The organism is Streptomyces sp. NPDC048419, assembly GCF_043200415.1.
Taxonomy (GTDB): Bacteria; Actinomycetota; Actinomycetes; order Streptomycetales; family Streptomycetaceae; genus Streptomyces.
Genome location: NZ_JBICXT010000001.1, coordinates 632,571 through 863,256 on the forward strand (window position 1 = coordinate 632,571; position 230,686 = coordinate 863,256).

Sequence of the window (230,686 nt, forward strand, 5' to 3'; positions counted from 1 at the left end):
TCGTCCAGCTCACCGAGCGCCACGTCGTCGATGGCCCGCAGCAGGCGGTCCGCCTGGTCGCCGCGGGGCTGGAGCAGCACGTGGAAGAAGACGCTCTCATCACCGTGCAGACCGGTGACGAACTCCACGTCTGCGGACGTCAGTGCCTTCTCGATCATCAATACGCTTGTGAACACCGGGCGCCCCTTCTGCGGAAACCATCCTGCCCCGTGGCGTCACGGGGACTGCGAAATTCAGTGTGCCCGCCCGACACCAAGCGGAACGGCTGATTCCGCCGTTTTCGGGACCGGGGGCACCGCTGATCGAATATCAGGCCCGCCGGTAGCGGGTGAAGAGAAACCCCTCCTCCTCGAGAACCGACGAGAGTACGAAGCGTTGCGGAACCGCGACCGAGGGCCCGCCCGCGATGCGCTGCGCGTCACCGGCGGTGAGCGTCGGGGACACGGCGAGACACAGCTCGTCCAGCACCCCGGCGGCCACCAGCTGGCCGAGCAGCCGCGGCCCGCCCTCGGTCAGCAGCCGGATGTGCCCCAGCTCACCCAGAGCCCGTACGAGACGGTCGGGCTGCACGCCCACGCCGTCCCCGGCGACCACCACCTCGGCACCCGCCTTCTCGGCGGCGGCGACGCGGTCGGGGGGCGCCGCGGCGCCGGTGAGCACCAGCGTGGGCACCAGCGGCGAGGCGAACAGGGGGAGGGTGAAGTCCAGGTCGAGGCTCGCGCTGACCACCGCGATCGCCGGTGCCGGCCCCTGCCCGGCGGCGCGGCGTGCCTCCGCGAACTCCGCACGCGCGCGTGCGGGCCGGTACCCCTCCTGGCGTACCGTTTCGGCACCGACGATCACGACGTCCGCGAGCTGCCGCAGGGTGCCGAAGATCCGCATGTCGGTCGCGCTGGAGATCGGCTGCGAGCGCCCGTCGTGCTGAGCGGCGCCGTCGAGCGTGGACACCATGTTGGCCCGCAGCCAGGGCACGGGCAGGCCGCCCGCGGTCGGCTCGGGATAGGCGTAGGCGGCGGCGAGCTCGGCGAGGCTCCACTCGCCCACGTCCGGCGGGTTCGGCGCTGTCTCGTCGGTCACAGGGAACAGGCGTCGCATGTCGTGCAGTGTGGCACGACGCTTAGCATGGTGAACCGTGTCGTCCTCCCCTTCCGCCACCGACAGCAGCCCGATAGCAGACCCGGCGCCGCTGTCCCTGTGCGCCCGTATGCCGCATGTCCCCGCCGACCGGCTGGTCGCCGAGATGGTGCCGCCGCCGCGCTTCGACTCGGTGCGCTTCAGCACCTACATACCTGACCCGAACCAGCCCAGCCAGACCGAGGCCGTCCAGATCCTCGAGAGCTTCGCGGCCGGGCTCGGCGGGGCGCACGCCGTCGGCGGCGGCAGGCGCGGCTTCCTCGGGTTCGGCAAGGCGAAGGCGGCCAGGACCCCGGCCGGCCCCCGCGGCGTCTACCTCGACGGCGGCTACGGCGTCGGAAAGACCCACCTGCTCGCCTCCCTCTGGCACGCCACCCCGGCCGAGCCCGCGCTGAAGGCGTTCGGCACGTTCGTCGAGCTCACCAACCTGGTCGGCGCCCTGGGCTTCCAGCAGACCGTCCAGACCCTCTCCGGCCACCGGCTGCTGTGCATCGACGAGTTCGAGCTCGACGACCCCGGCGACACGGTCCTGGTGTCGACCCTGCTCGGCAAGCTCGTCGACGCCGGCGTGGCACTGGCCGCCACCTCCAACACCCTCCCGGGCAAGCTCGGCGAGGGCCGTTTCGCGGCGGCCGACTTCCTGCGCGAGATCCAGGGCCTGTCCGCCCGCTTCCGCCCCCTGCGCATCGACGGCGAGGACTACCGTCACCGCGGTCTGCCCGAGGCACCGGCGCCCTTCCCGAAGGAGCAGGTGACGAGGACCGCCCACGCCACCCCCGGCGCCTCGCTCGACGGCTTCCCGGAGCTGCTCGACCACCTCGCCAAGGTCCACCCCAGCCGCTACGGCGCCCTGACCGACGGCGTACGGGCGGTCTGCCTCACCGATGTGCAGCCCGTCCCCGACCAGTCGACGGCCCTCAGGCTCGTCGTGCTCGCCGACCGGCTCTACGACCGTGAAGTGCCGGTCCTGGCCTCCGGGTTGCCCTTCGACCGGCTGTTCAGCGAGGAGATGCTGAACGGCGGCTACCGCAAGAAGTACTTCCGGGCGATCTCCCGGCTCACCGCGCTGGCACGCGACGCCAAGGGGCTCACCGAGAGCGACTAGTTCCCGCCACCCCAGAGAGCATTTCAGGCTCTCTTCAGTTGGAAACGTAAAGTTAACCCTGCAAACAACGTTGCAGGGTTAACCTGTTTCTTGACCTGCCGTTGACCCGTTGCAGACCTTCCGTTGATCAATGGTTGAGCCGTGATTGGCACGCACGACGGCGCGAACCACCTGGAGGGGGGCGCATGTTCCGCATCACCGCGGGCCGGAGCGCGCTGGCGCTCCTCGTCGCCTTTCTGGTCGCGCTCCCGTTCTTCGCTCCCGCCGCTTCCTTCGCACCCGCGCATACGGCCAGTCATGCAGAGGCCAAAGCCCAGACCGGAATCACCCTGCCCGGCACGGCCCAGCGCAGCGAGACGGTCACGCACCGCCACTGCGACCCTTCAGGGGGCCCGACCGTCCCCCTGCGCACCCGCGACCGGACCCGCGCCGCCGACTTCGCACCCGAGGGCCCCGAGCGCGGACATACGGCCCAGGGCCCGGCGGCCGCTCACCAACCGGCCGTGATCCGGGCACCCGGCACGTCGAGATCCTCGACAGCCCACACTCCGGCAGCACTTCAGGTCTTCCGCTGCTGACAGCGAAGCGGTTCCCCCCACCTCTGTCCTGCCCACACCGACGCGCCGTCGCGGCGCGCCAGGAGGAGTAATTCATCATGCAGCCCCTCATCGACAACGCCCGTCTGTTCGGACAGCGCCCTGAGGAGTTCGCCGGACTCGCCGAAGGCCAGTCCCCCCAGGTGCTGTTCATCACCTGCTCCGATTCCCGGGTCGTCCCGGCCCTGATCACCGGCGCCCGCCCGGGCGAGCTCTTCGAGCTGCGCACCGCGGGCAACATCGTCCCGCCGTACGCCTCCGAGCACCCCACCAGCGAGGCGTGCACCGTCGAGTACGCGGTGGAGGTGCTCGGCGTGCGCGACATCGTGGTCTGCGGGCACTCGCACTGCGGCGCCGTCGGCGCCCTGGTGCGCGGTGACGACCTGACCGCCGTTCCCGCCGTGCGCGACTGGCTGACGCACGCCACCCCGCGCCCGTCCGGCACGGTCGAGGACCCGACCGTCACCGAGGGCGTGCAGAGCCACGTCCTGACACAACTGCTGCGGCTGCGCTCGTACCCGTACATCGAGCGGCGGCTGGCGGACCGCCGGCTGTCCCTGCACGCCTGGTTCTACGAGGTCCACACCGGCGCCGTGCTGACACACGACCCGCAGACCGACACCTTCAAGGCCCTGTGAGCGCCGCGATGATGACCAAATACCCCCACCTGAGGCAGGACTTCGCCGCCTCGCTGGTCGTCTTCCTGGTCGCGCTCCCGTTGTGCGTGGGCGTCGCCGTCGCCTCCGGTGTCCCGGCCGAACTGGGCCTGGTCACCGGCATCGTGGGCGGCATCGTCACCGGCCTCATGCGCGGCAGCAGCCTGCAGGTGTCCGGACCCGCGGCGGGCCTGACCGTGCTGGTCTTCGAGGCCGTGCGGGAGTTCGGCCTGGCGGCCCTCGGCGTGATCGTGCTCGCCACCGGTGTGCTCCAGATCCTCATGGGCGTCCTGAAGCTGGGGCGCTGGTTCCGGGCCATCTCGGTCTCGGTCGTCGAGGGCATGCTCGCCGGCATCGGGCTCGTACTGATCGCCGGACAGCTCTACTCGATGGCGGACGCCAAGGCGCCCGTCTCCGGCCTGGAGAAGATAGCCCGGCTCCCGGGGGCGCTCGTCGACACCCTCGGGAACACCCAGGCGCTCGCCTCGCTCCTCGTGGGCGCCGGCACCATCGCCGTCCTGGTGCTGTGGAAGCGGATGCCGAAGCGGCTGCGCGCGATCCCCGGGCCGCTCGCCGCGGTCGGCCTCGCGACCGTCGTCGCGACGGTGCTGCCGCTGCGAATCGCGACGGTCGAGGTGAAGGGCCTGCTGGGCTCGATCCAGCCGCCGCCGAGTTCCTTCGGTGAACTCGCCGGCGTCGGACTGCTCGGCACGATCGTGGCGTTCACGCTGATCGCCTCCGCCGAGTCGCTGTTCAGCGCGGCCGCGGTGGACCGGCTGCACGACGGTCCGCGCACCCGGTACAACAAGGAACTGGTCGCGCAGGGCGCGGGCAACGCGCTCTGCGGTGTCCTCGGTGCGCTGCCGATGACCGCCGTGATCGTGCGCAGCGCGGCGAACGTCCAGGCGGGCGCCCGCACCAAGGCGTCCCGTGTGCTGCACGGTGTGTGGCTGCTGCTGTTCGCGGCCCTGCTGCCGGGCGTCCTCGCCTACATCCCGATCCCCGCGCTCGCGGGCGTCCTCGTCCACTCCGGCGCCAAGCTGATCCCCGTACGCGGGCTCGTGACGCTGTGGCGCGAGCACCGTGGCGAGGCGCTCATCCTCGTGGTGACGGCCGTGTCCATCGTCGCGGTCAGCATGTTCGAGGGCGTCCTGATCGGCCTGGCGCTGTCCGTCGTCAAAACGGCCTGGGAGGCCTCGCACCTCAAGCTGGAGATCGTCGACAAGGGCGCCGGTCCCGTGCAGGCGTACCTCTCGGGCAACGCGACCTTCCTCCGGCTGCCGAAGATCCTCGACAGCCTGGAGGCGCTGCCCCAGGACCGCCCGGTGGAGCTGGACCTGTCCGGCCTGCACCACCTGGACCACGCCTGCCGTACGGCGCTGGAGAACTGGGCCGAGCGGCACAGCGCGGCCGGCACCGAGCCGGTGCGGGTGACGGCCAGGGCCGCCGAGCCGGCGCGGGTGACAGCGCCGTAGGGATCCCGATCGCCGGTCCCGGAGCCAGTCGTGGCCCGGGACCGGTAACCGGGCATATCGTTACAGGAGCAGACGTACGAGACCTCTGACAGAGGGGGTCGGCATGGGCCCTGAGGTGGTGACGGCGATCGTGGCGGCCTGCTCCGCGGGGGTCGTCTACTTCGCGGCGGCGGCCAAGGTCGTCAAGCAGTACGAGCGCGGGGTGGTGTTCCGGCTCGGGCGGCTGGCCGGTGAGGTGCGGGCACCCGGCTTCACCATGATCGTCCCGTTCGCGGATCGCATGAGCAAGGTCAACATGCAGATCGTGACGATGCCGGTCCCGGCCCAGGAGGGCATCACCCGGGACAACGTGACCGTGCGCGTGGACGCCGTCGTCTACTTCAAGGTCGTCGACGCGTCGGCCGCACTGGTCAACGTCGAGGACTACAAGTTCGCGGTCTCCCAGATGGCACAGACGTCCCTGCGCTCGATCATCGGCAAGAGCGACCTCGACGACCTGCTCTCCAACCGCGAGAAACTCAACCAGGGCCTCGAGCTGATGATCGACAGCCCGGCGGTGGAATGGGGCGTCACCATCGACCGCGTCGAGATCAAGGACGTCTCCCTGCCCGAGGCCATGAAGCGCTCCATGGCACGGCAGGCCGAGGCCGACCGCGACCGCCGGGCCCGCATCATCAACGCGGACGCCGAACTGCAGGCCTCGAAGAAGCTGGCCGATGCCGCGAAGCAGATGGCGGACACCCCCGCCGCGCTGCAACTGCGGCTGCTCCAGACAGTGACGGCGGTCGCCGCCGAGAAGAACTCGACGCTGGTCCTGCCCTTCCCGGTGGAGCTGCTGCGCTTCCTGGAGAAGGCGCAGGAACATCCGCAGAACCATCAGCCGCCACGGGAGCTCGGCGAGTGACACGTGCCACGCGCGTGGTTACGGAGCCGCACACCGGGTGATAGACGCAGAGCGGGGTCACTGTTCGCCGGAACCGCGGCCGCGCACGGACTCGGCCACACCGGATACGGCCCCTGGGCCCCGATCCGGACGGCCTCCTCGACCTTCCGAAGGGCTTCCGCCACAAGGTCCTCTCCCGCGAGGGCGACCGGCTCCGCTCCGGCGAGGGCACCGTCCGCTCCAACCACGACGGCATGACCGCCCTGCCCGCCGGACACGGCCGTGTCCACCTGGTCCGCAATCATGAGAACGGCCCCACGGCGAAGTTCGCCGTCCCGACGGTCGAGGGCCTCACCTACGACCCCGCGGGCAAGGGCGGCTGTACGGCCCTGACGCTGGACCGGCACGACGACGTCCTGCCCGAGCGGGTCGCCATCGCCTGCACCGCCGTCAACTGCGCGAGCGGGCCCACCCCTTGGGCACCTGGCTCACCTGCGAGGAGACCGACGACAAGGCCGGCACCAGCGGCTGCACCAAGGACCACGGCTTCGTCCTCGAGGTCGACCCGGCCAGCTGTACGCGACGGCCCGCGGACGGCGGAACATCGGCACGCCCGACGCCCCCGAGTGGGGCGAGTTCGCCGGCGTCGCCTTCTCCCCGACGGCGGCACGATGTACGTCGACTGCTACACGCCCGGCACGACGTTCGCGGTCACCGGCCCGTGGCGCAGGTAGCGGCCGTGCAGGGGCGCGACTAGCGTTCCGTCCATGCGGCGCAGGCTCGTGATCGTCGCCGCCGCGGCGGCAGTGGGGCTGGTTTCGGGGTGCGGGGACGACGGCGGTGACTCATCCGCCCCCGCACCCAGCGCCGCGCAGCGGATCACCGTGTCCAGTACGGCGTTCACCGACGGCGGCACGATCCCGCGCCGCTACACCTGCGACGGCGAGAACGTCTCGCCCCCGCTGTCCTTCTCCGGGGTGCCGTCCGGCACGAAGGGGCTGGCCGTCCTGGTCGAGGACCCCGACGCCCCGCACGGCACCTTCACCCACTGGGTGGTGTGGAACGCGCCCCCGTCGCGGGTCAGTTGGGCGGCCGGGCAGGTCCCGCGGGGCGCGGCCCAGGGCCGCAACGGCTTCAAGAAGAACTTCTACGGAGGCCCCTGCCCGCCCACGGGCCAACGGCACCACTACGTCTTCTCCGCGTACGCCGCCGACCGCACCCTCGACCTGCCGTCCGGCGCCTCGGCCGACGCCGTGAAGCGCGCGCTGACCGGCCACGCCCTCGCCTCCGGACGCCTGACCGGACTCTACGGCCGCTGAGCGCGCCGATCCGCCGTTTGCCCGTTTTACGCCGTTATGTTCGTGCGGTGATCATTCAAGTACGACAAGTGGCCGCCACCTGTGCACTCGCCTGCGCAGCCGGCGCCGTACTCACCGCCTGCGGCGCCCCCGGGGCGCCCCGTGCCGCCCGCCCGGCACCCTCCGCCACCTCCGCCGCTCCGTCCCGGCCGCCGACGCTCGCGCCCGGTCCCGCCGGGCTCGCCCGCGTCTTCGAGAACGGCCCGCGCACGCAGGGCAAGACGGTCGCGCTCACCTTCGACGCCGACATGACCGCGGACGAGGGCCCGCGGGCCGCGGCCGGTGAGCGGTTCGACAATCCGCAGCTGATCGCGACACTGCGGGCGCTGAAGGTGCCGGCGACCCTGTTCATGACCGGACGGTGGGCCGACGAGTACCCGCAAGAGGCGCGCTCCATCGGCCGCGACCCGCTGTTCGAGGTGGCCAACCACTCCTACAGCCACTACGCCTTCACCGCGAACTGCTACGGCCTGCCGACCATGTCCCCGGACCGGATGCGGTCGGACGTGGAGCGGGCGTACGCGGCGTTCCGCAGGGCGGGGGTGCCGGACGCGATGCCGTACTTCCGCTTCCCGGGCGGGTGTTACGACCGGCGGACGCTGAAGGCGCTGGCCCCGACCGGCGTCACCCCGGTGCAGTGGGACGTGGTGAGCGGGGACGCGTTCGCGACGGACGCCGACGCGGTGGCGCGGCAGGTGCTGGACGGGGTGCGGCCGGGCTCGGTCGTCGTGATGCACTGCACGCGCAGCGCGGCCCCCGTCACCGAGCAGGCGGTCCGCACGGTCGTGCCCGAGCTGCGCAAGAAGGGCTTCCGGTTCGTGAAGGTGTCCCAGCTGATCGGGGCCACCAGCGGCCACGGGTGACCGGCTTACGCTGGAGGAATGAGCGACGACAGCGACGACAGCGACGACAGCTACTGCCTGGTCGACGCCGCCAGGCCGCCGAAGGCCGACGGGCCGCCGTACGCCGAGTGCGTGCAGTGCCGCGAGCCGACCGAGTATCCGGAGTCGTACAAGGGCATCACGCTCTGCCCGGTCTGCGAGTGGCAGGAGGCGCAGCGCACGGCCTGCTCGGGGTGATCGGCCGGTTCAGGCCGAGCGGCGGGACGAGAGCGCGCAGGCCACCGCGGTCGCCGCTGCCGCGAGGACGGCGGCCGCCGCCAGCGGGAGCAGGGGCACGGGGATCGTGCCCGACTGCGAGCCGGTGACCAGGCCGCTGACCGCCGCCTGCGCGGGAGAGCCCGTGGCCACCACCGACAGCAGCGCCGCGAGGAGCATCGCCGGGACCGCGCGGCCGGGCGAGCGCAGCACCGGCCAGTTGGTGAGCGCGCCGACGGCCGTGCCGAGCAGCGCGCAGGCCAGCGCGGCGAGCAGTCCGGCCGCACCCGCCGCAAGCAGCGGCACCCGGGTGTGGTGGTCGGTGCTCACCGGATCGCTGATCAGCGTCACGACGAGGGTCGTCACCGTGCCGAGCACGGCCGCGGCGGTCAACGCCACCAGCAGCCGGGCCAGATGGGCCCGCCCGGACCCGGACGCCGCGGCCACGCACGCGCGGGCCGCCGGCGGTTCGACCGTCACGCAGATCCGCACCAGCCAGGCCGCGACGGGCAGCAGGGCTGCGGCCGCGTAGCCGAGCGAGTCGAGCACCGGCTGCCCGCCCTGGAGCCCGATGCCGAGGAAGGCCGTGTAGAGGATGACCGGCGGCAGCCAGCGCTGCGAGCGCAGCAGGAGGGCGGCCTGGTAGCGCAGGAGGGCGGTCATCGGCGGCTGTCCTTGTCGTGACTGTCCGGGTCGTTGTCGGCCGGGTCATGGGTGTCCGGGGCGAGGGGCCGCACGGCTGCCACGTGCCATGGCGGGCGGGCCGTCAGCAGGGTGCGCAGCACCACGTCCGAGTGGGACACGGGGACGGTGAGGCGGTGGCGGCCGGGCGCGGTCTCCTCGGCCGAGACGGCGGCACCCAGCGCGCCCGTGGGCGGCCGAGCGCCCCGCGGGCCCTGCGCCTCGACCACGACCTGCGGTCCGTCGTCCGGTGCGGCGGCCTCTCGCGTACGGCTCTCCAGCGCGCCGTCGCGCACGGTGCACGTCGTGTCCGGCGCCCCCGCGAGGCGGCCCGGGTCATGGTCCACGAACACGACGGCCCCGCCGGCCGCGGTGCGCTCGGCGACCGCACGCTCCAACTCCCCGCGGGCCGCGGTGTCCAGGCCCGTCCAGGCCTCGTCGAGGACGAGCAGCTCCGGCTCGGCGAGCAGCGCCTGCGCCACGGCCACCTTCTGGCTGCTGCCCTTGGACAGCTGGGCCATGGGGGTGCGGGCGTAGGCGGCGGCGCCGAAACGCTCCAGCCACTCCCCGGCGGCGCGGATCGCGGCCGGGCGGGACAGGCCGTGGATCGTGCCGAGGTGGGCGAGATAGCCGTGCGGGGTGAAGGGCAGGGCCGACGGGAAGCGCTCGGGGACGTAGGCGGTGCGGGGGCGACCGGTGATCCGGCCCTCGGTGGGGGCGTCGATGCCGGCCAGGAGCCGGAGCAGCGTGGACTTTCCGGTGCCGTTCGCGCCCTCGACGCGGGTCAGCGTGCCCGGTGCGAGGGCGAGGTGGACGCCTCGCAGCACCCAGGGGCCGCGGAGGCCGTAGCGGCGGCCGACGTCGGCCAGCCGTAGATCGCGTCGCATGCGGGCATCCTCCCAAAGGGGCACCGTCCCGCGCCCCCTTAAAGTTGGCTGGTGTGAGCCATGAAGTGACGTCCTCCGCCGACAACCCGTTCCGTTCCGAGCCCAGCGAGCGCGACCAGGCACCGCAGTACGTGCTGCCCCTCGTCGTGCACATCGAGAAGGCGGCGCCGCCCGCCCGCACCGACGCGCTGGAGACCGCCGCCCGCGCCGTGCTGGTGATGCTCAGCGACGAGCGGTCCCTCGGGGACGGCGAGTGGGCCGAGGCCGTGCGGGACTGGGAGGACGCCCGGATCCGCAAGGTGGTGCGGCGGGCCCGCGGTGCCGAGTGGCGGCGGGCCGGGGCCCTGCCCGGCATCACCGTGAGCGGGAAGTCGGCCGAGCTGCGGGTGTTCCCGCCCGTGCCGCTCGACGGGTGGCCCAAGGACCTGGCCAAGTTGCAGGTGTCCGGCACCGATCTCGACGACCCGGAGCCGCCGGTCGCGGCGGACCCGGCCCTGCCCGTCCTGTGGCTGAACCCCGGCCTCGACATGTCCGCGGTCAAGGAGATGGCCCAGACGGGCCACGCCGCCCAGCTGGCCTGGTGGGAACTGCCGGACGAGGAGCGGGCGGCCTGGCGTGACAGCGGATTCGCGCTCGCCGTACGCACCGCGGACCCGGCGCGCTGGGACGAACTGACCTCCAGCGGACTGCCGTTGGTGCGCGACGCGGGCTTCACGGAGATCGCTCCCGGCTCCTGCACGGTGGTGGCCGACCACCCGGCGCTCCGCTGACCGGTCCGATCCGGTGGACCCGCAGAGCCTCCTGGAGTGAGCCGCGAACCTCAAATCTTGCTCTGAAGGTGGGAGGTGAGGGATTCGGGCCCGGGCGGCGGGGCCATACCTCCGTCACGTCAAGGTCGACGTACCGAAGGAGACGTATCACCGCGGACGCGTGGATCGGGACAGCCGAGGAGGGGGACGGACCATGGAGCGACTGGGAACGGGCATCGGGTGGCGGCCGGAGATCGCCGACGCCGTGGAGCGCATGCCGGGCATCGACTGGGTCGAGGCCGTGTCCGAGAACGTGTGCCCCGGGCACCTCTCCGAATCGCTTCAGCGGCTGCGCGCCCGTGGCGTCACGGTGGTCCCGCACGGCGTCTCGCTCGGCCTCGGCGGCGCCGACCGGCCGGACGCCGGACGGCTCGCCGCACTCGCCGAGCGGGCCGGGGCCCTGGGATCGCCGCTGGTCACCGAGCACATCGCGTTCGTACGTGCGGGCGGCCCGCTGACCGCCTCCCCGCTCCTGGAGGCCGGGCACCTGCTGCCCGTACCGCGCACCCGGGACGCCCTCGACGTGCTGTGCGAGAACATCCGCATCGCGCAGGACGCGCTCCCGGTGCCGCTGGCCGTCGAGAACATCGCCGCGCTGATCTCCTGGCCGGGCGAGGAGATGACCGAGGGGCAGTTCCTGTACGAGCTCGCCGACCGGACCGGCGTACGGCTCCTGATCGACGTTGCCAACCTGCACACCAACCACGTCAACCGCGGCGAGGACCCGGCCAAGGCGCTCGCCGAACTCCCTCTGGAGGCCATCGCCTACGTCCATGTCGCGGGCGGCTTCGAACGCGACGGCGTCTGGCACGACAGCCACGCCCACCCGGTCCCGCGGCCGGTCCTCGACATCCTGACCGACCTCGCCTCCCGGATCTCGCCGCCCGGCGTGCTGCTGGAGCGGGACGAGAACTTCCCCGAACCGGCTGAGCTGGAGGGGGAGTTGACGGCGATCCGGACGGCCGTGGAGAAGGGACAGGTCCTACGGGCCCAGGGTGCGGCCGTCGCCGGCACCGGCGCCCTGGCAGCCCCTTCCCCCTCCACCGACGCCGCCCGTCAGCGGCTCGCGCTCGCCCAGACCGCGCTGCTGTCGGCGCTCGTCGCCGGGACGCCCGTGCCGGAGGGGTTCGACCGGGTGCGGCTGGGGGTGCAGGCGCGGGCGCTCGCCGGGAAGCGGGCGGACGTCGTGGCCAAGGTGGCGCCCGAACTGCCGGAGATCCTCGGCGGGACGTACCGGCCCGCCTTTCTCACGTACGCCCACGGGCACCCGATGACCGGCGGCTACCGCAGGGACGCTCTCGACTTCGCCGGGCATCTGCTGCTCGACGGGCACCTGGAGGAGGGCCAGGCCCGGCGGGAGCTCAGGGAGTGGTGGCTGGAGCGGTCGGGCTCCGTGCCGCGGTCCCGGCGGCCGGCCGTACGCGTGGCGAGGGCGGCCAGGCGGGTGCTGCTGCACCGCTGAGGGGGCGGTCGAACCCCGAAGTAATATGCGGTGCCGTACAGGAGGCACCATGCGACCGCGACCACCCGTCAAGGGCCGAGGCATATTCAGCGGCACGGGGATCATCGTCATCGGCCTGATGGCCACCCTGCTCGCGCTGATCTTCCCGATCTGGTCGTACGCCGACCGGTCGGGCACCGGCGCGAGCACGCTGAGCGCCCAGACCGTGCCGACCCGGTACGGGCCGCTGTCCGCTCTCGACCGCGACTTCGTCACCAGGGTCCGGCTGGCCGGGCTCTGGGAGCTGCCCGCCGGGCAGGAGGCCGAGCAGAAGGGCACCACCCAGGCCGTGCGCACGGCGGGGCAGCACCTGGTCCAGGGCCACACCTTCCTGGACCAGCGGGTGCGCGACGTCGCCGCCGAGCTCGGGCTCCAGCTGCCCAACGAACCCAACGCCCAGCAGCGGCAGTGGCTCGCGACGCTGACCGCGGCCCAGGGTACGGACTACGACCGCCGGTTCGTGAACATCGCGCGGCTGGCGCACGGCAAGGTGTTCTCCCTCGTCGCCCAGGTGCGCGCGACCACCCGCAACTCGCTGGTGCGGTCGCTCGCCGACGACGCCAACACGACGGTGCTGGACCACATCAGGGTCCTGGAGGCCACGGGGTACGTGGACTGGAACGCGCTCGCCCGGGACATGGCCTCCGCGAGCACTCCCCCGCTCACCGACTCCCCGGCCCCGCCCGGCCCGACGGCGGACCCCGGCCCGGCCGCCCCCGTCACCGCCTCGCCCTCCCCGACCTACCCGCTCCCGCCGCCCGCCTCCAGCCCGCCGCCGTGACGGCCGGACCAAACGGAACGTCACATACCGGCAACGCCTTGTCCGTATTGTGAACAGGGCATGGCGTTCCCCAGAGCATCTGGCATAGAAACGCGGCATGTTCTGGGTCCTTCTCCTGCTGCTGGCCTGGGCCGCAGCCGGCACCGCGTGCACACGTCTGTGCCTGGCCGCCGTACGCGCGGCGGCCGGCGACGCGGACGTCCGAGGGGACGCCCGGCGTCATGAGCTGACCCTGTACGAGGCCGCCTTCCTGTCCGGCGGGCCCGGCCGGGTCGCCGATCTGACCATGGTCTCGATGGCCAGGCAGCGGCGGCTGCTGCTCGCCCACACCGGCTGGGCGACGGTCGTCGACCCGCGCGGCCGGGACGACATGGAGCGGTCCGTCATAGGGGCCATCGGGCCCGATGGGCAGAACCGCATCGCACCCGTACGGGCCGCCGCAGCCTCCACCGACGCCGTCGCCGGTCTCGCCGACCGGCTCGTCGACGCGGGCCTGGCCGTGCCCGCGGGCGCCCGGACCACCGTCGCGGCCGGCGTGCGCCAGGTGCAGCTCGCCGCGCTCGCGGTGCTCGCCCTGGGTGCGACCGCGCTGCTGGTGCCCGCCCAGCCGGACATGCCGCGCGCGCTGGTCGCCCTGTGGTTCGCGCTGCCGCTCGCGCTGACGCTGAGCTGCCTGGCCATCGCCCGGGTCGAGGTCCACCCGTACTCGCGCTGGGCCTCCCCGGCCGGGCAGCGGCTGCTGGGCGCCCTCACCCGTCGCGCCGCCGGCGGCGACGACCGTACGTACCTCACCACCGTCGCTGTACGGGGCGTGCGCGCCATCGGCGAACCGGACCTGCGCGCGGCCTTCGAGCACCGCGACCAGACCTGGCGCGAACCGCACATCGGGGGCGCATAGGGGGCATTGGCGCCGACACCGGCGCTAGGTGCTTGCCTTCTCCATACACCGAACGAAACATCCCTTTTGTCGCTGCCATGCACCGAAGGGATACGTCATGAGAGCTGCCGCCCTCTACTCGGCCGCCGGATCCTTGCTCCTGACCGCCCTGGCGCTCGCACCGGCCGGCAGCGCACCGGCCGCATCGGCCGCGCCGGGCGCACCGGCCGCCCCCGGCGCGGCCGAGCGGCAGGGCACGGCAGTGGCGGCCGCGCGGGCCCGGGCGGCCGGCATCGACTTCGGGAAGTGCTCCGACCTCAAGGACATGCCCGGCGCCATGCAGTGCGGCACGGTGTCCGTCCCGCTCGACTACGCCCAGCCCGGCGGCAAGCAGATCAAACTGACCGTCACGCGGGTGGCCGCCACGCACAAGGACCCGCACAACAGCAAGCGCCGGGTACGGCGGCAGGGCGCGCTGGTCTACAACCCCGGCGGCCCGGGCGGCGACGGCCAGTACTTCCCGCTCGTCGGCCTGCTCCCGGAGTGGAAGCGCATCGCGTCGGCCTACGACCTGATCGGCTACTCCCCGCGCGGCGTCGGCCGGTCCGCGCCGCTGTCCTGCGAGGACCCGGGGCGCTTCTTCAAGGCGCCCTCGCAGGCGCCCACGCACCCCTCGGACTCGTACAAGCAGGAGCGCATCGCGCAGGCGAAGGCCTACGCGCAGGGCTGCGCCAAGCGGTCGGGCAGTGGGCTGAAGCAGTTCAACTCCCTCAACAACGCCCGTGACCTGGACGTGCTGAGGGCGGCGCTGGGCGAGCAGAAGCTGACGTTCATGGGGGCGTCGTACGGCACCTACTTCGGGGCTCTCTACGCGACGCTGTTCCCCTCGCACGTGCGGCGGATGGTGTTCGACTCGGCGGTGAACCCGGCCCCCGAGCAGATCTGGTACCGCAACAACCTCGACCAGTCGGCCGCGTTCGAGAGCCGCTGGACGGACTTCCGGCAGTGGATCGCCCGGCACGACGACGTGTACAGGCTGGGCAGGACCGTGGCCACGGTCCAGCACAACTACACCAAGGCGAGCGCGCAGCTGGCGGCCCGGCCGGCCGGCGGCAAGGTGGGCCCCGCGGAGCTCCAGGCCGCGTTCCTGTCGGCCGGCTACTACGACGACTACTGGCCCAAGCGGGCGCAGGCGCTGTCGGCGTATCTGAAGGGCGACCCGAAGCCCCTCGTCGAGCAGGCGGGGCCGGCCACCGAGGCGGCGGCCGAGGCGGAGAACTCCAACGCGGTCTACACGGCCGTCGAGTGCAACGACGCCGCCTGGCCGACCGACTTCAAGGTCTGGGACCGCGACAACACGCGGCTCGCGCGCGTGGCGCCGTTCGAGACCTGGGACAACGCGTGGATGAACCTGCCGTGCGCCTACTGGCCGACGTCCCGGCAGCAGCCGCTCGACGTGCGGACCGGGCCGGGTGAGCTGCCGACGACGCTGATCCTGGCCGCGGAGCGGGACGCGGCGACGCCGTACGACGGCGCCCTGGAGATGCAGCGGCGGCTGTCCGGCTCGGTCCTGGTGACCGAGCGGGACGCGGGCACGCACGGCATCGCCGGCGGTCCCAACAAGTGCGTCAACGGCTACCTCGACGCCTACCTGCTGGAGGGCCGCACGCCGGAGCAGCGCGCGTCCTGCGCCCCGCACACCGAGCCCAGGCCGTCGACCGGCGACCGCGCCCACCGGTCACCCCTGAAGGACTCCCTGAAGGGCAAGGCCCCCAGGGGCTGACGCCGCCAGCGGACCCAGCCTCGAAACCGGGCCCGCACTCGGGCCTGGCCGACTAGGCCAGGCCCGCAATCAGTTCCGCGACATCCTTGCGGCGACCCGTGAAGAACGGGATCTCCTCGCGGACGTGGCGGCGGGCCTCCGAGCCGCGGAGGTGGCGCATGAGGTCGACGATGCGGTGCAGTTCGTCGGCCTCGAAGGCCAGCACCCACTCGTAGTCGCCGAGGGAGAACGAGGCGACCGTGTTGGCGCGCACGTCCGGGTAGCCGCGGGCCATCTTGCCGTGGTCGGCGAGCATGCGGCGACGGTCCTCGTCGGCCAGCAGGTACCACTCGTAGGAGCGCACGAAGGGGTACACGCTCACGTAGTTGCGCGGCGTCTCGTCGGCGAGGAACGCGGGGATGTGCGAGCGGTTGAACTCGGCGGGACGGTGCAGCGCCATGTTCGACCAGACCGGCTCGAGCGCGCGGCCCAGCTTGGTGCGGCGGAAGAGGTTGTACGCCTCCTGCAGCTGGTCGGCGGTCTCCGCGTGCCACCAGATCATGAGGTCGGCGTCGGCACGCAGGCCCGAGAGGTCGTACGTGCCACGGATCGCCACGTCCTTGGCCGCGAGCTGGTCGAACAGCTCCTGGACCTCGTCGGCGTAGCCCGCGCGGTCCTCGGGCAGCACGTCCTTCAGCTTGAAGACGGACCACAGCGTGTAGCGGATGACCTCGTTGAGGTCCTTGGCCAGCTTGCCCTTGTTGGGGATCCTGCCGGGCTCGGTGGTGGGGGCGTCGTCGCTCATGTCCCCTATTCTCCCGCTCCGCCGTGCAGGCTCTGCACCGGGTTGGCGGTGAGCTCCTGCACACGGCTCAGGTCGCCTTCCAGCTGATCCACCGCCGCGTACGCGCTCGCGACGCACGCCGGGATGCCGACGCCGTCGAACTGCGCGCCGCACAGGGCGAGACCAGGCAGCTTGGCGACGTGCTCGCGGATGCGGGCCACGCGCGCGTGGTGACCTACGGGGTACTGCGGCAGGCCGTCGGTCCAGCGCGTGACGCGCGTTTCGACGGGATCGGCGTCGAGGCCGGTGGCCTCGCGCAGGTCGTGGCGGGAGAGCTCCACCAGGTCGGCGTCCTCGCGTCCGAGGATCTCCGTCTCGCCGTACCGCCCGACCGAGGTGCGCAGGACCAGCAGGTCGGGGTTGTCGTCCGCGATCCAGCCCCACTTCCGGGAGGCGAACGTCGACGCCTTGATGGTGCGCCCGTCGACCGGCGGCACGAGGAACCCGCTGCCCTCGGGGAGGGCGGTCTCCGCGCGGCGGTAGGCCAGAGTGATCAGGGCCATGGAGGCGTACTCCACGGCGGCGAGCTCGGTCGCGGCCCCCGGGGCCTCGGCACGCAGGAGCGCGGCGGCGGCCGGGGCGGGCACGGCGACGATCACGGCGTCGGCGCGCAGCACACGGTCGCCGGCGACTACGCGCCAGGTCCCGCCCTCCTCGCGGCGCAGCTCGGTAACCGGCGTCCCGGTGACGATCTCGCCGCCCCGGGCCCGCACCGACTCGGCGACCGCGAGCGGCAGGCTCCCCACGCCGCCCTCGATGCCCATGAACACGGGGCCGGTCTGCTGGGCCGCGGCGGCCCTGGCCTGGATCTCGCGGACCGCCTCGGTGAGCGAGTCGTGCGTCAGCGCCGCCTGGTAGAGCTGCGGGACCGCCGAACGCATCGAGATGCGGTACGCGTCGCCCGCGTAGACACCGCCGAGCAGGGGTTCCACCAGGCGGTCGACGACCTCCCGGCCGAGCCGCGCCGCCACGTACTCCCCGACCGCCACGTCGTCGCCGACCTCCGTGCGGGGCAGGTCGGCGTCGCGCTCGATACGGGCCAGGCCCTCGTCGGACAGGACGCCGGCCAGGGCGGCGGCGGTCCCGGGGACACCCATGACGTGGCCCTTGGGCATGGGGCGCAGGGCGCCCCGGGTCCAGATGGAGGCCGTGGCGGTGGCCGGCGGCCGGAGGCGGTCGTCGAGGCCCACCTCGCGGGCGAGGGCCACCGCTTCCGGCCTGCGGGCCAGCATGGACTCGGCACCGAGGTCCACGCGCGTGCCCGCGATCTCGCCGGGCAGCAGCTTGCCGCCGACCCGGTCGGACGCCTCCAGCACGGTCACCCGCGCTCCGCGCCCGAGCAGCCGGTGGGCCGCGGCCAGCCCGGCGATCCCGGCTCCGACGACGACGACCTGCCCGGCACCCGTACGGCTCTCCTCTTCGCGCATGTCCCCAGCCTCTCAGACCCCGCTGACAGACCGTCCGCACCCCGGTGTCCGGCACGAGTCCCGACCGTGACCGCATCGGGACCGTCCGGGTCCAACGTCCGGGCCCCTCCGGGCGTCGAAGAAGCGTCAGTCGTCACGACCCTCGGGGGTTAAGCACATGCGCTCACGGCATCCCGTACGACCTGTCCCGGCCCTGGCCGCGCTCCTGCTCACCGCGGCGCTCGCGCTGACCGGGTGCAGCGCGAACGACACCGACTCAGGAGGCAGCGCGGCCAACGACAAGCCCGCCGCCCAGAGCGACGCGAAGGGGGCCGTCCCGGGCGGCGAGAAGGGCGCGAGCGGCGCCAAGGCCGCCACGGCGCCCCGGCTCACCAGCAGCATCATCCGCACCGCGTCGCTGACGGTGCAGGTCAAGGACGTGCCGAAGGCCCTCGACGAGGCCCGCACCACCACCGAGAACGCGGGCGGTTTCGTCGGCAACGAGACCACCACCCGGGACGAGAAGGGCCACGAGCGCACCCGTGTCGTGCTGCGCGTGCCGGTCGAGAAGTACGACGACGTCCTCGCCGACCTCCAGGGTGCGGGCAAGCTGCTCGACCGGACCGCGAAGGCCGAGGACGTCACGGATCAGGTCGTCGACGTCGACAGTCGCATCAAGTCGCAGCGCGCGAGCGTGGCCCGGGTCCGTGAGCTGATGGACGAGGCCACCAAGCTCAGCGACGTGGTGGAGCTGGAGGGCGAGTTGAGCAGCCGGGAGGCCGACCTGGAGGCGCTGCTCGCCCAGCAGGCGTCGCTGAAGGACCGCACGAGCCTCGCCACGATCACCCTCTCCCTGTCGGAGACCCCGGTGAAGGCGGCCGCCAAGGACGAGAGCCCCGGGTTCCTGGACGCGCTGGCGGGCGGCTGGGACGCGTTCGTGACGATGCTGCGCTGGCTGGCGGTGGCGATCGGCGCGGTGCTGCCGTTCGCCGCGGTTGCGGCCCTGATCGTGCTGGCGTGGCTGCGGCTGATCCGGCCCCGGATGCCACGCCGCCCGGACCCCGCGCCCGCGACGAGCGCGCTCGGCCCGCTGCCGTCGGCCCGTCCCGTGCCCGGGAACAACCCGCGACCGGACGGCGACGAGCACTGAAATGACCTGCCGCCGTAGCGTGTTCACATGAACATGAGCGCTGCGCGGGAACGACTGGTGGTGATCGGCGGCGACGCCGCGGGGATGTCCGCGGCGTCGCAGGCGCGCCGGCTGAAGGGCGCCGGGGAACTGGAGATCGTCGCCTTCGAGCGCGGCCACTTCACGTCCTACTCGGCGTGCGGCATCCCGTACTGGGTCGGCGGGGACGTCGACGAGCGCGACGAGCTGATCGCCCGTACCCCCGAGGAGCACCGCGCGCGGGACATCGATCTGCGCATGCGGACGGAGGTCACGGAGATCGACGTGGCGGGCGGCCGGGTACGCGCGCGTGACGTCGATTCCGGGGTCGAGTCCTGGACGTCGTACGACAAGCTCGTGATCGCGACCGGCGCCCGCCCCATCCGCCCGGACATGCCGGGCGCCGACGCCCTCGGTGTGCACGGCGTGCAGACGCTGGACGACGGCCAGGCACTGCTCGACTCGCTGGCACACACGCGTGGCCGCCGCGCGGTGGTCGTCGGGGCGGGTTACATCGGCGTGGAGATGGCCGAGGCGCTCCTGAACCGCGGCTACGAGGTGACGGTCGTCAACCGCGGCAGCGAGCCGATGTCCACCCTCGACGCGGACATGGGCCACCTGGTGCACGAGGCCATGGAGGGCCTGGGCATCACCATGGTCAACGACACCGAGGTGACCAAGCTGCACACCGGCGAGGACGGCCGGGTACGCGCGGTGGCCACGGAGGACGCCGAGTACCCCGCGGACGTGGTCGTCCTGGGCATCGGAGTACGCCCGGAGACGACGCTCGCCCAGGCGGCCGGCCTTCCCGTCGGCGCCCACGGCGGCCTGCTCACCGACCTGGCCATGCGGGTGCGCGGGCACGCGAACATCTGGGCCGGCGGCGACTGCGTGGAGGTCCTCGACCTGGTCTCCGGCCAGGAGCGCCACATCGCCCTCGGCACCCACGCCAACAAGCACGGGCAGATCATCGGCACCAACGTCGGCGGCGGCTACGCCACCTTCCCCGGCGTCGTCGGCACCGCCGTCTCCAAGGTCTGCGACCTGGAGATCGCCCGCACCGGTCTGCGCGAGAAGGACGCGCGCAGGGCGGGCCTCCAGTTCGAGGCCGTCACCATCGAGTCGACGAGCCGCGCGGGCTACTACCCGGACTCCTCCCTCATGACGGTCAAAATGCTCGCCGAACGACGGACGGGCCGCCTGCTCGGCGTGCAGATCGTCGGTCGCGAGGGCGCGGGCAAGCGGGTCGACATCGCAGCCGTCGCCCTCACGGCCCGCATGACGGTGGACCAGATGACAGCCCTGGACCTGGGCTACGCCCCACCCTTCAGCCCGGTCTGGGACCCGATCCTGGTAGCAGCCCGCAAGGCATCGAAGGCGGTGGCGCAGGGCTTCTAGCTTTTGGGGGCGCGGGGAACTGCGCGAGCAACCACGACAAACCCGCACCCGCCAACGCGCCTAAGCCGACCCGTTGATCCGCTCGATCGCCTGCCGCGCCTGCTCCGCCGGAGGCCGCGGCGGCAACGACGACACGGACGCCGTGGAAGCCACAGCGGCCGGCTGCTCCCCGGCCGGCTTCGCGTGCGCAGCACTCCGCACGGATCGCAGCCGGTGACTCACCGCCTCGTCGAGGGTCACCGGCCGCTGCATCTGCGAAGCGAGCCGCCCCGCCTCCTGGCCGAGCCGGGCGACGTCCTCCCAGGGCAACTTCACCACCAGGGAGATCTCCGCCTCACCGTCGGGCGTGGCATGCATCGGAGGAGTAACTCGGTCGTTCATCGCCTGTTCCTCACGTCGTCCCCGCGACCCGCCTTCCCCGTGCCGCGGGCGGTTGACGAGTCATACGCACGCGCGCGTGCCGGTGTTCACCGACTCACCCGGCGCACAGCGAGGCACTAATTCCGTCGGCCGGGGGCACTAATTCCTTGTGGTCATCCCCGTCCATGACGTGAACCCGGTGCGGCGCACCCCCTGGGTGACGTACGCGCTGATCGCCGCGAACTTCCTCGTCTTCCTGTCCACGCCCGGCCTCGCGGGTTCCGTGGTGGGAGACAGCACCCTGGCGCAGACATGCCATCTCCAGGCGTTTTTGGACCACTACGCGGCCGTACCACGGGAGTTGATCCACCATCAGATGCCGCGCCTCGTGCCCACGGGCGGCGTCGGCGTGGGTGCGCACGGCGCGGGCTGCTTGGTGGGCCCGCCGTCCTACGACAAGTCCCCCGCGCTGTCCGTCCTCACCGCGATGTTCCTGCACGGCGGCTGGCTGCACCTGCTCGGCAACATGCTCTTCCTGCTGATCTTCGGCGACAACGTCGAGGACCGCATTGGCCACATCCGGTACGCGCTCTTCTACGTCGTCTGCGGCTACGCGGCGGGATACGGCTTCGCCCTCCTCAACGCCGACTCCGCCGACCCGCTGATCGGCGCGTCAGGAGCCATCGCCGGTGTCCTGGGCGCCTATCTGGTGCTGTATCCGAAGGCCAGGGTCTGGGTCCTGGTGCCGTTCCTGATCTTCCTGCCGCTGAGGCTGCCGGCCTGGCTGGTGCTGGGCTTCTGGTTCGCGCTCCAGGCCGTCTACTCGTCCGGCGAGGGCGTCTCCTCCGCGGGCACGGTGGCGTACGCCGCGCACGTCGTCGGCTTCCTGGTCGGCATGGCTCTCGCCTGGCCGCTCAAGCCGGGCACACCTCCGCCGCCGGAACCGCGCGGCCTGCTGTTCGGCAGGAGGGCACGGCCCCGGCACACGTGGTGAGTCAGCGGGCGGTCTGCGTGTGCACGTACTCCACGAGCCTGGTCAGCGCGTCCGGGTCGATGGACGGCATGACGCCGTGGCCGAGGTTGAAGACGTGGCCCTCCAGGCCGGCCGCCGAGTCGAGGACCTCGCGGGTCTTGGCCTCGACGGCCTCCGTGGAGGCGAACAGCACGGTCGGGTCGAGGTTGCCCTGCAGCGCCTTGCCGGGGCCGACCCGGCGGGCCGCCTCGTCGAGCGGCACGCGCCAGTCGACGCCGACGACGTCCGCGCCGGCCTCGCCCATGAGGCCGAGCAGCTCGCCGGTGCCGACGCCGAAGTGGATGCGCGGGACGCCGTATCCGGCGACGGCCTCGAAGACCTTGGCGGAGGCGGGCAGCACCGAGCGGCGGTAGTCGACCGGGGAGAGGGCGCCGGCCCACGAGTCGAAGAGCTGGACGGCCGAGGCGCCGGCCTCGATCTGCACCTTCAGGAACGCGGCCGTGATCTCGGCAAGGCGGTCGAGCAGGTCGGCCCACAGCTCGGGGTCGCCGTACATCATCGCCTTGGCGTTCTCGTACGTGCGCGACGGACCGCCCTCGACCAGGTAACTCGCGAGGGTGAAAGGTGCGCCGGCGAAGCCGATGAGCGGGGTGGCGCCGAGTTCGCGGGTGAGCAGGCCGATCGCCTCGGTGACGTACCAGACGTCCTCGGGCGTGAGATCCCTGAGCTGGGCCAGGTCGGCGCGGGTGCGGAGGGGGTGTGCGACGACCGGGCCGACGCCCGGCTTGATGTCGAGGTCGATGCCGATGGCCTTGAGCGGAACGACGATGTCGCTGTAGTAGATCGCCGCGTCCACGCCGTGCCGGCGCACCGGCTGGAGGGTGATCTCGGTGACCAGCTCCGGTCGCGTGCACGACTCGAGCATCGGGACGCCCTCGCGGACCTTGCGGTACTCGGGCAGCGAACGCCCCGCCTGACGCATGAACCACACCGGCGTGTGCGGCACGGGTTCGCGCCTGCACGCCTTCAGGAAGGCGGACTCCTGGACGGTGTCGGGTGTGGCTGTCGGCAGCGTCCTGGCCTGGCCCGCGGGGTTCTCGTTCGCACTCACGACGGCAAGTCTCGCACGGCGGCGACGCGCCGAAGGCCGGGGGCGGCGGGGCCCGATCCGGACAGGCGGCGCTCGCACGGGTGTCCCTCCCTGCGCGACGGCTCCGTTCCCCTTAACCTTCCCCGCATGGCTGCGGCTCAGGGACGACTGTCGGACGGCGCTGACGGAATGGACGACACGGAGGGGGACCGGAATGCGGGCAGTACGGCACCGCTGCCTTTCAGGGCCGCGGTCGACGCGCTGAGATCCGCGCGGCTGCGGCCGCAGATCGAGGTGGAGGCGACCCGCGCGCCGCAGCGGCTCGCCGCTTTCGCGTACGCGCTGGAGGCGACGGTCGTCGACGACGACCAGGACCTGGCCGACGGCCGACTGGTGCTGCTGCACGAACCGGACGGGCACGACGCCTGGCGGGGCGCCTTCCGCCTGGTGACGCTGGTGCGGGCGGAACTGGAGCCGGAGATGGCCGCCGACCCGCTGCTGCCCGACGTGTGCTGGACATGGCTGACCGGAGCGCTGCAGGCGCGCGGGCTGTCGTGCGGCGAACCGAGCGGCACCGTCACACGCGCGAGCTCGCACTACTTCGGCGGGCTGGCGGAGCGCCCGGCCGCCTCGCAGATCGAGATCCGCGCCTCCTGGACGCCCCGCGAGGGCTTGGGCGGCGTCCCCGACACGGCGGCCCACCTCGCCGCCTGGTGCGATCTGCTGGCCCAGGTCGCGGGCCTGCCGCCGGCCGGTCCCGGCGACGCGTCGATCGTGACGCTGCCGCAGCGGCGGGACCCTCAGTCACGTTGACCCCCCTCTCATGGAGTGCCTGCGTGCCATTTCGTTGACCGTCACTTTGTCGATTCGGCCACTTTCAGTCACGACCGGGTTCCCCGACGAACCGATTCGTTCAACAAGTGATCGATCGCTTGTCCGAATTGCACAGATTGTTACTCACTAAATCGTGATCTTTCCCTAAAGGACTTTGGGTTTGGTGCCGAAGACGACTGTGACCTTGAAAGCCGTCCCGCACCCCAGGAGGCCTGGTGTCCGTTCTCCTCGAGCAGCCCGCAAGCCTGGTCGCCTACCGTCCGAACAAGCCGACCGCAATGGTGGTCGTGGCCGACCCGCGCGTCCGCTCCACCGTCACCCGCCACCTGTGGGCCCTCGGTGTGCGCGACGTCATCGAAGCCTCGTCCATCGCGGAGGCACGTCCGCGCATCGGCAACCCCCGCGACATCTGCGTCGCCGACGTCCATCTGCCCGACGGCTCCGGCCTGACCATCCTCTCGGAGACCCGCGCGGCGGGCTGGCCCAACGGCCTCGCCCTGTCCGCCGCCGATGACATCGGCGCCGTACGCAACGCCCTCGCGGGCGGCGTGAAGGGCTACGTCGTCACCGGCACCCGCACCAACGTCGGGCTCCCCACCCGGCCCGGCGCCGCCCCCATCGGCTCGGCCGCCGCCCGTATGCACCGCCGCCCCCCGGGTACCCCGAGCCATCCGGGTGGCTACCGCGAGCTCTCCGGCCGTGAGGTCGAGGTGCTGCGGCTGGTCGCGGAGGGCCAGTCGAACAAGGCGATCGGCGTCTCGATGGGCCTGTCCGCACTGACCGTCAAGAGCCACCTCGCCCGGATCGCCCGCAAGCTCGGCACGGGCGACCGTGCCGGCATGGTCGCGGTCGCCCTGCGGACCGGCATCATCCACTGACCCGAACGCCCCGCCCCACCTGCCTGTACGTCTCGCCTCCTCCTCCCCGTACATCACACCCATTCACGGACGTGAACCGAATCGGCCGCTGATTCCCCCGCCCGTGTCCCACCTGTCGTGAACCGGATCTTTCACCGACCTGACTGGTTTACGACCCCCAGGCGCCCGTCGACGGAACGTTACGTCGGCGGGCGCTGTCCATACACAGATACTCTTGACAGGTGACCGACGCCCAAGAGACCGCAGCAGACAGCTCACTGCGAACCACCGGAGGCGCCCCTCCGGAAGACGGCGGAACATCTGTTACCGGGGCGCCGAAACCAGAGCCGATCCCTTTGCTGGAGCCGCGCGAAGGCATTCCGCCCGTGATCGCCGACGCGAGCTCGCTGGCCGACGTGGTCGCCGCCTTCGCGGCCGGCGCGGGCCCCGTGGCCGTGGACGCCGAACGCGCGTCCGGCTACCGCTACGGCCAGCGCGCCTACCTCGTGCAGCTGCGCCGCGACGGCGCCGGCACCGCGCTGATCGATCCCGTGGCCTGTCCTGATCTGTCCGCGCTCGGCGAGGCACTCACCGGCGTCGAGTGGGACCTGCACGCCGCCACGCAGGATCTGCCGTGTCTGCGCGAGATAGGCATGGTGCCTACGCAGCTGTTCGACACCGAGCTCGCCGGCCGCCTCGCCGGGTTCCCCCGGGTGGGTCTCGGCGCCATGGTCGAGAACGTCCTCGGGTTCTCACTCGAGAAGGGCCACTCCGCGGTCGACTGGTCGACCCGTCCGCTGCCCGATCCGTGGCTGCGGTACGCGGCGCTGGACGTGGAGCTGCTCGTCGATCTGCGTGACGCGCTGGAGAAGGAGCTCGACCGGCAGGGCAAGCTCGAGTGGGCCCACCAGGAGTTCGACGCGATCGCCTCGGCCCCGCCCGCGGAGCCCCGCAGGGATCCCTGGCGTCGTACGTCCGGGATGCACAAGGTGCGCCGGCGCCGGCAGCTCGCCGTGGTGCGGGAGCTGTGGCAGACGCGGGACCGGATCGCCCAGCGGCGGGACGTGTCGCCGGGGAAGGTGCTCGGTGACGCCGCCATCGTCGAGGCCGCCCTCTCCCTGCCGGCCGACGTGCAGGCCCTCGCCGCGCTGAACGGCTTCGGGAACCGGATGGGCCGGCGGCAGCTGGAGCAGTGGCAGGCGGCGGTGGATCGTGCGAAGGCCCTGACGGAGGCGCAGTTGCCGGCACCGGGGCAGCTGGTCACCGGGCCTCCGCCGCCGCGGGCCTGGGCGGACAAGGATCCCGCGGCGGCCGCGCGGCTCTCGGCGGCCCGGGCCGCCGTGTCCGCGGTGGCCGAGCGGCTGAACATGCCTCAGGAGAACCTGATCACTCCGGATACGGTGCGGCGGGTCTGCTGGGAGCCGCCGAAGGTCGTCGACACGGAGGCCGTCGCGGCGGCGCTGGCGGGGTACGGGGCCCGGCCGTGGCAGGTCGAGCAGGTGACGCCGGTTCTGGTGGCCGCGCTCTCGGCCTGAGCGCCGTGGACGCGGCCTCCAGAGGTGGAGGAAGCGGAACAGGGACGTCGAGATCACGCCAAGATCCTGGGACGGCGGCTCCTGCACGGTGTGACCTTCGCCGCTTGGGCCGTCGGGACTGTGCAGCTACGTTACTCATAAGTAGCATGGGCCTGAGCGCGCGCTCAGCGCTTGCGTGCCGCAGCAGTGCAGATCCCGCACCTCTGGAGGAGAGCCATCGTGCCTCGTACCGTCAGGGACGTCGTCTTCGTCGACGGCGTCCGCACCCCGTTCGGCAAGGCGGGCCCGAAGGGCATCTACCACGAGACCCGTGCCGACGACCTCGTCGTGAAGGCGATCCGGGAGCTGCTGCGCCGCAACCCCGGACTGGACCCCGCGCTGATCGACGAGGTCGCCATCGCCGCGACCACGCAGATCGGTGACCAGGGCCTCACCATCGGCCGTACGGCCGGCATCCTCGCGGGCCTCCCGCAGTCGGTGCCCGGTTACTCGATCGACCGCATGTGCGCCGGCGCACTCACGGCCGTCACCACGACCGCCGGCTCCATCGCCTTCGGCGCCTACGACGCCGTCATCGCGGGCGGTGTCGAGCACATGGGCCGCCACCCGATGGGCGAGGGCGTGGACCCGAACCCGCGCTTCGTGAGCGAGAAGCTGGTCGACGAGTCCGCCCTGTTCATGGGCATGACCGCGGAGAACCTGCACGACCGCTACCCGCACATCACCAAGCAGCGCGCCGACGAGTACGCCGTGCGCTCGCAGGAGAAGGCCGCCAAGGCGTACGCCAACGGCAAGATCCAGCAGGACCTGGTGCCGATCTCGGTGCGCAACACCAACGCGGAGGTCGGTGAGACGGGCTGGGGCCTGGTCACCGCCGACGAGCCGATGCGCCCGGGCACGACCCTGGAGAACCTCTCCGGTCTCAAGACCCCGTTCCGTGTGCACGGCCGGGTCACCGCCGGTAACGCGGCCGGTCTGAACGACGGTGCGACCGCCTCGATCATCGCGTCCGAGGACTTCGCCCGCGAGCACGACCTGCCGGTCAGGATGCGCCTCGTCTCGTACGCCTTCGCCGGCGTCGAGCCGGAGGTCATGGGCTACGGCCCGATCCCGGCCACCGAGAAGGCCCTCGCCAAGGCGGGCCTCTCGATCGAGGACATCGACCTCTTCGAGGTCAACGAGGCCTTCGCCGTCCAGGTCCTGGCCTTCCTGGACCACTACGGCATCGCCGACGACGACGAGCGCGTCAACCAGTACGGCGGCGCCATCGCCTTCGGCCACCCGCTGGCCTCCTCGGGCGTCCGCCTGATGACGCAGCTGGCCCGCCAGTTCGAGGAGCACCCGAACGTCCGCTACGGCCTGACCACCATGTGCGTCGGCTTCGGCATGGGCGCGACGGTCATCTGGGAGAACCCGCGCTTCGAGGGGGACAAGTGAGCACCACCGCTGAGCTTTTGAAGGGTGCGGCCGAGCTGTTCCCCGACGAGGTCGTGACGTCGGCGCACGTACGCCACCTCGACCTGCCGTACGGCGCCGGGCGCTTCGCGCTCATCACGCTGGACAACGGCTTCGACCACACCAAGCCGACCACCTTCGGTCCCGGCTCGCTCGCGAACCTCAACACCGCGATCGACCAGGTGGAGAAGGAGGCCGCGGCCGGCGAGATCGTCGGTGTCGGCATCACCGGCAAGCCGTTCATCTTCGCCGTCGGCGCCGACCTCAAGGGCGTCGAGCTGCTGAAGGAGCACCAGGACGCGCTGGCCATCGGCAAGGGCGGCCACGAGGTCTTCAAGCGCCTCGCGACTCTCGCGGCGCCGACCTTCGCCTACTACAACGGCGCGGCGATGGGCGGTGGCGTCGAGGTCGGTCTGCACTGCACCTACCGGACCGTCTCGAAGTCCCTGCCGGCCTTCTCGCTGCCCGAGGTCTTCCTCGGGCTGGTCCCCGGCTGGGGCGGCTGCACGCTGCTGCCGAACCTGATCGGCGCCGACAAGGCCGTCTCGGTGATCATCGAGAACAGCCTGAACCAGAACAAGCAGCTCAAGGGCAAGCAGGTCTTCGACCTCGGCATCGCCGACGCCCTCTTCGAGGGTGCCGACTTCCTGGAGCAGTCGCTGCTGTGGACGGCGTCCGTCCTGAAGGGCGACGTCGAGGTCGAGCGCCCGGTCGTCGACCGCGGTGAGGCCTGGGACGCGGCCGTCGCCAAGGGCCGCTTCATCGCGGACGGCAAGGTGCACGGCGCCGCTCCGGCCGCCTACCGCGCCCTCGACATCATCGCCGCCGCCAAGAACGGCGACCTGCAGCAGGGCTTCGACGCCGAGGACAAGGCGCTCGCCGACCTGATCATGGGCGGCGAACTGCGCTCCGGCATCTACGCGTTCAACCTGGTGCAGAAGCGCGGCAAGCGCCCGGCCGGCGCCCCGGACAAGAACCTGGCGCGCCCGGTCACCAAGGTCGGCGTGGTCGGCGCGGGCCTGATGGCCTCGCAGCTCGCCCTGCTGTTCCTGCGCCGCCTCGAGGTGCCGGTCGTGCTGACCGACATCGACCAGGAGCGCGTCGACAAGGGCGTGGGCTACGTCCACGCCGAGATCGACAAGCTGCTCGGCAAGGGCCGTATCAACCAGGACAAGGCCAACCGCCTCAAGGCCCTGGTCACCGGTGTGCTGGACAAGGCCGAGGGCTTCGCAGACGCCGACTTCATCATCGAGGCCGTCTTCGAGGAGATCGGCGTCAAGCAGCAGGTGTTCGCGGAGGTCGAGGCCGTCGCCCCGGCGCACGCGATCCTCGCCACCAACACCTCCTCGCTGTCGGTCTCCGAGATGGCGTCGAAGCTGAAGAACCCCGAGCGGGTCGTCGGCTTCCACTTCTTCAACCCGGTCGCGATCCTCCCGCTGCTGGAGATCGTCCGCGGCGAGCAGACCGACGACGCCTCGCTGGCCACGGCCTTCGCCGTCGCCAAGAAGCTGAAGAAGACCGCGGTCCTCACCAAGGACGCCCCGGCGTTCGTGGTGAACCGCATCCTCACCCGCTTCATGGGCGAGATCCAGAACGTCATCGACGAGGGCACCCCGGTCGAGGTCGCCGAGAAGGCGATCGAACCGCTCGGCCTGCCGATGTCCCCGCTGGTCCTGCTGGAACTGGTCGGTCCCGCGATCGGCCTGCACGTCTCGGAGACTCTCAACCGGGCCTTCCCGGACCGCTTCACGGTCTCCCCGAACCTCGCCGCCGTCGTCAAGGCGGGCAAGCGAGGGTTCTACGTGTACGACTCCGGCAAGCCCGAGCTGGACCCGGAGGTCGCCGCGCTGCTGAAGCAGGGCGACTCCGTCCTCACCGAGGAGCAGGTCCGCGACCGCGTCCTGGACGCGGTGGCCCAGGAGATCGGCCTGATGCTCGACGAGGGCGTCGTAGCCGAGGCCCAGGACATCGACCTCTGCCTCATCACGGGCGCCGGCTGGCCCTTCCACCTGGGCGGCATCACGCCGTACCTGGACCGCGAGGGTGTCTCGGAGCGCGTGAACGGCAAGACGTTCCTGGCTCCGGGTCTCGCGAGCGTCCCGGCGTAACGACCGGCCGTACGTGAAGAGGGCCTCCGCCGTTGTGGCGGAGGCCCTCTTTCGCTGTGCTCAGGCGGCCGACCAGGGCCCGAGGGGACTGCCGGCCGTCGCGGACAGCTGGCGGCGGGTGTGCAGGCGGCCGTCCGTGCCGATGACCGCGACGGCGAGCGCGCCGGTCGCGTCGTACGCCAGGGCCGGGGCCTGCGCGACCATCTCGCCGGACTCCTGCCAGTGGGTACCCGAGACGTTCTTGTCCCGGTCGGGCAGGGAGGTGACGAGGCGACCGCGGCTGCCCCGGTGGGCCAGGAAGGCCTCGCGGGCGCCGCGTTCGGGGGCCCACAGCGCGGCGACGGCGCCGGTGCCGCCGTGGCCGCCGACGCCCGCGCCGGAGCCGGGCCAGCGGCCGTCCGCGTGCTGGCGGTAGGCCATGACCTGCTGGGTGCCGGACTCGCGGAAGTAGAGACAGGTGCGGTTGCCGCCGGAGTCGACGGCGGTGACCCCGCCGGTGGCCGGGCGGCCCGTCTTCAGGGTGTCGTCGAGGAGGAGGGGGCCGCCGGGTTCGGCCTGGTGCCAGCGCCAGACGGTGTTCTTGCCCGGCACGTACAGCTCCACGGTGCCGCGCTCGGTGGCGAGGGCGCAGCCCGCGTCCTGGACGAAGCTGCCGCCGAGGTCCTCCCACGGCAGCCAGGTGCCGTCGGCCTCCCGGCGGCGGCAGGCGATGCCCTGGCCGAAGGTGCGGATGAAGACGTAGAGCCGGCCGGCGGCGTCCATCGCGGCCGACGGGACGCCCGCCTCGCGCTGCCTGCGGCCGTCGCCCTGTGCCCAGTCGGGGTTCTCCAGGGTCTGCCAGCCGCTGAAGCCGTTGCCGCCCGGGTCCTGCGCGGTGTGCACGACGTCGACGGTGACCCCGCCGCCGACTACGTTCTGGCGGCGCAGACCGGCGAGTTCGGCCGGGCCGCCGGGCAGGCCCGAGACGGCGAGCGTGGGCGCGATCCAGCCGTCGCCGAGCACGAAGGGGCCCTTCCACTCGCCGCTCGCCGGGCCGGTCTCCGTCCAGAAGGCGAGCCGTCCGGCCAGCACGCCGAAGGCGTTGAGCCGTCCGCCCGGGCCGAGCCGCAGCCAGTTCGTGGTCGGCGAGTAGCGGTACGCGGCGCTGTTCATGTGCGTGCTGCGGAACGGGTTGGGCCCCAGCTGGCGGTCACCGCAGGTCTGGCAGGTGCCGTGCGGACAGACCGCGGGGGCGTCGATGCCACCGTAGGTCGCCAGGTACTCGGCCTTCTCGGTGATCGTGGCGGAGTCGAGGTTGAAGCCCCAGAAGCGGTTGGCGTAGGCGCGGTAGTGCTCGACGACCGGGTTGTGGCCGCCCTCCCGGTGGCGCGCGAGGGCGGCGAGCGCGAACTGGGTGGTGGTCGTGTGGTCGACGTGGTCGGAGCAGACGAACTCCTGCCGCCCGCCGTCGTGTTCGGGGTCCGGGTCCATGGTGCGCACCGTGGTGGGCCGGACCTGGCCGAGGAGGGCGGTCAGGGCGGCGATCAGCTGGTCGCGGGTGATGTGCTGGACCCCGCCGACGGTGCAGCCGTGCACCGGCAGCGTGGGCTGGGTGCGCAGGGCGCCCTCCCACAGGTCGTGCAGCCGGGTGCGGGTGCCGCGGTCGGTGGGGGCGCCCTGGTGCAGTTGGAGGAAGTACAGCGATACCCCGTCGTGGTCGACGAGGGTGAACCGCTCGGCGGCCAGTCCGGGCACCAGGTCGACGGGTTCGCGCCGCCACGGGTGGTCACGGTTGCCGGTCGCCATACGGGCGTACGCCGAGCGCAGCCCGCAGCCGCGCTCGGTGCTGTAGCGGGTGAAGTCCGGCTGCACCGCGGCGCGTTGGGGCTCGTTGGTGTCGACGTTGATGCCGTCGCCCTCGCCCGCGGTGACGATCACCGTGGTGATCCGGTCGCCGTCCTGGAGGGAGCGCACCAGGTCGGGGTTCATGAAGTACAGGTCGTCGTCCTGGTGGGCGACGATGTGCAGAATGGAGCGGGTGGGTTCGGTCATCGGCCCTCCTCGGCCGTCGGGTTGAGCAGGCTCATCGGTCCACCACGTTCATGGCCATGGCGCCCGAGGCGGAGCAGTAGGGCCGCACCCACACCGGGCGGGCCGGGTGGACTACGGCGTACTGCGAGACCTCGTCGCCGACGAGCGGGACGGACGGGTAGACGTAGGCGCCCTTGACGTCGGGGAAGTCCTCCAGCAGATGGCAGACGCGCACCTTGCCCCGGTGGTACGGGTCGGGCTGCAGCCACCAGTCCCAGTCCTCCCAGCGCTCGAGGCGGTGGTCGACGACGTGGCGCAGCGGGGCCTGGGCACGGAACGCCTGGCGGCCGAGGACCTCCACGGGCACGGTGAAGGTGCCGCTGTGGCGGCCCCGGCGGCTGACGATGAACAGCGCGCCGGGCTCGATCCGGCGTGTGCCGGTCAGCACGCCGCGCACGGTGATGGCGCCGTCCGCCGACTCGACCTGGGTGCACTCGGCGTGTTCCTCGCGTACGACGGTGCGCAGCATCAGCCTGCCGTTGGGCTGGGCGTAGGGCAGGTTCCAGCCGATCGGGCCGGCCGGGGGCCGGGCGATGAGGCGGGCGCGGGCGTCGATGAGGGCGCGGGTGTCGCGGACGCCCGCCTTCATGTGGACGGGCGAGGACTTGGGGGCGCTCATCGTCACCTGCCAGCGTCCGTCGCCGAGGTCGTCGAGGGCGGAGGGGGTGAGGACGGCGGTGTACCGGGTGCCGCCGTTGTCCAGGTCCTTGCGCGAGGTGCGCAGCGGCAGGTCCGGGCGGGCGTCGCCGTCCGAGGGCTTGTGGCGCAGCACGAACCGCCAGCGGCGGCGTCCCTCGTCGGGCCCGTCGGCCGAGAACCGCAGCCAGCCCGCGTCGTCGGCGGTGACGTCCACGGTGGCCGCGCCGAGGGAGACGGGCGGCACGGTGAGCTGGTCGGTGCCGGCCGTGCGGGGGCCGGCCGGGGTCCGGTAGCCGCGCTCGGCGGCGGCGCGGCGGCGGGCGGCGTCCTCGAAGAGTTCGGCGTAGCGGTCGGCCACGGCCGCCGGGTCGAAGCGGGTGGCGTTGCGCAGGGCGGCGGCGCCCATGGCGCGGCGCACGGGTTCGTCGGCCATGAGGCGGCGCAGGCCCTGGACGATGCCGTCGACCTCGCCGTTGGGCACGAGGAAGCCGTCCTCGCCGTGGCGCAGGATCTCGCGGGGGCCGACGGGGCAGTCGGTGGAGACCACGGGCAGTCCGCAGCGCATCGCCTCGACGAGCGTCATGCCGAAGGACTCGGCGCTCGAGGTGACCGCGGCGATGGAGCCCTTGGCCCACTCGGACTCGATGGGCGAGAAGCCGCCCATGAGCAACACCCGTCCGGTGAGCGCGAGTTCGGTGACGAGCGCGCGCAGCTTGCCGGCCTCGCCGCCGTCGCCGTAGATGCGCAGCTGCCAGTCGGGGAAGTCCTGGGCCAGGTGGCCGAAGGCGCGGATGAGCAGGTCGTAGCGCTTGATCTGGTGCATGCGGCCGGCGCTGACGACGACCTTGTGCGAGCAGTCGGAGGGCGTGACGGCCGGTTCGGGCACGCTGTTGGGGATGCCCACGACGGGGATGCCGGGGATCGGCGTGTTCTCCATGAAGGAGCGGGCGTCGGCATCGGTGACCGTCGTGATGGCGTCGAGCCGCGGGTAGACGCGGGCCATCTCGGCGCGTACCGCGGGCGGGATCGCCAGGTGCGTCATGTGCTCCTGGGCCACGCGCAGGGCGCCGTCGCGGGTGTGGGCGGCGACGAAGAGGTTGAGGCTCGGGCGGGTGCCGACGACGACGTCGGCGGACGTGCGCTGCAGGTCGCGGATGATGCGCGCGTCGGTGAACCGGCTGTACTGCGCGTAGAACTCCTCCTGGCGCGGCACCACTTCACTCGGTTCGTCACTGCCGGCGGCGCCCTTGTCGGCGGAGCCGGGGCGCAGGTCGACCAGGGCGCGGACGGTGATGCGCGGGGAGATCTCGAACTTGGTGGCGGTGGTGCGCCGGAACACGGAGACGATCTCCACGTCGTGGTGGACGGAGAGTGCCTCGGCCAGGTTGATGACCGTGCGGTTGGTGCCGCCGATGCCGTAGATGTTGTTGATCAGGAAGGAGATCTTCACCGGACCTGGGGCTCTTTCTTCTCGTGACTCTCCTTCTTCTCGAAGGGGGACGGCACCGGGTAGTAGGTCCGCAGGAAGCGGCTGAGCATCGCCGTCTGGCGCTCCACGTCGTGGCCGTCGGACAGGGTGTCGTTGATGCAGAACGCCTGGCGGTCGCGGCGGGCGAGCAGAATGCCGAGCCGCCGCTGGATCTCCGGCCTGGCGAGGTCGAGGTAGGCGAACGTGATGTTCGAGGGCACGGCGCGGCCGGTGAAGTAGGCGTAGTAGTGGTACAGCGAGGACGGGATGGAGATGTCGCTCGCGCTGCGGAACCGGCTCTGCGAGGTGCGCCGGTGCTCATCGGCGAACTCCCGCTCGATCTCCGCCAGCACGCTGCACCGCAGCGCGTAGGGGGCGTGCCGGAGCTTCTGCACGATGGCGCTGCCGAAGTGGTCCTGCAGCAGGCGGCGGTTGTTCTTGCCGGCCGCGTCGACCGGCCGGTCCACGGGGGTCAGGTCCCAGCGGGGCACCTGGGACGGGGAGAAGAAGGTGCGGGTCATGCCGTTGGACAGGAAGAAGTCCTGCGGGGTGACGGGGCTGCCCAGGAACATGTCGTCGTTGAAGTACAGGAAGTGCTCGGACAGGCCCTTGATGTGGTGCAGCCGGCTCTCGATGGCGTGCGAGTTGAAGGTGGGCAGCGCGGCCGGGTCGTCGAAGATCTCCGAGTGGTCGACGACCGTGATGCGGTGGTGGGCGTCGTTCAGCCAGGCCGGGCGCTGCCGGTCCGTCACCACGTAGACGTGGCGCACCCAGGGGGCGTTCTGCTCCAGCGCCCGCAGGGAGTAGCGCAGTTCGTCGCGGCTGATGTAGCGGGCGGCGTTGGCCGACTCGGTGTGGTAGCCGTGGTCGCCGTACGCGCCGCGCCGCCGCTGCCACTCGGGGTCGCTCCCGTCTACCCAGGTGTAGACGACGTCGACCGGGAAGCGCACGTCCTCGGGCAGCGGGTCGGCGCAGGGCCGGATGGTGCGCACCGAGCGGGTGCGGCGGGTGTGCAGGGCGGCGAAGCCGGTGAGCCGGCTGATCGGGACGGTGACACGTGGCGCGTCGAGGGCCACGTCCTCGGTGACCCGGTTGGGGCGCGGCGCGTGCAGCCGCCCGTCCTCGGGCCGCCAGAACTCGATGTCGCAGCCGTGCTCCAGACCGAGGACCAGGGAGCCGGCCGGGTCGCTCCACACCATGCCGACGCGCAACACCGCTGCCTGACGCGCCAGTTGACGGCCGGCCCGGGAGCCCGCCAGCACGATGCGGCCCTGCGCGGCCTCGCCCCGGCAGGGCCGCAGATAGACGGGGCTGCGCTCGGCGCACCGCTGAAGCACCTCGCCGACCCGCTCACGGTCGGCCTCGGCGACGGCGAGGCAGGAGCGGAAGTCGGAACTGCCGCGCACCGCGAAGTAGTCGACCCCGGTCTCCTCCAGAGCGGTGACGACCAGTTCGAGGTTGGCCTCGCGCAGGCCGAGCGGCGACACGGTCGGGCGGACCAGCGCGATCCGCGCGCCGTGCCCGGCGAGGGCGGCCAGCCGCTCCCCCGCGCCGAACAGGTGCGGCCAGCGGCGGCGGGCCCGCGCGCCGCGGACGACCCGGGCGAACAGGTTCACGGTGTGCAGCCGGCGCAGCAGCTGCTTGAGTCCCGCGCGCAGCCGCAGCGGGACGCGGCGCGCGATACGTCGTCTGAGACCTGCCGGTACCAGGGTGCGGTACGCGCCGACCGCCGCGGAGGCCTCGGGATTGCCCATGCTCACGGCTGGTTGACCGCCTCGTGTCTGTCGGTGCTCCGGCCGTCCTCGAAGACGCTCGGGACGGGGAAGTAGCGGTGCAGGAAACCCAGGACGGCCTTGGTGCCGCCGCGGGCGCGCGCCTCGTCGGTGCCGAGGCCGAGCAGCTGGATCTGCTGGCTGTCCCGGCGGACCAGCAGCCGCTCCAGGTGGTTGCCGATACCGGGCAGCGCGGCGTGCAGCGCCACGGTGGCCTCGCCGGAGGGGTCGGCCAGGCCGGAGGTGTGACCGAAGTGGTGGACCACTCCGTCCAGCGGATGCGTGCCGGGTACCCCAGGCAACCATTGCGCGTCGTCCAGCGGCAGCGGCGCGGTCCCGGTCTCCGCGAGCCGGGCGAGCGTCTCGACGCGGTGCGGCTGGGGGCCCGGTGCATAGCCGTGGGCGGCGACCCGGCCGGTGGCCGAGTACGCGGTGCGGGTCCACGGGGCGAACGACTCCTGGGCGTTCCAGGGGCCGCGCCGGGGGCGGGTCGCGCCGTTCGGGGTGAAGTAGTCGAAGGGACGGACCGGCCGGCCGAGCAGGGCGCCGGGGCGCAGCAGCAGGAAGTGGTCGGCGAGGTCGGGCAACAGGTGCAGGTGCCACTCGGAGCCGGGCCGCGCGCGGACGAGGGTGAGCCGGTCGTCGGCGCGCAGCCAGGCCGGCGGTTCCGCCTCGGCGACCACGTGCACGACGTCCACCCACGGCGCGTACTGGTGCAGCGAGCGCAGCGCGGCCCGCAGCAGCTGTTCGCCCCACGGGGTCGCGTGCTGCCACAGCAGGACCGCGTCGACCGGGAAGGTGACCTCCTCGAGCCGCAGGACGTCGAAGTTCTCCAGCGTGATCGTCGGCTCCAGGTCGCCGTCGATGTCGGAGTAGCCGGAGAGCCGGTCCAGGCCGATCTCGACGCCCGGCGCGTCACTGGGCACCGAGCGCTGCACGCGGTTGGGGCGCGGGCCGATCAGCCGCTCCGCGGACAGGTCGGTGTTGGCGGTCCAGAACTCGATCTCGATGCCCTGGTCCTCGCCCACCCAGAGGTTCTCGGTGGGTTCGGTGCGCAGCCAGGTCAGGCGGATCACCTTGGCCTTGCCGTAGTTCCTCCACGCCTTGACGTGGCTGCCCGGGAGCTCGCGGGTGTCGTTGTGGGCGGGCGAGACGGAGACGACGTAGCCGGTGTGTTCCTCCAGCAACGCGCGTAGCACCCGGCGGACGGCCTTCTTGTCCTTGTGGTCGACGGCCAGGCAGATCCGCCGGTCGTCGAGCGCCGGCACCGCGAACCAGGGGATCTCGGCCGCGTCCAGGGCCTGGGCGACCAGGTCGTGGTCGAGCCGCCGCGCCAGGTCGGCGGTGAGGCCGGCGTGCACGTGGGCGACCCTGCCGTCGGGTGCCTGGGTACGGCGCTCGGAGGTGCCGAGCCCCGCCTTGCGCACCCGGCGCAGGGCGCGCCGGTGCAGCCGGGCCTCGCGCCGGCCGAGGGTGCGCGCGAGCCGGCGTTTGACCTTGCGCCGTACGCCCACCGGGACGGTGGTCGCGGCGGCGGAGCGTACGGGCTGGGGGACGAGGCGTTTGTAGACGTTGGCCGCGGAGCTCATGGACGTCGGGTCCGACACGTCATGAACTCCGTTTCATCTCTCGTGGGGGCTGGGGGTGGGGAAGTAGGCGTTGAGGAAGCCGTCCAGCAGCTCCTGCTGCGCCTCGATGTCCTCGGGTGTCGAGAAGGCGTCGTTGAGGCAGAAGGAGTCCTGGTCACGGCCGTCGAGCAGCCGTTGCAGCCGGTCCGCGAGGTCCGGCACCGCCAGCTGGAGGTAGGTGAAGGGCATCGATCCCGGCTGCGCCCGGCCGGTCAGCGCCGCGTAGTACAGCGCGAAGGACGACGTGGGCGACAGGTCGGTCATCGCGCGGAAGCGGCTGGCCGCCGTACGGGCCCAGGCCTCGGGGAAGTCCCGTTCGGCCTCCTCCATCGCGGTGCGGCGCAGCGCGTACGGGATGTGTTCCATCGGCTGGGTGATCACTCTGCCGAAACGTTCCATCAGCAAAGCCCGGTTGTTCTTGCAGGCCGCGTCGACGGGGGTGTCGGTCTCCACGACCGGGCCCTGCGGGATGCGGTTGCGCGAGGGGAAGTAGCGGGCGGTGCCGCTCGGCGTGAAGAAGGCGTGCGGGGCCACCGGGCGGCCCATGAACATGTCGTCGTTGAAGTACAGGAAGTGCTCGGCGAGGCCCTCGATGTGGTGCAGCTGCGATTCGATGGCGTGCGAGTTGAACACCGGCAGCACCGACCGGTCGCGGAAGATCTCGCGGTGGGTGGCGATGCGCACCCCGGGCAGCTCCTCGCGCAGCCACGGCGGGACCTGGTCGTCGGTGACGATGTACACGTTGCGGATCCAGGGCGCGAACAGGTGCAGCGAGCGCACCGAGTAGCGAAGCTCGTCGCGGCTGATGAAGCGGGCGTCGCTCGCCGACTCGGCGTGGTAGACCTCGCCCTTGGCCTGCGCCTTGCGCTGCTTCCAGGCCGGGTCGTTGCCGTCGACCCAGGTGTAGACCGCGTCGACCGGGAAGGTGATGTCGTCCGCGCAGTTCACCAGGAACTCGGAGCGGGTGGCGAGGGCCGGCGCCAGATGCCGCGGGGTCCAGTCCGATACGAACCGGCTGAACAGTCTGGCGGCGCCGAGGACGTTCGGGCCGTCGGCCGCGACGGCCCACGTGGCACGGTTGGCCCGGGGTGCGACAAGGTAGGTGCCGTTGCGCTGCCAGAACTCGATCGCGCAGCCGTACTCGTGGCCGAGCAGCAGGTGCCGGCCCGGGTCGGTGCGGTACCAGCTGACCTGCACGACGCGCGCCGTGGCGACCTCGCGCCAGGCCTTGGGGTCGCGGGAGGAGACCGGCTTGGACGGGCGGGGCGCGTCGGGATCGACCACGCCCAGGTGCCCCGGGTACTGGCTCAGCCCGCGGAACACCACGCCCAGGACCCGCTCCCGGTGCTCCTCCGCCACGGCCACGACCGTGCCGTGGTCGGCGGTGCCGCGGACGGCGAAGTGGGGCACGCCGGCCGCGTCGAGCAGGGCGGTGAGAGCGGAACGGTTCGCCTCACGGGCCGACAACGGTGTCAGACCGGGCTCGACGTAGACGTCGCCGTGCTCCGCCGTGACCGTGGTGGGCGCGGCCTGGGCGGTGGGCCGCGATGCGGCACCGACTCGGGCCGTGCGGCCCCCGGCTGCGTCCGGCACCTGGCCGACAGCATGATCGGAAACGGTCGTCACGCCGCTCGCCCCCCACGGGCCGACGCACGCACCAGCACAGCCACCCCTCCCTCTCCTCACCCCGGCAGGGCCGAAGTGAGTGCAGGTGGCCGCTCGCCTTCGCGCCCCCCGGCTCGATGTGCGACCACGTAAGGCGACGACGAGAAGCCGTCACCGGTTCATACCGAAAACTTAACCTTCACAGGACCGGCACATCATCAGCAAGCGCGTACTCCAATGTCAACACCAGTCAGAAATGACAGAAAACACATACAACCCTTAACCAACTCTGAAGGTCTGATGACTGGTGGACGACCGTCCGCCACCGCTGACGGGCCCGGCCTCTCCCCCCACTCGTGCCCCGAGCCACCTGAGTGAGAGAGGACCGACGCACATGACGCACGCCCAGACGGAGACGGGCACCCGGGAATCACGGCACGCACCGTCGCGCCGCCGGGCCAGGCCGCCGCGGCGGCGCCGTCGGGTCTGGCGCTGGATCGCCCTGAGTCTGGTCCTGCTCGTGCTGGCCGCGGGGGGTGTCGGCTACTGGCTGTACAGCGACCTGAACGGCAACCTCAAGGGTGTCGACCTCGACAAGGCGATCGGCGACAACCGTCCCGAGAAGCTGCCCACGTCGGGGCAGAACCTGCTGGTCCTCGGCTCGGACTCGCGCTCGGGCGCCAACGCGTCGCTGGGCACGGGCGACGTCTCCGGGGCGCGGTCCGACACCGCCCTGGTGATCCACGTGCCCGAGGGACGACGGAAAGCGGTCGCTGTGAGCATTCCGCGCGACACGCTGGTGACGCGCCCCGCGTGCACGGCGAAGGACGGCTCCGAGCTGCCGTCCGCGAAGCGCGTGATGTTCAACTCGGTCTACTCGGTGGCCGGTCCGGCCTGCGTCGTGAAGACGGTCGAGCAGATGTCGGGGGTCCGGATGGACCACTTCGTGGAGATCGACTTCGCGGGCTTCAAGGGGCTGGTCGACGCGATAGGCGGGGTCGACATCACCGTCGACCAGGAGATCCACGACAAGTCCAGCGGCCTGAACCTGACGGCGGGCGAGCACCGGCTCGACGGTACGCAGGCGCTGCAGTTCGTGCGCACGCGGCACGGCATCGGGGACGGCAGCGACCTCGGGCGGATAGGCCTTCAGCAGCAGTTCCTGATCGCGCTGCTGAGCGAGATCAAGAAGCAGGACCTGCTGGGCAGCCCCACCAAGACGTTCAAGATCGCCGACAGTCTCACCGAGTCCCTCACCACCGACTCCGGCCTCGCCTCGCTCACCAAGCTCGCGGGGTTCGCCCGCAGCATGAACGGCATCGACCCCGGCACCATGGAGACGATCATGCTCCCGGTGAAGTACGACACCCAGGACCCCAACCGCGTGGTGGCCGCCGAGCCCCAGGCGGGCCGACTCTGGCAGGCCCTGCGCAAGGACGCGCAAATCCCTGAGTCGGCCAAGAAGTCACCGGCACGGGGCGGGGGGACGGAGGCCAGCTCCTGAGGGTCGGTCCGACTGGTCCGACTGGTCCGGCCCGGTCGTGGTCCGACTGGTCCGGCCGGTCGCCGGGACGTTCAGGCGCCGAGCGGTACCGCAAGCCGGCGCCACCCACCCGCGCCGCCCGTCAGCGCCCGCCGGGCGGCAGGCAGGGACTCTGTCGGACGAAACCGCGTCCCCGCCCGCTCTCAGACCCGTACCGACGGTGACAAGGCCAAGCCCGGGCCGTTCGACTGGCGGGCTATGTGCAGGGCGCCGTCCTCGGCGACGGTGGCCAGGACGACGCGGCCGAGGGCGTCCAGGGACAGCGCGGGGGCCGTGGTGGAGTGTTCGCCGGTGGGCGACCACCACAGGCCCGCCTGTTCGTTCTCCGTGCCGCAGGCGGTCAGCAACACCTGGCCGTCGGGGCCGCGGTGGGCCAGGACGGTGCAGTCGTAGCCGTCGAGGACCGCCCGCAGCACGGCGAGGGGCTCGTCGGCCGGAGCTCCCCCGAGCGGGATCAGCCAGCCGCCCGGGCGGTGGGCGATCAGCTGGCGCGTGTCCCGGTCGGTCCAGTAGTACGTCGCCCGGTCCGGCGCCGTCTCCAGCGCCGCCGCCGTGCCCGGCGTCACCTGCAGCGCGATGCTCGGCTCCTGCCGGAAGTCCCCGTCGGCCTCGGCCTGCCGCCACCACATGGCGTCCTGTCCGCCGCCCGCCAGCACCTCGATGCGCCCGGACGCGTGGGCGACCACGGCGAGTCCGTCCTGCACCCCGCTGCCCTTGAGGTCCTCCCAGGCCTGCCACTTCCCGGTCGGCCCCTCGCGGCGCAGCATCAGACCGCGCCCCGCGTTGCGCACGAAGACGTGCACCCGCCCCGACCCGCTCACCGCACCCACGGGTATGCCGAACCGCGCGGCCTTCTCCCGGTCCGTGTGCGGATTGCCCAGCGAACGCCACTCGGTGACCGGCCGCCCCGTCTGGTACTGGATGGCGTGCACGATGTCCACGGCCGGCGGCCCGTCGCCCTTGCGCACCTCGCGCCGGCCCAGGAAGTGGACGTAGGTGTCCGCGCCCTGGACCACCGACAGATGGGTCAGGTCCGCGACGGGGAAGAACTCGGGGCCCGTCCACTGCGGACCCCCCGGCCGGTTCTCGGTCCACCGCAGCAGCCCGCCGCGGGTCCGGCCGTAGGCGGTGAGCCGCCCGTCCTTGCCCAGTACCAGCCGGCGGCCGTCCACGGTCGCCTCCGGCGCGTGCCGCCCAGTCTCCTGGTGTACGACGACGCGGTCGGCAGTTCTTCGTCGGGCGGCGCCGCGCCCGGATCCGGTCCGCATGACGTGGCCCGCCCCTTCCTTCCCGCCCGGCGCGGCCGATGTGCCGATCCCCGAACACCTGTCGCAGGGGAGGCCGAGCGCGCCCCATCATAGGTCGAACATTGCGCGAACACGGTGTGACCGACATGTGGACGGCCGTCACCCGCCCCCGGGACCCGTCAGACCTCCCGCCAGGCCTCCAGGGCCAGACCCGCCTCGTCCTTGCGCCGGGTGAGCAGCAGCTGCCCGGTCGAAGGGGACAACGTTGCCGCCACCACCCGCCCGTTCTCGTCCACCGCCAGCGACACCCCCGCGTCCGCGGGCAGTTGAGGTCCCGACTCCGTCCACCACGCTCCCGCCGACTCCTGCTCCGTGGGGTACGCGGCGAAGGCCACGCGGCCGCTCGACGAGCGCTGGGCGAGCAACGTGCAGTCGTGGCCGTCGAGTTCGCACCGGATCGCCGCGACCGGGCCCGGGCCGGTGGACGGGAGGAGGACGACCGGCTTGCCACCGGGGCGCCAGGCGCACAGGTCGCCCGAACCGTTGGTGTAGAAGAGGGTGGTGCTCTCCGCGGAGGTGGCGAGGGCACGCAGGGTGCCCGGGCGGACCGGGGCCTCCATCGCCTCCTCCAGGGCAGGCTGCGCTCCCGGCTCCTCCTGCCGCCAGTGCAGGATGCCGCCGGGGACGGCCGCGTACAGCTCGACGCGTCCGGACTCCCCCGTCACGGCCGCCAACTCCCCTTGCACCTCACGCCCCTTGAGGTCGCGCCAGGGATCCCAGCCGCCCTTCTCCTTCTGCGCGAGCATGCTCACCCCGCCGCCCCTGTTGCGGACGAAGACATGGGCGCGGCCCTCGGCGTCGACCGCGACGGCGGGAGTGCCGGTCTCCTCGCCCTTCTTGTTGGGATGCCCGATCGGGCTCCAGTCGAGGGCGGCGAGCCGGGGCCGGAAGTGGGTGGAGTGGACGAGACCGGACTCGCCGGGGACGGTGGGCCGCCAGGAGACCAGATGGGCGTACTCGTCCGGGCCCTGGCCCACGGCGTGGGAGGGGAGCAGCTTCTGGTCGCCGCCGACCCTGTGCGCGGGCGCCCACGGGCCGCCGGGTCCGCGCTCCGCGCGGCACAGGACGGCGTCGTCCGTCGGCAGATAGACACTGAGCCGGCCGTCGCGGCCGCGTATGAGCCAGTCGCCGTTCACCGGTTCACCTTAAGCGGGCGGGTACACGGACCGCGTCCCGGCCCCCGGGTGGCGCGCGGCTCCGGGTCCCGTGCGCGCGGTGGGGCACTCGGCGGGCAGGCTGTTCCCAGCAACCACCGCACGAGTGCGAACCCCGTACGAGTAAGGAAGCCGACCTCATGACCGACCACCTCACCGTGAGCGTCCTGGGCACGGGCATCATGGGTGCCGCGATGGCCCGCAACATCGCCCGCGCCGGACACACCGTCCGCGTCTGGAACCGCACCGCCGCCAAGGCCGAACCGCTCGCCGCCGACGGGGCCCAGGTGTGCGCCTCCCCCGCCGACGCGGTCCGGGGCGCCGACGTGGTCCTGACCATCCTCTACGACGGCCCGGCCGCCCTGGCCGTCCTGCGCGAGGCCGCCCCCGCGCTGCGCCCCGGCACCGTCTGGGTGCAGTCGACCACCGCCGGGATCGAGGCGATCGCCGACCTCGCGGCCTTCGCCCGGGAGCACGGACTCGTCTTCTACGACGCTCCCGTGCTCGGCACCCGCCAGCCCGCCGAGGCCGGTCAGCTGACCGTGCTGGCCGCCGGGCCCGTCGAGGGCCGTAGCACCGTGGAGCCGGTGTTCGACGCGGTCGGCGTCCGTACCGTGTGGACCGGCGAGGACGGTGCGGCGGGCAGTGCGAGCCGGCTGAAGCTGGTGGCCAACAGCTGGGTGCTCGCCGCCACCGCGGCGACCGGCGAGGTCCTGGCGCTGGCGCAGGCCCTCGACGTCGACCCGGAGAACTTCTTCGACCTCATCGCCGGCGGCCCGCTCGACATGGGCTATCTGAAGGCCAAGGCGGCACTGGTGCTGGAGGACAGGCTCTCCCCCGCCAGTTTCGCGGTGGACACCGCGGCCAAGGACGCCCGCCTGATCGTCGAGGCCGGACGGCGCCACGGCGTGCGGCTGGACGTTGCCGAAGCGAGCGCGGAACGCATGGAGCGGGCCGCCGCGCAGGGCCACGCCGACGAGGACATGGCCGCCGCGTACTTCGCCAGCTTCGACGGGAACGAGAACGAGAAGCAGGGCGGCTGACCCCATGGAGGCCGATGACCGAGGCGGCTCGCCGCTGCTCCTGATCGTCGACGCCGCGAACGTCGTCGGGTCCGTCCCCGACGGGTGGTGGCGGGACCGGCGCGGGGCCGCGGAGCGCCTGCGCGACCGGCTGGCGGCCGACGGTCTCCCGGGCCACGCCGGCCGCGTGGAGATCGTCCTCGTGGTGGAGGGAGCGGCACGTGGCGTGGAGTCCGTGCCCGGCGTACGGGTGGAGTCGGCGCCGGGCAGCGGGGACGACCACATGGTGGGCCTGGTGGCGGGTGCGGGCGAACGGCCCGTCCTGGTGGTGACGGCGGACCGGGAGCTGCGGCGGCGCGTGCAGGAGCTGGGCGCGGAGGTGACGGGACCGCGCACCGTCAGGCCCGTCTAACGGCCGGCCGTGGACGCGGCGCGGCCCCGCCGTCCTCTCCACGAGGAGGACGGCGGGGCCGCGGGTGTGCGGGCCACGGCTACGGCTTGGCCGCCGTGGCCTCCTGCTGGGACTGTGCGAGCCGGCTGTGGGTGCGGCTGTAGAGGAAGTACACGACGAGGCCGATCACCATCCAGATGCCGAACCGCAGCCAGGTCTCGGCGGGCAGGTTCAGCATCAGCCACAGCGAGGCCAGCACCGACACGATCGGCAGGAACGGCACCCACGGGGTGCGGAAGGACCGCTCGAGGTCGGGACGGTTCCGGCGCAGGATGATCACGCTGATCGCGACGACGATGAAGGCGAAGAGCGTGCCGATGTTCACCAGTTCGGCGAGCTCGCTGAGGCTGGTGAAGCCGGCGACGATCGCGATGATGACGCCGAGCAGGATCGTCGGCCGGTACGGGGTGCGGAACTTGGGGTGGGTGTGCGAGAAGAACCGGGGCAGCAGCCCGTCCCGGCTCATCGCGAAGAACACCCGGGACTGCCCCAGGAGCAGGATCATGCACACCGTGGTCAGGCCGACGGCGGCGCCGAAGCTGATCAGGCCCGCGAACCAGGGATGGCCGGTGGCCTTGAACGCGTCGGCGAGCGGCGCGTCCACGGACAGCTTGCTGTACTTCTGCATGCCGGTCACCACGATCGACACGGCGACGTAGAGCGTGGTGCAGATGATCAGGGAGCCGATGATGCCGCGCGGCACGTCACGCTGCGGGTTGCGGGTCTCCTCGGCCGCGGTGGCCACGACGTCGAAGCCGATGAAGGCGAAGAAGACGACGGACGCGGCGGTGAAGATGCCCATGACGCCGAAGTTGGACGGCGCCCAGCCGAACATCAGCTGGATCAGTGGCGCCTTGAGGTTGCCGCCCGCCTCCACGGCCTGCTTCGGCGGGACGAAGGGGTGGTAGTTGTCGCCGTTGACGAAGAAGGCGCCCGCGATGATGACGACGAGGACGACGGCCACCTTGATGGCGACGACGACCGAGGTGACCCGCGCGGAGAGCTTCATGCCGAGCACGAGGATGGCGGTCAGCACCAGGACCAGCGCGGCGGCCAGGATGTCGAAGCCGAAGCCGGACGCGCCGTCCCGGCCGCTCAGCGCCGCGGGCAGGTGCCAGCCGGCGTTGTCGAGCAGCGAGTGGATGTAGCCGGACCAGCCGACGGCCACCACCGCCGTGCCCAGCGCCAGCTCCAGCACCAGGTCCCAGCCGATGATCCAGGCGGGGAACTCACCGAGGGAGGCGTACGAGAAGGTGTACGCGGAGCCCGCGACCGGGACCGTGGAGGCGAACTCGGCGTAGCACAGGGCGGCGAGCCCGCAGACGACGCCGGCGACGACGAAGGACAGGGACACGGCGGGGCCCGCGGTGTTCTTCGCCGCCGTGCCGGTCAGGACGAAGATGCCGGTGCCGATGATGACGCCGACGCCGAACACCGTCAGATCGAGGGCCGACAGTGACTTCCTGAGCGCGTGTTCCGGTTCTTCGGTGTCCTTGATGGACTGTTCGATGTTCTTCGTCCTGAAGAGCGTGCTGCTCACGTACCTACCTCCCACGCTTGTGAGACCTCGATATGGCTCAACATGATCGAGAGGTCCGGCTGTGCGTATGCCCCGGCAAAGGCAGGTTCACGCAGACGGGCCGGTTCCGCCACCTGTAGGAGTGGAGGAACCGGCCCGTGGGGGCGCTCTGCTCTAGTCGCGCGCGGGCTCCACCGAGTCAACCCCGGTCGCCGTACGGTCGAACCGGCCGTCCAGCTTGGAGACCAGCCCGGTGACCTGGCGGGCGATGTCGGGGGCGGTGAGCCCGATCTCCGCCATGACCTCGGCGCGCGCGGCGTGGTCCAGGAAGCGCGGCGGGATGCCGAAGTCGCGCAGCGGCACGTCGACGCCCGCGTCGCGCAGGGCCTGCGCGATCGTCGAACCGACACCGCCGACCCGCGAGTTGTCCTCGACGGTGACGACGACGCGGTGCCGCTCCGCCAGCGGCGCCATGGCCTCGTCGACGGGCTTGACCCAGCGCGGGTCGACGACGGTGGTGGTGATGCCCTGCTTGTCGAGCAGGGCGGCGATCTCCAGGCACATCGGGGCCAGCGCGCCCACGGAGACGAGCAGCACGTCGGGCGTCTCGGTCCCCGGCTCGCGCAGGACGTCCATGCCGCCCACCCGTCCCACGGCGGGTACGGCGGGGCCGACGGCGCCCTTGGAGAAGCGCACCACGGTCGGCGCGTCCTCGACCTGGACGGCCTCGCGCAGCTGGGCGCGGACCTGGTCGGCGTCGCGCGGCGCGGCGAGCCTGAGGCCGGGGACGACTTGGAGGATCGACATGTCCCACATGCCGTTGTGGGAGGCGCCGTCGGTGCCGGTGACGCCGGCCCGGTCCAGCACGAAGGTGACGCCGCACCTGTGCAGCGCGACGTCCATCAGGACCTGGTCGAAGGCGCGGTTGAGGAAGGTGGCGTAGACGGCGAAGACGGGGTGCAGCCCGCCGGTCGCGAGGCCCGCGGCGGACACGGCGCCGTGCTGCTCGGCGATGCCGACGTCGTAGATCCGCTCCGGGAAGGTGTCCGCGAACTTCTTCAGGCCGACCGGCTGGAGCATCGCGGCGGTGATCGCGACGATGTCGTCGCGCTCCTTGCCGAGCTTGACCATCTCGTCGCCGAAGACGGAGGTCCAGTCGGCGCCCGAGGCCTTGATGGGCAGTCCGGTGTCGGGGTGGATGGGGCCGATGCCGTGGAAGCGGTCGGCCTCGTCCTGGAGGGCGGGCTGGTAGCCGCGGCCCTTCTCGGTGAGGCAGTGCACGATGACGGGGCCGCGGAACCGCTTGGCGCGCGCGAGGGCGGACTCCAGGGCCTCGATGTCGTGGCCGTCGATGGGGCCGACGTACTTGAGTCCGAGGTCCTCGAACATGCCCTGGGGCGCGATGAAGTCCTTGAGGCCCTTCTTGGCCCCGTGCAGGGTCTCGTAGAGGGGCCTGCCGACGACCGGGGTGCGCTCCAGCAGGTCCTTCCCACGGGCCAGGAAGCGCTCGTAGCCGTCCGTCGTGCGCAGGGTCGCGAGGTGGTTGGCGAGGCCGCCGATCGTCGGCGCGTACGACCGCTCGTTGTCGTTGACGACGATGACCAGCGGGCGGTCGCCGTCGGCGATGTTGTTGAGCGCCTCCCAGGCCATGCCGCCCGTCAGGGCGCCGTCACCGATCACGGCGACCACGTGGTCGTCGCGCTCGAGGACCTGGTTGGCCTTGGCGAGGCCGTCGGCCCAGCCGAGCACCGTGGAGGCGTGGCTGTTCTCGATGACGTCGTGCTCGGACTCGGCCTGCGAGGGGTAGCCGGACAGGCCGCCCTTCTTCTTCAGCCGGGAGAAGTCCTGGCGGCCGGTGAGCAGCTTGTGCACGTAGGACTGGTGGCCCGTGTCCCACAGGACCCTGTCCCTGGGGGACTCGAAGACGCGGTGCAGGGCGATGGTCAGCTCCACCACACCGAGGTTCGGGCCGAGGTGGCCGCCGGTCTTGGAGACCGCGTCGACGAGGAAGCCACGGATCTCCTCCGCCAGCTGGTCCAGCTCCTCCAGGCTGAGCCGGTCCAGATCGCGCGGTCCCCTGATGCGGGTCAGCAGCGGCACCCGTGCCTCCTTGCAGTAGAGCTGATCAGCTTTCGCCGGGCTCGCCCGAGTCTAATGTTCCCCCGCGAGGCACGCGCCAAGGGGCGCGGGGAACCGCGCGGCCGGCCACGACGGACCAGCTCACACAGTCGACCCGCGCCCCTAGGGCGAGAGACCGCTCTTCCCGCGGAGCGCTACGCGCGGCCCGCCGTCTTCTGCGTCTTGCGGGTGACGGCGTCGATGACGACGGTCGCCAGCAGAACGCCACCGGTGATCATGTACTGGACCGGGGAGGCGATGCCCTCCAGCGCCAGGCCGTACTGGATCGAGACGATGACCAGCACGCCGAGCAGCGCGTTCCAGGTCCGGCCACGGCCACCGAACAGGGACGTACCGCCGATGACGGCCGCCGCGATGGCGTTCATCAGCAGGTCGCCGGCGCCGGCGCCCTGGTTGGCGGAGGCGATCTTCGAGGCGATGAACAGACCGCCGATCGCGGCGAAGGTGCCGGAGATCGCGAAGACCGAGATCCGGATCAGCTCCACGTTGATACCGGCACGCCGGGAGGCCTCGACGCTGCCGCCGAGCGCGAAGATCTTGCGGCCGTACGACGTGCGGCGCAGCACGAAGTCCGTGAGCAGCAGGGTGCCGATGAAGATCACGACGGCCAGCGGCAGGCCCTTGTACTGGTTGTAGACGACGGCCACGGCGATCGAGAGGACCCCGAGCAGCACCGTGCGCAGGATGGTTTCGCTCAGCGGCCTCGACGGCACACCGGCGGCCTCGCGGCGGCGGTTGCCGACGAAGGAGCTGACGAAGTACAGCGCGGTCACCACGACGGCGAGGCTGTACGCGGCCGCCACGTCGGAGAAGTAGTACGTCGTCAGCTTGGCGACCATGCCGTCGCTGTTCAGGTTGATCGTGCCGTTGCTGCCCAGGATCTGGAGCATCAAGCCGTTCCAGAAGAGCAGGCCGGCCAGGGTGACCGCGAACGCGGGCACGCCGATCTTCGCGAAGACGAAGCCGTGGATCGCGCCGGCGACGGTGCCGGTGAGGATGGCCAGCACGAAGGCCAGCCACTCGTTCATGCCGTGGTTGATGTTCAGCACGGCGAAGGAGGCACCCGCGACACCGGAGACCGAACCGACCGACAGGTCGATCTCACCGAGCAGCAGCACGAAGACGATGCCGACGGCGATCATGCCCGTGCCGACCATCGCGATCGAGATGTCGGAGAGGTTGTTCGCGGTGAGGAAGTTGGAGTTCAGGCTCTGGAAGATGATCCAGATGATCGCCAGACCGATGACGACCGGGATGGAACCCAGGTCGCCGGCCTTCATCTTGCGCTTGAACTCGGTGATGTAGCCCGCGAAGCCCTGTTCGCGGACCAGCAGCCGGGGGTCGACGACGGTTGCGGCACCGGTCGCGGCCTCGGGGTTCTCCACCACGTGGTCCTCGGGAGACGCGGAGGTCTTGTCGATACTCACTTCTTGATCTCCCCAGTGGTGCGCGCCGCACGACGGGTCACGGCGTTTTCCGTGGCACCGGTGATGGCGGAGATGATCTCTTCCTGCGAGGTCGACTTGACCTCGAAGACGCCGTTGTTACGACCCAGACGCAGCACCGCCACCTTGTCGGCGACGGCCTTCACGTCAGCCATGTTGTGGCTGATGAGGATCACGGCGTGGTTGCGCTCGCGCAGCCGCTCGACCAGGTCGAGGACCTGGGCGGTCTGCTCGACACCGAGCGCGGCGGTGGGCTCGTCGAGGATGACCAGCCTGGGCTCGCCGAGCATGGAGCGGGCGATGGCCACGGTCTGGCGCTGACCGCCGGAGAGCGAGGCGATCGGGATGCGGACGCTGGGGATGCGGATCGACAGCTGGTCCAGCAGCTCGCGGGAGCGGCGCTCCATCTCGACCTCGTCCAGCACGCCGTACTTGATGACCTCACGGCCCAGGTACAGGTTGCCGACGACGTCGATGTTGTCGCACAGCGCGAGGTCCTGGTACACCGTCGCGATGCCCAGGTGCTGGGCGTCGTGGGGCCGGTTGATGTTGACCGACCGGCCTTCCCACTCGATGACGCCCTCATCGATGGGATGCACGCCGGCGATCGTCTTGACCAGCGTGGACTTTCCGGCTCCGTTGTCGCCGACCAGGGCGACCACCTCACCGGCGTGGACCTCAAGCTCTACGTCGGTGAGCGCCTGGACGGCACCGAATCGCTTGGAGACCCCGCGCAACGCCAGCACGGGCGTAGCGGACACGTGAACCATCTCCTTCGCCGCCTGACCCGGCGGGAGGTTGTGCAGAAAGTTTGGGGGGCTGATCCGTCCGGCACCCCGCGACGAGCTTGCGGGGCTGTTTATGCGCGGGGCGCCGGAGGAGCCTTCGGGGGTGGGCGTCCCGTAGGGGAATTCAAGAGCGAATTCCCCTACCTGGGAAGGGACGCGCCGTTGCTTACTTCAGACCGATCTTGTCGCAGGCGGCCTTGTACTGGGCCGTGCAGATGTCGGCGACGGTGTAGACGCCGTCCTTGATGACGGTGTCCTGGATGTTCGCCTTGGTCAGCGCGGTGACCGGGACCAGGACGGACGGAACCTGCTTGGTGGTCGGGCTGTCGACCTTGTCCTTGGCGACCGAGTCGAGCGACTTGCCCTGGGCGAGGTTCACAGCCATCTCGGCGGCGGCGTCGGCCTCCGGCGCGTAGGGCTTGTAGACGCTCATGTACTGGGTACCGGCGACGATGCGCTGGACGCCCGCGAGCTCCGCGTCCTGGCCGGTGACCGGGATGTTGGTGATGCCGGCGGCCTTGAGGGCGGTGATGATACCGCCGGCCATGCCGTCGTTGGCGGAGTAGACGCCGATCAGGTTCTTCTTGCCGATCGCCGAGATCGCGCCCTCCATGTTGGCGTTGGCGTTCTCCGGCTTCCAGTCCTTGGTGTCGTAGGACTTGCCGATGTTCACCTTGCCCTGGAGGACCTCGAGGGCGCCCTTCTTGAACTGGGCGGCGTTCGGGTCGGTGGAGGACCCGTTCATCATGACGATCTTGCCGGACTTGGCCTTGGAGCCGAGGGCCTTGAGGAGGGCCTCGCCCTGGGTCTTGCCGACGGTCTCGTTGTCGAACGAGGTGTACCCGTCGATGGGGCCCTGCGCCAGGCGGTCGTAGGCGACGACCGGGATGCCCGCGTCCTTGGCCTTCTGGACCGAGTTCTTGATCGCGGCGGAGTCGACCGCGTCCACGATGAGGACGTCCACCTTGTTGGTGATCATCGTGTCGACCTGCTGGTTCTGCGTGCTGGCGTCCTGCTTGGCGTTGGCGTACACCAGCGTCGCCTTGTCGTTCGTGAGCTCCTTGATCTTCTTCTCGATCAGGGGCTTGTCGAACTTCTCGTAGCGGGCCGTCTGGTTCTCCGGGAGGAGCAGACCGACCTTGATGTTGTCGCCCTTCTTGGCGGACGACGAGGAGGAGCCACCGCCGGATTCCTTCGCGCTTCCACAAGCGGCGAGGGAAACGGCCATCGCACCCGCGGCAACGGCAAACGCGGCACTACGCATACGCGTGTTCACTTCAGAAACCTCCCTGACGAGGCCGCGACACTGCGGCCGAGGTGGCTGGAAGTCAACTCGGCCGCGCGTGCGACGTCAAGAAGTAAATCCTTAACGAGATGGCAACGGTGCCATCCGTTCTCTAAGTGAAGGCAGGGGTCACTGCTGAGAGCGAGCCATCCAAAAGGGTCGAATCGCCCATCTCGCTGAGCGCGAGAGCGAGTGCTCCGAGCACCTCCGCACGGCCCCCAAGTGCCCCCGGGAGAACGGACAGTTGACGCGCGGCGCTGGGGATGGCGTAGCGGCCGACGGACTCCCTGATCGGCCCGAGCACCAGCTCACCGGCCTCGGCGAGATCACCACCGAGGACCACCCTGCTCGGGTTCAGCAGATTGCAGAGATTGGCGACTCCACTGCCGATGTGACGGCCGACGTCGGCGATCACCCGACGGCAGCCCGGGTCTCCGTCCCTGGCCAGCCGGACGACGCCTTCCATGGTCAGGTCCGTGCCGTGGCTCGACTGGAGCAACGGAAGCACGTAGCGCGCCGCGGCGAAGGTCTCCAGACATCCCCGGTTCCCGCAGCGGCAGACGGGACCGGATTCGTCGAGTGTAATATGTCCGATTTCACCCGCAGTGCCGCCGGGCCCCCGGTAGATCTTCCCGTTGATCACCAGACCGGCGCCGACACCGCTCGCGACCTTGATGTACGCCAGGTCCCTGACCCCCCGGCCACTGCCCCAGACCAGCTCTCCGAGGGCGCCGAGGTTGGCGTCGTTGTCCACGTGCACCGGCACGCCGAGCCGCCCCCGCAGCTCCTCCGCGGGCCTGGTGCCCGTCCAGCCCGGCAGGATCGCGGTGGAGCCCAGGGTGCCGGACTCGACGTCGATCGGGCCGGGCACGCCGAGGCCCACCCCGGCGATCTTCGAACGGTCGACGCCGGTCGCCGCGATCAGGCGGTTGACCAGCTCTTCCGCCCGGTCGAAGCCCTGCGCCGAAGAGGCGTCCACATCCAGCGGCTCGGACTCCTCGGCCAGCACCTGATGGGCGAGGTTGCCGACCGCGACCCGCAGATGCGTATGCCCGAAGTCGACCCCGATGACGATGCCGGCGTCCCCGCTCAGCGAGACGCTGCGGGCCCTGCGGCCCCCCGCCGAGGTGGGCGTGACCTCGACCGTTCCGCCGTCCTTGAGCTCGCGGACGATGTTGGAGACCGTCGCCGCCGACAGTCCCGTGGTCCGTGCGATCTCCGCCTGCGTGAGCGACCCGGCCAGCCGCACGGCACGTACGACCCGCTCCAGGTTGGCTCGGTGCAGCGACGACTGCGACCCCGGAGTCTCCACGACGACCTCCTGCGCGCGGGACCGCTTCAATGAGGCCCCGACTATGTCCAACTAGTGAACTCTAAGCTGAGCCGTTCGGGTCCCCTCCCGTCAAGAGGTTGAACCGCATCCGGGTTCTTGCACACACAGTGGCGCGCCGCCCCCACACCGGGGGCGGCGCGTTCGCAAGCCGTCGAACCGTTACTTGAGCGCCCCCGCGGTCAGTCCCTGGACCACCTGCCGCTGGAAGATGATGTAGGCCGCCAGCACCGGCAGCATGGCCATCACCAGACCGGCGAACAGGCCGGACCAGTCGCCCTTGTACCCCTGGCTGGCCGCGAGCTGCACCAGGCCCTGCGTCAGCACCCGTTTGTCCGGGTCGGTGTTGAGCACCGTCGGCAGCATGTACTGGTTCCACTGCCCGAGGAAGTTGAAGATCCCGACGCTGATCAGGCCGGGCTTCGCCATCGGCAGCATGATCTGGAAGAACGTCCGGCTGTGTGAGGCCCCGTCGACGAAGGCCGCCTCCGCGACCGAGCTCGGCAGGGTCCGGAAGAACGCGTGCAGGAAGAACACCGTGAATGGAAGCGAGTAGGCGATGTAGACCAGGATCAGCCCGTGGATGGTGTTCAGCAGGCCCATGTTGTTCACGACGTAGAACAACGGGACCAGCGCCAGCATGATCGGGAAGCTCATGCCGCCGATGAAGAGGAAGTAGATGAAGCGGTTGCCCGGGAAGTCGAACCGGGCCAGCACGTACGCCGCCATCGAGCCCAGCACCAGCGTGCCGATCAGCGAACCGCCCACCACCAGGATGGTGTTGAGGAAGTAGTCGCTCATGTTGGCGTCGGTCCAGGCCCGCGCCCAGTTGTCGAAGTGCAGCTTGTCCGGCAGCGACCAGGGCGAGGAGAAGATGGCGCTGTCGTCCTTGAAGGACGTCATCACGGCCCACAGCAGCGGCATGACGACCATGAACGCCCACAGGACGAGGAAGCCGTGGGAGAAGACGTTGAGGACGCGCCCCTCCTTCTTCGGCTTCTTCTGCGGGCGGGCCGGGGTGTCGACCTTGCTGACGGTGGCGCCGGACTCGGCCGGCACGGGGGCGGGGGTCTCGGTCGTCTTCATTGATCAGTACTCCAGCCGCTCGCGCCGGCCAAGACGCATCACGATCGCCGCGAAGGCCAGCGTGACGACGAGCAGGGCGACGCCGATGGTGGTCGCGTAGGCGGCCTGTCCGTCACGGAACGCCTTCTGGTACACGTACAGGACCATGACGGTGGTCGAGTAGTCGGGACCGCCGGGTCCGGTCGTCATGATCTGTACGACCGCGAACGACTCTGCGCCCAGGGCGAGGATGCCCATGTACACCCAGCCGGACTGCACGGTGTCCCAGAGCAGCGGCAGGGTGATCCGGAAGAACGTGGAGAAGCGGTTCGCGCCGTCCAGCAGCGCTGCCTCGTACAGGTCCACCGGGATGGAGGCCATTCCGGCGGAGAAGAGGACCACGAAGAAGCCGACCGTGGACCAGACGAGCACCCCCATCACGCACCACAGGGCCAGGTTCGGATCACCCAGCCACAGCGGCTGGATGCTGCCGAGCCCGATCCCGCGCAGCAGCGCGTTGATCGCGCCGCTGTCCGGGTTGTACGCGAAAGCGAACAGCAGGGCGACGATCGCGATCGAGAGCACCTGCGGGAAGAAATAGACGATCTTGTAGAACGAGGATCCGCGGACACCGGAGATGACCGGGCCGCCGCGCTTGTTCCGCCCGCCCACATTGATCATGAAGGAGAGGAACAGCGCCAGACTGATCGTCACCAGCGGCAGCAGCAACGCGAACAGCAGGCTGTGCCACAACGACTTCCAGAAGATCTCGTCGTGGAACATCCTTCTGTAGTTGTCGAAGCCCACCATCTTGAATTCGGGGCTCAGGCCGGTCCAGTCCGTGAACGAGTAGTAGATGGACTGGATGAACGGCCAGACGACGAAGAGCGCGTACAGCCCGAGGGGAACCGCCAGGAACCCCACGATGAAACGGTACTTGCCGTGCTGCATTACTACCTACCCCGTTCTGGGAGCGGGTGCCGCCGCTGGTGACGGACTCTCACTGGTGCTTGTAGTGCTTGATCGAACTGTCCTTGGCCGCCGCGTCGGCGAAGCCCTGGATCTTCTTGATGGTCTCTGCCGGGGTGGCGCGGCCGGCCATCATCTCGCCGAGGCCCGCCACACCAATCTGCTCCTTCTGGAGCTGCACGTACCAGTCCTGGAGACGCGGGTTCAGGACGTTGTCCTTGGCCAGGTCCAGCGCCGCGACACCGGACTTGAGGCCCGGGGTCAGGGTGATGCCGGTGGTGCCGCCGTTGTACGCGGTCAGCGACTTCACCTTGCTGGTGAAGTTCTTCGAGGACGCCTCGCTGAGCATGATGCGCAGCTGCTCCATGCCGCCCTCGGGGTTCTTCGCCTTGGCCGGCACGATGAAGGGCTCACCGCCGGAGGCCCAGATGGTGCCGAACGGCAGCTTGTCGGAGCTGTCGATGCCGGTGGGCGCGGAGACGGCGAGGTTGAAGTCGGACGGGATGACGTTCGCCGACTCGTTCTCCACCCAGGAGCCGTTCGGGATGAACAGCGCCTTGCCCTTGGCCCACGCGGTCTGCGACTGGATGTGGTCCAGGCCCGGGGTGCCCTTGAGGATGTAGCCCTTCTTGTAGAGCTCGTAGTAGGCGTCGAAGCAGGCCTTGACGGCCGGGTGCTTCCAGGCGTTCGGCTCGAGGTTGTCGATGGCGTCCAGGACCTCGCGGCCGCCGACCTTGCCGATCATCGGGTACAGCGAGAAGGGGACGTAGTACGGGTACTTGCCCGCGTACGTCCAGCCGGCCATGCCCTTCTTCTTGGCCTTCTCGCACACGGCGAGCATCTCGTCCCAGGTCTTCGGGTACTCCGCGTCGAGGGAGTCGAGGGCCTTCTGCGAGTACCAGACGCCGTAGACCGTGTAGGCGTAGTACATGATCCAGACGGGCTTGCCGTCGAACTGGCCCATCTCGACGATGCCGGGGCGCAGCGTGTCGCGGACCTTCTTGTTCGGGTCGTCGTAGGACGCCGCGTCCAGCAGCGGGGTGAGGTCGGAGAGCTGGCTCTTGCCGACCAGGACGCCCATGTCCATCTGCTCGGCACCGGAGTTGTCGATCAGGTCCGGCGGGGTGCCCTGGTTGAAGCGGGGCTGGAGCGTGGACTGGATCTTCTGGGTGGCGGAGAACTTCACCTTCACCTTGGGGAAGTTCTGCTCGTAGATCTTGACGGCGTCCTGGGCGTACTCCTTGCCGAAGCCGCCGTCGAAGAGGACGAACTCCATCCCCGCCGTCTCGTTCACGCCGAGCGGGTTCTTGGCGGTCTTCTTGCCCGCCTTGGCCTTGTCGCCGTTGTCGCTGCCGCCACCGCTTGCACAGGCCGACAGGAAGCTCATCGTGGGTACGGAGATCAGGCCGAGCGCGGCGGACCGCTTGATCAGATCGCGGCGGCCGACACCGGGTGCGCCAGTGGTCGCCGCGCCGTTGTTCTCGGCGGAAGTGGATCCCATGCTCAAGTCCTCGCCTTCTCCAGGACTCAGGCGGTGAACCGGATCCTTCCCGGCACCGCGGTCAGGTCAAGCAGGGTCGTGCGGTCGTGCGCGTCGTGCAGTACGGATCGGGTGAATCGCCGACAGGTATAGTCCACTTCCCGCCAACGGAGCAAGATCGAATGCAAGGTTGGCCGATGGTCTTATCCGAGTTGAGACCTCGCGGAAATATGAGTCCCCTGTGGCCCCCTTGCCGGAAAAATCCACGACATAAACCTCGAATGCCACACGCAACACCCTTGACATCACTGACCACTTGGCCCACTACTGGTCTCTGCGTGGCTAAGTTGACAACGTTGTCCACAGCCCAGGGAGGGTCTGGCGTATGGGGCACAGAACTCGGCACAGATGGGGACCGGCGGTCGTGCTGACGGCCGCCTTTGCTTTGGCGGTGGGCACCCAGGGGGCGGCGACCGCACTGCCCGCGAAGGCACCGGCCGCCGACCAGGCGTTCGCCTCCTCGTTCGAGGCGGGCGATCCTGCGCCGGACTGGCTCAACACGGTCGACACCAAGGCTGACGGGAGCAAGCGGGCCTCCGGTGTCGACGGCGGATACAGCAGCGGCATTCCCGGAAACGTCAACGACCATGTCACCGACGTGCGGGCGAGCGCCGAGAACACCGGCGGCGGGAAGGTGAAGGAGAACCTCGTCGACGGCGAGTCGGCCACCAAGTGGCTGACCTTCGACCCGACCGGCTGGGTCGAGTTCGACCTCGACAAGCCGCTGAAGATCACGAACTACGCGCTCACCTCGGCCAACGACTTCGCCGAGCGCGACCCGAAGGACTGGACGCTGCAGGGCTCCACCGACGGCAAGGACTGGAAGACCCTCGACTCCCGCACCGGTGAGTCCTTCTCCGAGCGGTTCCAGACCAAGTCCTACGACCTGGCCGAGCCGGCCGAGTACCAGCACTTCCGGCTCGACATCACGAAGAACAACGGCGCCGACGACATCCTGCAGCTCGCCGACCTCCAGCTGTCCACCGGTGACAGCGGCACCCCGGTCCCGCAGGACATGCTCTCGCTGGTCGACCACGGCCCGAGCGGCTCCCCGACCGCGAAGGCGGCCGCCGGCTTCACCGGAAAGAAGGCCCTGCGTTACGCCGGACGGCACACCGCCGACGGCCGGGCGTACTCGTACAACAAGGTCTTCGACGTGAACGTGGCCGTCGGCCGCGACACCCAGCTCTCGTACCGGATCTTCCCGCAGATGGCGGACAAGGACCGGGACTACGACGCCACCAACGTCTCGGTCGACCTGGCCTTCACCGACGGCACGTATCTGAGCGGCCTGGGCGCGACCGACCAGCACGGCTTCGGGATGTCGCCGCAGGCGCAGGGCGCCGCCAAGATCCTCTACGTCAACCAGTGGAACAACGTGCTCTCGCGGATCGGCTCGGTCGCGGCCGGCAAGACCGTCGACCGCATCCTGGTGGCGTACGACTCCGCCAAGGGCCCGGCGAAGTTCCGCGGCTGGCTGGACGACATCGCGCTCAGGCGCGCGGCGCCGGAGAAGCCCAAGGCGCATCTGGCCGACTACGCGCTGACCACCCGCGGCACGAACTCCAGCGGCAGCTTCTCGCGCGGCAACAACTTCCCCGCGACGGCCATGCCGCACGGCTTCAACTTCTGGACGCCCGTCACCAACGCGTCCTCGCTGAGCTGGCTGTACGACTACGCGCGGGCGAACAACGACGACAACCTGCCGACGATCCAGGCGTTCAGCGCGAGCCACGAGCCCAGCCCGTGGATGGGCGACCGGCAGACCTTCCAGCTGATGCCGTCCGCCGCCGCGGGGACCCCGGACACCGCCCGCGAAGCCCGCGAGCTGGCGTTCCGGCACGAGAACGAGACCGCGCGGCCGTACTACTACGGCGTGAAGTTCGAGAACGGCCTGAAGGCCGAGATGGCGCCGACCGACCATGCCGCGTCGCTGCGCTTCACCTACCCGGGCGACGACGCGAGCGTGGTCTTCGACAACGTCACCGAGCAGGCCGGGCTCACGCTCGACAAGGAGCACGGCGTCGTCACCGGCTACTCGGACGTGAAGTCCGGACTGTCGACCGGTGCCACCCGGCTCTTCGTCTACGGCGTCTTCGACAAGTCCGTGACGGACGCCTCCTCCAGCGGCGTCAAGGGCTACATGCGCTTCGACGCGGGCTCCGACCACACGGTCACCCTGCGCCTGGCCACCTCGCTCATCAGCGTCGACCAGGCCAAGGACAACCTGCGCCAGGAGATCCCGGACGGCATGTCCTTCGACGCGGTCAAGAGCCACGCCCGCACCGCCTGGGACAAGCTGCTCGGCAAGGTCGAGGTCGAGGGCGCGACGCCGGACCAGCTGACCACGCTGTACTCCAGCATGTACCGGCTGTACCTGTACCCCAACTCCGGCTTCGAGAAGGTGGGTTCGAAGTACCAGTACGCCTCGCCGTTCTCGCCGATGCCCGGGCCCGACAGCCCGACGCACACCGGCGCGAAGATCGTCGACGGCAAGGTGTACGTCAACAACGGCTTCTGGGACACCTATCGGACGACCTGGCCGGCGTACTCCTTCCTCACGCCCTCCAAGGCGGGCGAGATGGTCGACGGGTTCGTGCAGCAGTACAAGGACGGCGGCTGGACCTCGCGCTGGTCCTCCCCCGGCTACGCGGACCTGATGACCGGCACATCCTCGGACGTGGCGTTCGCGGACGCGTACGTCAAGGGCGTGAAGTTCGACGCGAAGGCGGCGTACGACGCGGCCGTGAAGAACGCGACCGTCGTCCCGCCGTCCTCCGGCGTGGGCCGCAAGGGCATGGCCACCTCGCCCTTCCTCGGCTACACCACCACCTCCACCGGCGAGGGCTTCTCGTGGGCGATGGAGGGCTACGTCAACGACTACGGCATCGCCAAGATGGGCGAGGCCCTCTACAAGAAGACGGGCGAGAAGCGCTACCAGGAGGAGTCCCAGTACTTCCTCAACCGCGCCCAGGACTACGTCAACCTCTACGACTCCAAGGCCGGCTTCTTCCAGGGCAAGGACGCCCAGGGGAACTGGCGCGTGGACTCCGCCAAGTACGACCCGCGCGTGTGGGGTTACGACTACACGGAGACCAACGGCTGGGGCTACGCCTTCACCGCCCCGCAGGACAGCCGGGGACTCGCCAACCTCTACGGCGGCCGGGGGGCTCTCGGCGACAAGCTGGACGAGTACTTCGCGACGCCCGAGACGGCGTCCCCGGAGTTCGTCGGCTCCTACGGCGGCGTCATCCACGAGATGACGGAGGCGCGGGACGTCCGGCTGGGCATGTACGGGCACTCCAACCAGGTCGCCCACCACGTCATCTACATGTACGACGCGGCCGGCGAACCCTCGAAGGCGCAGAAGAACGTCCGTGAGGTGATGTCCCGCCTCTACACCGGCAGCGAGATCGGGCAGGGCTACCACGGCGACGAGGACAACGGCGAGCAGTCGGCCTGGTACCTCTTCTCCTCGCTCGGCTTCTACCCGCTGGTGATGGGCAGCGGCGAGTACGCCATCGGCTCCCCGCTGTTCAAGAAGGCGACGGTCCACCTGGAGAACGGCCACGACCTGGTCGTCCGGGCGCCGAAGAACAGCGCGAAGAACGTCTACGTGCAGGGGTTGAAGGTCAACGGCCGTACCTGGTCCAAGACCTCGCTGCCGAGCGAGCTGCTCCAGAAGGGCGGGATGCTCGACTTCGACATGGGGTCGAAGCCCTCCTCGTGGGGCACCGGCAAGGACGCCGCGCCCGTGTCGATCACCCAGGACGACAAGGTGCCGACGCCGCGTGCGGACGTGCTGAAGGGCGACGGGGCGCTGTTCGACAACACCTCGGCGACCGACGCGACCGTCACCTCCGTGGACCTGCCGGTCTCCGGGCCGGTCAAGGGCCTGCAGTACACGGTGACGTCGTCCGGCGACCACACCAAGGCACCGACCGGCTGGACGCTCCAGGGATCCGCCGACGGGACCACGTGGAAGACGCTGGACAAGCGGTCCGGGGAGTCCTTCAGGTGGGACAAGCAGACACGCGCGTTCAGCGTGAACTCTCCGGGCTCGTACGCGAAGTACCGCCTGGTGTTCGACGGTGAGGCGGTGATCTCGGAGGTCGAACTGCTCGCGTGAGCGGGTGGGTCGACCACCGGCACCGAACGGGACGGGGGCCGCGTCGCACGCGACGCGGCCCCCTTGCCGTGCCGGCCGGACGTCAGCCGGTCGCGAGGGTGAACACGTGCAGGTCCGTGTTCTGCGGCAGCGTCACCTTGGTGATGGTCCTCCCCGCCGGCGCCGCGAACGGCTTGGTGGCGAAGACGTACGTGGCCACCGGGTCCTTGTCCGCGCCCGCGACGTTCCGGTACGCGGTCCTGGCGACGACCTCGTTGCCGTACTGCACGGTCCCGCCGCCTCCGCCGACGGTCCAGTCGGTGAAGGAGAGGTCGATCGCGTCGGTGCTGCCGTCGGAGTAGGTGACGGTGGCCTTGGCCGCCTGGTTGCCGTTGACCGCGCTGCCGATGAACGACAACTCGGCCGCCGGGCGCGTGAGTTCGATGCTCTGCCCGGACGCCGAGACGTTGTCCGGGCGGGCGGCCGGCGAGTTCGGCCAGCCGAAGGTCAGCCCCTCGACCGTGCCCTGCCCGCCCGGCGTGAGACCGGCCGCCGCGAGGGCCTGGCGGGAGTAGCTCCAGCCGCCGCCGTCGAAGTCGGCCTCGTCGTGCTCGCCCTCGTCGTCCGAGACGCCGGTGTTGTCGTAGGCGGCGAGGAGCGTGCCGGGCGCGGCCACCGTCAGGGCCACGGGCTGCTGGTACGACGTGTCGCCCGAGGTCACCGTGACCTTGGCGTCGTAGAAGCCCTGTTCGACGTCCTTGGCGGCGGAGAGGGTGATCTCCTGCGAGCCGTCCGGGACGGTCCCCTCGGCCGGGGTCGCGGTGACCCCGTCGGGCACGTCGACCTTGAAGCGCACCTCGGGCCCGCTGCCGCCGCTCATCGACAGGGCGCGGATGCCGACCTTCGCGCTCTCACCCGGCGCGATCGTCGCCGCGGTCGGACCGACCCCGATCTGGTACGGCTGCTCGCCCGCCCGGAAGGAGGGCGGCGCGTCGGAGGGGGCGCTCCCCCACTCCTTGTCCGGGGTTGCGGAGAGCGTGTAGTCGAGCCTGCCGCCGTCGCGCACGAGGGAGGACGACAGCCAAGGGCGCTCACTGGTGCGGCCGTTGACTTCGAGGGACTGGATGTACGGTGCGTCCGCGGCGGCGCCGGATGCCCGGATGGAGATGTCGTTGCCCTGCGGCCTGTCGATCTCGATGCGCGGGAACAGCGGTGAGGCGAGGGCGAGTTCGGCGCGCGAGGGCACCTGCGGATACATGCCGAGCGCGGAGAAGACGTACCACGACGACATCGCGCCGAGGTCGTCGTTGCCGGGGATGCCCTCCGGCTGTGTCGACCAGAGCTGCTTCATCGCCGCACGGACGGTCTCCTGCGCCTTGTACGGGGTGCCCGCGTAGTCGTACAGGTAGGGCACGTTGATCGACGGCTCGTTGTCCAGCTCGGACTTGTCCCCACCGCCGCCGGTGAAGACCCAGCCGCCGTCACTGCCGTGGAAGAAGGCGTCGAGCCGGGCGAGCGCCTTGTCCTTGCCGCCCATCGCGGCGAACAGGCCGGCCGGGTTGTGCTGCACCATCCAGGTGTACTGGGCCGCCGTGCCCTCGACGAAGCCGTTGCCCGTCGACGGGGTGAACCCGGTGACCCAGCTGCCGTCGGCCTTGCGGTTGGCGATGTAGCCGCCGCTCGGATCGGCGGCGATGTTGAAGTTGTTCTGCCACCACTGGGCGCGCTCGGCGAAGCTGGCGGCCGTCTTCTTCTGCCCCGCCGCGGTGGCGAGCTGGGAGAGGGAGAAGTCCGCGCCGGACATCTCCAGCGTCTCGGCGGCGCCGCCCCAGGCGTTGGACACCGACGTCATGTAGTGCAGCTTCAAGTACTTGTCGAGCGAGGGGCGTTGGCCGACCGAGAGCACCGGCTTCCCGGAGGACGACAGGTCCTGCTCGGTGGGGACCGTGGCCGCCTTGACGAGCGAGGCCAGCGCGCCGCGCAGGTCGAAGTCGGTGCCGCCGAAGGCCCGGATGCCGGCCAGGGCGGTGGGTGAGGGGTCGCCGTTCATGACGTGCGTGCCGCTCGCGCCGTGCAGCCAGCGGTCCCAGACGCCGCCGTTCTGCCGGGCGAGCTCGTACAGCGACTGCGCCACGTCGGAGCCCGTGCGCGGGCTGAGGAGCGTCAGCAGCTGCACCTGGTCCCGGTAGACGTCCCAGCCGGAGAACGTCCCGTACTGGGCCGCGTGGCCACGCGCGACCTTGTGCACCTTGCCGTCGCCGCCGCTGTATCTGCCGTCGACGTCACTGATGACGTTGGGGTGCATCATGGCGTGGTACAGCGCGGTGTAGAAGGTGGTGCGCTCGGCGTCCGTGCCGCCGCCGACCCGGATGGCGCCGAGGCGTTCGCGCCAGGCCCGGTGGGCGGCGTCCCGTACCGCGTCGAAGGAGCGGTGCGGCGGGTTCTCGGCCGCGAGATTGGCGGCGGCGCCGGCCTGGCTGACGTAGGAGATGCCGACCTTGACGTTCACGGGGCCGGAGCCGGGCTCGAACTCGACGTAGCCGCCGGCTCCCTTGCCCGCGACGGGCCGCCCGCCGCCGGTGAAGCCGCCGGTGCCGCCGCTCGCCGTCGTCGACCCCGGGCTCAGCCGGTCGTCCTGCCAGGTGCCGGTCGCCTTGAAGTCGCGGTCGAAGCGGGCGGTGAAGTAGACGGTGTAGTACGGGCGTTGGCCCTCGGGATCCAGATAGCCGCAGAAGTTGCCGGAGGTGACGGAGCCGGACACCGTGCGGGTCGCCGGGTCGATGTGGACCGACGAATCGGTGGAGCCCACCTCGGAGTTGGCGGTGCGGATGAGGAGGGAGGCGGGCTTGCCGGACGGGTAGGTGAAGCGGCCGGAGCCCGTCCGCGGCGTCGCCGTGAGATCGGCGGTGACCCCGGACGCGAGCCCCACCTTGTAGTGGCCGGGCTCCGCCGTCTCGTCGGAGTGGCTGAAGCCGGACGCGTACACGGCGTCCTTGGTGTCGCTCGCGGGCGAGGAGGTCACCTCGCCCGCGTACGGGAAGAACGGGATGTCTCCGCTGCCGCCCGCGCAGCCGGTGCCGGACATGTGGGTGAGGCTGAAGCCGCGGATGCGGGTGGCGTCGTACTGGTAACCGCCGGGCGCGGCGGTTCTGGTCGCGTCGCCTCTGGTGTTCTCCGGGCTCCAGGAGAGCATGCCGAACGGCGTGACGGCGCCCGGGAAGACGTTGCCGCCGTTCCGGGTGCCGATGAGCGGATCGACGTACGTGGCCGGATCCTTGACCAGATCCGGTGGTGCGGTGGTCGCCGCGAGGGCCGGTGTGGCTCCGCCGACCGCGAGCACCGCGGCCAGCAGCAATGACGTAGGACGGAAACGCATGGGGCGGCCCCTCCTCCTTCGGACGGGTCGCGCACCACAGGTCGCACAAGCCGCAGGGACAGTAGCGTGCGCCACGCGTACCACGGAAGAGCGCGTAGGGACGCGAGGGCTCACGGGACGGCCGCCCGGACGGGCTTGGTCGACCAACTGGCTTGACATCGTTGTCTGTTGAGGAGGTAAAGTTGTATGCAGATCATCAGACAACGTTGTCGCACCGCAGCGTCGCCACAAGCCAGCACCATCCGGAACAGGTACTCCCCCGGCCTGCCCGGCTCGCGGACCCGGTGGCCCGTCCTACCCACCGGGTCCGCCCTGAGCGGAGCCGCGCGCCGGTTTCGGCGCGCGCCTCCAGCCGACCTGGCAGGGCAGGCCGGTCGCCGTGTCACCGACGTCGCCCTTGACCACGTATCCGAAGGTCGTGCTCCTCCCCGGGGCCAGTGAGCCGTTCCAGTCGGCGTTGTGGACCATCACGTCCTGGCCGTTGTAGGTGGCGTTGCCGTTCCAGAGGCTGTCGACCTGCTGTCCCGCGGGCAGCGTCCAGTCGACCATCCAGCCCAGCATCGGGACGTCGCCGGTGTTGGTGACGGTCACCTCGGACTGGTACCCGCCGCTCCAACTGCCGGTCGTCCCGCGGGTGGCTTCGCACTTGCCCGGCACCGGATCGGTCGGGTTGCCCGGGTCGTGGATGCCCGTGACCTCGCCGTTGCCGCCGTCGAAGACGACGTCGGAGCAGGAGTAGAAAGGTCTCGGCGCTGTCCGAGCGCTGCCAGACCATGTGGACGATGTGGCGCCCCGACTTGTTCTCGGGGAGCTTGCCGGTCCAGGAGTAGTTGGCCTCGACGGTGCCCGGGGTGCCGTTGAGCGGCGGGTGGTCGACCGTGAGGAACGGGGTGTCCTCAATGTCGTCCCAGGTGAGCGGCTTGGTCGGGTCGAAGCCGTCCTTGGTGATGTAGACGTGGAACCAACCCGGGTGCGCGGCCCAGGCGTTGTAGGAGAGGTCGACGGTCGCGCCCGAGGTGAGGTGGGTCAACGGCCAGTCGGCGCGCGGGCGGTTGAAGCCCGTGAAGCTGGGGGTTGCCGCCGCTGCACAGCTCCCCGTCCGGGACGAACCCGCGGGTGCGGCCGGCGCCGTCGGAGCGCAGCACGGAGAACCAGTTGTAGAACGGCGTGGTCCCGCTGACCTGTTGAGCCGCTTTGCAGGCCGGATTGACGGGCTTGATCTCCCGGTGTCGGTGAGGCCGTCCTGCCGGCACAGAAAGGTACGGCTGCCGGGCTTCATGGGCGCCCCGTGCGCCTGCGCCTTGCCGCCTGCCGGGACGACGAGGGCGAAACGCGGGGAGGGTGGCGAGGAGCGAGACGAGGATGAGGAAGAGGGCGCGGGTGGTTAATCGGCGCGGTGGGCGGCGCGGGTCCGTTGCCGATGCTTTCGTCGGGGGCATGACAGTAATTCCTTCGGGTGCGACGGCGTGGCGGTGCACGGACGGCGGAAGCGCGGCGAGAGCGGGGTGGGTGCGGTTCGGGGGCGGCGGGTTCCGGTCCGCCGCCCCTGAGTATGGGAGCGCTCCCACCCCGCTTGCGGGGAAAAATAGCGCCGCTTGGGCCGGTTGTAAACGGCCGGCGCAGCGGAGGGCCGGTCAGACCGATGCCGGCCTGGCACGAGCGGCCGTTTCTCCGGCGGGCCACGGTCTGGCGGCCGGCGCGGCCACCGGCAGCAGGACCGTGAACTCCGTGTTCCCCGGAACGCTGTTCACGCGGATACGCCCCCCGTGTGCCTCCACGATCGCCGCCGCGATGGCGAGGCCGAGGCCCGCGCCGCCTCCCGTGGACGGTGTGCGGGAGCGTGAGGCGTCGGCGCGGGTGAAGCGGTCGAACAGTTCGGGCAGCAGGTCCGGGGGGATGCCCGGGCCGTTGTCGCGGACGCGGATCGTGTGGTGCTCCCCCGTCGACCTCACCTCGGCCGTCACCGTCGTGCCGGCAGGGGTGTGCATGCGGGCGTTGGTCAGCAGGTTGGCCACCGCCTGGTGGAGGTGTGTCTCGTCGCCGGGGATCAATGCCCGCTCGTCGAGCGGGAGTTGGAGGTGCCAATGGTGGTCGGGGGCCGTTCGCCTCGTCTGCCGCACCGCCTCCGCGACCACCGCCGCGAGGTCGACCTCCGTGGACTCCAGGGGGCGTCCCTCGTCCAGGCGGGCCAGGAGCAGCAGGTCCTCCACCAGGGCGGTCAGACGGGCCGATTCCGTCGATATGCGGCGCCAGGCGAGGACCGGTTCCATGCGGGCCGTGCCGTGGTTCATCAGTTCCGCGTACCCGGCGATCGAGGCGAGCGGGGTGCGGAGTTCGTGGCTCGCGTCGGCGAGGAAGCGGCGCATGCGTTCCTCGCTGCGCCGCACCCGCTCCTCACCGCGGCGGCGTTCGGCGAGGGAGGTCTCCACGTGCTCGATCATCCGGTTGAGCGCGGCGCCGACCTGGCCGGCTTCGGTGCCGGGGTCGGTGTCCCCGGCGCGGACGCGGGTGAGGCCGGTGACCTCGCCGCGGTCCAGCGGAGTCCGGGAGACCTCCACCGCGGTGGCCGCGACCCTGCCCAGGGGGCGCAGCTGGCGTCGTATCACCACCGCGCAGACGATGCCCGCGGCCGCCAGGCCCACCGCGGCCACCACCGCCTCGGCCTCGACCAGTTCGCCGATCATGTGCTGCACGCCGTCCATCGGCAGACCGGCGAGGACGTGGGTCCCGTCCGAGTCGAGTGCGGTGATCCGGTAGGTGCCCAGGCCCGGGACGGTGACCGTGTGCCGTGCCCCCTCCGCCGACATGCCGTGCAGCGCCGCGCGCTGGGCCGTGGTCAGGTTCCGCGGCGGTGCGTCCCGGCGGACGACCGCCGCGGCGACGACCGTGCCGTCCTCGCCGAGCCGGCCGGCGAGCAGGCCGGCCTGGCGGCCGTTCCCGGTCAGGAAGGAGAGGTCCGTCCGGCTCTCCGGCTCAGGACCGGCATCCTCCAGGCTGTCCGCCGCGGCGGCGGTGACCCGGTCGTCCAAGTCGCGCATGAGACAGGCGCGTTGGACGAACGCACTGGTGAACGCCATGGCGGCGCACACGACGACGAGTACGGCGCCGGTGAACAGCAGCAGGCGTGTGCTTAGGGAGCGTCCGCGCGGGCGGGCGGTCATCTGCCGTCCCCTGCCGGTCCGATCGAGCGCCCGGGTGGCGCGGAGATGCCTGACATGTCTCGATCCTGTCCCGGTCCGCTGAGGGAACGCTGTGTTCCACCTGAGGGTGGGTGATGACCTGGGGCGTCCGGCACGGACACGGCGAAGGCCGCGTCCCCGGCGAACCGGGAACGCGGCCTTCAACTGCCTTGCAGCGCCGCTTACTTGCGGATCAGCGAGCGCAGCACGTACTGCATGATGCCGCCGTTGCGGTAGTAGTCGGCCTCACCGGGGGTGTCGATGCGGACGACCGCGTCGAACTCGACACCGGTGTCGGTGGTGACCTTGACCGTGCGCGGCGTGGTGCCGTTGTTGAGCTCCTCGACGCCGGTGAAGGAGAAGGTCTCCTCGCCGGTCAGGCCGAGGGACTCGGCGGTCCGGCCCTCCGGGAACTGCAGCGGCAGGACGCCCATGCCGATGAGGTTCGAGCGGTGGATGCGCTCGTACGACTCGGCGATGACGGCCTTGACGCCCAGGAGCGCGGTGCCCTTGGCCGCCCAGTCGCGGGACGAACCGGAGCCGTACTCCTTGCCGGCCAGGACGACCAGCGGGATGCCCTGCTCGATGTAGTTGCGCGAGGCGTCGTAGATGAACGACACCGGCGCGTCTGCCTGCGTGAAGTCGCGGGTGTAGCCGCCCTCGGTGCCCGGCGCGATCTGGTTGCGCAGGCGGATGTTGGCGAACGTGCCGCGGATCATGACCTCGTGGTTGCCTCGGCGCGAGCCGTAGGAGTTGAAGTCGCGGCGCTCGACGCCGTGCTCCGTGAGGTACTTGCCGGCGGGGGTGTCGGCCTTGATGGCACCGGCCGGGGAGATGTGGTCGGTGGTGACCGAGTCGCCCAGCTTGGCCAGCACACGGGCGCCGGCGATGTCGGAGACCGGGGCCGGCTCCATCTCCATGCCCTCGAAGTACGGGGGCTTGCGGACGTAGGTCGACTCGGCGTCCCACTCGAAGGTGTTGCCGGTCGGGATCGGCAGCGCCTGCCACTGGGCGTCGCCCGCGAAGACGTCCTGGTAGGACTTGTTGAACATGTCCTCGCCGATGGCGTTCGCCACGACGTCGTTGACCTCGGCCTCGGAGGGCCAGATGTCCTTCAGGAAGACCGGGTTGCCGTCCTGGTCGGTGCCCAGGGCGTCACGGGTGATGTCCACCTTCATGGAGCCCGCGAGCGCGTACGCGACGACCAGCGGCGGGGAGGCCAGGTAGTTCATCTTGACGTCGGGGTTGATGCGGCCCTCGAAGTTCCGGTTGCCGGAGAGGACCGAAGTCACGGCGAGGTCATGGTCGTTGACGGCCTTGGAGACCTCCTCCGGCAGCGGGCCGGAGTTGCCGATGCAGGTGGTGCAGCCGTAACCGACCAGGTTGAAGCCGACCTTGTCGAGGTACGGCGTCAGGCCCGACTTGTCGAAGTAGTCGGTGACGACCTTGGAGCCCGGGGCGAGGGTGGTCTTGACCCACGGCTTGCGGGTCAGGCCCTTCTCCACGGCCTTCTTCGCGACGAGCGCGGCGGCGACCATGACGTACGGGTTCGAGGTGTTGGTGCAGGAGGTGATGGCCGCGACGGTGACCGCGCCGTGGTCGATCGTGTAGGTCGAGCCGTCGGGGGCGGTGACCTGGACCGGGTTGCTCGGCACGCCGTTGGCGGAGGCCGGGGCGTCGGAGGCCGGGAAGGACTCCTTGCCCGCCTCGTCGTCGTCGGCGACGTAGTTGCGCACGTCGCTCTTGAACTGCTCGGCGGCGTTGGCGAGGACGATTCGGTCCTGCGGGCGCTTCGGGCCGGCGATGGAGGGGACGACCGTGGAGAGGTCCAGCTCGAGCTTCTCGGAGAAGTCGGGCTCGGCCTTCGGGTCCAGCCAGAGGCCCTGCTGCTTGGCGTACGCCTCGACGAGCGCGACCTGCTGGTCGGTGCGGCCGGTCAGGCGCATGTAGTTCAGGGTCTCGTCGTCGATCGGGAAGATCGCGGCGGTGGAGCCGAACTCCGGCGACATGTTGCCGATGGTGGCGCGGTTGGCGAGGCTCGTGGCCGCGACACCCTCGCCGTAGAACTCGACGAACTTGCCGACGACGCCGTGCTTGCGCAGCATCTCGGTGATGGTGAGCACCAGGTCGGTGGCGGTGGTGCCGGGCTTGAGCTCACCCGTGAGCTTGAAGCCGACGACGCGCGGGATGAGCATCGAGACCGGCTGGCCGAGCATCGCGGCCTCGGCCTCGATGCCGCCGACGCCCCAGCCCAGGACACCCAGGCCGTTGACCATCGTGGTGTGCGAGTCGGTGCCGACCAGGGTGTCGGGGTAGGCCTTGCCGTCACGGACCATGACGACGCGGGCCAGCTTCTCGATGTTGACCTGGTGGACGATGCCGGTGCCGGGCGGGACGACCTTGAACTCGTCGAAGGCGGTCTGGCCCCAGCGCAGGAACTGGTAGCGCTCCTTGTTGCGGCCGTACTCCAGCTCGACGTTCTGCTTGAAGGCGTCGTTGGTGCCGAACTTGTCGGCGATGACGGAGTGGTCGATGACCAGCTCGGCCGGGGCCAGCGGATTGATCTTGTCCGCGTCGCCGCCGAGCTCCTTGACGGCCTCACGCATGGTGGCGAGGTCCACGACGCAGGGCACGCCGGTGAAGTCCTGCATGATCACGCGGGCCGGCGTGAACTGGATCTCCTGGCTGGGCTGGGCCTGCGAGTCCCATCCGCCGAGGGCACGGATGTGGTCGGCGGTGATGTTCGCGCCGTCCTCGGTGCGGAGCAGGTTCTCCAGCAGGACCTTGAGGCTGTACGGAAGGCGAGCCGAGCCTTCCACCTTGTCCAGCCGGAAGATCTCGTACGACTCGTCGCCCACCTGCAGCGTGCTGCGGGCGTCGAAGCTGTTCGCCGACACGACAGTCTCCTTCATTGATGTGCGCGTACTCACCACGATCCTGCCGCCACGGCAACTTGGCCGATCCACTAAGGTAAGGCTAAGTTAGGTAACCCTTACCAGGCTGGCGACTGCGGTGCTCCTGGGCAGATATCTCGATGTCGAGATAACTCTAGTACATGCCCGTCGACAGGTCATGTCCGGACCGCCTCCGGCATGCCGCGACGCGGTGGCGTCGGCCACACGGGGCACGCCAGGATCGGCGCATGCCTGCCGGAGACCACCCCGCACACCTCGACCCCGCACCGATCGGCCGCTGGAGCAGCACCCCCTTCGAGCTGGGCGTCATGGAGTCGTCGCAACTCGAGCCGCGCGACGACGGCACGGGAAGCACGACGATCGCGAACCTCGCGGGCGACGAGACCTCGCACATCACCTGGAACTGCCCGACCGCCGGCGTTCTGGAACTGCGCGACGAGCACGGCGGCGCCACCCGGGTGCGCTACACACTCGCGCCCGTCCGGCCGGTCGGCGGCGGAGAGCCGGTGCGGGCCGCGGCGTTCGAGCCGTCTCTCCTTTGCGCCCATCAGTACGCGCACACGGGGTATCCGACCTGAGCGGCACTCAGATCCAGAACCCAAGAAGGAGGCATACATGTCGCTCACCTTCCGCAAGAGCTTCCGGATCCTGCCGGGGGTGCGTCTGAACATCAACCGGCACTCCTGGTCCATCACCACCGGCGGCAGCCACGGCCCGCGGCATACGCACAGCAGCACGGGACGTCGCACGACATCGATGGATTTGCCCGGACCTTTCGGATGGAGGCGCACCCGTACCGCAAGGCGACGTTGACGGCCCGTCACCCGAACGGACCCCTCAACGGGCCCCATCTCATATATGAGATAACCTCAACCTCATGGCAGACGACTACCTCGTACGCATCGGCAGGCTCATCCGTGACGCCCGGCAACACCGCGGCTGGACGCAGGCACAGCTCGCGGAGGCGCTCGGTACCAGCCAGAGCGCCGTCAACCGCATCGAGCGCGGCAACCAGAACATCAGCCTTGAGATGATCGCTCGAATCGGTGAGGCCCTGGACAGCGAAATCGTCTCGCTGGGCTACTCGGGCCCGATGCATCTGCGCGTGGTCGGCGGCCGCCGGCTCTCCGGCGCCATCGACGTCAAGACGAGCAAGAACGCCTGCGTCGCACTGCTGTGCGCGTCCCTGCTCAACAAGGGACGCACGGTGCTGCGCCGGGTCGCGCGGATCGAGGAGGTGTACCGCCTGCTCGAGGTCCTCAACTCCATCGGCGTGCGCACCCGCTGGGTCAACGACGGCGTGGACCTGGAGATCATGCCGCCCGCCGAGCTGAACATGGCGGCGATCGACTCCGACGCGGCCGTGCGGACGCGGTCCATCATCATGTTCTTCGGCCCGCTGCTGCACCGTATGGACCGCTTCAAGCTGCCGTACGCGGGCGGCTGCGACCTGGGCACGCGGACCATCGAGCCGCACATGATCGCGCTGCGCCGGTTCGGGCTGGACATCACCGCCACCGAGGGCCAGTACCACGCCCAGGTGGACCAGGCGATCCGGCCCGACCGGCCGATCGTGCTGACCGAGCGCGGGGACACCGTCACGGAGAACGCGCTGCTCGCCGCGGCCCGTTCCGACGGAGTCACCGTCATCCGCAACGCCTCGTCCAACTACATGGTCCAGGACCTGTGCTTCTTCCTGGAGACGCTCGGCGTCCGGGTCGAGGGCATCGGCACCACGACGCTCACCGTGCACGGCGTCCCGGACATCGACGTCGACGTGGACTACTCCCCCTCCGAGGACCCGGTCGAGGCGATGAGCCTGCTCGCCGCGGCCGTGGTGACCGAGTCGGAGCTGACGGTGCGCCGGGTGCCCATCGAGTTCCTGGAGATCGAGCTGGCGGTCCTGGAGGAGATGGGACTCGACCACGACCGCTCGCCGGAGTACTACGCGGACAACGGCCGCACCCGGCTGATCGACCTGACGGTCCGTCCCTCCAAGCTCGAGGCCCCGATCGACAAGATCCACCCCATGCCCTTCCCGGGCCTGAACATCGACAACGTCCCGTTCTTCGCGGCCATCGCCGCCGTCGCGCAGGGCCAGACGCTGATCCACGACTGGGTCTACGACAACCGGGCCATCTATCTGACGGACCTCAACCGCCTCGGCGGCCGCCTCCAGCTCCTCGACCCGCACCGGGTCCTGGTGGAGGGCCCGACCCGCTGGCGCGCCGCCGAGATGATGTGCCCGCCGGCCCTGCGGCCCGCCGTGGTCGTCCTGCTGGCGATGATGGCGGCCGACGGCACCTCCGTGCTGCGCAACGTCTACGTCATCAACCGCGGTTACGAGGACCTCGCCGAGCGCCTGAACTCGGTCGGGGCGCAGATCGAGATCTTCCGGGACATCTAGCTCTTCGCGGACGCCCGGCTCCTTCCGGGGCGTCCGCGCGGCTCACCCCGCCTCCGTGGCGCCGGGCACCCCTCGCGGGCCCGGCGCCACACCTCGTTCCGGCCGCTTTTTGTTCTACAGAACCTTGACGCCCTGCCGCTCTTCTGTAGACGATCGAGGTATCGGTACCCGCACCGGCGCGAGGAGGCGCTCGGCATGGTGGAGGTGTCCTTCGACCGGAGCCCGCAGACGTACCGGCACTGGAGGCTGCGTACGGACGGGCCGGTCGCCTGGCTGGAGCTGGACGTCGACGAGCAGGGCGGACTGGTGCCGGGCTACGAGCTCAAGCTCAACTCGTACGACCTCGGTGTGGACATCGAGCTGTACGACGCGCTCCAGCGGCTGCGGTTCGAGCACCCCGAGGTGCGGGCCGTGGTGCTGACCAGCGCCAAGGAGAAGGTCTTCTGCGCGGGCGCGAACATCCGGATGCTCGCGGGCTCCCCGCACGAGTGGAAGGTCAACTTCTGCAAGTTCACCAACGAGACCCGCAACGGCATGGAAGACGCCTCCGCGCACTCGGGCCTCACCTTCATCGCCGCGGTCAACGGCTCCTGCGCCGGCGGCGGTTACGAGCTCGCGCTCGCCTGCGACCGCATTCTGCTGATCGACGACAACTCCTCGGCGGTCGCCCTGCCCGAGGTCTCGCTGCTGGGCGTGCTGCCCGGCACGGGCGGGCTGACCCGGCTCACGGACAAGCGCCGGGTGCGCAAGGACCTCGCCGACGTCTTCGCCACCCGCAGCGACGGCGTACGGGGGAAGACGGCCGTCGACTGGCGGCTGGTGGACGAGGTGGTGCCGCGGCGGGAGTTCCGGGCGATCGTGGAGCAGCGGGCGCGGGAGGCGGCGGCGCTGAATCCCCGTCCCGACGACGTCCGGGGCGTTCGACTCGGGCCGCTGCAGCGGGAGGTGACCGGGAACGGGATCTTCTACCGGTACGTGCGCGCCGAGTTCGACCGCCCGGGCGGGCTTGTCCGGATCACCGTACGAGGGCCGGACGAGGAGGACGGCTGGCTGCTCGGCCTCACCCGTGAACTCGACGATCTGATCCTGCGGCTGCGGACGAACGAGCCCGAGCTGGGCACCTGGGTGCTGCGCACCGAGGGCGACCCGGAACGCGTACTCGCCCACGAACAGCGGCTGTTGGGCGCGAAGGACGACTGGCTGGCGAACGAGGTGCTGCACTACTGGAAGCGCACCCTGAAGCGTCTCGACGTCACCAGCCGCAGCCTCGTCGCGCTGATCGAGCCGGGCGGCTGCTTCGCGGGACTGCTGCTGGAGCTCGCCCTGGCCTGCGACGTGCAGTACATGCTGGACGGGCCGCCGATCGAGGACCCGGACAGCGAGGAGCGGGCTCGACTCGTCGTGTCGGAGGCCAACTTCGGCATCTTTCCGATGGGCAACGGACTGTCGCGTCTGCAGTCTCGTTTCTACCGCCAGGACGACCATCTCGACTGGCTGCACCGGGAGGCGGGGCACTCACTGACCGCCGCCCAGGCGCGTGAGCTCGGGCTCGTCACCGACGCGCCCGACGACCTCGACTGGGAGGACGAGATCCGTCTCGTCCTGGAGAACCGGGCCGCGCTGAGCCCGGACGCACTGACCGGGATGGAGGCCAACCACCGGTTCGTCGGCCCGGAGACCATGGAGTCCAAGATCTTCGGCCGCCTCAGCGCCTGGCAGAACTGGATCTTCGTACGCCCGGGCGCCTCGGGTCCGGAGGGCGCGCTGCGCCGCTACGGCACCGGGCGGCGGGCGGTCTACGACCGGAAGCGGGTGTGACCCGATGCCCACGGACATCGACTACGACTCCAAGATCCCCAACAACGTCGGACTCGCCGACGACCGCCGGCTGCAACGGGCGCTGGAGGGCTGGCAGCCCAAGTTCCTCGGCTGGTGGGGCGAGATGGGCCCGTCCCTGGAGAACCACGGCGTCTACCTGCGTACGGCCGTGTCGGTGGGCCGCGACGGCTGGGCGCACTTCGGCCATGTCAACGTGCCCGACTACCGCTGGGGCATCTTCCTCGCCGAACCCACCCCGGACCGCCGGGTCGCCTTCGGCGAGCACAAGGGCGAGCCGGTCTGGCAGCAGGTGCCCGGCGAGTACCGCGCCGACCTGCAGCGGCTGATCGTCGTCCAGGGCGACACCGAGCCCGCCTCGGTCGAGCAGCAGCGCCTGCTCGGGCTGAGCGCGCCGAGCCTGTACGACCTGCGCAACCTCTTCCAGGTCAACGTGGAGGAGGGGCGCCACCTGTGGGCGATGGTCTACCTCCTGCACGCCTACTTCGGCCGCGAAGGACGTGAGGAGGCCGAGGCCCTGCTCTACCGCAACTCCGGCAGCCCCGACTCGCCGCGCATCCTGGGCGCGTTCAACGAGGAGACCGCCGACTGGCTGGCCTTCTACATGTTCACCTACTTCACCGACCGGGACGGCAAGTACCAGCTGGGCTCGCTCAAGGAGAGCGCCTTCGACCCGCTGTCGCGGACCTGCGTCTTCATGCTGAAGGAGGAGGCGCACCACATGATGGTCGGCACCACGGGTGTCGACCGTGTGGTGACCCGGAGCGCCCAACTGGTGCGCGAGAACGACACGCTGGACATCGCGGCCTGCGGCGGCATCCCACTCGACATCGTCCAGAAGTACATCAACTTCCACTACACGGTCTCCCTCGACCTGTTCGGCAGCGAGACCTCCACCAACGCGGCCAACTACTACACCGCCGGGCTGAAGGGCCGCTGGCAGGAGGAGCGGCGGGGCGACGACCACCTGCTCACCGAGGACGGCGTACGGCTGGACAAGCCTGCCGGGGACGGGAGTTGGGGCGTGGACGAGGTCCCCGCGCTGCTCGCGCTCAACCTCGACCTGCGCGACGAGTACATCGCCGACTGCAGGACCGGCGTCAAGCGCTGGAACCGCATCCTCGACGAGCACGGCGTCGACTTCCGGCTGACGCTCCCGCACCCCGGCTTCAACCGCCACGTCGGTCTCGCCGCGGGCCACCGCGTCACGCCCGACGGCACGATCGTCGACGAGGAGACCTGGGAGGCGAACCGCGGGCACTGGCTGCCGACGGCCGAAGACCTGGCGTTCGTACGGTCGTTGATGCAACCGGTGTACGAGCGCGGGAAGATCGCGAGCTGGGTGGCACCGCCGGTGAACGGCATCAACGGCAAACCGTTCGACTACGAGTACGTCCGACTGGTGTGAGGCGGCCGTCATGCCCGAGCTGTTCAACGCGGCCGAGTGGCTGGTCGACCGGCAGGTGAGAGGCGGCAACGGCGGTCGCACGGCCGTCGTGACGCCCACCCGTGCCCTGACCTACGAAGAGCTGTCCGGCGAGGTCGGCCGGGTGGCGGCCGGGCTGCGGGCCCTCGGGGTGCGGCCCGAGGAGCGCGTCCTGTTCTGCATGGCGGACGACGTCGAGCTGTTCACCGGCATCCTCGCCGCCTTCCGCATCGGCGCGGTGGCCGTGCCCGCCTCGACCATGCTCACCGGGGCGGAACTGGGCAGGCTGATGGCGGACTGCCGTACGCGATTGGTGCTGGGATCGGCCGAGTTCGCGCCCCTGGTGCGGGCCGCCGTACAGGAGGCTCCGGAGGTCGAGCACGTCGTCCTCGGCGACGAGTGGCAGCGGCTGCGGGCCGCCGGCGCGGACGAGGGGCCGTATCCCACCTGGTCGGACTCCCCTGCCCTGTGGCTCTACACGTCCGGTACGACGGGCACGCCCAAGGCGGCGATGCACCGGCACGACGGCATCAGGCTCGTCGCGGAGAACTACGGGCGCCGGGTGCTCGGCATCGGCCCCGAGGACCGCTGCCTTTCGGTGGCGAAGCTGTTCTTCGCCTACGGCCTCGGCAACTCGATGTTCTTCCCGCTGTCGGCCGGCGCCACCGCTCTGCTGGAGCCGGCCCGGCCCTCGCCCGCACTGTTCGCCAAACGGGCGGCGGCCGACCGGGCCACGGTCCTGTTCGGCGTGCCCGGCTTCCTCGGGGCGCTGCTCGCGAGCTTCGACATCCCCGACGACGCCTTCGGGACCGTACGCGTGGGCGTCTCGGCCGGTGAGGCGCTGCCGGCGCGGATCTGCCAGGGGATGCGGCAGCGGTTCGGCGTCGAGGTGCTCGACGGGATCGGGTCGACCGAGATGCTGCACATCTTCATCTCCAACCGGCAGGGACGGGTCCACCTCGGTTCCTCCGGCGAGCCTGTTCCGGGGTACGCCGTGGAGCTGCGGGACGCGGAGGACCGGGTGGTGGCCGGCGAGGGCGTGCCCGGAGAGCTGTATGTGCGCGGGGCGTCGGCCGCCACCGGTTACTGGTGCCGGGCCGCGACCACCCGTCAGGTCTTCCTCGGCGACCGGGTGCGCACCGGCGACACGTACGTCCGCAACGGCGACGGCACGTACACCTGCATGGGCCGCACCAACGACCTGCTGAAGGCGGGCGGCATCTGGGTCTCGCCCGCCGAGGTCGAGGAGCGGCTGCTGGCCCATCCGGACGTGGCGGAGGTCGCCGTCGTCGGCGCGCGCGACCCGGACGGGCTGGACAAGCCGGTGGCGTGCGTGGTGCCGAGGGCCGGGCGCGAGGTCGATGCGGAGGCGCTGGTCGCCTGGTGCCGGGAGGGCCTGGCCGCGTTCAAGCGGCCGCGCGCGGTCGTCGGCCTGGCCGAGCTGCCGCGCACGCCGACGGGGAAGATCCGCCGCAACGTACTGCGGGAGATGGTCCGCTCCGAGGAGACGCCGTGATCGGCGGTGAGACGGTGGTGGACGCGCACGTCCACGTGCCGCGGCTGTCCACGCTCAAGCCGGCCTGGTTCGAGTGGGCGCGGACGTTCTCCCGCGGACACCCGTGGCGCGACGCCTACGACGATCAGGGTGACCCCGTGCCGGAGCGGCTGGACGCCCTGCTGGAGTCCGAAGGCGTGGACCGTGCGCTGCTGTTCTGCGAGTACAGCCCGCGGGCCACCGGCATCCAGCCGATCGAGGACCTGCTGCCGGTCGTCGCGTACAACCCGGTCCGCTTCCGGCTGGTCGCGAACGTCAACCCGCATCTGCACCACCCGCTGCCGGCGGAGGCCGAGCGCCAGCTGGACCTGGGCGCGGTCGCGGTCAAGCTCCATCCCGTGCACGCCGGTTTCGACCCCGGCGACAAGGAGCTGTACCCGCTGTACGGCCTGTGCGCCGAGCGCGGCGTCCCGGTGATCGTGCACTCCGGCACCTCCACCTTCCCCGGCGCCCGGGCCCGCTACGGCGACCCGCAGCTGCTGCTCGACGCCGTGGAGGACTTCCCGGACGTCCAGTTCGTGTTCGCCCACGGCGGCCGGGGCTGGTGGTATGACACCGCCGCCTTCCTGGCGCTGGCCCGCCCGAACGTCTGGCTCGACCTCGCCGGGCTGCCCCCGCACAAACTCCCCGGCTACTACGCCCGCTTCGACCTGCTGAGGCTGGCGGGCCGCTGGATCTTCGGCACGGACTGGCCGGGGGTGCCGGGAACGTCGGACAACGTCACCGCGCTACGGGAGCTGGGCCTGCCGGAGGAGACGCTGCGCGGCGTGCTGTCGGGCAACGCGGCGAAGGTCTTCCCGGGGCTGGGGGTCTAGCCGGCCGGGCCCTCGAGTTCCTCCCAGCGCCGCTGCGCCGCCGCGCTCCAGTCCGCGTGCCTGCCGTGGAAGAGGTCCACCGCCCGCGCTCCGCTCCAGCCCGTGGGGAGGAGTCTCGCGGGCAGGCGCGGGTCCAGGAAGGGGAAGCGGCGCCATTCGTGGACGAGTGCGGTGAGGTCGCGCAGGACGGCGTCGCCGTCCGCCGGGCGCAGGCCCGTGAACTCGTCGATGAAGGACTCGTAGCGCTCCTCCACCTCGCTCAGGTCCCAGGCGCGGGCGACCATCGCCGGCTCGCTGCCCACGTCGCCGTAGGAGGCGGTGAAGGACATCGCGTCGTCGGCCAGGCCGAGTTCCTTCAGCACGGCGAGCGCCTCCGCCTCCCGGTCGGCGCGGGGCGTGATCCACACGCCGGGCTCCGGGGAGCCGAAGCCGGCCCAGCTCAGCCGGGTGCGGACACGGTGGCGCAGGTCGCGCTTGGACTCCGGCACCGAGACCAGGACGACCAGCCAGGTGCCGTCCCAGGCGCGCTCCTCGCGCCCGAAGTCGTAGATGCGCTGCGCGCCCTCGGTCAGCAGGCGGCGTCCCGGCGGGGTCAGCGCCCAGCGCACCCGGCGGCCCACCCGTTCCGAGGCCAGCCACCCCTCGGCGGCGGTACGGGCCAGGGACTGGCGGGCCGACTTCTCCTCGACGCCGAACAGCGCGAGCGCCTCCACCAGCGCGGACGTCCAGACGGGCCGGCCGCGCGGCAGGACGTACTCGCCGAGCATGGTCATCAGCAGCGAACGGGCGCTCGTGTCACCGACTTCGCGGCGCCTGCTGACCACCGGCCGCGAGGAGGCGTCCTTGGCCATGTCCGTCACACCCCTCGCCGCCGGTCTTCCGATGCCGTACTTGCACAATATCTTGTCGTTGCACGAGGGATAAGTAGAGCGTTTCGGTCCGGCCGGTCCGTTCCCGGAACGCCGCGCGCCGCCGGCCTTTCGGGCCGGCGGCGCGACGGGGCGGCTGTCAGGCCTTGCTCAGGGTGACCTCGTGCCGCTCCATGGCGTGGAAGCGGGGCAGGGGCAGGATGCCGTGGAAGCTGAGCTCCGTGACGGTGGCCTCGACGGTCACCTTGCCCGGCGCGACCTCCATGGAGGGCACGCTGCTGTTCTCCCAGCGGTGCGTCTCGCCGTCGCAGACGGCCGCCGTGCCGCCGATGCCCTGGATCATGGTCGTGGTGCCGCCGTCGGAGGTCGTGGAGCTTTTCCGTACGTTGGAACTGACGAAGGCGGCTCCGTCGCCGCCCACGCAGCGATACGTGCCGGAGAGCGTGACGGCGCCGTCCTCGGCGATGTGGCCCGTCGGGTCGACGGTCACCGTCTCCTGCACGTCCGTGGTCCGCTGCGGGGCCGCCGTCGCCGGGGCGGCCGGAGCGGCGAGCAGGAACAGCGCGGCACCGGCGGCGAGGGCCAGGGCGGGACGCTTGGTCATGGGAAACCTCCTGTAGGTGGGGCTTCCACTGGTACCCGGCGAGAACGCCGGCGGCCGTGACCGTCACCCCTTCGGTGGCGAGTCCGCACCGACCGTCGTGGAACCGTCCGGGGGTTGTCCGCGTGTTGTCACGCTTCACGGCGGGCCGTTCCGATGAGTTCACGAGGGGAGCATGGTCTGTACGTAGGGACCGGACGGACGGTCCCGACCGACGTGGAGGTGCGCCATGTGTTCCCACCAGTCTTCGTGCCCTTCCTTCGACGGCAACGCCGCGCACGTCGTCGCCGCCCACCCCGAGCAGGGCTGGAGCCTGCTGTGCGACGGCGCGATCGTCTTCGACGACACCGGTGAGCTCACGTCCGACGGCCGGGCCGTCGCGCCGCACCGGGTGCCCGTCGAGCGGCTGGCCGTCGCGGCCTGAGCACACCGCAGCCGTACGCCGCCGCCTACGGCAGCACGGCGAACCCGTCGAGCTCCACCATCGCCTGCTCGTCCCACAGGCGCACGACCCCGACGACGGCCATCGCCGGATAGTCACGGCCCGCCGACTCCCGCCAGATACGGCCCAGTTCGGGCGCGTGGACGCGATAGGCGGCGACATCGGTGGCGTAGACGGTGACCCGGGCGAGATCGGCCGGGGTACCGCCCGCCGCGCGCAGGGCCGTGAGCAGATTGGCCAGGGCCCGCCCGAACTGCTCGGGAAGGGTGTCGCCGACGACCTTTCCGTCGGCGTCTAGAGCGGTCTGGCCGGCCAGGAGGACCACGCGGGAGCCGGTGGCGACCACGGCGTGGGAGAAGCCGGTCGCCGGGGAGAGTTCGGGTGGATTGACGCGCTCGGTACTCACTGCGATTCCTCCACTGTCTCCACGTCGGCGTACAACTCCTTGGCGATGATGCCGCGTTGGACCTCGCTCGCCCCCTCGTAGATACGCGGGGCGCGCACCTCCCGGTACAGGTGCTCCAGGAGGTGGCCGCGGCGCAAGGCGCGGGCGCCGTGCAACTGGACGGCGCTGTCGACCACATACTGCGCGGTCTCGGTGGCGAGCAGTTTCGCCATCGCCGCGCGCTTGGGGACGCCGGGGGCGCCTTCGTCGTACGCCGCCGCGGCAGCGTGGACCATGAGGCGGGCCGCGTCGGTGCGCAGCGCCATCTCGGCGACCTGGTGGGCGACGGCCTGCAGATCCTTCAACTTGCCGCCGAAGGCGTCCCGTCGGGACGTGTGCGCGAGGGTCGCGTCGAGCGCGGCCTGCGCCATGCCGACCGCGAACGCGCCGACGCTGGGACGGAACTGGTTGAGCGTCCCCATCGCGACCCGGAACCCGCGGTCCACCTCACCGAGCACGTCGTCCGCCGTGACGGGTACGGCGTCGAAGTCGAGGGCGCCGATGGGATGCGGCGAGAGCATGTCGAGGGCCGTGCCGGTGAGCCCGGGCCGGTCGGCCGGGACGAGGAAGGCGGTCACGCCCCGCGCGCCGGCGCCGGGGGTGGTCCGGGCGAAGACGGTGTAGAAGTCGGCCTGGGGCGCGTTGGAGATCCAGCACTTCTCACCGGTGAGCCGCCAGCCGGCCCGGCCGTCGGGTTCGGCCGTGACCGACCCGTCGGGCTCCGGCTCCGCGCGCAGCGCCAGCGCCCCGGCGTCCGAGCCCGCCCCCGGTTCCGTCAGCGCGAAGGCCGCGACCGCCGTGCCGTCGGCGACCTTCGGCAGCCAGCGGTCGCGCTGGGCCGGGGTGCCGCAGGCGTGCACCGGATGCGCGCCGAGGCCCTGCAGGGCGAGGGCGGTCTCGGCCTCCGTGCAGGCGTACGCCAGTGACTCCCGCATCAGGCAGAGGTCCAGGGCGCCCGCGGTGAACAGCCGCCCCAGGAGCCCGAGCCGGCCCAGTTCCGCGACGAGCGCGCGGTTGACGTGCCCCGGTTCGCCCTTCTCGGCGAGCGGGCGCAACTGCTCCGCGGCCAGGGTGCGCAGCTCGCCACACCAGGCGATCTGTTCCGGTTCGAGCGAGAATGCGGGCATTGCCGGTCCCCTCTCCTCAGCGCCTCACCCCGACCGTATCGCGTACCGTTGACTGTCGTCACCAACACGATACGCTCCAAGTGCGAGCCCACCACGACGGCCAGAACGGCAAGGGGGCGCACCGCCATGAACGTCTCGGCCCACGTCGACACCTTCGCGCGCGACCACCTCCCGCCGCGCGAGGACTGGCCCGAACTGTGCTTCGACCTGCCGGGGCTGCGTTACCCCGATCGGCTGAACTGTGCCGCCGAGCTGCTGGAGCACGCCGACCCCGCGCGCCCGGTGTTCCACACCCCCGCGGGCCCGTCCTGGACGTACGGCGAGCTCCGCGCCCGTGTCGACCGCATCGCGCACGTGCTGACCGGCGATCTCGGCGTCGTCCCCGGCAACCGCGTCCTGCTGCGCGGCCCGACCACGCCCTGGCTCGCGGCCTGCTGGCTGGCGGTGCTGAAGGCGGGCGCGGTCGCGGTCACCGTGCTCGCCCAGCAGCGCCCGCACGAGCTGAGCACGGTGTGCGGGATCGCCGAGGTGACGCACGCGCTGTGCGACATACGGGCCGTGGACGACCTGGCGAAGGCCGAGATACCCGGCCTGCGGATCACGACGTACGGCGGTGACGCCCCCGACGACCTGCTGCACCGGCCGGCGCCCGGCACCCCGTACCCGGCCGTCGACACCGCGGCCGACGACGTCGCACTCATCGCGTTCACCTCGGGCACGACCGGCCGCCCCAAGGGCTGCATGCACTTCCACCGGGACGTGCTCGCGATCGCCGACACCTTCTCCCGGTACGTGCTGCGGCCCCGTGCGGACGACGTCTTCGCGGGCAGCCCACCGCTCGGCTTCACCTTCGGGCTCGGCGGTCTCGTGGTCTTCCCGATGCGGGCCGGCGCGAGTTCGCTCCTTCTGGAACAGGCCCATCCCAAGCAGCTGCTGGCGGCGATCGCCGAGCACCGGGTCTCGGTGGTGTTCACCGCACCGACCGCCTACCGCGCGATGCTGGAGGAACTCGACGCCCATGCCATCGCGTCACTGCGCCGCTGCGTCTCGGCCGGCGAGAACCTGCCCGCCGCCACCTGGCAGGCCTGGTACGACCGGACCGGGCTGCGCATCATCAACGGCATAGGCGCCACCGAGCTGTTGCACATCTTCATCTCCGCGGCCGACGAGCACATCAGACCCGGGACGACCGGCACGGCCGTACCCGGCTGGCAGGCGCGGGTGCAGGACGAGGACGGCAACCCCGTGCCCGACGGCGAGCCGGGACTGCTCGCCGTGCGCGGCCCGGTCGGCTGCCGCTACCTCACCGACCCGCGGCAGCACGTCTATGTGCGCGGCGGCTGGAACATCACCGGTGACACATATGTCCGCGACGGCGACGGCTACTTCCGCTACGTCGCCCGCGCCGACGACATGATCATCTCGGCCGGGTACAACATCGCCGGACCCGAGGTCGAGGACGCCTTGCTGCGCCACCGGGACGTGGTGGAGGCGGCCGTCGTGGGGCGGCCCGACGAGGCGCGCGGGCAGGTGGTCGTGGCGTACGCCGTGCTCAAGGAGGGTGCCGGGCGGGACGTCGAATCCCTGCGCGCCTTCGTCAAGTCCGAGCTGGCGCCGTACAAATGCCCCCGCGAGATCGTCTTCCTGGACGCGCTGCCGCGCACCGCGACCGGCAAGCTCCAGCGCTTCCGGCTGCGCAGCGAACCGGACGTCGAACGTGAAACCGATGGTGACCAGCACTGATGCCGACGACCTAAGATGATCAACGTGTCCGACCAGCATGCACCACGGTCTCTCATCGTCACGCTCTACGGCGCCTACGGCCGTTTCGCCGAGGGCCCCGTGCCCGTGGCCGAACTGATCCGGCTGCTGGCCGCGGTCGGCGTGGACGCCCCCTCGGTCCGCTCGTCGGTGTCCCGGCTCAAACGCCGCGGGCTGCTGGTGCCGGCCCGCACGGCCCAGGGCTCGGCCGGCTACGAACTCTCGCCGGACGCCCGCCAGTTGCTCGACGACGGCGACCGGCGCATCTACGCCACGACGCCGCCCGAGGACGAGGGCTGGGTGCTCGCCGTGTTCTCCGTGCCGGAGTCGGAGCGGCAGAAGCGGCACGTGCTGCGGTCCCGGCTGGCCGGGCTCGGCTTCGGCACGGCGACGCCGGGGGTGTGGATCGCGCCCGCGGGGCTGTACGAGGAGACCCGGCACACGCTCCAGCGGCTGCGCCTGGACCCGTACGTCGACCTCTTCCGCGGCGAGCACCTCGGGTTCGCGGCGACCGCGGAGGCGGTGGCCCGCTGGTGGGACCTGGCCGCGATCGCCAAGGAGCACGAGGCGTTCCTCGACCGTCACGGGCCCGTGCTCCAGGGATGGGAGCACCGGACGGACACCTCGCCGGAGGACGCGTACCGCGACTACCTCCTCGCCCTGGACTCCTGGCGCCATCTCCCCTACATCGACCCGGGTCTGCCGGCCCGCCTGCTGCCCGGGGGCTGGCCGGGGGTCCGCTCGGCGGCGGTCTTCCGTGGCCTGCACGCGCGGCTCAGGGACGCGGGGGCCGAGTTCGCGGGCGTGTGATCCCAGCCACAACTTGCGTCACTCACGGAACCCTCAGCTTCTTCTCTCACTCTTCTCAAGTTTCTTACCTAGGGTGCCTCGGAGCCCCCAAGGCAAGAAAAGAGGAAGTTGCGCATGACCACCACGGCACGGGTTCAGGGAGCCACCGTCTGGCTCACCGGACTGCCGAGCGCGGGCAAGACGACGATCGCCCGCCTCCTCGGCGAACGCCTGAAGGCCGAGGGACATCGTGTGGAAGTCCTCGACGGCGACGAGATACGCCGCTTCCTCTCCGCGGGCCTCGGCTTCTCGCGGGAGGACCGCAACTCCAACGTGCAGCGCATCGGCCTCGTCTCCGAGGTCCTCGCGCGCAACGGCGTGCTCTGCGTGGTCCCGGTCATCGCGCCGTACGCGGACAGCCGCGAGGCGGTGCGCACACGGCACGACGCCAGTGCCACGCCGTACATCGAGGTGCATGTCGCCACACCGGTCCAGGTGTGCAGCGAGCGGGACGTGAAGGGGCTCTACGCCCGGCAGGCCGCGGGGCAGTTGGTGGGTCTGACGGGCGTCGACGACCCGTACGAGCCGCCTTTGGACCCGGATCTCGTGCTGCCGACGCAGGACCAGACACCGCGGGAGTCGGCGGACGCGGTGCACGCCGTGCTGGCGGAGCGGGGGCTGGTGTGAGCGCGGCGGTGCGGGGCATCACCCTCTCCCACCTGGACGCGCTGGAGTCCGAGGCGGTGCACATCTTCCGTGAGGTGGCGGGTGAGTTCGAGCGGCCGGTGATCCTCTTCTCCGGCGGCAAGGAATCCATCCTCATGCTGCACCTGGCGCTGAAGGCCTTCGCCCCGGCGCCGGTTCCCTTCTCGCTGCTGCACGTGGACACCGGACACAACTTCCCCGAGGTCTTGGAATACCGGGACCGCACACTGCCGACCCGCTCCCCCTCGACGACTACACCGCCTCCCGCCGCACCGGCGCCTTCATCCTGATCGACCCGGCGGACGGCGCGACCCTCACCGCGGGGACGGCGAACGTCAACTCCCCAGTGTGAGTCGCTGTTTGGGGGTGTCCGTGCGGCCCGTCCGGGGGCGGCGGCTGCCCGCGCGGTACGGCTCCGGCCAGACGACGCCCGGGCCGTCGTAGCCCTGTTCGGCTGCCGCGTGGAGGGTCCAGTGGGGGTCGTAGAGGTGCGGGCGGGCCAGGGCGCACAGGTCTGTGCGGCCCGCCAGGATCAGGGAGTTGACGTCGTCCCAGGAGGAGATCGCACCGACCGCGATCACCGGGACACCGACGCGGTGGCGGATACGGTCGGCGTACGGGGTCTGGTAGGAGCGGCCGAAGGCCGGGCGTTCGTCGGAGACGACCTGCCCGGTCGACACGTCGATCGCGTCGGCGCCGTGCGCGGCGAAGGCGCGGGCGATCTCGACGGCGTCCTCGGCGGTCGTGCCGCCCTCGGCCCAGTCGGTGGCGGAGATGCGGACGGTCATCGGGTTCTCGGCGGGCCAGACCTCGCGCACCGCGTCGAAGACCTCCAGCGGGAAGCGGAGACGATTCGCCGGCGAGCCGCCGTAGGCGTCGGTACGGCGGTTGGTCAGCGGGGAGAGGAAGCCGGAGAGCAGATAGCCGTGGGCGCAGTGCAGTTCGAGGAGGTCGAAGCCGGCGCCGGCGGCACGCCGGGCGGCGGCGGTGAACTGCTCGCGCAGCTCGGCGAGTTGGGTGCGGGTCAGCTCGCGCGGGGTCTGGCTGCCCGGTTTGTACGGCAGCGCGGAGGCGGCCGCCAGCGGCCAGTTGCCGTCCTCGAGCGGCTCGTCCATGCCCTCCCACATCAGCTTGGTGGAGCCCTTGCGGCCGGAGTGGCCGAGCTGCACACCGACCGCGGTGCCCGGGGACTGCGCGTGCACGAAGTCGGTGATCCGCCTCCAGGAGTCCGCCTGCTCCGTGGTGTACAGGCCGGTGCAGCCGGGCGTGATCCGGCCCTCCTCGCTGACGCACACCATCTCGGTCATCACCAGGCCGGCCCCGCCGAGCGCCCGTGCGCCCAGATGCACGAGGTGGAAGTCGCCGGGGAGGCCGTCGACGGCGGAGTACATGTCCATCGGCGAGACCACGACCCGGTTGCGCAGGGTCAGCCCGCGCAGCCGGAACGGCGTGAACATCGGCGGCGTACCGTCCGGGCAGCCGAACTCGCGCTCCACGGCACCGGTGAAGCGGGCGTCGCGCAGGCGGAGGTTGTCGTGTGTGACCCGCCGGCTGCGGGTGAGCAGGTTGAAGGCGAACTGGCGCGGCGGCTGGCCGAGATAGAGGCCCAGGTTCTCGAACCACTCCAGGCTGGCGCGCGCGGCACGCTGCGTGGAGGCGACGACGGGCCTGCGCTCCTCCTCGTAGGCCGCGAGCGCCTTGTCCAGGGAGGGCTGTTCCTCCAGACAGGCGGCGAGGGCGAGCGCGTCCTCGACGGCGAGCTTGGTGCCGGAGCCGATGGAGAAGTGGGCGGTGTGCGCGGCGTCGCCGAGCAGCACGGTGGTGCCGTGCGACCAGTGCTCGTTGGTCACCGTGCGGAAGGTGGTCCACGCCGACTTGTTGGAGCGCAGCGGCCGGCCGCGGAGCGCCTCCGCGAAGATCTTGGCGCACCGCTCGACGGACCCGGCCTCGTCGAGTTCGGCGAACCCGGCCGCCTGCCACACCTCTTCGCGCATCTCGACGATGACCGTCGAGGCGTCGGACGCATAGGGGTAGCCGTGCAGCTGCATCACGCCGTGTTCGGTCTCGGCGATGTCGAAGCGGAAGGCGTCGAAGGCGAAGTCGGCGGCGAGCCAGATGTAGCGGCAGCGGTGGCTGGTCACGCGAGGGCCGAAGACGTCGGCGTACGTCTCGCGGACGGTGCTGTTGATGCCGTCGGCGGCGACGACGAGGTCGTGCGTCCGCGCCAGCTCGTCGGGGTGCGGGGCCTCGGAGCGGAAGCGGAGCTCCACACCGAGGGCGCGGCAGCGGTCGTGCAGGATCTCCAGGAGGCGTTTCCGGCCGAGGGCGGCGAAACCGTGGCCGCCGGAGGTGTGCCGTGCGCCCCGGTGCACGATGTCGATGTCGTCCCAGCGGACGAATTCGGCACACATGGCCTGGTAGACCACGGGGTCGGCGTGCTCGATACCGCCGAGCGTCTCGTCGGACAGGACGACGCCGAACCCGAAGGTGTCGTCCGGGGCGTTGCGCTCCCAGACGGTGATCTCGCGGGTGGGGTCCAGCCGTTTCAGCAGTGCCGCGGCGTAGAGACCGCCGGGACCGCCGCCGATGATCGCGACGCGCATCGCGACCTCACCTCCCCTGCCACTTGGGCGGCCGCTTCTCCGTGAACGCGGCGTGGAACTCGGCGTAGTCGTCGCCGTTCATCAGCAGCGCCTGCGTCGAGGCGTCCAGTTCGACCGAGGCCGCCAGGGGCATGTCCAGCTCGGCCGTCAGCAGGGCCTTGGTCTGGGCGTACGCCAGGGCCGGGCCCTCGGCCAGGCGGTGGGCCAGCGTCTGGGCGGCCTCGTCGGCCCGGCCCTCCTCGGTCAGCTCGCTGATCAGGCCGATGCGCTCCGCCTCGGGGGCGCGTACCGGTTCGCCCAGCATGAGCAGACGGGTGGCATGGCCGAGTCCGACCACCCGGGGCAGCAGATAGGCCGCGCCCATGTCGCCGCCGGACAGGCCGACCCGGGTGAACAGGAAGGCGAAGCGGGCGGTCGGGTCGGCCACCCGGAAGTCCGCCGCCAGGGCCAGGACGGCGCCGGCGCCCGCCGCCACCCCGTGCACGGCCGCGATCACCGGGAACGGGCACTCCCGGATCGCCCGCACCGTCTGCCCGGTCATCCGGTTGAAGTCGAGCAGCTGGGCGGTGTCCATGGACAGGGTGGCGCCGATGATCTCGTCGACGTCGCCGCCCGAGCAGAAGCCGCGGCCCTCACCGGCCAGCACCAGGGCCCGTACGGCGCGCTCCCGGGACAGCTCGGCGAGCAGGTCGCGCAGGTCGGCGTAGGCGCCGAAGGTGAGCGCGTTGAGCTTGTCGGGGCGCGCGAGCGTGACCGTGGCGACCCCGTCGGCGAGCTCGACGCGCAGGTGTTCCCAGCTCGGGGTGCGGGCGGCGGAGCCGGTGAAGGGACTCATGACGTGCGGCCTCCTCGGGGGCGGGGCACTGCCGTACTGAGCTCTGGTCTTCGAAGTTATCACTCTTCTGTGACTGTCGTCAGGAGGGCGCGATAAGGCTGACCGGATCCGACCCGGTCGGGTCACATCCGTCACGGATCGTCGACAGACGCGCTACGGCAGGATCAGACGTGCGAGGCGAGGCGTTGTTACGGGTAAGCCGCTCGTCATCGGGGCCGAAGGTCCCGTGCGGCGCCCGCCGGACGACTCTGACGGACGGCGCCGTACCATTCGTACGGTTGAAAGCAGGACAGCCTGCTATGAACGGACCCGCTTTGTACGAACGCCCCTCCGCCTCCGCCTCCTGGCGCATCGCGCTGCCGCACAACACCGCGGCCGTGCCGGTGGCCCGTGCGCTGGTGCGCAGCGCGCTGGCCGAGCTGGACCACGGGGCCGACTGCGACACCGCGGAACTGCTCACGGCCGAGCTGGTCGCGAACGCCGTGGAGCACACCGTCGGGGACTCCCCGATAGAGCTCGTGGTGGAGCTGCTGCCCGGCGGCTGCCAGGTCGAGGTGCACGACCCGGACCCGATGCCGCCGTACGAACTGACCTGGCCCAGCGACAAGGAGCCCGACGTCTGGGACGAGGGCGGGCGCGGGCTGCTGCTGATCCGGGCGCTCAGCTCGTCCTGCGGGCACCGGCCGACCACCTCGGGCAAGGCCGTGTGGTTCCGGCTGCCGACGGTGCCGCAGCAGCGGCGCCCCGTCTGACCGCCGCCGGCGCGGGTCAGGCCAGGGTCGCGACCAGGACCGCCTTGATGGTGTGCATCCGGTTCTCGGCCTCGTCGAAGACCACGGAGTGCTCGGACTCGAACACCTCGTCGCTGACCTCCAGCTCGGTGAGCCCGTGGCGCGCGTGGATCTCGCGGCCGACGTCGGTTCCGAGGTCGTGGAAGGCCGGCAGGCAGTGCAGGAACTTCACGTCGGGATTGCCGGTGGCGCGAAGGACGTCCATGGTCACGGCGTAGGGACCCAGGAGCGCTATGCGCTCGTCCCAGACCTCCTTGGGCTCCCCCATCGACACCCATACGTCGGTGGCGATGAAGTCGGCGCCGCGCACGCCCTCCTTCACGTCGTCGGTGAGCGTGATGCGGGCCCCCGAGGCTGCGGCGAGCTGCTGGGCGACCTCCACGATCGTCTCGTCCGGCCACAGCAGCCGGGGTGCGACGATGCGGACGTCCATGCCGAGCAGGGCGCCGGTGACCAGGTAGGAGTTGCCCATGTTGTAGCGGGCGTCGCCGAGGTAGGCGAAGGCCGTCGCGGTCAGCGGCTTGTCGCTGTGCTCGGTCATGGTGAGCACGTCGGCCAGCATCTGGGTGGGGTGCCACTCGTCGGTGAGCCCGTTGTAGACCGGGACCCCGGCATGCGCGGCCAGCTCCTCGACGACGCCCTGGCCGTGTCCGCGGTACTCGATCCCGTCGAACATCCGCCCGAGCACACGCGCGGTGTCCTTCACGGACTCCTTGTGCCCGATCTGCGAGCCCGACGGGTCGAGATACGTCGTCGAGGCCCCCTGGTCGGCCGCCGCGACCTCGAACGCGCAGCGCGTGCGCGTCGAGGTCTTCTCGAAGACGAGCGCGATGTTCTTCCCGCTCAGGTACCGCGTCTCGGCCCCCGCCTTCTTGGCGGCCTTCAGCTCGGCGGCCAGCTCGATCAGGCCGAGGAACTCCTGCCCGGAGAGGTCGAGCTCCTTGAGGAAGTGGCGGCCTGCGAGGGCGGTCGGGACTGTCGCCATGGTGGCACTCCAGAATGCGGGAACGTCTACCCTTGGAAGTCTATACGAAGAATTGCATGTCTATACAGCCTCGCGTTCGACCGGACAGCTCATGCAGCGCGGACCGCCCCTGCCCCGGCCCAGTTCGCTGCCGGGGATCTCGATGACCTCGATGCCCTGCTTGCGCAGATGGGTGTTGGTGGTGGAGTTGCGCTCGTAGGCGACGACGACGCCCGGCTCGACGGCCAGCACGTTGCAGCCGTCGTCCCACTGCTCGCGCTCGGCCGCGTGCACGTCCTGCGTCGCGGTCAGCACCCGGATCTCGCTCAGCCCGAGGGCGGCGGCGATCGCGCGGTGCATGTGCTCCGGCGGATGGTCGGTGACCTTGAGCTCCTTCTCGGCCGCTCCCGGTTCGATGGTGTACGAGCGCAGCATGCCGAGGCCCGCGTACTGGGTGAAGGTGTCGCCGTCGACCATCGTCATCACGGTGTCGAGGTGCATGAAGGCCCGCCGCTTCGGCATGTCGAGAGCCACGATCGTCTGCGCGGAGCCCGCGTCGAACAGCTTGTGCGCCAGCATCTCCACCGCCTGCGGGGTCGTCCGCTCGCTCATGCCGATCAGGACGGCGCCGTTACCGATGACCAGCACGTCCCCGCCCTCGATGGTGGAGGGATAGTCGGCCTGCCCCTCGGACCAGACGCGGAACGTCTCGGCGCGGAACAGCGGGTGGTGGCGGTAGATCGCCTCGAAGTGGACCGTCTCGCGCTGCCGGGCCGGCCAGCGCATGGCGTTGACGCAGACGCCGTCGTAGATCCAGGCGGAGGTGTCGCGGGTGAAGAGGTGGTTGGGGAGCGGGGCGAGGAGGAAGTCGTCGAGGTCCATGACGTGGAAGCGCACGGAGGTCGGCTCCGGGTGCGCCTCCAGGAACTCGCGCTTGGTCATGCCGCCGACGAGCGCCTCGGCGAGCTCCGGCGCGGGGAGGTTCTCGAAGGCGGCCCTGAGGTGGTCGGTGGCGAGGACGCCGTACTCCTTCTCGTCGAAGACCCGGTCCAGGACGAGGGTGCGGGCCGCCGGGATCTCCAGGGCCTCGGTGAGCAGGTCGCCGAAGAGGTGGACGGCGACGCCGCGGTCGCGCAGGACGTCCGCGAATCCGTCGTGTTCGGCGCGCGCCCGGCGCACCCAGAGCACGTCGTCGAAGAGCAGGGCGTCCTTGTTGCTGGGCGTGAGCCTTTTGAGCTCGAGATCCGGCCGGTGGAGTATGACGCGGCGCAGCCGCCCGGCCTCGGAGTCGACATGGAATGCCATGCCTCCATCCTGACCATCGGCGGGCGTCTTGACCCGCAGCTGTGCGGTTTCTGCGACGTCTTGTTTTCGTCCCCTTGACGATAAACGACTGCTCCGCTTATCGTCCAAGAGACGAAAAAGAGGGGGATCCGATGGCCGACATCACCCGGCGCCTGGGCTGGCGCCACCTGCGCGGGGCGCCGACGGCGCACATCCGGCATCACCGCGACGGGCACCTGCTGCACGACGGGCCGGGGCTCAGCTTCTGGTTCCGCGCGCTGACCGCGGCGCTGTCGGAAGTACCGGTCGACGACCGGGAGTTGGCGATGACCTTCCATGCCCGTACGTCCGACTTCCAGGACGTGGCGGTGCAGGCGACGGTGACCTACCGGATCAGCGACCCGGCGCTCGCCGCCGCCCGGCTGGACTTCTCCGTCGACCCCGACACGGGCGTGTGGCGGGGTGCGCCGCTGGAGCAGCTGGGCACGCTGCTGACCGAGACGGCGCAGCAGCACGCGCTGGACGTGCTGGCCCGGACGCCGCTGTCGTCGGCGCTGGTCGACGGCGTCGCGGCGGTGCGGGAGCGGGTCGCGGCGGGGCTCGGCGCGGAGCCGCGGCTGCCCGCGACCGGCATCGAGGTGGTCGCCGTGCGCGTGGTCGCGCTGCGGCCCGAACCCGAGGTGGAGCGCGCTCTGCGCACCCCGGCCCGTGAGCAGATCCAGCAGGAGGCCGACCGGGCGACCTACGAGCGCCGGGCGGTGGCCGTCGAGCGGGAGCGGACCATCGCCGAGAACGAACTGGCCAGCCAGATCGAACTCGCCCGCCGCGAGGAGCAGTTGGTCGAGCAGCGCGGCACCAACAGCCGCCGCGAGGCCGAGGAGCACGCGGCGGCGGACGCGGTGCGGGCCGACGCGGAGGCGGCGCGGACGGTGCGGCTGGCGGAGGCGGAGGCCACCAAGGCCGTACGGCTCGCCCGCGCGGAGGCCGAGGGCGCACGCGAGGTGGGCGAGGCACGGGCCCAGGCGCAGGCGGCCTGGCTGCGGGCGCACGCCGAGGTGGACGTGACGACCCTGCACGCCCTCACCGGGACCCGGCTGGCGGAGAACCTGCCGCACATCGACAGCGTGACCATCTCGCCGGACGTGTTGACGGGGCTGCTCTCCCGGCTCGGCAGCGGTGAGCCGGCGTGAGCCTCGCGCCACGTGCCGTCCTGGTCCACCGCACCACGGAGTACGAGGAGCTGGTGGCCCACCACGGCACCCACGGACAGGCCGCCTTCTTCCTCTCCAGCAGGGGCCGGGACATCGAGGAGGTCGCGGACCGCCACCGCCGCACCCGCCGCGCGCTGGCGGAGGTGACGGCCGCGATCCCGCTGACCTGGCGTCAGGCGACGGTGGAGCGCGCCGACCTGGACCGCTTCCTGTTCGCGCCCGAGGACGTCGTGGTCGTGGTGGGGCAGGACGGACTGGTGGCGAACGTCGCCAAGTACCTGGCCGGGCAGCCGGTGATCGGCATCGACACCGACCCCGGCCGCAACCCCGGTGTGCTGGTACGGCACCGCCCCGCGGACGCGCCCACGCTGCTGCCCGCGGCGCTCGCCACCGGCGCGGACGAACTCACCATGGTCGAGGCCGTCGCCGACGACACCCAGCGGCTGGTGGCCCTCAACGAGATCTACCTCGGCGCCGTCGGACATCAGACGGCCAGATACCGCCTGGGCCTCGAGGACGACGGGGGTGCCGTCGAGGCCCAGGCATCCTCCGGGGTGCTGGTGGGGACCGGGACCGGGGCGACCGGCTGGATCCGGTCGGTGTGGCAGGAGCGGGGCGGCGCCCTGCCCCTGCCGGGCCCCACCGAGAGCCGTCTGCTCTGGTTCGTGCGGGAGGCGTGGCCGTCCCCGGCGACCGGTACGTCGCTGGTCGCGGGCGAGCTCACCGCGTCCGGTGGGCTGCGCGTCACCGTCGAGTCGGAGCGGCTCGTCGCCTTCGGGGACGGCATGGAGACGGACGCGCTGCACCTGACGTGGGGGCAGTCGGTGCGCGTCGGTGTGGCGGCGGCGTCACTGCGCCTGGTCGGCTAGCGCGGCCTTCTTCTCCCGGTGCTCCTCGCGCACCGGCGCCCACAGCGTCGCCCCCGACACCAGCGCGACCGCCGCCGACGCCACCAGCACCGGTGCGCTGCCCAGCGCCGCCGCCAGCGCCCCGCCGCCCAGGGCCCCGACCGGCACCGTCACCAGGAGCACCGCCTGGGTGACGCCGGCGACGCGGCCCTGGAGCCCGGGCGGCGCGGTCAGCTGCTGAAGCGTGGTCATCGAGATCGACCAGACGGTGACGGCGAGGCCGTAGCCGAGCTGGTACGCGAGCAGGAGCGGGAAGGGCGCGCCCAGGGCCGCCGCCGGGACCAGGAACATCGCGGCGCCCGCGAGCAGCCCGCAGATCCTGGTCGCCCGCCAGACCCCGGCGCGCTCGCCGAACCGCTTGGACACCATGATCCCGAGAACCGTGGCCCCGCTGAAGACGGCGTACGTCGCCCCCAACTGCCAGGGTGACAGGCCGAGTTCCCGGGTCGCGTACAGCACGTAGAGGGCGGCCGCCGCACCGCTGCCGAGGTTGAGGCCGGCGCCCGCCGCCGTCATCCGGCACAGACGCCGTTCCCGGCGGACGACGTCGAGGCCCGCCCGCAGCGCGGCGGCCGGCGAGGGGCGGCCGGCATCCCCGGGTGCGGCGGGGCTGTCCAGGGCCGCCGGCAGGGCGAACAGCACCAGCGCCTCCACGGCGTACGCGGCGCAGCCCGCCGTCAGCGCCGGGCCGGTGCCCACGAGGCCGACGAGGACGCCGCCCACGGCGGGGCCCCCGATCTGGCCGACGGTACGGGCGCCGGTCAGCACGGAGTTCGCGGCGAGCAGGCGGGCCGCGCCGACGACCCGGGGCAGCGCGGCCTGGAGGCTGACGGACAGGGTGAAGGTCAGGGTTCCGGAGACGGCGGCGACCGCGTAGAGGTGCGGCCAGGTGAGCTGTCCCGCCGTGCGGGCGAGCGGGACGGAGCCGACGACCACGGCCTGCAAGGCGGTGGCGAGCACGAGCAGACGGCGCAGCCGCACCCGGTCGGCCAGCACTCCGGCGAACGGGCTGAGCACGGCTCCCGGCAGATACGTCAGCGCCAGGATCACGGACGCGTCGAAGGGCCCCGCGCGCAGATCGGTCACGGCCAGCAGGGTGAGGGCGAGCGCGGTGATCTGGCGGCCCACGGAGCCGGCCGTCTGCTCCGCGCAGAGCAGGACGAAGGGGCGGTGGCGCCGCAGGGGGCGACCGTCCGGCGGGACGGTCACCGTCAGATGCCCGTGCAGGGCACGGGCCAGCGTCCTATCCGCGGTGGCAGGACCACCGCCCGGCCGTCGTCACCGACCAGCGCCAGCCCCTCGCCCGCCAGCAGGGCGACGGCCTCGCGCTGGACGTCGGTCAACTCCCGTATCGGGGTGGGTCTTTGCAGCAGGTCGAAGGTCGCGAGCAGGTCGGGGTCGTCGAGCGTGTAGCGGGCCGCCGCCCCCTTGTCCCTGCGGTCCATGACGGTGACGAAGCCGGGACCGCGCCGGTGGTAGAACATCCCGTACTCATACCCGGGCCCGTCCACCCGCACCGGCACCCGCCAGGTGGGCAGGGAGACGTAGGTCCGCCCGTCGCGGAAGAGCAGCCCGAGCGCGAGGGCCTTCCGGAGCCACTCGGACAACTCCGCCTCGGCCGGCATCCGGTGGCCGTCCTCGGTCAGCAGGCGGTGCAGGGCGGCCGCGCTCCGACCGTCCTCCAGCCTGCGCAGGGCGGCCTTCTGCCACCCCGTGAACCGGTGCGCGCGCCGCGGCCAGCCGTGGCGGTGGTCGTGGACGAGCAGGGCGTCGCCGTCCTCGGCGAAGGTCAGCCGGGAGCCGGGGTGCCCCAGCAGCCAGCGTTCGACGCCCTCCCTGAGCCGGGCCTCCACCGCTCCCCCGATGCCCGCGTCCTCCGTGTCGAACAGGTAGACCAGATCGGCCAGTTCGGCCGCGGGCAGGTCGTAGACGTGCTGGTACATCTCGGCGGGGCGGCGCTTGGCGAAGCCGAGACCGGGGTCGTCGAAGTGAGGGCTGAAGCGCTCCAGCTGGATACGGTGGGCGCCGCCCGGGGGCTGCAGGTGGACCAGGGCCGGGAGCTGGTCGACGACGGGGGCGTAGTCGTCGGCGGTCTCGCCCGGGAAGCCGTAGAGGAGGTTCCAGGAGCAGGTCAGGGAGTGGTTCTCGCACTCGCGCAGCGTGCGGATGTTGCGGGCGCCGGTGACGCCCTTGTCCATCAGGTCCAGGACCCTGCTGCCGAGGCTCTCGATGCCGGGCTGGATGTGCACGGCACCCGCCTCGGCGAGCAGCGCCAACTGGGCGGGCGTGAGGTTGGACTTGACCTCGTAGTGCATGCGCAGGTCCCAGCCGCCGGCGGCGGCGCGCGGCAGGAAGTCCCTGAAGTACGCCATGTCGATGATGTTGTCGACGGTGACGACGTCCAGGATGCGGTGCCGGCGCACCAGCCGGCCGATCTCGTCCCACAGACGCTCGCCCGGCTTGGCGCGGAAGGCCATCGCCGAGCCGTTGAGCCCGCAGAAGGTGCAGTGGTGCTTCTCGCCCCACCAGCAGCCGCGCGCGCCCTCGACGACGAGCTTGGGGTGCACGTACTCGGCGACCGGGGAGGCGTCCAGCGCCCGCTGCCACTGGTCGTAGTCGGGCGAGGGGATGTCGGCGGGCGCCACGGTGCGCCGGGACTCCTCGTTGGCGCGGGAGCTCTCGCCGTCCCACCAGCACAGGCCGGGGACGTCCGCGGGCGGTGTGCCCTCCTCGATGTGGTGCAGCAGGGCCGGGAAGGCGTACTCCCCCTCGCCGCGCACCACATGGTCGACGAAGGGATGGTTGCGGTGCAGGGCGTGGCCCATCGGGCCGTCGCAGTTGCTGCCGCCGAAAACGACCCTCAACTGCGGTCGCCGGGACTTGAGTTCGCGGGCCAGCGCGAGCGAGGAGACGTTCTGCATGAACGTGGTGGTGAAGCCGACGACGTCGGGCTCGTCCGCGAGCACGGCCTGTGTGCAGTCGGCGATGAACTCGGCGGCGTACGACCGCATTTCACGCGCCGTGCCGACGGTGAGCGAGTGCCGCTCGGCGTAGTCCCGCAGCCGCTCGCTCCCCCAGACCGGGTCGTCGTACAGCGCGCCGGAGAAGACCCAGTCGCCCAGACCGTGGAAGATCGAGTCGCTGCCGACCCGTACGTAGTCGCCGGGCCGCAGCCGGCCGCCGGAGCGCCCCAGCATGAACTCCGCCCAGCGCAGGGAGCCGTGGAACTCGCGCACCTCGTCGTGCGGGCGGGTGCGCGAGAGCAGGGTGTGCAACAGGCCCACCTGGAGCGACGGCAGATCGATCGGATGCCAGGGCATCGTCACGAGCTGGACGCGCAGGCCGCGCCGCCCGGTCAGCGGGTCGGCCGTTTCTCCACGATGCGCGGCTGCCGGTTGGTCTTCTCTTCCTCGCGGACGACGACCTTCTTGATCTCCACGCCTGCCCCCGCCCTTCTCGAACTCCCCTGATTCGTACGGGTGTTCAAGTTAGGCGGGGGGCGTGAGAGGCACAAGCGGTACGTGAGCACGGCTCACGAATGGCTCAAAGCCGCGGGTCCACCGGCTCCGACTCCAGCGCCAGCACCCCGAACACGGCCTCGTGCACCCGCCACAGCGGCTCGCCCTCCGCCAGCCGGTCCAGGGCCTCCAGGCCGAGGGCGTACTCGCGGGTCGCCAGCGACCGCTTGTGGTTGAGGAACCGGGTGCGCAGCCGGGTCAGGTTGTCGGTTCGCGTGTACTCCGGACCGTAGATGATCCGCAGGTACTCGCGGCCCCGGCACTTGATGCCCGGCTGCACGAGCCGCCCCTCGGTGCTGCGCACCAGCGCGCCCACCGGCTTGACGACCATGCCCTCGCCGCCGCGGCCGGTCATCTCCAGCCACCAGTCGACGCCGGCCTGCACCGACTCCGGGTCGCCGGTGTCGACGTAGAGCCGCCGGGTGGTCTGCAGCAGCCCGCTGGTGTCGTGCTCCACCAGCCGGTCGAGCAGGGCCAGTTGCCCGTCGTGCGGCAGCCCGGTGAGGCTGCGGCCCTGGACGGCGAGGATCTGGAACGGCGCCAGGCGCACGCCGTCCAGGCCCTCGGTCGTCCAGCAGTATCGGCGGTAGGCGTCCGTGAACGCGGCCGCGTTCGCCGCGCGTTCACGCTGGCGGGCCAGCAGGTCCGTCACCTCGACGCCCCGCGCCGCGGCACCCTGAAGCGCGGCGAGCACGCCCGGGAACACCGCGCCGGAGGCGGCGCCGACGGCCGCGTACTGCGACCGCAGCAGCCCGGACGCCTTCAGCGACCACGGCATCAGCTCGGCGTCCAGCAGGAGCCAGTCCGTGTCGAGTTCGTCCCACAGGCCCGCCTCGCCGACCGCCGTGCGGACCCGGCCGAGGATCTCCTCCGTCACCGCCTCGTCGTCGAAGAACGGCCGTCCGGTACGGGTGTAGAGGGACCCGGTGGGGCCGTCGACGCCGAACCGCCTGCGCGCGGCCTCGGCGTCCCGGCACACCAGTGCCACCGCCCGCGAGCCCATGTGCTTCTCCTCGCACACGACCCGCGCGACGCCGTCCTGGGCGTACTGCGCGAACGCCTCCACCGGGTGCTCCAGATAGCCGTCCGCCTTCGAGGTGGCCGTCGGGGCCATGGTCGGCGGCAGGTACGGCAGCAGGCGCGGGTCGACCGCGAAGCGGCTCATGACCTCCAGGGCCGCGGCCGCGTTCTCCTCGCGGACCGCGACGCGGCCCTGGTGCCGGGTCTCCACGACCCGGCGGCCGTGCACGTCGTTCAGGTCGAGCGGCCGGCCGTCGTTGCCGCCGGGCGCCTCGGTGCGCAGCGGACGCGCCGGCTCGTACCAGACCTGCTCGGCCGGTACGTCGACCAGCTCGCGCTCCGGCCAGCGCAGCGCGGTCAGCTTGCCGCCGAAGACGGCGCCGGTGTCCAGGCAGATGGTGTTGTTGAGCCAGGTGGCCTCGGGGACGGGCGTGTGGCCGTAGACTACCGCGGCCCGGCCGCGGTAGTCCTCCGCCCACGGGTAGCGCACCGGCAGCCCGAACTCGTCGGTCTCGCCGGTGGTGTCGCCGTACAGCGCGTGCGAGCGGACCCGGCCGGAGGTGCGGCCGTGGTACTTCTCCGGCAGCCCGGCGTGGCAGACCACCAGCCGGCCGCCGTCCAGGACGTAGTGGCTGACGAGCCCGTCGATGAACTCCCGTACCTCCCGGGTGAACTCCTCGCTCTCGCCGTCCATCTGCGCGATGGTCTCGGCGAGTCCGTGGGTGTGCTGGACGTTGCGGCCCTTGAGATACCGGCCGTACTTGTTCTCGTGGTTGCCGGGCACGCACAGCGCGTTGCCCGACTTCACCATCGACATCACGCGGCGCAGGACGCCCGGGCTGTCGGGGCCGCGGTCGACGAGGTCGCCGACGAAGACGGCGGTACGGCCGTCCGGGTGGACGCCGTCGGTGTAGCCCAACTTGCCGAGCAGAGTCTCCAGTTCGAAGGCGCAGCCGTGGATGTCGCCGACGATGTCGAACGGGCCGGTGAGGTGCGTCAGGTCGTTGAAGCGCTTCTCGGTGACGACCGTGGCGCTCTCGACGTCCTCCACGCCCCGCAGGACATGCACCTTGCGGAAGCCCTCGCGCTCCAGGTGCCGTACGGAGCGGCGCAGTTCGCGGATGTGGCGCTGGATGACCCGGCGCGGCATGTCGGCGCGGTCGGTGCGGCCCGCGTTGCGCTCGGCGCACACCTCCTCCGGGACGTCCAGGACGATGGCGATGGGCAGCACGTCGTACTGCCTGGCCAGCTCGATCAGTTGCCGGCGGGCGTCCGACTGCACGCTGGTGGCGTCGACGACCGTACGGCGGCCGGCGGCCAGGCGCTTGCCCGCGATGTAGTGCAGGACGTCGAAGGCGTCCCTGGTCGCGCTCTGGTCGTTCTCGTCGTCGGAGACCAGGCCGCGGCAGAAGTCGGAGGAGATCACCTCGGTCGGCCTGAAGTGCCGGTGGGCGAAGGTCGACTTGCCGGAGCCGGAGGCGCCGACGAGCACGACGAGGGAGAGGTCGGTGACGGGGAGGGCCCGTCCCTTGCGCTCTGCTGCTTCGGTCATGCCGCCTTCGCCTCCTTCTCGCTCTTGCCGGACTTCTCGCTCTTGCCGGACTTCTCGGTCTCGCCGGACTTCTCGCTCTTGCCGGTTTGCTCACTGTTGCCGGACTTCTCGGTCTGCTCGGTCCTCATCCGGAACACGGCCATCTGGGTGGGCGGGCCGACCTCCGGGTCGTCCGGCCCGACGGGTACGAACTCCACGCCGTAGCCGTGCCGTTCGGCCACCGCCTCCGCCCATGTGCGGAACTCCTCGCGGGTCCACTCGAAGCGGTGGTCGCCGTGCCGGACGTGGCCGGCCGGGAGGGACTCCCAGCGGACGTTGTACTCCACGTTCGGGGTGGTCACCAGGACCGTGCGCGGACGGGCCGCGCCGAACACCGCGTACTCCAGGGCGGGCAGCCGCGGCAGGTCGAGGTGCTCGATCACCTCGCTGAGCACGGCGGCGTCGTAGCCCTTGAGGCGGTTGTCGGTGTAGGCGAGCGAGCCCTGGAAGAGCCTGACGCGCGAGGCCTGGCGCTCGCCCATGCGGTCCAGCTTCAGCCGCCGGGAGGCGATGGTCAGCGCGCGCATCGACACGTCGACCCCGACGACCTCGGTGAACCGCGGTTCCTTGAGCAGGGCCTGCACCAACTGGCCCTGTCCGCAGCCGAGATCGAGCACCCGGGCCGCGCCGGACCCGCGCAGGGACTCGATGATCGCGTCCCGCCGCTGCACGGCGAGCGGGGCCGGCTTCTCCTCGTCCTCGGTCTCGGCGCCGACCGCGTTGTCGAGCTCCTCGACCTCGCTGTCGTCGGCCTCCGCGAGCCGCACCAGCTCGAGGCGCTCCATCGCCTGCCGGGTCAGCGACCAGCGGCGCGAGAGATAGCGGCTGGTGATCAGCTTCTGCTCCGGGTGCACAGGGAGCCAGCCCTCGCCGGCGCGCAGCAGCTTGTCGACCTCGTCGGGCGCGACCCAGTAGTGCTTGGCGTCGTCGAGGACGGGGAGCAGCACATAGAGGTGCCGCAGCGCCTCGGCCAGGGTCAGCGCCTCCGATTCGAGGACCAGGCGCACGTACCGTGAGTCGCCCCACTCCGGGAACTCGCTGTCCAGGGCCACCGGTTCGACGGCCACCGTCCAGCCCAGCGGCTCGAACAGCCGCCGTACGAGCTCCAGGCCGCCGCGGGCGGGCAGCGCGGGCACCTCGATGCGGAGCGGGCGCGGCTGCGCCGGCAGCTCGGGCCTGGCGTGGCAGGTGCCCTTGATCGCACTGGAGAACACGCTGCTCAGCGCCACGGCGAGCAGCGAGGAGGCCGCGTACGGGCGGTCGTTGACGTACTGCGCGAGTGCCGCGTCGGGCGCGCCGCCGCGTCCCTTGCCCTTCCCCCGCTTCACCAGCGCCACCGCGTCGACCTCCAGCAGCAGCGCCGCCGTGCAGCGCTGATCCTCCGCCTCGGGGTAGACGACGTGCGCCGTCCCGTAGGAGGTGGAGAACGCCTGCGCCTTGTCGGGATGCTTGTGGAGCAGGTACCCGAGGTCGGTGGCGGGGCGTTCCGGCGTACCGGTGGTGGTGATGGTCAGGAACATGGGCAGGGCCTCTCCGGCCGGTGGACGGTTTTCCGTGGCCGTGCGCGCGAAAGCCCCCAGGGGTGGTGATCCTGGGGGCTCGGCAGGACGACCGTCCCACCTTCGCACACGGCTGCCGACCGGCGCCTTTGTATATTCCTACGGCACTCCTGCGACCGGCACTCCTACGACAGCTGCGACTGCACGTGGGAGGAGATCTGCTCCAGGTGGTCCAGGTCGGAGAGGTCCAGGATCTGGAGGTAGATGCGCCGGGAGCCGATCTCCGCGTAGCGGCCGATCTTGTCGACGACCTCGGACGGCGTGCCCGCGAGGCCGTTGGCCTTCAGCTCGCCGACCTCGCGGCCGATCGCGGCGGCACGGCGGGCGACCTCCTGGTCGTCCTTGCCGACGCAGACGACCAGGGCGTTGGAGAGGACGAGGTCGTCCTGGCCCCGGCCGGCCTCCACGGCGGCGGCGCGGACGCGGGCGAACTGGCGCTCGCTGTCCTCGACGCCGGCGAAAGGCATGTTGAACTCGTCGGCGAACCGGGCCGCGAGGCGCGGAGTGCGGGTCGCGCCGTGGCCGCCGATCAGCACCGGGATCCGGTCCTGGGCGGGCTTGGGCAGCGCGGGCGAGTCCGTGAGGTCGTAGAAGGTGCCGTGGAAGTCGAAGGTCTCGCCGAGCTTCGTCCGCCACAGGCCCGTGACAATCTCGAGCTGCTCCTCCAGGCGGCCGATCTTCTCCTTCGGGAAGGGGATGCCGTACGCCTTGTGCTCCTCCTCGAACCAACCCGCGCCCAGGCCGAGTTCGACGCGGCCGCCGGACATCCGGTCGACCTGCGCGACCTGGATGGCGAGCACGCCTGGCAGGCGGAAGGTGCCGGCCGTCATCAGCGTGCCGAGGCGGATGCGCCGGGTCTCGCGGGCCAGGCCGGCGAGCGTGATCCAGGCGTCGGTGGGGCCGGGCAGACCGTCCCCGGAACCCATGCGCAGATAGTGGTCGGAACGGAAGAAGGCGTCGAACCCGAGGTCCTCGGTGGCCTTCGCCACGGTGAGAAGCGTGTCGTAGGAGGCCCCCTGCTGGGGCTCGGTGAAGATGCGAAGATCCATACGACCATCCTGCACGCCCCGGGGCCGGCCGGCCTCACCGGCGTCCTGCCGGGCCTCCGTCCCCGGTCGGGTGAAATCCGTCAACGCCGTGCGCGGGGCACGCACGCGCCAGTGACCGGGCCTTATGGCGATCGTTGGGCGTGCGGAGCCGGACCGCCCGGCGCCCGCACCGGCCGGTCTTCGCCGGTGTGTCACCCGCATGGGCCTCGCCCGGGGCCCGGGGTCGAGGAGGCCGTCATGTCCGAAGAGTCCGTTCCGCAGCAGGGCGAGGGCACCGGCCGGCCCAAGGGACTGCTGCAGCAGATGGAGGAGCTGATGGCGGCGCTGAACGCGGACCTGTCGGCACTGGACGCGGATCTGCAGTCGGCGGGGCGGGGTACGGAGGAAGGGGAGACCGGCTGACACCGGCCGCTCCCGGCCCGGGCCCGCCTTTCGTTCCGGCTCAGCCCGGCGCCAGGCCCCCTAGCCCGCCTCCTTCTCCGGTAACACCTCCTCCCGGTCCGCCAGCCTGCGCAGCATCTCCCGCACCCGGTCCCTGGACTCGTCCGCCGCGTCGATGGCCTCCATGCACTGCCAGTAGGTGCTCTCGTCGTCCGCGGCGCAGGCGACGCCCACCAGGGCGATGCTCACCTCGCCGAGCAGGCCGCCCAGGCACAGAAGCGCCTGGCGGGCGTCGCCCAGCTCGGTGAGCCGGGCCGCGCGCAGTTCCTCGATGGTGAGGCGGGGGGTGTCCAGGACGCCGCAGCCGCGGCCCGCCAGCTCGGTCAACCCCAGTGCCTCACCGCGTAGTTCGGGCGGGCCGGTCACCGCGAGGCGACTGCCTATCGCCTGTGCCAGGGCCTGTGCCTGCCACACCTCCGTCATGGTCTCCGGAGTGCCCCTGCTCGCTATCAGGGCACGTCTGCTCGTCACGATGAGCCGCACAGCGTCCATGCGCTGCCCCCGTCCGTCCCGACGCGCTGCCCACACGTCTGCCCGAACTCCGTTGTCCACTACCCAGAGTGAGGGTGTGTGGGACGAAAAGCCAGAGGAAGACGGAAATCTGCGGACAACAAATCGATATCAGGCCGGAATTTGACTCCGGAGAGTAAAAGTGGACTGAACCACTCCTCACAACCGCATTACGGCGCGGGGAATCTCCGTTCGTTGCGGTCGATCTTCGCGTCCAGCGCCGCGAGCGGATCGATGCCCAGCACCTCGCACAGCTGGAGCAAGTAGGCGAGGACGTCGGCGACTTCGTCCGTCACGCGGTGGGCGCTGTCCGGCTCGTCCATCACGTGGGCCGACTCCTCCGGCGTCAACCACTGGAAGATCTCGACCAGTTCGGACGCCTCCACGCTGAGCGCGGCGACGAGGTTCTTCGGCGTGTGGTACGGCTGCCAGTTGCGGGCGGCCGCGAAGTCGGCCAGCCTGCGCTGCAGTCCCGCCACGCCGAGGGGTTCGTGCGGGGGGCCGCCCCTGGGGCCCTGGGGATCGTTCACGGCTTCAGGTGTACCACCGTGACACCCGCCTCCCCGCCGAGCCCCACCCCCTTCCTCCCGCCGAGCCCCTCCCCCTTCCTCCCGTCCTCCCGGTCCCCCTCGGCACCGTCCGCCCCCGTGATCCACGACGCGTCGCTCACCGCGGCCACGACGCGGATGTGGCCGCGTACGCCCATCCGTCCGGCCAGCCGCAGCAGTTCCCGTCGCTGCCGCGGGTCGAGGGAGCGGTCGAAGCCGTCGGCGAGGACGGTGAGCGTCTGCATCGCCGCGGGCACCTCGCGGGCGGCGTCCACCTCCAGCACGCCCGGGCCGGTGAGCAGAACCAGGGCGAGCGCCAGATACCTCAACTCGCCGTCGCCCAGGCGCCGCAGGGCCGTACGGAAGCCGTCGCCACGGTCGAGCAGGGCCCGCACGGTGCCGTCGCCCAGCGGCTCGGCGAGCACGTCGGCCACCGGCCCCGGGCATCCGGCGCGCACCGCGTCGACGAGCAGGGCGTGCCGCCGGCCGCACTCGGCGCGGGTGCGCCACAGGACGTCGGCAAGGTTGTCGCAGCCGCCGAGGAGCCGGCCCGAGCCCACCGGCACGGGGGCCCGCATCCGGCCCGGGCGCGGATCGCAGGCGTACACGGACCGCAGGGCGACGACCATCTGCTCGGCGGCGGCCAGCACCCGGCGCTGCCCGTCGGTCTTGCCGGCCACGCGCAGGGGCAGCAGCGCGGTGCCGAGCCGGTCGTCGGGCAGCGGGGCGCGGGTGACGGGCGCGGAGCCCGCGGTGTGCCAGGCGGCCTGCACGGTGCGGCGGGAGGGGTCACGCAGGGCGGTCTCCAGCAGCACCAGCCCGCCGGCGGTCAACCGCTCGCCCACGACGCGCAGTTCGGGCTCGGCCTGCACGGCCACGTCGAGCCGGACCGGCCCCGCGGGCCCGTCGGCGGTGCAGCCGATGCGGAAGCCCCGCCGCCGCTGGGCGTCGGGCCGCGCCCGGTCCGGCACATACGCGCCCGGGTCCGGGAAGACCTCCGCCACCTCGGCACCCCCACCGAGCCGGGCGAGCGCCTCGTACGCCCGTAACGCGGTCGTCTTCCCGCGCCCGCTGCCCCCGGCGAGCACGGTGACCGGCCCGAGCCCGAAACCGGTCCCCCGGTGCCCGGCGAAGGCGGACAGCCGCAACTCGGTGAGACAGGGGCGGACGGGGCCTTGGCGGTCCGCGGATGACACGGTCATGTTCCGGACCGTAGATCCGGTTCTCGAGGTGAACCGTTACGGCGTCGGGAGCTTCCTACGATCGGGGGACCGCGGTCAGACGCCGGACATCCCGGCACCCTCCATCAGGTCGGTGACCTCGGTGTCGGCGGGGGTGAGCAGGAAGACGTTGCGGTCGACGCGGTGCATGCCGCTCGCCAGGCCGAAGACGACCCCGGTACTGAAGTCCAGGACCCGCTTGGCGACTTCGGACTCCGCGCCGGTGAGGTCGAGGAGGACGGGAACGCCTGCCATCAGGGTCTCGGCGACGTCGCGGGCGTCGGCGAAGACGTTCACCCGGAGCACCACGAAGCGGCGGCGCATCTCCGTCTCCGCCTCGGGCAGCGAGCGGTGGCCCACCGCGGACGGCCAGGCGTCGCGCCCCCGCAGCGGCACGACCTGCGCAAGGCCCGCCCACTGCTCATCGGTGACGTCGTGGCTGTTCACCGGTTCCCCCAACTCACTCGCACTCCATGCCTGTACCGGCCAATTCTTACGCCAAGTCACCCGTTCGGCCCAACAGCGACACGGTCCGCGACCACCCCAGCCCTTCCGGGAAAGCCCAACTGCCAGGCCTGGAATGACCGGTTCCTGCCCGATCGAGGCTTCTTACCGGTCTCACACCGGACTCTTCACCTCCCGCCACGCCCCGCTCACCGGGCGCGGCTAGCGTCACCTGACGTGCACTTGGCAGAAACTCAGCTGGTGGCACGCGGTCGGCGGACGCAGTCGGCGGTGTCCGCCGACCCGCAGCCGCCCGCGCAGTGGCATCGCATCCTGACCCTCCTCGCGGATGTCAGCCTCTTCATCGGCACCCGGTCCGTCTGGGTCCAGGGGGCCAGCCACCGGCTGCCCGTGGCCGCGGTGATCTCGGTCTGCTACGCCTCGATCCTGGTCTGCGGCGTGCTGACGCTGGTGGTGCGCCGGGCCCGTTCGCTGGCGCGGCTGGACCTGGCCGTCCTGGTCACCGCGGTGACGCTCGCCCTGTGCACCTGGGTCATGAACCACGGCGGCTCCGACGAGGCGATCCTGACCACCCAGGCCGCCCGGGAGATCGTCGCGGGCCACGCCGTCTACGGGCAGCCCTGGCCCTGGCTCTTCGGCCACGGCGTCGCGCTCACCCCGACCGTGACCGGCGGCTACGACTTCACCTACGGCTATCCGCCCCTGGCCCCCCTGCTCACCGCGCCCCTGCTGTGGCTGGGCCACGGCGGCGCCCCGGCGACGGCGGTGAGCACCGCCGCCCTCGTCGCCGGCACCGTCGTGCTGTGGCGGATGCTCCCCACGCCGTGGCGGTCGGCGGCCACCATGGCCTGCCTCGGCTTCGGCTTCCTGCCGACCTACGCCCGGCTCGGCTATCCGGCGATCACGGCCCTGGCCCTGCTGATCCCGGTGGTGATGTACTGGCCGCGGATCGGACGGGGCGGCCACCTGGGAGCGGCAGGTGTCGCCCGGGCCATGTGCCTGGGCGCCGCGTGCGCGACGCAGCAACTGCCTTGGTTCCTGGCGCCGTTCCTGCTGGCCGGGATCTACGCCGTGCGCCGGGGCGAGCTGGGCCGGCGCGCCGCGGCACCGGTGACCCTGCGGATCGTCGGCATCGCCGCCACCGTGTGGCTGCTGATCAACACCTACTTCATCGTGAGCGAGCCGGGCACCTGGATCACCGGCATCGCGCTGCCGCTGACCCAGGGGGCGACCCTGCACGGGCAGGGCCTCGGGGACATCTCCCTGTACTTCACGGACGGCAGCGACCGGCTCGACTGGTACGGGCACGCCAGCCTGCTGCTTGCCGCGGCCCTGCTCGCGCTGCTGGTGCTGTTCATGCGCCGTCTGGGACCCGCGGCCACCGTCCTGCCCTGGTGCGCCTTCTACCTGGCGACCCGCTCCCAGGACGGCTACTACCTGATGATGACCCCGCTGTGGCTGGCGGCCGCGGTCACCGCTCCCCCGGCGGAGTTCGCCCGCGCCTGGCAACCGCGCCCGCGTCCGCTGCGCGGCCCGCACCGCCGTACGGCGCTGATCGCGACGTGTGTGCTCCTGGTCGCCCCCGCGCTGGCGAGCGCGGCCGTGGCGGCCACCGGGACGCCGCCGCTGCGCATGCGCGTCGCGGCGGTGCGGCGCCTGTCGGCGGACGTCGTCTCGCGGCTGACGCTCCAGGTCACGAACGTGAGCGGCAGCGCCCTGACGCCGCACTTCATGGTCACGACGAACCAGGGCTCCGGCAAGTACTGGTCGCTGGTGCGGGGTCCGGCCACGGTGCCCGCCCACAGCAGCGCGCGGATGGAGATCCGCCCGGCCGCCGGGAAGTTCGTCCTGCCCACCAAGCCGAGCACCCGCCTGCGTCTGCGGGCCTTCACGGCGACGCCGCAGACGCTGTCGAGCACCTACATCCGGCTGAAGGGGCACACCGGTTCCCGTACGCACCGGGGCCGTTGACCCGCGTCAGGCCGCGGGGCCGCGCACGAAGCGGAGTGCGGCCGTGACCGTGGTCAGGCCGCGGATCATGCCCAGCTGGTTCCAGGTGAGGCCGAACTCGGCCCGGTCCACGGTGTATTCCGTCTCCAGGGTCAGCGCGTCGGCGTCCGCGCCGGCCAGCCGCGCGGTGAGCGTCTGCGGACGGCTGACACCGCGCACGGTGAGCTGACCGGAGACCTCGACGGTGTCGCCGGCCCCGGCCTTCGCGCCCCGTACGGCGAAGGTGATCTCGGGGTGGTTCGCCACGTCGAAGAAGTCGGCGGAGCGCAGGTGTTCGTCGCGCTTCTTGTTCTTGGTGTCGAGGGTGGCGGCGTCCACGGTCAGGGTGCCGGTGGCGGAGCCGTCGGGGCCCACCTCGCCCTGTCCTGCGACGGCGCCGAAGGCTCCCTTGACGGTGACGAGACCCCACATCGTCCGGTGGCGTACGGCGACGGTGGAGGCGGTCGCGTCGAGCTGCCACACACCGGTTTCGACGGCGACGGTCATGAGCTTCTCCCAGGGGACGGAGCGGTTGGTTCAAATTTGGATGACCCCACGCTAGCTCGTTATCCAAATCTGGACAACCGTCTCGTCCAAAAATGGACAACGGTTAGACTCGACACCATGGCCGACCCCGAGGAGCACACCGGCGACCTGCCCGAATGCCTGTCCGCGCAGGGTGGCGGACTGCTGCCCAAGGAGCTGCGGGCGTGGATGGTGATGCGGGCGGCCATGGGGGCGGTGGAGCAGGAGCTGCGGTCCGTGGTGAAGGACCGGCTCGACGTCTCGCACGACGAGTTCCTGATCCTGTGCCTGCTCGCGGAGTCGCCCAGGGACGGCCTGCGCATGACGCGCGTCGCGGAGCTCCTCGGCCGTCCGAAGACCCGGCTCACCTATCAGATCGCCTGTCTCCAGCACGGCGGTCTGGTCACCCGGAGGTCGGTCTGCGGCGACAAGCGAGGCATCGAGGTAGCCCTCACCGACAAGGCCCGCAGGCTCCTGGAGGACGCCTCCGCCACGCTGTCCGCGACGGTCACCGGTGCCCTCTCCCGCGTGATGGGACCGGACCAGCACGAGGCGATGTGCGGTCTGCTGCCGCAGCTCGCCGAGGAACCCGAGGCGCAGTAGCCGGCAGAACGGATGGCGCGGCCGCGCACGGGTACCCGGCGGTCCCCGTTCTCGTGCCGTTCGTCGACCGTAGGAGGGCCTCCATGGGCGCACTCGACCTGCCCGAACCCGTCGTCCGCAACGGGGCCGCGCCGCCTGTGGACGCGGCGCGCCTGGAGGCCGCGCTGCGCGAACGCGTCGACGGCGAGATCCGCTTCGACCCCGGCAGCCGGGCCGCGTACTCCACCGACGCCTCGAACTTCCGGCAGACCCCGATCGGCGTGGTCGTGCCCCGCACCCCCGAGGCGGCCGCCGAGGCGGTGGCCGTCGCGCGCGAGCACGACGCCCCCGTCCTGTCGCGCGGCGGCGGGACCAGCCTGGCCGGGCAGTGCACCAACGCGGGCGTGGTCATCGACTGGTCGAAGTACTGCAACCGGCTGGAGTCCGTGGACGAGGAGGCGCGCACCTGCGTCGTCCAGCCCGGCATCGTCCTCGACGAGCTCAACCGGCAGCTCGCGCCCACCGGCCTGCGCTACGGCCCCGAGCCCGCCACGCACGCCAACTGCTGCATCGGCGGCATGATCGGCAACAACTCCTGCGGCGCCACGGCTCAGGCTACCGGCAAGGTCGTCGACAACATCGCCCGCCTGGAGGTGCTGCTCTACGACGGCACCCGCTTCTGGTGCGGCGAGACCGGCGACGAGGAGTACGCCGAGATCGAGCGGCAGGGCGACCTGCGGGCCACGATCTACCGACAGCTGCGCGCCCTGCGCGACCGCTACGGCGACGAGGTGCGCCGCCGCTACCCCGACATCCCGCGCCGGGTCTCCGGCTACAACCTGGACTCGCTGCTGCCGGAGCACGGCTTCGACGTCGCCGGGCTGCTCGTCGGCAGCGAGTCGACCCTGGTCACCGTGGTGCGGGCCGAGCTGGAGCTGGTGCCGGTGGTCAAGGAACGGACGCTGGTCGTCCTCGGCTTCCCGGAGATCGCCGTGGCCGCCGACGCCGTACCGGCGATCCTGCCGTACGAGCCGATCGCGCTGGAGGGTCTGGACGCGCGGCTGCTCAGGGACGAGCGGATCAAGGGCCTCAATCCGAAGGCGCGGGAGCAGATGCCCGACGGGAACGCCTTCCTGATGGTGCAGTTCGGCGGGGACACCGTTGACGAGGCCGACGAGCGGGCACACCGGATGCTGCAGGGCCTGCACGAGTCCGAGCACGACGCCGAGGTCGCCTTCCTCGACGACCCCTCCCACGAGGACGAGTTGTGGCAGGTGCGCGAGGCCGGGCTCGGCGCCACCGCGCACGTCCCGGAGCACGCCGACACCTTCGAGGGCTGGGAGGACTCGGCGGTCGCACCGGAGAAGCTGGGGGACTACCTGCGTCGGCTGAACAAGCTGTACGAGGAGTTCGGCTACCTCAGCGACACCGGGCCCAGTCTCTACGGCCACTTCGGGCAGGGCTGCGTGCACACCCGTATCCCCTTCGACCTCTACTCGGCCGCCGGGGTGGCGACCTACCGGCGGTTCATGGAGCGGGCGGCGGACCTGGTCGCCGAGTTCGGCGGGTCCTTCTCCGGGGAGCACGGGGACGGACAGAGCCGGGGCGAGCTGCTGCCGCGGATGTTCGGGGACGAACTGGTCGAGGCCTTCGGGCGGTTGAAGGCCGTGTTCGACCCGCTGGACCGGATGAACCCCGGGAAGGTCGTAGCGCCGTACGGGCTGGACGAGAACCTCCGTCTCGGCGCCGGCTGGGCCCCGTACGCGCCCCGTGACCTGCACTTCCAGTTCCCCGACGACGGCGGGTCGTTCGCCGAGGCCGCCAACCGGTGCGTGGGCGTGGGCAAATGCCGGCAGCTGAGCACCGACGGCGGTTCGGTGATGTGCCCCTCGTACCAGGTGACGCGCGAGGAGGAGGACTCCACGCGCGGGCGGGCGCGGCTGCTCTTCGAGATGCTCGACGGACACGGCGACAGCGCTGTCCAGGACGGCTGGCGTTCCGAGGCGGTGCGCGACGCGCTCGACCTGTGCCTGTCCTGCAAGGGGTGCAAGAAGGACTGCCCGGCCGACGTCGACATGGCCACCTACAAGGCGGAGTTCCTCTCCCACCACTACGAGGGGCGGCCCTGGCGCAGGCCGCGGTCCGACCTCTCCATGGGCTGGCTGCCGCTCGTCGCCCAGGCCGTCGGCCGCTCGCGTCTCGGCCCGCTCGTCAACGCCCTCACCCACACCCCGCCACTGTCGAAGGCGGCCCGCGCGCTCGCGGGGGTCGAGGACCGGGAGGTGCCGCTGTTCGCGGAGCAGTCGCTGCAGCAGTGGTTCGCCGGCCGCCGTGAGACGTACGGCGACGGGTCGCGCGGCAGCGTGCTGCTGTGGCCGGACACCTTCACCAACTTCTTCCACCCGCACGTCGGACGGGCGGCCGTGGCGGTGCTGGAGCACGCGGGATGGCGGGTCGAACTGCCCGAGGAGCCGCTGTGCTGCGGGCTGACCTGGATCTCCACCGGTCAACTGGACATGGCGGAGCGGGTGTTGAGCCGCACCGTGCGGCATCTGGCCGGGCATGTCCGGGCCGGCGGGCTCGTGGTGGGTCTGGAGCCGAGCTGCACCACCGTGTTCCGTTCGGACATGAGCGAGCTCTTCCCCGGCGACCGGGACGTGCGCAGGCTGTGCGAACAGACGGTGACACTGGCGGAGCTGCTCACCGAGCACTCCCCCGGCTACGAGCCGCCGCAGGTGCCGGACCGTTCGGCGCGCGCGCTGGCCCAGGTGCACTGCCACCAGCACGCGGTGCTCGGCTGGAACGCCGACCAGGAACTGCTGAGGCGGGCCGGCGTCGACGCCGAGCAGCTGGCGTCCGGCTGCTGCGGGCTGGCCGGCAACTTCGGCTTCGAACGCGGCCACTTGGAGGTCAGCGAGGCCTGCGCGGAACGTGTCCTGCTGCCCCGTCTGCGCGAGGAGGACGAGGGGACCGTCCTCCTCGCCGACGGCTTCAGCTGCCGAACTCAGGTCCACGAGTTCGACAGCGGCGGCCATGAGGGCGTGCACCTGGCGGAGCTGCTGGCCTCGGGCCTGCCCGGGGGCGCCCACGGCAGCGCGTACGCCACGGGCCCGGACGTGCGGCCCGCCCCGCCGGGACGACGCGCCAGGACCCTGGCCCTGGCCGGGGCCGGGCTGGGCGCGGCGCTCGTCGCGGCGGGGGTCACCCGCGGGCTGCGGCGGTAGCGGCCGTCAGGAGGCCTTGCCGGAGCGGCCGCGCAGCAGGGCGAACGCGGCCGCCGCCAGGCCAAGTACGCCCACGACCAGCCCGGCGATCGCGAGTCCGCGGGCGGTGGAGTCGCTGCTGTCCGAGGAGGCGGACGCGGAGCTCCCGGCGGCCTTCGACGCGGGGGCCGAGGCGCCCGAGCCGTCGCCTCCGGTGCCCCCGTCGTCCCCGGCGGCCTTCGCGGTCAGCTTGAGGACGGGCGCCGGGTTCTCCGGCTCGTCCCCGCCGGACTGGGGCTCCTCGATCCAGCGGACGGTCTTGCCGTCCGAGTAGGTCTGCAGAGTCTTGAAGACCAACTGGTCACCGCTGCCGGGGAGTTGACCGAAGGCGACATTGAAGTCCTCGTACTGGCCGGGGCCGATCTCCCCACCGGTCCAGGTGATCTCGGAGACGGCGTCCGTGATGGTGCCGTCGTCCGTCTTGACCGGCGTCTTCAGCTTGGTGTTGGTGACCTTCGCCGTCCAGCCGTCCCGCGGCGGCGAGACGAGCACGCCGAGGACGGGGTGGTCGGTGGGCAGGAAGACCTGCACCTTGGTGGTACTGGCCGTGTCCTCCTCGTTGGGGACCCGGAAGGTCAGGACGCCGTCCGTGGCGCCCTTCGCGTAGCTGTCGGGGTGGACGGTCACGTGCGCGGAGGCCGCGCCCGCGGCGGCGAGGACCCCGGCGGCGGCCAGGGCGGTCACGGCGCCGGCGCGGCGCAGGGTGGTGCGTGTGTGGGACATGAGTGGGTCGAACTCCGTACTGGGTGGGGGATGTCGAGGTCGGTTCGCGTACGACGTCCCCGGCGGCGGACCGCGCCGCTGCACCGCGTGCCGCAGCAGGAGCCGCCGCAGCGGCCGCGGGCCACCTGTTCCCGGGCGTACCGCGTCCCGCGGCTCCGGCACCCGCCACGCCCCGCCGCGCACCTGCCACCAGGCCACGAGGCCCGGCACGAGCGAGGCGGCCCGGCGCAGCAGCGACCACACCGCGGCCTCACCGCGCCGCAGCCACCACGTGAGCACCACGGCCGCACCGGCATGGGCGACGGTGGCGTGCGGTGTCAGGGCGTGCTGGTGGGCCATGCCCATGCCGCTCATGCCCTGCATGGCGCCCATGCCGTGCATCGTCATCACGGTGTGCGGCCGCAGGGCGTCGAAGGCGAGGTGCAGCCCGCCCTGGGCCGCGAGCGTGCCCGCGCCGATGGCGGCCAGCGACCGCTCACGGCCGGCCAGCAGACAGCCGGCTGCGAAGACCGGCCCGAACCCCGCGGCCTGCACCCACACGGGCGGCGCCGATCCGGTCGCGAGAGCGTGGCCCCCGGCGGCGAGCAGCACGCACAGCGCGGCGAACACCGCCGCGCGTGTCACGCGTACCGAAGGAGCCGCCCTCATGGCGCCCGATACTGCCATGCCCGGGTTCGGCCCCGCCCGCCGGATGCGGGCGCGCACCGGTGCACACTGAAGACCGACGGACCCGACGGCCTAGGCGGTGACGTGATGCGCATCCGGATCGACGGCGTGGACCTGCCCGGCCGCAACTGCGGGCCCGACGACCGCATCCCGTCGTACACGAACATCCACGTGGCCGTGCAGCGCCGGGACCGGCCGGCCGAGTTGCTCGACCCGCAGCCCGGCGACGCCGCCCGTGCGAGCTGGACACTTGAGTGCACGGTCACCGGTACGGACGTCAAGGGGCCCTACGTTCAAGGGCGTCCCGGCAACCGGTTCGTCTACCTGTCGTGGGGGACGGTCGACGGTACCGGCGCCTTCGTCATGTTCCGGCGCGCCAAGCTGATCCTGGAAGCGGTGCCCGCCGACGTGCTCGGCGCCGCGGTCCGCGAAGGCCTGCTGGTGGGGCGGCTCGGGCTGACCGACGGGCGCGGCCACCCCCTGTGCGCACGGGTCGTGCCGCCGCACGTCGACTGGAGCGCCCGGCCGGCCGGCCCGAGCTGACCGGGCGCACGTCACGGACCGTCTGCGCAGCGCTCCCGTCCCACTCACCGACCGGCGAGGCGACCATGCGTCAGCAGGAACCGCACGACAGTCAGGACGGGGCCCGCTTCGCCGCCCCGGCGTCCGCGACTTGGGCCGCCGGCGCCTTTCGTGCCGCCGGCGCCCGTACGGTTCTCGCACTCGGCGCCGGCCACGCCCGGGACGTGCAGCTCCTCGCCCGCGCGGGCTTCACGGTGCACACGGCTGACGTACGCGGCCTGCTGCCGCTGCCCGACGCCTGCGTGGACGCCGTGTTCGCGCCGATGGTGCTGTGCGCGGCGCTGACGAGACGGGAGATCCGGGCGGCGGTGGACGAGACCTGCCGCGTGCTGCGCCCCCGCGGCCTGCTCGTCTACACCGTCCGCCACACCGGCGACCCGCACTTCCGCACCGGGGTCCACCGCGGCGAGAACATCTACGAACACGGCGGCGTCGCCGTCCAGTTCTTCGACGCGGACCTGCTGCACGACCTGGCCCGGGGCTGGCACGTGCACGGCGTGCAGGCCTTCGAGGAGGGCGAACTGCCGTACCGGCTCTGGCGGGTGACCCAGGCCAGGTGACGGGGGTCAGCCGGTGACGCGCTTCTTCGTGCCGATCCCCCTCCGCCTGGCCCGGGACCGGGTGTGGCTCAGGCTTCGTGACGCGGGTATCCCCCGTCCACCCGGATCGCCAGGATCCCGCTGATGCTGCTCGCGGCCGCCATCGACGACACCCCGCTCGATTGCGCCGGGCCCCAGATGGTGCTGCCGCACGACCCGCACCTCGTGCTGCGGCCGGCCCAGCAGATCGGGCACGGTCAGCCGGGCCGGGCGGGCGAGGTCACCGGTCAGGGCGAGCTCGGCGACCGGCTGCGTCAGGGGCTGAGTCACGGGCTACCACCTCCCGCATGACCGTACCCGGGAGCCCGCTTCCCACAGACGCACATGCGCGCCAGAACGGGAGTGCGCCCGCGCTTGTGCGAAGTGACAATAGATGATCACCTCGCATCTGCGCCTAGTCGACGAGCGCCGTGAGGACCTCCGCGCAGATGGCCATGGCCGTCTCCGCCGGAGTGCGGGCGCCGATGTCCAGGCCGATCGGGCCGTGGATGCGCCCGCGAAGCCGCTCGTTCAGGCCCGCCTCGGTCAGCCCCGCGGCCCGGCGCTCCTGCGTGTGGCGCGAGCCCAGCGCGCCCACGTAGGGGATGCCCGAGGTGAGTGCCGTGCGCAGGGTGGGCACGTCGACCTCGGGCTCATGGCTGAGCATGATCAGACAGGCGGCCGCGGGGCGCTCCGCCAGGAGCTCGGCGGCGTCCCGCGCGGCAGCGGTGACGGCGGCCTGCCAGCCGAGCAACTCCGCCTGGGTGACGAGGAGTTCGGCGAGCTCACCGCCGCCGACGATGACGAGACGCGGGACGGCCGGGCAGGTCTCGATGAGGACGAGCCCGGCGTCGGTGGCCTGCACCTCGCGGCCCGCGCGACGGCGGGCGAGCAGGTCGCGGGCGCGGACGGCGGCCTGCGGCGGCAGATCCGGGTCGTCCGGCCCCGGGCCCGGCGTGACCACGGCACTGACGGCGTGGGTGCGCCGCTCGTCGAGCCAGGTGATCAGCGCGGCGTCACCGCCGGCCGCGAGCACCTCCCACCAGCGGGCCGGTACGGCGGGCAGCGGCTGGAGCAGGATCTCGGCCTGCCCGCCGCAGGTCAGCCCTGCTTCCCTGACCCCGTCCTCGTGGACGGCCACCGCGCACACGCGGGCGGTGTGCCCGGGCGCGAGCGTGGCGGCCTCCTCGGCCAGCCGCCGGTCGAAGGCGCCCTGGTAGAGAGTGCCGTGGCAGGTCCCGGCGGCGTCGATCAGGAGCGCGTCGGCCGGCCTCCTGGGCCCGAACCCCCGCTCGGTGACCGGCCGCGCGAGGACCGCCGCGCCGCGGCCGGGGGCCGTCCACTGCCGTGCCGTCTCCGCCAGTTCACGCATGTCCCCAGCGTAGTCAGTACACGTCCCGTACGTACCTTCTGTCGGTGGTGAGCTGTTTGACGTAGGCCGCCGCGCCCGCCTCGTCGAGGCCGCCGTGCAGGACGGCGACGTCCGTCAGGGCCCGGTCGACGTCCTTGGCCATGCGGGAGGCGTCGCCGCAGACGTAGAAGTGCGCGCCGTCCTTGAGCCAGGACCACAGCAGCGGGCCGTGCTCGCGCATCCGGTCCTGGACGTAGACCTTGGCGCGCTGGTCGCGGGAGAAGGCGGTGTCCAGGCGGGCGAGGGTGCCGTCGGCGAGGAAGCCGGTCAGCTCGTCCTCGTAGTAGAAGTCGGTGGCCCGGTGCTGCTCGCCGAAGAACAGCCAGTTGGGGCCCCGGTGACCGAGGGCGCGGCGCTGCTGGAGGAAGCCGACGAAGGGGGCGACGCCGGTGCCGGGGCCGACCATCACCATCGGGGTGGCCGGGTCGGCGGGCGGCCGGAAGTGGGGGGAGGGCCGCACATGGACCGGCACGGCGGTGCCCGGCCCGGCGTCGGCCAGGAACGGGGAGCAGACGCCCTGCCGCGGCCGGCCGTGCAGGTTCTCGTAGCGGACGACGGAGACGGTGAGGGAGACGAGGTGGGGGTCGGTCAGCGGGCTGGACGATATGGAGTACAGCCGCGGCTGGAGGCGGCCCAGCACCTCTGCCCACTCGCCGGCCCCGGCCCGGGTGCCGTGCTCGGCGACCACGTCCACGGCCTGCCGGCCCCAGGACCACTGCGCCAGTTCGCCCTTGTTGTCCGGACGCAGCAGCTTCTTCAGCTCCCTCGGCTCACCGGCCCGTTCGGCGACGAAGCGGAGCAGGCCCGGGGTGATGCGGGTGATGTCCAGGTGCCGCAGCAGGGCTTCGCCGAACGGGACCTCGCCCGCTCCGCCCACCTCTACCGCGGTTGCGGCGTCCACGCCGGTCGCGGCCAGCCATTCCGCCACCAGCTCCGGTGAGTTGAGGGGGCGGACACCGAGCGCGTCGCCCGCCTCGTACAGCAGCGGGACCTCGCTGTCGCGGGTGTCGAAGGTGAACCGGCGGACCTCCTTGCCCGCGCCGGGCAGGCTCAGCAGGCGGTTGCCGGTGAGGCGGGCGGTGACAGGGGCGGGTCTCCTCGCGGGGCTCTTCGGCCGCGGGGCGACCGGGGCGGGGGCCGCGGCGGAGACGGGGGCCGGGGCCTGCGGAGCGCCGGACAGGGCGGTGAGGATCCCGTCGAGCCAGGCGTGTGCCGTGTCCTCGTAGTCGGGTTCGCAGTCGGTACGCGGTGCGAGGCGCAGTGCGCCGAGTTCGTCGAGGCGGTGGTCGAGGCGGCGGCCATGGCCGCAGAAGTCGTCGTAGGAGGAGTCCCCGAGGGCGAGGACGGCGAAGCGCCGCCCGTCCATGCGCGGGGTGTCGGGTGCGGCGAGGGTCTCCCAGAAGCTGGCGCCGTTGTCCGGGGCGTCGCCGTCGCCGAAGGTGCTGGTGATCAGGAGGATGTCGGCGCCGGACGGCAGCGCGGCGGGGTCGGCCTCGTCCATGCCGAGCAGGCAGGCGGCGTGCCCGACCGTCTTCAGGCGCTCGGCGGCGGCCGCCGCGAAGTCCTCGGCGTTGCCGGTCTGCGAGGCCCACAGGATCACGACCTCACGGCCGGGCGCCGTCGCCGCCGCGGCGCTGTGGGCGGCCCGCGAGTACATGCCCGCCAGCACGCCGTCGACCCACCGCGCGTGCTCGGGGCTGAAGGGCGCGGAGGGCGGCAGCACCGGAACACCCGGGGAACCGGCGGGGATTCCGGCGAGGAAACCCACCAGGTACTGCCGTTCCTGCGCCGTGAGGACGGGCGGCGGTTCGGGTGCGAGGCCGAAGGGGTTGGCGGCGGGCACCGCTTCAACCGCCTTTTCCCCGACCGGCGTTCGGATCGTCACCGGCGTGGACACCTTGGTCAGCGAGACCGCGCACACCTTCAGCTCGGGCTGGAAGGAGAGCGGATCGACTGCGTCGTTCGTCACGGCGTTGACGCTGAGGTACTCGCCGAACAGGTCGTTCCAGTGGAACGGCGCGAAGCAACTCCCCGGCCGCACGCGGTCGGTGACCACCGCGGGCAGCACGGCCCGCCCGCGCCGCGAGGCGACCTCCACCGAGTCGCCGTCGGACATGCCGAGCGCGGCGGCGTCCCGCGGGTGGATCTCGACGAAGGGGCCCGGATCGAGCTTGTTGAGCTTGGGCACCTTGGCCGTCTTGGTCAGCGTGTGCCACTGGTGCTGCAGCCGACCGGTGTTGAGGACGAACGGGTAGTCGTCGTCAGGCATTTCGGCGGCCGGGAGGTGCGGCCGGGCGTGGAAGACGGCGCGCCCGCTCGCGGTGGGGAAGGTGAGCGAGCCGTCCTCGTTCACGTACCGCACGGGGTTGCGGTCGGGCCCGTCCGCGCTCGCGGCGGGCCACTGCACGGGCGTGGAGCGCAGCCGCTCGTACGTCACGCCGCGCAGGTCCCAGCCGGTCCTCGGGTTCCAGGCCCGCTTGATCTCCTCGAAGACGTCCTCGGCGCCGTCGTAGGAGAAGCCCTTCTCGTAGCCCATCTCCCGGGCGACGGCCGCGATGATCCGCCAGTCCGCCATGGCCTCGCCGGGCGGGTCGGCGGCGGGGCGGGCGAGCGTGAGGTTGCGCTCGCTGTTGACGAGCACGCCCTCGGTCTCGGTCCACAGGGCGGCGGGCAGGACGACGTCGGCGTAGGCGTTGGTCTCGGTGTCGGCGAAGACGTCCTGCGTGACGACGAACTCGGCGGCCTCCAGGCCCTCGATGACCGTCCTGCGGTTGCCGACGGAGGCGACCGGGTTGGTGCAGATGATCCAGCAGGCCCTGATGTCGCCGTCGGCCATCTTCCGGAACATCTCGACCGTTCCCCTGCCGACGCCGTCGGCGCGCAGGGTTCCGGGCTCGATTCCCCACAACTCCTCGGTGAACTCCCGCTCTTCGGCGACGAGGACGGATCGCTGACCGGGGAGCCCGGGCCCCATGTACCCCATCTCCCGTCCTCCCATGGCGTTGGGCTGGCCGGTGAGGGAGAACGGGCCGCTGCCCGGACGGCAGATGGCACCCGTGGCGAGGTGCAGATCGATCAGGGCGTTGGTGTTCCAGGTGCCGTGCGTGGACTGGTTGAGGCCCATGGTCCAGCAGCTGGTCCATTCCGCGGCTTCGCCGATCAGGCGCGCGGCCTCGCGGAGGTCGTCCTCGGCGAGGCCGGTGATCCGGGCGACGGTGGCGGGCGGGTAGCCGGCGAGGAAGGCGGGCATGGCGTCCCAGCCCTCGGTGTACCGGGCGATGAAGTCGGGGTCCGTGTGCCCGTTCTCGTGCAGGAGGTGCAACAGCCCGTTCAGCAGCGCCAGATCGGTGCCCGGCTCGATCTGCAGGAACAGGTCGGCCTTCTCGGCGGTGGAGGTGCGGCGCGGGTCGACGACGATCAGCCTGGCGCCCGCCTTGACCCGCTCCATCATGCGCAGGAACAGGACCGGGTGGCAGTCGGCCATGTTGGAGCCGATGACGAGGAAGAGGTCGGCGCGGTCGAGATCCCGGTACGAGCCGGGCGGCCCGTCGGCGCCGAGCGAGAGCTTGTATCCGGTGCCCGCACTGGCCATGCACAGGCGCGAGTTGGACTCGATCTGGTTCGTCCCGACGAACCCCTTGGCCAGCTTGTTCGCCAAGTACTGCGCCTCCAGGCTCATCTGCCCGGAGACGTAGAAGGCGACGGCGTCGGGTCCGTGCTCGTCGACGACGGCCCGCAGCCGCCGGGCCGTCTGCCTGATCGCCGCGCCGACGGCGTCCGGTACGGGCTCCGCACCGCGTTCGTGCCGGACGACGGCGGTCGTCAGCCGGCCGGGAGCGGCGAGCATGTCGGCGGTGGTGGCACCCTTGGTGCACAGCCGGCCGAAGTTCGCCGGGTGCTCCTTGTCGCCGGACGTCTTCAGGACCGTACGGCGCCCGTCCGGCCCTCTTCCCACGTCCAGCACGATCCCGCAGCCCACACCGCAGTACGAGCAGACCGTCCGCACCTTCCTCGTGTCGGCGTCCTCCGAGTCCGACGCGGCCACGGCACCCCCTGCCTCTGCTGATCGTCCCGTCCGGGCTGACTCCCGCGACGGTACGAAATGCCCATTACACGGGTGTCTCCTGAGCCGGTCGGCGGGGGTTACACCGGGCGCACAGGGGTGGGGTGCGCGGTGTGAGAGGGGGGTTGTCCGAAGGCGGATGCGGGCTGCCCTGCGGGCGGCACGGGGAGCCGGGACCGCCGCACCCCTGAGAAGCACGGGCCCCGGACGGCCGGCGGCGCGGGCGGTGAGCCGGCGAGCGGCCGCGAGACCGCCGGACACCCCGGCCGGCAACACCGGACGCCGGCGACGAAGACCCACGGCCTAGAAGCACGGGCCCCGGACGGCCGGCGGCGCGGCAGTGAGCCGCAAGACGCCGCAGCCGAGAGCGCACGACACCCCCGGCCCGCAACACCGGGGAGGCGCCGACGACGAAGACGCACCACCGAGAAGCACGGGCCCCAGGTGGCCGCAGCGCGGGCGGTGAGACCCAGGGCGCCGCGCGCGAGACCTCAGCACGCCCGGCCGGCAACGCCGGAGGCGAGGGCGACGGCGGAGAGCGTCGGGGCCCGATACCGACGCTCTGCCTCCCGCATGGCCGCCGCCCTGCCGTCAGGCGCAACCGCGGCGCACGCCGCGGTCACGGCGAGGCCGAGGGTCATGTGCACCAGGCCCGCAAGGCCCCGTCAGCGCACCGTCGACCGTCATGACCCACCTCGCCCGTGAGGCGTTTCACCAACAAGCTTTAGCCTTATTCGGGCCGGGGTCAAGGGTCCGGACCGGAGTTACGGTGGCCTCGTGACCACCGGCCCCGACCCGTCCGACCCCATCGCCGCGCTCGCCGTCCTCGGCGACGAGTCCCGCAGGCGGCTGCTCGACTTCGTACGGCGGGCCAGGCACCCCGTGACCCGGGAGGAGGCGTCGGCCGCGGTCGGCATCTCCCGCAAGCTCGCGGCCTTCCACCTCGACAAGCTGGTCGCGTCGGGCCTGCTCCAGGCCCGGCACGGCGGCCACGCCCCGCGCCGGGTGGGCCGCGCCCCGAAGGTGTACGAACCGAGTCCCCACACCCTCTCGCTGAGCCTCCCCCCGCGCCGGCACGAACTGCTGGCCTCCCTGCTGACCGCGGCACTGACGGCGCAGAAGCCAGGCGAGAGCGCGCAGGAGGCATCCGCGCGCGTGGCCCGGGAGAGGGGCGAGGCCCTGGGCTCCGGGATCGGGGCCGGCGACCTCAACGCCACCCTGGAGTCACTCGGCTTCGAGCCCGCCGACGCGGGCGGCGGCCGCACCGTGCTGCACAACTGCCCCTTCCATCCGGTCGCCGCGCAGGCACCGGAGCTGATCTGCGGCATGAACCACGCCTTCCTGTGCGGCTACCTCGCCGTCTCCGGCCACACCGGGACCACCGCCGTGCTGACCGCCCACGGCAGCACCTGTTGCGTGGAGCTGCACAGCGACCGCTGAGCCGGGCGAACCCCGCACCACGGAACCCGGCACGACCGAACCCGGCACGACCGAACCCGGTGCGACCGAACCCGGCACAACCGCCCCGGCACCTCACACCCGGCGCAGCACCACGAGCACGACCAGCAGCACGGTGGCGCCCGCGGACATCCCGTGCGCGACGACCGCGGTCAGCGGGAAGTGGCGCTCGGCGGTCCTGCCGCCGCGCGAGTGCCGCCCCGCGCTGGGCATCCACCGCAGCAGCATCATGAAGCCGAAGGTGGCGACGACCAGCACCACGGCGCACGCCGCCCAGGCGGTGCTCCGCACCCCGCCCGCGACGTACGCCGTCCAGCTCGCCAGCCCGGCGACGGCGAGCAGCACATGGCCCACCACCAGCCACAGCGGCAGCCGCGTCACACCGGGCATGCGCTGCCGCAGGCCGCCGTGGCGGATCCACACCGCCGCGAGATAGCCGCCCAGACCCGCGGTCAGCAGCCACGCACACAGTACGAAGACACCCACGCGCGTCCCCCCTCCGTCCCGTCACGGCACGTTCCACCAGGAGACCGCAGAGCGCCGCCGCGGACCGGACGTCCTTTCCTCGATTCACTCGTAGGCATGAACAAGGCAGGAACGGCGGTGCGAATCCCCGGCCCGCACCCGCCACCCCTGGGCTTCATCCGGCGTTCAGGGTGGCGCGACAAAACTTGGATAGTTCGTTTTCTTGAACTCTTCGTGTTTATGCGGCTAGGTTGATTCCATGACCGCGTCCCAGACCCCGAACACCGCCTCTGAGCTGCGCGGTGCCGGCCTGCGGGTGACGGCCGCCCGCGTAGCGCTGCTCGAGACCGTCCGCGAGGGCGACCACCTCGGCGTCGAAGCGATCGCGTCGGGAGTGCGCGACCGGGTGGGCCACATATCCCTTCAGGCCGTGTACGAGGCTCTCCACGCGCTCACCACGGCAGGACTCGTCCGCCGTCTCGACCCTCCGGGCAGTGCCGTCCGGTTCGAGGGACGGGTCGGCGACAACCATCACCACCTCGTGTGCCGATCGTGCGGAACCGTCGTCGACGTCGACTGCGCGGTGGGCCACGCCCCCTGTCTGACCGCCTCCGACGACCGCGGCTTCGCGGTCGACGAGGCCGAGGTCATCTACTGGGGCCTGTGCCCCGCCTGTTCCACCGAAGCCCCCACTTCAGCACCCTGATCCACCCAGTTCGGAAGGACTGTCATGTCTGAGAACCCCGATGCAATCGTGACCGACCCCAAGGCGGAGGGCACCGGCGGCTGCCCGGTGGCGCACGAGCGTGCCGCGCACCCGACTCAGGGTGGTGGCAACCGTCAGTGGTGGCCGGAGCGGCTGAACCTGAAGGTCCTCGCCAAGAACCCCGACGTGGCGAACCCGCTCGGCAAGGACTTCGACTACGCCGCCGCCTTCCAGGCCCTCGACCTGGCGGCCGTGAAACAGGACATCGCCGAGGTCCTCACCACCTCGCAGGACTGGTGGCCCGCGGACTTCGGCAACTACGGCCCGCTGATGATCCGTATGGCCTGGCACAGCGCGGGCACCTACCGCATCAGCGACGGCCGCGGCGGCGCCGGCGCCGGCCAGCAGCGCTTCGCCCCGCTCAACAGCTGGCCGGACAACGTCAGCCTCGACAAGGCGCGCCGTCTGCTGTGGCCGGTCAAGAAGAAGTACGGCCAGAGCATCTCCTGGGCCGACCTCCTGGTCCTGACCGGCAACGTCGCGCTGGAGCAGATGGGCTTCACGCCCTTCGGCTTCGGCGGTGGCCGCAAGGACGTCTGGGAGGCCGAGGAGGACGTCTACTGGGGTCCCGAGACCACCTGGCTGGACGACCAGCGCTACTCCGGCGACCGTGAGCTGGAGAACCCGCTCGGCGCCGTCCAGATGGGCCTGATCTACGTCAACCCCGAGGGCCCGAACGGCAACCCGGACCCGCTCGCCGCGGCCCGCGACATCCGCGAGACCTTCCGCCGGATGGCGATGAACGACGAGGAGACCGTCGCCCTCATCGCCGGTGGCCACACCTTCGGCAAGACCCACGGCGCCGGCCCGGCCGACAACGTGGGCGACGACCCCGAGGCCGCCCCGATGGAGCAGATGGGCCTCGGCTGGAAGAGCACGTACGGCACGGGCGTGGGCAAGGACACGATCACGTCCGGCCTGGAGGTCACCTGGACCACCACCCCGACCCAGTGGAGCAACGGGTTCTTCAAGAACCTCTTCGAGTACGAGTACGAGCTGGTCCAGAGCCCGGCCGGCGCCAACCAGTGGGAGGCGAAGGACGCCCCGGAGATCGTTCCGGACGCCTTCGACGCGGAGAAGAAGCACCGCCCGACGATGCTCACCACCGACCTGTCGCTGCGCTTCGACCCGATCTACGAGCCCATCTCCCGCCGGTTCTACGAGAACCCGGAGGAGTTCCGGGACGCGTTCGCCCGCGCCTGGTACAAGCTGACCCACCGTGACATGGGCCCGAAGTCCCTGTACCTCGGCCCGGAGGTCCCGGCGGAGACGCTGGTGTGGCAGGACCCGCTGCCCGAGGCCGAGGGCCAGGCCGTCGACGCCGCGGACGTCGCGGCGCTCAAGGCCAAGATCCTCGACTCCGGCCTGACCGTCCAGCAGCTGATCGGCGCCGCCTGGGCGTCGGCCGCGACGTTCCGCGCCACCGACAAGCGCGGCGGCGCCAACGGCGGCCGCATCCGCCTCGAGCCGCAGCGCGGCTGGGAGGTCAACAACCCGGACGAGCTCGCGCAGGTCCTGCGCGTCCTGGAGAACATCCAGGGCGAGTTCAACTCCGGCGCCAAGAAGGTCTCCGTGGCCGACCTGATCGTCCTCGGCGGCACCGCGGCCGTGGAGAAGGCGGCCAAGGACGCGGGCGTCACGGTGGAGGTGCCGTTCGCGGCCGGCCGTGTCGACGCGACCGACGAGCACACCGACGCCGAGTCGTTCGCCGCGCTGGAGCCGATGTACGACGGCTTCCGCAACTACGTCGGCAAGGGCACCCGCCTGCCGGCCGAGTTCCTGCTGCTGGACCGCGCGAACCTGCTCGACCTGAGCGCCCCCGAGATGACCGCGCTCGTCGGTGGCCTGCGTGTCCTCGGCGCGAACTACGACGGTTCCAAGCACGGCGTTCTCACCGAGACGCCGGGCCGGCTGACCAACGACTTCTTCGTCAACCTGCTCGACCTGGGCACGACCTGGAAGTCCACGTCCGAGGACCAGACCACGTTCGAGGCCCGTGACGCCTCCGGCGCGGTCAAGTGGACCGGCACCCGTGCCGACCTCGTCTTCGGCTCCAACTCCGAGCTGCGCGCCCTCGCGGAGGTCTACGCGAGCGACGACGCCAAGGAGAAGTTCGTGACGGACTTCGTCAAGGCGTGGGTCAAGGTCATGAACCTGGACCGGTTCGACCTCGTCTGATCCCACCGCACCACGCACCAGGGCCGGCCCACCTCGGGCCGGCCCTGGCCGTTTCACGGGCCGGAGACACTCACGAACGCCGCCCGACGGCAACGAAGTTGGCGGCGAAAAACCGCCGCCGCCCGCTCCCCTCCTTCTCGGCCTCCTGGAAGGCCGCGTCCCAGCGGGCGATGTCGTCCGGGCCCGCCAGCCCCTCGGCGACCAGGGCCTCCCGGGCGGCCCAGGCGGGGCCGCGCATCCCGGGCGGCGGCGTGACGACGTCGATGTGCCCCTCGAAGGCCACGACGTCCAGGCCGGCGGCGACGAGCAGTTCGTCGAGCCGGGCGCCGATGTTCAGGTCGTCGCCCCGGCGCCGGTGCAGTTCGCCGTACAGCTCGTGCATCTCGTCGAAGGCGGGCGGGGCGTTGCGCAGACCGGAGGAGCTGATGTCGATGTCGACGAGGTACACCGTGCCGCCGCCGGGCCGGGCGAGTGTGGCGAGGTGGTCGACGATCGCCTGCTCGTGTCCGCCGTTGTGCGCCAGCACGTGCCGCATCATCACCAGGTCGAAGGTGCCGGCGTCCAGTCCCGTGCGCTCGGCCGACCCGGGCCCGACGTGCACCGGCACGCCCGAGCGCTCGGCGAGCGCCGAGGCGACGGCCAGCGCGTCCCCGTCCCGGTCGACCGCCCACACCACTCCGTCCGGGGCCGCGAGCTGCGCCAGCCGCACCGCGACCGCGCCGGGCCCGCATCCGACGTCCGCGATCCGCGCACCGGGACCCGCCCCGGCCGCGGCCCACAGCTCACGCTCCCGCCGCTCGGCGGCGTCCGCCATGAGCCGGTAGCGCTGGATCTCCGAGTCGCTGAGGGTCAGGGAGTAGTCGGCCACGTCGGCCCTGCCTTTCCTCGGCCGCGGACGCGCGCGCCCGCGGGGGCCATCGTCAGCACCATGCCACGCGCGGGCCGTGCGAGCGCGGCGGACGCAGGACCGGGCACTGCGTGTGCCACATCACCGGCCGGATGCCGGACGCCCTCCGACGCCCGCGCGGGGGGACCCGTAGGGTGGCCCGTGCAGCTGGTTCGCCCCGTCCGCCAGGCGGGATGCGTCGTAAGAGGGAACCCGGTGGGAATCCGGGACTGCCCCGCAGCGGTGAGCGGGAACGACCGCCGTCATACGCACTGGGTCCGGGACATCGGGCCTGGGAAGCGACGGCCAGTAGGTGCCCTCCGGTCAGGAGGGTGTGCCCGTGAGTCCGAAGACCTGCCGACTGCCCGTGCGCGGACCACCCGTGCGCGGTCTCCCGGTGACCTCGAGGGCGGGTCGGCGTACACACCGAACGGACCGGCCCACGGCCGCCGTCCGGTCCGTCACCCCTTCGCGCCCTCGTCCCGTCGTCCGGGAGTTCAGGGATTCATCTCGCGAAGGAGATCTCCGTGACCAGCAGGACCGCAGCCGCGGCAGCACGGGCCACCGTGTACGGCTACCCCCGCCAGGGCCCGGACCGGGAACTGAAGAAGGCGGTCGAGAGCTACTGGAAGGGCCGCGTCACCGCCGCGGAACTTCAGGCCACCGCCGCCCAAATCCGCGCCGGCAACTGGCGGTTGCTCGCCGGGGCCGGCATCGACGAGGTGCCGACCGGCGACTTCTCGTACTACGACCACGTACTGGACACCAACGTCATGGTCGGCGCGATCCCCGCGCGTCACCGGGACGCCGTGGAAGCGAGCGCCCTGGACGGGTACTTCGCGATGGCCCGCGGCACCCAGGACGTGGCGCCGCTGGAGATGACGAAGTGGTTCGACACCAACTACCACTACCTGGTGCCGGAGTTGGGCCCGGACACGGTCTTCGCCGCCGACTCCGCCAAGCAGGTGGCCGAGCTCGGGGAGGCCCTCGCCCTCGGCCTCGCACCCCGTCCCGCGCTGGTCGGCCCCGTCACCTATCTGCTGCTGGCCAAGCCCGCGCCCGGCGTGTCCGCGGCCTTCGACCCGCTCACCCTGCTGGACCGTCTGCTGCCGGTGTACGCCGAGGTGCTGGCCGACCTGCGCGCGGCCGGCGCCGCGTGGGTGCAGCTGGACGAGCCCGCCCTCGTCCAGGACCGCACGCCGGCCGAACTGAACGCCGCCGCCCGCGCCTACCGCGACCTCGGCGCCCGCACGGACCGGCCCAAGCTGCTGGTCGCCTCCTACTTCGACCGCCTCGGGGACGCCCTTCCCGTGCTGGCCAAGGCCCCGGTGGAAGGACTCGGCCTGGACTTCACCGGGGCCGCCGCCGCCAACCTGGACGCGGTGGCCGCAGCCGGCGGACTGTCCGGAAAGCGCCTGGTGGCCGGCGTGGTCGACGGCCGCAACATCTGGGCGAACGACCTCGGGAAGTCGCTGGGCGCGCTCGGCACCCTGCTCGGCCTGGCCGACCGCGTCGACGTCGCGGCCTCCTGCTCCCTGCTGCACGTCCCGCTCGACTCGGCCGCCGAGCGCGACATCGATCCGCAGATTCTGCGCTGGCTGGCCTTCGCCCGGCAGAAGACCGGCGAGATCGTCACCCTCACCAAGGGCCTGACCCGCGGCACCGGCGCCATCGCCGCCGAACTGGCCGCGAACCGCGCCGTTCTCGCGTCCCGCGCCCACTCCCCCATCACCCACGACCCGGCCGTCCGCGCCCGAGCCGCCGCGGTCACCGAGGCCGACGCGCGCCGCTCCCAGCCGTACGCCGAACGCTCCGCGGCGCAGCGCGCCCTCCTCGGTCTGCCGCTGCTGCCGACCACGACCATCGGGTCGTTCCCGCAGACCGCCGAACTGCGCACCGCCCGCGCGGACCTGCGGGCCGGGCGCATCGACACGGCCGGCTACGAGGAGCGCGTCAAGGCGGAGATCTGCGAGGTGATCTCCTTCCAGGAGGAGGCCGGCCTCGACGTCCTGGTGCACGGCGAGGCCGAACGGAGCGACATGGTCCAGTACTTCGCCGAGCAGCTCACCGGCTACCTCGCCACCCGCCACGGCTGGGTCCAGTCCTACGGCACCCGCCACGTCCGCCCGCCGATCCTCGCGGGCGACATCTCCCGCCCCGAACCGATGACGGTGCGCTGGACGACGTACGCCCGGTCGCTGACCTCCCGCCCGGTCAAGGGCATGCTCACCGGTCCGGTCACGATGCTCGCCTGGTCCTTCGTCCGCGACGACCAGCCGCAGGCCGACACCGCCCGCCAGGTCGCCCTCGCTCTTCGGGACGAGGTCGACGACCTCGAGGCGGCAGGGACTTCGGTGATCCAGGTGGACGAGCCGGCCCTGCGGGAGACCCTGCCGCTGCGCGCCGCCGACCGCCCGGCGTATCTCGCGTGGGCCACCGAGGCGTTCCGGCTCACGACCGGCGGCGTGCGGCCGGACACCCAGATCCACACCCACATGTGCTACGCCGAGTTCGGCGACGTCGTCCAGGCCATCGACGACCTCGACGCCGACGTCATCAGCCTGGAGGCGGCCCGCTCCCATATGCAGGTCGCCCGCGAACTCGCCGCGCACGGCTACCCGCGCGAGGCCGGCCCCGGTGTCTACGACATCCACTCCCCGCGCGTCCCGAGCGTGGAGGAGGCCGCCGGACTCCTGCGGACCGGGCTGAAGGCGATCCCCGCGGAACGGCTGTGGGTCAACCCCGACTGCGGCCTGAAGACGCGCGGTTGGCCCGAGACCCGGGCCTCGCTGGAGAACCTCGTGGCGGCCGCGCGGACGGTGCGCGCGGAGTTGTAGGACGCTGTACGGGCGGTGCCGGTGCCGAGGGGCGGCCGGCACCGCCCGCTCGCACCGGCGAGCGGCGGACTCCCCGCCCCGGACGACAGGAGCACCGTGACCAGCCGTGTCACCCTCATCTCGCCCGCCATGGGCCCGTCGCTGCGCCAGGCGCGCTTCGACGACGGCACGACGTCGCTCGACGACGGCGGCACGGCGCGGGCCCGTGCGGCGGCCGGGACGGTGCCCCCGGCCGCCCATGTCGTCGTCTCCCCCAGCACGCGCTGCCGCGAGACCGCGACGGCACTCGGGCTCGCCGCCGCCGAGCCGCTGACGGAACTGGCCGGTCTGCGGACGGGGCGCTGGGAGGGCCGCACGCTCGACGAGGTCGGCGGGTCCGAACCGGAGGGGGTGGCCCGGTGGTTGACCGACCCGGACTCCGCACCCCACGGCGGAGAGTCGGTGCAGGACCTGTGCCTGCGCGTCGGCCGCTGGCTGGATGGCGTCTCGCAGACGGACGGCCGCACGCTCGCCGTGGTCGAGCCGGACGTCGTACGGGCCGTGGTGGTACGGGTGTTGGGAGCGCCCGCGGCGTCCTTCTGGCGCGCGGACGTACCGCCGCTGACGGCGACCGAGATCAGCGGACGGGCGGGACGCTGGAACCTGCGGCTGGGGAACCCGCTGCAGCCGGAACCGGCCGGCGACTGACCCACACTCGCGAGAGGGCCCGCGGACGGATCCGCGGGCCCTCTCACTCGATCGGTTCAGGTCACCGTGGACTCGCGGCGGTGATCGCCGGCGGCGCGGCCGCCTTGGCCGGTTTGGGGTTCAGCTGCCGCTCGGCCAACTCGCCGAAGGCGAGCCCGAATGCTCCCCACAGGGTGATCTGGATGGCCAGTGCCGAGAGCCGGAACCGCCACAGCACGGTGGCCGGGAAGTTCTGCGGCACCTCGTTGACGACCGGCAGGAACGCGAATGCCAGGCCGATCAGCAGGGCGAACGCGGCCACCGCGGCGACGGTGGCGTACCAGTTGCCCAGTCTCGGGGCGAGCCGCTTGCCCAGGATGGTCGTGGCGACCGCGAGGAGCACGCTGAGCACCATCATCAGGAAGTACAGGGTGGTCCGCTTGCCGATGGTGTCGGCGTTGCCGACGGCGGGCGGGTTGGCCGGGTACTTCAGGAAGGGCACGACGTACACCGCGAGGAGCGCGCAGCCGGAGAGCAGCAGCGCGGTCGCCCGCGGGCCGAAGCGGCCGACGCGGCCGAGCGCGAAGCAGTACGCGAGGGCTGCGATGCCGCCGAAGGCGACACCGTAGACCAGTACGCCGGTGGCGAGGCCGGCGGTGGACTGGAGACCGCGGGAGACGATCTCCATCTCGTGTTCGTGCGCGTGCGCCTCCTCGAAGCCGATCGCCTTGTCGACGTTCGGCTCGCCGAGGAAGTAGGCGACGACCAGAGCGAGCAGGCCGGCCGCGAGACCGGCGAGCATGCCCCGCACAAGGAGGTTTCTTACCGTTGCGGAGTTCATGAGGGTGTCGGGGTCCCTTGCGTCAGTGGCAGGGGAAACCGAGCAGATGGCGGGCGTCGTGCACCCACTCGTGGACGTCCGAACCGGAGACGACGGACGTGGCGCCCTGCTCGGCGCCGACGAAGTACAGCAGGACAAGCATCAGGATGCCGAAGAAGACCGCCCACGGGGCGATCGCGCCGATCGGCAGCTTGGCGGGGAGGGTGGGAGTGGTGGCTGTCGGCTGGGCGACATGCTGCGCCATGGCAGTGCCTCTCCGGGAGTTCGCGTCCCTTTTCGATGGTGCACAGGACGAGGGCTACGGGTCTGACTCGCCGCCGCCCTTGCGGGGCTGCGACACACAGTGGCGCGACCGTGCCGGGTTCCCACCGGCTTCCGTCTTGCCTTCGTCGATATCGCATCGACCGTATCGCGTGTCGCGGACATGGCCAATACCGCCTCACCAGGCGTGATCTTTATCGCGCTCGGGTGAAAACGGGGTTGAACCCGACCCTCTCCACCACTCCCGTCAACTCTGCCGCTCACGGCCCCGGTTCACCAGCGACCACCACCACCGCGTGTCCGAACTCGGCCGGCGCCTGCCCGGACCGTCAGCGGGCCTTGTCCGCCGGCTCCAGGATGGCCACGCACTCCAGGTGGTGGGTCATGGGGAACAGGTCGAACGCCCGCAGCGTCCGCACCCGGTAGCCGCCGTCCCGGAAGTAGGCCAGGTCCCGGGCCAGCGCGGCCGGGTCGCAGGCGACGTAGGCGATCCTGCGCGCGCCGAGCGTGGTCAGGTGCGCCACCGTGTTCCGGCCCGCGCCGGCCCGCGGCGGGTCCAGGACGATGAGGTCGACCTCGGTGATGCCGGTGCGCGGCAGCACGGCGTCCACCTTGCCCTGCTCGATGCGCACCCGGTCGAAGCCTTCGAGGTTGTGCCGGGCGTCCTCCACCGCGCGCTTGCCGGACTCGATGCCGAGCACCGCGCCCTGCTCGCCGAGCCGGTCGGCCAGCGCGCCCGCGAACAGGCCGACGCCGCAGTACAGGTCGAGCGCCATCTCGCCCTTGCGCGGCAGCAGGCCCTGCATGACGGCCGTCACCAGCGTGTCCGCCGACTTCGGGTGGACCTGCCAGAAGCCGCCGCTGCCGACCCGGTAGGTGCGCCCGTCCGCGCGCTCGCGGACGAAGGGACGGCCGTGCACCCGGTGCACCCCGCCGTCCTTCTCCTCGACGCGCATCACCGACACCGGCTTATCCAGCTCCACGATCGGCAGGCGGGCGCCCGGACGCGGCGTCAGGATCACCTGGCGGTCCTGCGAACCCGTCGCCGCGATCGCGTCGACGGAGGCCATGCCGCTCCAGTCGCGCTTCTCGACGCCCAGCTCGCTCACGCCGGGAGCGGCGATCATGCAGTGGTCGATCGGCTCGACCTCGTGCGAACGGTGGCGGCGCAGACCGGCGTGGCCGTCGGCGTCCACCGCGTACTGCACGCGCGTGCGCCAGGCGGGCACCTCGCCCGCGGGCAGCTTGTCACCCTCGGCCGGCATCACCGTGCCGTCCCAGCCGGCCTCCTCGGGCGTGAGACCCGCGAGCCGCTGCAGCTGCTCGGCGAGGACCTCGCCCTTGAGCCGGCGCTGTGCACCGGGCTTGGCGTGCTGCCAGTCGCAGCCGCCGCAGCGGCCGGGACCGGCGTAGGGACAGGGCGCCTCGATGCGGTCCTTGGCGGCGGTGAGGATCTCGACCGCGTCAGCGCGCAGGTACCGGGCCCCCTCCTCCCCCTCGGTCACCCGTGCCACGACCAGCTCGCCGGGCAGTGCGTGCCGGACGAACAGGACCTGGCCCTCGGCGGTACGGGCGATGCAGTGGCCGCCGTGGGCGACGGGCCCGACCTCGACCTCGTACTCCTCCCCCACCAGCGACTTCTTCGGTTCTGCCTGCATGGCGGGGTGACTCCACAACGTCGGATGCGAAACGGCCGGACAACAGCCCACCAGTCTACGTGGGTGTCGTCCGGCCGTTGACCGGCGAGCGTCAGCCCTGGCTGCCGGTGTGCTCCTTCGAGCGGCCCGACTGGGCCGGACCGCGCCGCACCGAGCCCGGCGCGCTCCAGTCCTGCCGCCTGCGGGCCCGCATCTTCGCGGCCTCCGAGGACTCCAGCTGGTAGGGCACCGAGGTGACCATGACGCCGGGTGTGAACAGCAGCCGGCCCTTGAGCCGGAGCGCGCTCTGGTTGTGCAGCAGGTGCTCGTACCAGTGGCCCACGACGTACTCGGGGATGATCACGGACACCGCGTCCCGCGGCGACTGGTTGCGCAGCCCCTTGACGTACTCGATGATCGGCCGCGTGATCTCGCGGTACGGCGAGTCCAGCACCTTCAGCGGTACGTCGATGCCGCGCCGCTCCCACTCCTGCCGCAGCGCCTTCGTCTCCGCCGGGTCGACGTTGACGGTCAGCGCCTCCAGGGTGTCCGAGCGCATCAGCTTGGCGTAGGCGAGGGCGCGCAGCGTGGGCCGGTGGATCTTGGAGATCAGGACCACCGAGTGCACCCGGGAGGGCCGTACGCTGTCGTCGCTCGGGCCTTCGGGGGCCGCGATCTCGGAGGCGACCCGGTCGTAGTGCTTACGGATGGCCGTCATCGTCGCGTAGAAGATGCACATGCCCAGCAGCGCCACCCAGGCACCGTGCGTGAACTTGGTGACGAGGACGACGACCAGCACCAGACCGGTGAAGAAGGCGCCGAAGGTGTTGATGGCCCGCGAGCGGACCATGTGGCTGCGCTTGGCGGGGTCCTTCTCGACCGCCAGATGGCGGTTCCAGTGCCGGACCATGCCGGTCTGGCTGAGCGTGAAGGACATGAACACGCCGACGATGTACAGCTGGATCAGCCGGGTCGAGTCGGCGCCGTAGATGATGACGAGCAGGGTCGCCGCGCCGGCCAGCAGCACGATGCCGTTGGAGAAGGCGAGCCGGTCGCCGCGGGTGTGCAGCTGGCGGGGCAGGTAGCGGTCCTGGGCGAGGATCGAGCCGAGCACCGGGAAGCCGTTGTAGGCGGTGTTGGCGGCCAGGAACAGCACCAGCGCGGTGGCCGCGGCGAGCACCACGAAGAAGAAGCTGCCCTTGCCGAAGACGGCCTCGGCGACCTGTGTGATCACCGGGTTCTGCACATATCCGGAACCGACGCCCACACCGTGCCTGAGCAGGTCGGTGGCCGGGTTCTCGACCATGCGGACCTTGGTCGTCAGGGCGAGGACGATGATGCCGCAGAACATGGTGACGGCGAGCAGGCCCATCATCGCGAGCGTGGTCGCCGCGTTCTTCGACTTGGGCTTCCTGAAGGCCGGCACGCCGTTGGAGATCGCCTCGACGCCGGTGAGCGCGGCACAGCCGGAGGAGAAGGCCCGGAGCATCAGGAAGACCAGGGCGAATCCGGCGAGGCCCTGGTGCTCGGCCTTGATGGTGTAGTGCGCCGTCGGTGCCCGCATCGTGTCCCCGAGCACCATGCCGCGGAACGCGCCCCACGCGATCATGATGAACACGCCGCCGACGAACACGTACGTCGGGATCGCGAAGAGCTTGCCGGACTCCTTGACGCCGCGCAGGTTCATCAGCGTCAGCAGCACGATCACGGTGACCGCGCAGAAGACCTTGTGCTCGACCACGAAGGGCACCGCCGAGCCGAGGTTCTCGATGCCGGACGCGATCGAGACGGCCACGGTCAGGACGTAGTCGACGAGCAGGGCGCTGGCCACGGTCAGGCCCGCCTTGGGACCCAGGTTGGTGGTGGCGACCTCGTAGTCGCCGCCGCCGCTGGGGTAGGCGTGCACGTTCTGCCGGTAGGAGGCGACCACCGTGAACATCAGCACCACGACCGCGAGCGCGATCCAGGGGCTGAAGTGGTACGCCGACACGCCTGCGATGGAAAGGACCAGCAGTACTTCCCCGGGGGCGTACGCCACCGAGGACAACGGGTCGGAGGCGAAGACGGGGAGGGCGATGCGCTTCGGCAGGAGCGTTTCGCCGAGCCGGTCGCTGCGCAGTGCGCGCCCGATCAGAATCCGTTTGGGCACGTCGGTCAGTTTGGACACAACAGGTAATCGTAGGCGTTCGAACGGGCGGTGAACCACCTCCCCCACCCTTGGCCCTGCGCGAGCCGGGGACCGCCGTCCCCGGATCTGCCCTCCGGGTGAAAACAGCGAGGCCACGGCTGCGGATTCCGCGGCCCGCCGTCGCGTCATGCCTATATGACAAGCACCGCTCTACTCCCCGCTGTCATCGCCCTGTTGTCGTTCCACGGAGGTTCCATGCACGCCACCGCAGAGTTGATCGGCGCCGCGGCGGCCCTCGTCGGCCTCGGAATCCTGACTCTCGCCAGTGTCCGCAGCATCAGCCGGCGCTGACATCACAAGCCGCGCGGCAACCGTGCACAGGGGTGCCTACGGCCCACCGCTGGTGTGTAGCTTTGGGCGTCGGTCTGAGACCCTGATCGGGCTGAGCAGTGATTCTTGACACCGGAAGGACGGTCGTGCACATCGTCATCATGGGCTGCGGAAGAGTAGGTTCCGCTCTTGCCCAGACCCTGGAGCAGCAGGGGCACACGGTCGCAGTGATCGACCAGGACCCCACGGCCTTCCGCCGCCTCGGCCCCGGATTCGGCGGCCGCCGGGTCACCGGCATCGGCTTCGACCAGGACACCCTGCGCGAGGCCGGCATCGAAGAGGCGGGTGCCTTCGCCGCCGTGTCCAGCGGTGACAACTCGAACATCATCTCCGCGCGCGTGGCCCGCGAGATGTTCGGTGTCGAGAACGTCGCCGCCCGCATCTACGACCCGCGCCGCGCCGAGGTCTACCAGCGCCTCGGCATCCCCACCGTCGCGACGGTCCGCTGGACCGCCGACCAGATGCTGCGCCGGCTGCTCCCCTCCGGCGCCGAGCCGCTGTGGCGCGACCCCACCGGCGGCGTCCAGCTCGCCGAGGTGCACGCCTCCGCCGCCTGGGTCGGTCACAAGATCAGCAAGCTGCAGGAGGAGACGGGCGTCCGGGTGGCGTTCCTGACCCGGCTCGGCGAGGCGATCCTGCCCACCTCCCAGACGGTGCTGCAGGAGGGCGACCTGGTGCACGTGATGATGCGCACCGACGAGGTCGACAAGGTCGAGGCGGCCTTCGCCAAGGGTCCTGACGAGGAGGGGGGGCACTGATGAGGGTCGCCATTGCCGGTGCCGGTGCGGTAGGCCGCTCGATCGCGGGCGAGCTGCTGGAGAACGGCCACGAGATCCTGCTCATCGACAAGACGCCGACCGCCATCTCGGTCGAGCGCGTCCCGCAGGCGGAGTGGCTGCTGGCCGACGCCTGCGAGATCACGTCGCTGGACGAGGCGGCGCTGCAGCGCTGCAACGTGGTGATCGCCGCGACGGGCGACGACAAGGTGAACCTGGTCGTCTCGCTCCTCGCCAAGACGGAGTACGGCGTTCCGCGCGTCGTGGCCCGTGTCAACAACCCCAAGAACGAGTGGCTCTTCAACGAGTCCTGGGGCGTCGACGTCGCCGTCTCCACCCCTCGTCTGATGTCCGCCCTGGTCGAGGAGGCGGTGAGCGTCGGCGACCTGGTCCGCCTGCTCCGCTTCAGCCACGGCGACGCGAACCTGGTGGAGCTGACGCTGCCGGAGGAGTCGGCCCTGGCCGGCACCCAGGTCGGCGACGTGGAGTGGCCCGAGGACACCTCCCTGGTCACCATCATCCGCGGCACCCGCGTCCTCACCCCGTCCCGCGAGGACTCCCTCGAGCCGGGCGACGAACTCCTCTTCGTGGCCGCCCAGGCCAGGGAGGAACAGCTGGAGGACCTGCTGTCGCTGCGCAGGGAGGACACGGCGGGCTAGCCGCCGCGTTCCTAGACGGCGAAGGGCGCCCCCCGAGAACGGGGGGCGCCCTTTGTTCGTTCTTTCAGCCTGTCCGGCGTTCGAGGACGAGGCGCGTCCAGGACCGGACTACGCCTACCGGCGGTGCCGCCCGCCGCTCGCCTCGATCCCCTCCGCGGCGGCCCGCTCCTTCTCGGCCTGCTCCTCCGCCTCCATCTCCGCGAAGACGTCGATCGGCGCGGGCGCCTTCGCCAGGAAGACCCAGGTCAGCCACACGGCCAGCAGGAACGGCGGGATCTTGAGGGCGACCAGGACCCAGCCAAGCTGAGCCGTGTTCGCCCACCAGTACAGCGGGAAGAGGATCGCGCACTTGCCGAGCAGGATCAGGCCCCAGGCCCAACTGGCCTTGGAGTACGCCTTCTTGCGGCCCGGGTTACGCGTGCGCCAGGAGAGGTTCTCCTTGAAGACGGGCCCGAGGATCAGCCCGAGGAGCGGGACCCCGCACAGCGTCGTGACGATGTACGCCAGCGCCAGGCCCAGCGTGTAGAGCATGCCGGGCAGGTAGAAGTCCTTGGCGTTGCCCGTCATCATCGCGAAGACGACACCGAAGGCGACGCCGAAGACCCCGCTGAACGCGTGCTTGACGGTGTCCCGCATGACCAGGCGGACCACCACGAGCGCCAGGGACACCACGAGGGCGGCGATGGCCGACCAGTGCAGGTCCTTGTTGATCGTGTAGATGGTGACGAAGAGGAGGCCGGGCAGCACCGTCTCGACCATGCCCCGCACACCGCCGAACGCCTCGAACAGGGCGGCCTCCGTCACCGTCCGCGTGTCGTCGGCTTGAGTGTCTTCGGTCGGCTTGTCGAGCGACGTCACCGGCTACTCCCGTCCGAGGGGTCTCAGTTCGTATTTCGGATTGAACAGCACCCGGCGGCCCCGGCTCAGCGAGATCCGGCCTGATGCGATCAGTCTGCGCCCCGGCTCTATCCCGACGATGGAGCGCCGCCCGAGCCACACCACGTCGAGCGCGGCGGAGCCGTCGAACAGTTCGGCCTCCAGGGCCGGGACGCCCGCACGCGGCCGCAGGGTGACCGTGCGCAAGGTACCAGTAACCGTGACGATCTGTCGGTCGTGGCAGTCACCGATCCGGGTACAGCCCGCGGTCTCGGTATCCTCCCGCAGCTCCTCGGACTCCAGGTCCTCCTGCGAAGAGGAGAGCCGGTCAAGCATGCGCCGGAACCGGCCCACCGGCTTTTCGGAACGAGGAACAGCACTCATGTCTTGAAGCGTACCGGGGTGCACTGACGGCTACGTACCCGCGGCCCTAGCCCTCGAACCGGTAGCCCATGCCCGGCTCGGTGATGAAGTGCTTGGGGTGGGACGGGTCGGCCTCGAGTTTCCTGCGCAGTTGCGCCATGTACACCCTGAGGTAGTTCGTCTCGGTCCCGTATGACGGGCCCCACACTTCCTGCAGGAGCTGCTTCTGGCTCACCAGGCGTCCCGTGTTGCGCACCAGCACCTCCAGCAGATGCCACTCCGTGGGCGTCAGCCGTACGTCCCTGCCGTCCCGGTGGACCTTCTTCGCGGCCAGGTCGACGGTGAACTCCGGGGTCTCCACGCTGGTCACGTCGTTCTCGCCGGCACCGACCGGCTCGGCCCGGCGGACCGCGGCCCGCAGCCGGGCCAGCAGCTCGTCCATGCCGAAGGGCTTGGTGACGTAGTCGTCGGCGCCGGCGTCCAGCGCCTCGACCTTCTCGTCGGAGGTGTGCCGCGCGGAGAGCACCAGGATCGGCACCCGGGTCCAGCCGCGCAGCCCCTTGATCACCTCGACGCCGTCCATGTCGGGCAGGCCCAGGTCGAGAACGACCACGTCGGGGTGGCGGGCGGCGGCGAGCTGGAGGGCGCTCGCGCCGTCGTGGGCCGCGTCGACCTCGTACCTGCGCGCCTTGAGGTTGATCACGAGGGCGCGGACGATCTGCGGCTCGTCGTCGATGACGAGCACCCTGGTGGGGGCCTGGGGGGCACCGCCGGTCGGGCTCACCATGTGGTCTGCCTTTCGGGTTCCGCCGAGTGGAGAAGATCCCGCGCGTGCGTCGCCGCCGCGCGCAGGGTGAGGACCATGGTGAGGCCGCCGCCGGGGGTGTCCTCGGCGTTGAGGGTGCCGCCCATGGCCTCGGTGAAGCCGCGCGCCACGGCGAGACCGAGGCCCACGCCGGCCCCGCGCGGGGCGTCGCCGTAGCGCTGGAAGGGCTCGAAGATGCGCTCCTTGGCCTCGTCGGGGACGCCGGGGCCGCGGTCGACGACCCGTACCTCCACCCGGTCGGCGATGGCGCTCGCGGCGACCAGGACCGCCTTGCCCTGCGGGCTGTACTTGACGGCGTTCTCGACCAGGTTGGCCATCGCCCGCTCCAGCAGCCCCGGGTCGACGGCGACCATCGGCAGGGTCTCCGGCACGTCCAGCCCGACGCTGCCCTCGGGCACCCCGACCAGCGCCATCGGTACGACCTCGTCGAGGTCGGCCTCGCGGATCAGCGGGGTGACCGTGCCGGTCTGCAGCCGGGACATGTCCAGGAGGTTGCCCACGAGGTGGTCGAGCCGGTCTGCGCCCTCCTCGATGCCCTCCAGCAGCTCCGCCTGGTCCTCCTCGGACCACGCCACGTCGTCCGAGCGCAGCGACGACACCGACGCCTTGATCCCGGCGAGCGGGGTGCGCAGGTCATGGCTGACGGCGGCCAGCAGCGCCGTACGGATGCGGTTGCCCTCGGCCAGCGCACGGGCCCGGTCGGCCTCTTCCTGGAGGCGCGTGCGGTCCAGGACGACGGCGGCCTGGGCGGCGAACGCGGCCAGCACCCGGCGGTCCTCGGCGGGCAGCACCCGGCCGGTGAGCGCCAGCGCCAGGTGGTCCCCGACCGGCACGTCCACGTCGGCGTCGTCCGGGCGCCCGACCGCCGGCCCGAGTCCTGCGCGGCCCGCGCAGGTCCACGGGTCGTGGTCGCTCGCCCGCTCCAGCAGGGCGGCCGACTCCATGCCGAAGGTCTCGCGGACCCGTTCGAGGAGGTCCTCCAGGCCGGTCTCGCCGCGCAGCACGTTGCCCGCGAGGAAGGAAAGGATCTCCGACTCCGCGCGCAGCCGGGACGCCTGGTGGGTGCGGCGGGCCGCGAGGTCGACGACGGAGGCGACCGAGGCGCCGACGCCGACGAAGATGACGATCGCGACGATGTTCTTGGGGTCGGCGATGGTGAAGCGGTGCAGTGGCGGTGTGTAGAAGTAGTTCAGCAGCAGGGAGCCCACCGCGGCCGAGGCCAGCGCGGGCAGCAGCCCGCCGAGCAGCGCCGCCGCGACCGTCACCGCGAGGAACAGCAGCATGTCGTTGGCGAGCCCCAGGTGGACGCTGCTGAGCAGCACGGCGAGGACGGCCGGGAGGATCACGCCGACCGCCCACCCGGCGATGATCCGGGACCGGCCGAGCCGTGCCCCGCGGGCCACCGGCAGTCCGCGCCCCTTGCCGGCCTGGCCGTGGCTGATCAGGTGGACGTCGAGGTCGGGCCCGGAGTCCCGGGCCACCGTCGCGCCGACGCCGGGCCCGAAGACGTACTGCCAGCTCTTGCGCCGCGAGACGCCGAGCACGATCTGGGTCGCGTTGGCCCCGCGCGCGAAGGCGAGCAGCGCCGCCGGTATGTCGTCGCCGACGACGTGGTGGAAGGTGCCGCCCAGGTCCTCCACGAGGGTGCGCTGCACGGCCAGCTCCTTCGGCGAGGCGGCCGTCAGCCCGTCGCTGCTGGCTATGTAGACGGCCAGCACCTCGCCGCCCGCACCCTTCTCCGCGAGGCGGGCGGCACGGCGGATCAGCGTCCGGCCCTCCGGTCCGCCGGTCAGGCCGACCACGATCCGCTCGCGCGAACCCCAGATCTTCGAGACCCGGTGCTCGCTCCGGTACTGCTTCAGGTACTCGTCGACCCGGTCGGCCACCCACAGCAGCGCCAGCTCCCGCAGGGCGGTGAGGTTGCCGGGCCGGAAGTAGTTGGACAGGGCCGCGTCGACCTTGTCCGGCTGGTAGATGTTGCCGTGCGCCATGCGCCGGCGCAGCGCCTCGGGCGACATGTCGACCAGCTCGATCTGGTCCGCCCGCCGCACCATCTCGTCCGGCACCGTCTCCCGCTGCCGCACCCCGGTGATCGACTCGACGACGTCGCCGAGCGATTCGAGGTGCTGGATGTTGACGGTGGAGACGACGTCGATGCCGGCGGCGAGCAGCTCCTCCACGTCCTGCCAGCGCTTGGCGTTGCGGGAGCCGGGGATGTTGGTGTGGGCGAGTTCGTCCACCAGGGCGACCTGGGGACCCCGGCCGAGCACGGCGTCGACGTCCATCTCGGTGAAGACGGCGCCGCGGTACTCCAGCTCCTTGCGCGCCACCTGCTCCAGGCCGTGCAGCATCACCTCGGTGCGCGGCCGGCCGTGGTGCTCCACGAAGCCCACGACGCAGTCGGTGCCCCGCTCCACGCGCCGGTGCGCCTCGGAGAGCATGGCGTACGTCTTGCCGACGCCCGGTGCCGCACCGAGGTAGATCCGAAGCTTGCCGCGTCCCATGGCCCCTATTGTCTTCCCGTTCCGTGCTGCGCACGCAGCGTCGACCTTACGGCCAGCGTTCTGGACAAATGGGACGAGAGCCGGGGCAAGTGATGTTTTTGACGCATCCCTGACGGGCCCGGCGGATCAGTGCTCGACGATCTCCCCGTCGCTCAGCTCCAGGACCCGGTCGGCCAGGTCCAGCAGGGTCGCGTCGTGCGTGGCGACGAGCGCCGTGACCCGCTCGCTGTGGACGACGGCCCGCAGCAACTCCATGACGGCGTGCCCGGTCTCCGCGTCCAGCTGGCCGGTCGGTTCGTCGGCGATCAGCAGAGAGGGGCTGTTCGCGAGGGCGCGGGCGATGGCGACGCGCTGCTGCTGGCCGCCGGACAACTCGCCGGGCCGCTGCGCGGCGTGGTCGGCGAGGCCGACCAGGGCGAGCAGCAGCTCCACGCGCTCCTCGCGCTCCCGGACCTCCGTCCGGCGCAGCCGCATGGGCACGCCGACGTTCTCGGCGGCCGTGAGGATCGGGATGAGCCCGAAGGACTGGAACACGAAGCCGACGCGGTCGCGGCGCAGGGCGAGGAGCCCGTCCTCGCCGAGCGCCGACAGATCGAGGCCGTCGACGGTGACCCGGCCCCCGTCGGGTGCGTCGAGTCCGCCGACGATGTTCAGCAGCGTCGTCTTGCCCGATCCCGAGCGCCCCTTGAGGGCCACGAGCTCGCCGCGCGGCACCTCGAAGGAGACGCCCCGCAGGGCGTGCACGGCGGCCGCCCCATGGCCGTAGGACTTGTGGACGTTCTCGACCCGCACCATGGTCTCGGTGACCACCTGGCTCATGCGCCCTCCCCCGTGCAGCCGTCGGCCGGGCGCCAGTATCGCCACCCGGGGCCCGGTCCTTCAACGGTCGGTCAGCTCGGATTGTCCCCGTGGGTGAGCGTCTCCCAGGCGACGAAGAGGTTGTTGCTGCCGGCCGGGCGCTGTCGCTCGGTCAGCGTCTGGGTGTTGGTCATCGCGATGCCGAGGCGGTTGTGCAGGGCGTTGTAGCCGACCTCGGTGACCGGTCCGAGCCCGAGCTTCGGCGATCCGCCGCAGAGCCAGCTCGGGGCGGCCGTGCCCAGCTGGTACTTGGACTGGAACCCCAGCGCCTGCCGCAGCCGCTCGCCGACGTCGGTGCCGTAGAGGTCCTGGCCCTGGATCCGGCTGGTCTCGGCGACGTGGGAGATCGAGGAGATTCCGTAACCAGTGTGGGTGAAGTCGCGGCAGGTCTCCTGGGTGAGCCCGGTGACGAAGGTGGACTGCCCCTGCCAGTAGTCGACGATCTTCTGCCTGGTGTCGAGGTGCTGGCTCGGCACGGTCTTCGGCAGATCGCCGTCGGAGGCCAGATACACATAGGCGGCCGTCCGGGTCCGGAACGTCGCCATGGCCTTGTCGTACGACGTCTTGTCGTCCAGGAAGACGGAGATGCCCACGGCGGCCTCCGTCATCGTCAGCTCCCAATTGCCGTTGGAGTTGGAGCCGTTGATGACCTCGGGAAGGTAGACGTCGCGGAGCATGCTCGCGAAGCGGCCGGAGTTCGACCAGGTCCCGGTGTACGTGTACTTGATGATCTCGGCGGCCTTCGGCCAGGAGGAGCCGGCCCAGCCGGTCTGCAGGGGCGCGTTGCTGTTGGTGTGGTCCTTGATCACCGCGGACCAGGCGTCCATCAGCTCGATGGACTTCTTCGCGTAGCGGTCGTCGCGGGTGATGTACCAGGCGAGCGCGTCGGTGTACGCGGCGATCGCGTCCTCGCGCTCGTCCGTGCAGCCGTAGTCGGGGTTCGAGTACGAGCCGCACTCGACCGTGGCGCGGGGCTTCGGCGTGCGGTTCAGGTCCGCGTACTTGCTCGCCATCATCTGGTCGTAGGCGCCCTTCCAGGGCTGGGCGCCTGCGGCGACCTTGGTGCGCGCGAAGTCCAGTTGCGCCTTGGAGACGGTGACTCCGGGGTGGACGAAGGCGCTGGGGGCGGCGTCCGCATGCCGGGCGCTGGGCCACGCGAGCATGCCCACGACAAGCGCGGAGGTGGAGACGAGGAGGGCGGTACGGCGCATAGTGGGGGGCCTTCCGTTCTCGTACATGAACGTGAAGCGCCTTTATGAACAGACGCGTGTGGCCGGAACGGTAGGTACAGACCAATGCACCGTCAAGAGGTCACGCACGTGAAAGAGCCGCACCCGTGGGGGTGCGGCTCTCGAATCGTTCTCCTTGCGGAGCGTCTAGCGGACCTCGGTGATCTCCGGCCCGCGCTGGAGCTGTCCCATGCCGCCGGCGAAGCGCGAGGACTCCTCCTGCTGCACGCCCTCGGGCACCATCTGCGCGTCGTCCGGCAGCTTCAGGACGATCGGGTCGCGGGGCGCCATGGGGCCCTCACCGCGGACCACGACCGTGTCCCGGAAGATCTGCTCGAGCAGGCCGGCCGCCTGCGGCTGCACCGCGCCCTGCCCCGAGATCACACCGCGCAGGAACCAGCGCGGACCGTCCACACCGACGAACCGCACGACCTGGAAACCGCCCGTGCCGTCCGGCAGTTGCACCGGCACCTGGGCCCGCAGCTCCCAGCCCAGCGGACCCTCGACCTCGTCGATGATCCCACCCTGCTGGGTGATGCCCGAACCGATCTCCTCGCGCACCTCGCCCCAGATGCCCTCGCGCTTGGGAGCGGCGAAGGCCTGCAGCTGGATGGCGCTGTCGCGCAGCACGACGGTCGCCGCGACGATCGCGTCACCCGCGACCTCGACCCGCAGCTCCATGCCGTCGACCCCGGGAACGAAGATCCCGCCCAGGTCCACGCGGCCCTCGGCCGGGTCGCGCACCTCGGAGTCGTCCCAGGGTCCGTCGGGCCGCGGCCCGGGTTCGAGCCGCACGTGCCCGCGCTCTTCCTCGTCCGCCTCAGTGTCGACGCTGTCGACGACCTGCTCGGCCTCGCCGGCCGCGTCCTCGGCGGCACCCTTCTTATTGCGACGTCCGAACACGTCACTGTCCTTCCCGGTCGGATACGACCGATGCGTATCGATTCCCACCCGCCCGGCCGCCCTCGGCGGCCTGACCGTTCGTGCTGCTGGTTCCGGCCACCGAGGCATGGCCCCCGGTGGACCCGAAGCCCCCTTCGGCCCGCGCCGAATCGGGAAGCTCCGCGACCTCCTGGAAGCGGACCCTCTCGATCTGCTGGACGACCAGTTGGGCAATCCGGTCGAAGCGCTCGAACCGCACGGCCTCGCGCGGGTCGAGATTCACCACGATCACCTTGATCTCCCCACGGTACCCGGCATCAACCGTCCCCGGGGCATTCACTAGGGCGACACCGCACCGGGCGGCCAGACCGGATCGAGGATGCACGAAGGCCGCGTACCCCTCGGGGAGGGCGATAGACACCCCGGTGGGCAGCACCGTCCGTTCACCGGGCCTCAGTTCGCACGCCTCGGTGGTCCGCAGATCGGCTCCCGCGTCGCCGGGGTGCTCGTACGTCGGAAGCGGTACGTCCGGATCGACGCGACGGATCTGCACGTCGAGCTCTCGACGGGGGGCAGGGCTCACGGGTTCACCTCGAAGGCGCGGGCGCGCCTTTGCTGATCGGGGTCGCTCATGGCGACGCGGATCTCCTCCGGGCGGCCGTTGTCGATGAAGTGGTCGACCTTCACCTCGATGAACAGGGCGTCCGCGCGGACCGCGACGGGCCCGTCCGGGCGGTCGATGCGCCCGGTGGCGGTCGAGTAGATCTTGCGGCCCGCCACCGCGGTGACCTCGGCCGTCAGATGCAGGGTGGTGCCCACCGGAACCGGCCGGACGAAGTCGGTCTCCAGCCGTCCGGTCACGGCGATCGTCCGCAGCAGCCAGTTCAGCGAGCCGAGGGTCTCGTCGAGCGCGGTCGCGAGCACGCCGCCGTGCGCGAGACCGGGAGCCCCCTGGTGGGCGGGCTGCACGGTGAACTCGGCGGTGATCGTGACGCCTTCGCCGGCCCGCGCCTCCAGGTGCAGCCCGTGGGGCTGCTCGCCGCCACACCCGAAACACTGTTCGTTGTGGGCACCGAGAGGCTCACCGGGTGCGGGAGCGTCGGGGTGCCGAACGGGTCGCACCGCGTCGGCGGGGGGCTGAAGAGCTGGGGAAGTACCACTCACAGCCGCAGACCTTACCCGCGCGTCCGTCGATTCCGGACACCGTGCCAAGCTTGGCTCCATGCAGCTCTCCACCGCCCCGTACGAAGAACGCCTCACGGCCCCGCGCTCGTGGTGGCTGATCTCTTTCCTGGTGGGCGTCTCCTTCGCCCTGATCCTGCTGCCGTTCGGCACCCTGCCGATGCTCGGCGGCCTGGTCGGCGGCACCGCGGCGGCGGCCGTCGTGGCGAGTTCGTACGGCTCGGTCCGGATCCGCGTGGTGGGCGGCTCGCTCATCGCGGGCGAGGCGAAGATCCCGGTCACGGCCCTGGGCGAGGCTGAGGTCCTGGACCCGGAGGAGGCGCGCGCCTGGCGCACGTACAAGGCCGACACCCGCGCCTTCCTGCTGCTGCGCGCCTACATCCCGAGGGCCCTGCGGGTGGAGGTCACCGACCCCGAGGACCCGACGCCGTACCTGTACCTGTCGACGCGGGAGCCCGAGCGGCTCGCGGAGGTGCTGAAGGCGGCGCGGGAGGCTGCCGCGTAGGGGCTCGGCCCGCGGCTCAGTCGTCCAGCTGCAGCGGATCGGCGGGCGCCTCCAGAGGAGGCAGCGCGGGCAGCGCGTCCCAGGGCACCTGGACCTTGCGCAGGTCTCTGCGGATGCGCCCGGCGAGCTTCTTGGTGTCCCGCCGGTTCATGACCGCGCCCACCGCCGCGCCCACCATGAAGGGCATCAGGTTCGGCAGGTCGCGCACCGTGCGTTTCATGATCTGCTGACGCAGCTGCTGCTTCGCATGGCTGTTGAGCGCCGTGGTCACGGTCGCCGGCTTGGCCACGTCGATCCGGCGCTCCCCCGACCAGGAGTTCAGATACGCGGTGCTGCGCTGCTTGAGGTTGCCGGGCGGGCGTACGCCGTAGACCTCGTGGAGTTCGGCGATCAGCTTGAGCTCGATCGCGGCGACGCCGGTGATCTCGGCGGCGATCTCCGTCGGCATCGCGGGCGGCACGGGCAGCATCGCCGCCGCTCCGATGCCCGCTCCGACGGTGGAGGTGGCGGCCGCCGCGCCCGCCACGAGTTTGTCCGCGAGCTGCTCGGGCCCGAGACCCGGGAACTGCTTGCGGAGCGCGGCGAGGTCCCGTACGGGGACCCGCGGGGCGATGTCGATGATCCGGTCGGCGACGTACGCCAGACCGGCTCTCGCGGCGCTGCCGCTCTTGCGCACGCCCTGACGCGCCTTGTCACGGATCACCGCGGCCCGCCGCCGGGCGACGGGCGCGGGGGTCCCTGACGGAGCCGGGAGGTCACCCCGGCCGGCCGCCGGTTCGAGCGAGGCCGATCCTGTGGCCCCGTCCGTACCGGGCGTCACACCGGAGGGGCCCCGCTCGTCGTCACGCGCGCCGTGAGGGCCGTCGTAAGGCCCTTGGTCCGCTACCGGCTTCGGGAAGCGGCGCTTCCAAGGTGGGGTCGAGCCAGTCACGGCCGACCCGGCCTCAGTCGCAGTCGCGGCAGATCGGCTGACCGTTCTTCTCCCGGGCCAGCTGACTGCGGTGGTGCACCAGGAAGCAGCTCATGCAAGTGAACTCGTCCTGCTGCTTCGGCAGCACCCGGACGGCCAGCTCCTCGTTGGAGAGGTCCGCGCCGGGCAGCTCCAGGCCTTCCGCGGCCTCGAACTCGTCGACGTCGACGGCGGACGTCGACTTGTCGTTCCGCCGGGCCTTCAGCTCTTCAAGGCTGTCCGAGTCGACGTCGTCGTCGGTCTTGCGTGGAGTGTCGTAATCCGTTGCCATGTCGCTCTCCCCCTCTGGGTGTCTGCGGTGTCTCCAGCGCACGTAACGCGTGAGAGGCCGGACTTGTGCCCGACCCGAGGCGGAGATTTTGCCTCACATCAAGGTCTGTTACTCAATCGACACCCAACCGGACCCCTCAAGAGTGATCGGCTTGGATGGCGAACGGGACCGTACACGGTCCCCATGCCGCTGTTCAAAGGCATCTCACCCTGTACTTCCCGTGATCAGGTGACCCGAAAACCCGGATTTTCCCGGCTTTCCGGAAGTCATCATGATCACGGAGAGTAGATGGCCGGAAAATCGCCCATGTGATCGATCACACACGGGATAGGCCATCCGGCGGCCAGAAAATTCCGCGCAAAGCGAACATCCCCGCGTGTCCGGGACATGATCTCAGATCGGCAGGGTCACCCGCATCACGAGCCCACCCCCCTCGCGCGGCCGTGCCGAGATGTGGCCGCCGTGCGCCCGCGCCACGGACCGGACGATGGACAGGCCCAGTCCCACGCCCTTGTCGCTGCCGGTGCGCTCGGTGCGCAGGCGCCGGAACGGCTCGAAGAGATTGTCGATCTCGTACGCCGGTACGACGGGTCCCGTGTTCGTCACGACCAGGACCGCCTGCCCGTGCTGGACGTCGGTGGTGACCTCGACCCAGCCGTCGTCCGGCACGTTGTACCGCACGGCGTTCTGCACGAGGTTCAGGGCGATCCGCTCCAGCAGCACGCCGTTGCCCTGGACGACTGCGGGCTTCTGCTCGCCGCGGATCTCCACGCCCTTGGCGTCCGCCTCCGCGCGCACCTGGTCGACGGCCTGCTCGGCGACCTCGGCGAGGTCCACCGGCTTGCGCTCGACGATCTGGTTGTCGCTGCGCGCGAGCAGCAGCAGGCCTTCGACGAGCTGCTCGCTGCGCTCGTTGGTCGCCAGCAGCGTCTTGCCGAGCTGCTGCAGCTCCATGGGCGCCTTCGGATCGGAGAGGTGGACCTCCAGGAGCGTTCGGTTGATCGCGAGGGGCGTGCGCAGTTCGTGCGAGGCGTTGCCGACGAAGCGCTGCTGGGCGGTGAAGGCACGCTCGAGGCGCTCCAGCATGTCGTCGAAGGTGTCGGCCAGCTCCTTGATCTCGTCGTCCGGGCCGTCCAGCTCGATCCGGCGGGACAGGTCGGAGCCGGCCACCGCGCGCGCCGTGCGCAGGATACGGCCGAGCGGCGACAGGACGCGGCCCGCCATCGCGTAGCCGAAGGCGAAGGCGATCACGGCGAGGCCGAGCAGGGCCAGCAGCGAACGGCTGAGGAGGTCGTCCAGCGCGTGCTGGCGCTGGACGGCGTCGCACTGCTTGAGGATCGAGTTGAGCTCGCCCGGCGGGGCCGAGTTCAGAGCGGGGCAGGTGGTGCTGGTCATGTCGAGGTTGGAGCCGGTCACCTGGAAGGACTGGCCACTGCCCTCGTGCAGGGCCTGGGCCGCCAGCAGATAGATGATCGACAGCAGCAGGATGCCGGCGATCAGGAACATGCCGCCGTACAGCAGGGTGAGCCTTATGCGGATGGTCGGGCGCAGCCATGGGAACGGCGGTTCGGGCTTCCTGGGGTCCCAGGTGGGCTTGGGCGGCGCGGTGGGGAGAGCGGGTGTTGCGGCCATTGCGTATCAGATCCGGTATCCGGAGCCGGGCACGGTGACGATGACGGGAGGCTCGCCCAGCTTGCGGCGCAGTGTCATGACGGTCACGCGCACGACGTTCGTGAACGGGTCGGTGTTCTCGTCCCAGGCCTTCTCCAGGAGCTGCTCCGCGGAGACGACCGCGCCCTCGGAGCGCATCAGCACCTCCAGGACGGCGAACTCCTTCGGCGCGAGCTGGACCTCCTTGCCGTCGCGGAAGACCTCGCGGCGGTTGGGGTCCAGCTTGATGCCCGAACGCTCCAGGACCGGCGGCAGCGGCACGCTGGTGCGCCGGCCGAGGGCACGCACGCGTGCGATCAGCTCGCTGAACGCGAAGGGCTTGGGCAGGTAGTCGTCGGCGCCGATCTCCAGGCCCTCGACCCGGTCGCTGACGTCACCGGAGGCCGTGAGCATCAGCACGCGCGTGGGCATGCCCAGCTCGACGATCTTGCGGCACACGTCGTCGCCGTGCACGAGCGGGAGGTCGCGGTCGAGGACGACCACGTCGTAGTCGTTGACGCCGATGCGCTCCAGGGCGGCCGCACCGTCGTACACGACGTCGACGGCCATGGCCTCCCGGCGCAGTCCGGTGGCCACGGCATCGGCGAGCAGTTGCTCGTCCTCGACCACGAGTACGCGCACGTCGCATGTCCTTCCTGTGTCCACCCGCGTAGCCGGAAGGCACACGCGGGCGGGGTTCGTCCTGGGCTGGTGCCTCCATCCTGCCCTTTTCGGTCATAAGTCGGCAGTAAGACGAGTGGGCGGCAGATGAGTACCGGATGAAGCACAGGTGTGAGACCCGGGAATCAAAGATTTTGTCGTCGGGTTGAGGTTTCCACGGAAGGGAGCGGGGGGAGGACGGTTCATACCCCGCGATCACGCTCTGCTAGTGCCGCAGCACCATGCGGCACGGCGCAATCCGCTTACCGCAGAGTGGGCGTGGGTGTCCGGCACCGTCGCCGCCCGGCACGGCTGCGCCGGGCACTCGCAGGAGACGTGATCGCCCCTTCCGAACGGCACACCCCCGTGCCATCGACCCACGACCCAGGACGAGGGGGCGCAGCATGGACGCTTTCACCGCAGGACTTCTGCAGCGCATAAAGACGACCGAGTCCGACCTGACGCGGGCTCGCGACGAAGGCGACGACTTCCTCGTCGAGGTGGAGCAGGGCGAGCTCGACGACCTGCGCCGTCTCGCCGCCGAACACGGTGTGGAGGTCGGCGCCTAGCGTCCGATCGGCTCGGCAGCGCGGCAGCGGGCCCCCGGCGAATCCAGCGCCGGGGGCCCGCTGTGTCGCGCCACGGCCGCGTTCACCTGCTATTCGTCGCGGGGCCGGCCGGCGGACACGGTCAGTCGTGCCAGGCGCCGAAGTCCTCCAGGAGGCGCTGGAGCGGCTCGAAGACGCCCGGGGTGCCGGCGATCGCGAGATCGCGTCCGGGGCGCTCTCCGGGCCGCCCACCGGTCAGGGCGCCCGCTTCCCGCGCGATGAGGTCGCCCGCCGCGAGGTCCCACGCGTTGAGCCCGCGCTCGAAGTAGCCGTCGAGGCGGCCGGAGGCGACGTCGCACAGGTCGACGGCGGCCGAGCCGCCGCGCCGGATGTCGCGCAGGAGGGGGATCAGCTTCCGGGCGACCTCGGCCTGGTGGACGCGGACCTCGGTGACGTAGTTGAAACCCGTCGAGACCAGGGCCTGTTCGAGGGGCGGCGCGGGGCGGCAGGCCAGCTCCCGCTCGCCCTCCCAGGCGCCCGTGGCGTGGGCCCCGGCGCCGCGGACCGCGTGGTACGTCTCGCCGCGCATGGGGGCGGCGACCACGCCGACGACGGCGTCGCCGTCCTGCTCGGCGGCGATCGAGACGGACCAAGTGGGCAGTCCGTAGAGGTAGTTGACCGTGCCGTCGAGCGGGTCGATCACCCAGCGGATCCCGCTCGTGCCCTCGGTGGAGGCGCCTTCCTCGCCGAGGAAGCCGTCGTCCGGGCGGCGCTCGGAGATCAGGTCCGTGATCAGCTTCTCCGCCGCGATGTCCATCTCGGTGACCACGTCGATCGGGCTCGACTTGGTCGCGGCGACCGCGAGGTCGGCCGGGCGGCCGTCCCGCAGCAGCTCCCCGGCGCGGCGGGCGGCCTCCTGGGCGAGCGCGAGCAGTTCCTGGTGCAGGGGGTCGGTCACGGCGCTCCTCACGCGTAGGGGCTGTCGGCGCCGGCGGCTGCCGCGCGGGGTGCGCGGGCCGGGCAGCAGCCGGCCGGGCAGAGGTTGTGGCTCGCGCCGAGCGCGCCCAGGGCGCAGGGCGTGACCTCCTCGCCGCGCTCCACGGACGCGCGCTCCAGGACGAGGTCGCGGACCGCGGCGGCGAAGCGCGGGTCGTCACCGACCGTGGCCGAGCGGCGCATCGGCAGCCCGAGCTCCTCGGCCTTGGCCCTGGCCTCCGTGTCGAGGTCGTAGAGGACCTCCATGTGGTCGGAGACGAAGCCGATGGGGGCGATCACGACCGCCGGGACGCCGGCCGCGTGGCGCTCCTCGAGGTGGTCGCAGATGTCGGGCTCGAGCCACGGGATGTGCGGGGCGCCGGAGCGCGACTGGTAGACGAGCTGCCAGGGGTGGTCGGCGCCGGTGCGCTCGCGCACGGCGCCGGCGATCAGCTGCGCCACCTCCAGGTGCTGCTCGACGTACGCCCCGCCCTCGCCATGGGCCTCGACCGGTCCGGAGGTGTCCGCCGACGCGGTCGGGATCGAGTGGGTCGAGAACGCGATGTGCGCACCCGCGCGGACGTCCTCGGGAAGGTCGGCCAGGGCCTGCAGCACGCCGTCGGTCATCGGGTCCACGAAGCCCTCGTGGTTGAAGTAGTGCCGGAGCTTGTCGATCTTCGGCGGCTCCAGGCCCTCGGCCTCCAGGGCGGCCAGCGAGTCGGCGAGGTTCTCGCGGTACTGGCGGCAGCCGGAGTACGACGCGTACGCGCTGGTGGCCAGGACCAGGATGCGGCGGTGGCCGTCCGCGGTCATCTCGCGCAGGGTGTCCGTCAGATAGGGCGCCCAGTTGCGGTTGCCCCAGTAGACCGGCAGGTCCAGGCCGTGCTCCGCGAAGTCCTTGCGCAGGGCGTCCAGCAGGGCACGGTTCTGGTCGTTGATCGGGCTGACGCCGCCGAAGAGGAAGTAGTGCTGCCCGACCTCCTTCAGGCGTTCCTTGGGGATGCCTCGCCCTCGCGTCACGTTCTCCAGGAACGGGACCACGTCGTCCGGGCCCTCCGGGCCGCCGAACGAGAGCAGGAGCAGGGCGTCGTAGGGGCTGGCATCGAGCGCGTCTGACATGGCTCGATCCTCCCACCCGGCACCGACGGCCGGGAAACGACGGGGTGGCCGGAGGGGGTTCGGTCCCTGTCCGCAGGCCTTCACCGGTGGAATCAAGGGTGCATTAGGGTGCCCTTACTCGTAAGCTGTATCAGCTGCAGTAGCACCTTACTGATCCGTACCTTCCGGTTGCTGATCCGTACCCATCGGAGACCCCGTGCCCAGCCCCTACCGCGCCCTGTTCGCCGCCCCCGGCAGCAAGGGCTTCTCCGCCGCGGGCCTCCTCGGCCGGATGCCGCTGTCGATGATGGGCATCGGCGTGGTCACGATGATCTCCCAGCTCACCGGGCGCTACGGGCTCGCGGGTGCCCTGTCGGCCACCATCGCGCTCGCGGCCGCGGCGATCGGGCCGCAGATCTCCCGGCTGGTCGACCAGCACGGCCAGCGCAGGGTGCTGCGCCCCGCGACGCTCGTCGCACTCTCCGCGGCGGCCGGGCTGCTGCTCGCCGCGCACTTCGGATGGCCGGACTGGGTGCTGTTCGTCTGCGCCGCGGGCATCGGCTCCGTGCCGAGCCTCGGCGCGATGATCCGCGCCCGCTGGGCCGCCCTGTACCGGGGCACTCCGAAGCTGCACATCGCGTACTCCTTCGAGTCCGTGGTCGACGAGGTGTGCTTCATCTTCGGGCCGATCATCTCGATCGGTCTGTCCACGGCCTGGTTCCCCGAGGCCGGCCCGCTGCTCGCCGCCTGCTTCCTGGCGGCCGGCGTCTTCTGGCTGACCTCCCAGCGCGCCACGGAGCCCGCACCGCACCCGCGCGAGCAGCACGGCGGCGGCAGCGCCCTGCGCTCCCCCGGCCTGCAGGTGCTGGTGGCCACCTTCGCGGCGACCGGGGCGATCTTCGGCGCCGTCGACGTGGTCACCGTGGCCTTCGCCGACGAGCGGGGGCACAAGGCCGCCGCGAGCCTGGTGCTCGCGCTGTACGCGGCGGGCTCCTGCGTGGCGGGGGTCGTGTTCGGGCTGCTGCGCTTCGCCGGGGCGCCCGCCCGCCGCTGGCTGCTGGGCGTATGTGCGATGGGCGTGAGTATGATCCCCCTCCTACTGGTCGGAAACTTGCCGCTTCTGGCCGTGGCGCTGTTCGTTGCGGGCCTGTCCATCGCTCCCACGATGATCACGACGATGTCCCTCATCGAAGAGCACGTACCGCGCACGCAACTGACCGAGGGCATGACCTGGGTGAGCACCGGGCTCGCGGTCGGCGTCGCGCTCGGCTCCTCGGTGGCCGGCTGGGTCATCGACGCGGTCGGCGCGCGTGCCGGGTACGGGGTCCCGGTGGTGTCCGGGGCCGTCGCGGTGGCGGTCGGTTTTCTGGGGTATCGCCGGCTGAGCAGGCCGGCTACGCAACGGGGAGGCACCGTTGAGCAGCACAGCGAGCGCGAAGAACGGCACGTGGCGTAACTGGGGCGGCAACGTCGCGTCCCGTCCGGCGCGAGAGGTCGCGCCGGCCTCCGTGGAGGAACTGTCCGCGGCGGTGCGCAAGGCCGCGGAGGACGGCCTGACCGTGAAGGCCGTCGGCAGCGGGCACTCCTTCACGTCCATCGCCGCCACCGACGGTGTGTTGATCCGCCCCCAGCTGCTGACCGGCATCCGCAAGATCGATCGCGATGCCATGACGGTCACGGTCGAGGCGGGCACCCCGCTCAAGCGACTCAACATGGCCCTGGCCCGCGAGGGCCTGTCGCTCACGAACATGGGCGACATCATGGAGCAGACGGTCTCCGGCGCCACCAGCACCGGCACGCACGGCACGGGCCGTGAGTCGGCGTCGATCGCCGCCCAGATCAAGGGACTTGAGCTGGTCACCGCCGACGGCTCGGTGCTCACCTGCTCCGAGAAGGAGAATTCCGACGTCTTCGCGGCCGCCCGGATCGGCCTCGGCGCGCTCGGCATCGTCACCGCGATCACCTTCGCCGTGGAGCCGATCTTCCTGCTCACCGCACGCGAGGAGCCGATGCCGCTGGACAGGGTCCTCGCCGACTTCGACGAACTGTGGGCCGAGAACGAGCACTTCGAGTTCTACTGGTTCCCGCACACCGGCAGCACCAACACCAAGCGCAACAACCGCAGCGCCGGTCCGGAGAAGCCGGTGTCCCCGGTCGCGGGCTGGATCGAGGACGAGTTCCTGTCCAACGGCGTCTTCCAGGTGGCCCAGTGGGTCGGCCGCGCGGCGCCCGCGACCGTCCCGGCGATCGCCCGGATCTCCAGCAGGGCCCTGTCCGCGCGCAGTTACACCGACATTCCGTACAAGGTCTTCACCAGCCCGCGCCGGGTGCATTTCGTGGAGATGGAGTACGCCGTCCCGCGCGAGGCCCTGACCGAGACGCTGCGCGAGATCAGGACCATGGTGGACCGCTCCGGTCTGCGGATCAGCTTCCCGGTCGAGGTGCGCACCGCCCCGGCCGACGACATCACGCTGTCCACGGCGTCGGACCGCGACAGCGCGTACATCGCCGTCCACATGTTCAGGGGCACGCCGTACCAGGCGTACTTCACCGCCGCCGAGCGCATCTTCATCGCCCACGAGGGCCGGCCACACTGGGGCAAGGTGCACACACGGGACGCCGAGTACTTCTCCGGGGTCTACCCGCGCTTCGGCGAGTTCACCGCGCTGCGCGACCGGCTCGACCCGGACCGGCGTTTCCAGAACGCCTACCTGCGGCGGGTGTTGGGCTCGTAACCATTGGTTCCGTTTCCGGCGATTACGTGAAGTACGCCACGTTCAAGATCGCCGGATCCGCTCAACGAGCGGCCGGGTAACGTCCCTTGCCAGAAGTTGAGCGGCGCGCCATCCACGCACGTGGCCCGAATGGAGTACTGTGGCGAGCCCTGGGTCCGGGCTCCCGCCAGGGCGTCCGCGACCTTCAAGGACCGCCGTGAGGGGGCTAGTTGCACAGGGTGACGGAGTTGGTCACTTAGCGTTGCGGATAGGTAACCGTGCCATAACGGCGGCCCAGGGCCCGTGCCCGACACGCCGGGCAACTCGGCAAGGTTGTGGCAGGCTGCACCCGGGCAGGCCACACTCGACTAGCGGAAGCAGCGACGCACGTGACGTCGGCAGGCACCACCCGGGAGGTCCCCATGCCCGAACTGCGTGTCGTGGCCGTCTCGAATGACGGCACACGGCTGGTGCTGAAGGCTGCCGACTCTACGGAGTACACGCTTCCGATCGACGAACGCCTGCGCGCGGCGGTGCGCGGCGACCGGCCCCGCCTCGGCCAGATCGAGATCGAGGTGGAGAGCCATCTCCGCCCCCGCGACATCCAGGCACGTATACGCGCCGGTGCGACCGCCGAAGAGGTGGCCCAGCTCGCCGGCATCCCCGTCGACCGCGTACGCCGTTTCGAGGGCCCTGTGCTCGCGGAGCGTGCGTTCATGGCCGAGCGGGCCCGCAAGACGCCCGTCCGCCGCCCCGGTGAGAACGCCGGTCCGCAGCTCGGCGAGGCCGTCCAGGAGCGGCTGTTGCTGCGCGGCGCCGAGAAGGAGTCCGTGCAGTGGGACTCCTGGCGCCGCGACGACGGCACCTGGGAAGTCCTGCTGGTCTACCTGGTCGCCGGCGAACCGCACTCGGCGAGCTGGACGTACGACCCGCCCCGGCGGCTCGTGCAGGCCGTCGACGACGAGGCGCGCTCGCTCATCGGCGAGTCCGAGGACCTCGCGGCCCCGGAGCCCAGCTTCCCGTTCGTGCCGCGCATCGCACGGCTGCCGCGCGACCGTCCGCTGGACCGCGCCCTCGACCGGCCGAGCCTGCCCGCGCAGGCGTCCGAGCCCGTCGAGGAGAGCACGGGTGAACGGGACTCGCTGACCAGCCTGTTGGAGGCCGTTCCGAGCTTCCGCGGTGACCTGGTGGTACCGGAGCGCCCGGCTCCGGAAACCCCGCCGCCGGCCGCACCGCCCGCGGAGGAGCCGCCCGCCGAACCCGAGGCGGAGGAACCGCCGGCCCCCGCGGCCTCGGCCGGTTCCGCCTACGCGGACGTCCTCATGCCGCGCTCCGTCGGCGCCCACCGTGACCGTCTCGTCGGCGCCACCGACCGCCAGGCCGAGGCGGACGGCGTCCGTCCCGGCCGCCGCGCGGCGGTCCCGAGCTGGGACGAGATCGTGTTCGGGACACGGCGGAAGAAGCAGGACTAGCCTGCCGTACGAGAACGGGAAGGGGCCGCACCCGTCGGGCGCGGCCCCTTCCCGTTCTCGCGCGCGGCTGCCGGGTGTTACTGCGGGTCGGGCCCCACGGCCACCGGACGCGACGGATCGGTCGACCACTCCGACCACGAACCCACGTACAGCGCCGCGTCGATGCCCGCGACCGCCAGCGCGAGCACCTCGTGCGCCCCGGAGACGCCCGAACCGCAGTAGACGCCGACCTGTGAACCGCCGGACGCGCCAAGGGCCTTGAAGCGCCCGGCCAGTTCCTCCGCGGGCAGGAACCGCCCGCCGTGCGCCACGTTCTCGTTCGTGGGCGCCGACACCGCACCCGGGATGTGCCCGCCGACGCGGTCGATCGGCTCCACCTCGCCGCGGTACCGCTCCCCCGCCCGCGCGTCGAACAGCACGCCGGTCCGCGCCAGGGCCGCCGCGCCGTCGGCGTCCAGCAGTCCCTCGGCGCCCGGCACCGGCTCGAAGTCGCCCTCGGCGGGCGTGGGCGCGGACGTCTCCAACCGGCCCTCCCAGGACGGCAGCCCACCGTCGAGGACCCGTACGTCCGGGTGACCCGTCCAGCGCAGCAGCCACCACGCACGGGCCGCGGCCCAGCCCTGGCCGCCGTCGTAGACGACCACCGGCCGCGTGGCCGACACCCCCGCCCGTCGCATCGCGGCGCCGAAGACCTCGAGGTCCGGCAGCGGGTGACGGCCGCCTTCACCGGGCTCGGAGGCGAGTTCGGCGTCCAAATCGACGTAGACGGCACCGGGGAGGTGTCCGGCCGCGTACTCGGCCCGTCCGTCGAAGGGTGGCTCACCGGCCGCCTTGGCCACACTGAGCTGCCAGCGGACGTCGAGCAGGACGGGCGGGTGCTGCCCCGCCAGGTCGCTCGCGAGTTCGGAAGCGGAGATGATGGCGTTCATGGCCACCATCCTGGCGTACGGGGTGGCCGCATCGTCCATGTCCGGCTACTCTGCTCGGCCGGACAGCCTCGATCACGAGGCGTACGGGTTCGAGCACATGCTGTACAGCTGATCGACATTCGGCGGCAATCGCACAGAAACGGATGGGAAACCGCACACCGGGCATCCTCCGGGAAGGGCGGCGCGCCCGGAGCGCGCACCGGCATCGGTGGTGCGAGCATCGGCACGGAGATTCCGGAGAGCGGAGCTACGAGGCCACCGCGAGGGGTCAGGAGAGAGCGACGATGACCGAGGTACGGGGACCGGCCGGACCGAACGGCGGGATGCACGCTCGGCACACGCCCGGCACGCCCTGCTGGGTGAGCCTGATGGTGCACGGTCTGACCACCACCCAGGAGTTCTACGGCTCGCTGTTCGGCTGGGAGTTCCAGCCGGGCCCGCAGCAGCTTGGCCCCTACGTGCGGGCGCTGCTCGACGGGGCCGAGGTGGCCGGCATCGGCCAGCTGCCGCCGGACCGCCATCTGCCCATCGCCTGGACGCCCTACCTCGCCTCGGACGACGTGGACGTGACCGCCGAGACGGTACGGCTGTGCGGCGGCACCATCGGCGTGGGGCCGCTGGACGCCGCCGAGGCCGGCCGGCTCGCGATCGGCTCGGACCCCTCAGGCGCCGTCTTCGGCATCTGGCAGGCGGCCGAACACCAGGGCACGGGCATCACGGGCGTGCCCGGCACCCCCGCCTGGAACGAGCTGCTGACCTTCGAGTCGGTGGGCGTGGCCAAGTTCTACGAGACAGTCTTCGGCTACGAGGAAGAGGCGGTCGTCTCCGCCGACTTCGACTATCTGACGCTGCAGATCGAGGGCCGCCCGGTCGCGGGCATCCGCGGCGTGGGCCACGCCCTCCCCCGTGACCGGGGCCCGCACTGGATCACGTACTTCGAGGTCGCCGACGCCGACGGCACGGTGGAACGCCTGGTGGATCTCGGCGGCCATGTCCTGTCGCCGCCCAGGGACGGCGCCCACGGGCGCGTGGCCACGGTGGCCGACCCCGAGGGCGCCCGCTTCTCCTTGATCGAGAGCCCGCGCTGAGCGGCGGCCCGCGCCCGCCCGGATCCTAGACCTGCGACATCGGCAGCACGTCCGGGGACAGCGCCGCCGCCCCGGACGTCGCCGCCGTCATACGGCGGCGGTGGTGGCGCCGGCACAGGACCTCGTAGCCGATGTCCTCCGGCTGATTGACGTCACCCACCACGACCTGGGCACCCTCGACGACCATGGCGCCGCCTATCGTGCGCGCGTTGTGCGTGGCGCGGGCGCCGCACCAGCACAGGGCCTCCACCTGGAGGACCTCGACGCGGTCGGCCAGCTCGATCAGGCGCTGGGAGCCGGGGAAGAGCTTGGTGCGGAAGTCCGTCGTGATGCCGAAGGCGTAGACGTCCAGGCCCAGGTCGTCGACCACACGCGCGAGTTGGTCGATCTGCTCGGGCGCCAGGAACTGCGCCTCGTCCGCGATGACGTAGTCCGCGCGGCCGCGCTGCGAGAGGTGGTCGACGAGGTAGGCGTACAGGTCCTGCCCGTCCTCGACCTCCACCGCGTCCGTGACCAGGCCGAGGCGGGAGGAGAGCTTGCCCTCGCCCGCGCGGTCGTCGCGCGTGAAGATCATGCCCGCCAGGCCGCGCGCCGAGCGGTTGTGCTCGATCTGCAGCGCCAGCGTCGACTTCCCGCAGTCCATGGTTCCGGAGAAGAAGACCAGCTCGGGCATGGCGAGTTGAGCACCTTTCGGCGTGCGGGATCGGGGATCGGGCTTCAGGAGCGTACTTCGAGCAGGGGGATCAGCTGCTCGGCAGGGGTCATCGAACCGTGGTTGCCGACCATCGCCGACTCCTTCGGCTCCCGCTCGGTGGCGATGATCAGGACGTCGTCACGGGCGGCCGCGACGACGTCGCCGATGCGTGCGTACACCCGCTCGTCGACCTGCGGGCCGAACCAGCCCGCCGCGATCGCCTCGTCCCGTGAGGCCACCCAGAACTGCTCGCCGAGCACCTCGCGCCAGACCGTGAGCACGTCGTTCTGCGCGCCGGGGACCGCGTACACGTGCCGGGCCCGGCCCTCGCCGCCCAGCAGGGCGACGCCCGCCCGGAGCTCCCAGTCCGCGTCGAAGTCGATGCGGTGCTCCTCGTCGAAGGGGACGTCGATCATGCCGTGGTCGGCGGTGACGTACAGCGCGGTGCGCTGCGGCAGTTGCTCGGCGAGGCGCTGGACGAGCCGGTCGACGTGCATGAGCTGGCCGCGCCAGGTGTCCGACTCGACGCCGTAGCGGTGGCCGGCGCCGTCGAGTTCGGCGTAGTACGTGTAGACCAAGGAGCGGTCGCCGGCGGCCAGTTGCTCGGCGGCGAGGTCCATGCGCTCCTCGCCGGACAGCCGTCCGTGGAACGTTCCGCCACTGAGCGCGACCTTGGTCAGCGGGGTGGTCTCGAACGTTGGCGAGGACACCTGGGCGGCGTGCACGCCCGCGTCATGGGCCCGCTGGAAGACGGTGGGGTACGGCTGCCACTTGCGAGGCTTGGTCCACGGCTGCCAGCGCAGCTGGTTCATCAGCTCGCCGGTCTCGGGGTTGCGCGCGGTGTAGCCGGGCAGGCCGTGCGCGCCGGGCGGCAGGCCGGTGCCGACGGAGGCCAGGGACGTCGCGGTGGTCGCCGGGTAGCCGGTGGTCAGAGGGCGCCCGGTGCCACCGCGCGAGCTGCCGAGGAGCGAGGTCATGAAGGGGGCCTCGTCCGGGTGGGCCTTCAGCTGCTCCCAGCCGAGACCGTCGATCAGGAAGACGCAGTTGCGGTCGGCGGGCGTCAGCTCGGTGATCGCGGCCGTCGTCTCCGGTACGCCCATGCCGGCGGCCAGCGTGGGCAGCAGATCGGCGAGCGAGCCGCTGCCGTATTCGGGAAGCGGCGCGGAGTCGACGGCGAGAGGCTCGGGGTGGGCGTCCCAGGAGGCGGCGTGCACCATCAGCGGCTGGTGTCCGCGGTCGCCTCGGAGAGGGACTGGGCGAAGGTGAGCGCCTGGCGCACCGTCTCGGGACCGTCCCCGGCCTCGCTGACGCGCAGGCTGAGGTCGTCCGCGGTCGAGTTGCCCGTGTACCCGTGGTCCGCCTCGCAGTTGGGGTCGCCGCAGGCGGCCGGCTCGAGGTCGATGCGGGAGACGGCGCCCCAGCCGATGGTGAGGACGACCTCGCGGGGCAGCGTGCCCGGCTGGTACTGCTCCGGGTTGGCGACCACGCGGCTGACCACGACCGACGAGATCCGGCCGAGCTTCACCGACTCCGTCGAGGTCGTGGCGTACGGCGTCGGGGAGGTGTCGTCCGCCGCCTGCTCGTCGGTGTGGCTGACGATGAAGCGGTTGCCGGTCAGGACGAGCACGGTCACATGCCGCCGCACCTCGTTCTGGTCGAACGTCGTCTCCTGATGGACCAGGTACGACCGGATGGGCTCGCCGCCCACGGCGGCCTCCACCGCCTCGGCCACGAGGGCCGGGTAGTAGCCGCTGCGCTCGATCGCCGCACGCAGCCCCTGGGTCGTCGTACTGGTCTTGGCCATGACGTCCATCTTAAGGGGGTGCACCGACTGCGAGGCACCGGTCATGCGGTGTCCGCGTACACGTCTCAGTAGAGGGGAAGCGTGCGCGGACCGAGGTCGTTGCGGACGGGCGGCGGCGCGAGGCGGACCGAGGCGCCGAGAACGGTCAGGCCACGCGGTGCGACCACCACAGGCTCCAGGGTCACCGCCACGACCTCCGGGTGATCGTCGACCAGCCGGGACACCCGCAGCAGCAGCTCCTCCAGCGCAGGCGTGTCCACCGGCGTCGAGCCGCGCCAGCCGAACAGCAGCGGCGCCGTCCGGATCGAGCGGATCAGCGAGGTGGCCTCGCGGTCGGTGACCGGAACCAGCCGGTGCGCCATGTCGCCGAGCAGCTGGGAGGCGGCGCCGGCCAGCCCGAAGGACAGGACCGCACCGGCCGCGGGGTCGATGACCGAGCGCACGACCGTGTCCACGCCGCGTGGTGCCATCTGCTGCACCACCGGCCGCAGCTCCTCCGGCTTTCCGAACAGCTCGGTCAACTCGGCGTACGCCCGCCGCAGTTGCTCTTCGTCGGCGAGGTCCAGCCGTACGCCGCCCAGGTCGGCGCGGTGGCGCAGGTGCGGGGCGGTGGCCTTGAGGGCGACGGGGTAGCCGAGATCGCCGGCGGCCCGGGCGGCGTCGTCCGGGGTGAACGCGGGAACGGCCTTGCGCACGGCGATCCCGTACCGGCCGAGCAGCTCGCGTGTCTCCTCGGTGCCGAGCGTGAGCCCCTGGCCGCGCGAGAGCATCCCGTCGATGAGCCGGGCGGCGCCCTTCTCGTCGATGTCCTCGTACTCGGGCACCTTGCCGGGCTCGGTCGCGTCGCGCCGCCACTGGGCGTAGTGCACGGCCTCGGCGATGGCGCGGACCGCGCGCTCGGCGGCGGGGTAGGCGGGGATGAGCCGGGGGCCGGTGCCGGGGGCGGCGGGTTCCTGGGTCCGCACCGGCGGGGGAAGCTGCTGCGACGGGCGGAGCCGGCGGGTGCCGGAGGCCCTGGCGTCCGGCCGGGGCGCGGTGCTCGTCGCGGCCGACAGGGCTTCCGCGAGCCCGCCGAGTTCCACGTGCACCACGAGCACCGGCTTGCCCGGGACCTGTCCGGCCGCCGAGCGCAGCGCCTCCGCGAGCTCCGCGTCACCGGGCGAGCCCTCACCGATCGCCGGGATCGCGGTCACCACCACCGCGTCGCAGGAGTCGTCCGCCAGGGCGCGGGACAGTGCCGCGTGGAAGTCGCCCGCCGAGGCCTGCGTCGTCAGGTCGAGCGGCCTCAGCGGCCGGAGCCCTTCGGACAGGCAGGCGTCGTAGGTGAGCAGGCCCAGTGATTCGGAGTTGCCCAGGATCGCCACGCGCGGTCCCGTCGGCAGTGGCTGGCGCGCGAGCAGCAGGCCCGCGTCGACCAGCTCGGTGATCGTGTCCACGCGGATGACCCCGGCCTGCCGGAGCAGGGCGGACACCGTGGCGTGCGGCAGTTGCGTGGCCCGTACGGCGTGCCCCTGGGGCGCGGAACCGGCGCCCTGGACCACGACCAGCGGCTTGGCGGCCGCGGTCCGCCGGGCGAGGCGGGTGAACTTGCGCGGGTTGCCGATGGACTCCAGGTACATGAGGACGACGTCGGTGTCCGGGTCGTCGTACCAGAACTGGATCACGTCGTTGCCCGACACGTCCGCGCGGTTGCCGGACGACACGAAGGTCGAGACGCCCGTGACCCCGGTGACTCCGCCGCCGCGGCGCTGCAGCCGGGACAGCAGCGCGATGCCGATGGCACCGGACTGGGCGAACAGGCCGATCCGGCCGGCGCGGGGCATCTCGGGTGCGAGCGAGGCGTTCAGCCGTATCCCGGGGGAGGTGTTGATGATGCCGAAGGCGTTCGGCCCGATGATCCGCATGCCGTACGTGCGCGCGTGCCGCACGAGTTCGCGCTGGCGCTCGCGTCCCTCCGGCCCGCTCTCGGCGTATCCGGCGGAGACGACGACGAGTCCCTGCACGCCGTGCTCGCCGCACTCGGTGACGACCTCGGGCACGTGGTCGGCCGGGACGGCGACCACCGCGAGGTCGACGGGCCCGTCGATGTCCCGCACCGAGCGGTACGCCGGCACCCCGTCGAGCTCCTTGAGCTCTTCGGGGAGCGCCTTGTTCACCGCGTGGAGCGATCCGGTGAAGCCGGCGTCCCGGATGTTGTCGAGGATGCCGCGGCCGACGCCGCCGGGCGTGCGGCCGGTGCCCACGACGGCGACGGAGCCGGGCAGGAGCAGCCGCCGCACGGACCGCCCCTCCGCGCGCTGCTCCCGCGCGCGCTGCACGGCGAGCGACCGGTCGGTGGGCTCGATGTCGAACTCCAGGTGTACGACGCCGTCCTCGAAGCTGCGCTTCTGGGTGTACCCGGCGTCCGTGAACACCTTGATCATCTTGACGTTGGCGGGGAGCACCTCGGCGGTGAAGCGGCGGATGTTCCGCTCACGGGCGACCGCGGCGACGTGCTCGAGCAGGGTGGAGGCGACGCCGCGCCCCTGGTGGGCGTCCTGGACGAGGAAGGCGACCTCGGCCTCGTCGGCCGGTGCGGACGCGGGCATTCCGTCGGCGCCGATGCGGTCGTAGCGTACGGTGGCGATGAACTCGCCGCCGACCGTGGCCGCGAGTCCCACCCGGTCCACAAAGTCGTGGTGCGTGAAGCGGTGGACGTCCTTGGCGGACAGACGAGGGTACGGCGCGAAGAAGCGGTAGTACTTGGACTCGTCCGACACCTGCTCGTAGAAGCTGACCAGGCGCTCGGCGTCATCAACGGTGATGGGGCGGATGCGCGCGGTGCCACCGTCGCGCAGCACCACGTCGGCTTCCCAGTGGGCGGGATACTCATGCCGGTCCGACGAGGTCTGCATGGGCCCCAGAGTACGGCTCGCGTCCGACAACGGCGCGAGGCAGTCTGTGGGGAGGACGGCAGTCGCCGAGAACAGAAGAAGGACGCAAGTCGGGCCGAGGCCGCGGTTCGACGACCCACCTTCGGACGGAGCGAAGGACCGCTCCGGACATGCTTCACGTTGTGGGAAACTGGTCTAGACAACCCTGAACACCGAAGGGCAGCATCACATGGCTGAGCGCCGCGTCAACGTCGGCTGGGCCGAGGGCCTCCACGCCCGCCCCGCTTCCATCTTCGTCCGGGCCGCCACGGCCGCAGGTATCCCGGTGACGATCGCCAAGGCCGACGGCAACGCCGTCAACGCGGCCTCCATGCTGGCCGTCCTGGGCCTCGGCGCCCAGGGTGGCGAGGAGATCGTCCTCGCCTCCGGCGCCGAGGGCGCCGACGCGGCCCTCGACCGACTGGCGAAGCTGGTCTCCGAAGGCCTCGAGGAACTCCCCGAGACCGTCTGATCACGGCACCACCGAAGGGCTCGTCCGAATTACCGGGCGAGCCCTTCGCATTTCCTCCGCAAGGGAGGCAGAAATTCCGATCAACACCAGTGGAATTCCCGGCCGCGGGCAGCGGAAACAACCCCCCGGCCAATTCCGCCCTCTTTGTATACGGCGCGCATGTTAATGCCGCGGGCCCGTCACGTTTACGGCATGTTGCGAGGTCCTCACACGGTCGGTGCGACCGCCGCCGAGGGCGAACCGCGGCCGGTGCACCGCACCGGAGCGCTCGGCGTGCAGGGTCGTGACCGCACGCGCGCGCTCGCTGTCGCCGCGGGCCACGGCGTCGACGATCGCGCCGTGCTCCGCCCAGGACTCCACGGGGCTGGCGGGCGCCTCCACGGCGTACATCCAGGCGATCTTGTGCCGCAGCTGGGTCAGCATCGAGGTCAGCGCGGGACTGCCGGAGGCCTGGGCGAGCGTCTCGTGGAACCAGCCCTCCAGGGAGCGCAGATCCTCGCTGTTGCCGCGCCTGGCCCGCTCCTGCCCCAGCCTGACCAGGCCGCGCAGGACCTTGAGATGGGCCTCGGTGCGCCGCTGCGCGGCACGGGAGGCGGCGAGCGGCTCCAGGAGCACGCGCATCTCCAGCAGGTCGGCGGCCTCCTGCTCGTTGGGTTCCGCCACGCACGCGCCCGCGTGCCGCCGGGTCACCACGAAGCCCTCCGCCTCCAGGGTGCGCAGCGCCTCACGCACGGGGACGCGCGAGACGCCGTAGCGGCGGGCGAGTAGTTCCTCGGTGAGCCGGCCGCCGCGCTCGTAGACACCCGCGACGATGTCGTCCCGGATCGCCGTGCACACCGAGTGCGCCGGAATACGCATGACGGACCTCCGACTTAATCCCCGCGAAACGCCGATGATTGACGTGCGTTCCGGTGACTCTATTGCACCGGGCCGGAATTTCCGACGGCGGTCCGGAATCCATGCATATTTTTTGGACACGGGGCCGGTGAAACACCGAAAGGCCCCGGCTCGGGAGCCGGGGCCTCGGGGAGATCGCGCGGTGGTGCGTCAGACGTCGACGCCGTGCGAGCGCAGGTAGGCGACGGGGTCGATGTCCGAGCCGTACTCGGGCGTCGTGCGGGCCTCGAAGTGCAGGTGCGGTCCGGTGGTGTTGCCGGTGGAACCGGAGAGACCTATCTGCTGCCCCGGGGTGACCGTCTGGCCCACCGAGACACCGATGGACGACAGGTGGCCGTACTGGGTGTACGTGCCGTCGTGCATCTTGATGACAATCTGGTTGCCGTAGGCGCCGCCCCAGCCGGTCTGGACGACGGTGCCGGCACCGACGGCGTGGACGGTCGTGCCGCTGGCGGCGTGGAAGTCGATGCCCGTGTGGCTGCCGGAGGACCACAGGGAGCCGCCGGTCTTGTAGCCCGTCGAGACGTACGAGTTCGATATCGGGGCGACGAAGCCGTTCAGGCGCCTGCGCTCGGCGGCACGGGCAGCGCGCTGCTTGGCCTCGTGCTCCGCCTTGGCCTTCGCGGCGGCCTTCAGACGCGCGGCCTCCTCGGCGGCCTTCTTGCGGGCGGCCTCCTCGGCGGCGTTCTTCTGGGCCTCGGCCTGGGCGTCGATCTTCGCTGCGATCGTGTTGCCGATGGTGATGACGGGGTTGAGGCCGGTCTGCTCGACGGAGTTCTCGGCAGAGTTCTCCGCGGCGAACGAGGGGGCGGCGAGACCGCCGACGATGCCGGTGGTGGCGAGGGCCGCGACGCCGGCCGCCTGGACGGTGCCGCGCTTGATCCTGCTGGGACGACGGTGCTTCCCGGTGGCGCAGATGAACGCCATGAACTGGCTGGTCCTTTCCTTCCCTCTCGCCTACCGGGTTAGCTGACGGGTTCGGAGCAGGAAGGTCTCCTACGGACCCCCTCGCTTGCGCGCGGGCGTCCGATTCACCCCAGGGACTGCGGTGGGTCCCCGGCTCCCCTGGCTTGCGCCGTACGGGGACTCGGCGATGACTGTCCGGTGCCGCGGGCGCGGCGCACTGCCTGACGAACAGCCCGGACGACGCTAGGCAGAGCGGTCTTCAATTCCCAAACGGAACTCGGCTTTTGTAGCGCATCCCACAGGGCAGACAGGCAACTCTCCCTCAATTCGGACATACAAGGGCCCTGGTGACTCATCGGTCACCAGGGCCCTCACGCGCGCGTGTCCCTACTCCGCGGACACCACGGTGACTTCGCCGATGCCCAGAGCCTCGACGGGCTCCTTGATCTGGGCCGCGTCACCGACGAGGACCGTCACCAGGCGGTCCATCGGGAAGGCGTTCACGGCGGCCGCGGTGGCCTCCACCGTGCCGGTGGCGGCGAGCTGCTGATACAGCGTCGCCTGGTAGTCGTCCGGCAGGTGCTGCTCGACCTGGTCGGCCAGCGTGCTCGCCACGGCCGCGGCGGTCTCGTACTTGAGCGGCGCCACCCCGACGAGGTTCTGCACGGCGACGTCACGCTCGGCGTCGGTCAGGCCGCCCTCGGCCAGCGTGCGCAGCACCGCCCACAGATCCCCGAGCGCCGGGCCCGTGTTGGGCGTGTCGACGGAGCCGCTGATGGCGAGCATCGCTGCGCCCGTGCCGTCCGGGGCGGACCTGAGGACCTGGCCGAACGCGCGCACACCGTAGGTGTAGCCCTTCTCCTCGCGCAGGACGCGGTCCAGGCGGGAGGTGAGGGTGCCACCCAGGCAGTACGTGCCGAGCACCTGCGCGGGCCAGACGCGGTCGTGCCGGTCGGCGCCGACGCGGCCGATGAGCAACTGGGTCTGGACGGCGCCGGGGCGGTCCACGATGACCACGCGCCCGGTGTCGTCGGCGGTCACCGGCGGTACCGGACGGGGCTCGGCCGGGGTGCCCGTCCAGGCGCCCAGGGTGTCCCCGAGCAGGGCGTCCAGGTCGATGCCGGTCAGGTCGCCGACGACCACGGTGGTGGCGGTGGCGGGCCGGACATGGCGGTCGTAGAAGGCGCGTACGGCCGCGGCGTCGATCTTCTCGACCGTCTCCTCGGTGCCCTGGCGCGGTCGCGACATGCGCGAAGTCGCCGGGAACAGCTCCTTGGAGAGTTCCTTGGCGGCACGGCGGGAGGGGTTGGCCAGCTCGTGCGGGATCTCGTCCAGACGGTTGCGGACCAGCCGCTCCACCTCGCTGTCGGCGAACGCGGGCGCCCTGAGGGCGTCGGACATCAGACCGAGCGCCTTGGCCAGGCGGGAGACCGGGACTTCGAGGCTCAGACGGACGCCCGGGTGATCGGCGTGCGCGTCGAGGGTGGCGCCGCAGCGCTCCAGCTCGGCGGCGAACTCCTCGGCGGAGTGCTTGTCGGTGCCCTCCGAGAAGGCCCGCGCCATGATCGTGGCGACGCCCTCGACGGCGGCCGGCTCGGCCTCCAGGGGCGCGTCCAGGGACACCTCCACCGCGACGACCTGCTGGCCGGGGCGGTGGCAGCGCAGAACGGTCATGCCGTTGCCGAGCGCGCCGCGCTCGGGGGCCGGGAACGCCCAGGGCCTGGCCTCGCCGGCCTGGGGCTGCGGGTGGAACTCCATCGTGGCGAGCTCGCTCACTTGGCCGCCTCCTCGTTGTCGTCGCCGGCCTCGACCGTGGCCTCGGCCTCGGGGTCTTCTGGGGGATTCGCGTCCTGGGCGGCCTCGGCCGAGACGGGCTCGTAGACGAGCACCGCGCGGTTGTCGGGGCGCAGGCGGGCCTTGGCGACCTCCTGGACCTCCTCGGGCGTCACCTCCAGGACGCGCTGCACGGCGGTCAGGGCGAGCTGCGGGTCGCCGAACAGGACGGCGAACCGGCACAGTTCGTCGGCGCGGCCCGCGACCGTGCCGAGCCGGTCCAGCCACTCGCGCTCCAACTGGGCCTGGGCGCGCTCCATTTCCTCGGCCGTCGGGCCCTCCTCGGCGAACCGGGCGAGCTCCTCGTCGATGGCGGTCTCGATGACCGGCACCTCGACGTCACCGGACGTCTTCACGTCCAGCCAGCCCAGCGAGGGGGCTCCGGCGAGGCGCAGCAGGCCGAACCCGGCCGCGACGGCCGTACGGTCGCGCCGTACCAGCCGGTTGTAGAGGCGGGAGGACTCGCCGCCGCCCAGGACGGTGAGCGCCAGGTCGGCCGCGTCGCACGCGCGCGTGCCGTCGTGCGGCAGCCGGTAGGCGGCCATCAGGGCGCGCGCCGGGACCTCCTCCTCGACGACCTCGCGCAGTTGCTCGCCGATGACGTCGGGCAGCGAGCCGTCGCGCGGTGCGGGCTTGCCGTCGTGCGAGGCGATGGAGCCGAAGTACTTCTCGACCCAGGCGAGCGTCTGCTCGGGGTCGATGTCGCCGACGATCGACAGGACCGCGTTGCCCGGCGCGTAGTACGTGCGGAAGAACGCACGCGCGTCCTCCAGCGTCGCCGCGTCCAGGTCGGCCATCGAACCGATGGGAGTGTGGTGGTAGGGGTGGCCCTCGGGGTAGGTGAGCGCGGTGAGCTTCTCGAACGCCGTGCCGTACGGCACGTTGTCGTAGCGCTGCCGGCGTTCGTTCTTGACCACGTCCCGCTGGTTCTCCATGGACTCGTCGTCCAGGGCGGCGAGCAGCGAGCCCATGCGGTCGGCCTCCAGCCAGAGGGCGAGCTCCAGCTGGTGGGTGGGCATGGTCTCGAAGTAGTTGGTGCGCTCGAAGCTGGTGGTGCCGTTGAGCGAACCGCCCGCACCCTGCACCAGCTCGAAGTGGCCGTTCCCCTTGACCTGGCCCGAGCCCTGGAACATCAAATGCTCGAAAAGGTGAGCCAGGCCGGTACGTCCCTTGACTTCGTGCCGGGAGCCGACGTCGTACCAGAGGCACACCGCCGCGACCGGGGTCAGGTGGTCCTCGGAGAGCACCACGCGCAGGCCGTTGGCCAGGCGGTGCTCCGTCGCTGTCAGGCCCCCGGAGCCTGCCTGGTCTGTGGCCGTGTGACCCATGGTCATGTACGTCCCTTCGATCGCCGAGGCGGTGGTTCCGACCGCGGTTTTCCTGCCGTTCCTGCCACTGTATGCAAGCGTGCGGAGCGCGGGCGAAGTTCCCGGCGGACGTACGCCCACAGCGGATCGCGTAACCTGCGGGCAGCCGTGGCGAGGGTGATCCCCGAGCGCCGGGCCGGGCCGCCCGCACCGGGTCCTGGTCCGCGTTGTCAGTGCCGCGGTCCACAATGGTCCGCGTCAGATCTCGTTCACGCTTCAGGCAAGAGTGAGCCGAAGGGGCGCGACCCGAAGGCGAGCGACCAGAAAAGAGGAGCCGGCAGCGATGGCCCGCCGCAGCACGAAGACCCCGCCGCCCGACGACTCGTTCGAGGAGCGGATCCTCGACATCGACGTCGTCGACGAGATGCAGGGCTCCTTTCTCGAGTACGCGTACTCGGTCATCTACTCGCGAGCCCTGCCCGACGCCCGCGACGGCCTCAAGCCGGTGCACCGCCGCATCGTCTACCAGATGAACGAGATGGGACTGCGCCCCGACCGAGGCTATGTGAAGTGTGCCCGCGTCGTCGGCGAGGTCATGGGCAAGTTGCACCCGCACGGCGACGCGTCGATCTACGACGCCCTGGTGCGCATGGCCCAGCCCTTCTCCATGCGCGTGCCGCTGGTGGACGGCCACGGCAACTTCGGTTCGCTGGGCAACGACGACCCGCCGGCCGCCATGCGGTACACGGAGTGCCGCCAGGCCGCCGCGACGAGCCTGATGACCGAGTCGATCGACGAGGACACGGTCGACTTCGCGCCCAACTACGACGGCCAGGAGCAGGAGCCGGTCGCCCTGCCGGCGGCCTTCCCGAACCTGCTGGTGAACGGCGCGTCGGGCATCGCGGTCGGCATGGCGACGAACATGCCGCCGCACAACCTCTCCGAGGTCATCTCGGCCGCCCGCCACCTGATCCGGTACCCGAACGCGGACCTGGACACGCTGATGAAGCACGTCCCGGGCCCCGACCTGCCCACCGGCGGCCGCATCGTCGGCCTCTCCGGCGTCCGGGACGCCTACGAGACAGGCCGCGGCACCTTCAAGATCCGCGCCACGGTCGAGATCGAGACCGTCACCGCCCGCCGCAAGGGCCTGGTCGTCACCGAACTGCCCTTCACGGTCGGCCCGGAGAAGGTGATCGCGAAGATCAAGGACCTGGTCGGCTCGAAGAAGATCCAGGGCATCGCCGACGTCAAGGACCTCACCGACCGCCAGCACGGCCTGCGCCTGGTCATCGAGATCAAGAACGGCTTCGTGCCGGAGGCCGTCCTGGAGCAGCTCTACAAGCTGACGCCGATGGAGGAGTCCTTCGGCATCAACAACGTCGCGCTGGTGGACGGACAGCCGCTCACGCTGGGCCTCAAGGAGCTCCTGGAGGTCTACCTCGACCACCGCTTCGAGGTCGTGCGCCGCCGCAGCGAGTTCCGCCGCACCAAGCGGCGCGACCGTCTGCACCTGGTCGAAGGCCTGCTGACGGCTCTCGTCGACATCGACGAGGTCATCCGCCTGATCCGCTCCAGCGAGAACAGCGCGCAGGCCAAGGAGCGCCTGATGCAGCGCTTCTCCCTGTCGGACGTCCAGACCCAGTACATTCTCGACACTCCGTTGCGCCGCCTCACCAAGTTCGACCGCATCGAGCTGGAGTCCGAGAAGGAAAGGCTCAACGCGGAGATCGCGGAACTGACCCGGATCCTCGACTCGGACACCGAGCTGCGCAAGCTGGTCTCCTCCGAACTGGCCCAGGTGGCCAAGAAGTTCGGCACCGACCGGCGCACGGTCCTGCTGGAGGCGTCCGGCGCCGCGGCCGCCGTCGTACCGCTGCAGGTCGCGGACGACCCCTGCCGGGTCCTGCTCTCCTCCACCGGCCTGCTGGCCCGTACGGCGAACGGCGGGCCCTTCCCGGAGGACAAGGCGGCCAAGCGCGTCAAGCACGACGTGATCATCTCGGCGGTCCCGGCGACGGCGCGCGGCGAGATCGGCGCCGTGACCTCGCTCGGCCGGCTGCTGCGGATCAACGTCGTCGACCTCCCGCAGCTCCCGGAGACGGTGTCGGCACCGAACCTCTCGGGCGGAGCGCCGCTCACGGAGTTCGTCTCACTGGACGGTCCCGAGACGGTGGTCTGCCTCATCACGCTCGACGAGTCCTCCCCCGGCCTCGCCATCGGCACGGAACAGGGCGTGGTCAAGCGTGTGGTCCCCGACTACCCGACCAACAAGGAGGAGTTGGAGGTCATCACGCTCAAGGACGGCGACCGGATCGTCGGCGCGATCGAGCTGCGCACCGGCGAAGAGGACCTGGTCTTCATCACCGACGACGCCCAGCTGCTGCGCTACCAGGCCTCGCAGGTCCGCCCCCAGGGCCGTCCCGCGGGCGGCATGGCGGGCATCAAGCTGACGGACGGCGCGAAGGTCATCTCCTTCACGGCGGTGGACCCGGCGGCCGACGCGGTGGTCTTCACGGTCGCGGGCTCACGCGGCACGCTCGACGACTCGGTCCAGACGACGGCCAAGCTCACACCGTTCGACCAGTACCCGCGCAAGGGCCGCGCCACCGGCGGCGTCCGCTGCCAGCGCTTCCTCAAGGGCGAGGACTGTCTCTCCCTGGCCTGGGCGGGCACCGTCCCGGCCAAGGCGGCCCAGAAGAACGGCACTCCAGCCGACCTCCCGGACATCGACCCACGGCGCGACGGCTCCGGCGTGTCGCTGGCCAGGACGGTGTCGGTGGTGGCGGGGCCGGTCTAGGCCGACGGCTCCACGGGATCTTGCACGTCGGGATCCTGTACGTCGGGATCTTGCTCATCGGGATCTTGTACATAGCGCAGGACGCCCCACATACCGGTCTCGTCGACGGTGTGCGGGGCGTCGCTCCTGCACACCTCGAGCCCCTTGCCGAGGGCGGATGCGTCGATGCCGGAGCCGATGAGGACGAGCTGGGTGAGGCGTGCGCTGCCGGAAGTACCGGAGCCGTCGGAGCCATCGGAGCTGCCTGGCCAGGGCTCGGGATAGAACCGCAGGAAGCGCCCTACGGCATGCACGGCGTAACGGTTCCGGACGTCGTACGCCCCGAAGTCGACGTACCCCTTGATCCGGTACAGCCCCTCGGGCCGGCTGTCGAGGAACTCCATCAACCGGCGCGGATCCATGGGCACTTCGGAGGTGAAGGAGAGGCTGTCGTAGGCGGCGTGCATGTGGCGCACGTCGTGCATGTGATCGTGGAAGGGATCCACGTCGTCCATGTCATCCACGTCGTCCATGTCATCCACATGGTCCATGTCGTCGAAGGACAGCTGCCCGATGCGCTCAGCGCCGGGCCGGCAGTCGAAGAGGAACTCGGGGTCGATACGGCCGTAGGAGGCCGGAACGACGGCGGCACGGTCGACGAGCGACCGGACGAGCCCGAGAACGCGCTCGGCGTCCGGCGTGCGGTCGAGCTTGTTGACGACGACGAGATCGGCGAGGGCGAGATGCCGGTCCACCTCGGGATGCCTGGCGCGGGTGTCGTCGAACTCGGCGGCGTCGACGACCTCGACGAGACCGCCGTAGACGATCCCGGGTTCCTCACTGGCGAGCACCATGCGCACGAGTTCCTGCGGCTCGGCGAGCCCGCTGGCCTCGATGACGATGACGTCGATACCGGCGGAGGGACGGGCGAGCCGCTCGAGGTAACTGTCGAGTTCACTGGTGTCGACGGCGCAGCACAGGCACCCGTTGCCGAGGGAGACGGTGGAGTCCCCGAGCGCGCCGGCGACGGCCATGGCGTCGATCTCGATGGCACCGAAGTCGTTGACGACGGCGCCGATACGGCTGCCACCACTGCGGTGCAGGAGGTGGTTGAGGAGGGTGGTTTTGCCGGAACCCAGGAATCCGGCGAGTACGACGACCGGGATCTGCCGACTGCTGTGGTTCGGCTGACTCAACGTGCGACCTCTTCCGCGCTTCCTTGTGCGCCGGATCGCGGCTGCGGCGCACGTACGACATGTGAATGCCGGACCAGGATACGAGCCGGAACAATCACTGCTGAGTGAACGATTGTTAGCAGCTCCTACGGGGCAGACGTTGGGCAAGGCGCCGGAGTGTGCGACCCTCGCTTCCCTCCGTGCGCCGCCTCTCCGCCTCCCTGCCGATCAGAGCCGCTCGGCATCCTGGGAGACGGCAAGCGCCGCCCACCGCTCGCCGGTCCCCCACAGTCGACCCGCACCCCGACGACCGGCGGACGGCCGCCTGATTCGGGGGTTGACATGACCACACAGAACACGGATGCACGGGGGTGGACTTCTGCCGCCGCCACTGGGCTCGCCTTCACCGTGGGAGTACTCGTAGCCCTGGCTGCGCAACGCCGCCGGTTCGAGGAGTTGCGACAGCGTGTCGGGAAAATGGAGCACGACGATCGCCAGGCCATGCTGACGGAGCAGCAGCGCCTCCAGTTCTATCTCCTGAGCCAGGCGATGGAGGACCCCGACCTGGCCGCTGTGTACAGCAACATTCAGGTGGACTCCCCCGTCCAGCGACGCCAGTACCTGTTCGCAAACGCCCTGTACACCAATGCCCTGCTTGCCTACCGAGTAGGTGTGGTCAATTGGGAGGAATTACACGGCCACCTCCGGATGATCTGCCGAAACTCCATCTTTCGCGACTACTGGGACGCCCACCGCCCTCACCGCGCCAGCCTCAAATCCGACTCGGCCGAAGCCAGGGTGGGCCGAATGGTGGATCGCCTCATCCGCGATTTGGACGAAGCCGACACCGAAGAGTGGTGGGTGGTGGGTGAACCTGCCGAAGAGTGACGGAAGTTGACGTGCCGTCAATCAAGACATGCCCACAGTCGGACCCCCGTCAAGATCGGTACGGACGGGCCGCTACCCTATCCCCGCCCTCAGGGCTGTCATCCGCCCCTTCAAAGGACAGGGATACCGTTGAAGATCGTGCGCCGCATTGGTGCCTCCCCACGTCAACGTGGCAGTTTGTCGGGCGATTCCTGCCCGGACATCTTCGAACTTAGTGACGGAAACTTTGCCGTCATCGGGACAGAGGCCACCGCGGCGCTCGAGAAAGAGCTTCCCCCCGACGCCTCACGGGCCAGCTATGAACACATCGTGATCGTGAGCAGAGAGACCTTCCTTCGCGCGAAAGCAGACATCCCCGACAGCTGAAGCCAACGGGCCCGCAAGGACTTCACCGTCGACCGTTGAGGTGCACTCGGCGACCCCATGGAGGGGCAACCTCCGGAAGACGCATCCTGCTGACCCCCGCTCCCATCTCCCGCCTGGCGCACAACAACCCCTGACGCCACAGGCCAGCTTCGAGCCGAACAGCAATTACCCCGCCACCACGGCTCGCCCACGACATCGTCAGGTCCGGCTCCGGATCGGAACCGGACCTCACGCACAACTCAGGCCACCGGCACAGCCATCGGCGCCCCCGGCCCCACATACCGCGCCACCGGCCGGATGATCTTCCGATCCTCCGCCTGTTCCAGGATGTTCGCGCTCCAGCCCACCACCCGGGCCGCGGCGAAGGTCGGGGTGAACATCTCGCGGGGCAGGCCGCACAGTTCCATGACGACGCCCGCGTAGAACTCGACGTTGGTGTGGAGTTCCCGTCCCGGCTTCAACTCGGCCAGGATCGCCTCCACATGGCGTTCCACCTCCACGGCGAACTCGACGCGCGGACCACCGAAGCTCTGCGCCACCTCACGGAGCATGCGGGAGCGAGGATCCTCGGTGCGGTAGACGGCGTGACCGAAACCCATGATGCGGTCGCCGGCGAGGACGCGTTCGCGAATCCAGGGGTCGATGCGGTCAGGGCTGCCGATCGCGTCCAGAGTGTCCAGCGCACGACTGGGCGCACCCCCGTGCAGCGGCCCGGACAGCGCCCCCACGGCCCCCACCAGGCACGCGGCCACATCCGCCCCCGTCGACGCGATCACCCGTGCCGTAAAGGTTGATGCATTGAAGCCGTGATCAATGGTTGAGATCAAGTACTGCTCGATCGCCCGGGCCCGCGCAGCATCCGGCTCCGAACCGGTCAGCATGTAGAGGTAGTTGGCCGCGAAGGACAGATCGTCACGCGGCCCCACCGGATCGAGCCCGCGCCCCAGCCGGTACAGCGCCGTGAGCAGCGTGGGTACGGCCGCGGCCGCCACCAGCGTGTCCCGGCGGCGCGCGCTCGCGTCGATGTCGTACACCGGCCGGAATCCCTGCGCCGATCCGAGCAGCGACAGAGCCGTCCGCATCCCGGCCAGCGGCCCGGACCCGCCGCTCGCCGCCGCGATCGCCGGCAGCGCCGCCCACACCTCGTCCGGCAGCCTTCGCAGCGCGGCCGTCTCCGCGACGAACGCCGCACGCCGTACCGCATCCGGCAGTTCACCGTGGGCCAGGAGATGCCAGACGTCCTCGAAGCCCCGGGTCTGCGCGAGTTCGACGGCCGAGTACTGCCGGTAGTGGTAGAAGCCCTCGAGACCCCGGACGTCCCCGACCTCGGTGTCGGTGACCACGACGCCGGCGAGCCCGCGCGGCACATTGATGGTGGCAGCTGCTGACCTGTTGACGGACATGATTCCTCCCTGGACTTGATTCGACTGTCCATGCTTGACTGTTTCTCTGTCAATATTGATTAGATCAACTTCAGTCAACATAACGAATCCATGCATCGCCATGCCGATACGGTGACCCCCATGCGCGATCAAGAGCCCTCCCCCGGTCACGCCGAACGGCGGCTGACCACCAAGGAAGCCGCCGAACTGCTGGGCGTGAAGCCCGAGACCGTGTACGCGTACGTGAGCCGCGGCCAGCTCAGCAGCCGACGTGTGCCCGGCGGCCGGGGCAGCACCTTCGACGCCCAGGAGGTGGAGGGGCTCGCAAAGCGCAACAGGCGGGAGAGCAGCGGGAGTTCGTCCTCAGGAGGCGAGCTGTCCGTCCGGACGCGGATCACCCTCATCGAGCCGAACGCGTACTACTTCCGAGGCGTCGACGCCACCGAACTGGCCACGCACCACACCTACGAAGAGGTCGCCGAGTGGCTGTGGACCGGCCGCCTTCGCCCCGGCATCACGTTCACCGCACCGGAGGCGTCCGTCGCCACGGCCCGCCAGGCCGTCGACGCGCTGCCCGAGCACACCGGCCCCACCGACCGGCTGCGCGTCGCGGCGATCGCCGCCGCCGTGGCGGATCCCCTGCGCTTCGACCTCTCCGAGGACGCCGTACTCGGCACGGCGCGCACGCTCATCCCCACCCTGGTCGCCGCCCTGCCGCCGGCGTCCCGGCGCCGCCGCCACGACGAGGGTCCGCTGGCCCGCCGCCTGTGGACGTGCCTGAGCGGGAAGGAAGCCGACGAGGCCTCGCTGCGCGTGATCGACACCGCGCTCGCCCTCCTCGCCGACCACGACCTCGCCGCCTCGACCCTCGCGGTGCGCGTCGCCGCCTCGGCCCGGGCCCACGCCTACGCGGCCGTGTCCGCCGGGCTCGGCGTGCTCGAAGGCCCCCTGCACGGGGCGGCCAGCGGCCTCGCCCACCGCCTTCTGCTGGACGTTCTCGACGAGGGTGACGCGGCCCCCGTGATCGCGGAGGAGCTGCGCGCGGGCCGCCGCATCCCAGGGCTCGGCCACCGGCTCTACCCCGGCGAGGACCCACGCGCGCGCGTGCTGTTCGGTCTCCTGGAGGAGATCCCCCACGCCGCCCCCGCCCTCGCCGCGGCTCGCGACATCGTGACCACGACCGCCCGCCACACCCCGCTGCACGCCAACGTCGACCTGGCCCTGGCCGTGTTCACAGCGTCCAGCGGGATGCCGGCGACGGCGGGCGAGACGATCTTCGCCGTGGCCCGTACGGCGGGCTGGATCGCGCACGCGCTGGAGGAGTACGGCGAACGCCCCCTGCGTATGCGGCCCAGCGGGCACTACGTCGGCCCGAGGCCGCCTCAGCCACTGCCGCGGCCGGAGCAGGACACGAAGACGGCCGAGAAGTCACGGAGCGCCAAGTCAGGTTAGGCTCACCTCTGTGAGTACGTGCTCAACCGTCTCCCGGGAGCTCGACGAGCCGATCGCGGGTACCGCGGCCACCGCGAGGACCTGGCTGCTGCTGGAGCAGCCGGGCCCCTGGGGCGCCAAGGCGCTCACGTCGAGCCACCTCGATCCGGCACTCGGCCGCGCGCTGGAGGCGGCCGCCAAGGGCACGGGCGTGCGCATCGCACTGATCCGGCGCCCTGGCCGCCACGCCGACTGCGGCACGCCCGCCACCCGGCAGGTCTACGCGGCCCACACCGCCCCCGGGGACGCATGGCTGCACTCCGCCGCGGTCGACGATCCGCGCGCCCTGCTCGACCTCGACTTCGCCGCGCTCGGCCAGGGCGAGCACCGCACCTTCGGCGCGGCGCTCGCGGGCCGGCCCCACACCGGCGGCCCGCTCGCCCTCGTCTGCACCAACGGCAAGCGCGACCGCTGCTGCGCCCTGCTGGGCCGCCCGCTCGCCGCCGAACTCGCCGCCTCCGGGGTGGAGGGCGTCTGGGAGGTCACTCATCTGGGTGGCCATCGCTTCTCGCCCACGCTGCTCGTGCTGCCGTACGGATACGCGTACGGCCGTGCCCAGGCCCACGCCGTCAAGGAAGTGCTGAGCGGCGTCCAGGAGGGGCGGATCGTCCTGGAGGGGTGCCGCGGGAGCAGCGCCTGGGAGCGGCCCGGTCAGGCGGCCGAGCTCGCCGTGCGCGCGGCCGTGCACGAGTACGGGGCGGACGCCCTGCGCGTCGCGGCGACCAGCGGTGCCGCACCGCGCTGGCAGGTGACCGTCGCGCACGTGGACGGACGCCGGTGGTCCGTAGAGGTGGCCCAGGGCGCCTCCCTGCCGCCTCGCCCGGAGAGCTGCGGGACGTCGATCCTGGGCTCGCCCGCGCGCATGGAGGTCGTCGTGGTGCATGAGCTGACGACCACCGCACTCGCCAGTTGACGCGGTTGATCCATACCGGTCAGTGCTTCGACCTGCCCCGTTCGGTATTGATCAAGAGATCCATGCCACACCCACTACGGCAGTTCCGGCCGGTCCACGTACCGTCGTGGTCATGAGCCCCACTCCGCCCGCACGCCGTCTGCGTCTCGGTCTGCCGAAACGGGTGTTCTCGCAGGTACTGCTGATGCAGGTGGTGATCGCCGCGGGCGTCGCGGTGCTCGCGACAGGACTCTTCCTCGCCCCTCTCAGCAAGCAGCTGGACCAGGAGGCGATGCGCCGCGCCCTGGCCATCGCCGAGACCACGGCCCAGGACCCGCAGGTCGCCGAGGGTGTGCTGACCACCTCGCCGAGCCGGAACGGTCCGGTGCAGAAGGAGGCCGAGCGGATCCGGCGGGCCACGCACGCCGAGTACATCGTGGTCCTGAACCGGCACTGGATCCGCTGGTCGCATCCCACCCCGAGCGAGATCGGCCAACCTGTCTCCACCAACCCCACCGACGCCCTGGGCGGCAAGGAGGTCATGGAGATCGACAGGGGCACTCTGGGCCGCTCCGCGCGCGGCAAGGTGCCCCTCAGGGACTCCGACGGCAAGATCATCGGTGCGGTCTCGGTCGGGATCAAGTACGACAGCGTGCGGGCCGAGCTCATCGGCGCGATCCCCGAGCTGCTCGCCTACGCCGGTGGCGCCCTGGCCGTCGGGGCGCTGGCCGCCTGGCTGATCTCGCGACGGGTTCAGCGGCAGACCCGCGACCTGGCCTTCTCAGACATCTCGGCGCTGCTCGCGGAACGCGAGGCGATGCTGCACGGCATACGCGAAGGCGTCGTAGCACTGGACCGCTCCGGCCGTATCCGCCTGCTCAACGACGAGGCGCACCGCCTGCTGAGCATCGACGACGGAGTCATCGGCCAGTCTCCCGAGCAGGCCCTGGGCGAAGGACGTACGGCCGACATCCTGGGCGGCCGGGTGACGGGCACCGACCTGCTCACCGTCCGCGGCCAGCGCGTGCTCGTCGCCAACCGCATGCCCACCGACGACGGCGGCGCGGTGGCCACCCTGCGCGACCGCACCGAACTGGAACAGCTCGGCCGGGAACTCGACTCCACACGCGGCCTGATCGACGCCCTGCGCGCGCAGGACCACGAGCACGCCAACCGCATGCACACTCTCCTGGGTCTGCTCGAACTGGAGATGTACGACGACGCCGTGGACTTCGTCGGAGAGGTGGTCGGCGACCACCGCGTCACCGCGGAGCAGGTCACGGAGAAGATCCATGACCCGCTGCTCGCCGCCCTGCTGGTGGGCAAGGCGACGGTCGCGACCGAGCGCGGCGTCGCCCTGTGGATCTCGGACCGGACGTGGCTCCCGAACCGGTTGATCGATCCCCGCGGGATCGTCACGGTCGTCGGGAACCTGGTGGACAACGCCCTCGACGCGGTCGCGGGCACCCTCCACGCGCGCGTGGAGATCGAGTTGCGCGCGGAGGGGCGTACGGCCGTCCTGAAGGTGTGCGACACCGGGCCCGGAATCCCGGTGGAACAGCGCGAGTTGGTCTTCACCGACGGATGGTCCACGAAGGAGCAACCGGCCCACCGCAAGCGTGGCATCGGGCTCTCCCTGGTACGCAGGCTCGCCGAGCGGCAGGGCGGCAGCGCCTCGGTCGGCGAGGCGCACGGCGGGGGCGCGGAGTTCACCGTCGTCCTGCCCGAGGCGCTCACCGACCCGGCACCGGAAACGGAAACGGAACCGGAACCGGCCCTGACCGCATCCGCGGAGACGTCCCTCGAGGAGGAGTCGCGATGATCGAGGTCCTGGTCGTGGACGACGACACCAGGGTCGCGGCCGTCAACGCCGCCTACGTCGAGAAGGTGGCGGGCTTCCACGTCGCCGGCGAGGCGCACAGCGCCGCCGAGGCGCTGAGTCAGCTGGAGTCGCTGCCCCATCTCGACCTGGTCCTCATGGACCACTATCTGCCGGACGAGACGGGCCTGGCGGTGGTCCGGGAGATGCGCCGCCGCGGCCACCAGACCGATGTGATCATGGTGACGGCAGCCCGGGACGTGGCGACCGTGCAGGCCGCGATGCGGCACGGCGCGCTCCAGTACCTGGTCAAGCCGTTCGCCTTCGCGGGCCTGCGCATCAAGCTGGAGGCGTACGCGAAGCTGCGGCGCACGCTCGACGGCGGCGGCGAGGCCGAACAGGCCGAGGTGGACCGCATTTTCGGCGCCCTGTCCGCCACTTCGGAGCCGGGGCTGCCCAAGGGCCACTCCCCCACCACCGCGGAGCTGGTGCGCCAGTCCCTGATGAACGCCGAAGGCCCGCTGTCGGCACAGGAAATCGCCGAGCGGACCGGAGTGAGCCGCCAGACCGCCCAGCGCTATCTGAAGCTCCTGGAGCGCACCGGACGGGCCCGGCTGACCCTGAAATACGGCGACGCGGGCCGCCCTGAACACCGTTACGTGTGGGCGACCCGCGCCTGAGGGCACGGCCTGTGGGGGTGGGGGAAGGGGCCGTACCCCTTCCGTAGATACGGACTCAGCCCTTGGCCTTCTCCACGAACTCGGAAGTGAACGTCTTGCTGAGGTCCACCTTGGCGTTCTTGATGTTGGGGTTGAACGCCTTGAGCACCTTCTCGACGGTCTCGGGGCCGTTCTCGGGCATGACGCCGTCCTTGGTGAACATCGGCAGTGTGCTCTCGATGGCCGCGGCGTAGAGGGGCTTGTTGCCCTGGGAGTAGTCGGCGGGCATCTTGGCGGCGATCTGCGACGAGCTGTGGGTGGACATCCACTTGAGCGTCTTGACGAATGCATTGGCCAACTTCTGGACGGTGTCCTTGTGGCTGTTGACCCAGTCCGTCTGCATGTACAGGCTTGACGACGGGTAAGGGCCGCCGAGCGCCTGCTGGGAACCCTTCGGGGTCCGCATGTCGAGCAGGACCTTGCCCGCCTTCTTGTCCAGGATCGTGGCGACGGTCGGGTCGGTCGTCATGCCGCCGTCGATGGAGCCCTGCTGGAGCGCCGAGATGAAGGTCGGTCCCGCTCCGACGGCGACCGGTGTGAACTCGTTGACGTTCACGCCGTTCTTGACGGCGAGGTACTTGGTGAGGAAGTCGGTCGACGAGCCGAGGCCGGTGATGCCGAGCTTCTTGCCCTTGAAGTCCTTGGGCGACTTGATGTCACCCGCCGCCTTGTTGGAGACGATCTCCACCTCGCCGGGCGCGTGCGAGAACTGCACGACGGACTCGATGGCCTTGCCCTTGGTCTGCAGATCGAGGGTGTGGTCGTAGAAGCCGACGGCCCCCTGGACCTGTCCGGAGACGAGCGCGGTCTCCGCCTGGACACCGGCCGGCTCGCTCAGCAGCTCCACGTCGAGGCCCTCGGCGTCGAAGTAGCCGAGCCGCTGGGTCAGCATCGCCGGCATGTAGATGACCTTGTCCAGGCCACCGACCATGATCTTGACCTTCGTGCCCTTGCCGTCCCCCTTGCTGCCGGAGCCCGTGGAGGCGGTGCTGGCCGCGTCGTTGGCGCAGGCGGTGAGGGAGGAGACGGCGAGCAGACCGGCGGCGGCCAGGGTGGAGTATCTGACGGACTTGCGCATGACGGTTCACGTCCTTGTGAGAGGGCGGTGCGGGGAGAAGTGGGGGGCTGGGGGGCCGGTTCAGCTGTCGGAACCCGCCGGCTTCCAGCGGAAGATGCGGCGCTCGGCGAAGGTCAGCAGTCCCTCGGCGGCGAGTGCCACGACGGCGAGGATGACCATCGCCGCGTACACACCGGCCGTGTTGAAGGTGCCCTGCGACTGCGCGATGAGCAGACCGACGCCCTTGGTGGCGCCGATGTACTCGCCGACGATGGCGCCGATCAGGGCGAAGCCGAAGCTGACGTGGAGGCTGGTGAAGATCCACGAGGTGGCGGAGGGGATGACCACCTGGAGGGTCACGCGCCGGTTGCTCGCGCCGAGGATGCGGGCGTTGGCGACGAGGTTGCGGTCGACCTCGCGGGCGCCCTGGAAGGCGTTGAAGAAGACCGGGAAGAAGACCAGGACGACGGCCGAGGCGACCTTGGAGGCCGGGCCGAGCCCGAACCAGATCACGAAGATCGGGGCGAGGACGATCCTGGGTATCGAGTTGAGCACCTTGATGTATGGACCAAGGACATCGGCGAGGAAGGTGATCCGCCCGAGAACGATGCCGAACACCACACCAGCGATCACACCGAGCACCCAGCCAAGCAGCGCCTCGTACAGCGTGTACCAGATCTGCTCGCCCAGGGACCCGATGGCGGTCCCGTGGGTCAGCCAGGTCCACACCTGGTCCCAGATCTTCGAGGGCATCGAGAAGTTGAACGGGTCGATGACCTTGGCCCGGGAGAGCGCCTCCCACAGTCCGAGGACGGCGACGAGCAGCAGGACGCGGGCGGCCGTGACGACGATCTTGCGTCTGCGGGCGGCACGCGCGCGTGTCTGTGTGCGGTCCGGTGCCTTGGCCGTGTCGACGACCGGCGTGCTGAGAACCTCAGGCGACATTGGCGGCACCCCTCTCACGGGTGATCCGGACCTCTTCGCCCAGGGACTCCCAGATCTCGCGGTAGATCTCGATGAAGCGCGGCTCCAGGCGCACGGACTCGACCTTGCGCGGCCGCGGCAGGTCGATGTCGAAGACCTGCTTGACGGTGGCGGGACCGGCGGTCATCACGACGACCTTGTCGGCCAGCGCGATCGACTCCTCCAGGTCGTGCGTGACGAACACCACGGAGGCGCCCGTGCCCGACCACAGCTCCAGCAGCTCGTCCGACATCAGCGCCCGGGTCTGCACGTCGAGCGCCGAGAAGGGCTCGTCCATCAGCAGGATCTCGGGGTCGTTGACGAAGGTCGCGGCGAGCGCCACGCGCTTGCGCTGGCCACCGGAGAGCTGGTGCGGGTAGCGGTCCTCGAAGGCCGCGAGCCCGACGCGGGCCAGCCACTCGCGCGCCTTCTCCTTCGCCTCCGCCTTGGGCACACCGCGAAAACGCGGGCCCGCCATGACGTTGGACAGGACCGTGCGCCAGGGGAAGGTGGCGTCCTGCTGGAAGACGAAACCGACCTTGTCGCCGACGCCGTCGACCGGCTGCCCGGCGACCAGGACGTCGCCCTCGGTGGGCTCCTCCAACCCGCTGACGAGGGTCAGCGTGGTCGACTTGCCGCAGCCGGTGGGGCCGACGACCGCCACGAACTCGCCGCGCCCGACCGTGAGGTCCAGCTCCCTGACGGCCGTGTGCAGACCCCCCGACGGGGTCTTGAAGATCTTGCTCGCGCCCCGTAGCTGGATGGCGGGGCTGGTGTCTGCGCTCATGGCCGGGGACGGTAGATGTGGTCCGGGCCACAGCAGCAGCCTTGTGGGCGCATGCCGTTCTTTTGCTTGCAACAGCCTGTTGTGCTCATTTTGCTCGCGCTAGAACTGCTGAGCCGAAACACGGGCGAAATGTTCGCCAGGCCTTGACAGAAAGAGGCCCGATGATTGACGTCCTGGTCGTGGACGACGACTTCCGCGTCGCTGAGATAAACGCCAAGTACGTGGGGAAGGTTCCCGGCTTCCGGGTGGCCGACCGTGCGCACAGTGCTGCTCAGGCGCTTGCCAGCGTGCAACGCGGAGCCATCGACCTGGTTCTGCTCGACCACTACCTGCCCGACCGGACGGGGCTCGAACTCGTCCACCGCATGCGGGAACAGGGCCACGGCACGGACGTCATCATGATCACGGCGGCCAGCGACGTGGGCACCGTGCAGGCCGCGATGCGCCTCGGCGCACTGCACTATCTGGTCAAGCCCTTCACCTTCGCCGCCCTGCGCACCCGTCTCGACTCCTACGCCGCCCTGCGCCGCACCGTCGACCGGGTCGGGGGCCACGGCATCGCCGGCCAGGACCAGGTGGACCGGATCTTCGGCGCACTCCGCACCACCCCGGCCACGTCGTCACCCGGCCTGCCCAGCGGCCACACAGAGCCGACGAGCGACCTGATCTGCCACGTCCTGCACCACGCCGACCACCCGCTCTCGGCCCACGAGGTGGCCGCGGAGACGGGGCTGAGCCGCTCCACGGCCCAGCGTTACCTACGCCACCTCGAACAGGCCGGCCGCCTCCGCCTCTCCCTCAAGTACGGCGACACGGGGAGACCGGAGCACCTGTACGCATGGGTGGCGCCGTAGCCCGCACACCGCGCCGTTCCTACGCGGCCCCCGCCCCCGTCAGCGACCGCACCTCGGTCTCCGCGTGCTTGGCCTCGTCCGGGGTCTCGGAGGAGGTGACCGTGCCGAGCCAGCCCGCGAAAAAGCCCGCCGGGATCGACACGAGGCCGGGGTTCTGGAGCGGGAAGTACTGGAAGTCGACGCCGGGGAACAGCGATTCGGGGCTGCCGGAGACCACCGGCGACAGCACGACGAGGACCAGCGCGGGGATCAGGCCGCCGTAGACGGCCCACACGGCACCGCGGGTGGTGAAGCCGCGCCAGAACAGCGAGTAGAGCAGCGCGGGCAGATTCGCCGATGCGGCGACCGCGAAGGCGAGGCCGACCAGGAAGGCGACGTTGAGGTCACGGGCCAGCAGGCCGAGGGCGATGGCGACCACGCCGATGCCGACAGAGGCGACGCGTGCCACGGCCACCTCGCTGTGCTGCTTCGCACGGCTGCGCCGCAGGGACGCGTACAGGTCGTGGGCCACGGACGCCGAGGAGGCGAGCGTGATGCCGGCGACCACCGCGAGGATCGTGGCGAAGGCGACGGCGGCGACGACCGCGAACAGAACCGTTCCTCCGGTGGAGTTCGCGCCACCGCCCAGGTCGAGCGCGAGGAGCGGCATCGCCGTGTTCCCTGCCGCGTTCGACCCGCGGATCGCCTCGGGGCCGACGATCGCCGCCGCACCGAAGCCGAGGACGAACGTCATCAGGTAGAAAGCGCCGATGAGCCCGATCGACCAGAGCACCGAACGCCTTGCCGCCCGGGCGGTGGGCACGGTGTAGAAGCGGGACAGGATGTGCGGCAGCCCGGCCGTCCCCAGCACCAGGGCGAGACCGAGGCTGATGAAGTCGAAGCGGGCGGTCCAGTCGCCTCCGTACTTCAGCCCCGGCGCCAGGAACGCGTCGCCGTGGCCGCTGCGTTCGGCGGCCGTCAGCAGCAGCCGGTCGACGTCGCCGTGGAACCGCAGCAGGACGAGCACGGTAAGAGCGACCGTACCGGCGAGCAGCAGGACCGCCTTGACGATCTGGATCCAGGTGGTGGCCCGCATCCCGCCCAGCGACACATAGATGACCATGAGCGCGCCGACGCCGATGACGGTCCAGGCCCGAGCCGCCGGGCTCGTCCCTCCGAGCAGCAGCGCGACCAGGCTTCCCGCCCCGACCATCTGCGCCACCAGATAGAGAACGGAGACGGTGACCGAGGAAGTTCCCGCCGCGATCCGGACGGGCCGCTCGCTCATCCGCGCCGCGACCACGTCGGCCAGGGTGAACCGCCCGCAGTTGCGCACCAGTTCGGCGACGAGGAAGAGCACGACCAGCCAGGCGACCTGGAATCCGACCGCGTACAGCAGCCCGTCGTACCCGAACAGCGCGATGAGTCCCGTCAGACCCAGGAAGGAGGCCGCCGACATGTAGTCGCCCGCGATGGCAAAACCATTCTCCATGGGCGAGAAGAGACGCCCACCCGCGTAGAACTCCTCCGCGGAACCCTGCCGGTTACGACCTACCCAGGTGGTGATCGCCAGCGTGACCACGATGAACGCGCTGAACAGGCAGAGTGCCAGCGTCTGGTGGTTGCCCGTCACGACGCCCCGCCCTGCACGCCGCGCGTCAGCTCCTGTGTGTCCCAGCGCAGTTCGAGGGCGGCCCGGTCCCTGCGCAGCCGCGCGTGCCGGGCGTAGGCCCAGGCGAACAGGAACGTCGTGAGGAACTGCCCGAGCCCCGCGAGCATCGCCACGTTCACGGAGCCGGCCACGGGATGCGCCATCAGCCCGGGAGCGGTCGTGGCCGTCACGACGTATCCCACGTACCAGACGAAGAACACGGCGACACCCGGCACCACGAACCTGCGATACGTGCTGCGCACCTCCTGGAACGCCGCGCTGCGCTGCACCTCGAGGTAGACGCCGGCCGCGGTCTCGTCCTCGCTCTCGAGGCGTGCGGGAACATCTTTCGGCCCAGGGGCGCGTCCGCCCGGAGCGTCCGACTCGCCCCAGCCGGAGGCGAGTGCGTCGTACCAAGGGTCGTCGTACCTCACGCCCCCGGGCGCCTCGGCGGGCGACGGGCCGTGCCCCTCGCGGCGCTCGGGCGAACCATCGGTGCCACCCCCGACTGTGCGGGGACGGCTGTTGCTTGACTGCATGCCCAAGGATGGACAGAACGGGAAGATCCCCGACTCTTCTCCCCGTGCTCTTCACCCCATCAGGTGACTCATCCCGCCGACGGTCTCGCCAGCCCTTTCGCGTACGCGTAACGCACCGCCTGCGCGCGGTCCTTGAGTCCCGTCTTCGCGAAGAGGTTGTTGATGTGGGTCTTCACCGTCGCGGTAGAGACATGCAGCTTGCGCGCGATCTCCTGATTGCTGAGGCCGTCGGCGATCAGGAGCAGCACCTCGGTCTCGCGTGCGGTGAGCCCGTCCGGCGGCTCGGTCGCGGTCACCGGCTGGAGCTCCGGTTCCGGGTCCGACAGCCGCTCCAGCAGCCGCCGTTGGATGCTCGGCGACAGCCCCGCGTCCCCGGACAGCACGCTCTGCACGGCCCGTACGATCTCGTCCCCGCCCGCGTCCTTGGTGAGATAGCCCCGTGCCCCCGCCCGCAACGCCGGAAACAAGGACTCGTCGTCCGCGTACGTCGTGAGCACCACGACCTGCGTGCCGGGGTGCTCGGCGCGAATCCGCCGGGTCGCCTCCACGCCGTCGCAGCGGGGCATGCGCAGGTCCATCAGCACCACGTCCGGGGCGAGTTCGGCGACGAGCTGCACCGCCTCGTCCCCGTCCGCAGCCGCACCGACCACCTCGATCCCGGGCAGCAGGCCCAGCAGCATCACGATCCCCTCGCGCACAACCGTCTGGTCGTCCGCCACCACCACCCGCGCAGGCCGTTCCCCGGCCTCTTCCGTCATGCGGGCACCTTCAGCGTCACCACGAACCCCTCCTCGTCCGGCCCGGCCTCCAGCGAGCCGCCCAGCAACTCGGCGCGCTCCCGCATGCCGAGCAGACCGTACCCGCCGCCCGCCCCGGCCAGCTCACCCGGCGAGCCGCCGGAGTCCCGTACGTCCAGCGTCACTTGCTGGTGGCTGTAGTCCAGTCGCACCTGCACCTTGGCCCCCGGCGCGTGCTTGCGGACGTTCGTCAGGGCTTCCTGCGCGACCCTGCGCACGGCCTGCGACGCCTCGGCCGGCAGCTGCCTGCGCTCACCCGTAATGGTGACCTCGGCGCCCGCCGTCACACCGGCGAGCTGGGACAGGAACTCCTCCAGCGGAGTCAGCTCGCCGCGCAGCGCGGACAGCGCCTGCCGCGTCTCGTCGAGACCGTCGCGCGCCATGCCCCGCGCCGCCACCACCCGGTCCAGGATCTGCTCCCGGTCGGCGCCCCGCTCGATCAGCAGCCTGGCCGCCTCCAGATGCACGAGCTGAGCCGAGAGGCTGTGCGCGAGCACGTCGTGGATCTCCCGGGCGATCCGCGCCCGCTCCGCCAGCGCCGCCGACTCCGCCTCGGCGGCCCGCGCGGCCCGCTCCTGGGCGAGCAGTCTCTGGGCATTGCCACGCGCCTCGGCGTCGAGCCGCAGCACATACCCGGTGAGGGCGAGGCCTCCCGTGGTGGCCGCCGTGGTCAGCCACACGTCGTTGTTCACCGCGGCGTACGAGGACAGGGCGACGGAGGCCATCGGCAGGGCGACCGCCAGCGGCAGCCGCTCGAGAGCGGTGATGGCACAGCCGCACCAGAGGACGAGGGCGGGTGCCTGGAATCCTCCGGCCTGGGCCGCCACCGCCAGTCCCAGCAACAGGAGCATGCAGGCCAGGGACGGCCACAGCCTGTGCTGCAGGGTGGTGCGGTAGAAGGCCCAGGCGAGGAACGCGGCCACGACCACCCCCACGCCGCCGGCGACCAACACCCAGCCGTGGACCCGGCTGCTGTGGAATGCGGCCCACAGCAGGAAGCCGAGGGCGGCCAGCCGCACGACCCAGGCGAGCATGCGCCGGGGCTGTGAGGTATCTGCCCGCCCCAGCGCCTCCCGGGAGGGCCAGCGCGTCCAGACGTTCTCCGTCACACACGCTCCTTCCGCGCGGGGCGGACCATGTCGTCACCGTACGCCGTGGTGGAACCCGCGGCCGGGGCGACGGCCTGGGCCCGCCATGTCAGGATTCCCGAGCGGACCAGGAGGGTGGCCGCGAGGGCGACGAGCAGGGCGGCGCTGTCCTGGTGCACGCCGACGGCGGCACCGAGCGCGTAGAGACCGACGCGCAGGGCTATGCCGACGATCCAGACGGTCACGCTCGCCTTGGTGCTCTTGCTCCACACCGAGCCGTCGGGCTGCGCCCATATCCGGGTGGTCCAGGCCCAGCCGGCTCCGGTGGCGAGGCCGATGAGCAGTTCGGCGCCGAGCAGAACGGCCGAGACGGTGCGGTGATGGACGTCCAGGATTCCGGGCTCGCGCAGCGCGACGACGGCGAGGATCAGGGGCACGAGCCACCAGCGCCTCCCGGCGCCTATCTGCTGTGCGCGGAACTGCCGGACGATCACCAGGACGACCACGGCCGCGATCATCAGCGCGTTGACGAGCCCGGACATCAATGCCTCCGTGAGCGAAGAAGGGATCCGCGGCAGCGAGTGCTGCCGACGCCTTCGACGCTACGGAAATCCGCAGGTCGGCAAATCGGAGCCGGGGTGGATCGTGGGTGGAACCGGCGACCGCCGTCGGCTCCACCCACGGGTGGAGCCGACGTACGACACCGCTGGTACCGGCTGGGGCCGACCCGGCCCGGACGCAGCGGCTACGCGTCGATGCGCGACCGGTCCAGCGTCGCCGCCGAGCTGGAGATGAACTCCTTGCGCGGAGCCACGTCGTTGCCCATCAGCAGGTCGAAGACGGACTCGGCCGAGTCCAGGTCGGAGAGGTTGATCCGGCGCAGGGTGCGGTGACGCGGGTCCATCGTCGTCTCGGCCAGCTGGTCGGCGTCCATCTCTCCGAGACCCTTGTAGCGCTGGATGGAGTCCTTGTACCGGATGCCCTTGCTCTCGAACTCCAGCAGCTTGTCGCGCAGTTCCCGGTCCGAGTACGTGTAGACGTACTTGTCCTGGCCCTTCTTCGGCTGGACGATCTCGATGCGGTGCAGCGGCGGCACCGCGGCGAAGACGCGGCCCGCCTCGACCATGGGCCGCATGTAGCGGTGGAACAACGTCAGCAGCAGAGTGCGGATGTGCGAGCCGTCGACGTCGGCGTCGGTCATCATGATGATCTTGCCGTAGCGGGCCGCGTCGATGTCGAACGTCCGGCCCGAGCCGGCTCCTATGACCTGGATGATCGCGCCGCACTCGACGTTCTTGAGCATGTCGGTCACGGACGACTTCTGAACGTTGAGGATCTTGCCGCGGATCGGCAGCAGCGCCTGGAACTCGGAGTTCCGGGCGAGCTTGGCCGTGCCGAGCGCGGAGTCTCCCTCGACGATGAACAGCTCGCTGCGGTCCACGTCGTCGCTGCGGCAGTCCGCGAGCTTCGCCGGCAGCGACGAGGACTCCAGAGCCGTCTTGCGGCGCTGTGCGTCCTTGTGCTGGCGGGCGGCGATGCGCGTACGGGCGGCGGCGACCGCCTTCTCCATGACGACACGCGCCTGCGCGGCCGCGTCGCGCTTGGTGGAGGTCAGGAACGCCTTGAGCTCCTTGGAGATCACGGTGTTCACGATGCGCCGGGCCGCCGAGGTGCCGAGGACCTCCTTGGTCTGGCCCTCGAACTGCGGCTCGGCCAGGCGTACGGTGACGACCGCGGTGAGGCCCTCCAGGGCGTCGTCCTTGACGATGTCGTCCTCGGCGACGCGCAGCATCTTCTTGGCGCGCAGGACCTCGTTGATCGTGCTGGTCACGGCCGTCTCGAAGCCCGCGACGTGCGTGCCGCCCTTGGGGGTGGCGATGATGTTCACGAACGACTTGAGGGTCGTGTCGTACCCCGTGCCCCAGTGCATCGCGACGTCGACGTCGAGCTCGCGGGTGACCTGGGTGGGCGTCATCTGCCCGTGCTCGTCCAGGACGGGGACCGTCTCCCTGAAGGTGCCCTGGCCGGAAAGGCGGAGGACGTCGCAGACCGGCTTGTCGCTCGCCAGGTACTCGCAGAACTCGCTGATGCCGCCGTCGAAGCGGAACGACTCCTCGCCCTTGCTGCCGCCCTCGCCGAGGCCGAGCTCGTCACGGACGACGATCGTCAGGCCGGGCACCAGGAACGCCGTCTGGCGGGCGCGCTGGTGCAGCGTCGACAGGGAGAGCTTGGCGTCCTTGAGGAAGATCTGGCGGTCGGCCCAGTAACGCGTACGCGTGCCGGAGCGGGTCTTGGGGATCTTCTTGACCTTGCGCAGGCCGCTCTTCGCCTCGAACTTGGCGTTGGCGCCGTCCCCGGCGAAGGCACCGGGGACACCGCGCCGGAAGCTGACCGCGTGGGTGTGCCCGTCCCGGTCCACCTCCATGTCCAGGCGCGCCGACAGGGCGTTGACCACGGAGGCGCCGACGCCGTGCAGACCGCCGGAGGCGGCGTACGAGCCGCCGCCGAACTTGCCGCCGGCGTGCAGCTTGGTCATGACGACCTCGACGCCGGACAGACCCGTCTTGGGCTCGACGTCGACCGGGATGCCCCGGCCGTTGTCCCGCACGTCGACAGAGCCGTCGTCGTGGAGGATCACGTCGATGTGGTCGCAGTAGCCCCCGAGGGCCTCGTCCACGGAGTTGTCGATGATCTCCCACAGGCAGTGCATCAGGCCACGGCTGTCGGTGGATCCGATGTACATGCCCGGGCGTTTCCGCACGGCCTCGAGCCCCTCGAGGACGAGCAGGTGCCGCGCGGTGTAGTTGGAACCGTCCCGGTCTGCTCCTGCCAGCAGCGCTGTGGACGGCACGGACGTCTCGGCGGTCACGCGGTTCGCTCCTCGCTGAATTTCAGGTGGGGCCCTCGTGGGTAAGGGCGCGGCTTCGGTAGCCGTCAAGAGGGTACCGAGGCCTGGTAGAGCCGTTGTAACGCCACCCTCGGGCTGAAGTTAAGAGTAGACCAGTGTCGCATACGTGTTCGATCCCTCGATGGGGTGAAGTACATATCACGTTCCCTTCCAGGCATGAACCATTTAGGCTCCGGGCACGTCCTCATGAACAACCGGCAACCCAGCCGGGAGGGCTAGACCATGACAGACCGCGCGAAACCGTAAGACACGACTGACACGCAATACGGCACATTCGCCGCCAACCGCCAGCAGACAGCCGTCCTCGAAGATTTTTTTCGAGGAGAAGCCCGGGGCGGGAACGTTTTGGGGCTGGTTGGATGTTGACCCTGGTACGACAGCTCGTCGAGCTAGAGAAGAGGCGACGTGACTACTGTTCTGACCCCCGCGAGCCCGCTGACGGCCGCTGACCGGTGCGACCGCTGCGGCGCACAGGCCTACGTGCGCGTTGTCCTGCTCAGCGGCGGAGAGCTGCTCTTCTGCGCCCACCACGGTCGCAAGTTCGAGCCGGAACTCAAGAAGATCGCCGCTGAGATACAGGACGAGACGGAGCGGCTCACGACCGTTCCCGCAAACGCTTCTGAAGAAGAGCGCTGACACCTCGCATCCACGACGAGCCAGATCCGGCACAGGCCGGGCACACGGGCGGCGCAGCCCCTGCATCCAGGGACCGCGCCGCCCGCGCTCGTGTCCGAAAGCCGCTCAGGCTCCCTCAGCGGCCCCGCTGGGGCCCGCTCGCCCCGACACTCCGCCCCTGCGCCCGTACGACCTCAGAGACGCGCGTGTAGACGCCGGGATCCTTCGCACGGCCGCAGCCGCTCCCCCAGGACACGAGCCCGATCAGCTTGCCCTGGGCGACCAGGGGACCGCCGCTGTCCCCCTGGCAGGCATCGTGACCGCCGCCCGTCTCACCGGCACACAGCATGCTCTGGGCCAGGTAGGCACCTTCGGTGCTGCCCGGATAGGCCTGCCGGCAGCGGCTGTCGGACAGCACGTGCACGCGCGTGGCCCGCAGGCTGCGCGCGTAGTCGCCGCCGCCGGTGAGATCTCCCCACCCGGAGACCATGGCACCCGTGCCCGGCTTGTAGGCCGGATCGCCGTGGGCCGCCATCTCGATCACCGAGCTCTGGGGCAGCGGCTCGGCGAGGGTGAGCAGGGCGAAGTCCTCGGCGTTGGTGCCGCTGTCGTAGTCCGGATTCACCCGGACCGCGCGCACCGGGATCTCCTGGCCGTGGTGCGAGAGCAGGTCCGTACGGTTCGCGATGACCTTGAGATCACTGACGCGCTTCGGCGATGCCCCGAGGACGTCCTCACCCATGCAGTGGGCGGCGGTGAGCACGGTCGTACGGCCGATGGCGACGCCGCCGCAGAACTGCCCGGCGCGCGTACCCCCGAACCGGTCACGGCTGGCCAGCGCCACCGTCCAAGGGCTCTCGGACACATCGATGGGGAAACTCCCTATGACAACGCTGTCGGCGGTCGCGGGGGCGGTGGACAGCAAAGGTATTGCGGTCACTGCGGCCGCAAGAGCCAGCGGCCGGACGAGTGCCCGGACAAAGAGTCGACGCATGCAGGCTCCTCACTCTCGGTTGGTTCTGGGAGACCCAGAGTCATCCAGCCCGCCGCACCCCGCACCCGCGCGACGACGCGAAAGCCCGGTCCTCCGGGGGAGAACCGGGCCCTTCGGTGTCGTACGACCGCGACTCGGTCGAAGAAGTCGCGCAATGGGTGGGTGAGCGCTGCGCTTGGCGTGCATACGCGCAGGTCGCTCGGAAGCGTAAGCCTGGAAATACTTTGGGCTGGGCCTTGACGGCGTGGGCATCGCAATCGTCGCGTTGCAGATGCTCGGAACAGTCGCTGCCCAGGCGACGTACCGCCGTGCCGACGGCACCGTGGAGGAGCGGATGCTCTACGAGGAGGACGCCGAGCGGCCGACCGAGGTGCCCCCCTACCCGCAGCGGGTACTGAATGCTGGTCGGCAGCATCACCACCAGCAGACGCCCTCCGGGCGCCAGCCGATCGGCCAGGCCACGAAGCGCGCGCCGGATCGGCCACGTGGTTCACCGACTCCTGCAACCACATCGCATCGAGCTGCTCGTAGGGCAGACGGGTGCGTCCTCGGCGATGTCCTCGGCGGGAGCAACGATCGGCGTCAGATCTGCCGGAGGCGGCGTGCCAAGCTGGCGGAGCATCGCCTCGGACGGGTCGACGCACAGCACGGGATGGCGCGGCTGGACTGCTTGGTCACTTTCCTGGCGAACATGCCCGCCCGGAGCCGATGTCGGCGATCTGTCGCGGGCGCTTGCGTGGCAACAGTCGGTAATTCGACGGCCGTTGGACGTTGATCGGCCTGGGCCGAGGCGCTGGAGCCGTGGTGTGACGGTGGAGGTCGTCAGGGCGTCGTCGGTCAGGAGCCGGCAGTTGCCGGCGATCGGCTTCGGCCCCTGCTCACTCCTGCCGGTCCATGCCGTTCACGGTGGAGATATCTCCTCGAGAAAGGGCCAAGAGGGCGGTGATGACCTCGTCCCAGGAGCCGAGAGTGGCTTTACGTGGTGGTACGTCGAGTCTTGGACGTTCTCCCACATAACGGTGCGGTCCCGGTGGACGCTGAGACTCCAGGACGTTATTCATCCAGTAGAACATCGCTACTGGAGGCTGAGCGCATGTTCATGCATGGGATACGCAGGGCAAATGAAGATGTTCAGTGAGCCGCCCCTGCCCACCCTCACTTGTGTCGGGACGTTCGCATCATGCGTGCCGATGCGAGCACGATCCTCCAGTGGAACCCAGCTGTTGGTGCCACCCCACTCGGCGGAGTTGATGGCCAGCAGTAGCTCCATGGGTGCCCCGCACGAGCAGAGGATTGCATGCGGACCGGTCACGCCCCAGGCCGCATAGCCCCCCACTTTCCAGCCCGGAGCAATGGAATGGTCGCCGTCGTAGGTGAGAAAGTGGCCCCTGTTCGCGGACTCCTCGCCTGTCTCATCCTCGATTTCCTCTTCCCATTCCTCGATGCGTCGCTGCAGGGTCTCGCTCAGGAGTTCAGCCCATTCGTGCTCTACGACCTGTTCCGGGTCGAGGGTGCAGGGCTCGGGAACGTAGCCCTCGTCACCAATCACTTCCGGGGAAGGGGGATTGACAAGTGGGGTGCATTCGGATGGCTTGCGCCATCGAAGGTGAACCTCCGGCGTCGCTTGCCTGCCATGTGCGCTGAAGGGGCACCACAAGACCTGCAGAACATCGTGCCCTTCGGGGACGATGAGATCAGGGATGTCTTTGGCGAACAGTTGGGCGAGGGGAAGTAGGGGGATAGCGTCAGTGTCACGGAGTCCGGGAACGTGATGCTCCAGCCGGAGTTGAGCCAGGGTCTCGCGCTCTTCATCAGTCGGGCCTGATTGGGGGCTTCGATTCCATGCCGCGTCAAGTAGACGACGCTCCTGGCGAATGTCGTCGATGCGTCGGCCGGAGTCACGTGGATGGGCTGCTCGGCAGGTGGGCCACGGCTCGTCGGCGGGCCACAGGAACGGGCCACCGATGGAGCTCTGGAACGGCCCCGGTGTTCCTCGGCGTGGGTGGAGCCGGGTGCAGATCTTCCGATAGCCGGCCAGTTCGGGGAACTCTGCCTCGATGTCAAACGGTCGTGGTGGGGTAGTGCGAGTCATCGTTATCCTCGTGTCGTCATGGACGGCTCACAGCTTCGGGTTGGGAACAGATCCGGTGCGCACACCCGACGCAGGGTTCTCGACGATCTCCCGGAGACTGAGGCCGCGATTTCCGTACGCCGATATCTCAAGCCCGCCACTTCTTGACAAGCTCACGCACCCCGTCCGGGTCCACCGGCGGGTCGGTCAGCCCGAGGAACTCCAGGCCGCTGGCGAGGGCGTCGCCGGACATGTGGTTGCACTCCACCGACAAGCTTGGCCTTCCGGGTGTGCATGCCCACTCCTGCAACGGCCTCGCCGTGTGATGCCCCACGCCGCGTATCCCCGAAGCCGCCTTGTGCATGGGCGTGGCTGTGTTCTTCAGGTCCGACACGCCGCCTATCCCCCGTACTTCACGCTGTGCACATGCCAACTCCGCTGACCGTAATGCGGGCGATTATGCGAGGTATGGTCAACGCCAAGGGCGAGTAAAGATCGTTATCGTTCGGCGTGAGATACAACCCGGCTCACGCTCCGCCACCCCGTAGGGGCGGGAGAGCGGCGCGGATCTGCTTCGGTCAGTAGATGTTGGTGGCGCGATTTGCGCTCACGCGGCACGCACGAACCGAGGTGTCGCGACATCTGGGCCAGCAGCGTGGTACTCGCACGTAAAAGCGCCCCTGACCCGCAACGAGGTCAGAGGCGCTTTCGAGGTATCGATCTAGTCGAGGTAGTCGCGCAGCACCTGCGAACGCGACGGGTGGCGCAGCTTCGACATGGTCTTGGACTCGATCTGGCGGATGCGCTCGCGCGTCACGCCGTAGACCTTGCCGATCTCGTCGAGGGTCTTCGGCTGACCGTCGGTGAGACCGAAGCGCATCGAGACGACGCCCGCCTCGCGCTCGGAAAGGGTGTCCAGGACGGAGTGGAGCTGCTCCTGGAGGAGCGTGAAGCTGACCGCGTCGGCCGGGACGACGGCCTCGGAGTCCTCGATGAGGTCGCCGAACTCGCTGTCGCCGTCCTCGCCCAGCGGGGTGTGCAGGGAGATGGGCTCACGACCGTACTTCTGGACCTCGATGACCTTCTCGGGGGTCATGTCGAGTTCCTTGGCCAGCTCCTCCGGGGTGGGCTCGCGGCCCAGGTCCTGGAGCATCTGGCGCTGCACGCGCGCGAGCTTGTTGATGACCTCGACCATGTGCACCGGGATACGGATGGTGCGGGCCTGGTCGGCCATGGCGCGGGTGATCGCCTGACGGATCCACCAGGTGGCGTACGTGGAGAACTTGTAGCCCTTGGTGTAGTCGAACTTCTCGACCGCGCGGATGAGACCGAGGTTGCCCTCCTGGATCAGGTCCAGGAAGAGCATGCCGCGGCCGGTGTAGCGCTTGGCCAGGGAGACCACCAGACGGAGGTTGGCCTCCAGGAGGTGGTTCTTGGCGCGGCGGCCGTCCTCGGCGATGATCTCCAGCTCGCGCTTGAGCTTGGGGGCGAGCTTGTCGGCGTTGGCCAGCTTGTCCTCGGCGAACAGACCGGCCTCGATGCGCTTGGCGAGCTCGACCTCCTGCTCGGCGTTGAGCAGCGGGACCTTGCCGATCTGCTTGAGGTAGTCCTTGACCGGGTCGGCCGTGGCGCCCGCGGCGGCGACCTGCTGGGCCGGCGCGTCGTCCTCGTCCTCGTCGGAGAGAACGAAGCCGGCGCTCTCGGCGCCCTCGGGCTCGTCGGCGCCCTTGGGGGTCTCCTCGGCCGACTCCTCCTCGACAGCCTCGCCGTCGTCCTTCTTCGCGCTGGTCTTCTTGGCCGCCGTCTTCTTGGCGACCGTCTTCTTCGCGGCCGCCGGCTTCTTGGCGGCGACCGCCTTCTTCGCAGCGGCCTTCGGGGCGTCGTCCTCGACCGGCACGTCGGCGACGGGCTGTGCCTCCGGGGCGGCGGCGGTGGTGGCCTTCTTGGCCGTCGCCGTCTTCGCCGCGACCGTCTTGGTGGCGGTGCGCTTGGCCGGACTCTTCGCTGCGACGCTCTTTCGGGTGCGCTTGGGCTCCGCGGCACTGACCATCAGCGTCACACCCTCTTCCTCGAGGATCTGGTTGAGGCTGCGCAGTACGTTCTTCCACTGAGTGGCCGGAATCTGGTCAGCTTCGAAGGCCCGACGCACATCGTCGCCGGCGATCTGCCCCTCAGCCTTTCCCCGCTCAATAAGAGCCATGACAGAGACGGACTCGGCGATCTCCGGCGGGAGCGTACGGGATGTGCTGGCCGACACGAACAACCTCTCGGAACGTTGGAAAACGGCTTCCGGCCCCGTCCATGGCGGACAGGAGCCGACCGCCGGCTTTGGGGATTGGGCCGACGGCGCGGGCGGGGGCCGGGAAGATGCACAGCGCCGCGAACGACGTCCGTATTCCCTTCTCGGCAGTCACCTCTTAGGTCATCGCGCTGTTTCCACGAGTGTTACGCCCAATCTACGTGGCCCGAGTCACAGCCCGTAAACGCTCAAAAGCGGGCAGATACGGACAGAAGAGGTCGTCCCGGGGCCGAATCGCTGCACTACCAGAGTCCCACTACCCGTCACGCCGTCGGACCCCGCAGGATCTCGCGGATCCTGCGGGGTCCGACGGAGGCGGTTCGGCGGCCGTGCGATGCCACAGGAGGAAGAAGACATCTCCCGGCCGCGCCGCCCGCGGGGTGTGGTCAGTGTTCGCGCGGCGCGGGCACGACGCGCTCCACCTCGGGGTGGACGGTGAGCAGCTGGCGCATGGCCGACTCGGCCCCCGCTCCGTCCCCGGTCCCGACGGCGTCGACGATTCGGCCGTGATGCCCCAGCGAGGCCTCGTTCGGCCGGTCACAGCCGGTGACCGGACCGCCGGACACCTGCAGGGCGGCCGTGACGATCCCGGAGAGGTGGTCCAGCATCCGATTGCCCGCGACCTGGATCAGCAGGGAGTGGAACTCGCTGTCGGCACGGGAGAAGGTGATCGCGTCCCCCTGCCCCATGGCGTGCCCCATGATCTCCACCATGTCGACGAGCCGCTGCTGCACGTCCTCGCGCCCGTGCCCCGCGGCGAGGCGGGCGGCGAGCGGTTCGATCGTCCAGCGCAGTTCGCTCAGCTCGCGGCGCTGGTCGTCACGCTGCGGCCCGTAGGCGCGCCATTCGATGATGTCCGGGTCGAGCAGGTTCCAGTCGCTGACGGGGCGCACGCGCGTGCCGACGTTCGGGCGGGCACTCACCAGGCCCTTGGCCTCGAGAACGCGGAGCGACTCGCGGACGACGGTGCGGGAGACCTCGAAGCGCTGGCCGATCTCCTCGGGCACCAGCGGACGGTCGGCGCCCAGATCACCGGAAACGATCATCTGGCCGAGCTGCTGCACGAGTTGGCCGTGGAGCCCGCGTCCGCGGCTGCCTGCGGCACGTCGGCCCACGCGGCCCAGCTCGGGTTCCGGGCCCTCCCAGGCAGGAGCTCCGACGCGGTCGACCATGGGGGTCTCTGCGTAGGGATAGCGGTCCAGTTCGCCCGGGCCGACGAGACCGGAGTCTGCGGAGCGGGCGGAGGTCATCATGGTGTGCGCAAGGGTACTCACGGGACTTTTGTCGGCGCTCTCCCCAACTCCCTTGAGGGCTTTGGTGAAAAGCACACGAAAGGGTGATCGCTCACTTCGCCTCAATTGACGCCTTATCGGAAAGGAATGGGCTTCACTCCGGGAGTTGTGCACAGGGTGGGCGCGAAAGTGTCCGGACGGTCGTCATCGGACCCGGCTGCGCAACGTGGTGAGCAGATATGCGCAGAGCAGAGCCGTGAGCGACAACGTCAGGGCGCCTCCCACAGGTTGGGCGATCACCCGCGCCAGGGCGGACAGATAACGCTCACCTCCGAAGGGCCACTGCACCATCAGCACCTCCCGGAGCCGCAGCGGAAATCCGGCTGCCGTACGAACGGACGATCCCACCAAGACCTTTTGTACGAGCGGAACGACGGCGACCGGTACGGCGAGCACGGCCGCAAGTCCCGCAGTTGTGGACCGGAATACACCTGCGGCCAATACCCCGGCCCAAGCACATCCGACGACCAGCCCGAGCCAACTCGCGCTCAGCGAAATCCAGTCCGCGGGAACTTGCGTGAGCTCCCGTCCGTAGACGATGTAGAGCATTTCGGCGTCACAACCAAGCGTGGTGAAGGCCAGCAGCAGCGCGGTGGCCGTGGCGACGAAGAGTTTCGCGGCGAGCAGCCCCAGCCGGCGGGGCACGGTGCCGCGGTCCGCCGCCAGGGCGGGGTGGCGGAACTCGTCTCCGAAGGCCAGCGCACCGAGCAGTCCGGCACCGAGCGCGGCGGGCGGCAGCGGCAGTTCCCGCGGCCACGCGGCCAGCAAGCGCGCCTGCGGGGTGTGCCCGGTCCGCGCCAGGAGTACGGCGGTGAGTGCGGACACGACGAGCACGGCTGCCGCGGTGAGGAAACCGGTGCCGATGCCGGTGGCGCGACGGATTTCGTAGCGCAGGGGGCGGAGGGGGGAGGGGGCGGGGCGGGGGGAGATGGGCGGAGGGAGGGAAGACCCGTCGTCGCCCTGAATCCGGGCAAGCGGTTCGGCGTGCGCGTGTCGGGAAGCGCAGGCCTGGTGCGTGGAATGTGGTTCCGCGCCTGCCGAATGGGGCTCATCGACTAGGGCCGCCGCGGGTGCCGGACCAGGTGGCGCCGTGTCGGCATCCTGGCTGACGTCCGCGTGGGGCATCTCGCCACGCGCCTGCGGCTCCTCGACGGTGACCGGTTGCCGGAGGAGGGTGTCCGTCGCCCCGGGCCCCATGTCTCCGACCTCGTCGGCAAGTTGATGTACGAGGACGCCGTGCCGGAAGGCCGTCTCGCCGACGTCGGCGCAGCTACTGCCGTACACGGAGAGACGGTTGCCGCCCTCGCGCACGACCTCGACGGAGCGCTGCGCGCCGCGCGCTTCCTTGGTGAGCAGGGCGGCGAGACGCGGGGCGTGCGGGCTGCGGACGGCGACGCGAGGACGCAGCCGGGTACGGGCGAAGTCGCCGGCGTCCTGGTCGGCGACGAGTCTGCTCTGCTCCAGCGTGACGACGCGGTCGGCGCTGCGGGCTGCCTCCTTCGGGTCGGCCGTGGTGATCAGAACCGTGCCGCCCTGGGCCGCGTGCGCGTGCAGCATGCCGTAGAGCCAGCGGGTCTCGCGGGCGGAGAGTCCGTCGGTGGGTTCGTCGAGTACGAGGGTGTGCGGATCGGGCAGCAGGGCGCAGGCCAGACCGAGGCGGCGGTCCATACCTCGCGACAGTGTGCCGAGGCGCTCGTCGCGCAGTGCGGCGAGGCCCACCGCCTCGATGATCTCGTCGGCACGGCGGACGGTGACTCCGGCGGCGGCGCAGAGCATGCGGAGATGGCCGCGGACGGTGCGGGACGGGTGTCCCGGCACGTCGCCCAGGAGCACGCCGACCTCGCGCGACGGATGCGGGATGCGGTGCAGGGGGCGACCCCTGAAGTAGGTGATGCCGCGGCCCTGTTGGAGTTCGAGCATGAGTCTGAGGGCCGTCGTCTTTCCCGCCCCCGGCGCACCGAGCAACGCGGTCACGCGGCCCGAGTGCGCGTCGAAGGAGACGTCGTCGACGGCGCACGGAAACCCCTTGCGGGGAATGCTGGTCAACCCGAAGACCTGGATCACGGCAGCAAGATAGCGCGCTATGCCCTGTTTTATGGGGATCGCACGCCTAATCGGCAGTCCGCGGCAGGACCGCTCGGACGTCGTGCACCGTTCTCCGCCGCACCCGGGGCGCCGAGTTCGGGCTCCGCCGTCACACTTCGGGGCGCAGCATCGGCGGGTTGAGCAGCGTGGCGCCGCCCGCCCGGAACAGCTGCGCCGGGCGTCCGCCCTGACGCGTGGTGGTCCCGCCGGTGGGGACGAGGAAGCCCGGCGTGCCCGTCACCTTGCGGTGGAAGTTGCGTGGGTCCAGGGCCACGCCCCACACGGCCTCGTAGACCCGGCGCAGTTCGCCGACGGTGAACTCGGTGGGGCAGAACGCCGTGGCGAGCGAGGAGTACTCGATCTTGGACCGGGCGCGCTCCACGCCGTCGGACAGGATCTGGGCGTGGTCGAAGGCGAGCGGTGCCACCGGTTCGCCGTCACGGCCGTAGCCGCCCTGCTGCAGCAGTTCCTCGAGCGGCGCCCAGCGTGCGTTGCTGGCGTCTCCGCCCGCCCGCGGCGCCGGCAGGTCGGGAGCGAGCGCCAGGTGGGCGACGCTGACCACGCGCATGCGCGGGTCCCGCTTGGGGTCGCCGTACGTCGCGAGCTGCTCCAGGTGCGCGCCGTTGTCCTCGGCGGGGAGGGACGGCTCATGCGCGCGCAGCCCGGTCTCCTCGGCCAGCTCACGGGCAGCGGCCTGCGACAGATCTTCGTCGGCCCGTACGAAGCCGCCGGGCAGTGCCCAGCGCCCCTGAAACGGAGGTTCGCCCCTGCGTACCGCCAACGCGCACAGAGCATGGCGGCGCACGGTCAGCACGACCAGGTCCACGGTGACGGCGAAGGGCGGAAATGCTGACGGGTCGTAGGGCATGCGGCGATCATAGTCGTCTGCTTGACGATAAACACTCCCTTCGCCGGTCGCTTCGATGGCTGATCCACATCGGGCCGATATGCGCCTCGCCATGCGGTCCGGGCCGTTGTGCGGCCGTGCGCCGGCCGTGGTCACACCCCCAGTTGCAGCCCGTCGGCAGCCTCCTCGACCATGGCGAGGCCGAGTCTGCCGACCCGTACGGAGAAGGGGGCGCCGGCGATCCGAAGTCCCGTCAGGACGATCTCCCCCAGGGGGGCTCTGTGCACGGGGCGCAGCGTGACCGTCCGGGCGGGGGCGTCGGGGCGGATGCCGGCGAGCGTGACCGGCAGCAGGACGCCGGCGGCCGCGGCCGTGGCGGCGGGGCGGCAGGCTGCCGGGTGCGGGAGAGGAGCGCTCCCGTCGGTGCGCTGCTCTCCCGCGTACATCTCGGGCAGCCGGTATCCGAAGGACTCGGCCGCGGCCAGAGCACCCCTCAGCAGCGAGCTCGCCTCCTTCTCGTAGCCGGCGGCGGCGAGGCCCGCGACGGCGATGGCGGTCTCGTGGACCCGCACGGCTCCGGTGCGGTGACCGAACGGGTTGTATCCGACTTCCTTCACCGCCAGCCCGCGCAGACCCCAGCCCGTGTCCATGGCCGGGCCGCCGAGCAGCCGTGCCAGCTGTTCGGTCTGCACCTTGCCGAGCAGCCCGGGTGCCAGTTCGCCCTCACCGAGCAGGCCGGTGTCGAGAAGATGGACGGAGGCCGCCCCCAGGTGCGGTACCGGGGTGCCGTCGGGGGCGCGGGCAGCCGCGGGTCTGCCGCCGCTCAGGTCGTCGATCCAGAAGTCCTCCCCAAACGCCGTCCGCAGCGCCTTGGCCCACTGCCGCAGCTCGGCGGCGCCGGGTCTGCCGCAGGCGTCGAGCAGGTCGGCACCCAGCAGGGCGGCACGGTGGGCGTGAGCCTGGGTCTCGCAGCGGACGGGCCCGCCGGGGTGCGGGTCGCACAGGTAGGTATTGTCCCCGACGGTCGTCCGCAGCCAGGTCAGACAGCGCTCGGCCGTCGGCAGCAGCTCCTCCGTCTCGGAATCAGGCAGGCCCCAGCGGCGGGCCTCCGCGAGAAGTGCGGGGAAGAGGAGGGTGGCTTCCGTGCCGGTGCAGGCCGGGGGCAGGTGGGTGCCCGCGTCCCGTCTCGGGCCGGGGATCATGCCCGACTGCGGTCCTGCGCCCTGGAGTTGAGTGCGGGCGAGGGTACGCAGCGTACCTGCGGCGAGCCGGGTGCCGAGAGGCAGTGTCATCCGGGCTGCGGCCAGTGCGTCGGCCGGGGCCGGGCCGCAACGCCAAGGGGCTCCTGCCGCGAGATGCATGTCGGCCGGGTGCGCGGGGTCGCGCAGCAGGAGGGCGTTCAGATCCTCGACGCTGGTCCGCAACAACGGCTGGAGCCGCGAGTCGTCGCCGGATGCCTGTGCGGAGGCGAGGGGGCTCGTGGCCGTGCGGCCAAGGGCCCGGACGGGTCCCGCTCCGTCCGCGCGCACCCTCAACTCCACGCTTGTGCTGCCGCCGGGAGGCAGCTCGAGCTCCCAGCGCAGCAAACCCGCGGAGGCCAGCGCGTCCATGGGCGTGGGATCCGCCGTGACCGAGGAGGTCCCGGTCGGGCATGACCAGCGCAGGCCAGAGTCGTAGACGCTGGCGGGCAGTTCGGGCCCCGCCGCGCCGGACGCGATGGCGCCCAGCTCGGCCATGTCGGTGCCGAGGGCGACCTCGACCGGCACGCGCAAGGGGCGAAGTGCCGCACTGTGCAGCGTGATCCGCTCCGTCCCGTCCGCGCGGCGGATGCGCTCGACGACGACGTCCGGATCCGGGCCCGAGTGCGGGGAGGCGCGCAGCGCACCCACGAAACGGGCGCTGTCGGCCGTGATCATGCGGGCTTGCACGGCCAGCGGTTCGCGTCCGGACACGCGGAGCCGGCAGCGGGAGAGCAGGCGTCGGCCTGAACGGTAGAACCCCTCCAGCCCCTGGCCCGTCATCTGCCCCTGGTCCGTCGAGATGGCGAGGGCGGGGAGAGCGACGCAGATCATGGTGGTGTGGGTGGGGGGCAGGTCGATGGGTCGGCGGGGTGGTGAGGGCGGGATCGGGGCCTGAACCGCGGGTGGGGGCAGGGGTCGGCTCTTTCCCGTCGAGGACTGCGACGGGTGTGAACGGTCCGGGCGTGCCTCGGAGTGTTGGGGGGAGCTCACCCAGCCGGCCGCGCGCCGGTCCCGGTGCGTCGGCGTGGACCTGGATGCCGTCTGGAGCCGGTCCGTCGTTACGGGCGCGCGCCCCTCCTGGGCGATGGGTGAGAACGCGCGCGGGGCGTCGGTCGTGAACTCGGGTCGAGGGACGTGGTCCGTGTGTACCGGTGGATCGGCACCCATCCCGGGAGACGGGCCGGACCGGTCGACCGGACTGTCGTCGGCGGCGGCGGAAGGCGGAGTCAGCTGATGCATGGCGTGGCTTCTTCTGCGCTCGGTGCGCCTCGGGCGTGTGCGGCGCCGGGTGGGGGGTCCGGACGGACGTGACGGGGTGGCGGCACGGGCATCCGGGTGCTCCACCACACAGGTGAACGGAAGGGGGGTCCTTCGGGTCACGCTCACGTCGGGCCGTGGCTGAACTCGATCCGGCCGCACCGGCCGGCGCTTCCCTGGCACGCGCTCACGCCTCCCCCTCGGTGCCGTCGCTTCCGGCGTGCCGATTCCCGGGACCGGTGTGCAGGTCCCCGGGACGGCTGCCGCGGCGGCGCAGAGCGCTCTTCCCGGAGGTACGCGGGCGCGTGTGCTCGGCCCGTGCGGCGGGAGGGCGGGTGCCACCTGCCGCGGGCGTCCGCGGGCGAGGAACCTTCGCTCCACTCCCCCGCCCCTCTGATGGCGCCGAGCGCGGATGGCCACCCACAGCGCCGCGCTGTCGGACGCGGCGTCGCGAGCGGGAAGTCGCTCCCGGTGTTACCGGTACCGGGTCCGTCTCGACGGCCTCGGCTGCCGACGGGTCCGCAGTCGCCTCCGTCTCGTTCTTGCAGAATTCCTTGTCCCTGCAGAACTCCTCGTCCCTGCTGGACGTCACGTCCTCGCCGAGATCCGCGTCCTCGTCGAGCGGTCCCTGTACTGCCACCGGCACGCGGTCGCGGTCCTTCCGCTCCGCCCGAAGGCAGCGGCGGATCGACTCCGGGTCCAGTCCCTCGTTACAGGCCTGGTGCAGGAGGCGAGCGAACAGGTAGCCCGGATCCGCGCCCAGCGCCATGGCCAGCGCCTCGCGGGCCTCCAGGTCGTCGCCCGTCGACCAGGCGACCCAACCTGCCAGCGTCAAGGGCGCCGCAGCGTGCTCGCCGTAGGGCCCGACGCACCTGCGGGCCAGGGCTCGCCAGAGCCGGAGTGCGTTGACGGCGTCATCGCCTTCCATCCATTCGGCCGCCCGGTCCCGGGTCGCGCGGTCCTGCAGACCGAGAATCACCGTCGCGGCCTCGTCGTGTCCGAGCAGTTCGTCATCGCGTAGATCCGACAGGAGAAGGCCGGACATGGGCGGGGCGTCCGCCAGCCGGTGCATGATCCGCGCGGCCAGCTCCAGCGTCTCGTCGGCCACGCCCGCACGACTGACGTCGTCAAGAATCCTGGGAACCAGCGCCATGCTCGCGGCATCCAAGGCGCTCTCCTGCTCCAGGGCGGCGGCGGTCTCCCAAGGCTGCAGCCTGGCCCGCAGTTCACGCAGAGAGCCGCGCACCTGGAGGCCGGCGTAGGTGGCAGCTGCGGCCAGGACCGAAGTGCCGGGCAGCCCCATGGGGACGCCATCGGGCGGGCAACAGGCTTCGTTCACGCAGCAGTACGACCAGAAGCGACCGTCCGAGATGCACAGTGCCTCGATCACGGGCACGTCGAGGAGACCGCATTCGACGCGAAGCTTCTGGGCCAGCGGGCGCAACCGCTCCATGACGTCCCGCCCTGACTCGCCCTTCTGCGGTTCCTGGCAGAGGTAGGCGACCATCTGCTCGGGCCGGGCTCCCCTGCGCTCGCTTCCTTTCACCAGTCCCTGGGCCAACTGTCGCGCCACGGAACCCCAGTCGTCCGCGCTGGAGGGAATGCCGAGCCGTGCGCGGCCGCCGAACCGGCCACGCACGTCCCGGTCGTGCAGGGCGACCAGGACGATGCTGTCCTCGGGGCGGTACCCGAGCAGATACGGCAGCGCGTCGGCCAGTTCTGCCGGAGTACGGAGTGTCACCTGATGCTGGGCGCCGTGGCTGTCGTAGGCGGTGCAGTCGACTTGGCCCGGGCGCGGGTCCGGCTGGCTCAACCGCTTGTCGTCGAAGCGCCCCGAACCCTTGTTGAAGCTCACTGCGTCTTCGTCGATGGTCACTGCACCTTCGCTGGTGCTTCCCGCACCTTCATTGCCGAAGCGTCCCGAACCTTCGTCGTCGAAGGGGCCCGGACACTCCTCGTCGAAGCGCCCCAGACCCTCCTCGTCGAAATCGTGCTCGTCACGCTCCGCAGCCTTGCCGTTTTCGGGGGATCCAGTTGTTTCGCCGTGATTCGTCATGCCCTGACGATCTCGCGGATCACAAAACTCCGCTTTGCCCTGTGGATAAGTCGGGCCAGGGACACGTCAATTCGGGCTTGGGCCAGAGGCTCAGCCCGTCGCGGCAAGAACCAACGGAAGCACCTGCCCGCTGCCCGCCCGACGGAGCAGCCGCGCGGCAACCGCGAGCGTCCACCCGGAGTCGGTGTATTCGTCCACCAGCAGAACAGGCCCAGGAGACCCGGCCAACGCGGCCCTCAGCTCCTCCGAGACGGTGAACGCACCTGACAATTCCCGCAGTCGCTGGGCGGAGTTGCTGCGCCTTACCGAGTGCGCACCTCCCGGTCCGCTGTACGTCAGCGCGCCCAGCAGCGGCAGTCGGCCGACCGTGGCGATCCCCTGGGCGAGTGAACCCACCAACTGCGGGCGGGTGAGGGACGGTACGGCGACGATCCCCACGGGCCGGGCCATGGCGTCCGCGACGTCCGGCGCCCAACCACCCGGAGAGCGCGCCCAGTCGGCGAGGACCGCCACCGCGGCCTGCAGCACATCGGCGGGGACCGGACCGTCGGGCGCGTTCTCCGCGAGCAGCGGGCGCAGCCGGTTGCCCCAGCCGATGTCCGACAGCCGGCCCAGAGCACGCCCCGTGGAGCACTGCTCCCCGGCCGGGATACGACCCTTGAGTTCGACGCCCAGAGCGGGCATCCCCGTCGGCCACATCCGGCGTGGTTCGACCTCCACCCCGGGGCGGTCAAGTTCCTTCGTCGCTGCGGTCAGCGTCTCCGTCGAAACGGACGAATCGGCCCAGGGGCCCGCGCAGTTGTCGCAGCGGCCGCACGGGCGCGCCCCCTCGTCGTCCAGTTGCCGGCGCAGGAACTCCATCCGGCACCCGGTCGTGCTCACGTAGTCGCGCATGGCCTGCTGTTCGGCGCCCCGCTGCCGTGCCACCCAGGCGTAGCGCTCGGTGTCGTAGACCCAGTCCGCGCCGGTCGTCGTCCAGCCACCCTTCACGCGCCTGACCGCGCCGTCGACGTCGAGCACCTTCAGCATGGTCTCGAGTCGGCTGCGCCGAAGGTCGACCGCTGCCTCCAGTGCGGGCACGGAGAGCGGGCGGCCCGCGTCGGCGAGGGTCGCGAGGGTCTGTCGTACCTGCGCCTCGGGCGGGAAGGCCGTATCGGCGAAGTAGCGCCAGATGGCCTCGTCCTCCTTGCCGGGCAGCAGCAGTACGTCGGCGTGCTCGACGCCGCGGCCGGCGCGGCCCACCTGCTGGTAGTAGGCGATCGGCGAGGACGGCGAGCCGAGATGGAGCACGAAGCCCAGGTCCGGCTTGTCGAAACCCATGCCCAGCGCCGAGGTGGCGACCAGGGCCTTGACCCGGTTGGCGAGGAGGTCGTTCTCGGCCTGCAGCCGGTCGGCGTTCTCCGTGCGCCCCGTGTAGGAGGCCACCGGGAAGCCGCGCTGGCGCAGATACGCGCTGGTCTCCTCCGCCGCGGCCACCGTCAGCGTGTAGATGATCCCGGAGCCGGGCAGCTCGTCCAGATGCTCGGCGAGCCAGGCCAGGCGGTGCGCGGCGTCCGGCAGTTGCACCACGCCCAGCCGCAGGCTCTCCCGATCCAGGGGGCCGCGCAGCACCAGGGCCTCGCCGGAGCCGGTGCCCAGTTGCTCGGCCACGTCCGCCGTGACGCGCGCGTTGGCGGTCGCGGTGGTGGCCAGGACCGGCACGCCCGGGGCGAGGTCGGCGAGCATCGCCCTCAGCCTGCGGTAGTCCGGGCGGAAGTCATGGCCCCAGTCGGAGATGCAGTGTGCCTCGTCGACCACCAGCAGGCCGGTCGTGGCGGCGAGCTTGGGCAGCAGCTGGTCGCGGAAATCCACGGAGTTGAGGCGCTCCGGGCTGACGAGGAGGACGTCGGTCTCGCCGCGCTCCACCTCCTCGTGGATCGTGTCCCACTCCTCCGGGTTGGCCGAGTTGATGGTGCGCGCGCGGATGCCGGCCCGCTCCGCCGCCTCGACCTGGTTGCGCATCAGCGCCAGCAGCGGCGAGACGATCACCGTCGGGCCGGAGCCGCGCCGGCGCAGCAGAGCGGTGGCGACGAAGTACACGGCCGACTTGCCCCAGCCGGTGCGCTGCACCACCAAGGCACGCCGGTGATCACGCACCAGCGCTTCGACCGCCTCCCACTGGTCCTCCCGCAGGCGCGCAGAACCGCCGGGGTCACCCACCAGCTGAGCGAGGATGGCGTCGGCTTCGGTACGGAGCTCCACATCGTCCATGCCCCCATGCAACCCGACAGCACTGACAATCAGCCACTTCACCCTGTGTGACGACGCGTGGCGGGTCGTCGACGGACCATTCGCCGGACGAGAGACGGACCGACCCTCTGGAACACGCCCAGCCCAACGGTGTGCGAATCTGAGGTGAACGGCCGTCCCATGGGTCGTGGCTCAACACTCTGGGTAGGGATATAAACCACACACCCCCAGATTTCGGTCAGTGGCCCCAATTGCTCGTTGCCGCATCCAAGTTCGACCGCAAGAATTGAAGTCAGCTCCCCGCACGGCTTGTCCGTGGGCCCGGCAAGGGCTCTGTTTGCGGTGCGCGCTCCCCCGTACAAGACCTCCGCCCGTAGCGCGGGCGTGTAGCCGAAGGGAGGACCGTGACCTTCGGATTCGCTCCGTCCTCGGCGGCCGCGTCAGCATCGGCCGCCCTGTCCGCCGCGTCCGCCAACCCCCTCGCCCGCATGCTCGAACCCGCGGAGTGGGCCTCAGCCGGGATCCCCCTGCTGCGCAACCCCCGGGAGGTCGTCAGCGGGTTGCACGCCCGTCACCATCCCCGGCCCGCGACCGCTGTCGTGGCCGTGCTCGATCCGGACGAACGGCTGTGCGCGAGCGCCTCGTTCACGCGCCGGGCCGCTGCGGCCGACGGCTGGATGTTCCGCAACACGCTGCTCGCCCAGTTGCGCCGGGTCATCCCGCACGACCTGCGGCGTCGTGCACCGGTGCGCACCGCCGTGCTGCTCTACTGCCGTGAGGGCGACGCGCGCTGGACCGAGGAGGACGGCGCATGGATGTGGGGCCTGCGTGACGCGTGCACTCTGCACGGACTGCGCTGCGGCGCGTACATCACGCTGACGCGGGACGGCTGGCAGGTCCTCGGCGAGGGTCGCGGCGGACGCCGCCCCCACGCGGGGTCGACACCGGAGCCCCTCGGCTCGTCCGAGGCACCGCCTCCGCTGCCGCGGACCGGTGGTGCGGCCTCGGAGGTCCTGCGCCGCGCGGCGGCCCGCTGAGAGCGCCGCCGGGCGGGAATCGGCCTCCACCCGCCGAGCCGTACCGGCACTCCGGGGAACCCCGCAACCGCCGGCGAACGCGCACGCCCGCCGGGCCTGCCGGGATCATCAGCGCATGGCGAAACGCCCGCTGTGCTTGTCCGCCGCTACGGCGTCCGAGCCGTTCCGGTGTCCTTGCGGACGGGCCGGAAAAGGCTCAGACGCCCGCGCCCAGAACCGAGTTGATCTGCTGCGGGTCACCGCAGACGATCAGCAGGGTGCCGGCCCGGGAAAGGGCCAGCGGCAGCGCTGTGGCGGCGGTCGCGTCGGAACTGCCGTTGACGGCGACCACGACCACGGGACGGGCGGCGGCGCGACCGGCGACATCAGCGTCCATGTAGAAGACGTCGTCGCCCGCGTCGTGCTGCGCCCAGTAGGAGGCTTCGCCGAAGGACAGCTCGTGGGCGGCCCACGGGTGCTGTTCACCGGTGGTGATCACCAGTACTTCGCCGGGGGCGCGCCCCGAGTCCAGAAGCAGGTCCACGGCTTCGTCGGCGGCATCGAGCGCGCCGCCCACGGGGGCCGGGATCAGCTGGATCTGCGGGGTGGCCGAAGCAGCCGGGGCCGAAGGCTCGGGCTGCACCATGGCCGCGTCACGCGACGAGCGCTGCGCCGGCGGCGCGGGCCGAAGCGGACCGGGACGACCGGGACGCGGCGGAGCCGCGGGACGCGGACCGGGTACGGGACGAGGGGTCGGCGCGGTGCGGCCGCTGGACGGCGTGGCGCGGGGACCCTGGGCACTCTCGTGAATCTGAGGCTCCTCGGGAATGAGAGGCATGAGCTGATATTTATCAAACGTTGGTACGGCTCGCGCAGGCGGGTGGCACACAAGTGCGAGCGGAATCGTCAGAAGTCGAAGCCGAGCTGACCCTCGATCTCCGGAACGCCTCCGTCCGCCCAACTGCGGACCTTCTTGAGATGCCGCCACTGGGGCAGCGCATCAAGATACGCCCACGACAACCGGTGGTACGGGGTGGGCCCCCGCTCCGCCAGTGCGGCCTTGTGCACGGGTGACGGATACCCGGCGTTGTCCGCAAAAGCGAAGTCTGCATGGTCGATACCCAGTTCGGCCATCATTTTGTCGCGCTGAACCTTGGCGATCACCGAGGCCGCCGCGACCGACACACACGACTGGTCGCCCTTGATCACCGTACGGACCTGCCAGGGAGTGCCGAGATAGTCGTGCTTCCCGTCGAGGATCACCGCGTCGGGACGGGCCGGCAGAGCCCCCAGGGCGCGCCCGGCCGCCAGACGCAGGGCGGCTGTCATGCCCCGCTCGTCGATCTCCTCCGGAGAGGCGTGCCCCAGTGCGTACGACGTCACCCACGTCTCCAGCTGCACCGCAAGAGCGGTACGGCGCTTGACGGTGAGCAGCTTGGAGTCGGTGAGACCTTCGGGGGGTCGACGCAGACCCGTGACCGCCGCGCAGACGGTGACGGGACCGGCCCAGGCGCCGCGCCCCACCTCGTCGACGCCGGCAATGATCTTCGCTCCGGTCGTGGCGCGAAGTGAGCGCTCGACGGTGTGAGTAGGCGGTTCGTACGGCATGGCGCCCTTAGCCTACGCCCCGTGGATCACCCGGCGACACCCTGGTTTCCGTCAGTCGGGCACCGACCGTCGCGACGCACCCTCAGGCACCGCCCGGCCGCAGCAGCGGAAGCATCAACTGGTCGACCATTTCCTCGAGATCACGATCTCCCCATTCACTCCCGCACATCTTGTTGCGGTACATCATGATGGCCGGGATGGCGTCGTAGACGTAGTCGTTCGCAGCGTCGGAGCGGACCTCGTCCCGCTCAATTCCGCGGGCGATGATCTCGCGGAGCAGCGTGAGCAAGGGCTCCACGATGCCGTCGAAGATCACGGCATGGAAGCGCTCCGCCTGGATCGGGTCGCACTCGTGAATCACGGCGCGAACCGCGAAACCGGGACGGGAGAACATCGCGTCCCGGGCTCCACGGCACAGCGCGAGCAGATCCTCCCGGACACTGCCCGTGTCGGGAGCCTGCTCGAGGCGCGGCAGTCCTGCCTGGAGCGCGTCCGCGACCAGGTCTTCCTTGGACGGCCATCGGCGGTAGACCGCGGCCTTGCCGGTCTGGGCGCCGGCGGCGACGCCCTCCATGGTGAGGCCGTTCCATCCGACCGTACTGAGCTGTTCCAGGGCGGCTTCGAGGATCGCGCGTTCGAGCACGACGCCGCGCCGACGGAGGGAGGCCGCCTGAGCGGGGGCGGCCGTCCAGCGCGAGGTGACCATCTGAGTGTCTCCAGCTGGCATGAGGAGCGGGGATTTGCGGGGATGGGGTGGCGCCGCGCGGCGATGTCGGGGGATACGTCACGCGACACACCAATTTAAGTGAACGCTTGCGTTCTCTATCGGGGACTCACTACCTTTGACGGGTCAGTGAACGCGAGCGTTCACTACCGTATTCGTGGGGGATGCACAGTGACAACCTCTCAATTGATCAAGGAACAGAAGCCAGGTGTGGCTCGCCGGGAAGGGCACCCCGGTATCGCGCTCGCTGTCATCGCGGCCTGCCAACTCATGGTGGTACTCGACGCGACGATTGTGAACATCGCGCTCCCGCACATTCAGAAGGCGCTGGATTTCAGCACCACCGACCTCACCTGGGTCGTCAGCGCCTACACGCTCACTTTCGGCGGCCTGCTGCTGCTGGGCGGCCGGGCCGGTGACATCCTCGGCCGCCGCCGGGTCTTCATGACCGGCATCCTGTTGTTCACCTTCGCCTCCCTGCTCGGCGGACTCGCCCAGGAACCCTGGCAGTTGCTGGCCGCGCGCGTCCTGCAGGGCATGGGTGGCGCGATCGCGTCGCCCACTTCTCTGGCACTCATCACCACGACGTTCCCCGAAGGCCCGGAACGGAACCGGGCGTTCGGCGTCTTCGCCGCCGTCTCCGCGGGCGGTGGCGCGATCGGTCTGCTCGCGGGCGGCATGCTCACCGAGTGGCTCGACTGGCGCTGGGTGCTCTTCGTCAATGTGCCGATCGGTGTACTGATCGCCGTCCTCACGCCGATGTACATCAGCGAGTCGCAGCGGCACAGGGGCCGCTTCGACATCGCGGGCGCCGTGACCTCGACGGTCGGTATGGCCTCCCTCGTCTACGGATTCATCCGCGCTGCGGACAAGGGCTGGCGGGACGGCCTGACGCTTGGCTCCTTCGCCACCGCCGCGGTACTGCTGGTGGCTTTCGCACTCATCGAGTCCCGGGCCAAGGAGCCGATCACCCCGCTGCGGATGTTCGCCGACCGCAACCGCTCGGGCACGTACGTGATCATGCTGACCCTGGCCGCTGCGATGTTCGGCATGTTCTTCTACATCGTGCTCTTCGTGCAGAACGTGCTGGGGTACACGCCGATCCAGGCCGGCCTGGCCTTCCTGCCGGTGACGGTCGTGATCGCCATCGGCGCGGGTCTGTCGCAGCGGTTCCTGCCCGTGCTCGGACCCAAGCCGTTCATGCTCGCCGGCTCGGCTCTGGCTGTGCTCGGCCTGACCTGGCAGACCTTCATCAGCTCCGACAGCACGTATGTCGGCGGGGTGCTCGGTCCGATGCTGGTGTTCGGCTTCGGCATGGGACTCAACTTCGTGACACTGACCGTCACAGCGGTCTCCGGTGTCGCCCAGCACGAGGCCGGCGCTGCCTCCGGACTGCTCAACGCCATGCAGCAGGTGGGCGGTTCGCTCGGTCTGTCCATCCTGACCACGGTGTTCGGCTCGGCCAGCAGGAACGAGGCGGAGAAGCAGCTGCCGAAGTTCCTCACGGGCGGTTCGCCGGAGCAGAAGGCGGAGTTCGCCAAGACGCACCAGCTGCCCGGCACCTGGGGGCACGAGGTGCTCGCCCACGGCATCTCGATGGCCTTCGTCGCCGCCGCGGCCATGGCCGTAATCGCCCTCGCCACGGCGTGGTTCGTGATCCGGGTCCGCAAGAGCGATCTGGAGGCACTCTCCGGTGCGGTTGCCGCGCCGGTCGGCTGATCCGGGCGACACGCCCGCATCGAACCGCGGATGGCCGGACCGGGTCCTGGGGACCGATGGCGAGGACGCCGGTCCGGCCATCCGCACTCGCTCTGCAAGGCGGAGCACGGCGCCGAGCACGATCGGGACCAGAAGCGCTGCCGACACCACCATGAACCGCATGACCGCCCCCGGAACTCTCGTGTGACTCCCACCCGCACCGACTCGTGACACGGTCGATGCTGGAACAACGGGCGGATGGTCACGCAGAGTTCCCGGCAGACACGGAGAGTTTCCAGCGGCGCCTCGGGCCACCGCCGTCAGGCAGCCGCCCGGACCCAGTCGGGCAAGTCCTCGGTCCGCTCCACCCACTCTGCCGGCGGCATCCCCGCTTTCCCCGCGCCGAGCACGCCGCCCACGATGGCGCAGGTCGTGTCCACGTCGCCGCCGACCTGTGCGGTCGTCCAGAACGCCCGCTCGTAGTCGCCGAGAGCTCGCGCGGCCGACCAGAGCGCGAACGGCACGGTGTCATGGGCCGACGTACGCCGTCCGCAGCCCAGGACGGCCGCGACGGTGCCCGCGTCGCCGTAGTCGAGCATGTCCCGTGCGCGCCGCAGGCCCGCGCCGACGGCGCTCTTGGGGATGAGCGCGACGACGCCGTCGAGGAGTGCCTCGGGGCTCGGCGGACCGCTGGGAGCGGCCGCCAGCGCGGTGGCCGCCGCGACCGCCATGGAGCCGACGACGGCTTCACGGTGCTGGTGCGTGGGATAGGCGGAGATCTCCGCCTGGTGGGTCGCCTGCTCCGGGTCGTCCGCGTACCAGGCGCCGAGGGGAGCGATCCGCATCGCCGCGCCGTTGCCCCACGACCCCTGTCCGTTGAAGAGCGCCGCGGCCAGCTCGCGCCAGTCGCCGCCCTCCCGGACCAGTCGCAGCAGGCGGTTGACCGCGGGACCGTATCCCCGGTCGAAGTCGTGGTGCTCGGCGAAGGAGTGCGCCAGGGCGTCCTGGTCGATGCGGCGGTGGGCGGTCAGGACGGCGACCACGGAACAGGCCATCTCCGTGTCGTCCGTCCACTGCCAGGGCCCGGGCGGCAGTTCGCACCGCTTGAGCAGCGGGAGGTTGGCCGGGACGAAGAACTGCGAGCCCAGCGCATCCCCCACCGCGAGTCCACGCAGGCTGGCCAGGGCGCGGTCCAGGCGCCCGTCGGGAGAGGAATCAGGGGTCATCGCTTCGCCACTCTATCCGGTGATCCCGTACGGTTCCGGATCCCGCCAGCGCTCGAAAGGCCGGTCAAGCGTGTACTTGCCGTCCTCCCCGAGAACGAGCATCCGCATCTCCGCGTTGCCGGGGTTCGACAGCGACTCGAATTCCGCGACCGTCCAGTGGAACCAGCGCATGCAGAACAGCCGCATGGCGAGGCCATGGGTCACCAGCAGCACGTTCGACGGGGGGTCCTGGGCCTCGAAGCTCCGGAACAGGCTCTCCAGAAAGCCGCCCACACGGTCGTAGACGTCGGCGCCGGACTCCCCCTGGGCGAAGCGGTAGAAGAAGTGACCGTAAGCGTCCCTGTAGGCCTTCTGGAGCCGTACGTCGTCGCCGTCCTGCCAGTTGCCCCAGTCCTGCTCGCGCAGCCGGGGCTCCTCGCGCACACGTATCAGCTCGGGGTCGAGGTGGAAGGCGCGCAGGGTCTCGTGCGTACGGCGGTAGGGCGACACGTACACGCTGACGCGCTCACGTCCGAAGACATCCCGCAGTTGCTTGCCGGTCTCCTCGGCCTGTCGCCATCCGCGCTCGGTCAGTGCCAGAGCGTGATCGGGCTCGCGTTCGTAGACGGTGTCATCAACATTGCCCGTTGACTCTCCGTGCCGGACAAGGACGATGCGCCGTGGTCTTGCCATGCCAGAACCCTAGATCGGGTGACGGCTGATCGAGCACTCGTACGGGCTCCATACGGCGTAGGTCACACATTTCCTGCACCACAGGCCACGGCGGGGCGCACGAACAACGTGCCGGTGCGTCCAGTTCTCAAACTATCCAGGTCGGTTCGAGCTGGACGATGTCGCCCGCGAGTGCCGCGACGTCCGCCTCCGTCTGGGCCCGCAGTGCCAGCCGCTCCACGCGCTCCGCGCGGTACTTGCCGTGTTCGGCGGAGGAGCGCCACATCGACAGGATCATGAACTCATGTCCCGGCGCCTCACCGAACAGCCCGCGGATCATGCCCGGCGAACCGGCCATGGCGGGGTTCCACACCTTCTCCTGCATCAGTGTGAAGTGCTCGGCGCGGTCCTCGTGAACCCGGCAGTGGGCGACCCGCACCAGGTCGGCGTCCGTGAAGCGTGGTTCGAAGCCGGTCTTCACGTCGAAGCGGTAGTCGAAGAGCTTGACCTGGGCGTCCTTGAACGTGCCCACCTGGGCGGACGCCAGCCGGTCATGGGAGCGGGCCATGAAGGAGTCGTAGAAGGCACGGCTCTCCCAGAAGGCGAAAACGTGCGCCACACCTGTCCGTCCCCGGCTCCAGCCACCGCCCTGTCCCCGAAACCCCGGCTCCCCCAGAAGCCCCGCCCACTTTCGCTGCCCCCGCTCGAAGCCGCGGCGGTCCACCACGGTGCAGCGAATCCACTTGACCAGCACCGCGCCATGGTAAGGCCACGGAGCGTGGCGTCGGTCACGCTCCGGCGGACAGCACTGAGGTCCATGGCTCCGCATGCGTGGCAGGATGGACAACCGGCCTTGTCCGCCCCGCAGTTCAGGGCGGATGCAGCGCATGGGGAACGGGGAAGGGGAAGTTTGGTGAACGGCCTCAACAAAGCGATCCGCAAGGCCGAAGTCGCACTGAAATGGGACCCGAGTCCGACGGGAGAACCTCCCACCGATCTCGACATCATCGCCGCCACCTATCTGGCGAGCGATCCATACGGCGAGCCCGTCTACGCGGTGCACTTCGACAGCCGGTCCCCCGACGGCACCATCTACCTCAACCGGGACAGCAAGGACGGCAAGGGCTTCGGCTGGGACGAGGTCATGACCCTCGAACTCGACCGGCTGGACGGCCGGTACGCGCGCGTGGTGGTCGGAGTCATCATCCAGCAGCGCGCGGCGCAGCGGACCTTCGTCGGGGTGCGCAACCCGGGCCTGCGGATCCGCGAGGGTTACACCGTCCTGGCCGAGGACGACTTCGGCAGCGTCCTCGGTGCGACCGCGGCGACGATCGGCGAGTTCGTACGCGACGAGTCCGGCGGTTGGCAGTTCCGCCCCGGCATCCACGGCTTCGAGGACGACCCGGCGACGTTCACCAGGGTCATGGGCCGGGCGCACCAGTCCTGACGAGTGCAGTACGCGGAGGAGGGGCGCCGGCGCGTGGCCGGCGCCCCTCCTCTTTCAGGGACTACCTGTCGGACGGGGCGTCACCCCGCCCGGTATCAGCTGCAGCCGCTCGTCGAGCCGCAGCCCTCGCAGATGTAGCAGGAACCGGCCCGCTGCATCTTCGTACCGCAGGAGAAGCAGAGCGGGGCGTCGGCCTGGATGCCCAGCTGCATCTCCACCAGCTCGGCGCTGGTGTGCGCCTGCTGCGGGGCGGGCTTGGCCGCCTCGACCTCGGCACGCGGCGTGGCCACGGCCTTCAGCTCCTGGGCGCGCGGCGCCGACTGGGCCAGGCCCTCGACGTCGACCTCGTCGTCGGCCGACTCGTACGAACCGGTCTCCAGGTGACGCTGGCGCTCGTCGGCGGAGTGGATGCCGAGCGCGGAGCGCGTCTCGAAGGGCAGGAAGTCCAGCGCCAGGCGGCGGAAGATGTAGTCGACGATCGACTGCGCCATCCGCACGTCCGGGTCGTCGGTCATGCCCGCCGGCTCGAAGCGCATGTTGGTGAACTTCGAGACGTACGTCTCCAGGGGCACGCCGTACTGCAGACCGACGGAGACCGCGATGGAGAAGGCGTCCATCATGCCCGCGAGAGTCGAGCCCTGCTTGGACATCTTCAGGAAGACCTCGCCGAGACCGTCGTCCGGGTAGGAGTTGGCGGTCATGTAGCCCTCGGCGCCGCCGACCGTGAAGGACGTCGTGATGCCGGGACGGCCCTTCGGGAGGCGCTTGCGGACCGGGCGGTACTCGATGACCTTCTCGACCGTCTCACGGATGGCCGCCTCGGCCTTCTCCGTGATCTCGGTCTTCTCCTTCTCCTTGGTCTTGGCGGAGAGGGGCTGGCCGACCTTGCAGTTGTCGCGGTAGATGGCGAGCGCCTTGACGCCCAGCTTCCAGGCCTCGAAGTAGATCTCCTCGACCTCCTCGACGGTCGCCGACTCCGGCATGTTGACCGTCTTGGAGATGGCGCCGGAGATCCACGGCTGGATCGCGGCCATCATGCGGACGTGGCCCATCGGGGAGATGGCTCGCTCGCCCATGGCGCAGTCGAAGACCTCGTAGTGCTCGTGCCGGAGGCCGGGGGCGTCGATCACATTGCCGTTCTCGGCGATGTGGGCGACGACCGCCTCGATCTGCTCCTCCTGGTAGCCCAGGCGGCGCAGGGCCTGCGGGACGGTGCCGTTGACGATCTGCATCGAGCCGCCGCCGACGAGCTTCTTGAACTTGACCAGGGCGAGGTCGGGCTCGACACCGGTGGTGTCGCAGGACATCGCGAGACCGATGGTGCCGGTCGGGGCGAGCACGGACGCCTGGGAGTTACGGAAACCGTTCTTCTCGCCGAGGCGCACCACGTCCTGCCAGGCCTCGGTCGCCGCGGCCCACACCGGGGTGTCGAGGTCGTCCATGCGGACGGCCACGCCGTTGGCGTCGGAGTGCTGCTTCATGACGCGGTTGTGGGCGCTCGCGTTGCGCGCGTACCCGTCGTACGGGCCGACGACCGCGGCGAGTTCGGCGGAGCGCTTGTACGCGGTGCCGGTCATCAGGGAAGTGATGGCACCGGCGAGGGCGCGGCCGCCGTCGGAGTCGTAGGCGTGGCCGGTGGCCATCAGCAGGGCGCCGAGGTTGGCGTAGCCGATGCCGAGCTGGCGGAACGCGCGCGTGTTCTCGCCGATCTTCTGGGTCGGGAAGTCCGCGAAGCAGATGGAGATGTCCATCGCGGTGATGACGAGCTCGACGACCTTGGCGAAGCGCTCGACCTCGAAGGACTGGTGGCCCTTGCTGTCGTCCTTCAGGAACTTCATCAGGTTCAGCGAGGCGAGGTTGCAGGACGTGTTGTCCAGGTGCATGTACTCGCTGCAGGGGTTCGAGCCGTTGATACGGCCGGACTCCGGGCAGGTGTGCCAGTGGTTGATGACGTCGTCGTACTGGATGCCGGGGTCGGCGCAGGCCCAGGCGGCCTCGGCCATCTTGCGGAACAGCCCCTTGGCGTCGACCTCGTCGATGACCTCGCCGGTCATCCGCGCGCGGAGGGCGAACTTGCCGCTCTGCTCGACCGCGTGCATGAACTCGTCGTTCACGCGGACCGAGTTGTTGGCGTTCTGGTACTGGACGGACGTGATGTCGTCGCCGCCCAGGTCCATGTCGAAGCCCGCGTCACGCAGGGCGCGGATCTTCTCCTCCTCCTTCACCTTGGTCTCGATGAACCCGTCGATGTCCGGGTGGTCGACGTCGAGGATGACCATCTTGGCGGCGCGGCGGGTGGCACCACCGGACTTGATGGTGCCGGCGGAGGCGTCGGCGCCGCGCATGAAGGAGACCGGACCGGAGGCGTTGCCACCGGAGGAGAGCAGCTCCCGGGAGGAGCGGATGCGGGAGAGGTTCAGGCCGGCGCCGGAGCCGCCCTTGAAGATCATGCCCTCTTCCTTGTACCAGTCGAGGATCGACTCCATGGAGTCGTCGACGGACAGGATGAAGCAGGCGGAGACCTGTTGGGGCTGCTTGGTGCCGACGTTGAACCAGACGGGGCTGTTGAAGCTGAAGATCTGGTGCAGGAGGGCGTAGGCCAGCTCGTGCTCGAAGATCTCGGCGTCGGCGGGCGAGGCGAAGTACTTGTTGTCCTCGCCGGCCTTGCGGTACGTCTTCACGATGCGGTCGATCAGCTGCCTGAGGCTGGTCTCGCGCTGCGGGGTGTCGACAGCACCGCGGAAGTACTTGCTGGTGACGATGTTGACCGCGTTCACCGACCAGAAGTCGGGGAACTCGACGCCGCGCTGCTCGAAGTTGATCGAGCCGTCGCGCCAGTTGGTCATGACGACGTCACGGCTCTCCCAGGCCACCTCGTCATACGGGTGCACGCCGGGAGTCGTGTGGATGCGCTCGATACGCAGTCCCTTGGCCGCTTTGCCGCCCTTGGCTCGGGAACTCCGTGCCGGACCGCTCGCCGTCTCTGTCATGCCGCCTCCCTGTAGGGGCTAAAACGCCCTGAAGTGCCCCGTTGTTCCCGTGGCACGGTGTTGTGACTGGTGTTGCGGGCAGCTCGCGCTGCCCTCCGCAACAGGTCTTCGGTCGCCGCCTGGCGGCCGGTTACGGGACCTCGGCCCGGTTCCGGCCCGCCCTTCAGTCGGCGGCGTGGGCGGGCTCGGGGACTTCGACAGTCCCTCCGCGCCCGCGAACGTCTTCCTGGTTCCCTGCGACGGCGTCCTCGCGGTCTTCGTCGTCCGCGGCGGCGGGTCGCGTCCCCTCCCTGAGTTCCGCGATGGCCGCCTCGAAGTCGTCGAGCGAGTCGAACGCCCGGTAGACGGAGGCGAATCGCAGATACGCGACGAGGTCGAGCTCCTGCAACGGGCCGAGTATGGCCAGTCCCACGTCGTGGGTGGTCAGCTCGGCACTTCCCGTGGCCCGCACCGCCTCCTCGACCCGCTGGCCGAGCTGGGCGAGCGCGTCCTCGGTGACAGGCCGTCCCTGGCATGCCTTGCGCACGCCGTTGATGACCTTCGTACGACTGAACGGCTCGGTGACCCCGGACCGCTTGACCACCATGAGCGAACACGTCTCCACGGTCGTGAAACGACGAGAGCACTCCGGACACTGGCGGCGCCTGCGGATCGACGTGCCGTCGTCGGTCGTACGACTGTCGACGACCCGGCTGTCGGGGTGCCTGCAGAAGGGGCAGTGCATAACTCCCAACCCTCCTCACAGCAGACTCAATAGCCTCGCCGGGCCTCACGGGCCCCTCGAAGCAGCCCTAAGCATAGGCGATCTCTCGGAGCCTGAAGACCCGGGGGAACACAACTTCTGGGCTGCTGAAGAAATCCAACCACTAGATGTGGTGTTGGGCCAGCCATACACGCCACGCGCGCGTGTCGCGCACGTATTGGCATGTGCCACGCGCCGGCGGTGGCACACCGGATCCGCAGGTGCACGGGCGTACCGTTCCGGCACATGCGGAGATACCGTGGGCGCCGCAGGGAGAGGACGTGGGGCTCCCGCAGAGATGGGAGTCCGCCTCCTGTTGACGGAATGCCTGATGGCAGACTGGGCAGGAACCCACGAGGCCAGCACCTCGGCGGTGAAGAGTACAACAATGGGCCCTTTTGCCCGCCAGGCGCCGCGTTAGCTATACACCCAGACACATGATCAAGTCAGGCTATCCACGGTTTTTCACTCGAACGTGTGTTTGGCGCAACCTTTCGAAACCAACTACCGTTGTCCAGCAGGGAGACCATCGAGAGGGGCCGACGTGACCACCACCGCAGACAGTGCCACCATCACTGCCCAGGACCGCTCCCAGGGCCGACTCGAGCCGGTGCATGCGATGAACGAAGCCGTGAACCCTGAGGGGCCCAAGCGCTCCCTGCCGGGACGACCTCCAGGCATCCGGGCGGACAGCTCCGGGCTCACCGACCGACAGCGCCGGGTGATCGAGGTCATCAGGGATTCCGTGCAGCGGCGCGGCTACCCGCCGTCGATGCGGGAGATCGGCCAGGCGGTGGGTCTGTCCAGCACCTCCTCGGTCGCTCACCAGCTGATGGCACTGGAGCGCAAGGGCTTCCTGCGGCGTGACCCGCACCGCCCACGCGCGTACGAGGTGCGCGGTTCCGACCAGGGCACGTCAGTACAGCCCACCGACACCGCCGGCAAACCCGCCGCGTCGTACGTCCCGCTGGTCGGCCGTATCGCCGCCGGTGGCCCGATCCTCGCCGAGGAGTCGGTCGAGGACGTCTTCCCTCTCCCCCGCCAACTGGTCGGTGACGGCGAGCTGTTCGTGCTGAAGGTCGTCGGCGACTCGATGATCGAGGCCGCGATCTGCGACGGCGACTGGGTCACGGTCCGCCGCCAGCCCGTCGCTGAGAACGGCGACATCGTCGCGGCCATGCTCGACGGCGAAGCCACCGTCAAGCGCTTCAAGCGCGAGGACGGCCACGTCTGGCTCCTCCCGCACAACGCTGCGTACGAGCCGATCCCCGGCGACGACGCGACCATCCTCGGCAAGGTGGTGGCAGTGCTGCGCCGTGTTTGACGGCTGCAGCGGGCGCTGCCTACGGGCCGCCCTCTGATCCGGGCCCCGGGACCCCTGCGCCGGTTCCGGGGCCCTGTGCTGTCCGGAGCCGTGTGGCAGGTGCCGCGGATGCGTGGCGCCTGAACGACATGGCCCCAGTGACTGCCGGTGATCGACCAGGGGTTAGCCTGACGCGGCGCCGCGTCAGGCTAACCCCTGGTCACTCCGCTTCTGTCTGCTCCTCCGCCTTCTTCGCCACGGCGTCGATCGCCGCCAGCGACCTGCGGACCTGGTTACGGTCCGTGGTGTACCAGAAGTCCGGCAGTGAAGCCTTGAGATAGCTGCCGTACCTGGCCGTGGCCAGACGCTGATCCAGCACGGCGACCACGCCGCGATCCCCCGACGCCCGTACGAGGCGGCCGGCGCCCTGAGCCATGAGCAGCGCCGCGTGCGTGGCTGCGACGGCCATGAAACCGTTGCCTCCCGCGTCCTCCACCGCCTTCTGGCGGGCGCTCATCAACGGGTCGTCCGGACGCGGGAACGGGATCTTGTCCATGACCACCAACTGGCAGCTGGGGCCCGGAACGTCGACGCCCTGCCAGAGCGACAGCGTGCCGAAGAGGCAGGTCTTCGGATCGGCGGCGAAATTCTTGATCAGCTCGCCGAGCGTCTCCTCGCCCTGAAGGAGGATCGGGAACTCCGGGATGCGGGAACGCAGCTCTTCGGCGGCGAGTTGGGCGCCCCGCATGGAGGAGAAGAGTCCGAGAGTGCGGCCGCCCGCCGCCTGGACCAGCTCCGACAGCTCGTCCATCATGTCCGCGCGGTCGCCGTCGCGCGCGGGGCGGGACAGATGCTTGGCCACGTAGAGGATGCCCTGCTTGGGGTAGTCGAAGGGCGAGCCGACGTCGACGCCCTTCCACTGCGGAAGGTCCTCGCCCTCCGTGCCCTCCGGCGAGAGCCCCAGCGAGGCTCCGACACCGTTGAAGTCGCCGCCCAGCTTCAGCGTCGCTGAGGTCAGCACGACGGAGCGGTCCGCGAAGAGCTTCTCCCTCAGCAGTCCAGACACGGACATGGGCGCGACACGCAGGGAGGCGCCGAAGCGGTCATGGCGCTCGTACCAGACGACGTCCCACTCGGAGCCGTTCGTGATCCGCTCCGCCACGTCGTGCACCGACTCCACGGAGGCCAGCGCCTGCTTGCGCACCGCGTCCTCGTCCTGGACGGACTTGTCTCGGGTCGCGCCGATCCCGGAGATCACCGTGCGGCAGGCGTCGCGGAGCGCCATGAGCGCGTACCCGAGGTCCTCCGGGATCTCCTCCAGGCGGCCGGGCAGGGCCAGCTCCATCAGCCGCTCGAAGCCCTCGGCGGCGGTCTGCAGCTGGTCGGCCGCCTTCTCGTTGACCAGCTTCGCCGCGCGGCGCACCGCGCGGTTGACCTGGCCGGGCGTGAGTTCGCCCGTGGCCACTCCCGTGACGCGTGAGACCAGCTCGTGCGCCTCGTCCACGATCAGCACCTCGTGCTGCGGGAGGACCGGGGCGCCTTCGATGGCGTCGATCGCGAGCAGCGCGTGGTTGGTGACGACGACCTCGGCGAGCTTGGCGCGCTCGCGGGCCATCTCGGCGAAGCACTCGGCGCCGTACGCGCATTTCGTGGCGCCCAGGCACTCTCGCGAGGAGACCGACACCTGCGCCCAGGCGCGGTCGGACACTCCGGGCGTGAGGTTGTCACGGTCCCCGGTCTCCGTCTCGTCCGACCAGTCACGCAGCCGCAGTAGGTCCTGACCCAGCTTGCTGGTGGGCGCGGCCGCCTCGAACTGGTCGAAAAGCCCCTCTTCCTCGTCCTGCGGCACGCCCTCGTGCAACCTGTGCAGGCAGAGGTAGTTCGACCGGCCCTTCAGCATCGCGAACTCCGGGCGGCGGCGCAGCAAGGGGTGCAGCGCCTCGACGGTGCGCGGCAGGTCCCGCTCGACCAGCTGGCGCTGCAGAGCGAGGGTGGCTGTCGCCACGACGACGCGTTCTCCGTGCGCGAGCGCGGGCACGAGGTAGCCCAGCGACTTTCCGGTGCCGGTGCCGGCCTGGACCAGCAGATGGGAGCTGTCGTCGATGGCCTCCGCAACGGCTTCGGCCATGGTCACCTGGCCGGGGCGCTCCGTACCGCCGACGGCAGTGACGGCAGCATGCAGGAGTTCGGAGAGTGAGGGCTTCGTCATAGCTCGACCACCCTACGGCCCGGCACTGACAAAGGGGCGATCAAGGCGGGGACCAGGGGCGGGATCAAGACCGGGTGCTCCTCGGTGCGGGTCGGGGCGGACCGCTCGGTGCGGTCGCCTGCCAAGAACGTCGGTGCGATGAGAGCGGCTCGTTGTCGACGGGTTCCAGATCGATGGGAACCGGATCGGCGTGAGCGGTGTACCAAAAGTGACGATGCAGCTGCACGACGTCACAGCAGATTGCGCAGGGACCGGTCCCGGATCATGAGTGCGGCCCGCTTGGCGGGCAGGTCGACCTCGGCGGAGAACCGGAAGCCGGCGCTCAGAAAGGCAGCGACGGAGGGGGTGTTGCGAAGGTCGGGTTCCGCGATGACGCGTGCGCAGGCAGGGCGCTTGTTCAGCGCGAGGTCGGCGACGGATCTGAGAAGGGTGCTGCCGAGCTTGCGGCCACGGTCGGCGACTTCACCGATGAGGAGGTGGATTCCGGTGTCATGAGGTCGAAGGGGAAAGTGGCGCGCCACCGGGTCGAGGTCCGCCCGGTAGATCTCCCAGTAGCTCATCGGCGTGCCCTCCAGTACCCCGAGGCACGGAATGCTGCGTCCGTCCCCGGATAGCTGGGCTCTCAGATGGCTCTCGGTCACGGCGCGAGGGCCGGCCAACTCCCAGAACTCGGCGACGGCGGGGTCGTTCATCCAGCGGTCGATGAGCGGTAGATCCCGCTCGATCTGCACGGGGACGAGCTGGAACACGCCCGCAGGTGTGACGGCCGGGCCCCAGTCGGCGACATGGTCGAGGAGGTCGTCGGCCGTGGCGACGAAGGCCGGAGTGGCCATGGGCGCGCGGCTGCTTGCCTCGCCGGTGTCGGCTTCCGCCGCGAAGAGCGCGATCAGCTCGTCGGGCAGACGCAGGTCCAGCGTGTCCTCGCCGTCCGTGCCCTCGGCGGCACTGCTCTCAGCGGTACCGGGGCTCGTATCGGCGCCGGTGTCGGTGGCGGCGGTAGCTGCGTGGGCGGTGGCGTCGGTGGGAGGCACGGCGACGCTCCTCTCAGAAGTCGGGGTGGGGCATGTTCCTCAGAGCGGAGGGGAGTTGGCGATGGCCGGCGGGGGCTGGCGAGGGTCGGCGGAGGGTGGTGATGACCGGCAGTGGCTGTCAGGAGTGGGTCCGGGCTGTCAGACGTGGAGGGGGTTGGCGATGGTGACGTAGACGGACTGGGTGTCGACCGGGCCGACGAGTTCGTCCAGGCCGTGCAACCGGGTCAGCAGGTTGGCCTTGCAGCGCAGCACGGGTGAGTCGAGCAGGTGGGCCGGGAGTGAGGTGCACAGTCGGGCAGGGCCGGAGGCGACATCGCCGAGAAAGCGGCGGAAGGCGGCGAGCAGCAGTCGCTCGTCGGCGAGGCGTTGCGAGCCGAAGGCACCGATGAGGCCGAGCACGTTGTTGATGGCCAGGTAGTAGGCGAAGCGCTCGTCTGTGACCTCGTCGGAGACGAAGGTGTCGCTCTGCTCACCGATACCGGGCAGCCGGGCGTCGAGCTCCGTGCGCCGGGACTCACGGAAGTAGTAGCCCTGGTTGTCGCGGTAGCGGCCACCCGTCGGCCAGCCGTCGGAGTCCAGCAGAAGCAGGGTGTTCTGCTGATGCGCCTCCAAGGCGATCCCCGCCTCCGCGTCCAGCCACAACACGGGACGGACGACCTGCTCGAGGTAGCGCAGAAACCACTCGGCGGCCACGGCGCCACGAGGCCGGGCCGTGCGGTCCGCGAGACGGGTGACGACGGTGGCCAGGCGGGAACGCAGGATTGACGGCTCGGTGTCCGGGATGGGTGCCGACCTCGGGCCGGGCGCCGACCCCGGGCGGGATGTGGAGCCTGCGCGGGATGTGGAGCCTGCGAGGTCGCTCGGCCAGGCCTGCGGCCTGGGCGTGACGAGCCCGGCGACGCAGGAGACGTCGTCGGAGCGGCTGAAGGGGTTGTGCCGGATCATCACGTCGAGGCCAGGCACGGGGGTGCCGTCCGGGGCGTCGACCGCGAGCCAGGCCGGGTCGCGGACGATGTCGAACCCCGGGTGCGCGGCCTGCCACTGCCGGGACAGACCGCTGCGCAGCAGTCGGTGGACCTCGACGCCCCGATGCAGTTCCTTGCGGAGGTTCTCGCGACGGGAGTTGGTGATCCGCAGGCCCAGCGACAGTTTCAGCATGGCGGGGGCGCCGGTCCGGTGGACGGTGCGTACGGAGGAGGTGGGGTGCCAGGGGGAGCCGGCCGTACCGAGGTCGCGGAGCAACCCGGCATCGATCAACGCCGCGACCTCCGGGCGTTGCCGGACCTCGCGGAGCTGCCACGGATGCATGGGGAGCGCTGCGTAGCCGTAGGGCAGGGGCAGTTCGGTTTCGGCGAGCAGCGCGGTGAGCTGAGGTGCGGGGACGGCGCGGCCGCGCTCGGTCCAGGCGGAGTCGGCGGCGAGAAGGGAGGGTGCGACAGCCAGCCAGTGGAGAGGGAAGGAGCCGCGCAACTCCGGTGAATACAGGGACGCTTCGGCCTCGGAGAGACCTTCTCGGCTCTTTGCCGTCGGGTGCAGCGGGTGTCCGAGCACGAGTGCCTGCTCGGCGGAGAGGAAGAGGTCTGCCCCGTCGGACGGGTGCGCGCGACGCTCAGTGATGAAGGTGGCGGTACGGCGGAGGGAGTCGACGACGCGAGAGACCAGGTCAGGGACGGTCGTGGCATCCGTGCCGGATGTCTCGCGGGCGAGCAGGGCGGCGATGGTGGCCGCGTCGGCCGGTGAGGACGATCCGGGGGCGCCGTCGAAGTACGGGCGGCCGAAGCGGTGCCAGCCCGCTGGGGACCAGTGGTGAACCGGGACCAGCAGCGTCGTGCCGCTGGCGGGGAGGGGGATGCGGAGCGTGCCGTCGGCGGGGGCCGGGAGATCGGTCTCTCGTACCCAGCAGCGCAGCAGGTTCTCGGTGGTCGCGGCGTCGGCTGCGGTGATTGGGTCGGGGTGTTCGAGGGGGTCGGGAGCGAGGCGATGGAAGCGGTCGGTCATCGGGGGCTTTCGCTGTCCGGGGACCCCGTCCGCCTCCCGAGACCCGTCCTCCCGAGACCCGTCGTCCAGAGAACCGTCCTGCTCCGGTGGACTGAGGCGTGGTGCTCCCGGCACCTCGTTGGGGGACGGTCCGTCGGCGGAGTCGGCCCCCGGCTGGTGGGCGTCGGCGCCAGGTGTGCGGATCGTGTTCAAAGCGGTCCTCGTGGGTGGTTCCGGGTCATGCTCGGCGGCGGGCCCTGGGGTACGGCGCATGGACGGCGACGTCGCGCTGGGCGTACGGCTGCGGGCGTGCATCAACTGCCGCGCCGAACCGCCCTCTTGGTGCGGTCTTTCTGGTGCCGGGGTCCAGAGCCGGCTTCGTGCGATCGGCGGGGTCCAGTGGGTCCACCGGCGTGGGCACGCGCCACTGTCTGGACGGCGTCGGCCAGGCGGTCGAGTACCGCGGTCGCCTGTTCGTCGCTGATCGTCAGAGGTGGGAGCAGCCGTACGACACTGGCGTGAGGTCCACCGAGCTCGACGATCAGGCCGCGGCGCAGGCTCTCCCGCTGGACGGCGGCCGCAATGCGGGGAGCGGGCAGGTGAGGGGGGTCGGCAGACGGTGCCGGTGCCGCCGGACCGAGTCCGTCGTGGGCCGCGTCGTCCGTCCTGACCGCAAGATCCTCACCGCCCTCCGCTTCCGCGCACTCCATGAACTCGATGCCGATCATCAGCCCCCTCCCCCGTACGTCCCCCACGCAGGGAAACTCTGGCCGCAGCGCACGGAGTTGATCGAGCATGCGGGCGCCAAGGGTGGCTGCCCGGGCGGCGAGTTGGTTTTCGCGGACGTAGGTCAAGGTGGCCGTGCCCGCTGCCATGGCGAGCTGGTTGCCGCGGAACGTGCCTGCGGGGGCTCCGGATTGCCCGGCGTCGAGGTCATCGCGGTAGACCAGCACGGCGAGTGGGAGGCTGCCGCCGATGGCTCTGGAGAGCACCATGACGTCGGGGGTGACGCCGCTGTGCTGCACCGCCCAGAAGGCGCCGGTGCGTCCGACGCCTGTCTGCACCTCGTCGACGATCAGCGGAATGGAACGGGCGGTGGTGATCTCCCGCATCCGCCGCATCCAGGCGTCCGGGGCGGGGATCACGCCGTTTTCGCCCTGGACCGGTTCGAGGATCACTCCGGCGGGGCGCGGCCCGCCCGGCTCGGGGTCTTCGAGGGCGAACTCGATCAACGGTGAGGCGAGTTCGGAGCCCTGAGGGTCGCCGACACCAACGGGGCGGCGATGATCCCGGGGGTAGGACAGTTGGGCGACCTGGACGTCGTTGGTCTCACCGGGCAACGCCGCCGCTTCGGCGGTCACGCCGTGGTGGGCGGCGGAAAAGGTAAGTACGCCGGTGCGGCCGGTCGCGGCGCGTACCAGCCGGAACGCGGCCTCCACCGCGTCCGTCTCCCCCGGCCCGCAGAACTGCACGCGCGCGTGACCGGCGAGCCCGGCCGGCAGAGAGCGGAACAGCTCGGTGACGAAGGCGTCCTGGACGGGGGTAGCGAGGTCGAACGCCTGCAGGGGCACGCCCGAGTCCAGGACCCTGCGGATCGCCTCCAGCACGACGGGGTGGTTGTGGCCGAGGGCGAGCGCTCCGGCGCCGGAGAGACAGTCGAGGTAGCGGCGGCCGTCGGCGCCCTCGATGGTCATCCCCCGTGCTCGTACGGGCACGATCGGCAGGGCACGTGCGTAAGTCCGGGCGGCCGATTCGCGTGCCGACTGACGCCGGAGTGTTCCCTCGTACGCGGTTCGTGCGTGCGCGGTTCGTGCCGGCCCGGAAGCACCGCCGGCGGCCCGGCCCCTCGCGCTCACGCCGGTCGCACGGCCCCCGAGGGCCCCCTCCGACGCACTCCCCTCACACGCAGGCTCGGCCACGGCTTCCAGTCCTCCCGCCCACACAGGAACAGGGGACCGCCCACGGACAGCAGACCCCCCACCGCTACCAACACCCCACGGCCCACCGGGTTACGGGCTACTTCAAGATCCTTGACGCACGCCGCGTCCTCTCGACCCTTCCTTCACTCCCCAGCGCCTCCCCGCGCCTCTCTGCCCCGCCTCTCTGCCCCGCCCCTCTGCCTCGCCCCTCTGCCCCGCCCGTCTGTGCCGCCCCTCTGTCCCGCCCCTCTGTCCCGGCCATCCGTCTCAGCCCTCCGTCCCGACCCTCCGTCTCCACCTTCCATCCGGACCCTCCGCCTCGCCGCTCACCTTCCGCCTCCACCTCGCTCCCCCCACCTCGCCCCCCACCTCGCCCCTCCGCCTCCGCCTCCGCCTCCTCGGAGTCACCCCCGAGAGCCACCTCGGACGAACCCCAACTAGCCGCCTTTCAGGACGAATTAGCTGATCAGGCACTCCGTAGCGAAACCGTTGCCGTTCCGTCGGCGCTCACCCACAGCGAGCGCATAGTGTGTGGAGCCGTTGTCAGACAGGCCGGACAGGCCGGACAAGCTCAGTTCGTTCATCTCAGGGGGAGTTCAGACCATGCGATCCATACGGCCGTCGTTCCACGTCCGGCGAGACAGGAGTACGCGCCGCAGGACCTCCCCCGTTCTCGCCGCCGTGGTCCTCACTTCGGCGCTGGCGCTCACCGCCACCGCCTGCAACTCGGGGGACGACAAGGCCGACGGCCAGACGGCCGCATCCGCATCCGCCACCGACACCTCGAGCACCGGTGACGGCAAGATCAAGATCCCGGACGACATCAGGAACAAGCTCAAAGAGCACGGGATCGACATCGACAAGTGGAAGCACGGGGCCTGGAAGAACTGGGACAAGGACGACTGGCTGCGCGAGGCCGACGACTTCGTCAACCCGATCATCAAGGGTCTGTGGGACCCGGACCGGATGCGGGGCGCCAACGACCCGGACAAGAGCGTCGACGACAACGACCTCTCCGGTGACCAGGGGGTGACCGACCGGACGCCGGCGCCGGTGGACGCGAAGGCCGTGGCGCCTACGTACCACGCCAACGCGGCGACGTCCGGCAAGGTGTTCTTCGACTCCCCCGAAGGGACGATGGTCTGCTCGGCAACGGTCGTGGAGGATCCGGCCCACCCCGGCAAGTCGAACCTCGTCTGGACCGCGGGCCACTGTGTGCACGCCGGTAAGAAGGGCGGCTGGTACCGCAACATCGCGTTCGTGCCGTCGTACAACGACGCGGGCAGGAGCACGGCCCAGCTGCAGAAGGCGACCAGGGCGGAGGTCGCTCCCTACGGCGTCTACTGGGCCGACTGGGCCCAGACCTCGCAGCAGTGGATCGAGCAGGGCGGTGAGACGGGCGGCGACGGTGCGCCGTACGACTACGCCGTCATCCATGTGACGCCGGAGAAGGGCGGTAACGGCAAGTCGCTGGAGGAGACGGTCGGTTCGGCGCTTCCTGTGAACTTCAACGCGCCGGCCGTGCCGAAGGTTCCCAGCATCACCGCGACCGGCTACCCCGCCGCCCCGCCGTACGACGGCCAGAAGCTGTACCAGTGCACCGACAAGCCGGGACGGCTGTCGATCAACACCTCGGCCCCGACGATGTACCGCATCGGCTGCACCATGACCGGCGGTTCCTCCGGCGGCGGCTGGGTCGCCACCGGTTCGGACGGCAAGCCCGCGCTGGTGTCCAACACCTCGATCGGCCCGGTGACCTCGGGCTGGCTGGCCGGACCACGACTGGGTGACGTGGCCAAGGGTGTGTACGACTCTGTAAGCAAGAAGTTCGCCGGGCAGTGACCGACCGGTAGGCACCGACGGGGGCGGGCCCCTCACAGAAACCTTCACCGTCCCGTCCCCGTTCGCCCTCAACTCCACGGGCATAGTGGGGTGTCGCTTCCCAGGGACAGGCTCGACGCAGAACTGGCAAGCACATGACATGTATACGTTTCGACGGGGGTTACCGCACCATGCGTTCCACACGTACGCCCGCAGCGTCATCACGCGGCCGGCGGACCCATCGCACCGCACTCGCCGCCACCGGCCTCGTCGCCGCGCTCGCGCTGACCGCGACCGCGTGCAACGGCTCGGACGACAACTCGGGCAACAAGCCCAACGCCACCATCACCGCCTCGGCGAGCGGCGGCAACGGCAAGCTCAAGGTGCCGTCCGACATCGCGAGCAAGCTCAAGGACCACGGCATCGACGTCGACCAGTGGGCCAAGGGCGGCTGGAAGAACTGGGACAAGGACAAGTGGCTCAGCGCGGCCAAGGACTTCGTCAACCCGGTGATCGAAGGACTGTGGAAGCCGGAGCGGATGCAGTCCGCGAAAGAGGCCAACAAGACGCTCTCGACCAAGGACGCGTCCGCCGACCAGGGCATCAGTGACCCTGAACCGGCGCCGATCCAGGCCCTCGCCGAGAAGACGCCGTACCACCAGCACGCGGCCCCGGTCGGCAAGGTCTTCTTCGACGGTCCCGAGGGTTCCATGGTCTGCTCGGGCACGGTGATCAAGGACGTCAACCACCCGGGCAAGTCGAACCTGGTGTGGACGGCGGGCCACTGCGTGCACGCCGGCGCGAACGGCGGCTGGTACCGCAACATCGCCTTCGTCCCCGCCTACAACGACCTCGGGAAGTCGGAGTCGCAGCTGCGTAGCGCCGACGCCTCCCAGGTCGCTCCGTACGGCCAGTGGTGGGCGGACTGGGCCTCGACCTCCAACCAGTGGATCAAGGGCGGTTCGGAGACGGGCGGCGCGGGTGCCGCGTACGACTACGCCGTGCTGCACGTGAAGCCGGAGCAGGGCTCCAAGTCGCTGGAAGAGACCGTGGGCGCGGCTCTCCCAGTGGACTTCTCCGCACCGGCGCCGCGGACGGTGTCGAGCATGGGCGCCTGGGGCTACCCGGCGGCGCCGCCGTTCAACGGCCTGAAGATGTTCAGGTGCATCGACCGGCCCGGCCGGCTCTCGCTGAGCGCCTCGCTGCC

The 230,686-nt window shown here is 71.0% G+C and carries 186 protein-coding genes, 4 pseudogenes and 3 riboswitches (2 of these 193 only partly in view); of the genes and pseudogenes, 76 read left to right on the forward strand and 114 right to left on the reverse strand.

The genetic code is table 11. The annotated features are described in order from the left end of the window. Together ACGFYN_RS02750 and ACGFYN_RS02755 are read right to left on the reverse strand one after the other, a co-directional pair. A protein-coding gene (locus ACGFYN_RS02750) for an indole-3-glycerol phosphate synthase (protein ID WP_393863906.1) crosses the window boundary here: on the reverse strand, positions 1-176 show its beginning. 298 nt of this gene lie to the left of the window's left edge; only the first 176 of its 474 coding nucleotides appear in the window; the start codon lies at positions 174-176; the stop codon falls past the left edge of the window. A 133-nt stretch (positions 177-309) separates the two neighbouring features. Continuing rightward, positions 310-1,095, reverse strand: a complete 786-nt coding sequence (locus ACGFYN_RS02755) for a pyrimidine reductase family protein (protein ID WP_393863907.1) — start codon at positions 1,093-1,095, stop codon at positions 310-312. A gap of 37 nt (positions 1,096-1,132) precedes the next feature. Between ACGFYN_RS02755 and zapE the strand changes: the two genes are divergently transcribed. The 9 genes and pseudogenes from zapE to ACGFYN_RS02800 all read left to right on the forward strand — a co-directional run bounded on the left by zapE (position 1,133) and on the right by ACGFYN_RS02800 (position 8,286). After that, positions 1,133-2,239, forward strand: coding sequence for a cell division protein ZapE (zapE, locus tag ACGFYN_RS02760; RefSeq protein WP_393863908.1), 1,107 nt, complete (start codon positions 1,133-1,135; stop codon positions 2,237-2,239). Between the two features lie 185 nt (positions 2,240-2,424). Further along, complete coding sequence (locus tag ACGFYN_RS02765) at positions 2,425-2,817, forward strand: hypothetical protein (RefSeq protein ID WP_393863909.1); 393 nt, start codon at positions 2,425-2,427, stop codon at positions 2,815-2,817. A 77-nt stretch (positions 2,818-2,894) separates the two neighbouring features. Further along, positions 2,895-3,473 carry a carbonic anhydrase gene (locus ACGFYN_RS02770; RefSeq protein ID WP_393863910.1) on the forward strand — a complete coding sequence of 193 codons (579 nt, stop codon included), beginning with the start codon at positions 2,895-2,897 and terminating at the stop codon, positions 3,471-3,473. Between the two features lie 8 nt (positions 3,474-3,481). After that, the gene (locus ACGFYN_RS02775) at positions 3,482-4,966 is read left to right on the forward strand and encodes a SulP family inorganic anion transporter (protein WP_393863911.1); all 1,485 of its coding nucleotides are present in this window, start codon (positions 3,482-3,484) and stop codon (positions 4,964-4,966) included. A 103-nt stretch (positions 4,967-5,069) separates the two neighbouring features. After that, positions 5,070-5,870 carry a slipin family protein gene (locus tag ACGFYN_RS02780; RefSeq protein ID WP_393863912.1) on the forward strand — a complete coding sequence of 267 codons (801 nt, stop codon included), beginning with the start codon at positions 5,070-5,072 and terminating at the stop codon, positions 5,868-5,870. A gap of 3 nt (positions 5,871-5,873) precedes the next feature. Continuing rightward, positions 5,874-6,441 (forward strand): annotated as a pseudogene (locus ACGFYN_RS02785) (alkaline phosphatase PhoX); the annotation flags it as partial. Between the two features lie 175 nt (positions 6,442-6,616). Next, positions 6,617-7,168 carry a YbhB/YbcL family Raf kinase inhibitor-like protein gene (locus tag ACGFYN_RS02790; protein ID WP_393863913.1) on the forward strand — a complete coding sequence of 184 codons (552 nt, stop codon included), beginning with the start codon at positions 6,617-6,619 and terminating at the stop codon, positions 7,166-7,168. A gap of 47 nt (positions 7,169-7,215) precedes the next feature. Further along, positions 7,216-8,070, forward strand: a complete 855-nt coding sequence (locus ACGFYN_RS02795; RefSeq protein ID WP_393863914.1) for a polysaccharide deacetylase family protein — start codon at positions 7,216-7,218, stop codon at positions 8,068-8,070. 18 nt (positions 8,071-8,088) lie between these two features. Further along, entirely contained in the window at positions 8,089-8,286 is a 198-nt protein-coding gene (locus tag ACGFYN_RS02800) for a hypothetical protein (protein WP_393863915.1), read from the forward strand. A gap of 9 nt (positions 8,287-8,295) precedes the next feature. Here the strand turns inward: ACGFYN_RS02800 and ACGFYN_RS02805 are convergent, their stop codons facing one another. Together ACGFYN_RS02805 and ACGFYN_RS02810 are read right to left on the reverse strand one after the other, a co-directional pair. Further along, complete coding sequence (locus tag ACGFYN_RS02805) at positions 8,296-8,967, reverse strand: ABC transporter (RefSeq protein WP_393863916.1); 672 nt, start codon at positions 8,965-8,967, stop codon at positions 8,296-8,298. Then, positions 8,964-9,872, reverse strand: coding sequence for an ATP-binding cassette domain-containing protein (locus tag ACGFYN_RS02810; protein ID WP_393863917.1), 909 nt, complete (start codon positions 9,870-9,872; stop codon positions 8,964-8,966). Before ACGFYN_RS02810 ends, ACGFYN_RS02805 begins: the two co-directional genes overlap by 4 nt. Before the next feature lie 53 nt (positions 9,873-9,925). Between ACGFYN_RS02810 and ACGFYN_RS02815 the strand changes: the two genes are divergently transcribed. From ACGFYN_RS02815 to ACGFYN_RS02835, 5 genes are all read left to right on the forward strand, one after another. After that, positions 9,926-10,642 (forward strand): peptidyl-tRNA hydrolase, encoded by a 717-nt coding sequence (locus tag ACGFYN_RS02815; RefSeq protein ID WP_393863918.1) that lies wholly within the window; start codon positions 9,926-9,928, stop codon positions 10,640-10,642. A 193-nt stretch (positions 10,643-10,835) separates the two neighbouring features. Next, positions 10,836-12,143, forward strand: a complete 1,308-nt coding sequence (locus ACGFYN_RS02820; RefSeq protein WP_393863919.1) for a DUF692 domain-containing protein — start codon at positions 10,836-10,838, stop codon at positions 12,141-12,143. 49 nt (positions 12,144-12,192) lie between these two features. Beyond that, entirely contained in the window at positions 12,193-12,963 is a 771-nt protein-coding gene (locus ACGFYN_RS02825; RefSeq protein ID WP_393863920.1) for a DUF4142 domain-containing protein, read from the forward strand. A 97-nt stretch (positions 12,964-13,060) separates the two neighbouring features. Next, on the forward strand, positions 13,061-13,861 hold the full coding sequence (locus ACGFYN_RS02830; protein ID WP_393863921.1) for a TIGR04222 domain-containing membrane protein: 801 nt from the start codon (positions 13,061-13,063) through the stop codon (positions 13,859-13,861). Between the two features lie 97 nt (positions 13,862-13,958). Further along, a complete protein-coding gene (locus ACGFYN_RS02835; protein WP_393863922.1) occupies positions 13,959-15,623 on the forward strand; it encodes an alpha/beta hydrolase in 1,665 nt (554 codons plus the stop codon). 52 nt (positions 15,624-15,675) lie between these two features. Here ACGFYN_RS02835 and hemQ read toward each other — a convergent pair whose 3' ends face one another. Both hemQ and hemG read right to left on the reverse strand, forming a co-directional pair. Continuing rightward, positions 15,676-16,407, reverse strand: coding sequence for a hydrogen peroxide-dependent heme synthase (gene hemQ, locus ACGFYN_RS02840; RefSeq protein WP_393863923.1), 732 nt, complete (start codon positions 16,405-16,407; stop codon positions 15,676-15,678). Between the two features lie 5 nt (positions 16,408-16,412). Continuing rightward, positions 16,413-17,873, reverse strand: coding sequence for a protoporphyrinogen oxidase (hemG, locus tag ACGFYN_RS02845; RefSeq protein WP_393863924.1), 1,461 nt, complete (start codon positions 17,871-17,873; stop codon positions 16,413-16,415). Positions 17,874-18,030: 157 nt separating this feature from the next. Between hemG and ACGFYN_RS02850 the strand changes: the two genes are divergently transcribed. Next, complete coding sequence (locus ACGFYN_RS02850) at positions 18,031-19,002, forward strand: DUF4349 domain-containing protein (RefSeq protein WP_393863925.1); 972 nt, start codon at positions 18,031-18,033, stop codon at positions 19,000-19,002. Between the two features lie 27 nt (positions 19,003-19,029). Further along, positions 19,030-20,418, forward strand: a complete 1,389-nt coding sequence (locus ACGFYN_RS02855; protein ID WP_393863926.1) for an FAD-dependent oxidoreductase — start codon at positions 19,030-19,032, stop codon at positions 20,416-20,418. A 60-nt stretch (positions 20,419-20,478) separates the two neighbouring features. Here ACGFYN_RS02855 and ACGFYN_RS02860 read toward each other — a convergent pair whose 3' ends face one another. Then, on the reverse strand, positions 20,479-20,799 hold the full coding sequence (locus tag ACGFYN_RS02860; protein ID WP_393863927.1) for a hypothetical protein: 321 nt from the start codon (positions 20,797-20,799) through the stop codon (positions 20,479-20,481). Between the two features lie 148 nt (positions 20,800-20,947). Between ACGFYN_RS02860 and ACGFYN_RS02865 the strand changes: the two genes are divergently transcribed. After that, positions 20,948-21,772: a rhomboid family intramembrane serine protease gene (locus ACGFYN_RS02865; protein WP_393863928.1), complete on the forward strand. Its 825-nt coding sequence runs from the start codon at positions 20,948-20,950 to the stop codon at positions 21,770-21,772. A gap of 1 nt (position 21,773) precedes the next feature. Here ACGFYN_RS02865 and hemE read toward each other — a convergent pair whose 3' ends face one another. After that, positions 21,774-22,862, reverse strand: a complete 1,089-nt coding sequence (gene hemE / locus ACGFYN_RS02870; protein ID WP_393863929.1) for a uroporphyrinogen decarboxylase — start codon at positions 22,860-22,862, stop codon at positions 21,774-21,776. Positions 22,863-22,988: 126 nt separating this feature from the next. Here hemE and ACGFYN_RS02875 point away from each other — a divergent pair, with 126 nt between their 5' ends. The 5 genes from ACGFYN_RS02875 to ACGFYN_RS02895 all read left to right on the forward strand — a co-directional run bounded on the left by ACGFYN_RS02875 (position 22,989) and on the right by ACGFYN_RS02895 (position 29,630). Beyond that, positions 22,989-23,654 (forward strand): DUF3000 domain-containing protein, encoded by a 666-nt coding sequence (locus ACGFYN_RS02875; RefSeq protein ID WP_393863930.1) that lies wholly within the window; start codon positions 22,989-22,991, stop codon positions 23,652-23,654. 236 nt (positions 23,655-23,890) lie between these two features. Beyond that, positions 23,891-24,553, forward strand: coding sequence for a LuxR C-terminal-related transcriptional regulator (locus ACGFYN_RS02880; protein ID WP_393863931.1), 663 nt, complete (start codon positions 23,891-23,893; stop codon positions 24,551-24,553). A gap of 221 nt (positions 24,554-24,774) precedes the next feature. After that, positions 24,775-26,067, forward strand: a complete 1,293-nt coding sequence (locus ACGFYN_RS02885) for an HRDC domain-containing protein (protein ID WP_393863932.1) — start codon at positions 24,775-24,777, stop codon at positions 26,065-26,067. A 219-nt stretch (positions 26,068-26,286) separates the two neighbouring features. Beyond that, the gene (locus ACGFYN_RS02890; RefSeq protein ID WP_393863933.1) at positions 26,287-27,504 is read left to right on the forward strand and encodes a thiolase family protein; all 1,218 of its coding nucleotides are present in this window, start codon (positions 26,287-26,289) and stop codon (positions 27,502-27,504) included. Beyond that, on the forward strand, positions 27,501-29,630 hold the full coding sequence (locus ACGFYN_RS02895) for a 3-hydroxyacyl-CoA dehydrogenase NAD-binding domain-containing protein (RefSeq protein ID WP_393863934.1): 2,130 nt from the start codon (positions 27,501-27,503) through the stop codon (positions 29,628-29,630). Before ACGFYN_RS02890 ends, ACGFYN_RS02895 begins: the two co-directional genes overlap by 4 nt. Before the next feature lie 60 nt (positions 29,631-29,690). Here ACGFYN_RS02895 and ACGFYN_RS02900 read toward each other — a convergent pair whose 3' ends face one another. Genes ACGFYN_RS02900 through ACGFYN_RS02920 form a run of 5 tightly spaced genes read right to left on the reverse strand, consistent with a single transcriptional unit; the run spans position 29,691 to position 38,833 of the window. Further along, the gene (locus ACGFYN_RS02900) at positions 29,691-31,661 is read right to left on the reverse strand and encodes a PIG-L family deacetylase (RefSeq protein WP_393863935.1); all 1,971 of its coding nucleotides are present in this window, start codon (positions 31,659-31,661) and stop codon (positions 29,691-29,693) included. 31 nt (positions 31,662-31,692) lie between these two features. Beyond that, on the reverse strand, positions 31,693-33,789 hold the full coding sequence (locus tag ACGFYN_RS02905) for a glycosyltransferase family 4 protein (RefSeq protein WP_393863936.1): 2,097 nt from the start codon (positions 33,787-33,789) through the stop codon (positions 31,693-31,695). Next, the gene (locus ACGFYN_RS02910) at positions 33,786-35,561 is read right to left on the reverse strand and encodes a stealth family protein (RefSeq protein ID WP_393864147.1); all 1,776 of its coding nucleotides are present in this window, start codon (positions 35,559-35,561) and stop codon (positions 33,786-33,788) included. Before ACGFYN_RS02910 ends, ACGFYN_RS02905 begins: the two co-directional genes overlap by 4 nt. Before the next feature lie 2 nt (positions 35,562-35,563). Further along, the gene (locus tag ACGFYN_RS02915) at positions 35,564-37,186 is read right to left on the reverse strand and encodes a sugar phosphotransferase (RefSeq protein ID WP_393863937.1); all 1,623 of its coding nucleotides are present in this window, start codon (positions 37,184-37,186) and stop codon (positions 35,564-35,566) included. A 15-nt stretch (positions 37,187-37,201) separates the two neighbouring features. Continuing rightward, positions 37,202-38,833 (reverse strand): stealth family protein, encoded by a 1,632-nt coding sequence (locus ACGFYN_RS02920; protein ID WP_393863938.1) that lies wholly within the window; start codon positions 38,831-38,833, stop codon positions 37,202-37,204. Between the two features lie 373 nt (positions 38,834-39,206). Here ACGFYN_RS02920 and ACGFYN_RS02925 point away from each other — a divergent pair, with 373 nt between their 5' ends. Further along, positions 39,207-40,316, forward strand: a complete 1,110-nt coding sequence (locus ACGFYN_RS02925) for an LCP family protein (protein WP_393863939.1) — start codon at positions 39,207-39,209, stop codon at positions 40,314-40,316. Between the two features lie 182 nt (positions 40,317-40,498). On the opposite strand, the gene ACGFYN_RS02930 is transcribed toward ACGFYN_RS02925, so the two are convergent. Both ACGFYN_RS02930 and ACGFYN_RS02935 read right to left on the reverse strand, forming a co-directional pair. Beyond that, positions 40,499-41,623: a hypothetical protein gene (locus ACGFYN_RS02930; protein WP_393863940.1), complete on the reverse strand. Its 1,125-nt coding sequence runs from the start codon at positions 41,621-41,623 to the stop codon at positions 40,499-40,501. 158 nt (positions 41,624-41,781) lie between these two features. Beyond that, positions 41,782-42,798, reverse strand: a complete 1,017-nt coding sequence (locus ACGFYN_RS02935; protein WP_393863941.1) for a hypothetical protein — start codon at positions 42,796-42,798, stop codon at positions 41,782-41,784. Between the two features lie 158 nt (positions 42,799-42,956). On the opposite strand from ACGFYN_RS02935, the gene ACGFYN_RS02940 reads away from it, so the two are divergent. Both ACGFYN_RS02940 and ACGFYN_RS02945 read left to right on the forward strand, forming a co-directional pair. After that, a complete protein-coding gene (locus ACGFYN_RS02940) occupies positions 42,957-43,859 on the forward strand; it encodes an NAD(P)-dependent oxidoreductase (protein WP_393863942.1) in 903 nt (300 codons plus the stop codon). Between the two features lie 4 nt (positions 43,860-43,863). Further along, positions 43,864-44,250, forward strand: a complete 387-nt coding sequence (locus ACGFYN_RS02945) for an NTP pyrophosphohydrolase (RefSeq protein WP_393863943.1) — start codon at positions 43,864-43,866, stop codon at positions 44,248-44,250. 79 nt (positions 44,251-44,329) lie between these two features. On the opposite strand, the gene ACGFYN_RS02950 is transcribed toward ACGFYN_RS02945, so the two are convergent. The 9 genes from ACGFYN_RS02950 to ngcE all read right to left on the reverse strand — a co-directional run bounded on the left by ACGFYN_RS02950 (position 44,330) and on the right by ngcE (position 56,330). Beyond that, entirely contained in the window at positions 44,330-45,829 is a 1,500-nt protein-coding gene (locus tag ACGFYN_RS02950) for an amino acid permease (RefSeq protein WP_393863944.1), read from the reverse strand. Between the two features lie 153 nt (positions 45,830-45,982). Then, on the reverse strand, positions 45,983-47,908 hold the full coding sequence (gene dxs, locus ACGFYN_RS02955; RefSeq protein WP_393863945.1) for a 1-deoxy-D-xylulose-5-phosphate synthase: 1,926 nt from the start codon (positions 47,906-47,908) through the stop codon (positions 45,983-45,985). Between the two features lie 173 nt (positions 47,909-48,081). Continuing rightward, on the reverse strand, positions 48,082-49,374 hold the full coding sequence (locus ACGFYN_RS02960; protein ID WP_393863946.1) for a sugar ABC transporter permease: 1,293 nt from the start codon (positions 49,372-49,374) through the stop codon (positions 48,082-48,084). Beyond that, entirely contained in the window at positions 49,371-50,162 is a 792-nt protein-coding gene (locus ACGFYN_RS02965; RefSeq protein WP_393863947.1) for an ATP-binding cassette domain-containing protein, read from the reverse strand. The genes ACGFYN_RS02960 and ACGFYN_RS02965 overlap by 4 nt, the downstream gene beginning before the upstream one ends. Before the next feature lie 184 nt (positions 50,163-50,346). Continuing rightward, positions 50,347-51,444 (reverse strand): sugar ABC transporter substrate-binding protein, encoded by a 1,098-nt coding sequence (locus ACGFYN_RS02970; protein WP_393864148.1) that lies wholly within the window; start codon positions 51,442-51,444, stop codon positions 50,347-50,349. A 133-nt stretch (positions 51,445-51,577) separates the two neighbouring features. Beyond that, positions 51,578-52,777, reverse strand: coding sequence for an ROK family transcriptional regulator (locus ACGFYN_RS02975; RefSeq protein ID WP_393863948.1), 1,200 nt, complete (start codon positions 52,775-52,777; stop codon positions 51,578-51,580). Between the two features lie 180 nt (positions 52,778-52,957). After that, on the reverse strand, positions 52,958-53,881 hold the full coding sequence (locus tag ACGFYN_RS02980) for a carbohydrate ABC transporter permease (RefSeq protein ID WP_393863949.1): 924 nt from the start codon (positions 53,879-53,881) through the stop codon (positions 52,958-52,960). Between the two features lie 3 nt (positions 53,882-53,884). Further along, positions 53,885-54,811, reverse strand: coding sequence for a carbohydrate ABC transporter permease (locus tag ACGFYN_RS02985; RefSeq protein WP_393863950.1), 927 nt, complete (start codon positions 54,809-54,811; stop codon positions 53,885-53,887). Between the two features lie 49 nt (positions 54,812-54,860). Continuing rightward, positions 54,861-56,330 carry an N-acetylglucosamine/diacetylchitobiose ABC transporter substrate-binding protein gene (ngcE, locus tag ACGFYN_RS02990; protein ID WP_393863951.1) on the reverse strand — a complete coding sequence of 490 codons (1,470 nt, stop codon included), beginning with the start codon at positions 56,328-56,330 and terminating at the stop codon, positions 54,861-54,863. A gap of 364 nt (positions 56,331-56,694) precedes the next feature. On the opposite strand from ngcE, the gene ACGFYN_RS02995 reads away from it, so the two are divergent. Further along, entirely contained in the window at positions 56,695-60,498 is a 3,804-nt protein-coding gene (locus tag ACGFYN_RS02995; RefSeq protein ID WP_393863952.1) for a GH92 family glycosyl hydrolase, read from the forward strand. An 82-nt stretch (positions 60,499-60,580) separates the two neighbouring features. Here ACGFYN_RS02995 and ACGFYN_RS03000 read toward each other — a convergent pair whose 3' ends face one another. The 6 genes and pseudogenes from ACGFYN_RS03000 to acnA form a co-directional block, all read right to left on the reverse strand. Next, a complete protein-coding gene (locus tag ACGFYN_RS03000; RefSeq protein WP_393863953.1) occupies positions 60,581-63,853 on the reverse strand; it encodes a GH92 family glycosyl hydrolase in 3,273 nt (1,090 codons plus the stop codon). A gap of 294 nt (positions 63,854-64,147) precedes the next feature. Next, complete coding sequence (locus ACGFYN_RS03005; RefSeq protein WP_393863954.1) at positions 64,148-64,444, reverse strand: cellulose binding domain-containing protein; 297 nt, start codon at positions 64,442-64,444, stop codon at positions 64,148-64,150. A 205-nt stretch (positions 64,445-64,649) separates the two neighbouring features. Next, a pseudogene (locus tag ACGFYN_RS03010) lies at positions 64,650-65,084 on the reverse strand (lytic polysaccharide monooxygenase); the annotation flags it as partial. Beyond that, a pseudogene (locus ACGFYN_RS03015) lies at positions 64,966-65,292 on the reverse strand (chitin-binding protein); the annotation flags it as partial. The pseudogenes ACGFYN_RS03010 and ACGFYN_RS03015, both read right to left, overlap by 119 nt. Positions 65,293-65,487: 195 nt before the next feature. Beyond that, entirely contained in the window at positions 65,488-67,014 is a 1,527-nt protein-coding gene (locus tag ACGFYN_RS03020; protein WP_393863955.1) for a sensor histidine kinase, read from the reverse strand. 200 nt (positions 67,015-67,214) lie between these two features. After that, entirely contained in the window at positions 67,215-69,929 is a 2,715-nt protein-coding gene (acnA, locus tag ACGFYN_RS03025) for an aconitate hydratase AcnA (RefSeq protein ID WP_393863956.1), read from the reverse strand. Between the two features lie 245 nt (positions 69,930-70,174). Between acnA and ACGFYN_RS03030 the strand changes: the two genes are divergently transcribed. The 7 genes from ACGFYN_RS03030 (at position 70,175) to ACGFYN_RS03060 (ending at position 77,986) form a co-directional block, all read left to right on the forward strand. Next, complete coding sequence (locus ACGFYN_RS03030) at positions 70,175-70,525, forward strand: hypothetical protein (protein ID WP_393863957.1); 351 nt, start codon at positions 70,175-70,177, stop codon at positions 70,523-70,525. A 37-nt stretch (positions 70,526-70,562) separates the two neighbouring features. Continuing rightward, entirely contained in the window at positions 70,563-70,760 is a 198-nt protein-coding gene (locus tag ACGFYN_RS03035) for a DUF4236 domain-containing protein (protein WP_393863958.1), read from the forward strand. A gap of 64 nt (positions 70,761-70,824) precedes the next feature. Beyond that, complete coding sequence (locus ACGFYN_RS03040; RefSeq protein ID WP_393863959.1) at positions 70,825-72,354, forward strand: helix-turn-helix domain-containing protein; 1,530 nt, start codon at positions 70,825-70,827, stop codon at positions 72,352-72,354. 195 nt (positions 72,355-72,549) lie between these two features. Continuing rightward, the gene (boxC, locus tag ACGFYN_RS03045; protein ID WP_393863960.1) at positions 72,550-74,172 is read left to right on the forward strand and encodes a 2,3-epoxybenzoyl-CoA dihydrolase; all 1,623 of its coding nucleotides are present in this window, start codon (positions 72,550-72,552) and stop codon (positions 74,170-74,172) included. A gap of 4 nt (positions 74,173-74,176) precedes the next feature. After that, positions 74,177-75,598, forward strand: a complete 1,422-nt coding sequence (boxB, locus tag ACGFYN_RS03050) for a benzoyl-CoA 2,3-epoxidase subunit BoxB (RefSeq protein ID WP_393863961.1) — start codon at positions 74,177-74,179, stop codon at positions 75,596-75,598. A 10-nt stretch (positions 75,599-75,608) separates the two neighbouring features. Further along, positions 75,609-77,132, forward strand: a complete 1,524-nt coding sequence (locus ACGFYN_RS03055; RefSeq protein ID WP_393863962.1) for a benzoate-CoA ligase family protein — start codon at positions 75,609-75,611, stop codon at positions 77,130-77,132. Beyond that, on the forward strand, positions 77,129-77,986 hold the full coding sequence (locus ACGFYN_RS03060; RefSeq protein ID WP_393863963.1) for an amidohydrolase family protein: 858 nt from the start codon (positions 77,129-77,131) through the stop codon (positions 77,984-77,986). Before ACGFYN_RS03055 ends, ACGFYN_RS03060 begins: the two co-directional genes overlap by 4 nt. On the opposite strand, the gene ACGFYN_RS03065 is transcribed toward ACGFYN_RS03060, so the two are convergent. Together ACGFYN_RS03065 and ACGFYN_RS03070 are read right to left on the reverse strand one after the other, a co-directional pair. Continuing rightward, positions 77,983-78,837, reverse strand: coding sequence for a PaaX family transcriptional regulator C-terminal domain-containing protein (locus ACGFYN_RS03065; protein WP_393863964.1), 855 nt, complete (start codon positions 78,835-78,837; stop codon positions 77,983-77,985). The two genes, ACGFYN_RS03060 and ACGFYN_RS03065, sit on opposite strands and share 4 nt — an antisense overlap. 157 nt (positions 78,838-78,994) lie before the next feature. After that, positions 78,995-79,459, reverse strand: coding sequence for a DUF6299 family protein (locus tag ACGFYN_RS03070; protein WP_393863965.1), 465 nt, complete (start codon positions 79,457-79,459; stop codon positions 78,995-78,997). 226 nt (positions 79,460-79,685) lie between these two features. Here ACGFYN_RS03070 and ACGFYN_RS03075 point away from each other — a divergent pair, with 226 nt between their 5' ends. Beyond that, the gene (locus ACGFYN_RS03075; RefSeq protein ID WP_393863966.1) at positions 79,686-79,880 is read left to right on the forward strand and encodes a DUF5999 family protein; all 195 of its coding nucleotides are present in this window, start codon (positions 79,686-79,688) and stop codon (positions 79,878-79,880) included. 25 nt (positions 79,881-79,905) lie between these two features. Here the strand turns inward: ACGFYN_RS03075 and ACGFYN_RS03080 are convergent, their stop codons facing one another. Together ACGFYN_RS03080 and ACGFYN_RS03085 are read right to left on the reverse strand one after the other, a co-directional pair. Next, the gene (locus ACGFYN_RS03080; RefSeq protein ID WP_393863967.1) at positions 79,906-80,304 is read right to left on the reverse strand and encodes a RidA family protein; all 399 of its coding nucleotides are present in this window, start codon (positions 80,302-80,304) and stop codon (positions 79,906-79,908) included. Continuing rightward, positions 80,301-81,470, reverse strand: a complete 1,170-nt coding sequence (locus tag ACGFYN_RS03085; protein WP_393863968.1) for an acyl-CoA dehydrogenase family protein — start codon at positions 81,468-81,470, stop codon at positions 80,301-80,303. The genes ACGFYN_RS03080 and ACGFYN_RS03085 overlap by 4 nt, the downstream gene beginning before the upstream one ends. Before the next feature lie 126 nt (positions 81,471-81,596). On the opposite strand from ACGFYN_RS03085, the gene ACGFYN_RS03090 reads away from it, so the two are divergent. From ACGFYN_RS03090 to ACGFYN_RS03105, 4 genes and pseudogenes are all read left to right on the forward strand, one after another. Then, positions 81,597-83,213, forward strand: a complete 1,617-nt coding sequence (locus ACGFYN_RS03090; RefSeq protein ID WP_393863969.1) for an AMP-binding protein — start codon at positions 81,597-81,599, stop codon at positions 83,211-83,213. Between the two features lie 15 nt (positions 83,214-83,228). Then, on the forward strand, positions 83,229-84,041 hold the full coding sequence (locus ACGFYN_RS03095; protein WP_393863970.1) for a PaaX family transcriptional regulator C-terminal domain-containing protein: 813 nt from the start codon (positions 83,229-83,231) through the stop codon (positions 84,039-84,041). Between the two features lie 114 nt (positions 84,042-84,155). After that, the gene (gene cysC, locus ACGFYN_RS03100; protein ID WP_393863971.1) at positions 84,156-84,707 is read left to right on the forward strand and encodes an adenylyl-sulfate kinase; all 552 of its coding nucleotides are present in this window, start codon (positions 84,156-84,158) and stop codon (positions 84,705-84,707) included. Further along, positions 84,704-84,955, forward strand: a pseudogene (locus tag ACGFYN_RS03105) (phosphoadenosine phosphosulfate reductase family protein); the annotation flags it as partial. The gene cysC and the pseudogene ACGFYN_RS03105, both read left to right, overlap by 4 nt. Positions 84,956-85,060: 105 nt before the next feature. Here the strand turns inward: ACGFYN_RS03105 and ACGFYN_RS03110 are convergent. Further along, entirely contained in the window at positions 85,061-87,328 is a 2,268-nt protein-coding gene (locus tag ACGFYN_RS03110) for a bifunctional salicylyl-CoA 5-hydroxylase/oxidoreductase (protein WP_393863972.1), read from the reverse strand. A 7-nt stretch (positions 87,329-87,335) separates the two neighbouring features. Then, positions 87,336-88,163 carry an enoyl-CoA hydratase family protein gene (locus ACGFYN_RS03115; protein ID WP_393863973.1) on the reverse strand — a complete coding sequence of 276 codons (828 nt, stop codon included), beginning with the start codon at positions 88,161-88,163 and terminating at the stop codon, positions 87,336-87,338. A gap of 299 nt (positions 88,164-88,462) precedes the next feature. Here ACGFYN_RS03115 and ACGFYN_RS03120 point away from each other — a divergent pair, with 299 nt between their 5' ends. After that, entirely contained in the window at positions 88,463-88,915 is a 453-nt protein-coding gene (locus ACGFYN_RS03120; protein ID WP_393863974.1) for an ATP-binding protein, read from the forward strand. A gap of 16 nt (positions 88,916-88,931) precedes the next feature. Here ACGFYN_RS03120 and argF read toward each other — a convergent pair whose 3' ends face one another. Beyond that, positions 88,932-89,939 (reverse strand): ornithine carbamoyltransferase, encoded by a 1,008-nt coding sequence (gene argF / locus ACGFYN_RS03125; RefSeq protein ID WP_393863975.1) that lies wholly within the window; start codon positions 89,937-89,939, stop codon positions 88,932-88,934. Positions 89,940-89,999: 60 nt separating this feature from the next. Beyond that, a complete protein-coding gene (locus ACGFYN_RS03130; protein ID WP_393863976.1) occupies positions 90,000-91,223 on the reverse strand; it encodes an arginine deiminase in 1,224 nt (407 codons plus the stop codon). A gap of 131 nt (positions 91,224-91,354) precedes the next feature. Here ACGFYN_RS03130 and ACGFYN_RS03135 point away from each other — a divergent pair, with 131 nt between their 5' ends. Both ACGFYN_RS03135 and ACGFYN_RS03140 read left to right on the forward strand, forming a co-directional pair. After that, complete coding sequence (locus ACGFYN_RS03135; RefSeq protein ID WP_393863977.1) at positions 91,355-92,392, forward strand: SPFH domain-containing protein; 1,038 nt, start codon at positions 91,355-91,357, stop codon at positions 92,390-92,392. After that, the gene (locus ACGFYN_RS03140; RefSeq protein ID WP_393863978.1) at positions 92,389-93,282 is read left to right on the forward strand and encodes a hypothetical protein; all 894 of its coding nucleotides are present in this window, start codon (positions 92,389-92,391) and stop codon (positions 93,280-93,282) included. Before ACGFYN_RS03135 ends, ACGFYN_RS03140 begins: the two co-directional genes overlap by 4 nt. Here the strand turns inward: ACGFYN_RS03140 and ACGFYN_RS03145 are convergent. From ACGFYN_RS03145 to ACGFYN_RS03165, 5 genes are all read right to left on the reverse strand, one after another. Then, positions 93,262-94,530, reverse strand: coding sequence for an MFS transporter (locus ACGFYN_RS03145; RefSeq protein ID WP_393863979.1), 1,269 nt, complete (start codon positions 94,528-94,530; stop codon positions 93,262-93,264). The genes ACGFYN_RS03140 and ACGFYN_RS03145 overlap by 21 nt on opposite strands. A 2-nt stretch (positions 94,531-94,532) precedes the next feature. Continuing rightward, positions 94,533-96,647: a RiPP maturation radical SAM C-methyltransferase gene (locus ACGFYN_RS03150; RefSeq protein ID WP_393863980.1), complete on the reverse strand. Its 2,115-nt coding sequence runs from the start codon at positions 96,645-96,647 to the stop codon at positions 94,533-94,535. A gap of 217 nt (positions 96,648-96,864) precedes the next feature. Beyond that, positions 96,865-99,411, reverse strand: coding sequence for a polynucleotide kinase-phosphatase (locus ACGFYN_RS03155; protein ID WP_393863981.1), 2,547 nt, complete (start codon positions 99,409-99,411; stop codon positions 96,865-96,867). Beyond that, entirely contained in the window at positions 99,408-100,970 is a 1,563-nt protein-coding gene (locus ACGFYN_RS03160; RefSeq protein ID WP_393863982.1) for a 3' terminal RNA ribose 2'-O-methyltransferase Hen1, read from the reverse strand. Before ACGFYN_RS03160 ends, ACGFYN_RS03155 begins: the two co-directional genes overlap by 4 nt. Positions 100,971-101,134: 164 nt before the next feature. Continuing rightward, positions 101,135-102,058: an LLM class F420-dependent oxidoreductase gene (locus ACGFYN_RS03165; RefSeq protein ID WP_393863983.1), complete on the reverse strand. Its 924-nt coding sequence runs from the start codon at positions 102,056-102,058 to the stop codon at positions 101,135-101,137. A gap of 237 nt (positions 102,059-102,295) precedes the next feature. Here ACGFYN_RS03165 and ACGFYN_RS03170 point away from each other — a divergent pair, with 237 nt between their 5' ends. Then, on the forward strand, positions 102,296-102,460 hold the full coding sequence (locus ACGFYN_RS03170) for a hypothetical protein (protein ID WP_393863984.1): 165 nt from the start codon (positions 102,296-102,298) through the stop codon (positions 102,458-102,460). Positions 102,461-102,520: 60 nt separating this feature from the next. Here the strand turns inward: ACGFYN_RS03170 and ACGFYN_RS03175 are convergent, their stop codons facing one another. From ACGFYN_RS03175 to ACGFYN_RS03190, 4 genes are all read right to left on the reverse strand, one after another. After that, entirely contained in the window at positions 102,521-102,991 is a 471-nt protein-coding gene (locus ACGFYN_RS03175; RefSeq protein ID WP_393863985.1) for a DUF6099 family protein, read from the reverse strand. 188 nt (positions 102,992-103,179) lie between these two features. Beyond that, a complete protein-coding gene (locus tag ACGFYN_RS03180) occupies positions 103,180-103,539 on the reverse strand; it encodes a nucleotide pyrophosphohydrolase (protein WP_393863986.1) in 360 nt (119 codons plus the stop codon). Further along, complete coding sequence (locus ACGFYN_RS03185) at positions 103,536-104,759, reverse strand: AAA family ATPase (protein WP_393863987.1); 1,224 nt, start codon at positions 104,757-104,759, stop codon at positions 103,536-103,538. Before ACGFYN_RS03185 ends, ACGFYN_RS03180 begins: the two co-directional genes overlap by 4 nt. A gap of 75 nt (positions 104,760-104,834) precedes the next feature. Next, positions 104,835-105,224 (reverse strand): cell division protein SepF, encoded by a 390-nt coding sequence (locus tag ACGFYN_RS03190; protein WP_393864149.1) that lies wholly within the window; start codon positions 105,222-105,224, stop codon positions 104,835-104,837. Positions 105,225-105,482: 258 nt separating this feature from the next. On the opposite strand from ACGFYN_RS03190, the gene ACGFYN_RS03195 reads away from it, so the two are divergent. After that, positions 105,483-107,213, forward strand: coding sequence for a hypothetical protein (locus ACGFYN_RS03195; RefSeq protein ID WP_393863988.1), 1,731 nt, complete (start codon positions 105,483-105,485; stop codon positions 107,211-107,213). Positions 107,214-107,219: 6 nt separating this feature from the next. Here the strand turns inward: ACGFYN_RS03195 and ACGFYN_RS03200 are convergent, their stop codons facing one another. Next, a complete protein-coding gene (locus ACGFYN_RS03200; protein WP_393863989.1) occupies positions 107,220-107,738 on the reverse strand; it encodes a YceI family protein in 519 nt (172 codons plus the stop codon). A 117-nt stretch (positions 107,739-107,855) separates the two neighbouring features. Between ACGFYN_RS03200 and ACGFYN_RS03205 the strand changes: the two genes are divergently transcribed. Together ACGFYN_RS03205 and ACGFYN_RS03210 are read left to right on the forward strand one after the other, a co-directional pair. Next, positions 107,856-108,359: a MarR family winged helix-turn-helix transcriptional regulator gene (locus tag ACGFYN_RS03205; RefSeq protein ID WP_393863990.1), complete on the forward strand. Its 504-nt coding sequence runs from the start codon at positions 107,856-107,858 to the stop codon at positions 108,357-108,359. An 83-nt stretch (positions 108,360-108,442) separates the two neighbouring features. Next, the gene (locus ACGFYN_RS03210; RefSeq protein WP_393863991.1) at positions 108,443-111,562 is read left to right on the forward strand and encodes an FAD-binding and (Fe-S)-binding domain-containing protein; all 3,120 of its coding nucleotides are present in this window, start codon (positions 108,443-108,445) and stop codon (positions 111,560-111,562) included. 6 nt (positions 111,563-111,568) lie between these two features. On the opposite strand, the gene ACGFYN_RS03215 is transcribed toward ACGFYN_RS03210, so the two are convergent. Then, on the reverse strand, positions 111,569-112,324 hold the full coding sequence (locus tag ACGFYN_RS03215) for a YcnI family protein (protein ID WP_393864150.1): 756 nt from the start codon (positions 112,322-112,324) through the stop codon (positions 111,569-111,571). Positions 112,325-113,077: 753 nt separating this feature from the next. Here ACGFYN_RS03215 and ACGFYN_RS03220 point away from each other — a divergent pair. After that, positions 113,078-113,533, forward strand: a complete 456-nt coding sequence (locus ACGFYN_RS03220; RefSeq protein ID WP_393863992.1) for a DUF5990 family protein — start codon at positions 113,078-113,080, stop codon at positions 113,531-113,533. Positions 113,534-113,598: 65 nt separating this feature from the next. Next, positions 113,599-114,132, forward strand: coding sequence for a class I SAM-dependent methyltransferase (locus ACGFYN_RS03225; RefSeq protein WP_393863993.1), 534 nt, complete (start codon positions 113,599-113,601; stop codon positions 114,130-114,132). 6 nt (positions 114,133-114,138) lie between these two features. On the opposite strand, the gene ACGFYN_RS03230 is transcribed toward ACGFYN_RS03225, so the two are convergent. The 3 genes from ACGFYN_RS03230 to ACGFYN_RS03240 form a co-directional block, all read right to left on the reverse strand. Continuing rightward, the gene (locus ACGFYN_RS03230; RefSeq protein WP_393864156.1) at positions 114,139-114,441 is read right to left on the reverse strand and encodes a hypothetical protein; all 303 of its coding nucleotides are present in this window, start codon (positions 114,439-114,441) and stop codon (positions 114,139-114,141) included. Positions 114,442-114,565: 124 nt separating this feature from the next. After that, on the reverse strand, positions 114,566-115,522 hold the full coding sequence (locus ACGFYN_RS03235) for an XdhC family protein (RefSeq protein WP_393863994.1): 957 nt from the start codon (positions 115,520-115,522) through the stop codon (positions 114,566-114,568). Positions 115,523-115,535: 13 nt separating this feature from the next. After that, entirely contained in the window at positions 115,536-119,606 is a 4,071-nt protein-coding gene (locus ACGFYN_RS03240) for a molybdopterin-dependent oxidoreductase (RefSeq protein ID WP_393863995.1), read from the reverse strand. Between the two features lie 795 nt (positions 119,607-120,401). Between ACGFYN_RS03240 and ACGFYN_RS03245 the strand changes: the two genes are divergently transcribed. Then, positions 120,402-121,064, forward strand: coding sequence for a helix-turn-helix transcriptional regulator (locus ACGFYN_RS03245; protein WP_393863996.1), 663 nt, complete (start codon positions 120,402-120,404; stop codon positions 121,062-121,064). Between the two features lie 93 nt (positions 121,065-121,157). On the opposite strand, the gene ACGFYN_RS03250 is transcribed toward ACGFYN_RS03245, so the two are convergent. Then, positions 121,158-121,568 (reverse strand): hypothetical protein, encoded by a 411-nt coding sequence (locus ACGFYN_RS03250; protein ID WP_393863997.1) that lies wholly within the window; start codon positions 121,566-121,568, stop codon positions 121,158-121,160. Between the two features lie 238 nt (positions 121,569-121,806). Here ACGFYN_RS03250 and ACGFYN_RS03255 point away from each other — a divergent pair, with 238 nt between their 5' ends. After that, positions 121,807-122,253: a Fur family transcriptional regulator gene (locus tag ACGFYN_RS03255; RefSeq protein ID WP_393863998.1), complete on the forward strand. Its 447-nt coding sequence runs from the start codon at positions 121,807-121,809 to the stop codon at positions 122,251-122,253. A 24-nt stretch (positions 122,254-122,277) separates the two neighbouring features. Beyond that, positions 122,278-124,491 (forward strand): catalase/peroxidase HPI, encoded by a 2,214-nt coding sequence (katG, locus tag ACGFYN_RS03260; RefSeq protein WP_393863999.1) that lies wholly within the window; start codon positions 122,278-122,280, stop codon positions 124,489-124,491. Positions 124,492-124,561: 70 nt separating this feature from the next. Here katG and ACGFYN_RS03265 read toward each other — a convergent pair whose 3' ends face one another. Then, positions 124,562-125,359, reverse strand: coding sequence for a class I SAM-dependent methyltransferase (locus tag ACGFYN_RS03265; protein ID WP_393864000.1), 798 nt, complete (start codon positions 125,357-125,359; stop codon positions 124,562-124,564). A 220-nt stretch (positions 125,360-125,579) separates the two neighbouring features. Next, a riboswitch (cobalamin riboswitch) is annotated at positions 125,580-125,733 on the forward strand. A 171-nt stretch (positions 125,734-125,904) separates the two neighbouring features. On the opposite strand from ACGFYN_RS03265, the gene metE reads away from it, so the two are divergent. Together metE and ACGFYN_RS03275 are read left to right on the forward strand one after the other, a co-directional pair. Further along, positions 125,905-128,214, forward strand: coding sequence for a 5-methyltetrahydropteroyltriglutamate--homocysteine S-methyltransferase (metE, locus tag ACGFYN_RS03270; RefSeq protein WP_393864001.1), 2,310 nt, complete (start codon positions 125,905-125,907; stop codon positions 128,212-128,214). A gap of 96 nt (positions 128,215-128,310) precedes the next feature. Then, positions 128,311-128,901: a histidine phosphatase family protein gene (locus ACGFYN_RS03275; RefSeq protein ID WP_393864002.1), complete on the forward strand. Its 591-nt coding sequence runs from the start codon at positions 128,311-128,313 to the stop codon at positions 128,899-128,901. A 61-nt stretch (positions 128,902-128,962) separates the two neighbouring features. Here the strand turns inward: ACGFYN_RS03275 and ACGFYN_RS03280 are convergent, their stop codons facing one another. From ACGFYN_RS03280 to ACGFYN_RS03295, 4 genes are all read right to left on the reverse strand, one after another. After that, entirely contained in the window at positions 128,963-129,721 is a 759-nt protein-coding gene (locus ACGFYN_RS03280) for a CbtA family protein (protein ID WP_393864003.1), read from the reverse strand. A 22-nt stretch (positions 129,722-129,743) separates the two neighbouring features. Further along, a complete protein-coding gene (locus ACGFYN_RS03285) occupies positions 129,744-129,965 on the reverse strand; it encodes a CbtB-domain containing protein (RefSeq protein WP_393864004.1) in 222 nt (73 codons plus the stop codon). 39 nt (positions 129,966-130,004) lie between these two features. After that, a riboswitch (cobalamin riboswitch) is annotated at positions 130,005-130,146 on the reverse strand. 165 nt (positions 130,147-130,311) lie between these two features. Further along, on the reverse strand, positions 130,312-131,640 hold the full coding sequence (locus ACGFYN_RS03290; RefSeq protein WP_393864005.1) for a class I SAM-dependent RNA methyltransferase: 1,329 nt from the start codon (positions 131,638-131,640) through the stop codon (positions 130,312-130,314). A 91-nt stretch (positions 131,641-131,731) separates the two neighbouring features. Next, positions 131,732-133,786 (reverse strand): APC family permease, encoded by a 2,055-nt coding sequence (locus ACGFYN_RS03295; RefSeq protein WP_393864006.1) that lies wholly within the window; start codon positions 133,784-133,786, stop codon positions 131,732-131,734. A gap of 437 nt (positions 133,787-134,223) precedes the next feature. On the opposite strand from ACGFYN_RS03295, the gene ACGFYN_RS03300 reads away from it, so the two are divergent. Beyond that, positions 134,224-134,895 carry a potassium channel family protein gene (locus ACGFYN_RS03300; protein ID WP_393864007.1) on the forward strand — a complete coding sequence of 224 codons (672 nt, stop codon included), beginning with the start codon at positions 134,224-134,226 and terminating at the stop codon, positions 134,893-134,895. Then, positions 134,895-135,572, forward strand: coding sequence for a potassium channel family protein (locus ACGFYN_RS03305; RefSeq protein WP_393864008.1), 678 nt, complete (start codon positions 134,895-134,897; stop codon positions 135,570-135,572). The genes ACGFYN_RS03300 and ACGFYN_RS03305 overlap by 1 nt, the downstream gene beginning before the upstream one ends. A 114-nt stretch (positions 135,573-135,686) precedes the next feature. Here the strand turns inward: ACGFYN_RS03305 and ACGFYN_RS03310 are convergent, their stop codons facing one another. The 9 genes from ACGFYN_RS03310 to ACGFYN_RS03350 all read right to left on the reverse strand — a co-directional run bounded on the left by ACGFYN_RS03310 (position 135,687) and on the right by ACGFYN_RS03350 (position 144,274). Then, on the reverse strand, positions 135,687-136,430 hold the full coding sequence (locus tag ACGFYN_RS03310; protein WP_393864009.1) for a DUF3159 domain-containing protein: 744 nt from the start codon (positions 136,428-136,430) through the stop codon (positions 135,687-135,689). Positions 136,431-136,433: 3 nt separating this feature from the next. Then, positions 136,434-136,832 carry an OB-fold nucleic acid binding domain-containing protein gene (locus ACGFYN_RS03315; RefSeq protein ID WP_393864010.1) on the reverse strand — a complete coding sequence of 133 codons (399 nt, stop codon included), beginning with the start codon at positions 136,830-136,832 and terminating at the stop codon, positions 136,434-136,436. A 46-nt stretch (positions 136,833-136,878) separates the two neighbouring features. Then, positions 136,879-137,598 (reverse strand): response regulator, encoded by a 720-nt coding sequence (locus ACGFYN_RS03320; RefSeq protein ID WP_393864011.1) that lies wholly within the window; start codon positions 137,596-137,598, stop codon positions 136,879-136,881. After that, positions 137,592-140,141: an ATP-binding protein gene (locus tag ACGFYN_RS03325; RefSeq protein WP_393864012.1), complete on the reverse strand. Its 2,550-nt coding sequence runs from the start codon at positions 140,139-140,141 to the stop codon at positions 137,592-137,594. Before ACGFYN_RS03325 ends, ACGFYN_RS03320 begins: the two co-directional genes overlap by 7 nt. Positions 140,142-140,267: 126 nt before the next feature. Beyond that, a complete protein-coding gene (locus ACGFYN_RS03330; protein ID WP_393864013.1) occupies positions 140,268-140,960 on the reverse strand; it encodes an ABC transporter ATP-binding protein in 693 nt (230 codons plus the stop codon). A gap of 71 nt (positions 140,961-141,031) precedes the next feature. Continuing rightward, positions 141,032-142,210, reverse strand: coding sequence for an alginate lyase family protein (locus ACGFYN_RS03335; RefSeq protein WP_393864014.1), 1,179 nt, complete (start codon positions 142,208-142,210; stop codon positions 141,032-141,034). Positions 142,211-142,375: 165 nt separating this feature from the next. Continuing rightward, the gene (locus ACGFYN_RS03340) at positions 142,376-143,131 is read right to left on the reverse strand and encodes a DUF3710 domain-containing protein (RefSeq protein WP_393864015.1); all 756 of its coding nucleotides are present in this window, start codon (positions 143,129-143,131) and stop codon (positions 142,376-142,378) included. Between the two features lies 1 nt (position 143,132). Continuing rightward, positions 143,133-143,693, reverse strand: coding sequence for a dUTP diphosphatase (gene dut, locus ACGFYN_RS03345; RefSeq protein WP_393864016.1), 561 nt, complete (start codon positions 143,691-143,693; stop codon positions 143,133-143,135). Beyond that, positions 143,690-144,274 carry a PaaI family thioesterase gene (locus tag ACGFYN_RS03350; RefSeq protein WP_393864017.1) on the reverse strand — a complete coding sequence of 195 codons (585 nt, stop codon included), beginning with the start codon at positions 144,272-144,274 and terminating at the stop codon, positions 143,690-143,692. The genes dut and ACGFYN_RS03350 overlap by 4 nt, the downstream gene beginning before the upstream one ends. Before the next feature lie 58 nt (positions 144,275-144,332). Here ACGFYN_RS03350 and ACGFYN_RS03355 point away from each other — a divergent pair, with 58 nt between their 5' ends. After that, complete coding sequence (locus tag ACGFYN_RS03355; protein WP_393864018.1) at positions 144,333-144,797, forward strand: DUF3093 domain-containing protein; 465 nt, start codon at positions 144,333-144,335, stop codon at positions 144,795-144,797. Positions 144,798-144,813: 16 nt separating this feature from the next. Here the strand turns inward: ACGFYN_RS03355 and ACGFYN_RS03360 are convergent, their stop codons facing one another. From ACGFYN_RS03360 to ACGFYN_RS03375, 4 genes are all read right to left on the reverse strand, one after another. Next, positions 144,814-145,728 (reverse strand): hypothetical protein, encoded by a 915-nt coding sequence (locus ACGFYN_RS03360; RefSeq protein WP_393864019.1) that lies wholly within the window; start codon positions 145,726-145,728, stop codon positions 144,814-144,816. Positions 145,729-145,741: 13 nt separating this feature from the next. Further along, positions 145,742-146,038: a DUF4193 domain-containing protein gene (locus ACGFYN_RS03365; protein ID WP_005481602.1), complete on the reverse strand. Its 297-nt coding sequence runs from the start codon at positions 146,036-146,038 to the stop codon at positions 145,742-145,744. A gap of 393 nt (positions 146,039-146,431) precedes the next feature. Continuing rightward, complete coding sequence (locus tag ACGFYN_RS03370) at positions 146,432-147,670, reverse strand: sensor histidine kinase (RefSeq protein ID WP_393864020.1); 1,239 nt, start codon at positions 147,668-147,670, stop codon at positions 146,432-146,434. Between the two features lie 6 nt (positions 147,671-147,676). Further along, positions 147,677-148,330, reverse strand: a complete 654-nt coding sequence (locus ACGFYN_RS03375) for a response regulator transcription factor (protein ID WP_016432179.1) — start codon at positions 148,328-148,330, stop codon at positions 147,677-147,679. Between the two features lie 422 nt (positions 148,331-148,752). Here ACGFYN_RS03375 and ACGFYN_RS03380 point away from each other — a divergent pair, with 422 nt between their 5' ends. Continuing rightward, entirely contained in the window at positions 148,753-148,917 is a 165-nt protein-coding gene (locus ACGFYN_RS03380; RefSeq protein WP_164932146.1) for a hypothetical protein, read from the forward strand. A 121-nt stretch (positions 148,918-149,038) separates the two neighbouring features. Here the strand turns inward: ACGFYN_RS03380 and ACGFYN_RS03385 are convergent, their stop codons facing one another. Both ACGFYN_RS03385 and ACGFYN_RS03390 read right to left on the reverse strand, forming a co-directional pair. Continuing rightward, a complete protein-coding gene (locus tag ACGFYN_RS03385; protein ID WP_393864021.1) occupies positions 149,039-149,854 on the reverse strand; it encodes an inositol monophosphatase family protein in 816 nt (271 codons plus the stop codon). 8 nt (positions 149,855-149,862) lie between these two features. Beyond that, positions 149,863-150,990 carry a ferrochelatase gene (locus ACGFYN_RS03390; RefSeq protein ID WP_393864022.1) on the reverse strand — a complete coding sequence of 376 codons (1,128 nt, stop codon included), beginning with the start codon at positions 150,988-150,990 and terminating at the stop codon, positions 149,863-149,865. 196 nt (positions 150,991-151,186) lie between these two features. Between ACGFYN_RS03390 and ACGFYN_RS03395 the strand changes: the two genes are divergently transcribed. From ACGFYN_RS03395 to sepH, 3 genes are all read left to right on the forward strand, one after another. Next, positions 151,187-152,425: an MFS transporter gene (locus ACGFYN_RS03395; protein ID WP_393864023.1), complete on the forward strand. Its 1,239-nt coding sequence runs from the start codon at positions 151,187-151,189 to the stop codon at positions 152,423-152,425. Next, positions 152,385-153,704 carry a D-arabinono-1,4-lactone oxidase gene (locus ACGFYN_RS03400; protein WP_393864024.1) on the forward strand — a complete coding sequence of 440 codons (1,320 nt, stop codon included), beginning with the start codon at positions 152,385-152,387 and terminating at the stop codon, positions 153,702-153,704. The genes ACGFYN_RS03395 and ACGFYN_RS03400 overlap by 41 nt, the downstream gene beginning before the upstream one ends. 401 nt (positions 153,705-154,105) lie before the next feature. After that, positions 154,106-155,155 (forward strand): septation protein SepH, encoded by a 1,050-nt coding sequence (gene sepH / locus ACGFYN_RS03405; protein ID WP_393864025.1) that lies wholly within the window; start codon positions 154,106-154,108, stop codon positions 155,153-155,155. 77 nt (positions 155,156-155,232) lie between these two features. Here the strand turns inward: sepH and ACGFYN_RS03410 are convergent, their stop codons facing one another. After that, positions 155,233-156,084 (reverse strand): sulfurtransferase, encoded by an 852-nt coding sequence (locus ACGFYN_RS03410; RefSeq protein ID WP_393864026.1) that lies wholly within the window; start codon positions 156,082-156,084, stop codon positions 155,233-155,235. Between the two features lie 284 nt (positions 156,085-156,368). On the opposite strand from ACGFYN_RS03410, the gene ACGFYN_RS03415 reads away from it, so the two are divergent. Further along, positions 156,369-157,172, forward strand: coding sequence for a VOC family protein (locus ACGFYN_RS03415; RefSeq protein WP_393864027.1), 804 nt, complete (start codon positions 156,369-156,371; stop codon positions 157,170-157,172). A gap of 25 nt (positions 157,173-157,197) precedes the next feature. On the opposite strand, the gene ACGFYN_RS03420 is transcribed toward ACGFYN_RS03415, so the two are convergent. Genes ACGFYN_RS03420 through ACGFYN_RS03435 form a run of 4 tightly spaced genes read right to left on the reverse strand, consistent with a single transcriptional unit; the run spans position 157,198 to position 162,564 of the window. Continuing rightward, positions 157,198-157,845 (reverse strand): thymidine kinase, encoded by a 648-nt coding sequence (locus ACGFYN_RS03420; protein ID WP_393864028.1) that lies wholly within the window; start codon positions 157,843-157,845, stop codon positions 157,198-157,200. 44 nt (positions 157,846-157,889) lie between these two features. Then, complete coding sequence (locus ACGFYN_RS03425) at positions 157,890-159,083, reverse strand: alkaline phosphatase family protein (protein ID WP_393864029.1); 1,194 nt, start codon at positions 159,081-159,083, stop codon at positions 157,890-157,892. Further along, a complete protein-coding gene (locus ACGFYN_RS03430; protein ID WP_393864151.1) occupies positions 159,083-159,679 on the reverse strand; it encodes a DUF5998 family protein in 597 nt (198 codons plus the stop codon). Before ACGFYN_RS03430 ends, ACGFYN_RS03425 begins: the two co-directional genes overlap by 1 nt. Before the next feature lie 56 nt (positions 159,680-159,735). Further along, the gene (locus ACGFYN_RS03435) at positions 159,736-162,564 is read right to left on the reverse strand and encodes a GNAT family N-acetyltransferase (RefSeq protein WP_393864030.1); all 2,829 of its coding nucleotides are present in this window, start codon (positions 162,562-162,564) and stop codon (positions 159,736-159,738) included. A 208-nt stretch (positions 162,565-162,772) separates the two neighbouring features. Here ACGFYN_RS03435 and ACGFYN_RS03440 point away from each other — a divergent pair, with 208 nt between their 5' ends. Continuing rightward, a complete protein-coding gene (locus ACGFYN_RS03440) occupies positions 162,773-163,054 on the forward strand; it encodes an HPr family phosphocarrier protein (RefSeq protein ID WP_393864031.1) in 282 nt (93 codons plus the stop codon). 162 nt (positions 163,055-163,216) lie between these two features. Here ACGFYN_RS03440 and ACGFYN_RS03445 read toward each other — a convergent pair whose 3' ends face one another. The 4 genes from ACGFYN_RS03445 to ACGFYN_RS03460 all read right to left on the reverse strand — a co-directional run bounded on the left by ACGFYN_RS03445 (position 163,217) and on the right by ACGFYN_RS03460 (position 168,024). Continuing rightward, positions 163,217-163,912, reverse strand: coding sequence for a GntR family transcriptional regulator (locus tag ACGFYN_RS03445; protein WP_393864032.1), 696 nt, complete (start codon positions 163,910-163,912; stop codon positions 163,217-163,219). 189 nt (positions 163,913-164,101) lie between these two features. Continuing rightward, positions 164,102-164,878: a M23 family metallopeptidase gene (locus tag ACGFYN_RS03450; RefSeq protein WP_393864033.1), complete on the reverse strand. Its 777-nt coding sequence runs from the start codon at positions 164,876-164,878 to the stop codon at positions 164,102-164,104. A 12-nt stretch (positions 164,879-164,890) separates the two neighbouring features. Further along, positions 164,891-165,054: riboswitch (cyclic di-AMP (ydaO/yuaA leader) on the reverse strand. A gap of 190 nt (positions 165,055-165,244) precedes the next feature. Further along, positions 165,245-166,633 carry a M16 family metallopeptidase gene (locus tag ACGFYN_RS03455; protein ID WP_393864034.1) on the reverse strand — a complete coding sequence of 463 codons (1,389 nt, stop codon included), beginning with the start codon at positions 166,631-166,633 and terminating at the stop codon, positions 165,245-165,247. After that, on the reverse strand, positions 166,630-168,024 hold the full coding sequence (locus ACGFYN_RS03460) for a M16 family metallopeptidase (protein ID WP_393864035.1): 1,395 nt from the start codon (positions 168,022-168,024) through the stop codon (positions 166,630-166,632). Before ACGFYN_RS03460 ends, ACGFYN_RS03455 begins: the two co-directional genes overlap by 4 nt. 316 nt (positions 168,025-168,340) lie before the next feature. Between ACGFYN_RS03460 and ACGFYN_RS03465 the strand changes: the two genes are divergently transcribed. Further along, positions 168,341-170,797: a DNA topoisomerase (ATP-hydrolyzing) subunit A gene (locus ACGFYN_RS03465; RefSeq protein WP_393864036.1), complete on the forward strand. Its 2,457-nt coding sequence runs from the start codon at positions 168,341-168,343 to the stop codon at positions 170,795-170,797. Here the strand turns inward: ACGFYN_RS03465 and ACGFYN_RS03470 are convergent. Continuing rightward, positions 170,794-171,972, reverse strand: a complete 1,179-nt coding sequence (locus tag ACGFYN_RS03470; RefSeq protein WP_393864037.1) for a CobW family GTP-binding protein — start codon at positions 171,970-171,972, stop codon at positions 170,794-170,796. The genes ACGFYN_RS03465 and ACGFYN_RS03470 overlap by 4 nt on opposite strands. Positions 171,973-172,293: 321 nt before the next feature. On the opposite strand from ACGFYN_RS03470, the gene ACGFYN_RS03475 reads away from it, so the two are divergent. Continuing rightward, positions 172,294-172,839, forward strand: coding sequence for a DUF6082 family protein (locus ACGFYN_RS03475; RefSeq protein WP_393864038.1), 546 nt, complete (start codon positions 172,294-172,296; stop codon positions 172,837-172,839). 129 nt (positions 172,840-172,968) lie between these two features. Continuing rightward, entirely contained in the window at positions 172,969-173,205 is a 237-nt protein-coding gene (locus ACGFYN_RS03480; protein WP_393864039.1) for a hypothetical protein, read from the forward strand. A gap of 239 nt (positions 173,206-173,444) precedes the next feature. Here ACGFYN_RS03480 and ACGFYN_RS03485 read toward each other — a convergent pair whose 3' ends face one another. Then, a complete protein-coding gene (locus tag ACGFYN_RS03485) occupies positions 173,445-174,608 on the reverse strand; it encodes a citrate synthase/methylcitrate synthase (RefSeq protein ID WP_393864152.1) in 1,164 nt (387 codons plus the stop codon). A 120-nt stretch (positions 174,609-174,728) separates the two neighbouring features. Here ACGFYN_RS03485 and ACGFYN_RS03490 point away from each other — a divergent pair, with 120 nt between their 5' ends. The 4 genes from ACGFYN_RS03490 to ACGFYN_RS03505 all read left to right on the forward strand — a co-directional run bounded on the left by ACGFYN_RS03490 (position 174,729) and on the right by ACGFYN_RS03505 (position 179,469). Beyond that, entirely contained in the window at positions 174,729-176,039 is a 1,311-nt protein-coding gene (locus ACGFYN_RS03490) for a citrate synthase (protein WP_393864040.1), read from the forward strand. A 10-nt stretch (positions 176,040-176,049) separates the two neighbouring features. Beyond that, the gene (locus ACGFYN_RS03495; RefSeq protein WP_393864041.1) at positions 176,050-176,991 is read left to right on the forward strand and encodes a sucrase ferredoxin; all 942 of its coding nucleotides are present in this window, start codon (positions 176,050-176,052) and stop codon (positions 176,989-176,991) included. Between the two features lie 112 nt (positions 176,992-177,103). After that, the gene (locus ACGFYN_RS03500) at positions 177,104-178,792 is read left to right on the forward strand and encodes an ATP-binding protein (protein ID WP_393864042.1); all 1,689 of its coding nucleotides are present in this window, start codon (positions 177,104-177,106) and stop codon (positions 178,790-178,792) included. Then, a complete protein-coding gene (locus ACGFYN_RS03505) occupies positions 178,789-179,469 on the forward strand; it encodes a response regulator (RefSeq protein WP_393864043.1) in 681 nt (226 codons plus the stop codon). The genes ACGFYN_RS03500 and ACGFYN_RS03505 overlap by 4 nt, the downstream gene beginning before the upstream one ends. Positions 179,470-179,524: 55 nt before the next feature. On the opposite strand, the gene ACGFYN_RS03510 is transcribed toward ACGFYN_RS03505, so the two are convergent. The 3 genes from ACGFYN_RS03510 to ACGFYN_RS03520 are packed head-to-tail and all read right to left on the reverse strand — an operon-like array spanning position 179,525 to position 182,315. After that, positions 179,525-180,586 (reverse strand): ABC transporter substrate-binding protein, encoded by a 1,062-nt coding sequence (locus ACGFYN_RS03510; protein ID WP_393864044.1) that lies wholly within the window; start codon positions 180,584-180,586, stop codon positions 179,525-179,527. Between the two features lie 60 nt (positions 180,587-180,646). Continuing rightward, positions 180,647-181,510 carry an ABC transporter permease gene (locus ACGFYN_RS03515; RefSeq protein WP_393864045.1) on the reverse strand — a complete coding sequence of 288 codons (864 nt, stop codon included), beginning with the start codon at positions 181,508-181,510 and terminating at the stop codon, positions 180,647-180,649. After that, positions 181,500-182,315, reverse strand: a complete 816-nt coding sequence (locus ACGFYN_RS03520; RefSeq protein ID WP_393864046.1) for an ABC transporter ATP-binding protein — start codon at positions 182,313-182,315, stop codon at positions 181,500-181,502. The genes ACGFYN_RS03515 and ACGFYN_RS03520 overlap by 11 nt, the downstream gene beginning before the upstream one ends. A gap of 161 nt (positions 182,316-182,476) precedes the next feature. On the opposite strand from ACGFYN_RS03520, the gene ACGFYN_RS03525 reads away from it, so the two are divergent. Next, a complete protein-coding gene (locus ACGFYN_RS03525) occupies positions 182,477-183,169 on the forward strand; it encodes a response regulator (RefSeq protein ID WP_393864047.1) in 693 nt (230 codons plus the stop codon). Positions 183,170-183,188: 19 nt separating this feature from the next. On the opposite strand, the gene ACGFYN_RS03530 is transcribed toward ACGFYN_RS03525, so the two are convergent. From ACGFYN_RS03530 to ACGFYN_RS03555, 6 genes are all read right to left on the reverse strand, one after another. Then, a complete protein-coding gene (locus ACGFYN_RS03530) occupies positions 183,189-184,781 on the reverse strand; it encodes a cation acetate symporter (RefSeq protein ID WP_393864048.1) in 1,593 nt (530 codons plus the stop codon). Beyond that, the gene (locus ACGFYN_RS03535; RefSeq protein ID WP_393864049.1) at positions 184,778-185,338 is read right to left on the reverse strand and encodes a DUF485 domain-containing protein; all 561 of its coding nucleotides are present in this window, start codon (positions 185,336-185,338) and stop codon (positions 184,778-184,780) included. The genes ACGFYN_RS03530 and ACGFYN_RS03535 overlap by 4 nt, the downstream gene beginning before the upstream one ends. A 68-nt stretch (positions 185,339-185,406) precedes the next feature. After that, positions 185,407-186,096 carry a response regulator gene (locus tag ACGFYN_RS03540; RefSeq protein ID WP_393864050.1) on the reverse strand — a complete coding sequence of 230 codons (690 nt, stop codon included), beginning with the start codon at positions 186,094-186,096 and terminating at the stop codon, positions 185,407-185,409. After that, positions 186,093-187,244 (reverse strand): sensor histidine kinase, encoded by a 1,152-nt coding sequence (locus tag ACGFYN_RS03545; protein WP_393864051.1) that lies wholly within the window; start codon positions 187,242-187,244, stop codon positions 186,093-186,095. The genes ACGFYN_RS03540 and ACGFYN_RS03545 overlap by 4 nt, the downstream gene beginning before the upstream one ends. Then, positions 187,241-187,765 (reverse strand): DUF1453 domain-containing protein, encoded by a 525-nt coding sequence (locus ACGFYN_RS03550; protein ID WP_393864052.1) that lies wholly within the window; start codon positions 187,763-187,765, stop codon positions 187,241-187,243. Before ACGFYN_RS03550 ends, ACGFYN_RS03545 begins: the two co-directional genes overlap by 4 nt. Before the next feature lie 203 nt (positions 187,766-187,968). Continuing rightward, complete coding sequence (locus ACGFYN_RS03555) at positions 187,969-190,092, reverse strand: type IIA DNA topoisomerase subunit B (RefSeq protein ID WP_393864053.1); 2,124 nt, start codon at positions 190,090-190,092, stop codon at positions 187,969-187,971. A 444-nt stretch (positions 190,093-190,536) separates the two neighbouring features. On the opposite strand from ACGFYN_RS03555, the gene ACGFYN_RS03560 reads away from it, so the two are divergent. Further along, on the forward strand, positions 190,537-190,767 hold the full coding sequence (locus ACGFYN_RS03560; RefSeq protein ID WP_393864054.1) for a hypothetical protein: 231 nt from the start codon (positions 190,537-190,539) through the stop codon (positions 190,765-190,767). Positions 190,768-190,882: 115 nt separating this feature from the next. Here the strand turns inward: ACGFYN_RS03560 and ACGFYN_RS03565 are convergent, their stop codons facing one another. From ACGFYN_RS03565 to ACGFYN_RS03605, 9 genes are all read right to left on the reverse strand, one after another. Continuing rightward, positions 190,883-191,740 carry a S1 family peptidase gene (locus ACGFYN_RS03565; RefSeq protein WP_393864055.1) on the reverse strand — a complete coding sequence of 286 codons (858 nt, stop codon included), beginning with the start codon at positions 191,738-191,740 and terminating at the stop codon, positions 190,883-190,885. A 1,075-nt stretch (positions 191,741-192,815) separates the two neighbouring features. Further along, positions 192,816-193,832, reverse strand: a complete 1,017-nt coding sequence (locus ACGFYN_RS03570; RefSeq protein WP_393864056.1) for a hypothetical protein — start codon at positions 193,830-193,832, stop codon at positions 192,816-192,818. A 700-nt stretch (positions 193,833-194,532) separates the two neighbouring features. After that, positions 194,533-196,068: an RNA polymerase sigma factor gene (locus ACGFYN_RS03575; RefSeq protein ID WP_393864057.1), complete on the reverse strand. Its 1,536-nt coding sequence runs from the start codon at positions 196,066-196,068 to the stop codon at positions 194,533-194,535. A 428-nt stretch (positions 196,069-196,496) separates the two neighbouring features. Beyond that, positions 196,497-197,384 (reverse strand): FadR/GntR family transcriptional regulator, encoded by an 888-nt coding sequence (locus tag ACGFYN_RS03580; RefSeq protein WP_393864058.1) that lies wholly within the window; start codon positions 197,382-197,384, stop codon positions 196,497-196,499. 162 nt (positions 197,385-197,546) lie between these two features. Then, a complete protein-coding gene (locus ACGFYN_RS03585) occupies positions 197,547-199,466 on the reverse strand; it encodes an ATP-binding cassette domain-containing protein (RefSeq protein WP_393864059.1) in 1,920 nt (639 codons plus the stop codon). A gap of 130 nt (positions 199,467-199,596) precedes the next feature. Then, entirely contained in the window at positions 199,597-200,355 is a 759-nt protein-coding gene (locus ACGFYN_RS03590; RefSeq protein WP_393864060.1) for an NUDIX domain-containing protein, read from the reverse strand. 131 nt (positions 200,356-200,486) lie between these two features. Further along, positions 200,487-202,406, reverse strand: coding sequence for a glycogen debranching N-terminal domain-containing protein (locus ACGFYN_RS03595; protein WP_393864061.1), 1,920 nt, complete (start codon positions 202,404-202,406; stop codon positions 200,487-200,489). A gap of 613 nt (positions 202,407-203,019) precedes the next feature. Continuing rightward, positions 203,020-204,888 carry a DUF4192 domain-containing protein gene (locus ACGFYN_RS03600; RefSeq protein WP_393864062.1) on the reverse strand — a complete coding sequence of 623 codons (1,869 nt, stop codon included), beginning with the start codon at positions 204,886-204,888 and terminating at the stop codon, positions 203,020-203,022. A gap of 90 nt (positions 204,889-204,978) precedes the next feature. Beyond that, positions 204,979-207,138, reverse strand: coding sequence for a RecQ family ATP-dependent DNA helicase (locus tag ACGFYN_RS03605; RefSeq protein WP_393864063.1), 2,160 nt, complete (start codon positions 207,136-207,138; stop codon positions 204,979-204,981). A 383-nt stretch (positions 207,139-207,521) separates the two neighbouring features. Here ACGFYN_RS03605 and ACGFYN_RS03610 point away from each other — a divergent pair, with 383 nt between their 5' ends. After that, entirely contained in the window at positions 207,522-208,154 is a 633-nt protein-coding gene (locus ACGFYN_RS03610) for a hypothetical protein (RefSeq protein ID WP_393864064.1), read from the forward strand. A 196-nt stretch (positions 208,155-208,350) separates the two neighbouring features. On the opposite strand, the gene ACGFYN_RS03615 is transcribed toward ACGFYN_RS03610, so the two are convergent. The 3 genes from ACGFYN_RS03615 to ACGFYN_RS03625 form a co-directional block, all read right to left on the reverse strand. Next, positions 208,351-208,971 (reverse strand): hypothetical protein, encoded by a 621-nt coding sequence (locus tag ACGFYN_RS03615; RefSeq protein ID WP_393864065.1) that lies wholly within the window; start codon positions 208,969-208,971, stop codon positions 208,351-208,353. A gap of 68 nt (positions 208,972-209,039) precedes the next feature. After that, positions 209,040-209,741 (reverse strand): ribonuclease HII, encoded by a 702-nt coding sequence (locus ACGFYN_RS03620; protein WP_393864066.1) that lies wholly within the window; start codon positions 209,739-209,741, stop codon positions 209,040-209,042. Positions 209,742-209,823: 82 nt separating this feature from the next. Next, entirely contained in the window at positions 209,824-210,447 is a 624-nt protein-coding gene (locus ACGFYN_RS03625; protein WP_393864067.1) for a TetR/AcrR family transcriptional regulator, read from the reverse strand. A gap of 189 nt (positions 210,448-210,636) precedes the next feature. On the opposite strand from ACGFYN_RS03625, the gene ACGFYN_RS03630 reads away from it, so the two are divergent. Beyond that, on the forward strand, positions 210,637-212,184 hold the full coding sequence (locus ACGFYN_RS03630; RefSeq protein ID WP_393864068.1) for an MFS transporter: 1,548 nt from the start codon (positions 210,637-210,639) through the stop codon (positions 212,182-212,184). 299 nt (positions 212,185-212,483) lie between these two features. Here the strand turns inward: ACGFYN_RS03630 and ACGFYN_RS03635 are convergent, their stop codons facing one another. The 3 genes from ACGFYN_RS03635 to ACGFYN_RS03645 form a co-directional block, all read right to left on the reverse strand. Beyond that, positions 212,484-213,389: an ADP-ribosylglycohydrolase family protein gene (locus ACGFYN_RS03635; RefSeq protein WP_393864069.1), complete on the reverse strand. Its 906-nt coding sequence runs from the start codon at positions 213,387-213,389 to the stop codon at positions 212,484-212,486. A 12-nt stretch (positions 213,390-213,401) separates the two neighbouring features. Then, on the reverse strand, positions 213,402-214,061 hold the full coding sequence (locus ACGFYN_RS03640; protein ID WP_393864070.1) for a histidine phosphatase family protein: 660 nt from the start codon (positions 214,059-214,061) through the stop codon (positions 213,402-213,404). Positions 214,062-214,188: 127 nt separating this feature from the next. Beyond that, positions 214,189-214,794, reverse strand: a complete 606-nt coding sequence (locus ACGFYN_RS03645) for a YdbC family protein (RefSeq protein WP_393864071.1) — start codon at positions 214,792-214,794, stop codon at positions 214,189-214,191. A 159-nt stretch (positions 214,795-214,953) separates the two neighbouring features. Here ACGFYN_RS03645 and ACGFYN_RS03650 point away from each other — a divergent pair, with 159 nt between their 5' ends. Next, positions 214,954-215,487 (forward strand): TerD family protein, encoded by a 534-nt coding sequence (locus ACGFYN_RS03650; protein ID WP_393864072.1) that lies wholly within the window; start codon positions 214,954-214,956, stop codon positions 215,485-215,487. Between the two features lie 95 nt (positions 215,488-215,582). On the opposite strand, the gene ACGFYN_RS03655 is transcribed toward ACGFYN_RS03650, so the two are convergent. Both ACGFYN_RS03655 and nrdR read right to left on the reverse strand, forming a co-directional pair. Further along, entirely contained in the window at positions 215,583-218,477 is a 2,895-nt protein-coding gene (locus ACGFYN_RS03655; RefSeq protein ID WP_393864073.1) for a vitamin B12-dependent ribonucleotide reductase, read from the reverse strand. A 163-nt stretch (positions 218,478-218,640) separates the two neighbouring features. Continuing rightward, entirely contained in the window at positions 218,641-219,201 is a 561-nt protein-coding gene (gene nrdR, locus ACGFYN_RS03660) for a transcriptional regulator NrdR (protein ID WP_393864074.1), read from the reverse strand. Between the two features lie 562 nt (positions 219,202-219,763). On the opposite strand from nrdR, the gene lexA reads away from it, so the two are divergent. Next, a complete protein-coding gene (lexA, locus tag ACGFYN_RS03665; protein ID WP_393864075.1) occupies positions 219,764-220,543 on the forward strand; it encodes a transcriptional repressor LexA in 780 nt (259 codons plus the stop codon). Positions 220,544-220,742: 199 nt separating this feature from the next. Here the strand turns inward: lexA and ACGFYN_RS03670 are convergent, their stop codons facing one another. From ACGFYN_RS03670 to ACGFYN_RS03685, 4 genes are all read right to left on the reverse strand, one after another. Beyond that, positions 220,743-222,731, reverse strand: coding sequence for an ATP-dependent DNA helicase (locus tag ACGFYN_RS03670; protein ID WP_393864076.1), 1,989 nt, complete (start codon positions 222,729-222,731; stop codon positions 220,743-220,745). A gap of 230 nt (positions 222,732-222,961) precedes the next feature. Next, positions 222,962-223,762 carry a GNAT family N-acetyltransferase gene (locus ACGFYN_RS03675; RefSeq protein WP_393864077.1) on the reverse strand — a complete coding sequence of 267 codons (801 nt, stop codon included), beginning with the start codon at positions 223,760-223,762 and terminating at the stop codon, positions 222,962-222,964. 138 nt (positions 223,763-223,900) lie between these two features. After that, on the reverse strand, positions 223,901-225,760 hold the full coding sequence (locus ACGFYN_RS03680) for an IucA/IucC family protein (protein ID WP_393864078.1): 1,860 nt from the start codon (positions 225,758-225,760) through the stop codon (positions 223,901-223,903). A 293-nt stretch (positions 225,761-226,053) separates the two neighbouring features. Continuing rightward, positions 226,054-227,454, reverse strand: coding sequence for an aminotransferase class III-fold pyridoxal phosphate-dependent enzyme (locus ACGFYN_RS03685; RefSeq protein ID WP_393864079.1), 1,401 nt, complete (start codon positions 227,452-227,454; stop codon positions 226,054-226,056). A gap of 807 nt (positions 227,455-228,261) precedes the next feature. Between ACGFYN_RS03685 and ACGFYN_RS03690 the strand changes: the two genes are divergently transcribed. Next, positions 228,262-229,500 (forward strand): trypsin-like serine peptidase, encoded by a 1,239-nt coding sequence (locus ACGFYN_RS03690; RefSeq protein WP_393864080.1) that lies wholly within the window; start codon positions 228,262-228,264, stop codon positions 229,498-229,500. A gap of 170 nt (positions 229,501-229,670) precedes the next feature. Continuing rightward, positions 229,671-230,686 carry the 5' portion of a trypsin-like serine peptidase gene (locus ACGFYN_RS03695; RefSeq protein ID WP_393864081.1) on the forward strand. It continues 199 nt past the right edge of the window, so 1,016 of the gene's 1,215 nt are visible here — the first part of the coding sequence; its start codon is at positions 229,671-229,673; the stop codon falls past the right edge of the window.

Excerpts from the sequence above, each read along its gene's own strand:
- ACGFYN_RS02755 (WP_393863907.1), bottom strand. The coding sequence starts at position 1,095 with ATGCGACGCCTGTTCCCTGTGACCGACGAGACAGCGCCGAACCCGCCG.
- ACGFYN_RS02765 (WP_393863909.1), top strand. The coding sequence starts at position 2,425 with ATGTTCCGCATCACCGCGGGCCGGAGCGCGCTGGCGCTCCTCGTCGCC.
- ACGFYN_RS02770 (WP_393863910.1), top strand. The coding sequence starts at position 2,895 with ATGCAGCCCCTCATCGACAACGCCCGTCTGTTCGGACAGCGCCCTGAG.
- ACGFYN_RS02775 (WP_393863911.1), top strand. The coding sequence starts at position 3,482 with ATGATGACCAAATACCCCCACCTGAGGCAGGACTTCGCCGCCTCGCTG.
- ACGFYN_RS02780 (WP_393863912.1), top strand. The coding sequence starts at position 5,070 with ATGGGCCCTGAGGTGGTGACGGCGATCGTGGCGGCCTGCTCCGCGGGG.
- ACGFYN_RS02790 (WP_393863913.1), top strand. The coding sequence starts at position 6,617 with ATGCGGCGCAGGCTCGTGATCGTCGCCGCCGCGGCGGCAGTGGGGCTG.
- ACGFYN_RS02800 (WP_393863915.1), top strand. The coding sequence starts at position 8,089 with ATGAGCGACGACAGCGACGACAGCGACGACAGCTACTGCCTGGTCGAC.
- ACGFYN_RS02805 (WP_393863916.1), bottom strand. The coding sequence starts at position 8,967 with ATGACCGCCCTCCTGCGCTACCAGGCCGCCCTCCTGCTGCGCTCGCAG.
- ACGFYN_RS02810 (WP_393863917.1), bottom strand. The coding sequence starts at position 9,872 with ATGCGACGCGATCTACGGCTGGCCGACGTCGGCCGCCGCTACGGCCTC.
- ACGFYN_RS02820 (WP_393863919.1), top strand. The coding sequence starts at position 10,836 with ATGGAGCGACTGGGAACGGGCATCGGGTGGCGGCCGGAGATCGCCGAC.
- ACGFYN_RS02825 (WP_393863920.1), top strand. The coding sequence starts at position 12,193 with ATGCGACCGCGACCACCCGTCAAGGGCCGAGGCATATTCAGCGGCACG.
- ACGFYN_RS02830 (WP_393863921.1), top strand. The coding sequence starts at position 13,061 with ATGTTCTGGGTCCTTCTCCTGCTGCTGGCCTGGGCCGCAGCCGGCACC.
- ACGFYN_RS02835 (WP_393863922.1), top strand. The coding sequence starts at position 13,959 with ATGAGAGCTGCCGCCCTCTACTCGGCCGCCGGATCCTTGCTCCTGACC.
- hemQ (WP_393863923.1), bottom strand. The coding sequence starts at position 16,407 with ATGAGCGACGACGCCCCCACCACCGAGCCCGGCAGGATCCCCAACAAG.
- hemG (WP_393863924.1), bottom strand. The coding sequence starts at position 17,873 with ATGCGCGAAGAGGAGAGCCGTACGGGTGCCGGGCAGGTCGTCGTCGTC.
- ACGFYN_RS02850 (WP_393863925.1), top strand. The coding sequence starts at position 18,031 with ATGCGCTCACGGCATCCCGTACGACCTGTCCCGGCCCTGGCCGCGCTC.
- ACGFYN_RS02855 (WP_393863926.1), top strand. The coding sequence starts at position 19,030 with ATGAACATGAGCGCTGCGCGGGAACGACTGGTGGTGATCGGCGGCGAC.
- ACGFYN_RS02860 (WP_393863927.1), bottom strand. The coding sequence starts at position 20,799 with ATGAACGACCGAGTTACTCCTCCGATGCATGCCACGCCCGACGGTGAG.
- ACGFYN_RS02875 (WP_393863930.1), top strand. The coding sequence starts at position 22,989 with ATGGCTGCGGCTCAGGGACGACTGTCGGACGGCGCTGACGGAATGGAC.
- ACGFYN_RS02900 (WP_393863935.1), bottom strand. The coding sequence starts at position 31,661 with ATGACCGAACCCACCCGCTCCATTCTGCACATCGTCGCCCACCAGGAC.
- ACGFYN_RS02910 (WP_393864147.1), bottom strand. The coding sequence starts at position 35,561 with ATGGGCAATCCCGAGGCCTCCGCGGCGGTCGGCGCGTACCGCACCCTG.
- ACGFYN_RS02925 (WP_393863939.1), top strand. The coding sequence starts at position 39,207 with ATGACGCACGCCCAGACGGAGACGGGCACCCGGGAATCACGGCACGCA.
- ACGFYN_RS02930 (WP_393863940.1), bottom strand. The coding sequence starts at position 41,623 with ATGCGGACCGGATCCGGGCGCGGCGCCGCCCGACGAAGAACTGCCGAC.
- ACGFYN_RS02940 (WP_393863942.1), top strand. The coding sequence starts at position 42,957 with ATGACCGACCACCTCACCGTGAGCGTCCTGGGCACGGGCATCATGGGT.
- ACGFYN_RS02945 (WP_393863943.1), top strand. The coding sequence starts at position 43,864 with ATGGAGGCCGATGACCGAGGCGGCTCGCCGCTGCTCCTGATCGTCGAC.
- ACGFYN_RS02965 (WP_393863947.1), bottom strand. The coding sequence starts at position 50,162 with ATGGTTCACGTGTCCGCTACGCCCGTGCTGGCGTTGCGCGGGGTCTCC.
- ACGFYN_RS02970 (WP_393864148.1), bottom strand. The coding sequence starts at position 51,444 with ATGCGTAGTGCCGCGTTTGCCGTTGCCGCGGGTGCGATGGCCGTTTCC.
- ACGFYN_RS02980 (WP_393863949.1), bottom strand. The coding sequence starts at position 53,881 with ATGAAGACGACCGAGACCCCCGCCCCCGTGCCGGCCGAGTCCGGCGCC.
- ACGFYN_RS02985 (WP_393863950.1), bottom strand. The coding sequence starts at position 54,811 with ATGCAGCACGGCAAGTACCGTTTCATCGTGGGGTTCCTGGCGGTTCCC.
- ngcE (WP_393863951.1), bottom strand. The coding sequence starts at position 56,330 with ATGGGATCCACTTCCGCCGAGAACAACGGCGCGGCGACCACTGGCGCA.
- ACGFYN_RS02995 (WP_393863952.1), top strand. The coding sequence starts at position 56,695 with ATGGGGCACAGAACTCGGCACAGATGGGGACCGGCGGTCGTGCTGACG.
- ACGFYN_RS03000 (WP_393863953.1), bottom strand. The coding sequence starts at position 63,853 with ATGCGTTTCCGTCCTACGTCATTGCTGCTGGCCGCGGTGCTCGCGGTC.
- ACGFYN_RS03020 (WP_393863955.1), bottom strand. The coding sequence starts at position 67,014 with ATGACCGCCCGCCCGCGCGGACGCTCCCTAAGCACACGCCTGCTGCTG.
- ACGFYN_RS03030 (WP_393863957.1), top strand. The coding sequence starts at position 70,175 with ATGCCTGCCGGAGACCACCCCGCACACCTCGACCCCGCACCGATCGGC.
- ACGFYN_RS03035 (WP_393863958.1), top strand. The coding sequence starts at position 70,563 with ATGTCGCTCACCTTCCGCAAGAGCTTCCGGATCCTGCCGGGGGTGCGT.
- ACGFYN_RS03040 (WP_393863959.1), top strand. The coding sequence starts at position 70,825 with ATGGCAGACGACTACCTCGTACGCATCGGCAGGCTCATCCGTGACGCC.
- boxC (WP_393863960.1), top strand. The coding sequence starts at position 72,550 with ATGGTGGAGGTGTCCTTCGACCGGAGCCCGCAGACGTACCGGCACTGG.
- boxB (WP_393863961.1), top strand. The coding sequence starts at position 74,177 with ATGCCCACGGACATCGACTACGACTCCAAGATCCCCAACAACGTCGGA.
- ACGFYN_RS03055 (WP_393863962.1), top strand. The coding sequence starts at position 75,609 with ATGCCCGAGCTGTTCAACGCGGCCGAGTGGCTGGTCGACCGGCAGGTG.
- ACGFYN_RS03065 (WP_393863964.1), bottom strand. The coding sequence starts at position 78,837 with ATGGCCAAGGACGCCTCCTCGCGGCCGGTGGTCAGCAGGCGCCGCGAA.
- ACGFYN_RS03070 (WP_393863965.1), bottom strand. The coding sequence starts at position 79,459 with ATGACCAAGCGTCCCGCCCTGGCCCTCGCCGCCGGTGCCGCGCTGTTC.
- ACGFYN_RS03075 (WP_393863966.1), top strand. The coding sequence starts at position 79,686 with ATGTGTTCCCACCAGTCTTCGTGCCCTTCCTTCGACGGCAACGCCGCG.
- ACGFYN_RS03085 (WP_393863968.1), bottom strand. The coding sequence starts at position 81,470 with ATGCCCGCATTCTCGCTCGAACCGGAACAGATCGCCTGGTGTGGCGAG.
- ACGFYN_RS03090 (WP_393863969.1), top strand. The coding sequence starts at position 81,597 with ATGAACGTCTCGGCCCACGTCGACACCTTCGCGCGCGACCACCTCCCG.
- ACGFYN_RS03095 (WP_393863970.1), top strand. The coding sequence starts at position 83,229 with ATGATCAACGTGTCCGACCAGCATGCACCACGGTCTCTCATCGTCACG.
- cysC (WP_393863971.1), top strand. The coding sequence starts at position 84,156 with ATGACCACCACGGCACGGGTTCAGGGAGCCACCGTCTGGCTCACCGGA.
- ACGFYN_RS03110 (WP_393863972.1), bottom strand. The coding sequence starts at position 87,328 with ATGCGCGTCGCGATCATCGGCGGCGGTCCCGGCGGTCTCTACGCCGCG.
- ACGFYN_RS03115 (WP_393863973.1), bottom strand. The coding sequence starts at position 88,163 with ATGAGTCCCTTCACCGGCTCCGCCGCCCGCACCCCGAGCTGGGAACAC.
- ACGFYN_RS03120 (WP_393863974.1), top strand. The coding sequence starts at position 88,463 with ATGAACGGACCCGCTTTGTACGAACGCCCCTCCGCCTCCGCCTCCTGG.
- argF (WP_393863975.1), bottom strand. The coding sequence starts at position 89,939 with ATGGCGACAGTCCCGACCGCCCTCGCAGGCCGCCACTTCCTCAAGGAG.
- ACGFYN_RS03130 (WP_393863976.1), bottom strand. The coding sequence starts at position 91,223 with ATGGCATTCCATGTCGACTCCGAGGCCGGGCGGCTGCGCCGCGTCATA.
- ACGFYN_RS03135 (WP_393863977.1), top strand. The coding sequence starts at position 91,355 with ATGGCCGACATCACCCGGCGCCTGGGCTGGCGCCACCTGCGCGGGGCG.
- ACGFYN_RS03155 (WP_393863981.1), bottom strand. The coding sequence starts at position 99,411 with ATGACCGAAGCAGCAGAGCGCAAGGGACGGGCCCTCCCCGTCACCGAC.
- ACGFYN_RS03160 (WP_393863982.1), bottom strand. The coding sequence starts at position 100,970 with ATGTTCCTGACCATCACCACCACCGGTACGCCGGAACGCCCCGCCACC.
- ACGFYN_RS03165 (WP_393863983.1), bottom strand. The coding sequence starts at position 102,058 with ATGGATCTTCGCATCTTCACCGAGCCCCAGCAGGGGGCCTCCTACGAC.
- ACGFYN_RS03170 (WP_393863984.1), top strand. The coding sequence starts at position 102,296 with ATGTCCGAAGAGTCCGTTCCGCAGCAGGGCGAGGGCACCGGCCGGCCC.
- ACGFYN_RS03175 (WP_393863985.1), bottom strand. The coding sequence starts at position 102,991 with ATGGACGCTGTGCGGCTCATCGTGACGAGCAGACGTGCCCTGATAGCG.
- ACGFYN_RS03185 (WP_393863987.1), bottom strand. The coding sequence starts at position 104,759 with ATGACCGTGTCATCCGCGGACCGCCAAGGCCCCGTCCGCCCCTGTCTC.
- ACGFYN_RS03200 (WP_393863989.1), bottom strand. The coding sequence starts at position 107,738 with ATGACCGTCGCCGTCGAAACCGGTGTGTGGCAGCTCGACGCGACCGCC.
- ACGFYN_RS03205 (WP_393863990.1), top strand. The coding sequence starts at position 107,856 with ATGGCCGACCCCGAGGAGCACACCGGCGACCTGCCCGAATGCCTGTCC.
- ACGFYN_RS03210 (WP_393863991.1), top strand. The coding sequence starts at position 108,443 with ATGGGCGCACTCGACCTGCCCGAACCCGTCGTCCGCAACGGGGCCGCG.
- ACGFYN_RS03215 (WP_393864150.1), bottom strand. The coding sequence starts at position 112,324 with ATGTCCCACACACGCACCACCCTGCGCCGCGCCGGCGCCGTGACCGCC.
- ACGFYN_RS03220 (WP_393863992.1), top strand. The coding sequence starts at position 113,078 with ATGCGCATCCGGATCGACGGCGTGGACCTGCCCGGCCGCAACTGCGGG.
- ACGFYN_RS03225 (WP_393863993.1), top strand. The coding sequence starts at position 113,599 with ATGCGTCAGCAGGAACCGCACGACAGTCAGGACGGGGCCCGCTTCGCC.
- ACGFYN_RS03235 (WP_393863994.1), bottom strand. The coding sequence starts at position 115,522 with ATGCGTGAACTGGCGGAGACGGCACGGCAGTGGACGGCCCCCGGCCGC.
- ACGFYN_RS03255 (WP_393863998.1), top strand. The coding sequence starts at position 121,807 with ATGACCGCGTCCCAGACCCCGAACACCGCCTCTGAGCTGCGCGGTGCC.
- katG (WP_393863999.1), top strand. The coding sequence starts at position 122,278 with ATGTCTGAGAACCCCGATGCAATCGTGACCGACCCCAAGGCGGAGGGC.
- ACGFYN_RS03280 (WP_393864003.1), bottom strand. The coding sequence starts at position 129,721 with ATGAACTCCGCAACGGTAAGAAACCTCCTTGTGCGGGGCATGCTCGCC.
- ACGFYN_RS03285 (WP_393864004.1), bottom strand. The coding sequence starts at position 129,965 with ATGGCGCAGCATGTCGCCCAGCCGACAGCCACCACTCCCACCCTCCCC.
- ACGFYN_RS03290 (WP_393864005.1), bottom strand. The coding sequence starts at position 131,640 with ATGCAGGCAGAACCGAAGAAGTCGCTGGTGGGGGAGGAGTACGAGGTC.
- ACGFYN_RS03305 (WP_393864008.1), top strand. The coding sequence starts at position 134,895 with ATGAGGGTCGCCATTGCCGGTGCCGGTGCGGTAGGCCGCTCGATCGCG.
- ACGFYN_RS03315 (WP_393864010.1), bottom strand. The coding sequence starts at position 136,832 with ATGAGTGCTGTTCCTCGTTCCGAAAAGCCGGTGGGCCGGTTCCGGCGC.
- ACGFYN_RS03320 (WP_393864011.1), bottom strand. The coding sequence starts at position 137,598 with ATGGTGAGCCCGACCGGCGGTGCCCCCCAGGCCCCCACCAGGGTGCTC.
- ACGFYN_RS03325 (WP_393864012.1), bottom strand. The coding sequence starts at position 140,141 with ATGGGACGCGGCAAGCTTCGGATCTACCTCGGTGCGGCACCGGGCGTC.
- ACGFYN_RS03330 (WP_393864013.1), bottom strand. The coding sequence starts at position 140,960 with ATGAGCCAGGTGGTCACCGAGACCATGGTGCGGGTCGAGAACGTCCAC.
- ACGFYN_RS03335 (WP_393864014.1), bottom strand. The coding sequence starts at position 142,210 with ATGCGCCGTACCGCCCTCCTCGTCTCCACCTCCGCGCTTGTCGTGGGC.
- ACGFYN_RS03355 (WP_393864018.1), top strand. The coding sequence starts at position 144,333 with ATGCAGCTCTCCACCGCCCCGTACGAAGAACGCCTCACGGCCCCGCGC.
- ACGFYN_RS03365 (WP_005481602.1), bottom strand. The coding sequence starts at position 146,038 with ATGGCAACGGATTACGACACTCCACGCAAGACCGACGACGACGTCGAC.
- ACGFYN_RS03370 (WP_393864020.1), bottom strand. The coding sequence starts at position 147,670 with ATGGCCGCAACACCCGCTCTCCCCACCGCGCCGCCCAAGCCCACCTGG.
- ACGFYN_RS03380 (WP_164932146.1), top strand. The coding sequence starts at position 148,753 with ATGGACGCTTTCACCGCAGGACTTCTGCAGCGCATAAAGACGACCGAG.
- ACGFYN_RS03390 (WP_393864022.1), bottom strand. The coding sequence starts at position 150,990 with ATGTCAGACGCGCTCGATGCCAGCCCCTACGACGCCCTGCTCCTGCTC.
- sepH (WP_393864025.1), top strand. The coding sequence starts at position 154,106 with ATGCCCGAACTGCGTGTCGTGGCCGTCTCGAATGACGGCACACGGCTG.
- ACGFYN_RS03410 (WP_393864026.1), bottom strand. The coding sequence starts at position 156,084 with ATGAACGCCATCATCTCCGCTTCCGAACTCGCGAGCGACCTGGCGGGG.
- ACGFYN_RS03415 (WP_393864027.1), top strand. The coding sequence starts at position 156,369 with ATGACCGAGGTACGGGGACCGGCCGGACCGAACGGCGGGATGCACGCT.
- ACGFYN_RS03420 (WP_393864028.1), bottom strand. The coding sequence starts at position 157,845 with ATGCCCGAGCTGGTCTTCTTCTCCGGAACCATGGACTGCGGGAAGTCG.
- ACGFYN_RS03425 (WP_393864029.1), bottom strand. The coding sequence starts at position 159,083 with ATGGTGCACGCCGCCTCCTGGGACGCCCACCCCGAGCCTCTCGCCGTC.
- ACGFYN_RS03430 (WP_393864151.1), bottom strand. The coding sequence starts at position 159,679 with ATGGACGTCATGGCCAAGACCAGTACGACGACCCAGGGGCTGCGTGCG.
- ACGFYN_RS03435 (WP_393864030.1), bottom strand. The coding sequence starts at position 162,564 with ATGCAGACCTCGTCGGACCGGCATGAGTATCCCGCCCACTGGGAAGCC.
- ACGFYN_RS03440 (WP_393864031.1), top strand. The coding sequence starts at position 162,773 with ATGGCTGAGCGCCGCGTCAACGTCGGCTGGGCCGAGGGCCTCCACGCC.
- ACGFYN_RS03445 (WP_393864032.1), bottom strand. The coding sequence starts at position 163,912 with ATGCGTATTCCGGCGCACTCGGTGTGCACGGCGATCCGGGACGACATC.
- ACGFYN_RS03450 (WP_393864033.1), bottom strand. The coding sequence starts at position 164,878 with ATGGCGTTCATCTGCGCCACCGGGAAGCACCGTCGTCCCAGCAGGATC.
- ACGFYN_RS03460 (WP_393864035.1), bottom strand. The coding sequence starts at position 168,024 with ATGACCATGGGTCACACGGCCACAGACCAGGCAGGCTCCGGGGGCCTG.
- ACGFYN_RS03465 (WP_393864036.1), top strand. The coding sequence starts at position 168,341 with ATGGCCCGCCGCAGCACGAAGACCCCGCCGCCCGACGACTCGTTCGAG.
- ACGFYN_RS03475 (WP_393864038.1), top strand. The coding sequence starts at position 172,294 with ATGACCACACAGAACACGGATGCACGGGGGTGGACTTCTGCCGCCGCC.
- ACGFYN_RS03485 (WP_393864152.1), bottom strand. The coding sequence starts at position 174,608 with ATGTCCGTCAACAGGTCAGCAGCTGCCACCATCAATGTGCCGCGCGGG.
- ACGFYN_RS03490 (WP_393864040.1), top strand. The coding sequence starts at position 174,729 with ATGCGCGATCAAGAGCCCTCCCCCGGTCACGCCGAACGGCGGCTGACC.
- ACGFYN_RS03500 (WP_393864042.1), top strand. The coding sequence starts at position 177,104 with ATGAGCCCCACTCCGCCCGCACGCCGTCTGCGTCTCGGTCTGCCGAAA.
- ACGFYN_RS03505 (WP_393864043.1), top strand. The coding sequence starts at position 178,789 with ATGATCGAGGTCCTGGTCGTGGACGACGACACCAGGGTCGCGGCCGTC.
- ACGFYN_RS03510 (WP_393864044.1), bottom strand. The coding sequence starts at position 180,586 with ATGCGCAAGTCCGTCAGATACTCCACCCTGGCCGCCGCCGGTCTGCTC.
- ACGFYN_RS03515 (WP_393864045.1), bottom strand. The coding sequence starts at position 181,510 with ATGTCGCCTGAGGTTCTCAGCACGCCGGTCGTCGACACGGCCAAGGCA.
- ACGFYN_RS03520 (WP_393864046.1), bottom strand. The coding sequence starts at position 182,315 with ATGAGCGCAGACACCAGCCCCGCCATCCAGCTACGGGGCGCGAGCAAG.
- ACGFYN_RS03525 (WP_393864047.1), top strand. The coding sequence starts at position 182,477 with ATGATTGACGTCCTGGTCGTGGACGACGACTTCCGCGTCGCTGAGATA.
- ACGFYN_RS03535 (WP_393864049.1), bottom strand. The coding sequence starts at position 185,338 with ATGCAGTCAAGCAACAGCCGTCCCCGCACAGTCGGGGGTGGCACCGAT.
- ACGFYN_RS03540 (WP_393864050.1), bottom strand. The coding sequence starts at position 186,096 with ATGACGGAAGAGGCCGGGGAACGGCCTGCGCGGGTGGTGGTGGCGGAC.
- ACGFYN_RS03550 (WP_393864052.1), bottom strand. The coding sequence starts at position 187,765 with ATGTCCGGGCTCGTCAACGCGCTGATGATCGCGGCCGTGGTCGTCCTG.
- ACGFYN_RS03565 (WP_393864055.1), bottom strand. The coding sequence starts at position 191,740 with ATGCGTCGACTCTTTGTCCGGGCACTCGTCCGGCCGCTGGCTCTTGCG.
- ACGFYN_RS03570 (WP_393864056.1), bottom strand. The coding sequence starts at position 193,832 with ATGACTCGCACTACCCCACCACGACCGTTTGACATCGAGGCAGAGTTC.
- ACGFYN_RS03590 (WP_393864060.1), bottom strand. The coding sequence starts at position 200,355 with ATGCCCTACGACCCGTCAGCATTTCCGCCCTTCGCCGTCACCGTGGAC.
- ACGFYN_RS03595 (WP_393864061.1), bottom strand. The coding sequence starts at position 202,406 with ATGATCTGCGTCGCTCTCCCCGCCCTCGCCATCTCGACGGACCAGGGG.
- ACGFYN_RS03600 (WP_393864062.1), bottom strand. The coding sequence starts at position 204,888 with ATGACGAATCACGGCGAAACAACTGGATCCCCCGAAAACGGCAAGGCT.
- ACGFYN_RS03605 (WP_393864063.1), bottom strand. The coding sequence starts at position 207,138 with ATGGACGATGTGGAGCTCCGTACCGAAGCCGACGCCATCCTCGCTCAG.
- ACGFYN_RS03615 (WP_393864065.1), bottom strand. The coding sequence starts at position 208,971 with ATGCCTCTCATTCCCGAGGAGCCTCAGATTCACGAGAGTGCCCAGGGT.
- ACGFYN_RS03620 (WP_393864066.1), bottom strand. The coding sequence starts at position 209,741 with ATGCCGTACGAACCGCCTACTCACACCGTCGAGCGCTCACTTCGCGCC.
- ACGFYN_RS03625 (WP_393864067.1), bottom strand. The coding sequence starts at position 210,447 with ATGGTCACCTCGCGCTGGACGGCCGCCCCCGCTCAGGCGGCCTCCCTC.
- ACGFYN_RS03635 (WP_393864069.1), bottom strand. The coding sequence starts at position 213,389 with ATGACCCCTGATTCCTCTCCCGACGGGCGCCTGGACCGCGCCCTGGCC.
- ACGFYN_RS03640 (WP_393864070.1), bottom strand. The coding sequence starts at position 214,061 with ATGGCAAGACCACGGCGCATCGTCCTTGTCCGGCACGGAGAGTCAACG.
- ACGFYN_RS03655 (WP_393864073.1), bottom strand. The coding sequence starts at position 218,477 with ATGACAGAGACGGCGAGCGGTCCGGCACGGAGTTCCCGAGCCAAGGGC.
- nrdR (WP_393864074.1), bottom strand. The coding sequence starts at position 219,201 with ATGCACTGCCCCTTCTGCAGGCACCCCGACAGCCGGGTCGTCGACAGT.
- ACGFYN_RS03670 (WP_393864076.1), bottom strand. The coding sequence starts at position 222,731 with ATGACGAAGCCCTCACTCTCCGAACTCCTGCATGCTGCCGTCACTGCC.
- ACGFYN_RS03680 (WP_393864078.1), bottom strand. The coding sequence starts at position 225,760 with ATGACCGACCGCTTCCATCGCCTCGCTCCCGACCCCCTCGAACACCCC.
- ACGFYN_RS03690 (WP_393864080.1), top strand. The coding sequence starts at position 228,262 with ATGCGATCCATACGGCCGTCGTTCCACGTCCGGCGAGACAGGAGTACG.